The organism is Starkeya sp. ORNL1 (assembly GCF_012971745.1).
In the GTDB taxonomy this organism is placed as follows: Bacteria; Pseudomonadota; Alphaproteobacteria; order Rhizobiales; family Xanthobacteraceae; genus Ancylobacter.
Genome location: NZ_CP048834.1, coordinates 5,700,800 through 5,925,801, shown reverse-complemented (window position 1 = coordinate 5,925,801; position 225,002 = coordinate 5,700,800). Strand labels below are relative to the sequence as shown.

Below are 225,002 nucleotides of genomic sequence, written 5' to 3'. Positions count from 1 at the left end.
CTGAAGGTGCTGGCGGCGGAAGGCGTCTTACAGATCCTGCCGCACCGCGGCGCCATCGTCGCCCGCATCACCGAGGAGCAGATCTCCGAGCTGTTCCCCATCATGGCCTCGCTGGAGCGGCTTGCCGGCGCGCTTGCCTGCACCCGCGCAACGGACGCCGACATCGCCCGCGTACGCGCGCTGCACGACCGGATGATGGAGCATTTCGAGGCCAGCAACGAGATCGAGTATCTGCGCCACAACCGGCTGGTCCACGAAGCTTTCTTCGAGATCGCCGGCAATGCGACGCTCTCGGCCTTCTACCAGCAGATCCTCACCCGCATTCATGCCTGCCGCTTCGTGGTGCGCAAGAGCCCGGAGCATTGGGCCGACGCCGTCGCCGAGCACGAGCAGATGATCGCGGCATTCGAGGCGCGCGATAGCGCGCGGCTCTCGGCCCTGCTGGAAGAGCATGTCACCGGCACCACTGCCGGCATCGCCCGCGCCTTCATTGACCGGGTCGTCGCCCCCTCCGCCATGCCGGAGGAAGCGCCTGCCCGCAGCCGCAAGGGTCGCCAGCCCTTGCCAGCCTGAATGTGCCCGGTGCGGCCCGCTTCCGAGGCCACCTCCGGATCAAACGTAATTATTGATTGAGAATGCATGTGCGGCACGGCCGCGCCGAGAAGCAAGGGAACCGACCGATGAGCGATGTGCTGGACCAGACCCGCCCGGATGCGACGCCGCAGCGCCAGGCGAGCGACGCCGCCACGACCCGGCCGCTCCCGCTCGCCGGCGTGCGTGTGCTCGATGTCAGCCAGGTGATGGCCGGCCCCTATAGCTGCATGCTGCTCGGCGATCTCGGTGCCGACGTCATCAAGATCGAGCCGCCCGGCACCGGCGACCAGACCCGCGGCGCCATGGGGTTCAAGATGAAGGGGCCCGACAGCATGGGCTTCCTCAACATGAACCGGAACAAGCGTTCGGTGGCGATCAACCTGAAGAGCGAGGCCGGCCGCGAAGTCTTTTACCGGCTGGTCGAGACCGCCGACATCCTGGTCGAGAATTATCGCCCCGGGGTGATGAAGAAGCTGAAGTGCGATTACGAGACGCTGTCGAAGATCAATCCGCGCCTCGTCTATGCCTCGATCTCCGGCTTCGGCCAGAGCGGCCCGTGGGCCGGCCGCCCCGGCTTCGACCTGATGGCGCAGGCCATGTCCGGCGTGATGAGCGTCACCGGCCATCCTGGCGGCCCGCCGGTGAAGGCCGGCGTGCCGGTGGCGGACATCGGCTGCGCCCTGTTCGCCACCTATGCCCTGCTCGCCGCCTATATCGGCGCCAAGAACACCGGCGAGGGCCAGTATGTCGATGCCTCGCTGTTCGAGGCGGCACTGGCCTTCTCGATCTGGGACATCTCCGAATATTGGGGCCGTGGCACCCAGCCGATCCCGCTCGGCACCGCCAATCGCATGAGCGCCCCCTATCAGGCGGTGAAGTCCAAGGACGGCTATTTCGTCATGGGCGCCACCAACCAGAAGCTTTGGGCGCTGCTGTGCGAGACGCTGAACCGTAAGGAACTGCTGGAGGATCCGCGCTTCCTCACCAACCCGGATCGCCTCGCCAATCGCGAGGTGCTGATCGAGGAACTGGAGAAGAGCTTCATTGCCCGCACCTCCGACGAATGGGTGGAGGCGCTGCTTGCCGTCGGCATCCCCGCCGGCACCATGTACACTTACCCCGAAGCGTTCGAGAGCGAGCACGGGCGGCATCGCCACATGCGCATGGAGATCGACCATCCGATCGAGGGCAAGGTGTCGAACATCGGCTTCGCGGTGAAGCTCTCCGGCACGCCGCAGCAGGTGCGCCTGCATCCGCCGCTGCTCGGCGAGCACACGCAGGCCGTGCTCGGCGAGATCGGCGTCGATGCCTCGGCGCTGGAAGAATTCACCGCCCGCGGAGCCTTTGCACCATGAACATCGCCGCCAACACTCCGGCCCAACCTTCCGCGGGCGAAGGTACCGTCCGTCTCGAGATCGACGGCGCGGTGGCGCGCCTCATCTTTGATCGCCCGGCCGCACGCAACGCCATGACCTGGCGGATGTATGAAGAACTCGGCGCCGCCTGCAAGGCGATCGCCGCCGATCCCGCCATCCGCGTCGCCGTGCTGCGCGGCGCCGGCGGCAAGGCGTTCGTCGCCGGCACCGACATTGACCAGTTCCGCGCCTTTTCGTCCGGGCGCGACGGCGTCGCCTATGAAGAGAAGGTGGAGCATTTCGTCGGCCTGCTGGAGGCTGTGCCGGTGCCGACCATCGCCGTGGTCGAAGGCTGGGCGGTCGGCGGCGGCATGGCGCTGGCGAACGCCTGCGACTTCCGCGTGGCAACCCCGGGCGCGCGCTTCGGCGTGCCGATCGCCCGCACGCTCGGCAACTGTCTCTCGGCGTCCAATGTCCAGCGCCTCACCGCGACGCTGGGTGTCAGCCTCGTCAAGCGCATGCTGCTGCTCGCGGAGATGCCGACCGCCGAGGAGATGCCGACCGGCTATGTGACGGTGCTCGCCCCCGACGCGCTCGATGCCCATGTCGAGGAGATATGCACCCGGCTCAAGGGCCACGCCCCGATCACCATCCAGGTGACCAAGGAGATGCTGCGCCGGCTCTCGGTGGATCTGCAGGCCCCCGACGCCGACCTGATCCGCCGCACCTATGGCAGCGCCGATTTCCGTGAGGGCGTGGATGCTTTCCTGGCCAAGCGCACGCCGCAATGGCGGGGGGAGTGACGTCTTCCTCCCACCACTCGTCGTCATCCCGGCCGAAGCGCAGCGTAGAGCCGGGATCGCGTGACGATGAAGAGCGTTTTCGCGATCCCGGATCGGCCTGACGGCCGTACGGGATGACGGCATCACGAAAGACTGAGCACCCCGACCGCCTCGTCGGCGATCACCTGTTCCTCGTCGGTCGGGATCACCAGTACCGCGACCTTGGACCCCGCCCCGTCGATCCGCAGCGCATTCGCCACGTTAGCGCCCTCGTCCAGTGCCACGCCGAGCCAGCCGAGATACCCGCACACCAGCGCCCGCACCTGCGGCTGGTGCTCGCCGATTCCCGCGGTGAAGACGATGCCGTCCAGTCCGCCGAGCGTCACCGCCATCGAGGCCACGGTCTGCGCGATACGGAAGGCGAACATCTCGATCGCCTCGCGCGCCTCGGGTGCATCGCTTTCCAGCAGCGCCCGGCTGTCGGCGCTGATGCCGGAGACGCCCAGCAGCCCGGAGCGGTGATAGAGCAGGTCCTCCAACTCTTCTCGCGACATGCCGTTGGCGAGCAGATGCAGCGGTACGCCGGGATCGAGCGCCCCGCAGCGCGTCGCCATCGGGATGCCGTCGAGCGTCGAGAACCCCATGCTGGTGTCGCGGCTCGCCCCTCCCGCGAGCCCGCACAGGCTCGCCCCGCTGCCGAGATGCGCGACCACGATGCGCCCCTGCGCCAGTGCCGGCGCCTGCCGCTGCAAGGCCCTAGCGATGTATTTGTAGGACAGGCCGTGGAAGCCGTAGCGCTTGATGCCCTCGTCGAACATCGCGCGCGGCAGCGCGAAGCGCCGCACCATGTCGGTCTGGGTGCGGTGGAAGGCGGTGTCGAACGAGGCAACCTGAGGTAGTCCGGGCCGCAACCGGCGGATCGCCGTGATCAGGCGGACGCTCTGCGGCTGGTGCAGCGGCGCCAGAGGCACCAGCGCCTCGATGGCTTGCAGCGCCGCGTCATCGATCCGCACCGGCCCATGGAAATCGTCGCCACCATGCACCACGCGATGCCCGGCAGCGACCAGCCCTTCATGCTCGAAATGTTTGGAGAGCCAGCCGAGCGTCTCGTCGAGCACGTCATCGAGCTCGTCCGCGACCTGCGCTTTCAGCGGGATGTCTGCCGCGTTCGGGCCTTCGACGATGTGCAGCACCAGCGGTTGCTGGCGCAGATCGATCATGCCCTGGCCGATCCGCCGGGCTGAACCGCGATCGATCGCGAACAGCCCGATCTTGATGGTCGAGGAGCCGGGATTGAAGGTGACGAGCACCCCGCCTCCGGCTGCCATCGCGGTCGCCCGGGCTCAGCGCATCGGCGGCGCGTACTGGATGCCGCCGGCGCTCCACAGCTGGTTGATGCCGCGCGGAATGCCGAGCTTGGAATTGGCGCCGACATTGCGCTCGAAGGATTCGCCGTAATTGCCCACCGCCTTGACGATGCGCACCGCCCAATCGTTGGTGAGGCCGAGCTGCGTGCCGAAATCGCCTTCCGCGCCGACGAAGCGCTTCACATTCGGCTTCTCCGACTTCATCGCCTGGTCGAGCGTGGTGCCGTCGATGCCGAGTTCCTCGGCATTGAGCATGGCATAGAAGCTCCACTTGACGATGTTCAGCCAGGCATCGTCGCCCTGGCGGACCACCGGGCCGAGCGGCTCCTTGGAGATGACGTCCGGCAGCACGATGTGATCGCCCGGCTTGGCCAGCTTCAGCCGCAGCGCATAGAGCTGCGAGACGTCGGTGGTCAGCGCGTCGCACTTCTCGCTGTCATAGGCCTTCACCACCTCGTCGACGGTGGGCAGCTCGATCAGCTCGAACGTCATCTTGTTCTGGCGGAAGAAGTCCGCGACGTTCAGCGCGCTGGTGGTGCCGCTCTGCGTGCAGATCTTGATGCCGCCGAGTTCCAGCGCCGAGGTGTAATTCTTGGCGTTGCGCACCATGAAGCCCTGGCCGTCATAATAGGAGACGGCGGCGAACAGCAGCTTCAGTCCGGCTTCACGCGAGAGCGTCCAGGTCGAGTTGCGCGACAGCACATCGACATCGCCCTTGGCGAGCGCCGGGAAGCGCGCTTCCGCCGAGAGCGGCACGTAGTTGACCTTCGAGGGGTCGTTGAATACCGCGGCCGCGATGGCCTTGCAGACATCGACGTCGAAGCCGGACCATACGCCCTTGTCGTCCTTCGCCGAGAAGCCGGCCAGCCCCTGGCTGACGCCGCAATTCAGCGTGCCGCGCGCCTTAACGTCGCTGAGCGTGTCGGCCTGCGCCGCATGGCCGGCAAAGCCCGCCAGCACCAGGCCGGCAGCCGCCAGCATTTTCCCCAAGCCCATCATGTGCATCCCCGTTTACCCGTGTCCGCTCGCGTTGTCCGCGGCCGCTTTATCAGAGTTCCGGCGCCTGCCGTATGACGACCTTGGTGCCGATCGGCACGCGCTGGTAGAGATCCGCCACGTCGGCGTTCACCAGCCGGAAGCAGCCCGACGACACCGCGCTGCCGATGGTCTGCGGCATGTTGGTGCCGTGGATGCGATAGACCGTGCCGCCGAGATAGAGCGCCGCGGCGCCCATCGGATTGCCCGGACCGCCGGCCATGAAGCGCGGCAGATAGGGCTGGCGCTGGATCATCTCCGGCGGCGGCGTCCAGTCCGGCCACTCGGCCTTGCGGCTGATCTTCTGCATGCCGGCCCACTGGAAACCCTCGCGCCCGACACCGATGCCGTAGCGCAGCGCCCGGTTGTTGCCCTGCACCAGATAGAGGAAGCGCTCGGAAGTGTGGATGACGATGGTGCCCGGCGGCTCGGTGGTGCGGAAATACACCGGCTGGCGACGGAACGCCGGATCGAGCTGGGATTCATCGTCCGAAGGGACGTAACCCGGCTTCTCGTCGATCTCCATCACCGTGTTGCGCAGATCGGCCGGCGGCCGGGTCTGGGCAGTGGCGCCCGCAACGGGGAGAAGGACGGCGAGCGACAAAGCCAGAACAGACAACCGCATGGTCGCATTCCTATTTTAATACCTTGCCGCCCTTGTCCGCGGCAGCCCGCATCCAGTCAAGCCGCAAGTCACTGACAAACGGTTGACAGGCGCGAGATCGAACTGGGGAATTGTTGCGATGTCAATCGCTACAGGACAAATGGCGCGAGGGCGTGATCAATCGACATATCATCGTCCCCATCTCAACGCCGCTGTCTGCACGGGTGCATCCCACAAACCGATCATCTCATCGGTAAGCGCGGTCACCGTCAGCGAGCAGCCGGCCATGTCGAGCGAGGTGACGTAGTTGCCGGTCAGATGGCGCGCCACTCTGATGCCGTGCTTGTCCAGAATGCGGCCCGCAGCCTCGACCATGAGATAGAGTTCCATCAGCGGCGTGCCGCCGAAGCCGTTCGCCAGCAACAGGCACGGCGCGCCCTGCGCTCCCGGCAGATCGGCCAGGATCGCCTCCAGCATCTCTTCGGCGATGGCATCGGCGCGGGCCAGCGCGACCCGGCGCCGGCCGGGCTCGCCATGGATGCCCACCCCCATCTCCATCTCGCCCTCGCCGATCTCGAAGGTCGGCTTGCCGGCGGCCGGCACGGTGCAGGAGGTGAGTGCCACGCCCATGGAGCGCGTCGCCCGGTTCACCGCCTCGCCCAGCGCGACCAGATCGGCGAGCGAGCGGCCCTGCTCGGCGGCGGCGCCGAGGATCTTTTCCACCACCATCGTGCCGGCAACGCCGCGCCGCCCGATCGACCAGGTCGAGGCCTCCACCGCGACATCATCATCGGTGAGCACGCGCGCGACTTCGCGGCCGGCGATCTCCGCGGCCATCTCGAAGTTCATCACGTCGCCCTCGTAGTTCTTCACGATGAACAGTGCGCCGGCGCCCTGTTCCACCGCCTCCACCGCCGCGGCCATCTGGTCCGGCGTCGGCGAGGTGAAGACCTGCCCGGGGCACGCCGCATCGAGCATGCCGTAGCCGACAAAGCCGGCATGCAGCGGCTCATGGCCGGAGCCGCCACCGGAGATCAGCGCCACCTTGCCGGGGGTGAGCTGGCGGCGGGCGACGAATTTGCGCTCCTCACCAAGGGTGATGAGATCCGCATGCGCGCGGGCAAAGCCGTCGAGGCTCTCGGAGAGCACGGCTTCCGGCGCATTGATGAGCTTCTTCATGGGTGTCCTCCGATGTGGCGTGCCTCTGCGGGCACATCCGCGCTTTCAGGAAATCAGGAAATATCCTCCGCCAGCCGGGCGAGGCGCGCCGCGAACTCGGCGACCATCTCATCCACCGCATGGTTGCGGCGGGCGTCGCCTAGGTCCGGCACGGTGATGGAGATGACGCGCCGCTTCGGCGCATCGCCGGCATCAAGCTTGCGACGTGCATGGGCGTGGCGATAGGCATCGAGAAAGCTCTTCCGCTCGTCGAGCGAGAAGTGGCACACCTCGAAGATGGTCTCGACATGCTGTGCCGGGATCGGCACCGGATAGGACGGGTTGGCGATCTGCGAGACGAAGGAGCGGTTCTTGCCGAGCGCCAGCGCCAGCCGCTGGCGCGTACCGGAGGGCCGGTTGTCGAGCACGCGGCGCAGCACGCCCTTGTATTCGGCGACGCTCGCGCCCAGCCGTGCGGGAGCCATCTCGTTCATTTGCCGGCGTCCTGACAAACGGCGCCCGCCTCCACGGCGGCGGCGCGCCGAAGATCGACGGCACGGATCGTCGCCTTGGCCGCCGCCACCTGGACCGGCGCCATCGACACCGTGCGCAGCCCGGCGGCGATGAGATGCGGGATGATGGCGGGCTCGCCGCCGGCATCGCCGCACAGGCTCACCTCGCGCCCGAGCGCGGCGCCCCGCGCCGCCACCCGCTCCACCATGCGCAACACCGCCGGATTCAGCGGGTCGGCGAGATAGGCGACATTGCCGATGTCGCGGGCCGCGGCGGTGATGTACTGCGTCAAGTCGTTCGAGCCGATGGAGAAGAAGTCGGCATCGAACATGTCGATGGCGATGGCGGCCGCGGGCACCTCGACCATGATGCCGAGCGCCGGCTGGCGAGCCGCTACGCCGGCGGCATTGAGCGCGGCGAACTCCTCGCTCATCAGTCGGCGCGATGCCTCGATCTCCTCCGGCACCGTCACCATTGGCAACATCACCTTCAGCGGCCCATGGACGGCGGCGCGCAGCAGCGCGCGCAGCTGCACGCGAAACACCTCGGGGTGCTTCAGCGAGACGCGGATGCCGCGCACGCCGAGGAAGGGGTTGCTCTCGCCATCCTCGGTGAGCCCGGCTATCGGCTTGTCGCCACCGGCATCGAGCGTGCGGATGGTGACCGCGCGTTGCACGCCATCGCTGACCGCCCATTCCACCATGCGGCGATAGACCGAATATTGGTGCTCCTCGTCGGGCAGCGCGCCCGCGCCGTGGAACAGGAATTCGGTGCGCACCAGGCCGATGCCGTCGCAGATCGCCGGATCCAGACCATCCAGTTCATCCGGCTCGGCGATGTTGATAAGCACGGCGATGGCGGTGCCGTCGGCAGTCGCCGCCTTCTCCTTGAGGCCCGTCGCGGCCGCTGCGGCGCGCACCTCATCCTCGCCGCGCCGGCTCTCGAAGGCGCGGCGCGTTTCCGGCGACGGGTCGATCACCACCGCACCGGTCGCGCCGTCCACCAGCACCTCGCCGGCGAGCCGGGCCGGATCACCACCGAGGCCGACGATCATCGGTATGCCGCGCGAGCGCGCCAGCATGGCGACGTGGCTGGTCGGGCTGCCGGCGGCCAGGAGGATGGCCCCGCCCTGCGACCAGTCCATGCCGAGGAAGCGTGAGGGCGGCAGATCATGCGCCGCGACGATGCCCGAGGTGGGCGCGTGGGCACTCTCCCCATTCAACTCGGCCAGCACACGGTCGCGCACATCGGTGAGGTCTGCGGCGCGGGCGCGGAAATATTCGTCCTCCGCCGCCTCATAGCCGGCGATCTCGGCATTCAGGGCCTCGCGCCAGGCATGGTCGGCGGGAATGCCGGCGCCGATGGCATCGAACGCGCCCTCGGCCAGCGCATCATCCTCGATCAGGGCAAGCTGGAAACCGAGCATGTCCGCCGCCTCGCCCCCAGTGCGTTCCGCCAGCGCGGCGATGTCGGCGGCAGCCGCCTTGAGCGCGGCGCGCAGCGCCTCCGCCTCGCGCACCGGGTCGCCGGTCGCCTGCCGCGACGCGGTCCGCGCCGCCAGCACCACCACCGGCCCGGCGGCGAGGCCGGGCGAGGCGCTGTGGCCCTGGAGGCGGACCTCGCTCACGCCGCCCCTCCCGAGCCCTCGCCGGCCGCCTCGGCCTCCTCCTCGTCGAAGCGCCGCTCCACCAGATCGACCAGCGCCGCCACCGCCTTGCCGGCGTCCGCGCCCTGTGCCCGGAAATACAGCGTCGCGCCCTTGGCGGCCTTCACCCGCATGATCTTCACCGGGCTCTTGGCATCGACCCACGGCCCGTCCGCAGACAGCCCGACCTCGATGGCGGCGCCGAACGACTTGGCGAGCTGCGTCAGCTTCACCGAGGGGCGGGCATGCAGCCCGACCGCATTGGTCAGCTCGGCCGCTCCGGAAACCTTGACGCCAGGAACCTGGGCATCGCTCATCGGGCACTCCGTCTCATACCGGCGAAAGCTCTTCCGCCGTGCGCTTCACCACATCGAGCGGGGAGCCGCCCGACGCTTCGGTCGCGGCGATCACCGCGCCTTCGACGATCGGCGCATTGCAGATCACGATCCGCTCGCGACGATCCTCGTCCATCATCTCCACCGCCATCTCGCTATTAGTCTCGGCGCCGCCGAGATCGACCAGCACCGCAACGCCGGCTTCCGACCAGGCGGCGTCGATCGCCGCCATGATCGCGGCAACGTCCGTGCCAAGCCCGCCTTCGGCATTGCCGCCGGCAAAGGCGAGCGGCACCGCATCGCCGACCATCTGGCGCACCATGTCGGCGGCGCCCTCCGCGACCTTGGCCGAGTGCGAGACGATGACTATTCCGACGTTCGAGGAATTTGCGTTGGACATTCTCAGCCTTCCAGCACGTCGCAGGCTGCCGCGATCATCAGCGAAGACGATCGCGCGCCGGGATCCATATGGCCTATAGAACGATCACCAAGGAAGGAGGCGCGTCCGCGCACCGCCTTCATCGGCACCGTGGTTTCGGCGGCGGCGAAGGCGCGGGCCTTGAGCCGCGCCGGCAGGTCGGCGCCGTCACTGTTCATCTCGTCGAGCACCGGGGTCAGCACGTCGAGTAGCGTCTTCTGCCCGGCCTCCGACTTGCCGCGCGCCCGCGTCGCCTCGAGCGCCGCCTCAAAAGCGCGGGCGACGTCGACGCTCGTCGGCTCCGCCGGCAGCGTCTTGCCGAGCGTCAGGAAAAAAGTGCCATAGAGCGGGCCCGAAGCGCCGCCGACCTTCATCACCAGCTGGGTGCCGATGGCTTTGAGCGCATCCGGCAGCGGCTTTGCCGCAAGCCCGTCAATATCGGCCAGCACCGCCTCGAAGCCGCGCTTCATGTTCAGCCCGTGGTCGCCATCGCCGATCGCCTGGTCGAGCGTGGTCAGTTCCTCGGCGTGCGCGATCACGGTGCCCGCCACCGCCTTGATCAATTGCTTCTGCAATGCCGCATCCATGCTGTGCGTTTCCTTGAGCAATGCTTGAGCCAGGCCAAGATCACGATGAATTCAGATTTATCCAAGTTCATAAAACGTGATCGATTCCAAGAAGTTGAGCATGATGTCGCCCGAAAACCGCGTCGCACTTTTCGGCATCATGCTCTGGCCCAGCCATCACTGACCGCGCGATAACCCTTGCGGTAGATCTCCGCCGAGGACGGCGCGAGGTCGCGCCAGACCCGCGTCGCCGCCGCCAGTTCCGGCAGCGTGCGGCCGAACGCCTCGATGGTCAGCCAGCCGTCATAGCCGCCGCTCTTCAGCGCCTTGAAGGTGCCGGCGAGATCGACATGGCCGCTGCCCGGCGTGCCGCGGTCGTTCTCGGAGATGTGGACATGGGCGATGTGCCGGATGTTGCGGCCGATCGCAGCGACCGGGTCCTTCTCCTCGATATTGGCGTGGAAGCTGTCATACATCCCCGACACCGCGGGATGGTCGACCTCGTTCAGATAGGCGGCGAGATCGTCCATGGTGTTGAGGAAATAGCATTCGAAGCGGTTCACCGCCTCGACCGCGAGCACCACCCCCGCGGCCTTGGCGTGGTCGCCGACCAGATGGTGGAATTCGAGCGCGCGGCCACGCTCCGCCTGGCTCGGCCCGGCGCCGCTGAAATGGCCGAGGGTCGAATGCAGCGGCCCGCACAGCACCTTGGCGCCCATCGCCGCGGTGCAGTCGATCGCCCATTTCACATAGTCCAGGGCCTTGGCCCGCTGCGCGGAATCATCGCCGATCGGGTTCATCTCGTGCGAGGGAATGACGGTGATGGCGGTGGATTCCAGCCCCTCGCCCGTGAGCACGCGGCCGAGCGCGTCGTAATAATGCGGCTTGCCGTCGAACACCGGGACTTCGATGCCGTCATAGCCCGTGGTGCACAGATCCTCGAGGATGGCGCGGTGCTGCTCCCCGACCTTGGTGGTCCACAGCAGCATGTTGAAGCCGATTTTCATGTCTGCCTCCTCACACCCCGATCCGCCGGCCGTCGGCATCGAAATAGAGCGGACGCACGAATTCGACGCCGACATTATCGCCGACCGACAGCTCGGAATCCGGATCGCCGAGCGTCACCAGTTCGCGGCCCTTCAACGTGACATGCAAATGGTTCTGGTCGCCGAGCCGCTCGATCCAGCGCACCGTGCCGATGCCGTCGGCCTCGCTCACCTTGGCGATGCGCACATGCTCGGTGCGCGCGCCGATGGTCTCGGCCGCGGCGGGCGCCGGCACATCCGGGAGCAGCGCGCGCGGCACCAGATTGATGCCCGGCTGGCCGAGCCGCTGCGCGACGTGGAGATCCACCGGGTTCTCATAGATCTCGCGCGGCGTGCCCACCTGCACCAGGCGGCCATTGTCGATGACGCCGATGCGCGAGGCCATGGTCATGGCCTCGATCTGGTCGTGCGTCACATAGAGGATGGTGGCGCCGAGCTCTTGCTGGATGCGCTTCAGTTCCAGCCGCAATTCCGAGCGCAGCTTGGCGTCCAGCGAGGAAAGCGGCTCGTCCATCAGATAGATGGAGGGCTTGCGCACCAGCGCGCGGCCGATGGCGACACGCTGCATCTGCCCGCCGGAAAGCTGGGTCGCCTTGTTGCCCAGCTTGTCCTCGATGCGCAGCAGCCGCGCCACGTCGCCGACCTTGCGCTTGATCTGGTCCTCCGGCACCCGCCGGGCCGGAGAGCGCAGTGGGAAGGCCAGATTGTCGAACACCGAGAGGTGCGGATAGAGCGAATATTGCTGGAACACGAAGGCGACGTCGCGCTCCGCCGGATTGATGCCGGTGACATCGCGCCCGCCAATGGTGACGCGCCCGGCATCCGGCTTTTCCAACCCCGCAATGAGGCGCAGCGTCGTGGTCTTGCCGGCGCCGGTGGGGCCGAGCAGGACCACCAGTTCGCCGTCACCAATGGTGAGCGAGATGTCGGAAATCGCGGTGTTGGTGCCGAAGCGCTTGGTGACGCCTTCCAGCCTGACCTCAGCCATTGGCGACTCCATCATGCAAGGCGGTGCGGATGGCGCGCCCGCTGCCGGCATCGAACAGCGAGAGGCGGTCGGCGCGGAAATCGAGCCCCAGTCGCTCGCCGGTATTGATCTTCAGGTGCGAGGGCACGCGTGCTTTCAGCGAACCGCTCGGGGTGTTGAGCGTGACGATCTGCGTGGTGCCGAGATACTCGGTGCCATAGACCTCGCCGCGCACCGCGCCGCTGTCGGAGAAGCGCACATGCTCGGGGCGCACGCCAAGCACCAGCGAGCGCTCGCCCACCCCTTCACGCAGTTCGGGCACACGGATGGCGGCGTCATTGAGCCGGACTTCGCTGGCGCCCGGCGCCAGCGTGCCCGAGAAGTTCAGCAAATTCATCGGCGGCGAGCCGATGAAATCGGCGACGAACAGGCTCGCCGGACGGTCATAGATTTCCTGCGGCGCGGCATATTGCTCGATGATGCCGCGGTTCATCACCGCGATCTTGTCGGCCATCGCCATGGCTTCCATCTGGTCATGGGTGACATAGACCGTGGTCGCCCTCAAGCGGTCGTGCAGCGCCCGCAATTCCCCGCACATCAGATGTCGGAACTCGGCATCGAGCGCGCCCAGCGGCTCGTCCATCATGAAGGCAGCCGGCTCGCGCACGATGGCGCGGCCGAGCGCGATGCGCTGGCGATCGCCGCCGGACAGGCCCGAGACGCGGGAGTCCAGCAGATGGGTGATGCGCAGCGTGCGCGCCGCGGCCTCGACCTTCGCCCTGATCTCGGCCTGCGGCAGGCCCATGCATTTCAGCGGGAAGCCGATGTTCTGCCGGACATTCATGTGCGGGTAGAGCGCGAACAGCTGGAACACGAAGGCGATGTCCCGCTCCGCCGCCCGCAGATAGGTGACATCCTCGCCCCCCAGCGTGATGGTGCCGGAGGTCGGCAGTTCCAGCCCGGCGATCATGCGCAGCGTCGTCGTCTTGCCGCAGCCGGATGGGCCCAGCAGGCAGAAGAACTCGCCATCCTCCACGGTGAAGGTGGAGTTCTGCACCGCCACGAACTCGGCGAATGCCTTGTGCAGGTTTTCGACCTTGATCTGCGCCATGGTCCTAGTCCGGAAACTTGGAGACGATGATGAACATCGCGGTGCCGATGAGCGTGGTCAGGAACGACCAGCCATAGAGCTCGATCGAGAAGGGCTGCATCAGCATGATGACCCCTGCCGCGATGACGATGGTGGCGACGTTCTCCCACGGCCCGCGGCGGAACAGCCGGAACGGTTTGGCGGGTGCGGCAGGCGTCGGCGTGTGATCGGTCGCGCTCATTTCCGCACCGCCCCGAAGGTGATGCCGCGCAGCAGGTGCTTGCGCAGCAATATGGTGAAGACGAAGATCGGGATCACGAACAGCGTCGTCGCCGCCGCCACCGCCGGCCAGTCCTGGCCGCCTTCGCCGATGATGAAGGGAATGAATGGCGGCGTGGTCTGCGCCTCGCCCGAGGTCAGCAGCACCGCGAAGGCATATTCGTTCCAGGCGAAGATCAGGCAGAAGATCGCAGTCGCCGCGATGCCGGTCGCCGCCTGCGGCAGCACCACCTTGCGGAATGCCTGCAGCCGCGTATAGCCGTCGATCATCGCGGCCTCCTCGTATTCGCGCGGGATCTCGTCGATGAAGCCCTTGAGCAGCCACACCGCCAGCGAGACGTTCACCGCGGTGTAGAGCAGGATCATGCCGAGCCTGGTGTCGGAGAGGCCGAGCTCGCGGTACATCAGGTAGATCGGGATCGCCACCGCGATCGGCGGCATCATCCGGGTCGACAGGATGAAGAACAAAAGATCATCCGCCAGCGGCACCTTGAACCGCGAGAAGCCATAGGCCGCCAGCGTGCCGAGCCCCACCGCCAGCAGCGTCGAGGAGAAGGCGATGATGAGCGAGTTGAGGAAGCGCGGCGCGAACTTCGACGGGCCGGCGATCACCATGTTGCGGTTGCGGGCGATCTCGTCGCACATGCCGTTCGCTGGCGGCAGATTGGCGATGTATTCCGGGGTCTGCCGCGAGCGCGTGGTAAAGAGGTTGCAATAGCCCTCCAGCGACGGCGCGAACACCAGCTTCGGCGGATAGGAGATGGAATCCGGCGGCGTCTTGAAGCCGGTGAGCAGGATCCACACCAGCGGGATCATGGCGATCAGCGCATAGAGGATCACCACGCCGCAGGCGATGCGCTTCGACAGCGCGGAGGGCTCGACGACCGAATGGGCAGTTGAGATGCCGGGCATGTCAGGACTCCTCGGCGCCGATGCGCCCCCTCACCCGGATCGCTACCGCGATCCGACCTCTCCCCGTCGGGGAGAGGTGAAGACGGCGCTCCTTGCCCCCTCTCCCCCTGGGGGAGAGGGTTGGGGTGAGGGGCCCTTGCCCAATCAAACTAAGTACACTCATCGACTCTTCACCCGGTTCAGCGCTTTCACATAGATGTTCGCCAGCCCGAACACCGTGACGAACAGGATGATCGCGAAGGCCGAGGAATAGCCGGTGCGCCATTTCTCGAACGCCTCGCGCTTCAGCGTAATGGACGCGACTTCGGTGGTGGAGCCCGGGCCGCCGGAGGTGAGCAGGTTCACCAGGTCGAACATCTTGAAGTTCTCGATGCCGCGGAACAGCACCGCGAGCATGATGAACGGCATCGCCATCGGCAGCGTGATCGACCAGAACTGCCGCCACGCCGAGGCGCGGTCGACTTCCGCCGCCTCATAGATGTAATCGGGAATGGAGCGCAGCCCGGCGAGGCAGATCAGCATCACATAGGGCGTCCACATCCAGGTATCGACGATGATGATCGACCACGGCGCCAGCCGGACATCGCCGATCATCTGGAAGGAAGACGGGTCCATCCCGGTGAAGAAGCCGACGATGTAGTTGAACAGCCCGATCTGCGGCTGGTAGAGGAACTTCCAGAAATTCCCCACCACCGCCGGCGACAGCATCATCGGGATCAGGATCACCGTGGTCCAGAAGCCGTGGCCGCGGAACTTGCGGTCGATCAGATAGGCCAGCGCGAAGCCGAGCACGGTCTGGATGACGATGGTCCACAGCACGAAGTGCGCGGTGACCTGCATCGAATGCCAGACGTCGGGATCGGACAGGATATTGGAGTAATGCTCGACGCCGACATTGGTCACCGCCGCGTTCGGCCGGTTCGCCCGGTAGTTCGTGAAGGAGAGCTGGATGGTCCAGATCAGCGGAAAGATGTTGATCGCCAGCAGCAGGATGATGGTCGGGGCGATGAATACCCAGGCAATGGCCCGGTCGGACAGGCCCCGCACGCGCCGGGCGACCGGCTCCGGCGTCGCCTCGGCGGCGCCCCGCGCGAGATGACTGACCGTGGATGTTTCCGTCATGGCGTTTCCAAAACTGCAATGGCGCGGGATTTCCGACACCCGCTCCTCGGCTTCGTCATCCCGGAGGGCGCCGTAGGCGACTATCCGGGATCGCGAAAACATTCGGAGGTCACCACCTCCCATTCGTCATGGCCGGGCAAAGGCGACCTCAGGTCGCCGCCTGTTGAGAGACGCCGAGGCTGTCGCCTCGGCTTCGCCAGCCATCCACGTCGCTGACCAGCCGGAGCGAGGCCGTGGATCCCCGGGGCAAGCCCGGGGATGACGTTGCTTGGGGCCGAAGTATCGCCCCAGGTTAAGACGGCGTCAGATCCGCCCGTCTTCCTTGAAGGTCTTCTGCCAATCCTTGATCATCAGATCGAGGGCTTCCTTCGCGGTGCCCTTGTCGGCCACCACATAGTCATGCACGCGCTTCTGCATCGACTGCATCAGCTCGGCATAGGACGGCTCCTGCCAGAAGTCCTTCACCTGGCCCATGGCGACCAAGAAGTCCGCCGCGAACGGCGCCGACTTCGGGAAGCCCGGCGCCTCGAGCACCGACTTGGCGCAGCTATAGCCGCCGAGCGACCACCACTTGGCCTGCACATCGTCCTGCGCAAACCACTTGATGTACTGGAGCGCGGCGTCCTTGTTCGCGGAGTACGAGACCACCGAGATGCCCTGCCCGCCGAGCGGGGATGCCGCGATCTTCGCCTTCGGGTTCACGAAGAAGCCGATGCGATCGCCACCCACCTTCTCGTCCTTGTAGAGGCCCGGGAAGAAGGCGAACCAGTTCATCATCATCGCCACCTGGCCCGACTTGAAGGCGTCCAAGCCTTCCTGCATGTAGGCGTCGGTATAGCCGGGAGGCGTGCAGCACTTGAACAGCGCCTTGTAGGCTTCCAGACCCTTCACCGAATCCGGCGAATTCACGAAGCCTTCCATGTCGTAGGGCTTCTTCGGGTTCTGATACTCGAAGCCATAGGGATAGAGCGCGGCGGTGGCGCCCATGGTGATGCCTTCCGAGCCGCGCTCGGTGAAGATGGCAGCGCCATAGACCTTCTTGCCGTCGACCTCGCGGCCCTGGAAGAATTCCGCCACCTGCTTCAGCTCGTCCCAGGTCTTGGGCGGTGCCAGGTCGCGATTATACTTGGCCTTGAAGGCCTGCTGCAGCTCGGGCTTGGCGAACCAGTCCTTGCGATAGGTCCAGCCGAGCGCGTCGCCCATGGCCGGCAGCGCCCAGTAATTGTCGGAGCCCTTCGGCCAGGTGGAATAACCTTCCACGGCGGCCGGCAGGAAGGACGACATCTTGATGCCTTCCTTGGCGAAGAAGTCGTTCAGCTTGACGTAATGGCCGTTCTCGGCCGAGCCGCCGAGCCACTGGCTGTCACCGATCAGCAGGTCGCAGAGCTTGCCCTTCGAGTTCAGCTCGTTGAGGAAGCGGTCGGCGAAGCTGGTCCACGGCACGAATTCGAACTTCATCTGGATGCCGGACTTCGCTGTGAAGTCCTTGGACAGTTCGACCAAAGCATTCGCCGGATCCCAGGCGGCCCAGCACAGCGTGATCTGCTTGGATTGGGCCTGCGCGGGCGCGAGCGGCGCCACGGCAAAGGCGGCGAGCGCGGCGGCGGCCGCCAACAGCTTCCTCATGGGTGTTCCTCCTCCCGTTGGCTATCGATGACCGGATGCGGACATGCCCTTTCGGCCCGGCGAGAGACGCCGGCAAGCCGCTAGGGCATCGCCCCGCTTGGCTGGCGAGGGACGGTCATGACGCTGAGTAACGTTTCCTCCCCGCCGCCAGCTTCTAACGGGCCGATCATACGGGATATGTTTAGTAGAACGCACTTTACTAAACACCGCAAGCTAAACTTTGCGGCATATTCTGAGGTACGCACATCAGCACGAACGTGAGAGGCGTGCAAGATGAAAGCGGGTCAGACTTACGTTGAGAGACGGCGGCCGTCGTCTTTCAAACAGGCGTCGTCCCGGCCGCAGCGAAGCGGAGAGCCGGGATCGTAAGAAAGTGCCGTTCAACGCCTTCCTGCGATCTCGGATCGGCCTCCGGCCGTCCGGGATGACACTTCACAGGTAGGCGGGATGACGTCTTGCGAGGAGCGGAGCAGAGCCTACAGCTCCACCCACACCGCCCCGGCCCTGGACGACTTCACCGCCGCCTCGATGAAGGCGACACCCTTCACCCCGTCATCGACCGTCGGGAAGTTCACCGCCGGATCGAGCGACTCGCCGGTGCGGGCGGCGCGGATGGCGCGTGCCACTTCGCTATAGATATTGGCGAAGCCCTCCAGATAGCCTTCGGGATGGCCGGACGGCGTTCGCGTCACCCGCCCCGCCGCCAGTCCCGCGGCGCCGGTGGCGCGTGCGATCACCCGGGTCGGCTCGCCGAGCGGCGACCAATGCAGCTGGTTCGGGTGCTCCTGCCACCATTCCAGCCCGCCCTTGGTGCCATAGATCTTGATGCCGAGATTATTCTCATTGCCCGGCGCCACCTGGCTGGACCACAGGAAGCCCTTCGCGCCATTGGCGTAGCGCAGCATGATCTGCACATTGTCATCGAGCCGGCGCCCGGGCACGAAGGTCGTCAGTTCCGCGCAGAGCGAGCGGACCGGAATCCCGGTGATGTAGTCGGCGAGATTGTAGGCATGGGTGCCGATATCGCCGATGCAGCCGCCTGCCCCGGCCTGTGCCGGGTCGACCCGCCACGCCGCCTGCTTCTGGCCGCTATCCTCCAGCCGCTCGGTCAGCCAGTCCTGCGCATACTGCACCTGGACGACCCGGATGTCGCCGAGCTCGCCATTCGCCACCATCTCGCGGGCATGGCGCACCATCGGATAGCCGGTGTAGTTGTGGGTCACGGCGAAGATGCGATTCGTCTGTCCTGCCAATGCCTTGAGCGCATGAGCGGAATCGAGATCTGTGGTCAGCGGCTTGTCGCAGATCACATGGATGCCGGCCTCAAGGAAGGCTTTCGCCACCGGCGCATGCATGTGGTTCGGCGTGACGATGGCCACCACCTCGATGCCGTCGGCCCGCGCCGCTTCCGCCTTGGCCATGATGGCGAACTCATCGTAAACGCGATCCGATGCCAGGCCGAGCGCCGCGCCGGAGCGGTGCGACTTCTCCGGCGTCGAGGACAGCGCCCCGGCCACCAGCTCATACTGGTCGTCGAGCCGCGCCGCGATGCGGTGCACCGCGCCGATGAACGCCCCCTCGCCGCCGCCGACCATGCCGAGCCGGATACGGCCCGATGAGCCGCCGTCTCCCCGTCCTTCGATGGACATTGGTGTTCTCCCTGGTTTTGTTCGTTCGTCGTCATCCCGGCCGTAGCGCAGCGGAGAGCCGGGATCGCGCGCCGAAAGATGGCTCCCTATCGTCCCGCGATCCCGGATCGGCCGTTGGCCGTCCGGGATGACGCCTGGAGGATCAGAGCCCCAGCATCCGGTTGACCTTGCCCTGGTCCACGGAGCCGCCGGCAAAGTCGTCGAATGCCTTCTCGGTGACGCGGATGAGGTGGTGCTTGATGAACTCGGCGCCCTCGCGCGCGCCGTCCTCGGGGTGCTTCAGGCAGCACTCCCATTCCAGCACCGCCCAGCGGTCATAGCCGTACTGCGCCATCTTCGAGAAGATCGCGCTGAAATCGACCTGGCCGTCGCCCAACGAGCGGAAACGCCCGGCACGGTCCACCCACGGCGCATAGCCGGAATAGACGCCCTGCCGGCCGGTCGGATTGAACTCGGCGTCCTTCACATGGAACGCGGTGATGCGCTCGTGGTAGATGTCGATGAAGGCGAGATAATCCAGTTGCTGCAGCACGAAGTGCGAGGGGTCGTAATTGATGCCGCAGCGCGGATGGCCGCCCACCGCGTCGAGGAACATCTCGAAAGTGGCGCCGTCGAACACGTCCTCGCCGGGATGGATCTCGTAGCCGACATCGACCCCCGCCTCGTCGAAGGCATCGAGGATCGGCGTCCAGCGCTTGCCGAGTTCGGCAAACGCGGTCTCGACCAAGCCCGCCGGGCGCTGCGGCCAGGGATAGGCGAACGGCCAGGCCAGCGCGCCGGGGAAGGAGACATGGCCGGTGAGCCCCAGATGCTGCGAGGCTTTCGCGGCATGCTTCATCTGCTGCACCGCCCAGGCCTGGCGCGCCGATGGCTTGCCATGCACCGCCGCCGGGGCGAAGGCGTCGAATGCCTCGTCAAACGCCGGATGCACCGCCACCAGCTGACCCTGGAGATGGGTCGACAATTCGGTAATGGTCAGCCGGTGCCCAGCCGCCACGCCCTTGATCTCGTCGCAATAATCCTTCGAGGACGCTGCCTTTTCGAGATCGAACAGGCGCCCGTCCCATGAGGGGATCTGCACCCCCGCATAGCCGAGCTCGGACGCCCATTTGCAGATCGAGTCCCACGAATTGAACGGCGCCTGATCGCCCGCAAACTGGGCGAGAAAGATCGCCGGCCCCTTCACATTGGATGCCATTCACTCCTCCCATGATGTGCCTCGAGCGCTCTTGCGGCGCCTTTTGGCGTTTAGTCGTATGCTTTCAGATGCGGGTAGATCGAGCGCATCCGTTCGATGATCTCGAATTGCGTTTGCAGGATATCTTCCCACGCATCATCGAGCTTTTTCTTCAAGGCCACGTCAGCAGTCTCTCGCGATAGCGTCATGAGTTCGCCGAGTGGACGATCAAGCGAGAGCAGGAGTTGCATGATCTTCGTCGCCTGATCGTCCGTCATCGACATGGTCAGAAATAGCTCGCCACCAGATTCTCCAGTCGCTCCTGACGACCCGAGCGCGGCTGCGGGTCGAGGCCCTCGGCCTCCACGCGCGCGGCAATGTCCGCAAGCGAACTCTCGTCCGAGAGCATCGCCCTGGCTTCAGGGCCGTTCCAGCCGGCATAGCGCTCGTCGACCGCACGCTGCCGCGCGCCGTCCTCCACCATCTTCGCCGCCACCAGCAGCGCGCGGGCGCACAAATCCATGGCGCCGGAATGGGCGAGCAGGAGGTCCTCGGGATCCAGCGACTGGCGACGGATCTTGGCGTCGAAATTCATCCCGCCGGTAGTGAAGCCGCCGGCCTTGATGATCTCGTAGATGGCCAGCGCGGTGTCCTCGATATTGGTCGGGAACTGGTCGGTGTCCCAGCCGGACTGGGCGTCGCCCTTGTTCATGTCGATCGAGCCGAAAATGCCCAGCGCCGCCGCCATGGCGATCTCGTGCTCGAAGCTGTGGCCGGCCAGCGTGGCGTGGTTGGCCTCGATATTGACCTTCACCTCATCCTGCAGTCCGGCGCGGCAGAGCAGGCCATAGACCGTGCCGACGTCGAAGTCGTATTGGTGCTTGGTCGGCTCCTGCGGCTTGGGCTCGATCAGGATGGTGCCCTTGAAGCCGATCCTGTGCTTGTGCTCGACCACGAGGTTGAGGAAGCGGCCCATCTGGTCGAGCTCGCGCTTCAGGTCGGTGTTGAGCAGGGTCTCGTAACCCTCGCGGCCGCCCCACAAAACATAGTTCTGGCCGCCGAGTTCATGAGTCAGTTCAAGCACATGCTTCACCTGGCCCGCGGCATAGGCGAACACGTCGGGATCCGGGTTAGTGGCGGCCCCCGCCATGAAGCGGCGATTGGAAAACAGGTTCGCGGTGCCCCAGAGCAGGCGCACCTTCTCGGTCTCCATCTTCTTGGTGAAGACGTCGGCGATGGCGCGCACGTTCGCGTTCGATTCCTTCAGCGACTTGCCCTCCGGGGCGATGTCGCGGTCGTGGAAGCAGAAGAACGGCACATCGAGGATGCGGAACAGGTCGAAGGCGACATCCGCCTTGGCGCGCGCGAGTGCCATCTCGTCGCCGCCGTGCATCCAGGGACGCAGGAAGGTCTCACCGCCGAACGGGTCGCCGCCCGGCCAGGTGAAGGAGTGCCAATAGGCGATGGCGAAGCGCAGATGGTCCTCCATCCGCTTGCCGAGCACCATCCGGTCCTTGTCGTACCAGCGATAGGCGTAGAGGTTCCGGCTTTCCGGACCCTCATAGCGCAAAGGCTGGATCTCGCCGAAGAAACGGGCGGGGGCATTCATGACAGGACTCCCTTGAGTGCCGGGTAGAGCGCGCGATAGCGCGCATGCTGTTCCGCGTAAGCCGCGACGAGCGCCGGGTCGGGCGCAATGGTCTCGATCCGCTGCGGCGGGGTGCAGATGGCAGCGGCGGATTCGCCGGTGGCGGCCATGCGCGCGAGCCGCGCCGCGCCGAACGCCCCGCCCCGCTCGCCGTCCGCCACGCGGTTGAGCGGCAGGTCGAGCACGCTGGCGAGGATGGCGATCCAGAAGCGCGAGCGCGAGCCGCCACCAATGACATCAGCCTGTTCGAGGCGAGTACCGGCGGCCTTGAGGGCGTCGAGGCAATCCCTGAAAGCGAAGGCAACGCCTTCCAGCACGGCCTGGGTCAGCGTCCCGCGCGAGGCATCATGGTCGAGCCCGAGGAAGCCGCCGCGGATCACCGTGTCATTGTGCGGCGTACGCTCGCCGGAGAGATACGGCAGGAAGATCGCACTCGAGGGCGCCTTCGGCGCATCGCCGAGCGGCTTCAGCAGATCGCCGGGCTCCTCACCCGCCGCATGCGCCCACCAACCGAGCGCGGAGGCGGCGGAGAGGATGACACCCATCTGGTGCCAGGTCGCGGGAATGGCGTGGCAGAAGGCGTGGACGCTGGATTCCGGATTGGGGGCGAAGCGGTCCGTGGTCGCCCACAGCACGCCCGAGGTGCCGAGCGAGACGAACGCGTCGTTCGGATGGATCGCCCCGAGGCCGACCGCGCCGGCGGCATTGTCGCCTGCCCCGCCGGCGATGACGGGCGCGCTCGCCATGCCCCAGCGGGCGGCAAGCTCCGACTTCAGCCGGGCCGCGGGCTGGCTGCCCTCGATCAGCCGGGGCATATGCTCGCGCGTCATGAAGGTCGCGGCGAGCGCCTCGTCCGACCAGTCGCGCTTGCCGACATCGAGCCAGAGCGTGCCGGAGGCGTCCGACATCTCCTCCACCATTTCGCCGGTGAGGCGATAGCCGACATAGGCCTTCGGCAGCAGCACCTTGGCAGTGCGGGCGAAGATGTCGGGCTCGTGGTGCCGAACCCACAACAGCTTCGGCGCGGTGAAGCCGGGAAAGGCGAGATTGCCGGCGACGCGATGCAGCGCCGGAAAGCGCTCCTCGATCTCGCGGCACTCGGCAAAGGCGCGGCCGTCATTCCACAGGATCGCCGGCCGCAGCACGGCGCCGGAGGCGTCCAGCAGCACCGCCCCATGCATCTGGCCGGAGAGGCCGAGCCCCTGCACCGCCGACAGCGCCGCCGGCTGCTGGGCCCTCAAGGCATCGATGGCCTTGAGTGTCGCCTGCCACCACTCCTCCGGATCCTGCTCGCTATGGCCGGGATGCGGGCGGGAAATGGCGAGCGGAACCTCGGTGGTGGCGAGCACGCGCTGCTCGCCGTCGACGAGCACGGCCTTCACCGCGGAGGTACCGATATCGAGGCCGAGGAACATAAGGATCAAGCCTCGTCTGGCGTTGCTGGAATAAGGGTCACGGCAGATTGTCCCGCACGAAGATGTCGATGCGGATACGTTCCTGCTCGGTCATCAAGGGCTCGCCGGAGCAGCGCGCCAGCAGCACCCGCGCCGCCGAGCGCGACTGGTGGCCGGCATCCTGGTTGATCACGGCGTCCATCACCCCGCGCAGCAGGAAGCGGCGGGTGTCGTCGGTGAGGTCATGGCCAACGAAGACCAAGTCGCTGCCGCGATTGGTGCCGGTGATGGCGGTGGCGACGCCGCGATTGCCGGCGCCGACATTATAGAGCCCGACCAGGTCGGGATGCGCGCGCAGCATCGCCTCGGTGACGGCATGGGCGCGGTCGTCCTCGTCGAGGCTCTGGACCGGGGGCAGCACATGCAGCGCCGGATATTCGCCGGCCATCACCTGCATGAAGCCGAACTGCCGCTCGGCATGGTCGCGCAGTGCCGGGGTGCCGAGGATCAGCCCGACCGCGCCGGTACGCCCGCCGGCGAAGCGGCCGAGCAGCGTCGCCGCGGTGCGCCCGGCGGCGATGTTGTCGATGCCGACATAATGGAAGCGCTGCGAGGACGGCACGTCGGAGACCAGCGTCACCACGGCGATGCCGGCATCGACCAGATCGTCGATCGCGGCCCGCACCTGCGGATGGTCGAGCGCGACCACGGCGACGCCGTCATAATGCCCGATCAGCCCTTCGAGCGCGGCGGCCAGCGTCTCGGGCGCGAAGACATCGACCCGCAGCGTGTCGATATAGGCGTTCTGCGCAGCGACCCAGTCGGCGGTGCTGGCCACCTGCTCGGCCAGTTGGCGCATGAAGACGTTGGAGCCCACCGGCAGCACGAAGCAGAAGCGATAGGTCTCGCCGCGTGCCAGGCGTGCCGCCGCGAGATTCGGCCGGTAGCCGAGCCGGGCCACCGCGGCCTGCACCTTCTCCGCCGTCACTCCCCTCACCCCGGTCCGTCCATTGAGCACGCGGTCCGCCGTGGCGAGCGAAACCCCGGCCTCACGGGCGACGTCCTGCAGGGTGATGCGTGAAAGGGGTCTGGACATGGCGAGATGTTGCCCTCAAAATCTGAGGCACGCAACTCATCTTGCGCAACGCGTCTGTTACAGTCACCGGTCAGTACGATGGGGTGGACGGCCGGTGCGATCGGTGCAGTGTGTGCGGTCAAGCCGGGACGGCATCGCCCGCCGGCATTTTTGGGAGGAATGCATGAGACTTTCGCTGACGATTTCCGCCGCCGCGCTGGTCAGCGTTCTGGCGGTCGGCGCCGCGCGGGCCGCCGACACCGTGGTCGGGGTAAGCTGGTCGAACTTCCAGGAAGAGCGCTGGAAGACCGACGAGGCCGCAATCAAGAAGGCGCTCGCCGCCGCCGGCGCCAAGTACATCTCGGCGGACGCCCAGTCCTCTGCCTCGAAGCAGCTCTCCGACGTCGAGGCGCTGATCGCGCAGGGCGCGAACGCCCTCATCATCCTCGCCCAGGATTCCGACGCCATCGCCCCGGCCATCGCCAAGGCCCAGGCCGAAGGCATTCCGGTTGTCGGCTATGACCGGCTCATCGAGATCCCCTATGCCTATTACATCACCTTCGACAACAAGGAGGTCGGTCGCCTCCAGGCTGCCGAGGTGCAGAAGCTGAAGCCGAAGGGCAACTACCTCTTCGTCAAGGGCTCGGCCGCCGATCCGAACGCCGACTTCCTGTTCTCCGGCCAGATGGAAGTGCTGAAGCCGGCCATCGACAAGGGCGACATCAAGAATGTCGGCGAGGCCTATACCGACGGCTGGCTGCCCGCCAACGCCCAGAAGAACACCGAGCAGTTCCTGACCGCGAACAACAACAAGGTCGATGCCGTCGTCGCCTCCAATGACGGCACCGCCGGCGGCGCTGTCGCCGCGCTCGCCGCGCAGGGCCTTGCCGGCTCGGTGCCGGTCTCCGGCCAGGACGCCGATTTCGCCGCGCTGAACCGCGTCGCTCTCGGCACCCAGACCGTCTCGGTGTGGAAGGATTCCCGCGTGCTCGGCCAGAAGGCGGCGGAAATCGCGCTCCAGCTCGCCAAGGGCGGCGATCCGAAGTCGATTGCCGGCACCACCACCTTCACCGGTGGGCCGAAGAAGGTGGCGATGAACTCCACTTTCCTGAAGCCGGTGCCGATCACCAAGGATAATCTCGGCGTCATCATCGAGGCCGGCTGGGTGCCGAAGGCGACCGTCTGCCAGGGCGTCGCCAAGGGCAAGGTCAAGGCCTGCGACTGATCGCACAACAAGCAAGCGGCGGGGACGAAACCCCGCCGCCCGCAGGCCAGCGGGCACAGGAGGAAAGTTCATGAGCGAGATTTCGACAGCGGGTGCGCCGCCGCGGCCGGCCTCACCGCCGCAGGCCGCACCGACCTCCTGGCTCGCCGCGCTGGAAGTCGATATCCGCTTCCTCGGCATGATCGGCGCATTGGCGGTAATCTGGATCGTCTTCGATTTCCTGGCCGGCGGCACCTTCCTCACCGCGCGCAATCTCTGGAACCTCTCGGTCCAGACCTCCTCCATCGCTGTCATGTCCACCGGCATGGTGCTGGTGATCGTGATGCGCCACATCGATTTGTCGGTGGGCTCGATCCTCGGCGTCACCGGCATGGTGATGGCGGTGTTCCAGGTGAGCTATCTGATGCCCGCCTTCGGCTTCAACCATCCCGCGGTGTGGGTCCTGACACTCTTTGCCGGCATCGTGCTCGGCTGCGCCATCGGCGCGCTGCACGGCTATGTCATCGCCTATCTCGGCGTGCCGGCCTTCATCGTCACGCTGGGTGGCCTGCTGGTGTGGCGCGGCGCCGCCTGGGCGGTGGCCGAGGGCAAGACCATCCCGCTCGTCGACGACCATTTCAAGCTCATGGGCGGCGGCGCCGACGGCTCGATCGGTGCCACCTGGAGCTGGGTAGTGGCGGCGATCGCCTGCCTCGCAATCCTGTTCGCCACCACCCAGGCCCGCCGGCAGCGCCAGCGCTTCCGCTTCCCGCTGAAGCCGGTCTGGGCCGAGTTCGTCACCGCCGGCGCCGGCTGCCTCGCCGTGGTGGCGGCGACGCTGGTGGTGAATGCCTATACGCTGCCCGCCGCGCTGGCCCGCCGCTATGCCGAGGCCAATGGCATCGAAGTGCCGCCGGAAGGTCTCGTCATCAGCTTCGGCTATGCGGTGCCGGTGCTGGTGGCACTCGCGGTCGGCGTCATCATGACCTTCGTGACCACGCGCACCCGCTTCGGCCGCTATGTGTTCGCCATCGGCGGCAATCCGGAAGCGGCGGAACTCGCCGGCATCAACACCAAGCGCGTCACCATGATGGTGTTTGCGCTGATGGGCGGCCTCGCTGCCGTCGGCGCCGCGATATCCACTGCGCGCCTCAATTCCGCGACCAACGCGCAAGGCACGCTCGACGAGCTCTATGTCATTGCCGCGGCGGTGATCGGCGGCACCTCGCTGTCCGGCGGCGCCGGCACCGTGGCGGGCGCCATGCTCGGCGCCATCGTCATGCAGAGCCTGCAGTCGGGCATGGTGCTGATGCGCGTCGACACGCCCTACCAGAACATCGTGGTCGGCATCGTGCTGGTGCTCGCGGTGTGGATCGACACCATGTACCGCAAGCGCTTCAAGTGAGGGCAGAGACCATGGAACAGGCACAGGCTACCGCGTCCGTCTCCGCCCCTCCCGGCGCCTCGCTCATCCCCGGCACGCCGCTGGTGGAGATGCGCGACATCTGCATCGCCTTCGGCGGCATCCATGCCGTCGATCATGTGAATGTCGACCTGATGCCCGGCGAAGTCGTCGGCCTGCTCGGCCATAATGGCGCCGGCAAGTCGACCCTCATCAAGATCCTGGCCGGCGCCTACAAGGCGGATTCCGGCGAGATCCGCATCAATGGCGAGACGGCGGCCATCGCCAATCCGCGCGATGCCAAGCGCTACGGCATCGAGACGATTTATCAAACGCTGGCGCTGGCCGACAATGTGGACGCCGCCGCCAACCTCTTCCTCGGCCGCGAGATCAGGACGGCGTGGGGCACGCTCGACGACGTCGCCATGGAAGCGGCGACGCGCGAGGTGATGGGCCGGCTGAATCCGAATTTCCGCAAGTTCAAGGAGCCGGTGCGCGGCCTCTCCGGCGGCCAGCGGCAATCGGTGGCGATCGCCCGCGCCATCCATTTCAACGCCAAGATCCTGATCATGGACGAGCCGACCGCCGCACTCGGCCCGCAGGAGACCGCCCAGGTCGCGGAGCTGATCAAGCAGCTGAAGGCCGAGGGCATCGGCATCTTCCTGATCAGCCACGACATCCACGACGTGTTCGACCTCGCCGACCGCGTCAGCGTGATGAAGAACGGCAAATTGGTCGGCACCGCACGCACCTCGGACGTGACGCAGGACGACGTGCTGGGGATGATCATCCTCGGCAAGGTCCCACCCGGCGCGCTCCCCGGGCCGGGGGCGATGCAGTAGGCGGGCGCTCTGCTTCAGCATCCTTCGAGGCTCGCTATGCTCGCACCTCGGGATGACGTGGTTACATAAGCGACGTCATCCTGAGGTGCCCGGCAAAGCCGGGCCTCGAAGGATGCCCACACAGAGCACCCTCAACAATTCGGCTTCGGCCCGCTCGTCGGATCGGCCGGCGACGGCACTGGATTGACGCCCTGCGCCGTCTCCGGATGTACGTTCGGCGAGCCAGGGGTCGGCGCGTGCGGCGAGGTGCCGATGTTCGAGCCGCCGGTACCACCGGTCCAGCCGGTCGAGCCCGTGGAGCCCGGATTGGAGCCGGACGCGTCGCCCGGACCAGGCGGCGTCGCCGCCTCCCCCGCCTGCGCCTTGCTGGCGTCGCACCGGGTGTGCGTTTGCCCTACGGCGGGGGCCGCAAGCGCAAGCAGCGCCGCAAGCGCCAGTATGATTTCAATCGCGGCACGCTTCTTCATGGGTGCCTCCGTCGCGCCCTGACCATAGGTCATGGCAACGCGCCGCAGTCGTGGGCGTTCCACCGATGCGTGCCGCATGCTACGCAGATTGCATGAAGCGGGCACGCGGCACGATGCGGATGACGATGACGGCGATCCTCGCCGCCTATCTGCTCGTCCTGCAGGGGCTGCTCGGCGGCCTCGCCTCCGGCACCCACGCCGGTACCGCATTCGCGCTGGATGGGTTCGGTCAGGTCCTCTGCAGCGGTGCCGTCAAAGGCCCCGCCAGCCCGTCCGATCCGGCGAGCCATACGCCGGACTGCTGCACCACCGGCTGCAATGTGTCGGTCGGCACCGGTACCCCTCCCGTAGCTGTCGGCTTTGAGGCTCCCCACCCCGTCACGGTCGCAATCCTTGTACCGGTGGATGTCGAGACTGGTCCCGACGGTACGCCCCGCGGCCTGCACAACGCCCGCGCTCCTCCCTTCGCCTGACGCGCTTTCCGCCTCGCGGAATCCCTCCCGTCAGTCGAATGGCCGGCACCGCCACAATGCGTCCGGCCGCAGGAGCCATCCATGCTGAACACGCTTCGCCATCGTCTGCTTGCCCGCATCGAGGACCGCATCGGCCTCGCCACCCTCGCCGCCGCGATCGTACTGTTCACCGCACACGGCGCCTTCGCCCATGAGTACAAGGCCGGCGACCTCGAGATCGCGCATCCCTGGGTGCGCATGACGCCAGGCGGCGCTAAGGTCGGCGGCGGCTATGTGACGATCGAGAATCACGGCACCGCACCGGATCGGCTGGTCGCGGTGACCAGCGACGTCGCCGACCATGTCGAGATCCATCAGATGTCCGAGAAGGACGGCGTGATGACGATGCGCATGATCGAGGGCGGCGTCGAGGTGCCTGCCAACGGCAAGCTCGCTTTGTCGCCGGGCGGCTATCATCTGATGATGATCGGGCTGAAGCAGCCCTTGAAGCAGGGCGAGCGCATCAAGGGCACGCTGACCTTCGAGAAGGCCGGCACCGTCGCGGTGGAGTTCGCGGTGGAAGGCATGGGCGGCCCGAAGGGCCAGGCGCCGGATAGCGCCATGCCCGGCCACGACATGCACAACATGCCGTCGAACTGAGCCGTCCCTACCCGCCTGCGGGCGGCGAGCGCCGACGTCTCCCTCATCCTCGATTTCCGGACCCGATTCCGATGAACACAACAGCTGCGTCCAGCGACGCCCCGTCCAGCCTCTACCGTGCCGTCTGGCGCTGGCACTTCTATGCCGGCCTGATGGTGCTGCCCTTCATGATGCTGCTCGCCATCACCGGCGGGCTCTATCTCTTCCACAACGAGATCGACGCGCTCTGGCACCGCGATCTCAAGCAGGTAGAGGTGCGCGATACCGTGCCGCTTCCTCCGGGCCGGCTGATCGACTCCGCGCTCGGCGTGCAGCCCGGCACGGCGGTGAAGATCACCATGCCGGCGAACCCCACCTCCTCCGCTGAGGTGACGGTGAAGACCGCAGATGGCGACAAGTACGCCGTCTACGTCGATCCTTATGACGCCCACGCGCTCGGCGAACTGCCGGACCGCGGCACGGTGATGTGGCTGGTGCGCCGCCTGCACAGCCTCGCCGAGTTCGGACCCGGCGCCACCGCCATCATCGAGATCGTCGGCGGCTGGGCCATCCTGCTGGTGGCGACCGGCTTCTATCTGTGGTGGCCGCGCAAGCAGACCGGCGGCGTGGTCAGCGTGCGCGGCACGCCGCAGCGACGCGTGTTCTGGCGCGATCTCCATGCGGTGACCGGCGCCTTTGCCGGCCTCTTCATCGGGTTTCTCGCGACGACCGGCATGCCATGGTCGATGTTCTGGGGCGAGAAGGTCAATGAGTGGGCCAACAGCTCGAATTACGGCTACCCGTCCGGCGTCTATGTGAACGTGCCGATGTCGGACGAGCATCTCGCCCATGCCAACGGCCCCACCGCCTGGTCGCTGGAACAGGCGAAAATGCCGGTGTCAACGCCCAAGACCATGCAGCCGATCGGCGTCGATGCCGCTGCCACCGCGTTCGACAGGCTCGGCGTGGCGCCGGGCTATGCGCTCAGCCTGCCGGATGGACCGGGCGGCGTCTATTCCGCGGCGGTCTATCCCGGCGACCTGTCAAAGCAGCGTGTCGTCCATCTCGACCAGTACAGCGGCAAGCCGCTGCTCGATGTCAGCTATGCCGATTACGGCCCCGCGGCGAAGGCGATGGAGTGGGGCATCAATGTGCATATGGGCCAGGAGTTCGGGCTGGCGAACCAGCTCGTGCTGCTCGCGGTCTGCCTGTCCATCGTGCTGATGGCGGTGTCCGCCGGCGTGATGTGGTGGAAGCGCCGCCCCAAGGGCACGCTTGGCGTGCCCCCGCCACCCGCGGACGCGCGCACCATGCGCGGCCTCGTCCTGCTCATGGCGCTGTTCGGGTTGGTGTTCCCGCTGGTCGGCGCCTCGCTGCTGGTGATGGTGCTGCTGGACCTGGCACTCGCGCGGCGGCGCCCGAACCGGACCTCCACAGCCTGAACATGCTTCCGGCATGGCGGCTCCTCCCCTATCCTCGCGACTGGAAGGAAACCTATCCATGCCGGAAACACCGCCCGACACCGATGTCCACGACGCGCCCCGCGACGGCTTGTTCATCCGCCTCTATTTCGGCGACGGACGCTTTCTCGGGCCGGGCAAGATCGAACTGCTGGAAACCATCCGCACCGAGCAGTCCATCCTCTCGGCGGCGCGCAAGATGGGCATGAGCTATCGGCGCGCCTGGCTGCTGGTCGATGAACTCGACCGCATGTTCAACCAGCGCGTGGTCGAGACCTTCCCGGGTCGGCGCGGCCGCGGCACCGAGCTCACGACGTTCGGCGAGAAACTTATCGGTCTCTATCGCGGCATTGAGCGCGACAGTGCGAAAGCCACGCGCGAGGCGGCCGAGGAATTGCGCGCGGCGCTGGCCGACGACTGGCAGGAGACGCAGGCGACACATGCTGCGAAGGCGCCGGCGCCGCCTACGCTTCCGGCGAACCGTCGCCAGCGGACCCGTTGAAGGACGGGCTGCGGCTGTCCACCGCCACCGTCTTCACCATCGCCCAGACCGGCTGGCCCGGCTTGAGCGCCAGTCGCTCGATGCTCTCGTGGGTCACCTGCGCGTGCAGCGCCGTGGTCCCGACCGTGATCTCGACATCGGCATAAGGCCCCTCGATGCGGCGGATCGCCGACACCGTTCCAGCGAACAGATTGCTCACCGAGACATCGACCGGCCGCGACAGCGCGATCGACACGTCGCGTGAGCGCACCCGCGCCCGCACCGTGGCACCGACCGGGCGATCCACCTGCGGCACGCGCAATTCGCCATCGGCAAACGTCAGTGTCGAGAGCTGGTAGGCCGCATCATGCCGCGCCACCGCGCAATCGAGGATGGTGCCGAGATCGAAGCGCCCGACCACCGGCAATATGTCCGGCCGCGACATCACGTCCGCGACCGGGCCGGCCGCCATCTGCTGCCCATCCTTCAGCGCTACCACCATGTCGGAGAGCCGCAGCACCTCGTCGATGGAGTGGCTGACGAACAGGATCGGCAGCCGCATCTCGTCGCGCAGCCGTTCGAGATAAGGCAGGATTTCCAGCTTGCGTGCCTCGTCGAGCGAGGCGAGCGGCTCGTCCATCAGGAGCAGACGCGGCTGCGAGAGCAGCGCCCGGCCGATGGCGACGCGCTGGCGCTCGCCGCCGGAGAGCGTGTGCGGCCGCCGCGCCAGCAAATGGCCGATGCCGAGCAGGTCGACCACCGCATCGAAGCCGATCGGGCGTTCGGTGACACGCGCGCGCCGCTCGCCATAGCGCAGATTGCGCTCGACATTCAGGTGCGGGAACAGCCGCGCATCCTGGAACACATAGCCGGCGCGGCGCCGCTCCACCGGCACGTCAATGCCGCGCTTAGTATCGAAGAAGGTCTCGTCGCCGACGACGATCTTCCCCTCGTCCGGCCGCGCCACGCCGGCCACCGCCTGGATGATGGTGGTCTTGCCGGCGCCGGAGCGGCCGAACAGCGCGGTGACGCCGACCTCCGGCGCGGAGAAGTCCGCACTGAGCGCGAAGCCCGGCCGGGCGAGGCGAATGTCGACCTCGATCATATGCGCCCGAGCATGATGCGGATGCGCTTGTCGACGAGGTTCGCCATCAGCAGCGCGGCCAGCGCGAGGATGATGGAGACCACGGTGAGCCTGAGCGCCATGGCGTCGCCGTCCGTCATGTGGGTAGCGCTGTAGATGGCAAGCGGGATGGTGCGGGTGACGCCTTCGACGTTGGAGACGAAGGTGATGGTGGCGCCGAATTCGCCCAGTGCAGAGGCGATAGAGAGTAGCGCGCCGGAGAGGATGCCCGGCAGCATCAGCGGCAGCGTGACCGAGAAGAACACATCGAGCCGAGAGGCGCCGAGCGTGCGCGCGGCGGTCTCCAGCCCCTGATCGACCGCCTCCAGCGCCAGCCGGATGGCGTTCACGGTGAGCGGAAAGCTGATGACCGCGGCGGCGACGATGGCGCCGGCCGTGGTGAAGATCAGCCTTATGCCGAACCAGGCATCGAGATACTGGCCAAGGAAGCCGCGCGCCCCGAGCGCGATCAGCAGCAGATAGCCGACCACCACCTTCGGCAGCACCAGCGGCAGATAGATGATGCCGTCGAACAGCCCCTTCCCCGGAAAGGTGGTGCGCGCCAGCACCCAGGCGGTGAGGATGGCGAACGGCAGGCTCCAGAACGTCGCCCAGAAGGCCACCTTCAGGCTGAGATAGACCGCCGTCCATTCCTCGGGGGTGAGCATCGCGACCTGTTCCAACCACGGCACCGAAAGCGCGCGCTGGGGTGAGCATCCTTCGAGGCTCGCTACGCTCGCACCTCAGTATGACGTGGTTCTTATTACAGTAAGCACCCTCGTCATGCTGAGGTGCCGCCCGCAGGGCGGCCTCGAAGCACGCAGGCTACTTCGCCACGAAGCCGTACTTGGCGTAGATCGCCTTGGCCTCGGGACCGGTGAGGAACTCGAAGAACGCCTTGGTGGCGGCGTTGTCCTGGCCCTTCACGATCTCGAACGGATATTCCACCGGCGGATGGCTGTCGGCCGGGAAGGTGGCGACCACCTTCACATTCTTCGCTACCGCGGCGTCGGTGGAATAGACGATGCCGGCGGCAGCCTCGCCGCGCTCGACCAGCGCCAGCGCCGCACGCACGCTCTCGGCACCGACCACGCGGTCCTTCACCTTGTCCCACTGGCCGAGATTGGTCAGCGCGGTCTTGGCATAGACGCCGATCGGCACGCTGTCGGTGAGGCCGGTGGAGATCTTGCCGTTTGGCCCGATGAAGGCGGAGAAGTCGAAGTTCTTGTCGATCTTGACGTCCTTGGCCTTGTCCGCCGGCATGATGAGCACGAGGCTGTTGCCGATCGGGGTGACCCGCGTCGCCTTCAGCGTCAGGCCCTTCTCGTCGGTGTAGTCCATCCACTTCAGGTCGGCCGAGGCGAAGATGCCGGCCGGCGCGCCGGCCTCGAGCTGCTTGGCCAGCGCCGAGGAGGCGGCGAAGGAGAAGGTCACGTCCTTGCCGGTCTTCTCCTTATAGGCCTTGCCAATGTCCTGGAACGCATTGGTCAGGCTGGCCGCGGCGAACACCACCGGGGTTTCGCCTTGCGCGGCCGCCGGACGCTGCAACTGCGGGGCAATCAGCAGCGCCAGCGAAAGCGCACCGAGCACGAAGACACGACGGGAAAGGGCAGGCAGGACGGTAATCATGGGTAGGCTCCCCTTGGATCATGTATCCGTCCATATACATGATTACGCAGCACACGCCACCGAGGGAACGCGCGCGAATGCGCACAACCCCGCGATGCGATGGCGTGGTTAAAGGTGGGTGGAAAGCCTCAGTCGGTGAAGCCGAACTCGCGCGCAGCACTGCGGGCCGCACACTCGGCGTCGGCGATCAGTCCCCACGCCGCGACCTTGCTTGGCCGGCCGAACACGATGGCCGGGCCGCGGCTGACGACGCGTCGGCCGCACCCGTCATCGATCAGGGCGAACTCATACACATGGTGTTCGTCGCGATGCATCACGCGGATCGCGGACTTGGACAGCGTGACGACATCGAACTCGGAGATCGGCATGGGCGGCGTCTCCTCTGATTCCAGGATCCGGAACCGCCTCATCCCGAGGAGCCGACCGCAGGCCGGCCTCGAAGGATGAGGTGGTTCATTCTTGAGTCGGGCTCTTGGGTTCGGCTGCTGCCCGCAGCCTGTCGGGATTCGAATTGCGGTTGAGTCTAGCCGCGATTGCTCCGTCCGCTACATCCTTTGACGTGCATGGGCGGTGCACAATCAGCTTCGCGTGGAACCCGAGGCGGTGCGAGCGCGTTACCTCCCGCTGCGGTACGCCGCAGAGGAAGTTCGTGGTGCGAGCAAGTACCAGGAACATGATACCCGGCGCGGGTCTGGAGTTTGCGCCGTCGAAATCACGGAGGACTGCGCCACACTACCTTGATACAGCAAGAGCCTGCGATACCGGATCCGACGAGATCACAGAGCGTTGGATGCTTTATTTAAACTGGCATCGCATCTGGCCCGATACTCGTGTCTTTCATTTTGGAGGTAGCTCCATGAGCCGCACCACGAACCTCGTCATCGCCGCCATCGTGCTGATCATCGCCATTTGGGCGGCCGTTCACTATTCGGGGAGAATGACGCCGCAGCCGAGTACGGCACCGAACGTCCAGACCACGCCGGCACCGGCGCCATCGCCCTCGCCCGCCCCGGTTACCCCGGCACCGGCGCCATCACCGAGCACGCCCGCTCCGGCACCGAACCCGGCACAGCCGGCTCCGGCTCAGTAAGCCGGCAAAACATCTCCCGCCACCCGCCGCGATCCCTCGCGCCGGGTGGCATAGATTCCTGTGGATAAGCGGAAACGTGACTTCAGCGCGGTCGCTCAGTGCGCATCGCAGCGAGCGCCGACTCAGCCGCGGCGCTTGCCAGCACCTCCTCGACACTCGAGGCAAGCCGGCGTCGCCAGTTCGGCCGTTCGCGGTCGGTGCCTGGCAGATTCACCGCCACCTGTTCGCCGGCGAGGTCGTCGAGCTGGGTCAGCGCCAGCATCGATCCGGTGCGGGCGACGAAGCGATGCACCGCGACCAGCACGTCCTGCGGCAACGCACCGTCGAGAGCCTCGGGAGCATCGAGCAATTCTTCTTCGACGAGGGCGGCAATCAGCTGTGCCTTCTCCTCCTGCCGCTGTTCCCGCGCCTCGTTCGCTGCGGCGGCGTCCTCGAAGCCGAGGGCCAGGCGCTCATTGATGTCGACGCCCTCCCACCAGCCGGACAGCGTCGGCAGGTCATGGGTCGACACGCACGCCACGGCCATCGCCGGATAGCTCTCCGGCGGCGCGAAGCCACCATTCGCACGCTCGAACCACAGCACCCGGTAGGACAGCATGCGCTCCTCGCTGAGTTGCTCGCGCATGCCGAATGGCACCGTGCCGAGGTCCTCGCCGACCACGAAGCAGCGCGCCCTCACGCTCTCCAGCGCAACTTGCCCGGCAAGCTCCTCGAACGGATAGGCGAGATAGGCGCCCTCTGCGCCGCTGGCGCCGTCCGGTATCAGGAACAGACGCCGCAGCCCCATCACATGGTCGATGCGCAGCGCTCCGGCATGGCGCATGTTCGCCGCAACCAACTCGCCGAAACCGTCATAGCCGTCGCGCTTCATCGCGAAGGGATCGGGCGGCGGCAGGTTCCAGTTCTGCCCTTCGGGCCCGAGCGGATCGGGCGGCGCGCCGACGCTGACGCCGCGCATCAACAGGTCGGGGTCGACCCATGCCGCGGCGCCGTTCGGCGCGGTACCGACCGCGAGGTCGCGATAGAAGCCGAGTTCGAGCCCCGCGGCACGCGCGCGAGAGGCGGCAGCGCTGAACTGACGATCTGCCACCCACTGTTGCCACAGCGCGAACCACACCGCGCCGGCGTTCGCCTGCGCAAATGCCTTGACGTCGGTGGATTCCGGATGGCGCAGTTCGGCGGGCCAGTCCTGCCAGGCGGTTCCCGGATAGGCCGCGGCAATGGCTTCGAACAGGCCGAAACGCTGCAGCGTTGCGCCACCTTCGCGCACGAAGCGCTCGAAGTCCGGGTCGCCAGCGCCCTCGAAGCCGGCGAACGCGGCCTCCAGCACCGCGGCCTTGGCGGCGCGAACGCCGGTGTAGTCGACATGGCCTTTCGCTGCCAGCGCGGCGAAGTGCGGCGCCTGCGCGGCGAGCGCCGCGTTCACCGCAGCCCCACCGCCAATCGCCGCGACGTCGATATAGATCGGATCGAGGAAGCGCCGGTCGGAGGGGTGATAGGGGCTGGCCCGCTCCGGCTCGGTGGGGAACAGCGCGTGCAGCGGATTGAGGCCGAGGGTCGCCGCGCCCTGCTGCGCCGCCGCCTCGGCCAGCATGCCCAGCGCCGTGAAGTCGCCGATGCCCTGGTCGCCGACCGCGCGGCGCAACGTATAGAGATGCGCGGTCACGCCGAAGCGGCGCTCCATCGGCTCCGGCAGATAGCAGGCCGCGGGGGCAATGGTGAGCCGACACGATACCTCGCCGAGCGCGATGCGATGCCGCCCGATCGGGAGTTGCGGCAGCGTGACGTAGCGCACCGGAGCCATGCGCCCGTCCGGGCGCTGCAACTCGGCGCGTTCGCCGTCTTCCGCGCCGATGACAAGCACCTGCTCGCCGCCATCCTCCAGCAGCAGGCGCAGTTCCAGCCGCCGCCGCTCACGCGCCACCGCACCGCCGAGCCGCAGCCGACCCGGCGTCCCGTCGCGCACCACCAGAGCGTGAGGCAAGTCGCGGCCGAACTCCTGATCGGAGAGCCGGGCCAGACTGTCGCGCGCCTCGTCGCCGGTGCCGGCCGGCAGATGCAGCGCGGCGAGCAAGGCCCGCTTGGTATCGTCGCCGACCGGATAGTGGTTGCCGGAGACATCCCACCATTCCGGCGCGATTCCGGCCGCACTCGCCAGCCGCTCCAGCAGCGCCGGATCGGTAGCACGCCGCCCGCCCTGCGGTGCCGCCTCCTCGATCAGGATAAGTACCGAGCGCGGCTGGATGGGGAAGGATTCTGAGCCAATGAAGACGTCATCCCGGCCGGAGCGAAGCGCAGAGCCGGGATCGCTCCCCAGTTCTTCATCCTGAGAACGATCCCGGCTCTCCGCGGCTTCGCCGCTGCGGCCGGGATGACGGACACTTTCGACAGAGCTATCCGCCCCCACCCGCCAGACGAAACCGTCGCGCGAAACCGGCGGCACCACCTCACCGGCCAGCGCGCCGCCATTCAGCGCCACCAGCACCCGGTCAGCAGCTTCGCTCGCGCTTGCCGGCGCGTAGAACACCGCGACCAGCCCACGCTCCTGCGCATTGCCCCAATCCACCGCGCCGCCGCCCAGCGCGCGCCATTCGACATCCGGTATCGCGCTGGCATCGATCGGCCGCCCGGTCAGCGGCGCCTCAAGTCGCAGCGCTCGGTGACGCCGCCGCAGCTTGACCAGCGCTCCTGCGAACTCTGCAAGAGAGCCATCGAACTGCGTCCAGTCGAGCCAGGTCAGCTCATTGTCCTGCGCATAAGCATTGTTGTTGCCGCGCTGGGTACGCCCGCACTCGTCGCCCATGGTGAGCATCGGCGTGCCGCGCGAGGCGATCAGGCTCGCCAGCAGCGCCCGCGCATCGCCTTGCCGCAGTGCCTTGATCGCGGGATCCTCGCTCGGTCCCTCAACGCCGTGGTTCCACGACAGGTTGTCGCTGTTTCCATCGCGATTGTGCTCGCCATTCGCCTCATTGTGCTTGCCCGCATAGGAGATGAGGTCGGCGAGCGAAAAGCCGTCATGAGCGGTGACGAAATTGATGCCGCGTGACAGCGGCCGATGCCGCCCGGCAAACACGTCGGCCGAACCCGCGAGCCGCGTCGCCATCTCGCCCAGCATGCCGGCATCGCCCCGCCAGAAGCGCCGCGCCGTGTCGCGATAATGGTCGTTCCACTCGCCCCAGAGCGCCGGGAAATTGCCGACCTGATAGCCGCCTGGCCCGATATCCCAAGGCTCGGCGATCAGTGCGAGATCGCGCAGTTCCGGGTCCTGCTGCATGGCGGCGAGGAACGGTGCATTGGGATCGAAGCCCTCCGGCCGCCGCCCGAGCGTCGCCGCCAGATCGAAGCGGAAGCCGTCGAGCCCGGTGCGCGCCCAGCGCCTCAGGCAATCCATGGCGAGCCGCGTCACCGGCGCGCGCTCCAGCGCCAGCGTGTTGCCGGTGCCGGCATCATTGATGAGCAGGCCGGGATCACTGAGCGCGTGGCGATAATAGGTGGCGTTGTCGAGCCCGCGCAGCGAGATGGTCGGCCCGAATGCGTCGCTCTCGCCGGAATGGTTCAGCACCACGTCGAGCACCACGGCGATGCCGGCCTCGTGCAGCCTGGCGATGGTCGCGCGCACCTCGGCAAAGCCGCCCGGCGCAAGGCGCACATCCGGCGCGCCGAACACCACCGGATTGTAGCCCCAGTAATTGGCGAGCCCGAGCGGCGGCAGATGGCGCTCGTCGATCCACGCCATTGACGGCATCAGTTCGACGGTGGAGATGCCGAGCCGCACCAGATGCTCGATGGCGGCCGGCTCGGTGAGCCCCGCAAAGGTGCCGCGCAACGCCTCGGGAATGCCGGGATGGCGCTTGGTGAAGCCGCGCACATGCAGCTCATAGATCACCTGGTCGCCCCAATCGAACGGCCTCCGGGCGGCCGGCGGCGCACCATCGGACGGCTGAACGATGGCCTTCGGCACGAACGGCGCGCTGTCCGTCTCGTCCTCCGCCGCACCCAGCGCGCGCTGGTCGAACAGCGCGGCATCGAGCCGGAATGGCCGGTCGAGCTGCTCGGCGTAAGGATCGACCAGCAGCTTGTGCGGGTTGAAGCGGTGGCCCGCTTCCGGACGCCACGGCCCATGAGCGCGCAGCCCGTAGCGCGCGCCGGGCGCGATGCCGGTGACATGCCCATGGAATACGTCGCCGCTGCGCGCCGGCAGCGTGATGCGCGCGGTCTCGCTGTCGGCCTCGTCGAACAGGCAGAACTCGATCGCCTCGGCATTGGCCGAGAACACCGCGACATTGACGCCGTCAGCATCCGCGGTGACGCCGAGCGGCTCGGGGTGGCCGGCGGTGACGGCGAGCGCGCTCATGCCGCGCGCTCCGCGACGACGTCGCGGAACAGCCTGGCATACTGCGCGGCCGGCAGGCGCCACGACACGTCGGTCGCCATCGCGTTGCGCTGGATCTTGCGCCAGGTAGGCTGGTCGGCCCACAGCGCCCCGGTGCGGCGCAGCGCGCCCTGCAACGCCGGCGCCGATACCGGCGAGAACTGGACGCCGGTGCCGACGCCCGCCGCTTTCGCCATCTCGTTCACATCCACCACCGTGTCGGCGAGCCCGCCGACCCGCGCCACCACCGGGAGCGCGCCGTAGCGCATCGCCGAGAGCTGGGTGAGACCGCACGGCTCGAAGCGGGACGGCACCAGCAGCGCATCGCAGCCGGCCTGCACCAGATGGGCCAGCGCCTCATCATAGCCAAGCACGGTGGCGATGCGGCCGGGATTGGCCCGCGCGGCACCGGTGAAGCGCTCGGCGAGCCAGGGATCGCCGGAACCGAGCACGGCGAGCTGCGCGCCCAAATCGAGCAGCGTGCCGAGCGAATCCGCCAGCATGTCCAGGCCCTTCTGCCAGGACAGCCGGCTTACCACGCCGAACAGCAGCGCCTTCGCGTCGAGATCGAGCCCGAACCGTCCTTTCAGCGCCGCCTTGTTGGCGACGCGCGCCTTGATCGTCCTGGCGTCGAACGGCGCCGCGATCAGCGCGTCGGTCGCCGGGTTCCAGACCTCGGTGTCGAGCCCATTGATGATGCCGTGCAGCGCGGAGCGCCGCAGGTTGAGCAGGCCCTCCAGCCCCATGCCGCCCTCGGGCAGCAATATCTCGCCGACATAGCCGGGCGAGACCGTGGTGATGCGGTCGGAGAGCTGGAGCCCGGCCTTCAGGAAGCCGATCATGCCGTAATATTCGACGCCGTCGATGGCGAAGGCGTGCGGCGGCAGGCCGAGCGCCGGCATCAGCTGGCGCGGGAACTGCCCCTGGAAGGCGATGTTGTGGATCGTCGTCACGCTGGCCGGGCGGCGCCCGCCGGCATAATGCAGATAGGCCGGCGCGAGGCCGGCCTGCCAGTCATGGGCGTGCACCACGTCCGGTACGAAGGCAGGCACCAGCCCGAAGCCGATCCCCGAGGCCACCGCGCCGAGCGCGGCGAAGCGTATGGCGTTGTCGGGATAGTCCTTGCCGTCGGCGCCGACATAGGGCCCACCGGGTCGGTCATAGAGATGCGGCGCGTCGATCACGAACAAATCGAGCCCGTGCGCCTTGGCCGCGAGCAGCCGCGCCGGCCCGCCGAACAGATGGTCGAAGGTGTGCACCGCCTCCGCCTTGCCGATGCCCGCCTTCACTGCGGGATAGCCGGGCACGAGGGTGCGCACAGCGATGTTCTCGGCGACGAGCGCGAGCGGCAGCGAGCCGGCGACATCGGCGAGCCCGCCGGTCTTGACCAGCGGAAACACCTCGGAGACGACCGAGAGGACCTTCAATTCGGACATGGGGCTCAGGATCCCAGCCGGTCGATCATGGGCTGGGTGATGAGGCAGATGCCCTTGTCGGTACGACGGAAGCGCTTGGCGTCGAGCTCGGGGTCCTCCCCGACCACGAGGCCCTCGGGAATGCGCACGTGGGAGTCGATGACGACATTCTTCAGCCGCGCCGAGCGGCCGACCTCGACATAAGGCAGGATCACCCCGTTCTCGATGCTGCCATAGGAATTCACCCGCACCCCGGTGAAAAGCAGCGCACGGCGCAGCGAGGAGCCGGAGACGATGCAGCCGCCGGAGACCAGCGAAGATATCGCCTGCCCGCGACGGCCTTCGTCATCATGGACGAACTTGGCCGGCGGGGTGATCTCGCCATAGGTCCAGATCGGCCAGTCGCGATCGTAGAGATCGAGTTCGGGCACCACGCCGGTGAGGTCGATATTCGCCTCCCAATAGGCGTCCACCGTGCCGACGTCGCGCCAGTACGGCGCGGTCTCCTGAGTCGAGCGAACGCAAGAGCGCGAGAAATGGTGCGCCCGCGCCGAGCCGTGCTTGACGATGTAGGGGATGATGTCCTTGCCGAAATCATGCGTCGAGTTCGGATCGGCGGCATCGCGCTTCAGCTGGTCGATCAGGAACTTGGTCTCGAACACATAGATGCCCATGCTGGCCAGCGCCTTGTCCGGATGACCAGGCATGGCCGGCGGATTCTTGGGCTTCTCCAGGAAGGAGATGATGCGGTCCTCCTCGTCGACATGCATCACGCCGAAAGCGCTGCCCTCGCTACGCGGCACTTCGAGGCAGCCCACGGTGACGTCGGCGTTCTGGTCGACGTGCTGCTGCAGCATCACCTCGTAGTCCTGCTTGTAGACGTGGTCGCCGGCCAGGATGATGATGTGCTTCGGCTCGTAGCCCTCGATGATGTCGAGGTTCTGATAGACCGCATCCGCCGTGCCGAGATACCACATGGTCTCGGATACGCGCTGGCTGGCGGGGAGCACGTCGAAGCTCTCGTTGCGCTCCGGACGGAAGAAGTTCCAGCCGCGCTGCATGTGGCGGATCAGGCTGTGCGCCTGGTACTGCGTCGCCACGCAGATGCGGCGGATGCCGGAATTCAGCGCGTTGGACAATGTGAAGTCGATGATGCGGGACTTGCCGCCGAAATACACCGCCGGCTTGGCTCGCCGGTCGGTGAGTTCCATCAACCGGCTGCCGCGACCACCGGCGAGCACATAGGCCATGGCCGTGCGGGAGATGGGAGCATTGGTTTGCGCCGGCCTCGTCATTGGAAGGACACTCCTCGATCACGCCCTGCCCGGAATGAGCGCATCATGACTCCGGGTCCAACTGGAAATAAACGGTTGCAAGCGGCGGCAGCACGATTTCTGCGCTGGCCGGCTGGCCATGCGCGGGAATGTCGTATGCTTGCGTACCACCGAGATTGCCCATGCCGGAGCCACCATACTCGCCGGCATCGGTATTGAGGATTTCACGCCAGCGCCCGGCCTGCGGCAGGCCGAGGCGATAGAAAGGGCGCGGCACCGGGGTGAAGTTCGAGACCATCACCACCGGGGGATGCTCGCCGTCGGTGCGCAGCCAGGCGAACACCGACTGGTCGGCATCATCGACCACGATCCACTGGAAGCCGTCCGGCTCGCAGTCGCGCGCATGCAGCGCCGGGTGCTGGCGATAGAGCCCGTTCAGCTCGCGCACCAGCAATTGCATGCCGCAATGATGCGGCCCCATATCCATCAGGTGCCAGTCGAGCGAGCGCTCCTCGCTCCATTCCGAGCGCTGGGCGAATTCCTGGCCCATGAACAGCAGCTTCTTGCCGGGATAGGCCCACATCAGCGCATAATAGGCGCGCATGGTCGCGAACTTCTGCCAGTCGTCGGCGCCGCCCATGCGGGTGAATACGGTGCCCTTCCCGTGCACGACTTCATCGTGCGAGATCGGCAGCACGAAATTCTCCGAGAAGGCGTACATCAGCCCGAAGGTGATCTTGTCGTGGTGCCAGCGCCGGTACACCGGATCTATCGCCATGTAGTCGAGCGTGTCGTGCATCCAGCCCATGTTCCACTTGAAGCCGAAGCCGAGGCCGCCGGCATGGACCGGCTGCGAGACTCCGGCCCATGAGGTAGATTCCTCGGCGATCACCACGCTGCCGGGATGCTCGGCATAGACCGTGGTGTTGGCGCGCCTGACAAACGAGACGGCGTCCTTGTTGTCGTTGGAACCGTCCGGATTGGGCGACCACTCGCCCTCTTTGCGCGAGTAATTGAGATAGAGCATCGAGGCCACCGCATCGACGCGCAGCCCATCGACATGGAAGCGGTCGAGCCAATAGAGCGCGCTGGCGGTGAGAAAGTTCGCCACCTCGCGCCGGCCGAAATCATAGATCGCGGTGTTCCAGTCGGGATGGAAGCCGCGCTTGGGATCGGCGTGCTCATAGAGCGGCGTGCCGTCGAAATGCGCGAGGCCATGAATGTCGGTGGGGAAATGCGCCGGCACCCAGTCGAGGATCACCGAGAGGCCGGCCTGGTGCGCGCGGTCGACGAAGCGTGCGAAGCCGTCCGGATCGCCGAAGCGGCTGGTCGGCGCGAACAGGCCGATCGGCTGGTAGCCCCACGAGGCATCGAGCGGATGCTCGGAGATCGGCAGCAATTCGATATGGGTGAAGCCCATCCAGGCGGCATAAGGCACCAGTTGGCCGGCGAGTTCGTCATAAGAGAGGAAGCGGTTTCCCTCGCCGCGCCGCCACGAGCCGAGATGCACCTCATAGATCGACATCGGCTTGCGCCGCGCCTCGCCCTCGGCCCGCGCCGAAATGTGCAACTCGTCATGGAAGGTGAAGTCGTCGGTACGTGCCACCACCGAGCCGGTCGCGGGACGGAACTCGCCGCGAAAGCCGAATGGATCGGCCTTGAGTGGCAGCAGCCGGCCGTCATGGGAGACGATCTCGTATTTGTAGATCGTACCCTCACCGACATCGGGGGCGAAGATCTCCCATAGCCCGCTATCGACGCGCTTGCGCATCTGGTGGCGGCGCCCGTCCCAGCCATTGAAGTCGCCGACCACCGAGACCCGCGCCGCATTGGGCGCCCACACCGCGAAGCCGGTGCCGGCCACGCCCTCGTGCGTCGCCACATGGGCGCCGAGCCGCTCATAGAGCTGGCGATGGGTGCCTTCGATCAGCAGATAATCGTCGACCTCGCCCAGCATGGGGCCGAAGCTGTAGGGGTCGCGCAGCACCCACTCGCCGCCCTCATTTCGGGCCCGCAGGCGGTAGCGCGCCCAGACCGGGCGACCGGGGGCGAAGCCCTCGAAGAAGCCGGCATCGTTGCGTCGCCAGAGATCGGCGATGACGCTGCCGTCATCCTCTATGGCTTCCAGGGTTGCTGCATTGGGGACGAAGGCGCGGATGACAACGCCGCCTTCTGCCTCATGGGGCCCGAGCAGCGCGAATGGATCAGCATGGCGGGCTCCCACCAGTGCGTCGACCTCGCGGTCGGGCGCCTGCCACGCCAACATGCTCTACCACCTTTCCTGCGCTCCGGACGCGTCACCAAGTCCGGACGAGAGTGAAGGTTCCGCTACCACCGCGCCAAAGTCCACTGCCTGCAAGCACTTGATCGGCAGCTACTTCGCCGCAGGTATTACTGGATACCCGCATTTCGCCAAATCCCGGGGACATTGCGCCCCCGGGGCAGATCAGGCAGCCGGCGAAAGACCGGCGGGCGGCAGCGGTCAGGGCGCGCGAGGGGCGCGAACCGGCACGTTCCAGATGTCCTTGGCATATTCGGAAATGGTGCGGTCGGACGAGAACCACCCCATGTTGGCGGTGTTGATGGCGCTCGAGGTCCACCAGGCGTCACGGTTGTTCCACTTGGCATCGACCGCGCGCTGCGCGTTCCAATAGGCGTCGAAGTCCGACGTCACCAGGAAGTAATCATGGTGGCGCAGCGCATTGACAAGCGGCTTGAAGCGGTCGCGCTCGCCCGGCGAGAACACGCCGGACTCGATGGCGTCCAGCACCTCGCCGAGATGCTCCGACGCCGAGATGGCGGAGAACTCGTCGATGCCGACGCGGCGGCGCTCCTCGACCTCCGCGGCAGTCAGGCCGAAGATGAAGATGTTGTCGTCGCCGACATGCTGCTTGATCTCGACATTGGCGCCGTCGAGCGTGCCGATGGTCAGCGCGCCGTTCAGCGCCATCTTCATGTTGCCGGTGCCGGAGGCTTCCATGCCGGCGGTCGAGATCTGCTCGGACAGGTCCGCCGCGGGGATGATGACCTCGGCGAGCGAGACATTGTAGTTCGGCAGGAACACCACCTTCAAAAGGTCGCGCACCGTCGGGTCGTCATTCACCACCTTCGCCACATCATTGGCGAGCTTGATGATGAGCTTGGCCTGGGCATAGCTCGCCGCCGCCTTGCCGGCGAAGATCTTCACCCGCGGCGCCCAGTTCTTCGCCGGATTGGCGCGCATCGCCTCATAGAGCGCGATGGTCTCCAATATGTTCAGCAACTGGCGCTTGTATTCGTGGATGCGCTTGATCTGCACGTCGAACAGCGCGCCCGGATTGACCTTGATGTCGAGCCGGTCGCGGATCACGCGGGCAAGGTTCACCTTGTTCTGCCGGCGCACGACGGCAAGGCGCTCATGCAGCGCGACATCGGCGGCCAGCGGCTCCAGCTTCTTGAGCGCGCCCGGATCGTCCAGCACCTCCGGCCCGCAGACATCGACAAGCAGGTTCAACAGGCCGGGATTGGACTGGTAGAGCCAGCGGCGGAAGGTGATGCCGTTGGTCTTGTTGTTCATGCGGTCCGGGAACACCCGGTGCAGGTCCTTGAACACCGTGACCTTCATCAGGTCGCTGTGCAGGCCGGCGACGCCGTTGATCGAATGCGAGCCGATGAAGGCGAGGTTGCCCATGCGCACGCGGCGGCCCTGCCCTTCCTCGATCAGCGAGACCGAGCTCAGCAGCGCGTCGTCGCCGGGGAATTTCTGCTTCACCGCATCGAGATGCATGGCGTTGATCAGGTAGATCAGCTGCATGTGGCGCGGCAGCACCCGCTCCATCAGCGGCACCGGCCAGGTCTCCAGCGCCTCCGGCAGCAGCGTGTGGTTGGTGTAGGAGATGGTGCGCTGGGTGATGTCCCACGCCTCGTCGAAAGCGAGGTCGTGATCGTCGACCAAAACACGCATCAGCTCGACCACCGCGATCGACGGGTGGGTGTCGTTGAGCTGGATCGACACTTTGTCGGGCAGCGAGCGCACGTCGCCGAAGCTGTCGACGTGGCGGCGCATCAGATCGTGCAACGAGGCGGCGGTGAAGAAATACTCCTGGCGCAGCCGCAGTTCCTGGCCCGCCGGGGTGGCGTCGCTCGGATAGAGGATCTTGGAGATCGACTCCGCCTTCACCTGCTCGACCAGCGCGCCGACATGGTCGCCCTGGTTGAAGGCGTCGAGCCGCAGCGGATCGGCGGCACGCGCCGACCACAGCCGCAGCGTGTTCACATGCTTGCCGCGCCAGCCGACGATCGGAGTGTCATAGGCCACCGCCTCGACCGTCTCGCTCGGGTGCCAGACCTGCTTCTTGCGATCGCCGCCCGTGGCGACGGCTTCCACCGAGCCGCCGAAGCCGACATCGTAGAACACTTCCGGCCGCTCAAATTCCCAGGGATTGCCGAAGGACAGCCAGTCCTCGGGATATTCCTGCTGCCAGCCATTCTTCACCACCTGCCGGAACAGGCCGTGATCGTAGCGGATGCCGTAGCCATAGGCGGCGATGGAGAGCGTCGCCATGCTTTCCATGAAGCAGGCGGCCAACCTTCCGAGGCCGCCATTGCCAAGCGCGGCGTCCGGCTCCACCTGGCGCAGCCGGTCGAGATCGACGCCGAGATCGCCGAGCGCGGCGCGCACCGTGTCGAGCATTTCGAGATTGGTCAGCGCGTCGAACAGCAGCCGGCCGATCAGGAATTCCAGCGAGAGGTAGTAAACCCGCTTGCGGCCTTCCGAATAGGTCTGGCGCGTCGAGGTGATCCAGCGGTCGACGATGCGGTCGCGGGTTGCGAAGGCGGTGGCGAGGAACCAGTCGCGGTCGCTCGCCGCTGCCGGGTTCTTGCCGACCGCATAAGTGAGCTTGGCGATGACGGCGGCGCGGAACTTCGCGACGTCGTCACTGGCAGCGGGCTGCTCCGCGCGCGGCGCGGCTTCCACTTTCTCGAGCATTTTTTCTTCGACCCCGACTGTCATGTGCAGCTTATGCTCCCGTCTCGACGCCGCGCGGCCCTGTCCTTCGAGGACCGAAAACGCCGCGGGCATCATCCATCTGCATGCAACCTTTTGGCCAGTTTCACGTGGTCGCGCTGCGCCCGCGCTGGAAGGCCGCAAGGCCGAGTGCCAGCCAGCCGACGATCAGGACCATACCGCCCGTTGGCGCGGCCATGGGAAAAATCGACACGTCCCACAGCACCCGCGCCGCCAGGGCGCCGCTGAACAGCGCCGTGCCGAGGCCGATCAGCCCGCCGCCAACATCTGAAAACGACCAGCCTTGCCCGCCCGCCGCCGCCCCGAGCGCGGCGCAGGCCGCGAGCGCGACGGCGCCGATCATAAGGAACTGCGCCGCGGTGGCGAGCGCCGGATCGCTGGTCATGTGCGCCGCGGCCGCGGCAGCCGCGACGCCGGCCGCGCCGAGCAGGCCGGCGAACAGCACGAGCAGACGGCGAAAGGCGTTCATGATTCACTCCATGGCGATGACGTGGAAGAAGGCGCCCGAGACAAGGCCGCTGCGGCTTCCCGCATGACCCATCTCATTACCTTGCCCATCCGCCAACGCGACAAGCGGCGCATCGTCGCCGCGTTCCGTGACAGTGGCGTAATGGAATTCGTGACCACGCAAGCGGGTGCCGGCCGGACCCAGTGGCGAGTCTGCGAGCAGGCTGGCCTGGCGATAGCCAAGGTTTAGCTTTCGCCTGGCAAAGCTGGTGCAATGCTTGAGCAATGCCAGCATCTCGTGGGTCTTGTGATCGACATCCTCCAGCGTGCGGCCAAGCACCATGTAGCCGCCGCACTCGCCATGGACCGGCCGGGTTTGCGCGAACGCGACCATGCCGGCGCGGAAGCGCGAGGCGCTTGCGAGCCGCGCGCCATGCAGCTCGGGATAGCCGCCCGGCAGCCAGCAGGCGTCGCAATCCTCCGGCGGGGCCTCGTCCGCGAGCGGCGAGAAGGTGACGACCTCCGCCCCGGCGCGTCGCCAGCCGGCCAGCATGTGCTCATAGGTGAAGCTGAAGGCGGCATCCTGCGCCAGCGCGATCCGCTGCCCCGGCGGCGGCACCGCGATGGCCGGCGCGGCACCGGCCGCCACCGGCGCGCCGATCGCCATCAGCGCATCGAGATCGACATGCTGCGCAGCAAAATCCGCGAGGCTGGCGAGATGGGCCGCCAGCGCGGGATGCTCCTGCGCCTGCACCAGGCCGAGATGGCGCTCCGGCAACGTCATCGCCGCCTCGCGCGGCAGGCTGCCCAAGAGCGGGATACCGAGCGCGCCGATGGCTTCGCTGGCCTGGGCGCGGTGGCGTGGGCTTGCCGACTTGTTGAGCACCACGCCCGCAATACGTACCGCCGGATCGTGGGTGGCGAAGCCGCGCACCACAGCCGCGGCGGATTGCGAATGGCCGGAAATGTCGAGCACCAGCACAACCGGCAGGCCGAGCCGGGCGGCAAGATCCGCCGCCGCGCCAGTGCGCTCCGGCGTGCCATACACGCCGTCGAACAGGCCCATCGAGGCCTCGATGATGACGAGGTCGGCATCCTCCGCCGCCTCGCCCGCCAGCGCGTCGATGAGTTCCGGCGGCATGGCGAAGCTGTCGAGGTTCAGTCCCGGCCGGCCGCTGGCCGCGGCATGGAAGGCGGGGTCGATATAATCAGGCCCCGATTTCACCGCGCGCACCTTGACGCCGCGCCGCCTCAACGCCCCGACGACGCCGAGCGTCAGCGTGGTCTTGCCGGAGCCGGAGCGCGGCGCGGCGATGATGAGGCCGCGTGCGGTCATGGAGCTTGCCCTGCTTCAGCATCCTTCGAGGCTCGCGGAGCCTGTCCTCGGGCTTGCCAAAGGCAAGACCCGTGGGCTCGCACCTCAGGATGACGTGGTTCTTTCAGATGAACGTCATCCTGAGGTGCTTGGGCAAAGCCCAAGCCTCGAAGGATGCCCACCCCGTGCGCCCTCACCCGCGCCCCCGGAACCGCCGCTGATACGCCGCGTCGTACAGCGCGCTCTCGCGGAATGTCTGCGCACCGAGCGCCGGCCCCACCAGGATCAGCGCCATCCGCTCCACCGGCTCGCCCGCCACCTGCCCGGCAATGTCACTGAGCGTCCCGCGCAGCACCCGCTCGCGCGGCCGCGTCGCCTCCACCACCACCGCCACCGGACACTCCGCGCCATAGAGCGGCGTGAGTTCGGCGACGATCCGTTCCAGCGCGTGGATGGCGAGATGCAGGACCAGCGTCGCGCCCGTCGCTCCGAAGGCGGCCAGCGTCTCGCCCGAAGGCATGGCGGAAGCGCGTCCCGAAACCCGCGTCAGCACCACGCTCTGCGCCACTTCCGGCACGGTGAGCTCGCGCCCCAGCACCGCCGCCGCCGCCGCAAAGGCCGGCACGCCCGGGGTCAGCGTATAGGCGATGCCTAGGCGCTCCAGCCGGCGCACCTGTTCGGCCACCGCGGAATAGATGGCGAGGTCGCCGGAATGCAGCCGCGCCACATCGAGCCCGGCCGCATCGGCCGCGACATATTCCGCCTCGATCTCGTCGAGCGAGAGCGGCGCGGTGTCGACGATGCGCGCGCCCGGCGGACACCAGGCGAGCATCTCCGGCGGCACTATGGAGCCGGCATAAAGGCACACCGGACAGCGGGCGATGAGATCGCGGCCGCGCAGCGTGATGAGATCTGCGGCGCCAGGCCCGGCGCCGATGAAATGCACGCTCACGTCTTGTCCTCCTCCCGCGCCAGCGCGCAGGTGACGGAGCCGAGCACGAAGCGCGGCCCGACCAGGCTGGAACGCCGCCCGGCCACCGCAAGCGCCGCGGCTTCGGCAACCGAAGGCACGCCCATCAGCGCCACCACGCGGTCGGAATGGCTCACGGTGCGGGCCGCGGCAGCTTCCATCTGCGCCTGCGGCACCATGACCAGCAACAGACCGAGATCGAGCGCTGCGGTCATGATGCCGGCCTCACTGCCCTTCAGCGCCGGCGTCGCCATCAGCGAGATGTCGCACAGCTTCACTTCGTAGCGGGCCATGGCACCCTCGACCGCGGCGCGCACCTCGCGCGCGGTGACGCCGCGCCGGCTGCCTATGCCGGCGACGAACTTCGTCGTCATGGCTTCACCCAGCGCCATTGCGTGACCGGCATGGAAGGTCGCCAGCCGGTGACGGTGCCGACCGGCGCCGCATGGGAGACGGCGATGCGCACCAGTTCGCCGCCGAGCGTGGCCTGCTTTGCCAGCAGCAGCGCCTCGGTCTCCAGCGTGACGGCATTGACGACGAGCCGCCCCTCCGGACGCAGCGCCGCGATGGCGGAGTCGAGCACGCCTTCGTCGCCCGCCCCACCGCCGATGAAGATGGCGTCCGGTATCGGCAGTCCCGCCAACGCGGCCGGCGCGCGGCCCTCCACCACCTCAAGCCCGGGTACGCCAAGGCTCCACGCATTGCTGCGGACCCGCGCGGCGCGCACCGTCCGCTCCTCCACCGCGACGGCGCGCAGCGAGGGATCGGCCAGCATCCATTCGATGGCGACCGAACCGGCGCCGGCGCCGATGTCCCACAACAGCTCGCCCCGGCGCGGCGCCAGCGCGGCGAGCGTCACTGCGCGAATGTCGCGCTTGGTGAGCTGGCCGTCATTCTCGAAGCAGTCGTCCGGCAGGCCGGGCGTCAACGGGACGATGCGCGCGCCTTCCTCCGCGACGACCTCGATGCCGACAAGGTTCAGCGCATCGACCTCCTCGGAGCCCAGATCGGCGGCACAGCCGCTGCGCACCCGCTCGCGCCCGCCCCCCAGCGCTTCCAGCACGTGCATTTTCGAGGCACCGAAACCGTCACGGTCGAGCAGCCGCGCCACCGCCGCGGGTCCCTCGCCATCCGATGTCAGCACAAGGATCTGCCGGCCCGGGTGCAGATGCGGGCGTATCAGTTCCACCGCCCGCCCATGCACCGAAAGGCAGACCACATCCTGCAAGGCCCAGCCGAGCCGGGCGGCGGCAAGGCTGAAGGCGGAAGGCGCCGGCATCACCCGCATCTCGGCGGCCGGCACGTGGCGCGCCAGCGTGGCCCCGACGCCATAAAAGAACGGATCGCCGGAGGCGACCACGCAGACCCGCCGGCCGCGCAAGGCGAGCACGGCGGCAATGCCGTCGTTGAGCGGGCTCGGCCAGTTGAACGCCTGGCCGCGCACCAGGTCACCGGCGAGCGCGAGGTGCCGCCGGCCGCCGAACACGATCTCCGCCTCGGAGATCAAGGCCTGCGCCGTGGGCGACAGGCCCGTCGCGCCATCCTCGCCGATGCCGACAATGGACAGCCAGCGCGCGCCCGGCGCATGGTCGGGCGCAATGGAACCGGGATTAGCCATAGACGTGTCCACCCGCCGCATCCTCATTCTCGGCGGCACCACCGAGGCGCGCCTGCTGGCGGAACGCCTCGCTGCGCGCGACGACATCAATGTCACCGTGTCCCTTGCCGGGCGCACGCGCAAGCCGCTCGATATGCCGGCTACGATCCGCGTCGGCGGCTTCGGCGGCGCGGGCGGGCTGGCGGAGTATCTGCGTGCCGAAGCGATCGACGCGCTGGTCGACGCCACCCACCCGTTCGCCGCCACCATGTCCTTCAACGCGGCCGAAGCGGCGCGGCTCGCCGGCGTACCGCTGCTCGCCCTGGCTCGTGCCCCCTGGGAGCACCAGCCCGGCGACATCTGGCGCGAGGCGGCCGATGTGGCGGAAGCGGTCAGCTTGCTCGGTGCGACGTCGCGCCGCGTGCTGGTCGCGCTCGGCCGCAACGAGGTGAGCGCGCTGGAAGCGGCGCCTCAGCATGCCTATTGGGTGCGCAGCGTCGATCCGGTCGAGCCGCCGCTGCGGCTGGATGAGGCGCACTATATCGTGGCGCGCGGACCGTTTCCCGAAGGGGAGGAGCGCGACTTGCTGAAGCGGCACCGCATCGACGCCGTGCTCGCCAAGAACAGCGGCGGCGATGCCACCTACGGCAAGATCGCCGCGGCGCGGACGCTCGGCATCGAGGTGATCCTGGTAAAGCGCCCGCCCCGCCCGGAGGTGCCGACGGCAGGCAGCGTCGAGGCGGCGATGGTGTGGCTCAACGCTCACCCCGCCGCCCTCGCACTCCGCGGCGAGTAGACCAGCGGCGGCATTCCTTCCCGCTCCACCACGCGCGTCTCCGCCGAGCCGATGATGATGCAGGTCGCCATGTCCGCCATGTCGGAACGCGCCTCGCCGAGCGGCACTACCGCCAGCCGCTCGTCCACGCGCCCCACCGCATGGCCGAACATCACCGGCGTTCCCGCCGGCAGCACGCCGCGCAGCAGATCGAACGCGGTGCCGAGCTGCCACGGCCGCGCCTTCGAGACCGGATTGTAGAACGCGATGACGAAGCCCGCCTCGGCCGCCAGCCTCACACGGCGTTCCACCAGATCCCAGGGCTTGAGATTGTCGGAAAGCGAGATGGCGCAGAAATCATGGCCCAGCGGCGCACCTGCCTTGGCCGCCACCGCGAGCATGGCGGTAATGCCCGGCACCACCTCGATATCGAGCGCGCGCCACTTGGCAGGCCCGGCCTCGATCGCCTCGATCACCGCGGCGGCCATGGCGAACACGCCGGGATCGCCGCCCGAGACCATCGCGACCCTGGCTCCGCTTGAGGCATGCTCAAGCGCAGCCCTTGCCCTGCCAAGCTCCTCGCGGTTGTCGGAGGCGTGGCGGGTCTGGCCGGGGCACTCCGGCACACGGGCGAGATAGGGTTCATAGCCGTAGAGCACCTCGGCCACGGCGAGCGCTTCCGCCGCCTGCGGCGTCAGGAAGCGCTCGTCGCCCGGCCCGAGCCCAACGACCACCAGCCGCCCACTCACGACCTGGCCTCCCAGCCCGGCACCAGCACGATAGCGAAATACGGTGCCGGCGCCTCGTCGCGCTCGGCGAGCGGAAGCGAGTGTCCGCCTTCCATGGTGCCGCGCTCGACATAGAGCGCGCGCTGCAGCCGGCCGGCGCTCGCCAGCGCGCGGCGGATCTTCGGCAGGTTGCGTCCGACCTTCATGATGATCGCGGCGTCGGCCTCGCGCAGCCGCCGTGCCAGTTCATCCTCGTCGAGCGTGCCCGGCAGCACGCAGAGCACGTCATCGCCTTGCGCGATGGGCGTGCCGGCCTGCGACCAGCAACCGGACATGCCGGTGACGCCGGGGATCACCTCGGCGGCATACCTCGACGCAAGGCGCACATGCAGGTGCATGTAGGAACCGTAGAACAGCGGATCGCCCTCGGAGAGCACCGCCACGGTGCGCCCGGCATCGAGATGTGCCGCCACCGTGCGGGCGGAGTCGTCATAGAAGCCGGTGATCGCGGCGCGATAAGCCTCGTCATGCCGGTGCGCCTCGGTCGTCACCGGGTAGCCCAGCGCCAATTCCTCCGCACCCACGCGAAAATGGGCACACGCGGTGGCGCGGGCATGGCTGCCATTTCCGAGTTTGGCGAAATAGGCGACGACATCGGCCTCGCCGAGCGCGCGCACCGCCTTCAGCGTCATCAGTTCCGGATCGCCGGGGCCGACGCCGACGCCGATCAAACGGCCTGTCATATGCCGGCCCTCGCCAGCGCATTGATGGCCGCGGCGGTCATGGCACTCCCGCCGAGACGCCCGCGCACCACCAGCCACGGCACGCCATGATCGCCCGCCGCCAGCGCATCCTTGGACTCCGCCGCGCCGACAAAGCCGACGGGAATGCCGAGGATCGCCGCCGGTTGCGGCGCGCCCTCCTCCAGCATTTCCAGCAGCCGGAACAAGGCGGTCGGCGCATTGCCGATGGCGACCACGGCGCCGTCGAGATAAGGCCGCCACAGCTCCAGCGCCGCCGCCGAGCGTGTGGTGCCGCGCTCCTCCGCCAGCCGCGGCACGGCGGGATCGCGCAGCGTGCAGATCACCTCATTGCTCGCCGGCAGGCGGGCGCGCGTGATGCCGCGCGCCACCATCTCGGCATCGCACAGGACCGGCGCGCCGGCTTGAAGCGCAGCGCGGCCCGCGCGCACCACGCCGCGCCCGAAATCGATGGCGGTGGCGGCTTCGACCAGCCCGCAGGCATGGATCATTCGCACCGCGACGTCGGCCTCCTCCGGCGTGAAGCGGCCGAGATCGGCCTCTTCGCGGATGATGGCGAAGGAACGCTCATAGATGGCGGCGCCGTCGCGCACATAGTCGAATGGATGCGCCTCAGCCACCATGCTTCTCCAGAATGCGGTGCGCGGCTGCCGCCAGCTCCGTCTCTAGGACGATGAGCCGTGGCGCGTCGCGCGGCACGCCTTCGACCACGAGACCGGCCCCGCCGTCCACCCCCACTATGGTGAGATCGGCCGCACCGGGATGCGCGCACCCCTTGGCGCAACCCGAAACGTGCAGGCTGCGCCCCGCCGCGAGCGGCGCCAGTTCAGCCGCCAGCGCGCGCGTTTCGATGCGGCCGGAGGCGCAGGCCGGCCGGCCCGGACAGGCTGAAACGGAGCGGCGCGGATCGTTGGGATCCGTGATGAAGCCGAGGGCGGCGGCTTCGCGGCGACCCATGTCGGCGCTCGGCTCGGTCACGCCGATGATAAGCAGCGCGCGTCCGAAGCAGGTGGCGACGCTTGAGGCCCCGGCCCGTTCGGCAAGCGCCGCAAGCCCGGCCACAGCGGCATGGTCGGTCTGGCCAAAGGCGAGGCCGAGGCCGAGTGCGAGGCGGCCGTCCGTGAGGCTGTGGATGCCGATGGGCTCGGCGGGTGGGCGTTGATGACTGGTTTCTTTGACAACCTCATCCTGAGGTGCTCGGGCAAAGCCCGAGCCTCGAAGGATGCTCGCCACAGATGGGCGTTGCCTTGCTTCAACATCCTTAGAGGCCGCCTGCGGCGGCACCTCAGGATGAGGTCGTAGAGATCGGGCCACGAGGTCTGCCATCCGCGCCGCCGATCCCTGCGCAGCGAGCAGGGCCAGAAGCCGGAACACTGTCCCCGCCGCCTCGTGGCGCTCGACGACGCGCAGCGCCACGCCGCCAGCCTCCAGCGCCAGCCGGTCGGCATCGAGCGCCGTCAGCCGGATATCGGCGGCGAGCCCATCGAGATGCAGCGCGCCGCCGCCATCGACGATCACCGTGACCTTTGGCGCCAGCCCACCTGCCAACGGCAAAGCCAGCTGCGCGATTTCCTGCGCCAACGGACGCGGATCGAGCGCCGCCATGGGATCGAGCCCGGCGAGCGGATTGGTCTCGACCGCCAGCCCTTCGCGCACTGCGATACCGAGCGCGCCGACGCCCGCCGCGAAATCCGGCGCGCTGGCGGAGGTCAGCCCGCGCACTTGCAGGCTGCCCCGCGCGGATAGCTCAACTATGCCATTGCCACAGCATTGGCTGAGCTTTGCCAGACCCGTGAGTTGGCTCGGCCTCATCGGCGCAGCCAGTGCGATGCGTGCCAGCAGGCCGTCGCCGGTCGCCATCGGTGCCGGCAAGGTCGGGCAGGCGCCGCGGCGCATCGCGGAAGCGCTCATTCCGCCGCCTCCCCGCTGACGACGGCGAGACCAGCATCGACATCGTTGCGGCGCGGATGCCAGAGCCCCTTGGCGCGCGCCTCGCCGAAGCGCGCCGCCACCACGCGCGCGGCATCGGGGCTCGCCGTCATCAGGAAATCACGCACCGCGGCATCGCCGAGGAAGGCGTCGTGCAGCAGTTCGATCAGATGCGACGGCACCGCCCGTGTGGTTTCGGCAAAGCCGACCAGCCGGTCGACGGTCTCCGCCATCTCGGCGGCGCCGCGCGGCCCGTGACGCATCAGCCCGGCGAGATAGCGCGGGTCGGCCCGGCCGCGCACGATGCGCGCCAGCGCCTCACTGAGCGGGCGCGCACGCGGCCGCAGCGGATCGGCGGTGTCGAGGACGACAAGGTCCGGCATCCTGCCGAGCCGTTCCGCCGCCGCGGCGAAGCCGCCGATGAAGGCAAGATCGGCATCGCCCTCCAGCAGGTCGCGGCCCGGATCATCGCCGGCATGGACCAGCAGGTCCGCCGTGGCAACGCGCTCGGTGAAGACATCGGACGCCTGCCCCTCGCCCTCCACACCGCCATAGGCATGGGAGGCGGCGCCGAGATAGGCGTCGCCCATCTCCTCGCGCGTCGCTGTGCCCAGCATCTGCTCAACGCCGGCACCATAGGCGCCCGGCGCGGTGCCGAAGATGCGCGGCGCATTTGGAGTAGCCGCGAGCGGGTTGTCCTCCGCCGGCTCGTCACGTGCGGCGACGGCGCGGACGGCGGCGTCGATCAGTGCGATCTGCGCCGGGAACAGGTCGCGGAACAGGCCGGAGATGCGGAAGGTGACGTCGACCCGCGGCCGGCCCATCGCCGCGGTCGGCAGCACCTCGATGCCGGTGATGCGGCCGGTCGCGTTGTCCCACATCGGCCGGCAGCCCATCAGTGCGAGGCCCTGCGCGATCTCCTCGCCGCCGGTGCGGAGCGACGCGCTGCCCCAGAGGTCGAGCACCAGCGAGCGCGGCCAGTCGCCATGGGCCTGCGCATAGGCGCGAACCACTTCCTCCGCGGCGAGGCGGCCGAGATCGAAGGCGGTCGGCGTCGGCAGCGTGCGCGGGTCCGAGGTGAAGAGGTTGCGCCCGGTCGGCAGCACGTCGGTGCGTCCGCGCCCCGGCGCGCCGGCCGGCCCGGCGGCGACGCGGTGGCCATCCAATGCAGCAAGCAGAGCATCGCGCTCGGCATCGCCGCAGACGCCGCGGCCATAAATATGGAAGCCGTCCTTGAGCCGCAGTTCCTTCACATCGCACAGCCAGGCATCGATGCGCTTCAGCGCCTCGTCCGCGTTGCCGCCGACACCCGCCTCGCGGGCGAGCCCGGTACGCTCGGCCTCCTCGACGATGAGCATGGCCAGACGCTCGCGCCGACGGCGGTCGAGCCCGTCGGCCTGCGCATATTCGTCGAGCAGGCGTTCGAGTTCGCGGGCATCGCCGGAGAGCCCGCCCTCGATCAGCGGCGGCGGCAAATGGCCGAGCGTCACGGCCGCGATGCGTCGCTTGGCCTGCGCCGCCTCGCCGGGATTGGAGACGATGAAGGGATAGATGATGGGGAGCGCGCCCAGCACCAGTTCCGGAAAGCAGGCCGAAGTCAGCGCGACATGCTTGCCCGGCAGCCATTCCAGCGTGCCATGCGCGCCCATATGGACGAGGGCATCGACCTTCGCGACATGGCGAAGCCAGAGGCCGAAGGCGACCAGCGCATGGCGCGGCGGCAGTGCGGGGTCGTGATAATCCGCGCGTCGATGCTCGTGGCGGCCGCGATCGGGCGCAATGCCGACAAGGATATTGCCGCACCAGGCGGCGCGGAAATGGAAGGCGCCGTCGTGGACATCGGGGTCGGTGGCGGGATCGCCCCAGGCAGCGTGGAGGGATTCGCGTGCGGCCGAGGGGAGTTCGGCGAGGAGGCCGTGATAGTCTTCGATTGAAAGAACCACGTCATCCTGAGGTGCGAGCGCAGCGAGCCTCGAAGGATGCTCGCCCCGCCCACCCGGACGGGCATCCTTCGAGGCCCGGCTGACGCCGGGCACCTCAGGATGACGTGGTTCTTGAATGGATAGCGCGCCCAGCAGTGCCCGCTCGTCCGCCGGCACGCCCTCGACCGCATACCCTGCCGCCCGCAAATCCCCGAGCAGCGAGAGGATGCTCGCCGGCACGTCGAGCCCGACCGCCCAGCCGGTGCGGCCTGGCGCGCCGGCATAGTCCGGCATCAGCACGGCGACGCGGCGCTCTGCGCGCGGCGTCGCTTGCAGGCGCGCCAGTGCTGCGACGCGCTTGGCAACCTGCGCGATGCGGTCCGGCTCCGGCCGGTTGACGAGGCCGGTGAAGCCGAGGTCGTCATCGGCGGCCGCCGGCGCCTTGAAGGACAGCGCGCCTGCGAGGATGCGCCCGTCGAGCTCCGGCAGCACCACATGCATGGCAAGGTCGGCGCTGGCCAGGCCACGTGCACCGCTCGCCCACGCCTCGCGCTTGGTGGTGGCGACGACCGCCTGCAGCACGGGAACGCCGGGCGCATCCAGCACCGTCGCCTCTCCGGGATCGCCGGCGGCGAAGGCGGTGAGAGTGACGATGGCGGTGGGATTCAGCTTTGCCAGTGCCTCGGTGAGGAAAGCGGCGGAGGCGGGATCCTTCAGGCTGGCGACGAAGATCGGCTTCGGCGTCAGGCCGCGCGCTTCGAGCGCGGCGCACAGCGCGTCGACAGGAGCGGTATCGTCGGCGAGCCACATAGAGCGGTAGAAGATGATCGGGATTGCGGAGCCAGCCTTTGCGCGGGCTTCCCCCTCACCCAACCCTCTCCCCCACGGGGAGAGGGCTTTCGCGATCGAAGCGCCTTCTGCTCCCTCTCCCCGACGGGGAGAGGGTTGGGGTGAGGGGGACCACGCGTAGAAGCCCGCGAGCGGCACCTCTTGCGGCACCGGCGCTTCCAACCCCGCCAACCGGCGCAATAGCGCCCGCATGTTCGCAGGCCCGCCGGCGCGGAAATAGCCGAGCAGCGCTTCCAACTCGGCGGCCGGCACCGTCGACGCTTCGCTCAGGCGCGGGTCGTCACGATCCTCTCCCGGCAGCACCGCGAGCGCGATGCCCTTTTCCCGTGCCACTACGGACAGCCGCTCGACGCCATAGCGCCACCAGTCGAGCCCGCCGAGCAGGCGCACGACGACAAATTTCGCTTTCGACGCGACCTTGTCGACCCACAGGTCAACCGACATCGGATGGCGCAGGTCGCGCAGGCTGGCGAGGCGCAGGCTGGGCAGCGTGTCGCGCTCGGCACGCCACGCCCGCGCCAAGGCGCCGAGGTCGCTGTCGGTGAAGGACGCCACCACCATCTCGCCCGGCGTCTGGCCGAGATCGACCGGCTCGACCAGATCGTCGAGCGTCGCGCTGGTGGTGGTGAGGATGTGCATGGCCGGTCGCCGGTTCCTCGGATCGTCATCCCGGCCGCAGCGAAGCGGAGAGCCGGGATCGTAGGAAGGAGAAGAGCATCACGCGATCCCGGATTAACGGCCTGCGGCCACTCCGGGATGACGACAATTCTTAGACCGCCTCCAGCACGCCGAGCGCCCGTTCCACCGCGGCGCGGTCAAGCCCCTTCAGCCCGATCACCACGAGCCGGCCGGCGCGCTCGCCGGCACCCCAAGCGCGGTCATATTGCTGCGTGACCCGCGGCCCGACCGCCTGAACCAGCAGCCGCATCGGCTTGCCCGTCACCGCGACGAAGCCCTTCACCCGCAGCGCGCCCGCCTCCTCCGCGGCACGCGCGATGCGGGCGGAAAGCTCTTCAGGGTTAGCGACTTCGGGGACATTTATGACAAAACTGTCAAAGTCGTCATGATCGTGCTCAAGCTCATTATCATGGTGGGTGCGACGGTTCTCGATGTCGGCCTCGGTGCCGACACCGAGGCCCAGCAGCACCGCTGGATCGAGCCGGCCGGCCACCGCGCTCACCACCCGCACCGCACGCGGCAGGCTGGCATCGAGCACCGCCTTGGCCCGTTCAGCGCCGGCTCGGTCGACGAGATCGCCCTTGGTCAGCACCACGAGATCGGCGCAGGCGATCTGGTCCTCGAACACTTCCTCGATCGGATCGTCATGGTCGAGCGCGGCGTCGCCCGCCCGCTGCTCGGCCAGCGCATCGAGATCATTGGCGACGCGCCCGGCAGCCAGCGCCTCACCGTCCACCACCGCCACCACGCCGTCGACCGTCACCCGGCTCCTGATCGCCGGCCAGTGGAACGCCTGCACCAGCGGCTTCGGCAAAGCCAGGCCCGAGGTCTCGATCAGGATGTGCTCGACCTTCGGCTCCAGCGCCAGGATGGCGTCGAGCGCGGGAACGAAATCATCCGCCACGGTGCAGCAGATGCAGCCATTCGCCAGCTCGACGATGTTCTCCTCCGGGCAGGCCTCATTGCCGCAGCCCCTGAGTATCTCGCCGTCAATGCCGACATCGCCGAACTCATTGACGATCACCGCCAGCCGCCGGCCCTTGGCTTCGGTGAGCACATGGCGGATCAGCGTCGTCTTCCCCGAGCCGAGGAAGCCGGTGACGATGGTGCACGGCACTTTTCTGAGGTCGGAACTCATGCGGCGTCTCCAACGAATCAAATCGCGAGGCGCGCCGGCCATGGGCGAATGCCCATCGAGGGCCGTGAGGCCCTTCCATGCACGCCGGGCACCCCGCCTGCGCACACGACCGGACCGATGGCAGGTCTCCTGGCTCGCGGGTCGCCGCCCACTCGCCGCCTTCCCGGACATCGCGTCCAGTGGCTTGAGGCGTGGGCTCGCCGCTTACAGTTGCGGGGGCAGCCGCGGAATTGGAGCCGCCTTTCAGCAAGGCCGCTCCGCACCGCATTCCCTCTTCGTCCCTCCCTGGCGGGAAGGAACCGTCGGTCGCGGCCACTAAAGGAGCCGGCATCGCGAATGTCAACGCACCCGGTTGCGGCGCGGCGGGCGTCCTCTATAGTCGCCGGAGTCGTCGGTTCCCGTGGTGCGCACGGGACGCAAGACGGGAACGCGGTGGGACGGAGCATTCCGTCGAATCCGCGGCTGCCCCCGCAACTGTAAGCGGCGAGCCCACTCTCCACTGGCCACTGGCTTTCGAGCCGGGAAGGCGGAGAGCAGGCCGAGACCCGCGAGCCAGGAGACCGGCCGGCGACGCAACGCCAACCGACCCTCGGGTGGAGGGTTCAGGAGACCGCAATGAATACGAAGAAGACCGGCACGCAGAACACCGCGACCCTTGCCGTCGAGACCCCCGCGTCCCGCGCGCTCGCCATCACCTTCGCCGCCTTGCTCGGCGTGTTCGTGGTCGGCGGCGTGGGCTTCTCCCACATCAGCGCCGTGCACAATGCGTCGCACGACGTGCGCCACGCCACTGCCTTCCCCTGTCACTGAGCACGCGGGGGGACAGGCATGTCACTTTTCAGGACGATTCTGTTCGTTGCGGCCCTTGCCGGTATCGGCAGCGGCGTGGTCGCCGCCGGCATCCACATGGTCGGCGCCGTGCCGCTGATCCTCAAGGCCGAGACCTATGAGAGCGCGGCCGAAGCCACGGAAGCGCCGGCCGCACAAGCACCAGTGGCACATGCGCATGATGCCGCCACGCCCGCTCATGAGCACGACGCCGACGAATGGGCGCCGAGCGACGGCTTCGAGCGCAACGGCCTCACGCTGGTCTTCATGGTGCTCACCGGCTTCGGCTTCGGCCTGCTGCTGATGGCGGCAAGCGAGCTGGCCGGCGGCATCGACGGCTGGCGGCAGGGCATCCTCTGGGGTTTCGCCGGCTTCGCGGTGTTCACCCTCGCTCCTCAGCTCGGCCTGCCTCCGGAGCTCCCGGCCATGCCGGCGGCCGACCTCATGGCGCGACAGATCTGGTGGATCGGCACCGCGGCCGCTACCGCCGGCGGCCTCGCGCTGCTGGTGTTCGGCCGCGTGCCATTGCTCGCCGCACTCGGCGTCATGCTGATCCTCATCCCGCACGTCATCGGTGCACCGCAGCCGGCGAGCTTCGAGACGCCGATCCCGGAGGGGCTGCATCACAGCTTCGTCGTCGCTTCGGTGGCCTCCAGCTTCGTGTTCTGGGTGCTGCTCGGCGGGCTGGCCGGCTGGCTGCGTCCACGGATCGCCGCGCTCGAGGCGAACCGCGCTCTGGCGCGGGCGGCGTGAAACTCACCTTCATCCTCGGCGGCGCGCGCTCCGGCAAGAGCCGCCACGCCGAGGTGCTGGTGGAACGCCTGCCCTCGCCCTGGACCTACGTCGCCACGGCCGAAGCCTATGATGACGAGATGGTGGAGCGCATCGCGCTCCACCGCTCGCGGCGCGGCGCGGGTTGGGAAACCATCGACGCTCCCCACCACCTCGCCGCGAGCCTGATGACCGTGCCGCCCGAGCGCCCGGTGCTGGTCGACTGCCTGACGCTCTGGCTCTCCAACCGCATGCTGGGCGACGCCGATATCGAGATGGAGAGCGCGGTGCTGGAAGCGGCACTGCTGGCGCGCGAGGCGCCGCTGTTCGTGGTCTCCAACGAGGTCGGGCTCGGCATCGTGCCGGACAATACGCTGGCGCGGCGCTTCCGCGACGCCCAGGGCCGGCTCAACCAGCGCATCGCCACCTTTGCCGACGAGGTAGTGCTGATGGTTGCCGGGCTGCCTTTGAAGGTGAAGGGATGAGCGCGATCACGCCCGAAGAAATTACTCCGGAAGAGGCCGAGCGCCACCGTGCCAAGATGGCGAAGCGCAAGGCGGTGCAGGACGCCGAGGTGGCGGAGAAGTCGGTCGAGAAGGGCCTGCTCATCGTCCATACCGGCCCCGGCAAGGGCAAATCCACCGCCGCCTTCGGCCTCGCTCTGCGCACGCTCGGCCGACCTGACGAAGGCATCGGCGGGCGGGTCGGCGTAGTCCAGTTCATCAAGGGCGCCTGGCATTCGGCCGAGCGCGACGCGCTTGAAACCTTCGGCGAGCGGGTCGAATGGCACACCATGGGCGAAGGCTTCACCTGGGAGACCCAGGACCTCAGCCGCGATATCGCCGCCGCGCAGCGCGCCTGGGCAAAGGCGCTGGAGCTGATGGCGGATGAGCGCATCGGGCTGGTCATCCTGGATGAGCTGAACATCGCGCTGCGCTACGACTATCTGCCCTTGGATCACGTTGTGGCCGCCTTGAGTGGGCGTCGCGCCGGGCTGCACGTCGTCGTCACCGGCCGCAACGCCAAGCCGGCGCTGATCGAGGCGGCGGATCTCGTCACCGAGATGGGATTGGTGAAGCACCACTTCGCCGCCGGGGTAAAGGCTCAGAAGGGGGTCGAGTTTTGAGGGGTGCGGGGGTGAGCATCCTTCGAGGCTCGCTGCGCTCGCACCTCAGGATGACGTTCATCTGTAGGCGCGCCGTCATCCTGAGGTGCTCGGGCAGCGCCCGAGCCTCGAAGGATGCTGAAACAGGACGCCCCTGATGACCCGCGCCCTCATGTTCCAGGGCACCGGCTCGGATGTCGGCAAGTCGCTCATCGTCGCCGGCCTCGCCCGCGCTTTCGCCAATCGCGGCCTCAAGGTCCGCCCGTTCAAGCCGCAGAACATGTCGAACAATGCGGCGGTCACTGCCGACGGCGGCGAGATCGGCCGGGCGCAGGCACTGCAGGCCCGCGCCGCCCGGGTAGCGCCGTCAGTCCATATGAACCCGGTGCTGTTGAAGCCGCAGAGTGAGACCGGCGCGCAGATCGTGGTGCAGGGCCGCGTCCACGCCACCGCCCGCGCGGCGGAGTACCAGTCGATCAAGCCGACGCTGATGCCGGCGGTGCTGGAAAGTTTCGCCCGCCTCGCGCATGAGGCCGATCTCGTGCTGGTGGAAGGCGCCGGCTCGGCCTCCGAGATCAATCTGCGCACCGCGGACATCGCCAATATGGGCTTCGCCCGCGCTGCCAATGTGCCCGTCGTGCTGATCGGCGACATCGAGCGCGGCGGGGTAATCGCCAGCCTGGTCGGCACTCATGCGGTGCTGCCGGCGGATGACGCCGCGATGATCCGGGGCTTCCTCGTCAATCGGTTCCGTGGCGACCCGGCGCTGTTCGCGGCCGGCATGGAGGAAATTGCCCGCCGCACCGGCTGGACGAGCCTCGGCCTCATCCCGTTCTTCGCGGGCGCGCATCGGCTACCGGCGGAAGATGCGCTCGGGCTCGACGGTGCGCGGCCGGCAAAGCCCGGCGCGAAGCTGCGCATCGCCGTGCCGATCCTGCCGCGCATCTCGAACTTCGATGACCTCGATCCGCTGGATGCCGAGCCCTCGGTCGAAATCATCCGGGTGAAGCCGGGAAGCCCCCTGCCCGGCGATGCGCAGCTCGTCATCCTGCCCGGCTCCAAGTCGACCATTCCCGACCTCGCCGCGCTGCGGGCGAATGGCTGGGACATCGACCTCGCCGCCCATGTGCGGCGCGGCGGCCACGTGCTGGGCCTGTGCGGCGGCTACCAGATGCTGGGCCGTAGCATTGCCGATCCGGACGGCATCGAGGGCCCTGCCGGCGCCGTGCCCGGGCTCGGCTTGCTGGACGTGGAGACCGTGCTCTCCGGCGAGAAGCGCCTCGCCGCGGTCACCGGGGAGACGACCGACGGCATCGTCTTCGTGGGCTATGAAATGCATATGGGCGTCACCGAGGGGCCGGGCCGTGCCCGCCCCTTCTGCCGCATCGGCGGCGCGCCCGAGGGCGCGGTCTCGCCGGACGGACGCATCATCGGCACCTATGCGCACGGCCTGTTCGCTGATGATCGCCAGCGCGCCGCCTGGCTGCAGCGACTGGGCGCCGGCCCGGCGCAGGTCGCCTATGAGGATGGCGTCGAGGCGACGCTCGATGCGCTGGCCGCGCATCTCGAGGCGCACATCGACCTCGACCACCTGCTGGAACTGGCGACGCCGATCAGCGTATGAGGGCGATGGCGCCCGCAGTGCCACCCATCGGGCGGCTGTCGCTCGGGGAGAATTTCCAGTCGGTATTGTTGAGGATCAAGCGGTTCACCACCATCGACAGCTTGTCCGCGGTGACGTTGCTGGTGGAATTGATGGTGACGTTTCGCTTCGGCAGATAGATCAGGCCTTCGAGCTTGTAGCCCGCGGTGCCGTTGACCACCCAGTCCGTGCCGGAACTTGCAAGATCATAGATCAGCAGAGCCTTGTAGGTGCCGCTGGTCGGCGCCGAAAGGTTCAGCGTGACATTGCCGTTGAACTGGATCTTGGAATTGGCATCGGCGAAATAGAGTGTCACCCCGGTGCCGGTCATGACCGAGCCGGAATTGACGATGGTGGTGTCCTTGAAGATGTAGAGCCCGGGATCCATGTGGATCTTGGTCGAACTTCCGTTGAACGTAACGTTCTGGAACAGGCCCGGTTTCATATAGACGTTGTTCGCGCCGTTGATGTTCAGGTTGCAATAATTGCCCTGCGGCAGCGTGACGTCGGCACCATTGGCATTATAGGGCTGCGGGCTGGTGCAATTGCCGGGCACGCTCACCGTCGGCAGCTTGCCGGCGAAAGGATCGTCGATGGCCGCGCAGGATGTCTCCACCACGGCGAGCTTGCCGCCATTCTGAATGACGTTGGCGCCCTTGACGCAGACCTTCTTCACATTGAGCGATATGCCGGCATTGAAGATGGCCGCCGGGTTCGCGGTCGAACGCACATGGATCTCGCAATCCGGCGCATTGATCTTGGCACCGGAATTGGCAAGCAGCGCCTGGCCTCCGCTCGGGTCGAGCACCAGTATGCAGACCCCGCCTTTGCTGCCGATCTGCACGGCCGCGTTCGCGCCGATCTCGACACTATCGATGTGCATCACCTTGAGCAGCGTCGAGGGGACCACCGCATGGGCAGTGCCGGTGAGCGCGCCAGACGCAAGGTCGAAGCTTGCGCTCGCACCATCCAGCTTCGCCGGCGCCACCGCCGCATCGAAGAAGCTCTGCGCGGTCGCGACCTCCTTGCCCGGGGCTACCGCGCCGGCCAGCACCGCGCCGTCGAGCGCGATCTGCAATTGCGTCCGGCCATCGACGGCACGCGCATAGTCGATCGCCATGCCGGCGGCGCCGAACATCGGCACCGCGGAGAGCGCGAACAGCATCGCCACATTGCCGCGATCACAGCGGCGGAAGGCACCCAGCAGACCGGCAAGCATCGTCGCCTCGGCGAAGTTCAATGATTCAAATTTAGTATAAATTTCGAACAATATGGCGGAATAGCAAGCCCTCCTTTCGCTGTGGCACAGCGGGAGGTGAAGAAATCTTGAAGGCCGCGGCGATGCCGGCGGCCTTAGTTGAACAAATGTAAGGAGTTGGGGTGAGGAAGGGCGCGACGCTCAGTGCACCAGTGCGACCCGGCGCGGCACCTCGGTGTCGCCTTCCCCTGCGCCGCTGCCGAGCGCGATGGCCTTGTCGGAGCCGCTGAAGCTCCAGCCCGAGGCGTTCAGGATCATGGTGTTATAGACCAGCATCACCTTGTGGGCGGTGATGTTCGACACCGAGTTGAAGGTCACGTTGCGGCTGGGCAGATACATCATGCCCGTGATCACCGACTTGTCCGTGCTGTTGAACACCAGCGAGGATTTCGAAAGGCCGGTCGGCTCGAAGAACAGCACGCCGGCATAGTCGCCGCCGGTGGGCGCGGAGAGGTTCAGGGTGACATCGCCATTGAACTGGATCTTCGAATTGGCGTCGGGGAAATAGATCGACACCCCGGTGCCCTTCATCACCGAGCCAGAATTGACGACGCTGCTGTTCTTGAAGACGTAGAGGCCCGGCGCCATCGCTATCGAGGTCGAGCCGTTGAAAATGATGTTCTGGAACAGGCCGGGCCGCATGGTGACATTGCGGGCGCCATTGATATTGACGTTGCAATAATTGCCTGAAGGCAAATCGACATCGGCGCCATTGGCGTTGTAATTGGCATTGGAGACGGTGCAATTGGCGGGCACCGCGACCGTCGGCAGTTTGCCGGCATAGGGGTCGTCCAGCGCCGCGCAATCGGTCTCCACCGGCGGCTTGCCGCTGCCATTGGTGATGACCTTGCTGCCCTTCACGCAGATCTTCTGCACATTGAGATCGGTGCTGCCATTGATGATCGCCGCCGGATTGGCGGTCGAGCGCACATGGATCTCGCAATCCGGTGCCGTGATCTTGGCGCCGCCATTGGCCAGGAATGACTGGCTCGCATTCGGATCGACCAGCAGGATGCACACCTTGCCGCCGACATCGGATGCGGGATCGGATGAAGCCGGGGCGCCATAGACCTTGGCGGCGGCATTGGCGCCGAGTTCGACGGTGGTGATGTGCATGACGCCGAGCAGCGTCGTCTCCATCGTGCCGGTGGCGGTACCGCTCAGCGTCGAATCCGCGCCCATGGTGAAGGAGGCATTGGCGTCGGTCAGATTGAGGCCGGCCGCCTGCGCATCGAAGAACGCCTTGGCGGTGGTCGCCTCCTTGCCGGCAGCGGTGACGCCGGCCAGCACGGCGCTGTCCAGCATGCTCTGCATGGCGGCGCGCTCGTGATTGGCCCGCGCGAAGTCGATGCCGGCTCCGACCACGCCAATGGCCGGCACCGCGGTGAGCCCGAAGATTATCCCGACATTGCCACGGCGATCAGTGAAGAACGCAGCCAGACGCCGCAGAAACATGGTTAACGCACCCTTAACTCGATACGCGAGTCATCCCATGGTGCGGTGCGTGCAGAATTCCACCAAGCAATAAGATGTCGCAGTCCGCCGTTGCTCCTGAAGACGGTTAATGATTTCCGCCACCGGCACGGCGAAGTCCGAGAAAATTGTCAATGCAATAAATTTCGAAATCGCAAGCAAATCCTAGAGAAGTATGATGACGATCGCTGCGACCAATACTATGAGCAGCGCGTCCGCCAACCGGTAAATACGCAGGGCGCGGCGTATGTCTCCGGCATTGGCGGTGCGGCGTCCGTCGCGCCCCATCCAGTGATCCTGCACCAGCTTGCCGCCATAGGTGCGCGGACCAGCCAGCGCGACGCCGAGCGCGCCGGCCATGGCCGCTTCCGGCCAGCCGGCATTGGGCGAGCGATGCCGGGCAGCATCCGCCAGCATGGCGCGCCAGGCACTGCGCGCCGAGGCGCCGGGGATGAAGAAGGCGGCGGCGATGATGAGCGCGCCGGCAAGCCGCGAGGCGGGAAGATTGACGAAATCGTCGACCTTCGCCGCGGTGCGGCCGAAATCGACGAAACGCGGCGTGCGGTGGCCGATCATGCTGTCCGCGGTGTTGATCGCCTTGTAGAGCGCGCCACCGGTGACGCCGGCGACCGCGGTCCACATGGCCGGCGCCACGATGCCGTCGGAGAAATTCTCGGCGAGGCTCTCGATCGCCGCGCGCGACACCCCCGCCTCGTCCAGCGCCTCCGGATCGCGGCCGACAATGTGCGACACCGCGGTGCGCCCCGCATCGAGGCTGTGCTCTAGCCCGTCCGCCACCCGCCGGACATGGGTATAGAGGCTGCGCTGGGCGAGTAGCGTGCTGGCGGCAAGCGCGGCGACCACATCGCCGAACGGCACCGCATAGAGCCGGGTCTCGATGAACAGCACCGGCGCGCCGACGCAGAACAGCAGGATGATCAGCGCGATGGTGCCGTTGAAGCGGCGGGTGTCGGCGCGATCCTTGTCGCGGTTCATGTGCCGGTCGAGCAGCGTGATCAGCCGCCCTATCCAGGTGACAGGATGCCCGATCAAGCGATACAGCCAGGCTGGATAGCCGAAAGCGGCCTCGATCAGGAGCGCAAGTGCGGCTACACCGAAGGTCACGTTGAATCCTGTCGTCCCTGATTCTGCACCGCAACTAAATCCCGCTGACGGTAACGCTCAAGGCCTAATTGCCCTCCGCATGAACCAGATGACGTCGCCCCACGAGATTTCGGCCGCGCGCGAGGCTGCGAGCCGGCGCGTGCTGAAGGACGTGTTCGGCTTCGATCGCTTCCGCCCGGGCCAGCAGGAAGTGGTGGATGCGGTACTGGCCGGCGTGCCGACGCTGGCGGTGATGCCAACCGGCGCCGGCAAATCGCTGTGCTACCAGCTGCCTGCGCTGGTGCTCGGCGGGCTTGCCATCGTGGTCTCCCCGCTGATCGCGCTGATGGACGACCAGGTCGCCGCGCTCAAGCTCGAAGGCGTCAGCGCCGAGGCGATCCACTCGGGCCGCTCGCGCGAGGCTAATGTCGCGGCGTGGCGCCGTGTCGCGGCGGGCGAGGTGCGCCTGCTTTATCTCGCCCCCGAGCGGCTGCTGACCGAGCGCATGCTCACCGCGCTCACCCGCCTGCCGCTGAACCTCATCGCCATCGACGAGGCACACTGCATCTCGCAATGGGGCCACAGCTTCCGCGGCGAATATCTCGGCCTTGGCCGGCTGCGCGAGGTATTCCCGCAGGTGCCGCTGGTGGCACTGACCGCCACCGCCGACGTGTCGACCCGCGACGATATCGTGCAGCGGCTGTTCGGCGGCCAGGCGCGGGTCTTCGTCTCCGGCTTCGACCGGCCGAACATTACGATCGGCGTCGAGGACAAGCGCAGCCCGGCCGAGCAGATCGAGAGTTTCGTGCGGGCGCGGCCCGGCGTCGCCGGCATCATTTACCGCATCTCCCGCAAGAAGGTGGACGAGACCGCCGAGCGGCTGAGCGCCGCCGGCATCCGCGCCCTTCCCTATCATGCCGGCATGAGCCAGGAGGCGCGCGCCGCCAACCAGGAAGCCTTCCTCGCCGAGGCCGGCATCGTGATGGTGGCGACGGTGGCCTTCGGCATGGGCATCGACAAGTCCGACGTGCGCTATGTGCTGCACGGCGACGCGCCGGGGAGCCTGGAGGCCTACTACCAGGAGATCGGCCGCGCCGGGCGCGACGGCCAGCCGGCCGAAGCGCGCCTGCTCTACGGCGCCGGCGATATCGCCACCCGCCGCCGCTTCATCGACGAGGAGGCCTCCGAGCCCGAGCGCAAGCAGGTCGAGGCACGGCGTCTCGACGCCATGGTCGGGTTCTGCGAGGCGGTGACCTGCCGGCGCGCCGTGCTGCTCGGATATTTCGGCGAGCGGGCGAAACCCTGCGGCGCCTGCGACGTCTGCCGCGATCCGCCCAAGGTCACCGATGCCAGCCGCGAGGCGGCGCTGGCCCTGCGCATCGTGCGGGCGACCGGCGAGCGCTTCGGCGCGGCGCATATCGCCGCCGTCGTCACCGGCCAGCACAGCGAGCAAGTCACCGGGCGCGGCCACGACCGGCTCGCCGAGTTCGGCACCGGCGCCGACCGGCCGTCGCCGGAATGGCGCGCTTTGCTGCGCCAGCTCATCGCCACCGGCGCACTCACCGCGGACGCGGCGCGGTTCGGCGCGCTGCGCCTCACCGATATCGGGCTTGCGATCCTCGCCGGCACCCGCGCCTTCACACTGCGCGCCAGCGCCCCGCGCCGCAAGGAGCGCCCGGGCAGTGCCGGCAAGGGCGCCGAACTGGAGCCCGCCGCGGCCGAGCTGCTGGGCCGGCTCAAGGCGCTGCGCCGCCGCCTCGCCGCCGAGCGCGAAGTGCCGGCCTATGTCATCTTCCCCGACCGTACGCTGGAGGAGATGGCGGTGGAGCACCCGCGCACGCGCAGCGAGCTTGCCGCCGTCAAGGGCGTCGGCACCGCCAAGCTCGCCGCCTTCGGCGCCGAGTTCCTCGCCGTGCTGCGCGGTTGAACCGCACGTCGGAGCGTGTGTCCACCGTTGCGGCATGGGTCGAAAGGCGGGTTCCCGAACCGGTCGCGGCTTCCTAGAATGCGGCGCAACGGGCGCAAAAGTCCGGTCCGAAACCTGTTTCCGGGATGGAAGCCATGAGATTTTCGACGTTCGCCGCGCTGGCGGCCATCACCCTCCTTGCCGGCGTCTCCATCGGCGGCGCCGACGCCCACGGCCCGACCCGGCAGAAGGTCAGCGAGACCATCGAGATCAATGCGCCGCCGGAAAAGGTCTGGGCAGTGATCGGCAATTTCCAGGATTTCAGCTGGCACCCCGCCGTCATCAAGACCGAGGGCAAGGGTGGCAATGCGGTGGATGCCACGCGCACCGTGACGTTGCAGGGCGGGGGCACCATCGACGAGGTGATCGCCAAATACGAACCGCAGAACTTCCTGCTGATGTACCGGATCAACGCCGTCGACGTGAAGGTGCTGCCGGTGACCAATTATTCCTCCTGGCTCACCGTTTCCCCGCTCGATGGCGGCAAGCGCTCCAAGGTGGAATGGCGCGGCGCCTTCTATCGCGGCTACCCGAACAACGACCCGCCGCCGGAGCTGAGTGACGAAGCCGCGATCAAGGCGGTGACCGGCGTCTACACCGCCGGCCTCGAAGGGCTGAAGAAGAAGGTCGAAGGCGGAAGCTGAGCGTGGGTGCCGGGAATCGTCGACCCTACTCTCCCTCCCGCTCCGCAGTCGTCATCCCGGCCGCCGGCGAAGCCGCAGAGCCGGGATCGCGTGACATGAAAGAGCGGGAAACGATCCCGGATATGGCCTTGCGGCCATTCCGGGATGACGGCCTGAAATGGGCGGCCCTCCTGGCCCTTCTGGTCCTCGCCTCCCCCGTCTTTGCCGACGAGGCCTTCGTCACCTCGCAGCCGGCGAATGCGCTCAATATCGTCGATCTCGAGACGTCGAAGGTGGTCGCCACCATTCCGGTGCTCGGCAAGCCGGCAGGCATCGCGGTTACGCCGGACGGACGGCGCGCCTTCGTCACCAGTCCCGACGATCACGTCGTCTCCATCATCGACGCTGCCGCCCGCACGGTGACGGCGCGCATCGATGTCGGCGGCGGGCCGCTCGGCATCGCCGTGCATCCGTCAGGTGGCACCGTCTATGTCGCCGACTGGTACGGCGCGCGCGTCCTTGCGCTGGAGGCCGAGAGCGGCCGCATCACCGGCACGGTGGAGACCGGGTTGTCACCCTCCGGCCTCGCGGTGACGCCGGATGGCCGCCTGCTGCTCTCGGCCGACCGCGATTCCAATGCGGTGAGCATCATCGACACCGGGAGCCTGACCAAGGTCGGGGAAGTGCGCGTCGGCGAGCGCCCGTTCGGCGTTACCATCGATGCCGACGGCAAGCGCGCCTACACCGCCAATGTCGCCTCGGACGATGTCAGCGTGATCGATCTCGAAAGCCGCACCGTGGCCGGCACGGTGAAGGTCGGCAAGCGGCCTTATGCGGTGGCGCTGGCCAAGGGCCGCGCCTTCGTCACCGACCAGTATGAGGACACGGTGAGCGTGTTCGATGTCGCAAGCCTCGAGCCGGTGGCGCGCATCCCGGTCGGCGAATATCCCGAAGGCATCGCCGCCAGCCGCGACGGCTCCCGCGTCTATGTGGCGAACTGGGAGACCAATACGCTGAGCGTCATCGACACCGCGACGCTGAAGGTCGTCGGCGAGGTGCCGGTGGCGGACGGGCCGCGGGCATTCGGGGCGTTCATCCGGCGGACGCAGTGAACGCGTTCTGCTTCAGCATCCTTCGAGGCCGCTTCGCGGCACCTCAGGATGGGGTTGTCCTCACAAAATGAACCTCATCCTGAGGTGCCCGGCAAAGCCGGGCCTCGAAGGATGCTCACGCAGGGCGACAGCTCAAATCGCGTAGTCACCCGGCTGGTGCGGCGGCGGGGCGCGGCAATCGACGCCGGGGCCACCGGATGCGAACAGCCGTGCCCGCTCCAGCCGCACGGCGACCGGCTCGCCGACCGGCACCCGCACGGACGGCGCGATGTCCGCCTCCAGCACCGCGCTGCCGACCGCGATCTCGACGCGGCGAATGGCGCCATGGCGGCGGAAGCCGCGCACCGCGCCCCTGAGACCGGGCGTGCCCGGCAGGCCGATGGCCACATCGTGCGGGCGCACATACAAGAGGCCCGGCCCGTCCGGCACCGGCTGCGTCGCTGCGGCGATCGCGGTCGGCCCGGCGACAGCGAGGCCGTCCCTCACCTCGACTTCGATCCGGCTCGATTCGCCCATGAAGCCGAACACCGCGGCAGTGGCCGGCCGGTCATAGACATCGTCCGGCGTGCCGACCTGCTCGATCCGGCCCTTGCCCATCACCACCACGCGGTCGGCGAGTTCCAGCGCCTCTTCCTGGTCGTGGGTGACGAACAGCGTGGTGTGGCCGGTGCGGTCGTGCAGGTCGCGCAGCCATTTGCGCAACTCCTTGCGCACCAGCGCATCGAGCGCGCCGAACGGCTCGTCGAGCAGCAGCACCTTCGGTTCGATGGCCAGCGCGCGGGCGAGTGCCACGCGCTGGCGCTGGCCGCCCGAGAGCTGCGCCGGAAAACGCCCGCCATAGCCTTCCAGCTGGACCAGCGCGAGCAGATCGTCGACCCGCTTCCTGATCTCCGCCTCGGCCGGGCGCTCGGCGCGCGCGCGCGACCGCAGCCCGAAGGCGATATTCTCGGCGACATTCATGTGCCGGAACAGCGCGTAATTCTGGAACACGAAGCCGATGCCGCGCCGACGCACCGGCACGGAGAGGGCGTCGCCGCCATCGAACAGCACGCGCCCGCCGCTCGGCTGCTCGAGGCCGGCAACGATGCGCAACAGCGTGGTCTTGCCGGAGCCGGACGGCCCGAGCAGCGCGACCAGTTCGCTCGGCTTGACGTCGAGCGAGACGTCGGAGAGCGCGGCGGCGCCGGAGGCGCTGAAGCTCTTGCTGACGGATTCGATGGTGACGGCGACCGTCATATATTCACTCTTAGTAGATGTGATTAATGGAATTCACCGCAAGATAGCTGAAAAATCGAATGTGTGAAGCGGGTGAGGTGTCGCGTGACGCTGGGTGTCCTGCGTGAGCATCCTTCGAGGCCGGCCGTCGGCCGGCACCTCAGGATGAGTTGTTCATCAAAGACGACCTCATCCTGAGGTACGAGCCCAGCGAGCCTCGAAGGATGCTCAAGCAGGACAACCTGCCAACTTCCCCACCGCCGCCGAACGCTATAATCCACCCGCCATGTCCGACACATCCCCCACGCTCGATCTCGACGGCTACACGCCCATCCCCGCCGGCAAGATCGCCTCCGTCGTCACCTATCTGGAGATGCGCGCCCGCCCTGCCCGGATGCGCGAGCCGGAGGCCGCCCTCGCGGTACGCAGGGTCGAGACACCGCAGCCGGACTGGTACCGCGCGCTGTTCCGCCGCATCGGCGAGGACTGGCTGTGGCTGTCCCGCCTGGAGTTGAGTGATGAGGCGCTGCTCGCCATCATCGGCGATCCCTTGGTCGAGCTGTATGCCCTCACCCACGATGGCGCCGACGTCGGCCTGCTCGAACTCGATTTCCGGCAGGCGCCGGCGCTGGTCGAGCTGGCCTTCTTCGGCGTGGTGCCGGAATTCACCGGCGCCGGCGCCGGGCGCTTCCTGATGAACCGGGCGAACGAGATCGTCTGGTCGCGCTCGGTCGAGCGGCTGATGGTGCACACCTGCACGCTCGATCATCCGGCGGCGGTGGGCTTCTATCTGAAGGCCGGCTTCACCGCCTATGCCCGCGCCATAGAGGTGGCGGACGATCCGCGCCTCAACGGCACCCTGCCGTTAGCTGCGGCGCCACAGATCCCGGTGATCGAACGGTAAGCGGCCTCGACACCATCCCACCCGCTGCTAGCTTCACGCCCAACGAAAACGGGAGGCGGCAATGTGGAAACACATCATGGCCTGGGCGGTGCTGACGCTGGCGCTCGCCGGCAGCGCATCGGCGCAGGGCCAGTTCGGCACGGCGGCGGAAGCCAAGGCCATGCTGGAGCGGGCGGTCACCGCCCTCAAGGCGGACCAGAAGGCGGCGCTGGAGAAATTCCGCAAGCGCGCCGACGGCTTCGGCGACCGCGACCTCTATGTGTTCTGCAACGGCGCGGATGGCGCAACCTTGGCGCATCCCGATCCGGCGCAAGCGGGAAGCAACCTCAACACCTTGAAGGATGCCGCCGGCAAGCAATTCGGCAAGGAAATGCTCGCGAAGGCCAAGGAAGGCCAGATCACCGAGGTCGATTATGTATTTCCGCGGCTCGGCGAAACCAAGCCGGTGGCCAAGGAGAGCTATGTAACCAAGGTCGGCACGCTGATCTGCGGCGTCGGTTTCTACAAATAAGCAGCTTCTGCAAATAGATCTGTCAGCGTGGGCGGTGCCCGCGCATCGGCCCTGCGAGGCTGGAAGCTCAGATCGTCGCGCCGTGACGCAGCCGCGCGGCACCGGCGCGGGCGATCTCCACCGGCGTCTCGGTGCGCTCGCGCTCACCCAGCGCCTCGACCTTGCGCAATTCGTCCATCGCTGCGTCGAGCGCCTCGCGGGCTTCGTCGAGTTGCTGCTTCAATTCGTCGGCCGAGCGCTTGAGATTGTCGCGGCGCGTCGCGGCGGCACGGGCATAGGTCGGATAGGCGAAATGATTGGGGTCGGAAATGCCCGAGCGCTGCTGCTCGGCGGCGATCTCGCGATCGAGATCGGTGGCCATGCGCTCGAAATCGGCGATCATGGTCTCGATCTGCACGAAGTGCCGACGCTTTTCTTCGGCCTGGAACCGCTTGAGGCGGGCGAGCGTGTCACGGGATTTCATACGGCTGATACTCCGATACTCAGGTTAGCATCCGGTTGCCGCATTCATTCCAATTTGCCGCATCGCCGTGCCGACCTGCACCATCCTTACGCGACGGCACGACATCATCATCGCAAGGACAGGTTGCCGCTTCCTTACCCCACGCCGGCCGGATGCCCGTCTGTTCCACCTTTCTTCGAGTTGGCAACGAGATGGAAACGATTTGTTTACCGGCTCCGTTAATGATCGTGTCACGTCCGGTGCATTCTGGCGACGCGCGTGAAAAGGCGAGTCGCAAGATTCACTTAGGCCCAATCGTTAAGACGTGACTCAAAGTCTGGGGTTGCCAAAATCTTTTTCCGATACAGGCGCTTGCGGTAAGACTCGAACATATTTTCGCGTTTCCGCTTGTGCAGGGGAATCAGGTTTTGTTACCTCTATTCTATTGAGTGTCGAATCGGTGTGCCAAGCCGGGCGCGGGGAAGAGCAACGCTCGGGCCGGTGTGGCCAACGTGTGTTTTGACCCCTTAAAGGCCGTGGCGAGGGAAGGGGATTGGCATGCGCGTCTTGCTCATCGAGGACGACCGCGCGACCGCGCAGAGCATCGAATTGATGCTGAAGTCCGAGAGCTTCAACGTCTATACGACGGATCTCGGTGAAGAGGGCGTCGATCTCGGCAAGCTCTATGACTACGACATCATCCTCCTCGACCTCAATCTGCCCGACATGTCGGGCTATGATGTCCTGAAGGGATTGCGCGTCGCCAAGGTGAAGACGCCGATCCTCATCCTCTCCGGCCTCGCCGGCATCGAGGACAAGGTGAAGGGCCTCGGCTTCGGCGCCGACGACTATCTCACCAAGCCGTTCCACAAGGACGAGCTGGTCGCCCGCATCCACGCCATCGTGCGCCGCTCCAAGGGCCACGCCCAGTCGGTCATCCAGACCGGCGACCTCATCGTCAATCTCGACACCAAGACGGTGGAAGTCTCCGCTGCCCGCGTGCACCTGACCGGCAAGGAGTACCAGATGCTGGAGCTCCTCTCGCTGCGCAAGGGCACGACGCTGACCAAGGAGATGTTCCTCAATCATCTCTATGGCGGCATGGACGAGCCGGAGCTGAAGATCATCGACGTCTTCATCTGCAAGCTGCGCAAGAAGCTCGCCAATGCCTCCTCCGGCCGCAACTATATCGAGACGGTGTGGGGCCGCGGCTATGTGCTGCGCGAGCCCACCGACAGCGAGGAACGCATCCCGGCCTGAGCCGCGCCTTCCGGGTTCGCCGGACAGAAAAACCCCGCCGCGAGGCGGGGTTTTTGTTTTGGCGGACGGGAGCGTCACTCGGCTGGAACATCCTTCGAGGCTCGCTAACGCTCGCACCTCAGGATGACGTGGTGCAATTAATTGCGACGTCATCCTGAGGCGGCGGGGCAACGCCCCGGCCTCGAAGGACGTTGAAGCAGATCGACTACTTCCCCTGCTTCGCCAGCCAGGCCTTCAGGAAGGCGATCTCGCTTTCCTGTGCCTTGATGATCTCCTCGGCGAGCTTCCTCATCTCGGCATCCTTGCCGTATTGCAGCTCGATCTTCGCCATGTCGATCGCGCCCTGATGGTGCGGGATCATCCCCTTGGCGAAGTCGATATCGGTGTCTCCGGTGAAGGGCATCGTCATGCCCTGATGCATGCGGGTATTGGCCCGCTCGAACGCCTCGGATGACGGATTCGCCGCAGCGCCTTGCTGCATATGGCTGCTGTGGTCCATGCCGGGCATGTTCATGGTCTGCGCGGACGCGGCAGCGCCGGCGAGCGCCAGCGCCAGGATGCCGAGCACGGCGGAACGGATGATGGTCATGATTGTCGTCTCCTGAATGAAGGATGCGCCGCTGCACTCCCGCCCGATGAAGGCGGAGCAACGCGGCAGGGATCGTCGGGGTTTCAGGAGATGGTTCGCGGCGGCGGCACCGGGATCGGCAGGGCGAGTCCGGTCAATGCGGACGCCGCAGGACCATCCCATGCCGCGACGCTCCGCGCCGGCGACAGGATCGGCCCCTCCCCCGCCGGCGCGATGACGAGGCAGGCCAGCGCGCAGCACAGATGGCCGACAGCCGGTTGCGGCGCGGTGCCGTGACGATGTTCGCCGCGGGCGGCGACCGGCCCATCCGCCGCGTGCAAGGGCGTCCGCATCTGTTCATGGCAGGGCATGTCGCGTCCGGCACTGAGCGCGGTCGCGAATGCCGGCGCCGCGAGTTCGCCGCCGAGCGCCAGCAAGGCCAGCACCAGCAGGAGGCGAGACAGGAGGGGGAAGCGGGCCATGCGCGTCATGAGCGGAAGTGTAGCATGCGCATTCCCTGCTCGTCGTCATCCCGGCCGGAGCGAAGCGCAGAGCCGGGATCGCGCGCCGATTATGCGCCCCTTTCGGCACGCGATCCCGGATCGGCCTGACGGCCGTCCGGGATGACATCGGGGGACAAGAAAATCAGATCAGCCCGACCTGGTGCAGCTTGGCGCTCAGCACTTCGCGGTCGAAGGGCTTCAGCAGCGTATCGTCGGCCCCGGCATGCATGGCGCGGGCGATCACCGCGAGTTCGTTCTCCACCGCGCAGAACACCACCTTCGGATGGTCGCCGCCCGGCATGGCGCGCAGCGCGCGCAGGAAGTCGAAACTGTCCATCGCCGGCATGCTCCAGTCGAGCAATATGCCGTCGGGCATGTGCCGCCCCACCTGGTCGAGCGCCTGGCGTCCGTCGGCAGCCTCGGAAACGGTGAACCCGTGGCCCTCGAGGATGTGGCGGACCACCTTGCGAATGACGCTGGAATCGTCGGCGACGAGGCAGGTTTTCATGGAAGCCGCCTCCTCAAGCGGATTGCCGGTCGCCGCGCGTCAATGCGGGGCCGCTGATGCGCTCGGCTTCAGTGAGCAGGCAGGCCACGTCGAGCCGGACAAGCGTTCGGCTGCCGTGCGGATGGACGCCGTTGGCGAACCGGCCAAGCAGCGTCGGTGGTGCCGTCTCGGCGCCGGAGTGATCGAGCCCGGCCATGCCCTCAATGTCGTCGACCAGCAGCGCGTAGAAGCCGCCATTGCTCTCCAGCCCGACCGCGACAGGGGAGCGGGCCGGCGGCGGGCCAAGCTCGGGAAACATCTGCCGAAGGTCGATCGCCGCGGCGGCACGCCCGCGCAGATGGCAAAGCCCGGCAATGCCGTCGGGCGCCAGCGGCAGAGCGAGGATGCGCTCGGGGATGAACAGCTCGACCACCTCGTCGGCGGGTATAGCCAGCCATATCGGACCGAGCTCGGCGACGACGTGCGGCACCGTCGCACCAGCCGTATCCGAGCGGACCGTCGAAGCATCCATCTATGTCGTCACCTTGTCAGGCCGCCAATGTCTTGCGCTGCGCCAGCGCCGCGATGAGCGACGCAACGTCACCCGCGAGGATAGCGCTGTCGAAGCCGTTTGGCACGCGCGGCAATGCAGCGGCACTGCAGGCGATGAGGCGGACGCCGTCGCGCGGCTCGATGGCCTCCGCGGCGAAGGCATCGAGATCGAGCACGATGGTATCGAAGCGCCGCCCGGAGAGCCGCGCCGCGCGCGGATCCTCCGCGAGCGACACTTCATGGCCGAGACGGCGCAGCAGCGTACGCAGGCGGTCGCGCGGCGCTCCCGCAGGCGCCACGACCAGCGCCCGGGGGCCCGGCTCCGCAACTTCCGGCGCGCTCTCGCGCAGGATGCCGGTGGGGATCTGCAACAGGATCGCCCGTTCGCCGGCCGGCAGCACGGCGATGCCGGCGACGAGCGCTGCCTGGCGTGCCGGCGCCTCTGGCACGGTGGCGGGCATGGCGCGCAGTTCGGCGAAGGTGATGACCGGTTCGGCATCGAGCAGCACCGTGCCGCGCACGCGGCCGGCCTCGCCGACCAGCAGCAGCGACCCGGCGCGCAACTGGGCGGGCGCGCCTATGCCGAGCCGGCTCGACAAGCGCAGCAAGGGCAAGCCGCTGGCGCCGAGCACGCCGGTCTCGGCAAGGCGTGCCAGACGGCGCAGGCGGTCGCCGTCAATGACAAGCTGCTCCACCACGCCGGCAGTCGGCAGCGCGAAGCGCATGCCGTCGAGGGCGAAGACCAGCACCTCGGTAACAGGACGGCTCATGATGATCCATACGCGCCGGCAACACGGAACAGGCGGCACGCGCCGGCAGGACGCACCGCCGCGAGTGTCGGCGAAGCCGCGTTAACGTCTGCTGAAACGGTATTGGACTCTACGCCGATATCCCGCACTTTCCGCAGCGGCTGGGCCGAGGTTGTCCTGCGTGAGCATGCTTCGAGGCTCGCTGCGCGAGCAGCTCAGGATGACGTGGTTCCTTAGGCGCAACGTCATCCTGAGGTGCCCGGCAAAGCCGGGCGACGAAGGATGCTCGAGCCGAGCCTGCCCTCACGCCACGCTGTCGGCGGTCGCCGGCGCGGCGAGGATGGCGACGCCTTCGCCATCGAGCGCGAGCTTGATCTCGACGCCGACGGCGCGGGCCAGCAAGCCGGTATAATGCGGCTGCACCGCATGGGCGTCGATGCTGCCGCCTTCGCTCGCCGCGCCGTCCAGCAGGCCCTGCAGCTGCGGCGGGATGCGCGCGCTGGTGCCTTCGGTGCGCAGCTTGAAGCCGGCGGCCTCGCCCTCGCCGACCGGCTCCACGGTGATGGTGCCGCCGCGCGGGATGGTGGCGCCGGCGACCATGAGCAGGTTCAGCAGCAGCTTCACCCGGTTCTTCGGCAGGATGGCGCGCGGCACTAGCCAGTTCAGCGTGGTGCGGTCATCCTGGATGAAGCCCTTGGCCACCTGTTCGGCATCGCCGGTGTCGATCTGCGCCCCCGCCGAGCCCGAAGCGCCGAAGGCGAGCCGGGCGAATTGCAGACGGGCGGAAGCCTGCCGCGCACTCTTGGCGATGAGGTCCAGCGCGAACTCGCGCATGCTCGGGTCGTTGTCGTCCTCGAGCACTTCGATCCCGTTGACGATGGCGCCGACCGGGCTGATGACATCATGGCACACACGCGAGCACAGCAGCGCGGCGAGGTCGAGACTGTCGAGGTCGATGGCGGTCGTCATCGGATTCCTGTCGAAAACATGGGCAAGGAGCAGCAGCGCGAATCGCGCAAAGGGTGCGGCCGGCACACGGCTTGTGATACACCGCCGCCACCGGCAGTCCAACTCGGCAGCGCCGGCAGCGGCCGAACCTCACCATGCCCCTTGATACATCGCACACCGACGCAGCACTGATCCCCGCCCCCTCCTCCGCCACGCGCGATCCCGCGCTGCTGATCGGCCTCGCCGAGGCGGCGCTTGCCGCGGGCGCGGTGGTGATGCGCATCCGCGCCGAGGGCTTCGAGGCCGGCACCAAGGCCGATGAGAGCCCGGTCACCGCCGCCGACCTCGCCTCCGAGGAATTGCTGCGCGCGCGCCTCGAAAAGCTGCTGCCCGGCGTGCCGGTGATCGCGGAGGAAGCGGTGTCGCAGGGCCGCGGCGAGACCCCGGGCGCCACCTTCCTGCTCGTCGATCCGCTTGACGGCACCCGCGAATTCATTGCCGAGCGCGGCGAGTTCACCATCAATATCGGCCTCGTCGAGGATGGCGTGCCGACGCTCGGCGCGCTCTATGCGCCAGCGGTCGAACGGCTCTATGTCGGCGGACCCGAGGGCGCCTTCCGGGCCGACCTGCATCCCGGCGCAACGGCCGAGCGCCAGCTCTGGCGTCCGATCGGCTGCCGCATCGCACCTGCGAGCGACCTCATCGCGGTGGCGAGCCGTTCGCATCTCGACGCCGATACCGAGCGCCTGCTCGATGCGCTCGGCATCAAGGAGCGCGTCAGTTGCGGGTCCGCGCTGAAACTCGGCCTCGTCGCCGAGGGCCTCGCCGACATCTACCCACGGTTGTCGCCGGTGTGCGAATGGGACCTTGCGGCCGGCCACGCCATCCTGCGCGCCGCCGGCGGCAGCGTGACCCGGCCGGATGGCGTCCCCATCGCCTATGGCCGCACCAATGAGCGCTACATCGTGCCCGCCTTCCTGGCGCGGGGCCGCATCGCCGCTGCGGCATGAGCGCAGACCGGGCATAAGGGCAACATCGCCCGGCTTTCGCGCGGTCCGGCAACGCCGCGCCTTTCCAAGGTCGCACTCCGTGTTATTGATTACCGGGAGTCGGGCGGCGACGGCAGCGTCACGTCCGGGGCCCACGCCCATTTCCCGTGAAGCCATTTGTGAGACGCCAAATGCCGAAGCTGCGCTCCTTGATCGCCTGCCTCGCCCTCCTGGTGCTGCCTTTACTCGCCGTTCCGGCGAGCGCCCAGCAGCAGCCGGGCGCCTATTCCCAGGACGAACTGGTCTCGAAGGGCCACGGTTTCTTCGGTGAGGTCTCCCGCGGCCTGGCGCTGTCGATCGAGCGGGCCTACGGCAAATGGGGCCAGCCCAACGGCTACATCCTCGGCCAGGAAGGCTCCGGCGCCTTTGTCGGCGGCCTGCGCTACGGCGAGGGCACGCTCTATACCCGCAACGCCGGCGACATGAAGGTGTTCTGGCAGGGCCCGTCGCTCGGCTGGGACTTCGGCGGCGACGGCGCGCGCACCATGATCCTCGTGTACAACCTGCGCTCGATAAACGACATCTTCCGCCGCTTCGGCGGCATCTCCGGTTCGGCCTATTTCGTGGCCGGTTTCGGCATGACCGCGCTCGCCGCCGACCCGATGGTGGTGGTGCCGATCCGCTCCGGCGTCGGCGTGCGCCTTGGCGCCAATGTCGGCTATCTCAAATTCACGCCGACCGCGACCTGGAACCCCTTCTGACGCATTTCTAGGTTTTGCTGCAAACGGCCGGGAGCCATCCCGGCCGTTTTGACGTTCCCAGGCCACTTTCCTGTGCAGCTTTTCGCGTTGAATATCGGTTTTTCGCGCTAAGCTTGTCCCCAAGGTTCATGTTCCCTACGGTTCCTGCGTATTCGAGGTGAGACATTCGCATGATCTTGGCGATCATGTATTCCGCATTGGGCTTCCTGCTCGCGACGCTGCTGGCGCTGCTCATCCTGCCGGCGGTGTGGCGGCGTGCCGTGCGCCTCACCACCAAGCGGATCGAGGGCGCCATCCCGGTGTCGATGGCCGAAATCCAGGCCGACAAGGACCAGCTTCGCGCCGAGTTCGCCATGAGCGCACGGCGGCTGGAGCATGATGCCGACCTGCTGCGCGAGCGCACCGTGACGCAGTTCGAGCAGCTCTCGAAGCAAGGCGCCGAGCTCTTCCAGCTGCGCACCGAGCGCGACGCCGGCATTGCCCGCATTGCGGAGCTGGAAACTGCCAATACCGGCTTCGCCGAGGTCTCCTTCCGCCATGTCGACGAACTGGCGGAGCGCGACGGCGCCTTCGCTGCGCTCAGTACCGCCCACGGGACGGCGCAGCAGCACCTCGCCGCCATGATCGACCGGTTCAATGAGGCGACGAGCCTGTCCGACAGTTTGCGGGTCGAGAATGTCGCTCTCACCGCCGAGGCCGACGGCCTACGAGACCAGATCGCCGATCTGCAGCGTGAGTTCGCCGCGACCCAGGCGCTGCTCGGCGACGATCGCGGCTCGCTGCGTCAGGCGATCGAGACGCTGGGCACCGAGCGCCTGCGGGCCGAAGAACTGGGCGGACGGCTGACCGAGGTCGAAGCCGCGCTTGCCGCCAGCCGCACCGAGGCCGAGGCGCTTGCGCAGCACGTCGCTGCGCTGGAGGCCAAGGCTTCGGAGCTTTCCAACCGCGCCGGGGGCAGCGAAGACGCGCACCGCGCTGCGCAGGCCGAGCTCGCCCGCATCGCTGGCGAAGCCGCGGCGGCGAAGCAGGAGGCCGACGGTGTCGCCCGGCAGTTGCGCGATTCCATCGAGATGCTGCGGGCCGAGAAGACGATGCTGGAAGGCGCCCTCACCCAGGTGCGCGAGGATCGTGCCCGGCTGAGCAGCGCGCTTGAGACCCGCCCGGCGGAAGCCGCCAACGGGGCCATCGCAGCCGAACCAAGCGCCGCGGATGCCATGCTGCGCGATCGGCTGAGCGACATCGCCGCCGAGGTGGTGCACATGACCGCGGTGCTCGAAGGCCCGGATTCCCCGATCCGGGCGATACTGGCGGCGAACGACGAAAACCGGGAGAGCGACGAGGCCACCGGTCCGACGACGGCGCCAACGGCCCCGACCCTTGCCGACCGCATCCGCGCCATCCAGAACCGCGCCCGGCGCTGAGGCTCACGGCACAGCGAGCCGCGTCATCCTGAGGTGCGAGCCCACGGGTCTTGCCTTTGGCAAGCCCGAGGACAGGCTCCGCGAGGCTCGAAGGATGCTGAACCAGTAGGCGTTTGATCGGGGACGGGTATCCTTCGAGGCTCGGGCGTTGCCCGAGCACCTCTGGATGACGTGGTTCTTTTCGGAAGTGCATTTTCGGTGGCAGGCGGGTTACGCAGTTGAACGCAGCCCGACCTCACAACCCCGGCGCGGCGGCCGTGGCGGTGGCCGGGCCTTGTGCCAGGCCGGACGCCATCTCCAGCGCCTCGATCTGCCGGCGGGTCGCGGCCGGCAATTTGCGGTCGTCGACCGCCGAGGTGAATTCGCGCTCGCGATGCGGTAGCGCCTTGTCGCCGCGGAACACCATCACGCCGTTCGCGGTGACGACGAGATCGCCGGCCTTCAGCGTCGGATCGTCCATCACATCCATCGGCGCGACGCCCATGGTGCTGCTGGTATTGCAGGTGCAGCTCGGGCTGATCTCGGTGCGATAGGCATAGGCGTGTTCGAGCGAGGAATAGGCCGCCCCGTCCTTGGAGCGGGCGGCGTCGATGCCGGCCTCGCGGTCATAGGAGGTGAACACCTTGGTCGGCGAGGCCGGGCAGAAGCTGTTGCAGCGCTCGACCGCCACCTCGTGGGTGGAGGAGGACACGCCGGTCAGCGGAAAATAGCGCCCGTCACAGGTGCGCACGCAATAGACGACGCCACCCCCACCGCTGGTGCGCGGACGGCGCGGCGTCACCGTGATGGAGAGCCCGTCCCGGTCCGGCATAGCTGGTGCATAGGACATGGGCGCTGAGGGGCGCGGCCGCAGCCAGTCGCCCCGCAGGAAGCTGATAAAGGGATTTTCCGCGGCGGCAGGTGCCGCGAACAGCATGATGCCTGCAAGCACGGCCACGAGCGCACCAAGTGCGCGAAATCTCGACAGTCGCATGATGCCAGCCCCCGACCACCAATGAGCTTAGATGATGCCGCGGCAATGAAAACCGCAGTCTCGCCGATTGGTTTCCGCACTCTTGCCCTTTTTTGCTGAATTACGCCGTAACGAGCTCTTCATCTTTTGTTCATATGTGGGGCAACGGTTCCGGCTTTCCGTAGCGGCGTGCTCGATTACACTGCCTACCGCGACGACAAGCGCCGGAAAGGCGCATCCGAGGAAACGCCAAGGACGCCACACCATGAATCTCGCCCGCATGCTCAAGGCCCGCGCCAGCGCGGGCAATCCGGTTCGCGTGGGGCTGATCGGCGCCGGCAAGTTCGGCTCGATGTTCCTGTCGCAGGTGCGCACCGCGCCGGGCCTGCATCTCCTCGGCATTGCCGATCTCTCGGTTGAGCGCGCCCGCGCAGCGCTGGTCCGGACCGGCTGGGACGCGGACGCGGCGATCGCCAGCTCATTCGACGAAGCACTGCGGACCGGGCGTACCATGCTCACGCAGGATGCCGAGGCGCTGATCGCGACCGGCGGGCTCGACGTCGTGGTGGAAGCCACCGGCAATCCCGCCGCCGGCGCCCGCCATGCCCTCAGCGCCATCGCCAATGGCCGCCATATCGTCATGGTCACCGTCGAGGCCGACGTGCTGGTCGGGCCATTACTGGCGGCGCGGGCAAAGGCGGCCGGCGTGATCTATTCCATGGCCTATGGAGACCAGCCGGCATTGGTCTGCGACATGGTCGACTGGGCGGAGACCTGCGGCTTCCGCGTCGTCGCCGCCGGCAAGGGCACGAAATATCTGCCGGCCTATCACCGCTCGACGCCGGACACGATCTGGGACTTTTACGGCCTCACCGCGGAAGAGGCGGCGCGTGGCGGCATGAATGCGCAGATGTTCAACTCCTTTGCCGACGGCACCAAATCCTCCATCGAGATGGCCGCCATCGCCAATGCGACCGGGCTCGCGGCGCCCTCCGACGGCCTGCTGTTTCCGCCCTGCGGCGTCGACGATCTCGCCACTATCCTGCGGCCCAGGGCGCATGGCGGTGTCCTGGAGCGCACGGGCATGGTCGAAACCGTCTCCAGCCTCGAGCGCGACGGCCGCCCGGTTTTCCGCGACCTGCGCTGGGGCGTCTATGTGGTGTTCGAGGCCGACGAGGCGCCGAGCGGCGACTATGCCCGCCGCTGCTTCAGGGAATATGGCGTGCTGACAGACGCCTCCGGCCGCTACACCGCGCTCTATCGCCCCTATCACATGATCGGGCTGGAGCTCGGCGTCAGCGTCGCCGCAGCCGCGTTGCGCCATGAGGCTACCGGCGTCGCCGAGCAGTTCAATGCCGACGTGGTGGCCGTGGCGAAGCGCGACCTCAAGGCCGGCGAGACGCTGGACGGCGAAGGCGGCTTCACGGTGTGGGGCAAGCTCTTCCCCGCCGCGACCTCGCTCGCCCGCGGCGGCCTGCCCATCGGCCTCGCCCACGGCGTGACGCTCAATCGCGACATAAGCGAGGGCGAGATCGTCGGCTGGGCGGATGTCGCCGTTCCCGACAACGACACGGTGCGTCTGCGCCGCGAGATGGAACGTCAGTTCGGCGCCGGCTGGCTGACGGCGGCCGAGTAGCGGGGGTCTGGACTTGTCCGCCTGCCGCCGGTAGATACACGCCACGGTCTGCAGTTCACCGAGGCGTTGCCGCCCCGCGAGGGGAGCTAAACCTGCACCTCTACCGATGACCCGCACTTGTCCTTGTGCCGAGTCGCAAGACGGCAACCTCGACGATCCTCAACGGAACGGCGCACATCGAGGATAAGTCATGCCCAGGCTCCAACTGGCCTATGAGGTCGCGGACATTTCCGCCCTCGCCCGCTCCCTGCGCGATGGTCTCGGCAAGCTCGAACGCATGCCGGGCCATGTCGAACTGCTGAACCTGCTGGCCCGCGCGGCCGGCTTCCGGAACTTCCAGCACTACCGCGCCGACGTGGAGTTCCGTCAGCGTCCAGGCGATCCGCCCCTGCCCCAGCCGGCGCCCGATCACGCCCGCTGCGCGAAGGCGATGCGCCTGTTCGACGGCGACGGACGCATTGTCCGCTGGCCGACCCGGCGGAACCAGCAGCTCCTGTGTCTGTGGGTGCTGTGGTCGCGGATTCCAGCCCGCGAAGTCTTTGCCGAGCGGCAGGTCAATGACCTGATGAACCGCTGGCACCATTTCGGCGACTACGCCCTGTTGCGCCGGGAGCTGATCGGTCTCGGCCTGATGCGGCGCACGCCCGACGGGCGCGAGTATGCCCGCATCGAGCAGAAACCACCGCCGGAGCTCGGCGTGCTGCTGGCAAGGCTGCGCGAGCGAGGGGCGGGGTGAAGACGCCGACCTGCTTGCACCATCATGGCCGGGCTTGTCCCGGCCATCTCGGCCTCTGATGTATTGTCGGGAATCGTCATCCCCGGCGCGAGGCCGGGGATGACGGTCATTCACGCCGGCTCGCGGGTCGCCAGCACCCATTCGCGGGCGCGCGCTTCCGGGTCGGCGTTGAGCAGCACGTCGGTCACCACCGCAACGCTGTCGGCGCCGGCCTCGAAGCAGCCGGCGGCGCGCTCGATGGTGAGACCGCCGATCGCCACCAGCGGCACCTCCCCTACCCGCTCCTTCCAGGCGCGGATGCGCGCCAACCCCTGCGGCGCCCACTTCATCGCCTTCAGGATGGTCGGGTAGATCGGGCCGAGCGCCACATAATCGGGCCTGGCGAGCAGCGCGGTCTCCAGCTCCGCCTCGTCATGCGTGCTGAGGCCGAGCTTCACGCCGGCGCTGCGGATCGCCGGCACATCGGCCTCGGCGAGGTCCTCCTGGCCGAGATGCACGTAGTCGCAGCCAAGCTCGATGGCGAGCTTCCAGTAATCATTGATGATGAGCTGCGCACCATAGCGGGCGCACAGTTCGCGCGCCTCCGCAATCTCGTGGCGCAGCGCCGCCTCGTTGATGTCCTTGGCGCGCAGTTGCACCAGCTTCACGCCCTGCGGCAACAGGCGCGGCAGCCATGAGGCACGGTCGACGATGAGGTAGAAGGGGTCGAGAAGCTTGTCGGCCACTATCAATCTCCCAACACCGCACGGCCCATGACCGGGGTGGACGGCGCCGCCATGTCGCGCACTTCCATCGGATCGGCAAGCACCGCCTCGCGCCCGGCCTCGATGGCGCGGGCGAAGGCGCGCGCCATGCGCACCGGATCGCCGGCCTTGGCGACCGCGGTGTTCAGCAGCACCGCGTCATAGCCCATCTCCATCGCCGCCGCGGCATGGGAGGGCACGCCGATGCCGGCATCGACCACCATCGGGATGCCGGGGAAATGCGCGCGCAGCGAACGCAGGCCGTAAGGGTTGTTCAGCCCGCGGCCGGAGCCGATCGGCGCGCCCCACGGCATCAGTACCTCGCAGCCGGCTGAGACCAGCTTCTCCGCCACCACGAGGTCCTCGGTGGTGTAGGGGAACACCTGGAAGCCGTCGCGCGACAGGATGCGCGCCGCCTCGACCAGGCCGAACACGTCGGGCTGCAGCGTGTCGTCCTCGCCGATCACCTCCAGCTTCACCCAGTCGGTGCCGAACAGTTCGCGCGCCATCTCCGCAGTGGTGACGGCTTCCTTCACCGTCTTGCAGCCGGCGGTGTTGGGCAGCACCTTCACGCCGAGCTCGCGGATCAGCGACCAGAAGCTCTGGCCGGCTTTGGAGGCCCCGGATTCGCGGCGCAGCGACACGGTGACGATCTCCGCGCCGGAAGCCCGGATCGCCGCGGCGAGAATCGCCGGCGAGGGATATTGCGCGGTGCCGAGCAGCAGCCGCGAAGTCACCGCGGTGCCGTAGAACTCGACCATGTCTGGCTTGGGATTGAGTGCGTCCATTCTTGCGTCCTCTCAGCCGCCCTGCATGGGGGCGAGGATTTCCACGCGGTCACCTTCCGCGATCGGCGTGGCGTCGCGCTTGACCGCACGCACCATGGCGCCGTTCAGTGCCGTCGCTACCTTGGCATCGCCGAGCTCGAGTTCGACGATGAGTTCGGCGAGCGTGCGGGCGCCGGTCTGCGACGCCTCACCATTCACGACGATGTTCATCCATCACCTCCGGGAAATGGGCCCCGTCGAACGCCACCTCCGCCGCCCGTCGCGCCAGCGCGGGAGCCAGAAGGAAGCCGTGGCGGTAGAAGCCGTTGACATAGATGGTCTGCCCACGTTTGCGGATGCGCGGCAGATTGTCGGGAAAGGCCGGACGGACATCGGCGCCGATCTCCACCACCTCGGCCTCGCCAAACGCCGGGTGCAGCGCATAGGCGGCGGACAGCAGCTCCAGCATGGAGCGGCCGGTGACGCGGCCGCGCTCGTCATTCTCGATCGAGGTGGCGCCGATCATGAAATGCCCGTCGCCGCGCGGCACCACATAGACCGGGATGCGCGGATGCAGCATGCGCACCGGGCGCTTCAAGGCGATCTCGCGGGTGAACAGCACCAGCATCTCGCCCTTGACGCCGCGGAGATCAGCAAGCTGGTCGCGGGCGGCAATACCCCGGCAATCAACGGTGATGTCGCTCTCGCCGGCGCGGCCGGCTTCGGCATCCAGCCCGTTCTCCTGATAGATGATGGCGACGCCGAGTTCGTCGGTCAGCTTGCGTGTCAGCGCGGCGAGTGCCTTGCGCGGCTCGAGATGGGCTTCGGTGGGAAAGAACAGGCCCTGGTCGAAGCGGCCATCGAGATCTGGCTCCAGCGCGCCGAGCTTCTCGCCGTCGATCCATTCGAAACCCTCGGTGCGCCGGGCGAAGCGCCGCAGATCCGGCAAATCGCGCGGCTGCGCCAATACCAGGCTGCCCTCCAGCGGCACGTCGGGAACCTCGGCGCGCCAGTATTCGAGGGATTCGAAGCCGAGTTCCGCGACCAGCGGCTCCGCGCTCTCGCGCTCGCACCACGGCGCCAGCATGCCGCCGGCGTACCAGGAACAGCCCTGCCCCGAGCCGGGATTGCGCTCCACCACGGTAACCTTCGCACCACGTCTGGCGAAGGCGTGGGCGCAGGTCAGGCCAGCGACGCCGGCGCCGACCACGGTCACACGCATGGCGTTGTCGCCGTCCCAGCGCCCACGCGGCAAGCTCTCCCGCGCGGCCTCGGTCGCGGTTTCGTCATATGCAATGTTCGGAGACGTCACTCGCTCCTCCCTCCGCCAGTCCAAACTGGATCAGGTTCGAAGGGTCGCCATGCCGCTTGCGGAATTTCCGCTTGCGCCGATGGCCTCTCAGCCTCCTGACGAGGCTCCCCTGGACGATTTCGATATAGTCCTTCCCCGGCGCGATGTCACCGTGCCGTCAATAATATTCACGGGCGCAAATAGCCGCGAACGAATGTCAGGCGTGGCGCGGCTGCAGCGTCACCACATTGCCGCGGCGGCTGCGCGCCGCCGACGTCACGGCCCGCTCCAGGCTGTCGCGGCTGAACGGCTTGCCAAGCCGCAGCAGGTCCGGATCGGCGCCTTCGGGCAATTCGGCATAGCCGGTGCCGAGCACCACCGGCAGATTGGGCCAGCGCGCCTTGATCGCCGCGGCAAGCTGTACGCCGGTCATGCCCGGCATCGCCTGGTCGGTGAGCACGACGTCGAAGGTCCGGCCGGATTCCAGCAATTCCAGTGCCTGCATGCCGGTGGAGGCCTCCGCGGTGGCATAGCCGAGGTCCTCCAGCATGGCAGCGGTGGAGGTCAGCACCAGAATGTCGTCATCCACCACCAGCACCGAACTCACGCCCTGCGGCACCGGCGGTGCCTCGGGAACCAGCGCCACCGGTGGCACGACTTCGGGCCGGACGCCGGCGATCGGCAGCCAGATCTCTGCCGTGGTCCCCTCGCCCACCTGGCTCTTGAGCACCAGCCGGCCGCCGGACTGCGCGGCGAGGCCGTGCACCATGGCGAGCCCGAGCCCGGTGCCCTTGCCGACGCCCTTGGTGGTGAAGAACGGCTCGGTGGCTCGGGCCAGCGTCGCCCGGTCCATGCCCGGCCCGTCGTCGCTGACCGAAAGGCAGAAATAATGCCCGTTCGCCAGGCCGCTGCCGTCGCTGCCCTCGGAGGCGTCATTGGCGACTTCCTCCTCGCGCGCCGCGATCACGATGGAGCCGCCATTCGGCATGGCGTCGCGCGAATTCACCGCAAGGTTCAGCAAGGCGAGTTCGAGCTGGTTGGCGTCGACGCGCGCCCGCGCCAGGCCGAGCGGAAAGCGCGTCTCGATGCGCACGCTCGGACCGATGGAGCGGCGCAGCAGGTCCGCCATGCCGAGCACGAGGTCGGGCACATCCACCGGCTCTGGCTTCAGATCCTGCCGGCGGGCGAAGGCGAGCATGCGCTGCGTCAGCGCCGCGCCGCGCTGGGCGCCCTGGATGGTGTTGTCGATCAGCCGGAGCAGGCGCGCATCATCCGGCGCGCGCTTGCGGGCAAGCTCCAGATTGCCGAGGATGACCGCCAGCAGATTGTTGAAATCATGGGCGATACCACCCGTCAGCTGGCCGACGGCCTCCAGCTTCTGCGCCTGCCGCAGCGCCTCTTCGGCGCGTCGGCGCTCGGTGACATCGATCAGGCCGCACAATGTGCGGAGGATGTTGCCATCATCATCGCGCTCGGCAACGGCGGAGAGAATGCAGTCGAACACCCGCCCGTCCTTCGCCACCAGCCGGTATTCCGCCTCGCGCAATTCGCCGCTGGCGAGCAGTCGCGGCCAATGCTCCTCATTGCGCTGCCGGGTGGAATCCGGCGTCATGAAGTCGGTGATCGGATGGCCGATGACGTCCTCGCGCTCATAGCCGAGCAGCGCCAGCCAGCGATCGCTGACCTGCTCGATGCGCCCGTCGGGGCCGAGCGAATGCAGTGGCAGCGGCGTCTTGCGGTAGAGGAAGCGAAAGCGCTCCTCGCTCTCGCGCAGCACGATAGCCTCGCGATCCGCCAGTGAGGCGAACCGCCGGTCGTAGATCGCCGCCATGGCTGCCGCGCACAGGATCACGAAGGTGGCGGCGGTCACCCCGACGACGAGTTGCACACTGCCGACCAGCGCGGGCTCGACGGCGAGGTGGTCAGCGGGATGCATCTGGAAATCGGTGCCGAAGATCGCGACATAGTGCATGCCGGAAATGGCAATGCCCATGGCGACAGCGGCGGCGAGCTTCTGACCCAGCGAATGCGTGCGAAAGGCGAGCCACAGTGCCGCCGTGGACGCGCCGATCGCGATCAGGATGGACAGCACCACATAAAACGGGTCGTAGCTCAGGCGCGCGCCGACATGCATCGCCGCCATGCCGGTATAGTGCATTCCGGCGATGCCGAACCCCATGATGACGCCGCTGAGGGCGATCAAAGGCAGCGTTACCTGGTCGCGGCTGGCGACATAGAACCCGAAGCCGGTGGCAAGCAGCGCGATGATGAAGGAAAGCAGCGTCAGCTGGACATCATAGGTGGCCGGCATCACCGCGCTGAAGGCCAGTATGCCGACGAAGTGCATCGACCAGATGCCGCCGCCGAGCACGAGCGCGGCAGCGCCGAGCCAAGCCCTGCGCCCCCAGCCGTCAGCGTGGCGGATGCGCCCGGCAAGGTCGAGCGCAGTGAAGGACGCCGCCATGGCAATGAGGATCGACAGCGCGATCAGCGATGGGCTTTGGGAGCCGAGCGTGCTCACGGCCGCGGCTCCGGACGCGCGTACGGTTGCGGGCGGGCGCACTTTTCGGGGCGGGCGGACATGGCAACTCGACGCTCGAATGCCCTCGATCACGTTTCATGAAACGTAATCGATTCCAAACAGACGGAGCATGATGTTATCCGAAAACCGCTTCGCACTTTTCGGCATCATGCTCCGGACGCCCGCTAAAATGACTCAACTCAACCCCTAAGGAAACCGTTTCGCCTCAGTGGTCTTAATGGCCCTTCGCAACGTGTTCGGGCTTGCCCTTGCGCTTGGTCGAGGCGAGTTCGTCAAGCTGCTTCTCGCTCATTGATTCATACATGCCCTTCGAGGCGCCCTTGAGCGCGCTCTTCGGCTCTTCGCCGCGCTTGGCGGCGAGCGCCGCGCCCGCCGCCTTCTGCTGCGCCTTGGATTTTGCCGGCATGGCCGACCTCCGATCAGGATGAAGCCCTAGTGCAGAAAGCCGAACAGCCACAGACCGAGGATGATCGGCAGGGGAATTCCGAGAAGCCAGAGAAGTCCGCCCTTCAGCATGGTCGCCTCCATTGTGTGCCATCACTGAAACCCCACGCTCTGGACTTTGGTTCCGCACGCATTACGAAATGATCCTGAGATTAGATTCGGAGAGAACATGGTGCGCCCGGCGCGATGGCTGCCCGCCTCGATCACTGCAGAATCCGGCACGCTGGTCACGCTGCTCGGCGCGGCAAGCGCGCTGTTCGCCTTCGCGCTGATCGCCGAAGACGTGCTGGAGGGTGAAACCCACGGCTTCGACGAGCGGCTGCTGCGGGCTTTCCGCAATCCGAACGACCTCGCCGATCCGATCGGTCCGCCCTGGTTCGAGATCATGATGCGCGACATCACCAGCCTGGGCTCGACCACGGTGCTCACCATCGTGACGCTGGCGGCGGTGTTCTATCTCGTCATGGACGGCAAGCGCGCGAGCGCCGCGCTCGTCGCCATCGCGGTGTCAGGCGGCGCGCTGCTGACCTATGTCCTGAAGTTCGGCTTCGACCGTCCGCGCCCCGATCTGGTGGCCCATCTCGTCGAGGTCAGCACGCTCAGCTTTCCGAGCGGGCATGCCATGGGCTCCGCGGTCACCTATCTCACGCTCGGCGCGCTGCTGGCGCGCACCCAGCCGCGCCGCCGTATCAAGATCTATGTGCTGACCGTCGCCGTGCTGCTGACGCTGATGGTCGGCGTCAGCCGGGTCTATCTCGGCGTGCACTGGCCGACCGACGTGCTGGCCGGCTGGTGCGCCGGCAGCGCCTGGGCCTTGATCTGCTGGACCGTTGCGCTCTGGCTGCAACGTCACGGCGACATCGAGCCGACGCCGTCCGAAGAGGTCACGCCGCCCGCTTGACCGGATGGTGGCCGTCATCGCCACCGGTGAGACCGCAAGCTCCTGCCCAGCGGCAGAAGGCCAGCCACGCGGCATCGACATCGGCCGGCGAGCGCGCCTCCTGCATCTGCGCGCACAGCCGCGCCGCCTGCTCGCCGCAGATGTCGGCGCGAAGTGAACGCAGCAACTCGACAGCGCTGCGCAGCGAGCGGATCTCGATGCGCTCAATGCCCACCGTGACCACGATCCGGCGGGAGGTGTGCGGCTTTTCGGGCAGCTTGGCGTTGATGTTCATTGTCCTACCCTGCTTTTGGGCGCGCGAACCGAACCGGGCGCACCGTCGGGAACCCCACACGCGAAACGTTGCAGCCAATCGCGAGTTCCCGGGCAGCTACGGAATTAATCTTCGCGCCCTAGCGGCATTTTCGCGCCACGCGGCAAAGCTCGCGCTATCATCGAAATTTCACGGAACGGAAAAAACCGTGACACATAAGAGACGCAGGAGGAAAGCCTGATGCTGAGCCGCACCAATGAAGGCCATCTCATTCCGGAAATGGGCGTGATCGAAACCGTCGAATCCGACAACATCCTGCGCTGGGATGGCGCGGTGCTCTATGTCGAGCAGGACGTGTATCACAATGGCCAGGTCGTCCATCGCAAGTACAAACGCCGTGTGACCAAGGAGGTCGCGCAGGCGATCCTCGCGATGCTGGCGGAGAAGATGTGAATGCGCCTTGGCCTGCTCCTTGCCATCTCCATCCTCGTCGCGCTGGCCTCGCCAGGTATGGCGCAATCCGGTGCGCCCCAGGCGCCCGATTGCAGCAGCGCCCTCAATACGCCGGCGATGAACGCCTGCTACAAGGCAGCGCATGACACCGCGGACGCCAGGCTCAACGAGCGCTACAAGACGCTGATGGCCCGGCTCGGCAAGGATGACCAGGAGAGGCTGCGCGATGCGCAGCGGGCGTGGGTGGCATTCCGCGACAAGCAATGCGCCTTCGAGACCGCGTCCTATTCCAACGGCTCGATCTATCCGCTGCTGGTCACGAACTGCCTTACCGAGCTGACGCAGCAGCGCACCGCAACGCTCGACCACTATCTCGACTGCCCGAGCGGCGACACCAGCTGCGTGCCGCTGACCCAAGCGGCGGCACAACCCGCTCCGGCGGCCACGCCCGCAGCTGCGGGCGACAACGCTCCCTGCCGTCAGACCGCAGGCGCGGCGAAGGCCCAGCAATATGTGCAGCAATGCACCGAGGTATCGCCGGCGACCCATCCGCCTTGCAATGCGCAGAATGCGTGCAGCCTCATCACCGACGAGATCAAGCGCGGCTGCGCCATGATCGGCGCCGGCGCACCGGCCTTCTGCGCCTCCTACAAGTAATCAGACCCGGGCGAGCAGCCCGCCAAGCAGCAGCAGCCCGGCCGGCCACACGCCGAGCCGGGCGGCGCTGCCGATATGGCCGAGTTCGCCGACATCGGCGAAATCCGCGCCCCAGGCATAGGCAAACGCCCGCGCCTGCGGGAAGGTGACGCGCGGATCGTCCCGGCTCGCCGCGACCAGTGCGGGAAACGGCAGCTTGCCGAGCGGCATCGGAGCGAAGCTGCGCACGATGTCGAAGGACGGGTCGGGATCATCGACATTGGTCGGGGCGGCAAGGAACGCCGCCGCCACCTTCGCCACCTGCTCAGGCCCGGCGGCAGCGGCCCAGCGAAGGATGGTCGCCACCGCAACCGAATGGCCGATCAGCACCACGCGCCGCGGCGCGCTCGCCACCACAGCGTCGAGCCGCCCGGTCCAGGCGGCGACATCCGGACGGCTCCAGTCTTCCTGCAGCACCCGGCTCGAGTTCGGCAGGGCGCCGAGCCAATGCGACTGCCAATGTTCGGCCGGCGCATTCTCGCGGCCGGGAACGACGAGGAAATCGAGCGTGGAGAGATCGATGGCCATTGGACACCCGGACATCAGACATGCAGGGTATAGCCCTTTCCGTTCGGATGGAATCATCCGAACGACAAGAAGGTGCTCTAGATTCAATAGCCTGGAGCCTATCCTGATCGCAAAGGCGGTCCCACTTTTGTGGGATAAGCTCCAGGGCCGCCCGTCACGCTGGCAGAAGTATCGCCAGCAATAGCAGACCGAGCCCGGAGAGCGATATCAGCCAGGCGGCGGAGCGCACATAGGCTATGCCAAAGGCGTAGAGCGGCACATAGGCGATGCGCGCCGCGAGATAGAGCCAGACACCCCAGAGCGTGAGCGTGCCCTCACGGCCGGCGACATGGGCAATGAGCACCGCGGTCGCGAACAATGGCAGCGTTTCGAACAGGTTTGCCTGGGCGCGCCGCAATCGCCCGGTGACGGCGCCGACCGGCGGACCCGGCTCGTCACGCGGACCCGCATTGTAGGCAATGCCGGTTTCCCTATGGCGAAGCAGCGCCGGAAGGACTATTTGTATGAGCGCAAGCATGAGCGTTAGCGCCAGCACGGTAAGTTCCGTCGACATGCGGTTTGAAACCTCATTTTTAGGCGGATAACGCACCGAATTTTCTACGGAACATAAAGGAAGGCCGTATATTTCTCCCATTATGGCGAAGTCGAGCACCAAGAAAAAACGCCTCTCGGACGGCCGGCCGCTACAGCAGTACGCGGCGCTCCCTTACGTGCGCAACGAGGACGGCGAGATCGAGATCCTGGTGATGAGCTCGCGCGAGACAAGGCGCGTGGTCATTCCGAAGGGCTGGCCGATACGCAATCGCAAGAGCTGGAAGACCGCGGAGATCGAGGCCCGGCAGGAAGCCGGCCTGGTCGGCGAAGTCGGCCATCGCAGCATCGGCAAATACCAGTACTGGAAGCGGCTGCCCGCGAGTTTCGTACTGGTGAAGGTTTCGGTTTACCCGCTGCGCGTCACGCGTCAACTGACCGACTGGCCTGAAAAGCACGAACGCACCCAAAGCTGGATGGCGCCGCAGGATGCCGCGACGCTGATCGACGAAACCGAGCTTGGCGATCTCATCCTCGAATTCGCCCGGTCCCTCGACACCAAGCCGAAAGCCGCGACACGCCGGCGCCGCCAGAGCAGCGGCGCTCAGCCAAGCGCGTAGCCCCCGGGTCGGCCAAACAACGGCCGACCCGGGCAGCAGGCCTCCTGAAAGGGATGCTTATTCGATGATCTGGACGACCCTATGGGTGCCCGGATCCACCAGCACCGTGCGATTGTTCACGACGGTGTAGCGGTAGCGGGTCGCGCCATATTCGCGCGGCACCTCGTAATAGCGCACGCCGCTCCGCGGCAATTCTGCGCCGACCACGACCTCGCGGTCATAGCTGTAGGACGGTACGTGCTCTTCCACCACATAGGTGTGGAAGCGGCTACGATGGTCGTCGGCGATCCCGCCGACTATGGCGCCGCCGACGCCACCCACGACAGCACCGACCGGGCCGCCGATGATGGCACCGCCGACCGCACCGGTGGTCGCGCCGGTAGCCGCGCCCGCGCCGTCCTGGGCGCTGGCTGCGACCGGGATGGCGATAAGCATGGCACCGGCAAGAATGATCTTCCGCATCATGGTAGTCTCCTGTCGCCCCAGGCATCCGTGACTGCGGTCGTCAACGTGTCGGGCGGCGGTCCGTTCCCCCTTCGCAACCATCGGAGATTATGGCGGAAATCTGTCTCCCGCTTCAGGGATGATGATGCGCCCGGAACAGCCGCCCGCGCTCGGCATAGAGCACCAGCACCAGCGCGAGGGCGCCGAAACTGGCGAAGCCGATGCTGAGCGGCAGCGTGGTGCCGTCGAATTGCTGGCCCACCAGGAAGCCCAGCACCGCCCCACCCGCGGTGCTGACGAAGCCGAGCAGCGAGGACGCGGTGCCGGCGACGTGGCCGACCGGCTCCATCGCCATGGCGTTGAAGTTCGAGGCGACGAGGCCGAAGCAGAACATCAGCGCCGCCTGCATGATGGCGAAGCTCCAGATGGTCTCGATCCCCGCGAGGACGATGACCAGATGCAGCATCGACACTCCGATATAGCCGAGCAGCGCGGCATGGGAGACCCTGCGCATGCCGAGCCCACCGACGATGCGGGCATTCAGCAGCGAGGATAGCGCCATGAACACCGCGATCATCGCGAAGACGGTGGTGAAGAGGTGCGAGGCGTGGAAGGCGTCCGCGAAGATCTGCTGGGCCGAATTGATGAAGCCGAACAGCCCGCCCATCACCAGGGTCATGGCGAACATGTAGCCGATGGTGACGCGGCTTCGGACCACCGCCATGAACGCATGGCTGATGCCGGCGAACGAGATCGGCACGCGGTCCTGCGGGTGCAGCGTCTCCGGCAGCCGCAGCACGGTCCAGGCGATCAGCACGGCGCCAAACAGCGTGAGCAGGCCGAAAATGGCACGCCAGGGTGCCACCAGCATGATGAGCTGGCCGATCGAGGGGGCAAGGATCGGAACCGCGAGAAAGACGATGAAGGCGAGCGACATCACCCGCGCCATCTGCCGCCCGCTGTAGCAGTCGCGCACGATGGACATTGCGAGCACGCGCGACGCCGCGGCGCCGATGCCCTGCGCCGCCCGCGCCGCCATCATCACCGCGAACGAGCCGGCAAAGGCCGCCACCACGGAGGCGACGACATAGATGGCGAGCCCGCACAGCAGTACCGGCTTACGGCCGAAACGGTCGGACAGCGTGCCATAGATGATCTGCGCCGCGCCGAAGCCGAGCAGATAGGCGGTGACCACGAACTGGGTGTGATTGGCGGTATCGATGCCGAGCGCGTGGCCGATCTCGGGCAGCGCCGGCAGCATCGAATCGATGGCCATGGCATTCGCCATCATCAGCACGGCGATGTAGGCGACGAACTGCCGGAACCCCATCCCGGGATGGGGGTTGGCCGAAGGAGCGGAGACGGACATGGTGGCTTTCTGAGCGGCGGAAGGCGGCCGGCACGAAGGATCCGAAGCGGCGCTTTATGAAGGAGAACGAACAGGCGCCCTATTGGCAAGAAGACGCACCTTCGCGCAAATCCGCGTGGCACGCCCCGACGACAGGAATCCTGGCCTTACCCCTGTGCGGGGCGGTATCAGCCCTTATGTTCCTCTACAGGATGTCAGAAAAGAGAACCCACATGCCGCTAACCGCCCTCGCCGCTTCCAAAGTCGCCGTCGTCACCGGAGGCGCCTCCGGCATCGGGCTGGCAGCGGCCAGGCGCTTCGCGCAGAAGGGCATGAAGGTCGCCATCGCCGACCTGCCCGGCGCGGCGCTCGATGCGGCGCGCGACAGCCTCATTGCCGCCGGCGGCGGGCGCAGCGGCGAGGTGCTCGCGGTGCCGACCGATGTCAGCCGGGTGGAAGAGGTGCAGCGGCTGCGCGACACCGTCACCGCGGCGCTCGGCCCGGTGAACGTACTGATGAACAATGCCGGCGTGCAGCCCGGCAGCGCCCTGTTCGGCCCGCCGGAGAACTGGACACGGGTCATCGCCGTCAATCTGTGGGGCGTCGTCAACGGCGCGCAGGTCTTCGCCCCCGGCATGGTGGAGAGCGGTGAGCCGGGCCTCATCATCAATACCGGCTCCAAGCAGGGCATCACGACGCCGCCGGGCGACCCGGCCTACAACGTCTCCAAGGCGGCGGTGAAGGCTTTCACCGAGGCGCTGGAGCACGAACTGCGCAACACCACCGGCGGGCGGGTGCATGCGCATCTGCTGATCCCGGGCTTCGTCTTCACCGGCATCACCGCCCGTGGCCGCGCCGAGAAGCCGGCCGCCGCCTGGACGTCGGAACAGACCGTCGACTTCATGCTGAAGAGCCTGGAAGCGGGCGACTTCTACATCCTGTGCCCGGACAATGATGTCGACCGCCGGCTCGACGAGCGCCGCATCGCCTGGGCGGCAGGCGATCTCATCGAGAACCGCCCGGCTCTGTCGCGCTGGCATCCCGACTATGCGGAGAAGTTCGCCGCCTTCGTCTCCGAGGCGAAGCGCGACGAGGGCCTCCAGGTCGCAGCGCTCAACGCCTCGAACGACGACTGAGCCGCCTTAGAGCATTTCCCGATCAGATGGAATCATCTGATCGAAGAGGAATTGCTCCAGTCTATTGAATCTAGAGCACTCATCTGTCGTTCGGATGGTTCCATCCGAACGGAAAGGGCTCTAGGCCTTCGAGCGGGCGAGCGCGGCGCGCCCCGCCTCCAGCAATTCGTCCGAGAGTTTCGCATCATCGCTGACGCGCGCCAGCATCAAGGCGCCGACGAGCGTGGCGAAAGCCGCCATCGCCGCGCGGTCGCGCTCCTCGGCGCTGGCGCCCGGCATCAGCGGCGCGAGGAGGTCGAGTTGCCTGCGCAGCGCCGCAGTCACCCCGGCGCGGCCGGCGTCATTCTGGCGCGCCATGTCGGAGCCGAGCGCGGCAAACGCGCACCCGGCCTCGGGATGGTCGCGGTGGCTGGCGGAAAGATAGGTGTCCGCAATGGCGTCAAGCGCCGTGTCGGGCAAACCGCGGGCCAGCGCCTGCATACTCGGCAGCACGCCGGCGCTCGCCCGGCAGGTCGCTTGCGCGATCAGGTCGTCCTTGGAGGCGAAATGGCCGTAGAAGCCGCCATGGGTCAACCCGACCGCCTTCATGATATCGGCGACGCCGACGCCGTCATAGCCCTTCTGCCGGAACAGCTGCGCCGCAGCGTCCAGAATCCGCTCACGATTTTCAGCGAACTTCTCCCGACTGACACGCATGGGCCGCTACCTCAGTATGACTGGCCCATATATATGGTGGCTAACATCAAACATCGGTAGTGACGTACATATTGCATCCGCCTGGTGCATGATCCTCGGCACGGTGTTCCGAGGGGGCGCGCCGGGAAGTTCAGGAAGCTGGGAGCGTTTCGACATGTTTGATCCAACTACCCTTACGGGGTTTCACACCTGGTTGAGCATCATCGCCATCATCACCGGCATCATCGCCGTCGCCGGCCTCGTCGGCAGCAGCGTCAAGTCGTTCTGGACCGAGGTGTTCCTGCTCACCGCGGTGCTCACCAGCGTCACTGGGTATTTCTTCCCGTTCCACGGGGTGCTGCCCTCGCACATCGTCGGTGCCATCGCCCTCGTGGTGCTCGCCATCGGGCTCTACGCGCTCTATGGCAGCCATCTCGCCGGCGCCGCGCGCTGGATCTATGCGGTCTGTGCCGTCATCAGCCTTTATCTCCTGGTCTTCGTCGCCGTCGCGCAGGCGTTCCTGAAAGTGCCCTCGCTGCACGCCTTGGCGCCGACCGGCGGCGAGCCGCCCTTCGCCATCGCCCAGGGCGTGGTGCTGCTGCTGTTCGTGCTGATCGGCTTCGCTGCCGTGCGCAAGTTCCGGCCGGCCGCGCTCGCGGCCTGATCCGCGCGGGAAGATCGGAGGCCGCCCCGTGACGGGAAACACGGGGTGGCTGATCCGGGGGATCGGACTGGCGTTCATTCGACCGCCGCAGTCGGCGTTCGCTCGCTGGCGACGAGACGCCCGAGGATTGCCCCGAGGATCGACGAGAGGTCGTCGACGATGCTGAAGATGGCCGGCACATAGAGCAAGCTCAGCACGGTCGAGCTCATCAGGCCCCCGATCACGGCGATCGCCATCGGCGCGCGGGTCTCGGCATCGGCGCCATAGCCGAGCGCAATCGGCAACATTCCGGCCACCATGGCGATCGTCGTCATGACGATCGGCCGGGCGCGCTTGCGGGCGGCGTCGATCAGTGCCGGCGAACGCGCGAGGCCGGAGCCGGTTCGCGCGGCGATGGCGTACTCGACGAGCAGGATCGAGTTCTTCGCCGCGATGCCCATCAGCATCAGAATGCCGATCAGGGCCGACATCGAGAATGAATGGCCGCTGAGCAGCAGCAAGCCCAGCGCGCCGCCGACGGACAGCGGCAACGCCGTAAGGATGGTCAGGGGCTGCAGGAAATCACGGAACAGCAGCACCAGCACGAGGTACATCAGCACGATGCCGGAGCCGATGGCGAGCCCGAAGCTGGAGAACAGCTCCTGCATCCGCTCGACGTCGCCGGCCGCGCGCTTACTCACCCCCTTCGGCAGGTGCTTCATCGTCGGCAGTGCGTCGATCAGGGTGTCGGCCTCGCCGACGGTCACGCCGATCAGCTCCGCCTCGATGGACGCGGTCCGGCTGCGATCGAGCCGGGTGATCTCGCTCGGCCCGGAGCCGAAGCCGATATCGGCGACGGAAGAGAGCGGCACGGTGATGGTTCCGTTCGTCACCGGAAGGCTGGCGAGCCGTGCGAGATCGTTGCGGGCGCTTTCCTCAAGCATGACGCGGATGGCGATCTGGCGGTCCGCGAGATCGAATTTCGGCAGCTTGCTGTCGGCGTCGCCCACCGTGGCGATATCGGCGGTCTCGGCCAATGTGGCGGTGGTGATGCCAAGGGCTGCGGCCTTGTCCGGCTTGGGCGTGATGTGCACTTCGGGCTGGGTGAGGCTCGATGTGGAGGCCGGATTGGCCAGCCCTTTGAGGCCGCGCATGTCGCGCAGCAGGCTGTCCACCGCGCGCGACAGCGCGGCCGGGTCGTCGCTCACCAGTGCCACCTCGATCTTGGCGCCGGATTGCCGGTCTGCACCGAACTGTACCCGCGCGCCGGGGATCGAGCGCAACTCCGGCCCGGCCTTCGCTTCCAACTGCTGTTGCGAGAGCTCGCGTTCGGATCTCGGTTTCAGGGTGACGGTGAGTGTCGCCGAGCGCACCTCGCCGCTCGACGAGGCCGCGCCAGGTCCCGATGAGGTCTCGGTGCCGATGGCGACATAGACGCTGGCGACCTCGGGGTGGGTGTGCAGGATGCCGGTGGCGCGCAGCACCGCCTTGTCGGTGTCGTCGAGCGTCGCGCCGGGCGGCAGTTCGATCGAGAGCGACGAGCGGCCGCGATCGGCCGCCGGCATGAAGTCGGTGGGGATCAGCGGGATGAGGCTGACCGAGGCGGCGAAGAAGGCGAGGCCGAGCGCCAGCGTGATCCAGCGATGCCGCAGCGCCGCGCCGAGCACGCGCAGATAGGCCGGCACCCAGAAGGGCTCGTCCTCTTCATGCCCGGCCGCCTTCATGAGATAGGCGCCCATCAGCGGGGTGAGCATGCGCGCGACCAGCAGCGAGAACAGCACCGAGCCGCAGACCGCGATGGCGAAGGCACGGAAGAACTGGCCCGGAATACCGGCCATGAAGGCGACCGGCCCGAACACCGCGACGATGGTCAAGGTGGTGGCGACGACGGCAAGGCCGATCTCGTCGGCGGCCTCGATCGCCGCCTGATAGGCGGACTTGCCCGACTGGCGCATGTGCCGGACGATATTCTCGATCTCGACGATGGCGTCATCGACCAGGATCCCGACCACCAGTGCGATGGCGAGCAGCGTAATGTTGTTCAGCGACTGGTCGAGCAACTGCATCAGCGCGAAGGTCGGGATCAGCGAAAGCGGCAGGGCAGCCGAGGAGATCAGCGTTGCCCGCCAGTCGCGCAGGAACAGCCACACCACGAACACCGCCAGAAGCGCGCCGAGCCACAATGCCTCCATCGCGGCGTCGAAGCCTTCCTCCACCCAATCGGTCGAGGAGGTTACCTCGGTGATGGCGACGCCGGGATGGGCGGCAGCGAGTGCCGTCACCCTGGCGCGGGCGGCGTGGGCGACGTCGACCTCGCTCGAGCCGACGCTGCGATAGACGCTGAAGCCGATCACCTCCCGCCCGTCGAGGCGCGCGCGCTGGCGCGGCTCGGCCCAGCTGCTCTCCACGCGGCCAAGCTCGGACAACCGCACCACGCGGCCGTCGGCGAGCGGGATGGCGGTCGAGGCCAGCTCATCGAGGCTCGTCATGCTGCCGAGCGTACGCACTGTCTGCTCGCCGCTGCCGAGCGTGGTTCGTCCGCCGGGCTGGTCGAGATTGAGCGTCTTGAGCTTCTGCGACACCTCGCTTGCCGTGGCGCCGAGCGCGAGCAGGCGATCCGCGTCGAGGCGCACCCGTATCTCCTTGTCGACGCCGCCGGCGCGCGAGATCTTCGAGACGCCTTTCGCCGACAGCACCGCCTTGGCGACGTCATTGTCGACGAACCAACTCACTTCGTCGGGCGTCATGGCGGGCGCGTCGACGACGAAGGTGAGGATGGCGTTGTCGGTGTTGTCCAGCCGCTGCACGATCGGCTCGTCCACATCCGCCGGCAGGTCGCCGGTGATGGCGGAGACCGCGTTACGCACATCATTGGTGGCGCGATCGACATCGACCCCCATGGCGAACTCGACCGTGATGGTCGCCGCGCCCTCGGTCAAAGTGGTCCTTGTGTGCTCCACATTGCCGAGGCCGGCGACGGCATCCTCGACGATGCGCGCGACCTGCGTCTCCAGTTCGCTGGGCGCTGCCCCGAGCTGCGTCACGGTGACTATGATGGTCGGGATGTCCATATCCGGCGTGTTGTTCTGGCGCAGCTTGCCGTAGCCCACGAGGCCGGCCAGCGTCAGCACGATGAACAGCACGAGGGTCGGGACCGGATTGCGGATCGACCAGGAGGAGATTCCGTTCACTGCGCAGCGACCTCCTGCACCGCGACCGATTGCTCTGAGGCCTGCCGCGGCCCGGCACTCGCCCGCGCCGCCGCGGTCCCGACCTGCACCTTGTCGCCGTCATTGAGGAAGGCGGCGCCTTCGCTGACGATCCTCTCGTTCTCGGCGAGCCCGGAGGTGATCTCGACCAGATCGTCCATCTGCCGGCCGGTGACGACGGGGCTGAGCGCGACGCTCGCATCCGTCTGCACGACGAAGACGCCCGCACCGCCGGTACGCCAGACCAGCGCCTGTCGCGGCACGGCAAGCGCGATCCGCGGCTCGGTCTCGATCTCGACCCGGACGAACATGCCGGGCTTGAGGCCGCTATCCGACGGCAGGTCGATCCGGACGATACCGAGCCGCGACGTCGCATCCACGCTCGGCGCGAGCTCGCGCACCGTACCGGTGAGGCTGCGCCCGGCCGGGTCGGTGACGCGCACATCGTCCCCGGCGCGCGCCGCGAGCAGTTCGGCCTCCGCCACCGAGGCAGCGACCTCCAGGCGCGAGCGCTGGACCATCCGCACCAGTTCGGCGCCGGTCGACACCACCTGGCCGAGGCTGACGGAGCGCTTGAGCACATAGCCATCATCGGGCGCGAGGATGCGGGTGCGCGCAAGCTGGACCTTGAGCTGATCCAGCACCGCCTTGGCAGCGGCGAGCTTCGCCTCGGTGGTCTTCACCGCGGTGGCGCGCTCGTCGGCGGTCTGCTGGCTGATGGCCTTGGTGGTCACCAGCTTCTCGGCGCGGTCGAGCTCGAGCCGCGCGGATGCGAGATTGGCCGCGGCCTCGTCGATCAGCGCATTCTGTTCGGCGATCTCGGCGTTGAGCGCGGCATCGTTCAGGCGCACCAGCAGATCGCCCTTGCCGACATGCTGGCCCTCCTCGACTGCGATCTCGGCGACGGCGAGCCCGCTCGCCTCCGAGCCGATCACCAATTCGCGCCAGGGCGAAACGCTGCCGCTGGCGAGGATGTGGTTCCGTACCGTCTGCCGCTCGACGGTGGCGACGGCGACGGTCAGCGCGGCACGTGGTTCGGTTGCCGCCTGGTCCGCGGTTTCGCCGCGCGTGCATGCGCAGACGAGGATGCAGGCAAGCAGCAGGAGCGGCCGGCCCGCCGGCCGGCGAATTCGTACGGGAAGAATCATGTTGATGCTTTGCGATGAGGGGGCAGGCAAAGGGCAAGCGGGCGCGCCGAGGAGCGCAAGGCGCGCCCGCCCCCGGGAGCGACGGTCAGGGGGGCGTGGAGTGACCGGCTCCCGGCCCCCCCGGTCCCGCGGGACCGAAGGAAGCAGGATGGAAGAACGGCGGCGGCCCGAACGGGCGCGGCGGCAGCAGCGGGCCGGCGGCCTTCAGGCGATCCAGCTGTTCGGACGAAAGCTTGCCGCGCAGCGTCTCGACCGCCGCGGCGAGCTTGAAGGCCTGCTGGCCCTGCTCGGCGACGCGGTGCGCCATCGCCCAGGATTGGGTGAGCGCGTCCATCGGTTCGCCCTGCACGTCCGGCGTCGGCCGGACGGGCGGGCGAACCACGGACTGCAATGCGTCGGTATATGCGCGCCAGGCGTCGAGCTGGTCGGCATTGATGCCGATGAAGGTCTCGATCGCGCTGAGACGCGAGGCGAGCATGAGCGGGCCGGGAGGCGGTCCCGGCGGGAAAGGCCGGTCACTTCCCGGTCCAGGCTGCCCAAATCCCGGCATTGCACTGAGCGGCGGGCCGCGGCGATCGTCCGGATTGCTGCCCGAATCCCTGCCGCCCGAACCTTGGCCGCCGAAGTCCTGGCCGCCGAAGTTCTTGCCGCCCCCCTCGTGCTCGCAGGTGAAAGATCCGGGAGGAGGCGCGCAGGGCGAGACCTCGGCGATCCGGACCACTTCCGCGCGATCCGTCATCTTCGCGCCGTCCTGGCGGTCTGCGGCATTGCTGGCGGTGACGACGATCGCGCCGACCGCCGACGCCACCAGGGTGATGAGGGCAAGTTTCAACTCCAACTCCTGTGTCCGTTGTCGAACGCCAGCACTGTGGAGCGGCTCGGTTTCCCCCGAAGGTCTGGGTGTTTCCGCGCATTGCCGGCGCGGGCATTTTTGTTTCCCAACATTGCCGCGGCGCCCGCGGAAACACTGAGTTGCCATTCTTTTCGGCGAGAGCCGGCAACACTCGCTAGGGAAATCCTATCGAGACCCTGTTCAGGAAAGCTCCATTGGAGAACAGTCCGCATATCCTCGTGGTCGATGACGACCAGGAAATCCGCAAGCTGCTCGGCCGCTATCTCCAGGGCCAGGGCTTCCGGGTGTCTCTCGCCGAGGATGGGCGCAGCGCGGAAAGCTGTCTCGCCGACGGCCGCATCGACTTCGTCGTGCTCGACCTGATGCTGCCGGATGTCTCCGGCCTCGATCTGTGCCGCTCGCTCAGGGCGCGCTCGCGCGTGCCGATCATCCTGCTGACGGCGCTGAAGGAGGATGTCGACCGCATCATCGGGCTCGAGGTCGGCGCCGACGACTATCTCGGCAAGCCGTTCAATCCGCGCGAACTCGTGGCACGCATACGCGCCGTATTGCGCCGCACCTCGGCGCTGGAGAGCCCGAGCGTCCCGCCGCAGCAGAGCTTTCGTTTCGGCGGCTTCACGGCGACACCCGCGACGCGGCGCGTGGTGAATGCGGAAGGGACCGAGGTGCCGCTGACCGCGGCCGAGTTCGACCTGCTCCTGGCATTCGTAGAGCGGCCGGGGCGGATGCTGTCGCGCGACCAGTTGCTCGATATCACCCAGGGCCGGAATGCGGCGGCATTCGACCGCTCGATCGACGTGTTGATGAGCCGGCTGCGGCGCAAGCTCGGCGACTCCGGCAACTTCCAGATGTTCAAGACGCTGCGCAATGGCGGCTATCAGCTCGCCGTCGAGGTCGAGACCGGCGAGGCTCCCTCCAGCCGCGCGGGCGGTACGCCATGAACACGCTGCGCGCCAAGCTCACCGCCCTGCTGGTGGCAGCAATCCTGCTGGTCGTGCTGCTGGCAACGGGCCTGACGTTCCTGCTGATATCGCCGCCGCGCTTCGAGGCCGCCGAGGACGCCACCGCGAGCCAGTTCGCCTTGATCGTGGACCTGATCGCGAGCCGACCGGAGGCCGCTGCCGTCGCGAGCGGCGACTTCATCGGCGTGAAGGCGGCGGCGGCCGGCGGACCGGTCGCGCAGGGCCCGACACGGGGCATGAATGCCGCCCTCAGACGCAAGGGTCGCAGCGAGCAGGTGATCGTGAGCGATCCACCCGGCGCGCGCTCTCCGGTGATCTCCGCCCGGCTCGGCGACGGCCGCTGGCTGCTGATGCCGATGTCGATGGCGCCACCTCCGGACAATCGCGGATGGGCGCTGGCGGGATGGATGCTGATCTTCGCCCTGGGCACGACGGCGGTCATGGTGGTCGCGGTCCGCCGCCTGACGGAGCCGCTCGCGCTGCTGGAGCGCACCGTCGCCGCCATCGGCCCGGACGGCGAGCTGGCGCCGCTGCCCGAGCAGGGCCCGACCGAGGTGCGTGCCGCGGCGCGCGCGGTCAATCTGCTGTCGTCACGTCTCAAGACCGCGATGGAGAGCCGGATCCGCCTCGTCGCCGCCGCCGGCCACGACCTGCGCACGCCGATGACCCGGATGCGGCTGCGCGCCGAATTCCTCGACGACCATGAGCGCGATACCTGGATCGCCGATCTCGACGAACTCGACCGCATCGCCGACAGCGCTATCCGGCTGGTGCGCGAAGAGGTCGAGGATTCCTCCCGCAGCCCGATCCGGCTGGACCATCTGGTCCGCGACGTGACGGACGAGATCGGGGAGATCGGCATGAAAGCCGCCCTCACCTCCCATTCCCCGGTGACCGTGCTGTGCCGCCCGCTGTCGCTGAAGCGGGCGATACGCAACCTCGTCATCAATGCAGCGACACACGGCCGCGAAGCCACGGTCCGCGTTGCGACCGAGGGGGGCCGTGCGGTGGTCGTCATCGAGGATCGCGGCCCGGGAATTCCGCAGGAACTGCTGGCCCGCGTGTTCGAACCGTTCTTCCGGGTCGAGGCCGCCCGCGGCGCGCCGATCCCGGGCGCGGGCCTCGGCCTTGCCATCGCGCACGAGATCGTTTCCCGCAATGGCGGCTCGCTCACCCTGCGCAACCGGGCCGAAGGCGGATTGGAGCAGTGGGTAACGTTTCCGATCGCGGCCGACCGGCCGGCGGCACCGATCTGACGATCGGCCGTCCGCCGTCGATCAGAACTTCGGCGGCCCCATGTCGAGCGGTGCGGAATCCATTTGCGGGATGTTGAGTTCGATGGTCGAGGGGTCGACGCCGGAACCGGCGCTGATCCAGTAGGTGACCGATTCCGGCCACATGATCACCACCACCACCAATATCAGTTGCATCGCCAGCCACGGGATCGCGCCCCAATAGATCTGCGAGGTGCGGATCGAGGGCGGAGCGATACCGCGCAGATAGAACAGCGCGAAGCCGAACGGCGGATGCATGAACGCGGTCTGCATGTTCACGCACAGCAGCACGCCGAGCCAGATCAGATTGATATCGAGCTTCACCGCCACCGGCACGATCAGCGGGATGATGATGAAGGCGATCTCGAAGAAATCAAGGAAGAAGGCGATGAAGAACACGAACACATTGACGAAGATCAGGAATCCGAGGCGCCCGCCGGGCAGCTGGGAAAGCAGGTGCTCGATCCAGCGCGAGCCGTCCATGCCCTGGAACACCAGGCTGAACACGGTGGCGCCGATGAGGATGAAAACCACCATGGCGGTGAGCCGCATGGTCGAGGCCATGGCCTGGCGCACCAGCGTCCAGCTCAGGCGCCGATGCAGCGCGGCGAGCACCAGGGCGCCGACGGCGCCCATGGCGCCGGCTTCGGTCGGAGTGGCGAGGCCCATGGCCAGCGTGCCGAGCACCAGGGCGATCAGCACGATGGAGGGGATCATGCCCCACAGCACCTGGCGGATCAGCGGCCAGCCCACCTCCCCGATCGCCTCCGGCGGCAGCGGCGGCATGGTCTGCGGCTTGATCAGCGACAGGATGAACACATAGATCAGGAACAGCAGCACCTGCAGGATCGAGGGGCCGATGGCGCCGAGATACATGTCGCCCACCGGCTTGCCGAGTTGCTCGGCGAGCACGATCAGCACCAGCGACGGCGGGATCAGCTGGGTGATGGTGCCGGACGCGGCGATGACGCCGGTGGCGAGCTTCTGGTCATAGCCGTAGCGCATCATCACCGGCAGCGAGATCACGCCCATGGCGATCACCGAGGCCGCCACCGTGCCGGTTATGGCACCGAGGATGGCGCCGACGATGATCACAGCATAAGCAAGGCCGCCCGGCACCTTGCCGAACAGCTTGCCGGTGCCTTCCAGCAGGTCTTCCGCCAGCCCGCAGCGCTCGAGTATGGCGCCCATGAAGGTGAAGAACGGGATCGCCAGCAACAGGTCGTTGGAGATGATGCCGTAGAAGCGCAGCGGCAGCGCCTGCAGGAAGCTCGGGTGGAAATGGTCGGTCAATATGCCGAGCGTGCCGAAGAACAGCCCCACCGCGATCAGCGAGAAGGCAACCGGAAAGCCGATCAGCATGAAGCAGATCATGCCGCCGAACATCAGCGGGGGCATTACGCCGTGGGAGAACATGCCGGGGCTCGCAATTGGCGGGAAAGGGGGCGGGGCGGAGCGGCGGAGCGCCTATTGCGGCGGGGCACCTATTGCAGGGGCTTTTCGTAGTCGGTCTCGACGGTGATATCGCCGTGCAGTGCCGCAACGCGCTTGATCAGCTCGGAGATGCCCTGGATGGCGAGCAGCCCGAAACCGAGCGGCAGCAGCAGCTTGGCCGGCCATAGGATCAACCCGCCGGCATTCTGCGACACCTCGTCGGAGACGAAGGCCTGCCAGAAGAACGGCCAGCTCAACAGCGTCAGATAGATGCCAGCCGGGATCAGGATCAGCACGAAGCCGAGCGTGTCGACCCACAGCCGCCCGCGCGGCGAGAGCATCATATAGACGAGGTCGACGCGGACATGCTCGTTCATCTTCAGCGTATAGGGCGCCCCGAGCAGCACCACGGCGCCGAACAAATACCACTGGATTTCGAGCAATCCGTTGGTGCTGAAGCTGAGCAGATAGCGCACCGTGGCATTGCCGGCACTGATCAGGCAGGCGGCCAGCACGCAATAGTCCGCGACACGGCCAAATCGTTCGTTCAGCCAGTCGACAGTCCGGCTGAAGGCGAGCAGCGCGCCCATCTCCGACATCCCCTCGGTTTCGCTTTTGTCAGTTCTTCATTGGGCCGTTGCATCGGCCGAATTGATGGCACCGATCAAGATAGACGATCGTCTCACCCAATTTAAAGCCCTTGAAGCACGATGGCTGAACGGGCGAAGCCTTTTCCTTGCGACACCCCGCTCCCACTTAAGGAAAGCGATCAGGAACGATGAATCCGGATCGGCAAGGTGCGGATTCATCATGATCCGGCGATGCGGCACAACATGCCGTTACGTCCTCAGGTGGGTCCAAATCTGTGGAAACATCCGATCCGCGCTGCGTTGGCGGCCGGGTATCGACAGCAAGGTATCGACAGGAGGCCAGCATGTCCCCGGCAGGATCCGATCCGGAAAAGCCGACGACACTCCCGACGCCGGTCGATCCCGATCCGCGCGGCAAGCAGGAGGAGGCCCGCCGCACCGACGAGCCCTCGCCGCCGACCGAGCAGGCGATCGACGAGGCGCTGGAGGAAAGCTTTCCGGCCAGCGACCCGCCGGCCTTTACCGCCGTCACAGGAGTGGCGCGGGGCAAGTGAGCGGCAGGTCGCGGATCTGACCGAACCATGTGCCAGGCAATGATGCTTGCCGCGGCGACGGTAAAATCCCTATCCTTCGCGCGGTATTCGGACGCGCCGCTCTGCGGCAGAGCGAGGGCGTATGATTGTTTCCCCGCGTATCGAGACGCCTCGCCTCCTCCTGCGGCGCCATGAGCTACGAGATTTCGAGCCCTACACCGTGATGTGGGCCGACCCCGGGGTGGTGCGCCATATTGGCGGCATGAGCTTCACCCGCGAGCAGTCCTGGACGCGCTTCATGCGCCAGGCCGGCATCTGGCATTTCATGGGCTTCGGCTTCTTCGCCATCGAGGAAAAGGCCACCGGCGCCTTCATCGGCGAGGCCGGCTTCCACGAATTGCGCCGCGACCTGTCGCCCTCCATCGAAGGCACGCTGGAGACCGGCTGGGCCTTCGTGCCGCACGCACAAGGCAAGGGCTATGCGACCGAAGCGGTGGGCGCTGCGCTGGATTGGGCGGCGTCCGCCTTCGCCGCGATGAAGGCGACCTGCCTCATCGAGCCGGACAACATCGCCTCGCAACGGGTCGCCGCCAAGCTCGGCTTCCACGAATTCGCGCGCACGCTCTATCACGGCCGCAAGACGGTGCTGTTCGAGCGCCCGCTGTGAGGCGGATCACGCCTCGCTCCAGTAGCGCCGCGAGGTCGGGCTGACCTGGGAGTCCTCGGCTTCGGATAGTATCGCCGCCTTGAAGGCATCGGCCGGTCCGTCGCCGGCGAGCAGGCGCAGGCTCTTGATGATGCGGGTGATGCGCAGGTGGTTGTGGTCGAAGGGCTGCTTCCACTGCGCCGTCGCGCGATAGAAGCGCAGCATGCGCTCCGTCGCATCCCGGAGCCGCAATTGCACGGTGGCGAAATTGCGCAGGACCAGGATGTCGCTGCCGGTCAGTACCGGCGAGGACGGCACCGCCTGGCTCGGCTCATCGAGCGGGAACAGCCACTGGATGAAATCATGGCGTCCTTCGAGGCCCACATCGTCCATCGCCAGCACCTCCTCGAAACTGCGTCCGGCCGCATCGCGCCCGTCTCCGGAGAGGAACTGGACGATCGCAGATTGAGCTTCCATCGACGAAGTCATCGAGCGTTTCCTTGTCGCTCCGGAGCCCTTTCCGTTCGGATGAAACGATCCGAACGATAAAAAAGTTCTCTGGATTCAACAGGCTGGGGCATTTTTTTGAGCGCAAAAGTCACTCAACTTTTGCGGAGGATGCTCTAGAGCATTTCCCGATCAGATGGAATCATCTGATCGAAGAGGAATTGCTCCAGTCTATTGAATCTAGAGCACTCATCTGTCGTTCGAATCGTTCCATCCGAACGGAAAGGGCTCTAGTCCTGCATCCGCGTGGCGAGCCGGATCGAGCTCAGCACCACGATGATCGCAAACACACCGAACATGAACGCTTCCATTACCGCTTCCCGTATCCCTGGATGCTTTCCGATACGCAGGAAGATACCGGCTACGTCATAAAAACAGCCGAACATTCATATCAAATTTGAAGTTCTTCCAGCAATATCCTGTTTACCATGACGCCGGGCGGGACGATTCAAGCCGGCGCGAAAAGCCTCGACGCATCCGTCGTGTAGCGGGCGACAGCGGCGGCATCGAGCGCGACGCCGAGACCGGGGCGCCGCGGGATCTTAAGGAAGCCTTCACCATCAACCTCGAACGGCTCGGCGACGATGCCGTCGAGATAAGGGCTGCCGCCGATGAACTCGACGAGGTCGCAGTGCGGCATGGCGCTCGCGAGCTGGAGGTCGGCGGCAAGGCCAAGCGCGGTGTTCCAGCCATGGCCGACATACTTGACGCCGAACTCGTCGGCCATCCAGGCGATGCGCCTCTGCTCGCTGATGCCGCCGACCTTGGTCACGTCCGGCTGCACGATGTCGAGCGCGCCGCGCGCCAGCCATGGCAGGAAGGCCTGGCGCCGCGTCAGCACCTCGCCGCCGGCGATCGGCACCGGGCTCGCCCGGCGCAGCGTGCAGAAATCGTCGATCGCGTCGGGACGCAGCGCTTCCTCGAACCAGCCGACCTGATAGTCTTTCAGCATCTGCGCAGTGTTGAGGGCCCATTTCAGCCCTTGCGGCCAATGCGCGTCGCTGGCGCCGGCATCGACGAAGAGCTGGGCGCCCTCGCCTGCCGCCTCGCGGGCTGCACGCACGATCGCCTCGTCGAGCTTGGCGTCGTCGCGCCGGCCGAACGGGCCCCAGCCGATCTTGAAGGCGCGGAAGCCGCGATCGCGATGGGCGGCGATCACCTCGCCCATGAGTTCGGGCTCTTCCATCAGCAGCGAGCAATAGGGCTTCACCCGGGTGCGGTAGGTGCCGCCGAGGAGCCGGCCTACCGGCTGGCCGAGCGCTTGGCCGAGGATGTCCCACAGCGCGATGTCGATGCCGCTGATGGCGTGGGTCAGGCTGCCGCCGCGTCCCATCCAGAAGGTGTTCTGGTGGAGCTTCTCGGTGACGCGCTCCGGCTCCAGCGCATTCTCGCCGCGCCACAGCGGCTCCAGCACGTTCAGCGCCGCCTCGACCAGCCGCCCGTCGGCGAACACGCTGCCGAGGCCGGTGATGCCCTCCTCCGTGTGCACCGCGATCAGCGCGTGAATGGAATCCTCGGGGCGGATTTCCGCCGACCAGCCGCCTTTCGGGCTCTCGCCGAACAGTGGTGCGGCGACGATGGAGCGGATGGTGACTTTTGGAAGGGTGACGTCCGGCATGATGAGGCCCTGCTTATTTTCTGTCCGGCGCCGACCAGCCGCGCTGCGACCAGCGCTCCAGGCGCCGGACCAGGAGCGCGGCGGGATAGCCGACGGAGAAATAGAGGATGGCGGTGACGGTGTAGACGGTGAAGTACTGGTAGTTGCGCGCCGCGATGATCTGGCCGGAGAACATCAGCTCCTGCACCGTGACCACGGAGGCGAGCGCGGTGTCCTTGAACAGCGCGATCAGATAATTGCCGAGCGCCGGCAGCACGATGCGGAAGGCCTGCGGGAACACCACCTTGATGAAGATGATCCCCGGCTTCAGCCCGAGGCTGCGCGCCGCCTCATACTGGCTCTTCGGCACCGCCTGGATGCCGGAGCGGTACACTTCGCTCATGAAGGCGGAATAATTGATGGTGAGGCCGATGATCGCCGCGGTCACCGGCTCCAGGCGGATGCCCGCGCTCGGCAGCACGTAATAGATGTAGATGAGCTGCAGGATCAGCGGCGTGGCACGGATGAACTCGACATAGAAGTCGGACGGCCAGCGGATCCATTTCTTGTCCGACAGCCGCGCCAGCGCGATCGGAATCGCCAGCGCGCCGGCAAGCAGGATGACGACCACCGTGAGGAAGGTCGTCATGGCGAGGCCTTCCAGGAAGACCCAGCCATATTCGTGGACGACGGAGAGATCGAGCAGGTTCATGGAGCAGGACGCCGGAAGTTGCGGGGTCGTGCAGCAAGGTTACCCTGCCGCACGGCCGGGCGCGCTCCCGGCGTTATCGCAAGCCGCTCGGATCAGAGCGGGAAGAAGAACATGTTGCGGTTGGTGAGGCCGTACTTCTTCAGGATCGCGCTGGCCTGGCCGTTGCCGCGCACTTCGGCGAGGCCTTGCGTGAAGGCGGCGCGCAGCGAGCAGTCCTCCTTGCGCAGCGCGTAGCGAGCATAGCCATAGCCATACTTGAAGATCAGTTCCTCCGGGATCGCGACATTGGCCACGATCTCGATCGGGCTGGAGGTGTTCGCCTTCATGTATTCGATGACCTTGACGTCATCTTCCAGGATGGCGTCGACGCGGCCGGTGCTGATGGCGGCGAACTCTTCGGCATCGGTCTGGAACGCGGTCACCGCGACGCCGATCTTGCGCAGATATTCGTCGGCAGCCGAGCCGGCGATGGCGCCGACCTTCTTGCCCTTCAGCGTGTCGAACGAGGTGATGGTGCCGGGATTGCCCTTGGCGACCACGATGGCCGGGCCATACCACCAGGCCGGGCCGGTGAAGGACACCGCCTTCAGGCGGTCGGGCGTGACATGGATGTTCGCCGCGACCACGTCGATGCGCTTCGCCAGCAAGGCCGGGATGAGCTGGCCGAACGGCATGACCTCATATTTGAACTTGGTGATGCCGGCCCATTTCAGCGCCGCTTCCACCAGTTCGACATCGAGGCCCGAGGCCTTCTTGGTCGAGGGGTCGAGCGAGGAATAGGGCGGCGACGGAGAGAAGCCCAGCGTGATGCCGTCGGACTTCGCCTTGGCCAGCGAGGGGTCGCCGCAATTGTCGAACAGCGGCGGGGCTTCGAACTGGAATTCCTGCGCCATCGCGGTGGCGCCGGTGACGGCGACGAAGAGTGCCGTCAGCACGGTCTTCAACATTGCTCTCTCCTCTGTCCGGAACGGCCGGCTTTCCGCCGGCACTGTCTTGTTTAAAAGTATGACTTCTTGCCGAAGGCCTGTCCAGAGGTTTAGGGTGCATGCGAATGGAGATGCATAAAAATATGATTTATATGCACACCGCGAACGCGGCGCAGGGTTGGATGGGGACGTCATGAGGATCGAGGCGGTCGATTTCTTCTATCTGGCCATGCCGGAGATCACGACGGACGCCGATGGCAGCCAGGACGCGCTGCTGGTGCGGGTGCGCGCCGGTGGTCATGAGGGCTTCGGCGAGTGCGAGGCTTCGCCCCTCACCTCGATCGCCGCCTTCGTCGCGCCGATGTCGCACGGGATCTGCCGGCCGGTCGGGGCTTCGGTGCTCGGCCAGACCATCGACGGTCCCGAGGATATCGCCCGCATCGCCAGCCTGGTGGAGCGCGACAGCATGGACCTGCTGCAGGCCGCGCACACCTGGTCGGGCGTCGAGATGGCGCTGTGGGACCTCATCGGCAAAGCCCGCGGCGAGCCGGTCTGGCGGCTGCTCGGCTATCCCACGGCGTTTCCCAAGACCCCCTACGCCTCGCTGCTGTTCGGCAATGATGCGCAGCAGACGCTGGAGCGGGCTCGCGACGCCATCGCCCAAGGCTTCCGTGCCGCCAAGTTCGGCTGGGCCGATTTCGGCGCCACCACGCTCGATCGCGACGTCGACCATCTCGCCGCCGCTCGCGAAGGTCTGGGGCCGGACGGCATGCTGCTGGTCGATGTCGGGCAGATCTGGGTGGAGGATGTCGAGCGCGCCGCGCTGCGCCTGCCGGCGCTGGAAACCTTCGGTGCGCTCTGGCTGGAGGAGCCGTTCCTCGCCAGTGCCTATGAGGCCTATGGCGAACTCGCCAGGCGCAGCACCAAGGTGCGGCTTGCGGGCGGCGAAGGCGCGCATAATTTCCACATGGCACGCCACCTCATCGATTATGGCGGCATCGGCTATGTGCAGATCGACTGCGGACGCATCGGCGGCATCGGGCCGGCCAAGCGTGTCGCCGACTATGCAACCCGCCGTGGCGTGACCTATGTGAACCACACCTTCACCTCCCATCTGGCGCTTTCCGCCTCGCTGCAACCGTTTGCAGGGCTGCAGGCGGATCACATCTGCGAATATCCTGCCGCTCCACGCGTGCTTTGCGTGGATATGACAACCAACCATCTGCATCCCGACGCGAACGGTGAGATCATGCTGTCCGAGGCGCCCGGCCTCGGCATGGAGGTGAACCTGCCGGCGCTCGGCCGTTATCTGGTCGATGCGGAGATCAAGATTGGTGGACAAACCCTCTACGCCACGCCGGCGCTCTGAAGTGACAGACGCCGCCGACGAGGTCAGCGACGCGCGTCCGGTCGCGGTGCGCCCCTCGGGCTACCGCATCAGCGGCTTGCAAGGCCGCGTCATCACCGCGCTCGGGCGTGCCATCGTCTCCGGCCGCTTCGCGCCCGGCGAATTGCTGCCGCGCGAAGCGGAGCTGATGGCGGAATTCTCGGCGAGCCGCCCGTCGTTCCGCGAAGCCTTGAAGGTGCTGGCCGCCAAGGGCCTCGTCGAGATGCGCCAGAAGGTCGGCACGAGGGTGCGCCCGCGCGACCTGTGGAACATGTTCGACAGCGACGTGCTGGCCTGGCACCTCGGCACCGGTGATGCCGGCTCCGCGCTCGGCGACACCATGCTGCGCGATCTGATCGAGCTGCGGCAGGTGATCGAGCCGTCTGCCGCGCGCTTTGCCGCCGGCCGCGCCACGATGGACGATCTGCGCCGCATGCGCACCGCGCTCCAGGCCATGGAGGCGGCCGCCGGCGGCGACCTGGCCGCCTATGCCAAGGCCGATGTCGCCTTCCACATCGCGGTGTTCTCGGCCTCGCACAATGCGCTGCTGGCGCGCTTCGCCCATCTGGTGGCTGACTTTCTCCAGCTCAGCTTCTCGATCCAGCAGCAGGCGCTGAACGAGCGCGACAACCGCATCGAGGACGATGTCGGCCAGCACCGGGTGGTGTTCGCCGCCATCAATCGCGGCGACGGCGAAGCGGCGGCGCAAGCCATGCTCGACGTCATATTGAACGGCAAGAATTCGCTGCTTGCCGCAATCGAGGAACGCTCATGAGCAAGAACAGGATCGATCTCTCCTCCCGTGTCGCCATCGTCACCGGCGGCGCCCGCGGCATTGGCTATGCGGCAGCCCAGCGCCTGCTGCAATCCGGGGCGGCGGTGGCGCTTTGGGACGTCGATGCGGTTCGCCTGGTCGAGGCGCGCGCCTTGCTCGCCGGCTTCGGCGAGGTGAGCACCCACACTGTGGAACTCACCGACGAATTCTCGGTCGAAGCGGCAACACGGGCGACCGAGGCCGCGCATGGCCGCATCGACATCCTCGTCAACAATGCCGGCATCACTGGCGGCAATGCCCGCACCTGGGAGTTGGAGCCCGATGTGTGGCGCCGGGTCATCGAGGTGAACCTCGTCGGCCCCTATCTCACCAGCCGGGCGGTGGTGCCGCGTCTGATTGCCAATGGCTGGGGGCGGATCGTCAATGTCGCCTCCATCGCCGGCAAGGAGGGCAATCCCAACGCCTCGCATTACTCGGCGTCGAAAGCCGGGCTGATCGGCCTCACCAAGTCGCTCGCCAAGGAATTGGCGACCTCCAACGTGCTGGTGAACTGCATCACCCCGGCGGCGGCGAACACCGAGATGTTCGCGCAGATGGCGCAGAGCCACATCGACTTCATGCTGTCGAAGATCCCGATGGGCCGCTTCCTCGAAGTCGACGAGGCCGCCGCGCTCATCGCCTGGCTGTCGTCGGAGGAGTGCTCCTTCTCGACGGGCGCGGTGTTCGACATTTCGGGCGGGCGCGCGGTTTATTGAGGAGGTTGAATTCCAGGACCGCGTCATCCTGAGGTGCCCGGCGTGAGCCGGGCCTCGAAGGATGCCCGTTCCCGATGGCCGTCTTCTGTTCAGCATCCTTCGAGGCCGCTGCGCGGCACCTCAGGATGACGTGGCTAGAGCATTTCCCGATCAGATGGAATCATCTGATCGAAGAGGAATTGCTCCAGCCTATAGAATCTAGAGCACTCATCTGTCGTTCGGATGGTTCCATCCGAACGGAAAGGGCTCTAAGCCAAGCTCCTATGCCCGGCCCTCAATAATCCCACTGCGCGCCGACGCCGACCTCGGCGCTGCCGTCGGCGCCGGTGGCGCCTTGCAGGCGGATATTCTTGGTGATGTCGACATCGACCGTCACCTGGCTGGAGTTCGGCGTCGTGCCCTGCTTCACGCCGAGATACATCTTGTCGTTCAGCCGCTTGCCGATGCCGACCTGGCCGCCGGTGCCGGCAGCGTTGGTGCCGACATCGAGGCTGTCGACGCCGAGCGAGCGGCGCATCTTGTCCATCACGCCCGGGCCGCCGCCGGAGAATTGCGCGATGGTCTGCGCCACCTGCACCGCCTGCCCGGCCGTGAGCGAGCCGGCGGAGCGGCCGAACATCAGGCGTGCCAGCACCTCGTCCTGCGGCAGGGTCGGCGTCGAGGTGAAGGTGATGTCCGGCTTCGAGGCCGGCCCGGTCACCAGGATCTGCGCGGTGATGTCGTTCGCCGTGGTCTCGGCGACGAAGTCGAGCTCGGGATCGGTGGTGCCGGTGAAGGTGATCTTGCCGCGGGTGAAGTTCAGCCGCTTGCCGAGGACGTCGAAATTGCCGCGCTTCATCTCGAAGCCGCCATTCGTCACCGGCGAGCCGCTGGTGCCGGAGACCTTGATGTCGCCGCCAAGCTCGGCCTCCAGCCCCATGCCGCGCACGAAGACATTGTTCGGCGCCGAGACCACGAGGTCGAGCGGCATGCCGGCATCGGGCTTCGGCGCGGCGCGCGCGGCCGGCGCCTGAGGCTTGCCGCCGCGGGCCGCAGTGCCGGGGGCGCTGCCATTGACGTGACGCACATTCAAGGCATCGCCGCCGCCCGGCAGCTTGTCGGGAATATTGACGTCGAGGTTCTTGACGGTCAGCCGCCCGGTGAGACGCGGATTATTGGCGAAGGCGCCCTCCACCGCGAGCTTGCCCTCGCCGACGAAGCGCATCAGCTCGCTATTGACGAGGCCGGCATTGGTGAGATCGACGTCGATCTTGCCGGGAAAGCCCGCCGCCGGATCGAGCGCGACATTGCCGCGGGCGGTGAGCCCGCCGCCGTTCGGGGTCTTGGCCGAGAGTGAGGTGAGCGTCACCGAGCGCTCGGTGCCGGTGACCAAGCCTTCGATATTGCTGAGGCTGATGCCGTTCACGCTGTCGTCGAAGCGGGCACCGCTGAGGCGCACCGTGCCGCCGGCGCGCGGCGCGGCCGGCGTGCCCTTCACCGTGGCATCGATGGTGGCATTGCCGCCGACCCGGGAGCCGGAGGTCGCGAGCAGCGGGTTGGCGACGGCAAGATCGAGCGCGCCCTTGATGGCAAGGTCGAGCTCGCCGGCGCTGATCGGCGCCGAGCCGGTGATGGTGACGCCGGAGATGAATGGCCCGGATATGCTTGCGCGGGTGTCGACCCGCCCGCCGGAGAGTTGGCCCTCGGCCTTGATGTCGAGCGGGCCGACACCGTTCTTGGCGAGGTCCGGGGTCGAGACCTTGGCGATCGCGAGATTGTAATTGCCGGCCGGCGCCTTGGCCGGGCCGGATATCTTTGCCGAGCCGCTGAGCGTGCCGGCAAGCCCGAGGCCTGGCGCCGCCAGATCGGCCAGCGACAGCGGCAGGGCGCGCAGATCGACATCGAGATCGAGCGTCTCGCCGGCGCGACCGGAGACGGTGGCGCCGCCGCCCTTGGTCGCCAGCGTCAGCTTGTCGATAGTCACCGTGCTGCCGGACACGGTGAAGTTCGCCGGCGCCGAGGTGGCGAGGCTCGCCGTGCCGCGCGCCACGTTCAGCCGGTCGAGGCGGAACAGCATGTCCTTGCCCTGCTGGCTGAGCTGGCCGGCAGCGGCGATGGTCGCGCCGTTCACCGTGGCATCGAGCTTGAGCGCGGTGCCGGACGTGCCGCCATCGGCATTCAGCGTCGCCTTCGGGATATCGACGCCGCCGGCCTTCACGCCGGAGAGCTGCACATTGCCGTCCAGCATCGGGATGCCCGCTGGATCGATCACCGTGGCGTCGATGCGCGCGCTGTCGACCACCTGCCCCGCCGCCAGCACCTTGTCGGCGTCGGCCTTGACCACCACGCGCTGCTTGCCCTGGACGGCGTCGAGACTCATGTCAGCATTCAGCTTGCCGGCCATCTGGGTAAGCGCCAGCGCCGAGAGATCGCCGAGGTTGCCGGCGGCGATGGTCAGCTTGCCGGTTGCGATGCTGTTGGCATTGAGGGCGATGTCGCCCTTGGCGGTGACCGAGCCGATGGCGAGCGCCAGCCCCTTGAGCTGCTTTGCCCCTTCCGCCAGCGTCGCGAAGGCGCCGGAGCCGGTGGCCGGCTTGCCGGCGATCTTGCCGTCCAACTTGAAGGACGCGGCCGGCTTGCCGGTGATGTCGCTGGCGACGAGGTCAAGGCTGAGCTTTTCGATCGGCTGCTTCATCGCCGTTCCCGAGGGAATCGAGAGCCGCGCCTTGAGGCCGAGATCGTCAAGGCTGCCGGAGAAGGCGGCATCGCCGCTCAGCGCGCCGGACACCTTCGGATCGATCTTCGCGAGATCGGAGAGCGCCAGCTTGGCCTTGAGGTCGGCCGTGGTCTTCGAAAGTGTGCCGTTCGCCGTCACGGTGAGGCCGTCGGCGGCAAGGTTCAACCCATCGATCCGGATCGCGCTCTCGCCGTCGCGGGCGAGCGCACCGGCGAGTGTCGTCGCTTTGCCGAATAGTCCGTCCACCGCGCCGATACCGGTCGAAATCCCCTGCGTGCCGCCTTTGATATCGAGCTTGGCGTGGGAGAAGTCGCCGCTGGCATCGACCGTGACGTCGAACGCCGCGGTGCCGCCGAGCGGCCGGCCGGCGAGCGGGCTCAGCGCGGCGAGATCGAGCTTTTCGAGGTGCAGCGTGCCGGCGATGTTGTCCGGATTGGCATTGCCGGCAAAGCGCGCGGTCAGTGCGGAAAGCTCGGCGGTCAGGGCGGTGAGCGTGACTGGCCCGGTGGCGGGCTTGGCGCCGGTGATGGTGAAGGTCGCACTCTGCCCGAGGGCGCTCGCGACCTTCGGATCGCCCGCGGTGAGCCCCTGCGCCTTGCCGGTCACATTGAGTGCGAGGTTCTGCACGCTGTCGGGAACGGTGGTGGCGTTCACCACCAGTGAGCCGGCGCCATAGCCAGCGCCCTTCAGGCCCTGGCCGGTGATTTTCGCCGCCACGCTTGGGGCGGCCACCGCGCCCTTCACGGTGCCTTCAATCGCCAGCGAGGCCCATGTGACGCCCGGCGCCAGCGCCGAGAAGCGCGCCGCTTCGCCGACATTCACGCCGAAGGCGAGATCGGCGCTCATCGCCTGCGTGTCGAACGAACCCTTGGCGCCGGCGCCAAAGCCGGACGCGCGGGCGGTCAGCGTCTCGATACCGACCTTTGTTTCCGCATCCACCGTCGCGGTCCCGGCGAGTTCGGTGCGCCCCTCGAAGAGCGGCGCGATCTTGGCCGGCAGCAGCTTCGCCACGTCGGCATCGATGGCGAAGGTGATGCGGCGGCCATTCTCGATGGCACGCACGCCGGCGGCGCCGCTGATGCGAGCGGCATTTCCGGCGGAGACATCGAGATGGGCGTCGAAGGCGTCGAGCGGGCCGCTGCCCTTCAGCGTTGCCAGCAGCGCCGGCAGGCCGTCCATGCCGGCGGCCCGCGCCACCAGCCCGCCGGCCGGTTCCTGCGCGGTGACGTCGACATCGAGGCCGCCGGTCTCCGGAGCATAATGCAGCTTGCCGGTGACGCTGCCGGGCGAATCCTTGCGCTGCAGGTCGAAATCGGCGGAGAGGCCGCGCTCCAGCGCCAGCAATTCGGCGGAAGCCGTGAGCGACAGCACCGCCTCATGGCCCAGCACCGGCTCGGCGATATCGACCTCGTCGAGTGCGAAGCGGCCGATCCGCACCGGCAGCATGAAGCTGCCGCCGCTGCCTTCGCTCTTCGGCGCCTCGGCGGCGGGCGGCAATTGCGGCTTGCGCATCACCGCAACAAGGACGGCGCCGGCATCCTCGATATTGAGCGTGCCGGTCAGCAGCGCCAACGGGCTCCAGCTGAGGCGGATGCCCTGAACTTCAGCGAACGGGCCATCGGCATCGGACAGCCGCACGCTGTCCACGCTCATGTCGGAGGGGATGAAGCCGCCAATGCCGGAGATCTCGATCCGCATGCCCTCGCTTGAGGCGAGCGAGGAGCCGATGGAGGCCAGCATCGCCTTGCCCGGCGGGGTCTGGATGGCGAGGAACACGACGACCAGCAGCGCGAGGATGCCGAGCAGCGCCCGCCCAAACCATTTGCCGATGCGCCCCGCTATGCCCATCAGAATGCCTGCCCCAGGCTGACATAGACCCCGTAAGAGCCGTCATCGGGTCCGGGATTGAGCGGCACTGCGAAATCGACACGCAGCGGCCCGATGGCGGTGTAGTAGCGCAGCCCGATGCCGGCCGAATATTTCAGGCTGTCGAAGTCGGGAATCTCGGACGAGAAGGCCGAGCCCATGTCGAAGAACGGCACCACGCCGATGGTGTCGGTGATCTTGATGCGCAGCTCGGCTGAGGCCTCGAAATAGGAGAGGCCGCCGATGATGTCGCCATTGGCATCGCGCGGGCTGGCCGCCTGATAATCATAGCCGCGCACCGAGCCGCCGCCGCCGGCATAGAAGCGCCGCTGCGGCGGCACGTCAAAGAGACTGGCGCCGAATATGCTGCCGGCACTCACGCGGCCAGCGAGGATATAGCGCTTGTCCTCGTCGAGCGCGCGATAGGTGGCGAACGTGCCCTTCATCATCACCGGCCCGGCCCCGCTCTGGCCGAGATAGGCGAAGGGCTCCACGGTCGCCGCGGCTCGTATGCCCTGCGTCGGGTCGAGCGCGTTGTCGGTGGTGTCGTAGGCAATATCGATCGGCACGCCGGCGACGAAATCGTCGCGCGTGCCGGTGGTGTCCTCGACCTGCGCCTGCTCGAAATCGAGCCCGACCTGCACCGAGAGCGTGTCGTCGAAGCGGTGGCGGATGCCGACCAGCGCGGTCACGCCTTCGCGCACATAGGCATTGGTGACTTCACGCAGGATGGCGGCATTGGCGATGAGATCGTCCTGCGCCGTATAGATGCCGGGCTTCACGAAGCTGGCGGCGAGCTTGTAGCCGAACGGATCTGCGTCCGGCACCGCCTCGGGCTTCTGGCCGAACCAGGAGACGGTGGCATCGAGGCGCAGCGTCTCGCCGCCGCCGAACAAATTGCGGTGGCCCCAGAAGCCGTTCAGCGAGGAGCCGTCGGTGCTGGAATATTTCGCAGCGAAGCCGATATAGCGCTGCTCGCGCGGCGTCACCTCGATATAGACCGGCACCCTGCCCTCGCGGTCGAGCTGCTCGCCCTCGCGGATGCGCACGCTGGCAATGGCCTGGTAGCCGAGCAGGCGTTTGCGCAGCCGGGTGAGCCTCTCGGGCGAATAGGGCGTGCCCGGCGGGATCTCGATGCGGTCCTCGATGAAGCCCGGCGTGAGGAAGTCGGCGCCGGAGACGGTGAAACGGCCGAAGGTGGCGACCGGACCCGGCTCGACCAGCAGCGTGACATTGAGCTTCTTCGCGGCGTGGTCGGCGACGACGTCCTTGTCGGCGATGCGCGCGAAGGGGTGGCCCTGGTCGCGCCAGAAATCGACCAGGATCGCCTCGGCGCGCACCACATTGTCGGCCAGCGCCGGCTGGCCGGGTTCCAAGCCCAGCTTGCGCAGGCTCGGCCCGTCCGGGATCGGACGGCGGGCGCGGGCATCGAGGATGCGGACGTCGCCGAAGGTGAAGGCGGGGCCGGGATCGACATCGACCCGCACCGGCACCGGGCCGCGCTTGCGCGCCGCCTCGACGATGTCGAAAATGTTGGGCGCATCCGGTGCATTGCCGGCAATGGCCATGCGGATATTGCCGCCGTAATAGCCCTGGGAATAGAGCGCAGCGGTGATGCGCTCATAATCCGAGAGCGCGCGGCGGATCAGCCCGGCGGCGCCGGAGGGCGCGCGATCCTTAAGCGATTCGAGGTTCGAAGCGTCGGTCACGGCGCTCTTCACCGAGCTGTCGCCGCCCTTCACTTCGATCGTCACGGTATAGGGCACGGCGTCGATGGCCGGCGCCTCGCGGCCTGCCGCACGATTCGGATTGAAGAAATCGGCTATAGAATCGAAGAAATTTGGTTCGTCGGCACGAGCGGGTGCGACCGTAAGGATTAAGGCCGCAGCACCGAGCAGTGCGGAACGCGAATAGTACCGTCCGCTATGCCCAAATGACGCCAACATTCACGCCCGACACCAACAAAGACCTTGCCCGGTTAAGGCGGAAATGCGGTCTGAATATGATCATCTGTGGATGACCTGAGTGTCGGTGAAATTACAGGGCGATGGTAAAGATTACCTTTCGATTCAAATTTGAATCAAATGCGGTGCTCTTCGTGAGCATCCTTCGAGGCTCGCTGCGCTCGCACCTCAGGATGACGTGGCGCTATAGATGGACGTCATCCTGAGGTGCCCGGCGAAGCCGGGCCTCGAAGGATGCTCAAGCCGAACTCACTCTCACGCCCTCATCGCCATCAGCACCGAGCGCAGCCGCCCGATCCCCTCGTCGATCTGCTCCGTCGTGAAGGCGCTGAAGCCGAGCGTCACCCGGTCGTCGACATCGGTCTCGCGCGCCAGCGAGGAGATCGGCATGACCTCCAGCCCGCGCTCGGCCGCCGCCTTGGAGAGCGCCCGCCCGCTCAGGCCCGGTGCTAGGCGGGCGATCACCTCCATGCCGGTGTCGGTCGGCGTCACGGTAAGCCATTCGCCCAGCCGCCCCTCCACCGCACAGAGCAGATGCGCCTGGCGCTGCGAATAGAGCTTGCGCATCTTGCGCACATGGCTGGCGAAGTGGCCCTCGGTCATGAAGCGGGCGACCAGCACCTGTTCGAGGATCGGCGAATAACGCCCGACCACGGTGCGCGCCGAGACGAACGCCTCGATCAGCGTGGTCGGCACGATGGCGAAGCCGAGCCGGAGCGCCGGGAACAGCGTCTTGCTGAAGGTGCCGAGATAGATCACCCGCGCGCCGCGATCGATGCCGTAGAGCGAGGGCAGCGGCCGGCCGGAATAGCGGAACTCGCTGTCGTAATCGTCCTCGAGGATCCAGCTATTGGTCCGGTTGGCCCAGTCGACCAGCTGATGGCGACGCTCCAGCGACAGCGCCATGCCGAGCGGGAACTGCTTGGAAGGCGAGACATAGGCCAGGCGCGCGCCCGGCGTCTTGCGCTCGGCCATGGCGATATCGAGCCCCTCCTCGTCGACCGGCACCGGCACCGGCACGCCACCGGTCGCGATCACCGAGGCGTAGACGCCGTCATAGCCGGGGTCCTCGCACACCACCTCGTCGCCCGGCATCAGCAGCAGGCGGCAGGCAAGGTCCACCGCCTGCTGCGCGCCGGCGAAGATGATGACGTTGGCCGCGGTGCAGGCGATACCGCGGCCGAGCGCGACATGCTCGGCAATGGCTTCGCGCAGCGGGCCGTAGCCCTGCGGATCGCCCTCCCCCATCAGATGATTGGCGGTGTCGGCATCGAGCCGGCGATAGAGATCGGCGGCGAGCTTGGCCCACAGATGCACCGGGAAGGCATCGAGCGCCGGGAAGTTCGAGCGGAACGGCACCGGCCGGCGCATATAGCGCAGCGTCGCCGGCACATTGGCGAGGCCGCCGCCAATGTCGAAGGCGCGCTCCAGACTACCGGCGGCGCGGATCGCCGGATTGATGCGCGGCGCTTCCTTCTCGACCAGCTCGGCCGGCGGCTCGCGCGAGACATAGGTGCCTGAGCCGGACAGGCCCTCAAGATAGCCCTCGGCGGTGAGTTGCTCGAAGGCCAGCATGATGGTGTTGCGCGAGACGCCGAGCGCCTGCGCGAGGTCGCGGGTCGAGGGCAGCCGCTCGCCCGGCTTGATCGCGCCGCCAATGATGCCGGCGGCGAGACCATCATAGATCTGCCGGTAGAGCGGGGCGTCCGGCCGACGTTCGAGGTTGAGAGCCAGCGCGTCGAGCAGCAGCACGTGATGACTCCACAGATGGCTAACGCCCCTGAGGATGCACGCAATTGCCGTGCCATACGAGTGGGAACTAGACCGCCCGCTCGCGCTCGGGCCGATGGCCGAACGTGACCTTGCCGGTCAGCATCAGCACGAACATCACCATGAGCCCGAGCACCACCACGAGGTTCACCGCGGTCGCGAGCGCGTAGAGCTCCGGCTTCACGCCGTAGCGCAGCGCGCCCCAGGCGACCGACGGCAAAGTCGGCGTGGCGCCGAGGAGATAGAACGAGATCTCCAGATTGTTGAACGCCATGATGAAGGTGACGATGAAGGCTCCCAGCAGGCCCGGCCAGATCAAGGGTAACGTCACCTCGAAGAAGGTGCGCATGGGCGAGGCGCCGAACACCATGGCGGCATCGTCCAGACGCCAGTCATAGCGGTAGAGCTGGGTGGCGATGATAAGCAGGGCATAGCTGAAGCAATGCACCGCGTTCGCCAGCACCGCCGAGACCAGGTTGCCCTGTATCTCCAGGAACAGCCCGTTGAAAATCAGCGAGGAGATGCCGATCAGCACCTCGGCGACGAACAACGGGGCGACGAACAGTGCGAGATAGAGCCGGGTGCGCCGGCCGGGATTGCGGATCAGACCCAGCGTCGCAGCCGCAGCCAGCAGCGTGGACAGCGTCGCCGCGCCGATGCCGAGCACCAGGCTGTTGCCGAAGGCGTTCTGGTAGAGCGAATTGGCGAACAGCCGGCCGAACGTGTCGAGCGTCCAGCGCGGTGGATAGGGGAAGTTGAAGTTCTTCGAGAACGCCGCAAGGCCGATATGGACGATCGGCAGATAGAGGAACAGATACGAGATCGCCAGCGTCAGCAGCAGGCTGTATTTGGCGATGAAGCGGATGAGCGTGCGGCGCATCAGCTCCTCCCGAGGCCGGTGAAGCCGGTGCGGCGCAGATCGATCCGCGTACCGATGGCGACGATGACGGCGACGGACACGATGAACAGCACCACGCCCATGGCGGCGCCGAGCGCCCAGGTGCCGGATTCGCCGAACTGCTGCGCCATCGCCATGCCGTAGAGCGTGCCGTTCGGTCCGCCGAGGAAGCGTGGCGCCAGTGTCGCCGACAGGCACGGGATGAAGCACAGCGCAAAGCCGATCAGCGTGCCGAACAGGTTCAGCGGCCAGGTCACCTCGATGAAGGCGCGCAACGGGCTGGCGCCGAAGATCTTGGCGGCGTCGATCAGGCGCGGATCGAAGTTCAGCAGCGACAGATAGATCACCGTCACCACGATCGGCAGATAGAGATAGACGAGGCCGATGGCGCTGGCGACGTTGGTGTACATGATGAAGCGCAGCGGCGCCGCGCCCATCGCCATCAAGACGCCATTGATCAGCCCGAGCGGGCCTAGCAAACCTTGCAGCGCGATGACGCGCAGTACCTCACCGGTTAGGAACGGCACCGCAAAGGCGAGCGTGAACAGCAGCCGATACCGCCCGCCATAGAGGATGATGGCGTAGCTCACCGGCCAGGCGATCAGGATCGACACGGCGGAGACGATAAGCGCCATCACCAGCGAGCGGATGAGGAAGGTGACGTAGGCGCCCCCGGTCGCCAGCGTCCAGTAATTGCCGAGGTTCCAGTCCTGGATGATATGGTAGTTCTCGGTGCGCCAGAAGCTGAGCACCACCATCGACAGCAGCGGCAGCACGAACAGCGCTGCGAGAAACAGCGCCGGCACGCCGAGCAGGATCGAGCCTGCGAGCCGTCCCCTCATGGCCGCTCCTCCTCGGCCTCGTCGAAGGCATCGATGTCGGCGGGATTGAAGCTCGCCACCACCGCCTCGCCGGTCGAGAAGGTGCGTTCGGAGCGAGCCCGGCTGGCATGCAGCTCGCGCCCGCCGCAGGCGAGGATGTAATCGGCGTAAGCGCCGCGCAGGATGACATCCTTCACCGTGCATTCGATGCGGTTCGGCCCTTCGGGCGGCGCTTCGCCCGGCGTCGTGAGCCGCATCTTCTCGTTCTTCACGAACAGCGAAACCGGCTTGCCCGCGGGAATGGCGGCCGCCAGCAGCTCCATCGCCACCCCACACTTCGTGGTGAGCTTGCCCCCAGTGCCCATCGTGCCCTCGAAGCGGTTCGAGCGGCCGACGAACTGGGCGATGAAGGCGGTCTTCGGCCGGTCATAGATCTCGGTGCGCGGCGCGAAATCCTCGATCCGTCCGTTGCGCACGACGGCGATGCGGTCGCTCATCGAGAGCGCCTCTTCCTGATTGTGCGTGACATAGATGAAGGGGATGCCGAGCGCGATCTGGTGGCGGCGGATCTCCACCTCCATCTCCTGGCGCAATTCGCGGTCGAGATTGGCCAGCGGCTCATCGAGCAGCAGCGCCTTCGGCCGCCCGACCAGGCCGCGCCCCAGCGCGACGCGCTGCTGCTGGCCGCCGGAGAGCTGGTTCGGGTAGCGCTTCTCCAGCCCGCCCAGCGACAGGATGCCGACCACCCAGTCGATGCGCTCGTCGATCTCCGCTTGCGGCAGCTTCATCATGCGCAGCGGAAAGGCGAGGTTTTCCTGCACGGTGCGGTGCGGGAACAGCAGGAACTCCTGGAACACCATGGCGACGCCGCGCTTGTGCGGCGGCAGATCGGTGACGTCCTCGCCATCGATCAGCACGCGGCCCTGGGTCGGCTTTTCCAGCCCGGCGATGATGCGCAGCAACGTAGTCTTGCCGGAGCCACTCGGGCCGAGCAGCGAGACGAACTCGTTCTTCTCGATGGCCATCGAGACGCGGTCGACCGCCCAGATGCTGGCGTACTGACGAGAGACCCCGTCGAGGGAAATATACACGTAGCAGGCTCCCGGGAAGTTCGGTGGCAGGATCGCACAGTGGCCATCCCCCTGCGCCCTCATAGCCGGGCTTGACCCGGCTACCCAGACTTTCGACCGGGCACCCGCGGCAAGGCTGGATCCCCGGGTCAAGCCCGGGGATGAGGGCGAAGGATCGGGATCAGTCGCTCACGCCGCCTGCATGCGCGACCAAACCCGTTCCCACTTCTCCGGCGAGGAGGGCTGATCGAACATGTACATGTCCGAGAGCTCGTTGGTGCGGTCCATCAGATAGAGCGTCTGCTCTTCCGGGGTCGAGAGCGAGCGGATGTCGATGGTGGTCGAGCAGCCGCTGGCCATGGCGATCTTCTTCATCGTCTCCTGGCTGGTCATGGTGTCGATGAAGGCCTGGCAGACATCGAGCGTCGGCCCGTCCGGCACGCCATAGGACACGAGCCAGGTATCGACCCAGCCGAGCCCGCCTTCCTTCGGGATCAGCGTGTGGGCGAAGTCGGTGGTGATCTCGCCCTTGGCCTTCTTGTTCAGCAACTGGCGATAGACCTGCGCAAATTCCGGCGCCGCCACGATCGTGCCGCTCTCCAGCAACTGTGCCAGCGTGGCATTGTCCTGGTAGCGGGTGAGCAGCAGCTTCTTCTGCTCGATCAGCAGCTTCTCGACGCCGGCGAGTTCCTCGTCGGTCAGGTGATAGGGGTTGAAGGATTTGCCGTCCGGGCGCGGCTTGTTGATGGTGCCCATCTTGGTGGCGACGAGGATGCCGGCGAGCGCGATATTCTCCTCGAAGCGCGCGCTGGTCGAAAGCCGCCCGGAAAAGGCGGGATCGAACATGCATTCGATGCTGGCGGCCTTTTCCGGCGGCATCTCATTCTTGTTGTAGGTGATGCCGTAGCTGCCCCAGCAGAACGGCACGCCGAAATGCACGCCGGTCTTCTCGTCGGTGAGCAGCTTGTATTTCTCCGGCTGGAACACCGGGAACAGGTTCTTGGTGCTCGGCATCTTGCCGTAGTCGACGGTGCGGATCAGCTTTTCGCGGAAGTAGAGGCTCGGCCAGAAGCCGTCGGCTTGCACCAGATCGAAATCCTTGGTGCCGCCGACGCGCAGCTTGTTATAGGCCTCGGAATTGCCGTCGAAGAAGGTCGGGGCGAATTTGAGCTTGTTCTTCTCCTCGAACGCCGCGATCACGTCGGGTAGCACATAGCCCTCCCACATCAGCGCGCGCAGCGTGGTCGGCGCCGCGGAGGCCGGGCGGATATAGGGCGCGGCAATGGCCGCCGTGGTGCCGGCAGCGATGGTCTTCAGCAGTTGCCGGCGGTCGAGGCCACGGGCGCTGCGGTTCGGCTCGTGCGGTTTCATGTCCACTTCCCCTCGTCTTGTTGTGATACGGAGATCGCCAGGAACCGCCCGTCTTGTCGTTTCCCTCTGGAAGTGCCGGTCCCCGCACTGCATCGGCGCGGGGATCCAGCCATTTGGAATCAGGCAGCGACGGAGAACGGGTTTTCCGCGTCGGCATAATTGACCGGCGTCATGTGCCAGCCTTCCTTGTGCTTCTGCCAGTAAAGGTCCTTCAGCTTTTGGCTGATCGGGCCCGGCCGGTCATTGCCATAGATGCGCTCATTGACCCGGGAGCACGGCATCACGCCGCCGGCGGTGGTGGCGGTGAACACCTCGTCGGCGTCCATCAGTTCCTCGAAAGTGATGGGGGCGACGCGGCCATCAAGGCCGAGTTCCGGGCAGAGGTCCAGAACCGAAAGCCGGGTGATGCCGCGCAGCGAGCCACGATCCGGCGTCAGCACGGCATTGCCCTTCACGATGAAGACGTTGAAGCCGGCACCCTCGGTCAGGTAGCCCTCGGAATCGAGCAGTATTGCGGTGTCGAAACCCTTGTCCCGCGCCTCGTACATGCCACGGGTGAAGTCGCGCCACATATAGTTCTTCAGCGTCGGGTCGAGCGAGTTCTGCGAGATGCGCGGCACCGAGGCGACCAGCAGATGCGCGCCGCGCGCCTGCACGTCCGGCTTGATCACGTCCACCCACGGTACCGCATAGCCGATGAAGGTGTTGTCGCAATCCTCCGGATCGCGCGAGCCATAGATACGCGGGATGCCGCGGGTCGAGACCATGGCGACGAAGGCGTCGCGCAGCCCGCTCAGCGCGACGCAGCGGCCAAGGATCTCGCGCATCTCATCGCGCTTCACCGGCGGCTTCAGACGGTAGCCTTCGAGCGAGCGGTGGAAGCGATCGAGATGGTCTTCGAGGCGGAAGAAGCCGCCATCGGTCACATGGACCACATCATAGGTGACGTCCGAATGCGTGAAGCCCCAGTCGCCGACCGGAATCTTGGCCTCGGCTATCGGGACGAACTCGCCGTTGATATAGGCGGCGCCTTTCGAATAGTCGGGTTTCGCCTCTGTCATCTGCATGCACTCCAGGCATTGGGCGGTTGCGGCAAAATGCACGCGCAGCCTCGCAATGCCGGGAGCCAGGGGAAAGCGCCGCTTTCCCGGAAAGCGACGGTGCCAATTGGTCCGGGCAGCGCCGGATCGGTCAGTCGATGTAGGAGAAATCGCGCCGGGTGCGCGCCAGCGCCCGCTTCTCGATCTCGCTCAGCAGCCGCTCCAGATCCTCGACGCTGATGTCAAAGGCTTCGCCCATCTCTTCGAGCGTCGCCGCGACATCCTCGCGCTGGAAACTCGGCACCACGGGAGCAGTTGACGGCTCGGGCTGCTTCGGCTCCGCCGGCTTCGCCACATGCGGATACGAATGACGCGAGAATCGGTGATAGGCGAGGCCGCACGCCACCAGCACCGTGGCATTGAGCGCGACCGGCATCAGCGGGAACAGATAGCCCGCCGAACTGCCGGCGAACAGCGCGACCAATGCCGCGGCGCCGCCCGGCGGATGCAGGCAGCGCAGCACCGACATCGCGCCGATGGCAAGGCCGACCGCAACGCCCGCTGCCAGCGCCGGCTCCGAGATGATGTGGCTGACCGCGATGCCGGCCAGCGCCGAGATGGTGTTGCCACCGATGACCGGCCAGGGCTGCGCCATCGGGCTGGACGGCACGGCGAACACCAGCACCGCCGAGGCGCCCATGGGCGGCACCAAGAGGAGCAGGTGCGGCGCCTTGCCGGCAGCAAGGCCGCACAGGAAGCCGGTGAGCGCAATGCCGATGAGCGCGCCGGCACAGGCGAACAGCCGGTCGCGCAGCGTGGCGCCGGCCAGAATGGGTTCGAACGGCTTGAACCGGGCCGTGAAGGGCAAGGCGGTCCTCCCTAAATTTCTTGTTGGGACACTAGGGTTGGGAATGGGTGCTAGGGTTGGGAATAGGTGCTGGGGTCGTCGATGTGCAGGAACAGCCGCAGCATTTCCTTGCGGCGGCCCATGAGGTCGGCGAGCGAATAGCGGTCGAGCACCGCCATGAACGCTGCCAGGGCCTCATCCAAAGCGGAGGACAGGCCGCAACCGTTCGAGAGGATACAATTCGGACAATCGACGAGGTCGAAGCCGTCCTCGGTGTGGCGCAGCACGGTGCCGACGCGGATGTCGGCGGACGGCTTGGCCAGCCGGATGCCGCCGGTGCGGCCGCGCGCGCTGGCGACAAAGCCGGCCTTGCCGAGATCGTGCACCACTTTCATCAAATGGTTCTGCGAGATGCCATAGGCACGCGCGATCTCGGAGATCGAGCACAGCCGGTCCGGCCGGGCCGCCAGATAGAGCAGCACGCGCATCGCATAGTCGGAATAGCGCGTCAGGCGCATGATCGACTTCTCAGCGGTTAAAATACATGTATACGCTATACATGATTTCCAGCGCAGGCCAAGGGAGCATGGCTGATGGCTGATATGCGTGACGACGCAGGCACATCCTCACCCCGGGCAGAGGCACAGGGCGGCGTACGCCGCTTCGCGATCGAGAGCCGGCACCGGGAGAGCGAGATCATCACCTCGTTCGTGCTGAGGCCGATCGATGGCAATGCTCTGGCTCAGCACAAGCCCGGCCAGCATCTGACCATGTTTCCGGAAATTCCCGGCGTCGGCATGGTCAAGCACAATTACACAATCTCCGCCGCGCCGAACGGCGCCACCTATCGCATCTCGGTGAAGCGCGAGCCGGAAGGGCTGGTCTCGCGATGGCTGCACGATGTGGCAACGGTCGGCACTGAATTCGACATCGCGCCGGCCTCCGGCGCCTTCGTGCTGCCGGAGCCGGCGAGCCGCCCGATCGTGATGCTCAGTGGCGGCGTCGGTCTCACGCCGATGGTCGCCATGCTGGAAGCCATCGTCGCCAAAGGCATCGATGTACCGGTGCAGTTCATCCACTGCACGCATGATGGCGGCACCCACGCCTTCCGCGCCCATGTTCGCGAGCTTGCCGCCGCGGCGAAGGGCAAGGTGGAGGTCATCATCTTCTACAGTCGCCCCCGGGCGGAGGATGTCGCCGGCCGCGACTTCGATGCTGCCGGGCGGGTGGACATGGATAGGCTGATTGCCCATACGCCGATCGCAAAAGCGGACTATTTTGTCTGTGGTCCGCTCGGCTTCCTGCGTGCCTTCGTGCCGGGCCTCGCCAAGGCGGGTGTCGGCGAGGAGCGGCTGCATTACGAGTTCTTCGGTCCGGTGGAAGATTTGTTCGAAGAGGATGCCGGCATGGCGCAAAGCACCAACCCCTCTCCTCAAGCGGCCGTGGACGGTTCACACCTCGCGCACGCCGGTGACGGCTTCTCGCGCGAGCAGATCGGCGACGGCATTCTCGACAGCGCCGCCGAGGCGGTGATCGCCAGCAGCCGCGACGGACGGATCGTGCTGTGGAACTCCGGCGCCGAACGGGTCTTCGGCTTTTCCGAGGCGGAAGCCCTCGGGCAGTCGCTCGACATCATCATCCCCGAGCCGTTCCGCGCCCGGCACTGGGAGGGCTATGACGAGACGGTGGCAAGTGGGCGCAGCCGCTATGGCGCCGGCGACCTGCTCGCCGTGCCCGGGCTGACCAAGGACGGCCGCCGCATCTCGCTGGAATTCACCATCGCGCTGCTGAAGGAAGGCGGCGATGGTCCGGTGCAAGGCATGGTGGCGGTGATCCGCGACGTTACCAAGCGCTTCGAGGAGATGAAGGCGCTGAAGAAACAGGTGGCCGCCCAGCAAGGTGCGTAAGGTTGTCCGACCCGGGCGGACTGGTCCCGCGCTTGCATGAAAGCGGGCCCTGCTGCTTATGGCGCGCTCGCTTCGCCTGGGAACTGGTACTGACCTGACGCATGACGGCCGATCCGAGCCTCAAGATCGTCATTGTCGACGAAAGCCCGCTGCGCGCGGCCATCCTCGAGGATGGCCTGCGCGAGGCGGGCTATGTGCATGTGCTGCGCCTGTCGGAGTGGCATAATCTTCTGGCACGGCTGCACGCCATCGATCCCGACATCATCATCATCGACCTCGAGGACCCCTCGCGCGACGTCATCGAGCAGATGTTCCAGGTCAGCCGCGAGGTGAAGCGGCCGGTCGCCATGTTCGTCGACCAGTCGGACTCCGCCACCACCGAGGCGGCGATCGAGGCCGGCGTCTCCGCCTATATCGTCGACGGGCTGAAGAAGGAGCGGGTGAAGCCGATCGTCGACATGACGATCAGCCGCTTTCGCGCCTTTGCCCGACTGAAGGAGGAGTTGGAGCAGACCCGCACCCAGCTCGAGGAGCGCAAGACCGTCGACCGCGCCAAGGGCATCCTCATGCGGCTGAAGGGCCTCGACGAGGAGAAGGCCTATGCGCTGCTGCGCCGGACCGCGATGAACGAGAAGAAGCGCATCGTCGATATTGCCCAATCCGTCATCACGGCGGCGGAGATGCTGAAATGAGAAGGCGACTCGCGTGAGAAGGCAGCTCCCATGAGAAGGCTTTCTATCGGCTTCATCCCGCTGACTGACGCCGCGGTGCTGATCGCCTGCGCCGAGCGCGGCTTCGCTTTTGCCGAAGGGCTGGAGATCGAGCTGCACCGCGAGGTCTCCTGGGCCAATATCCGCGACAAAGTGAATGTCGGCCTGCTCGACGGCGCGCACATGCTGGCGCCGCTCGCCATCGCCTCCTCGCTCGGGCTCGGCCATGTGCGGGTGCCGCTGGTCGCGCCCTTCGCGCTGAACCTCAACGGCAATGCGGTCACCCTCGCCAATGAGCTCTATGCGGCGATGGGCGAGACCGGCGAGGACCTCGCCACCGGTGAAGGCACGGCGCGCGCGCTCGGCACCGTGGTGCGGGAACGGCAGGCAACCGGCGCCGAGCCGCTCACCTTCTCCACGGTCTATCCCTTCTCCACCCACGCCTACATGCTGCGCCATCTGCTGGCCTCCGGCGGGCTTGACCCGGATCGCGACGTGCGCCTCGTCGTGGTGCCGCCGCCTTACACCGCCGAGAGCCTGCGCAGCGGATTGATCCACGGCTTCTGCGTCGGCTCGCCCTGGAACAGCGTCGCGGTGGAGGCCGGTGTTGGGCGTATAGCGCTGCTCGGCTCGGAGATCTTCGGTTGGGCGCCGGAGAAGGTCCTCGGCGTGCATGCCCGCTTCGCCAATGCCGAGCCGGAGGTGCTGCACCGGCTGGTGCGGGCGCTCGATGCTGCCGCACGCTGGTGCGAGACGAGCGAGGCGCTCGACGAACTGGCGCGCCTGCTCGCCGAACCGCGCCATCTCGGCCTGCCGGTGGACATGCTGCGGCGTGCCTTGCAGGGCCGGCTGAACACCACGAATGGCGGGGCGCCGCGCTCGGACGCCGCCTTCCTGGTGATGCACCGCGACGGCGCCAACCGGCCCGAACCGGCTCATGCGCTGTGGATCTATGCGCAGATGGTGCGCGCCGGCCAGACCGAGTTCACCCGCGACGCCGCCCATGCGGCGATGGAAGTCTACCGCCCCGGCCTCTATGACGCCGCCGCCGGCAATGTTGGCCGGCTTCCCCAGGACATCGACCCGGTGCGCACGCGGTTCGGCGTGCCGTTCACGCCGGACGATGTCGAGGGCTATCTGGAGCGCGTACGCGGAAAGTAGAGCGTCTCCCTCTCCTCCCGCTCGCCAACATCGTCATCCCGGCCGAAGGCGAAGTCGTAGAGCCTGGATCGCGTGAAGTCCCGCGCAACAGCTTACCTGACGATCCCGGCTCGGCCCCCCGGTCGTGCGGGATGCCAGCGTATTGATAAAACTGAAAATTCCGCACTGCACAAAATCACGCCACGCGGGTGCGGCGCTGCGCAGCATTTCGGCACCTGGCATACCAGAGCCCAGCGACACCGCGAAATCGCGCCTTTCCGCCAAGTGCTTGAATCTACTTGGATCAATTCCGGATTCCGGCGCATCGGTCAATTGGCACGCTTCGTGAATATAGGTTGGCGTCCGCCGGCCAACGATGACCGCGGTTTCCCGATTTCGCCCATTGATGGGCCACAGCAAAGCCGCTGACTCCGTGACGGGTTCGCCCGTCAGGGTCCGTGGCTTTTTGCGTTTTCATCGCCGCGCGCAGGTCGACAGGACCGGCACGGCTTCTCGAAACCAGGTTCCGAGGGCATTTCATGACCGACACCCCGCCGCCTCGCTCGCGTGTCCGCCTCTCCCGCCGTTCCTTCCTCAAGAGCTCTGCCGCCACGCTCGGTGCCGCCGCACTGTTCGATGCAGCGCGCATGGCTTTCCCCGGCGGCGTACCGCAGGCCTTCGCCGCCACGCCCGAGGTCACCAAGGCGACGCTCGGCTACATCGCGCTGATGGACGCCGCGCCGCTGGTGATCGCCAAGGAGAAAGGCCTGTTCGCCAAGTATGGCGTGCCGGATGTCGAGGTGGCGAAGCAGGCCTCCTGGGGCGCGACGCGCGACAATCTCGTGCTCGGCGGCGCCGCCAACGGCATTGACGGCGCGCACATACTGACGCCGATGCCGTATCTGATCTCCACCGGCAAGGTGACGCAGAACAACGTGCCGACGCCGATGTACCTGCTGGCGCGCCTCAATCTCGATGCGCAGGCGATCTCGGTCTCCAACGAATACAAGGACCTCAAGGTCACCGCCGACGCCTCGGCGCTGAAGGCGGCCTTCGCCGCCAAGAAGGCGGCCGGCAAGGACGTGAAGGTCGCGATGACCTTCCCGGGTGGCACCCATGACCTCTGGATCCGCTACTGGCTCGCCTCGGCCGGCATCGATCCCGACAAGGACGTCTCCACCATCGTGGTGCCGCCGCCGCAGATGGTGGCGAACATGAAGGTCGGCAACATGGACGCCTTCTGCGTCGGCGAGCCGTGGAACGAGCAGCTCGTCAACCAGGGCATCGGCTTCACCGCCTGCACCACCGGCGAAGTGTGGAAGCACCACCCCGAGAAGGCGCTCGGCATGCGCGCCGAGTTCGTTGACAAGAACCCCAACACCACGCAGGCGATCCTGATGGCGGTGCTGGAAGCCCAGCAATGGTGCGACCAGATGGCCAACAAGGAGGAGATGTCGACCATCGTCGGCAAGCGGCAATGGTTCAACGTGCCGGTCGCCGACATTGTCGGCCGCGCCAAGGGCGACATCAATTACGGCAATGGCCGGGTGGTGAAGGGCTCCGACCAGTACATGAAGTTCTGGCAGGACCACGCCTCCTACCCCTTCAAGAGCCACGACGCCTGGTTCGTCACCGAGGACATTCGCTGGGGCAAGTTCGAGCCTTCGACCGACGTCAAGGCACTGGTCGAGAAGGTGAACCGCGAGGATCTCTGGCGCGCCGCCGCCAAGCAGATGGGCGTCGCCAGCGCCGACATCCCGGCATCGAGTTCGCGCGGCAAGGAGACCTTCTTCGACGGCAAGGTCTTCGATCCCGAGAACCCCACCGCCTATCTCGCCAGCCTCGACATCAAGCGCGTGGCGTAAGCCCCCTCTCCCCGACGGGGAGAGGGCTTAAGAGCCGCCAGAGCCTTTCACCGGGAGCAACTCATGTCCCTCACCGCACTGAAAAGCGAGACCCCGTCTCCGCGCAAGACGGGCGCACAAACCGGCGCCGAGATCGTCCGGCTCGCCGTGCCGCGCCGCGCCGCGCCGCCGAACCGGCTCGCGACCCTCGGGCGCAATCTCGCCGTCGTCATCGTGCCGCCGGCCATCGTGCTGCTGCTCCTGCTGGGACTGTGGGAGCTCGCCTGCGGCGGCCCCGGCGCGACGCTGCCGCCGCCCTCCACCATCTGGAACGAAGCGCGTGACCTCATCGTCGATCCGTTCTTCGTCAACGGGCCGCAGGATATCGGCCTCGGCTGGCGGGTGCTGACCTCGCTGCAGCGCGTCGCCATCGGCTTCGGTCTCGCCGCCATGGTCGGCATCGCGCTCGGCGTCGTGGTCGGCCAGTCGGTCTGGGCGATGCGCGGGCTCGATCCGATCTTCCAGGTGCTGCGCACCGTGCCGCCGCTGGCCTGGCTGCCGATCGCGCTCGCCGCCTTCCGCGACAGCAGCCCCTCAGCGGTGTTCGTCATCTTCATCACCGCGATCTGGCCGGTGATCATCAACACCGCGGTCGGGGTGCGCAACATCCCGCAGGACTACCGCAACGTCGCGAAGGTGCTGCGGCTGAATCCGCTGGAATTCTTCGCCAAGATCATGCTGCCGGCAGCCGCCCCCTACATCTTCACCGGCCTTCGCATCGGCGTCGGGCTCTCCTGGCTCGCCATCGTGGCGGCGGAGATGCTGACCGGCGGCGTCGGCATCGGCTTCTTCATCTGGGACGCGTGGAACTCCTCGCGCCTGTCCGACATCATCGTGGCGCTGGTCTATATCGGCGTGGTCGGGTTCATCCTCGACCGCCTCGTCGCCGGCATCGGCGCCTTCGTCACCCGCGGCACTGCAGCCGCCTGAAGGAGGAACCGATGAGCGCCTATCTCAAGCTCGACCATATCGACAAGTCCTTCTCGCGCGGCGGCACGACGTCCGAAGTGTTGCGGCAGGTGTCGCTCGACATCGGCAAGGGCGAATACGTCTCGATTATCGGCCATTCCGGCTGCGGGAAGTCGACGCTGCTCAACATCGTCGCCGGCCTGACGCCTGCGACCGCCGGCGGCGTGATCCTGGAAGGCCGCGAGGTCGACAGCCCCGGCCCGGACCGCGCCGTCGTGTTCCAGAACCACTCGCTGCTGCCGTGGCTCTCGGTCTACGACAATGTGCGCCTCGCGGTGGACAAGGTGTTCTCCGGCCTCAAGAGCCGCGCCGAGCGCCACGACTGGACGCTGCACAATCTCGACCTCGTGCAGATGGGCCACGCGAAGGACAAGCGGCCGTCGGAAGTCTCCGGCGGCATGAAGCAGCGCGTCGGCATTGCCCGCGCGCTCGCCATGCAGCCCAAGGTGCTGCTGCTCGACGAGCCGTTCGGTGCGCTCGACGCGCTGACCCGGGCGCATCTCCAGGATTCGGTGATGCAGATCCACGCCACGCTCGGCAACACCGTCATCATGATCACCCACGATGTCGACGAGGCGGTGCTGCTCTCCGACCGCATCGTGATGATGACCAACGGCCCCGCCGCCCATATCGGCGAGGTGCTGGAGGTGACGCTGCCGCGCCCGCGCCGCCGGCTCGAACTGGTCACCGACCCGACCTACCTGAAGTGCCGCGAGGCGGTGCTGAAATTCCTCTATGAGCGCCATCGCTTCGTCGAAGCGGCGTGAGGACGGGCACCATGGCACTCTCACCCGACCAGATCGTCCTGCTGCGCACCAGCTTCGACAAGGTGCGCCCGATCTCCGAAGACGCTGCCGCCCTGTTCTATGGCCGGCTGTTCGAGATCGCGCCGGACGTGCGTGCGCTGTTCAACACCGACATGGCCGAGCAGGGCCGCAAGCTGATGGCGACGCTCACCGTCGTCGTCAATGGCATCGACAATCTGCCGGCGCTGCTGCCGGCGGTGGAGCGGCTCGGCCGCCGTCACGCCGGCTATGGCGTCACGCCGGAGCATTTCGTGCCCGTCGGCGAGGCGCTGATCTGGACGCTGGAACAGGGCCTCGGCGACGGCTTCACGCCGCCGGTGCGCGATGCCTGGATCGAGGCCTATGGCGCACTCGCAGGGGTGATGCAGGACGCCGCGAACACGGCGCCCGGCCCGTTCGAGGTGGCGGCACAATGAGCGAGCCCCTCGTCGTCATCGGCAACGGCATGGCCGCCGCGAAGTTCTGCGAGGAACTGGCCAGCCACTGCCTCGGCCGCTACGCCGTCGCCGTCATCGGCGCCGAGCCACACCTCGCGTACAACCGCGTGCTGCTGTCCTCGCTGCTCGCCGGCGAGGTGGCAGCCGGCGACATCGTGCTGCGCTCCGCCGACTGGTGGCGGGCGCGCGGCGTGACGCTGATCTATGGCCGCCCGGCGGTGGCCATCGACACCGCTGCCGGGCGCGTCGCGCTCGCCGACGGCAGCGCCCTGCCCTATTCCAGGCTGGTGCTGGCCACCGGCTCGCACCCGATCCGCCTGCCGGTGCCTGGCATGGAGCTGCCCGGCGTCATGACCTTCCGCGACCGGGCGGACGTCGACGCGCTGCTGCGCGCGGCCAAGCCCGGCACCCGCGCCATCGTCATCGGCGGCGGCCTGCTGGGGCTGGAGGCCGCGACCGGCCTTGCCGGCGCTGGGGCGCAGACCACCGTCATCCACCTGGCCGACCGGCTGATGGAGCGCCAGCTCGACGCCCGCGCCGGCGCGCTCCTGAAGCAGGCAGTCGAGGCGCGCGGCATCGCAGTGCGGCTCGGCGCCTCCACGCAGGCGATCGAAGGCGACGGGCATGTCGAAGGGCTGCGCCTCGCCGACGGCGAGATCCTGCCGGCCGACCTCATCGTCGTCGCCTGCGGCGTCCGGCCCAATGCCGACCTCGCCCGCGCCGCCGGCCTCGCCTGCAATCGCGGCGTGGTGGTCGATGACGGGCTCTCCACCAGCCACGCCGGCATCCACGCCATCGGCGAATGCGCCGAACATCGCGGCCAGGTCTACGGCCTGGTCGAGCCGGCCTATGAGCACGCCCGCGTGCTCGCCCGCGGCCTCGCCGGCGAGACCGCCGCCTATCAGGGCAGCGTCACCGCCACCAACCTCAAGGTCTCCGGCGTCCATGTCTTCTCGGCCGGCGATTTCGCCGGCGGAACGGATACGCAGGACATCGTGCTGTCCGACCCCGGCATCGGCCTCTATCGCCGCCTCGTGCTGCGCGAGGACGAGCGCGGCACCCGCCTCGTCGGCGCCGTGCTCTACGGCGACACCGCTGAGGGCCTGTTCTATCTGGACCTCATCCGCAGCGGCCGCGACATCGCCCGCCACCGCGCCGATCTCGCCTTTGGCCGCTTCGATCTCGACACGAACCTGACTGCGGAGGCCGCGTGATGGGCACCGACTTCACCCCCGAACAGAAGCGCTATCTCGAAGGCTTCGTGGCCGGCCTTGCCGCCACCCGCGCGGCCGGCGGTCTCGGCACCGCGTCCCCGGCGAGCGCGCCGGTGGCAGCAGCCGAGCCGACCGGGCCGGAAGCCGCCGCCCACCGCGCCATGGCGCGCACCGAGGCCGAAGGCCGCAAGCTCGTCCCTGAAGAGAAGGGCAAGCGCGAGGAACTGGGCCTGGATTCCTATGCCCGCATGAAGCAGCACGCCCGCGACGGCCTGTTCCCGAAGGGCCCGGACGTCTTCCGCTGGAAATTCCACGGCCTGTTCTATGTCGCGCCGACGCAGGACAGCTTCATGTGCCGGCTGCGCATTCCCAACGGCATTCTCAAGCATTGGCAGTTCGCCGGCATTGCCGACATGGCCGACGCCCATGCCGGCGGCTACAGCCACGTCACCACCCGAGCCAATCTGCAGATCCGCGAGATCCCGGCGACCGACGGCACGGCGGTGGTGGAGAAGCTGATCGGGCTCGGCCTCACCTCGCGCGGCTCCGGCGCCGACAATATCCGCAATGTCACCGGCGGGCCGACCGCCGGCATCGACCCGCAGGAACTGCTCGACACCCGGCCCTATGCGCTCGAGTGGCACTACCACATCCTTGCCGACCGCTCGCTCTACGGCCTGCCGCGCAAGTTCAACGTCGCCTTCGACGGCGGCGGGCTGATCGGCGCGCTGGAGGACACCAACGATATCGGCTTCCAGGCGGTTGAAGTGAAGGATGGCTTCGGCGTCGAACCCGGCGTCTGGTTCCGCCTCGTGCTTGGCGGCATCACCGGCCATCTCGACCTCGCCCGGGACACCGGTGTGATCCTGCGTCCAGAGGAGGCGACGCGGGTGGCCGACGCCATCGTGCGCGTCTTCATCGACCATGGCGACCGCACCGACCGCAAGAAGGCGCGGCTGAAATATCTGCTCGATGCCTGGGGCTTCGCGAAGTTCCTCGCCGCCACCGAGGAGAAGCTCGGTATGGCGCTGACCCGCGTGCCCGCCGAAGCCGTGGCGCCGCGACCCGAGCCGGACCGCCTCGCCCATGTCGGCGTGCATGCTCAGAAGCAGGCGGGGCTCAACTGGGTCGGCGTGGTGATCCCCGTCGGCAAGATGACGACCGAACAGATGCGCGGCCTCGCCTCGATCGCCCGCGATCTCGGCGATGGCGACCTGCGCCTCACTGTCTGGCAGAACCTGATCCTGTCCGGGGTCAACGACGCCAACGTGCCGCTGGTCGAGGCGGCGCTGGAGGCGCTCGGCCTCACGTCCCGCGCCACCGCGATCCGCGCCGGGCTGGTGGCCTGCACCGGGGCCGCCGGCTGCAAGTTCGGCAATGCCGATACCAAGGCGACCGCGGTCGCCATCGCCGATCATTGCGATGGCCGCGTCGCGGCCGACCTGCCGGTGAACATCCACGTCACCGGCTGCCATCACTCCTGCGCCCAGCACTATATCGGCGACATCGGCCTGGTCGGCGCCCGCGTGGCGGTGAATGAGGAGGGCGACACCGTCGACGGCTATCATCTCCTCGTTGGCGGTGGCTTCGGCTCCGACGCCGCCATCGCCCGCGAGCTGTGGCGTGACGTGAAGGCCGAGGACGCACCGGCGCGCGTCGAAGGCCTGCTCAAGGCCTGGCTCGCCCACCGCGCCGACGACACTGAGACGCTCGCCCGCTTCACCCGCCGCCATGAGCCGGACGCGCTGCGCGCGCTGGTCGAGGAGATGGCTGAATGAACAAACGCGCCACAGCTCCCTCTCCCCGATGGGGAGAGGGTTGGGGTGAGGGGGCGCACGCGAACCCCTGCCCGTTCGCCCCCTCACCCGCCGCCTATGGCGTCGACCTCTCCCCGACGGGGATAGGTGAAGAGGACATCGCGCAATGAACGCTCAGACTTCCCTGCCCGCGCCGCCCAGCATCTCCTTCTTTCCGGAGACCGCGCCCTTCAGCGAGGAGCAGCGCGCCTGGCTGAATGGCTTCTTCGCCGGCATGCTGCTGCCGCAGGGCGCGCCGACCGCGCTCTCGCCCGCCGAGAACGCCGCGCTGATGCCGGCGGATGTCGACGACGGCGCGCCCTGGCACGACGCCGCGATGCCGATGGACGAGCGCATGAAGCTCGCCGAAGGCCGGCCGCTGCCGCGCCGCATGATGGCGGCAATGGCGCAGCAGGATTGCGGCCAGTGCGGCTATCTCTGCGAGACTTACGCCGCCGCCATCGCGTCGGCCAAGGAGACCAAGCTCAATCTCTGCGCCCCGGGCGGCAAGGAGACGGCGCGCATGCTGAAGGCGCTCGCCGCCGAGTTGGACGACACGGCGCCCGCGGTTGAGACGGCGCCTGCCGCGCCCACCGGGACGCCCGGCACCTCGCGCGACAACCCGGCCTTGGTCTCGCTGGTGACGCGGCATCGGCTCAACAAGGGCACCTCGGAAAAGGAGACCTGGCACGTCGAGTTCGACCTCGCCGCTGCCGGGCTCGACTATGAGGTCGGCGACAGTTTCGGCATCTTCCCGCAGAACGATCCCGGCCTTGTCGAGCAGGTGCTTGACGCCATCGGCGGCACCAGCGCCGACATGATCGGCGAACGCGCCGCCGCCGACGTGCTGACGAACGACGTGGCGCTCGGCACCGCGCCGGACGGGCTGTTCCAGTTGCTCACCTATCTCACCGGCGGCGAGATGCGCCGCAAGGCCCGCGCGCTCGCGGCCGGCGAAGACCCGGACGGCGATGCTGCCAGCCTCGACGTGCTTGCGGCGCTGGAGAAATTCGGTCGTCCGCGCCTCGATCCGGAAGTGCTGGTCGAGGCGCTGGAGCCGTTGCAGCCGCGGCTCTATTCCATCTCCTCCAGCCCGAAGGCGACGCCCAGCCGGCTCTCGCTCACCGTGGACGCGGTGCGCTACCGGATCGGCGCACGCCCCAGGCTCGGCGTCGGCTCGACCTTCCTCGCCGCGCGGCTCGAGACCGGAGCCCCGATGCGCGCCTACGTGCAGAAGGCCCACGGCTTCGCCCTGCCGAAGGATCCGGCGACGCCCGTCATCATGGTCGGCCCCGGCACCGGCATCGCGCCGTTCCGTGCCTTCCTGTGGGAGCGCATGGCCGCCAAGGCGCCGGGCCGCAACTGGCTGTTCTTCGGCCACCAGCGCAGCGACTGCGATTTCTTCTATGAGGACGAACTCGCCGGCATGCGGGCGAGCGGGCACCTGACGCGGCTGACGCTGGCCTGGTCGCGCGATGGTTCAGAGAAGGTCTATGTGCAGGACCGCATGCGCGAGGTCGGCGCCGACCTCCACGCCTGGCTGGAGAGCGGCGCGCATTTCTACATCTGCGGCGACGCCAAGCGGATGGCCAAGGATGTCGAGCGCGCTCTGGTCGAAGTCGTCGCCACCCATGGGGCAAAGAGCACCGACGAAGCCATGGCGTATGTCGCCAATCTGAAGAAGGCCGGGCGCTATCAGGCGGACGTCTATTGATGAACGCGCCGGTTCCCACCCCTGCTGCTCTCGCGGCGCTCGCTTTGCCGCCCGTACGCACGACGTGCCCATATTGCGGGGTCGGGTGCGGCGTGCTGGCGAGCCCGGACGGCAGGGGTGGGGCGAAGATCGCCGGCGATCCGGGTCATCCGGCGAATTTCGGCCGGCTCTGCTCCAAGGGCTCGGCGCTCGGCGAGACATTGGGGCTGGAGAGCCGGCTGCTGCATCCGATGGCGCGCGGCGAGGACGGCGAGCTGGCGCGGATCGGCTGGAGCACAGCGCTCGACCATATTGCGAGGACTTTCCAACAAACCATTGAGAAGCATGGCCCTGACTCGGTCGCGCTCTATCTTTCCGGTCAGTTGCTGACCGAGGATTATTACGCCGCCAACAAGCTCGCCAAGGGTTTCCTCGGCACCGCCAATGTCGACACCAATTCGCGCCTCTGCATGGCGTCTTCGGTCGCCGGCCATCGCCGCGCTTTCGGCGCCGATACCGTGCCCGGCACCTACGCCGATCTCGACGAGGCCGACCTCGTGGTTCTGGTCGGCTCCAACGCCGCCTGGTGCCACCCGATCCTGTTCCGCCGGCTGGAAGCCGCGCGCGCCAAGCGTGGCACAAAACTGGTGGTCATCGACCCGCGCAAGACCGCGACCGGCGAGGAGGCCGACCTTTTCCTGCCGGTGGCTCCCGGACAGGACACCGTGCTGTTCGCCGGCCTGCTGGCCGCTCTCGTCGACCACGATGTGCTCGACCGCCCCTACATCGAAGCGCACACAACCGGCTTCGACGCCGCGGTGGCGGCGGCCCGGGAAATGGCGCCGGACCTTGCCACGGTGGCGCGCAAGACCGGTGTTCCCGAGCACGATCTCGTCCGCTTCTATACGCTGTTCAGCGCGACCGAGCGCCTCGTCACCTGCTACTCGCAGGGCGTGAACCAGTCGGCGCAGGGCACCGACAAGGTCAATGCCATCATCAATGTGCATCTGGCGACTGGTCGTATCGGCCGGCCCGGCATGGGGCCGTTCTCGCTCACCGGCCAGCCCAATGCGATGGGCGGCCGCGAGGTCGGCGGCCTCGCCAACCAGCTTGCCGCCCATATGAATTTTACCTCGGCGGACATCGACCGGGTGCGCCGCTTCTGGGATGCGCCGCGCATCGCCGAGCGCGAGGGTCTGAAGGCAGTGGCGATGTTCGATGCCATCGCCGCCGGCAAGGTCAAGGCGCTGTGGGTGATGGGCACCAACCCCGCGGTCAGCCTGCCGCGCGCCGATGGGGTGCGCGAGGCACTTCGCTCGCTCGATTTCCTCGTCGTCTCCGAGAATGTCGCCGGCAATGACACGCTCGGCTGCCGGCCCCACCTCATCCTGCCGGCGCTCGCCTGGGGCGAGAAGGACGGCACAGTGACCAATTCGGAGCGCCGCATCTCGCGCCAGCGCCCGTTCCTCTCGCCGCCGGGCGAGGCCAAGCCGGACTGGTGGGCGGTGGCGCAAGTGGGCAAGCGGCTCGGCTTCGCCGCCGCCTTTGGCTGGCGCTCGGCGGCCGAGGTGTTCCGCGAGCATGCCGCGCTCTCCGCCTTCGAGAATGACGGCGCCCGCGATTTCGATCTCGGCGGCCTGAGCCGTCTCGACGAAGCTGCCTTCGACACCATGGAGCCGGTGCAATGGCCGGTGCGCACCGAACACGATACAGCGGAGAAACGCTTCTTCGCCGACGGCCGCTTCTATACGCCGGACCGCAAGGCGCGCTTCATCACCCCGGAGCCGCCTGCCCTCGCCGCCTCGGTGAGCGACGATTTCCCGCTTCTGCTCAATACCGGCCGCATCCGCGACCAGTGGCACACCATGACCCGCAGCGGCCTCAGCCCGCGGCTCGGCGCGCATCTGCCGGTTCCCTTCGTCGAGATCCATCCGGACGATGCGGCGACGCATGGCATTGCGGACGGCGACATGGTGCGCCTCGTCTCGCCCCATGGTGAGGCCGTCGTCGAAGCCGCGCTCTCTATCGGCCAGCAGCGCGCCAGCCTGTTCGCCCCGATCCACTGGAGCCATGCCACCTCATCGAGCGGGCGCATCGGTGCGCTGGTCACCGGCGCCACCGATCCGCATTCCGGCCAGCCCGAGGCCAAGGCGACGCCGGTACGGCTTGAGCGCATCGACATGCCGTATCGCGGCTTCGTGCTGTCGCGACGCGGCCTTGCGCCGCCGCCAGCCGCATGCTGGACCGCGGTCGCGATAGAGGGCGGCGTCGGCTATGTCCTCGCTGACACGCGCGAGCCACGCTCCTGGCTGCCGGATTGGCTCGCCGCCGCCGGCGCGGCGGCGGCCGATTATGATGACGCCCGCGCCGGCCGCTATCGCGCGGCGCGCTTCGATGCGGCGGGCCGTATCATGACGCTCGCCTTCATGGAGCGCTCCGCCCGTCGGCTCGACTGGAGCGCGGCGATGCCGTTCTTCGCCGTCGAGCGCGTCCCGCCTGAGCAGCGCCGTCGCCTGCTTTCGGGCCGCAATGCCGCGGGCACTGAGGCCGGCCCGCTGGTCTGCGCCTGCCACGCCGTACCGCGCGCGGCGATCATTGCCGCCATCGCAGCCGACCCGTCGGCAGATGTGGAATCGCTCGGCCGCGGCCTGAAGGCGGGAACGAATTGCGGTTCCTGCCTGCCCGAGTTGAAGCGCATGTTGCGCGAAGCCGCGATTCCGGCCGAACCCCGGGAGACGTGCAGCGTCTGAGCGACGCGCTGCCCTGCTATTGCAGCGTCTCGCCGCGCGGCCGCGGGGCCATCATCGCGGCGGTTCCGCCCTCTCCCGCATTCATCTCGGCTCGCTCCTCCGCCACGCCGTGCAGATGCCTGCCGACGGTGCGCAGCAGCAGCAACGCGACGGTGATGTCCGACTCGATGATGTCGAGCAGTTCGCTCTTGCCGATGCGCAGCCCGGTGAAGTCCGAGACCGCGACCATGTCGATGATGCGGTCCTCGTCGAGCACCACCGACAGGTCGCCGATCAGCCGCCCGGGAGTGATGGTGTCGATCGGTTCCAGCTCCGGGCCCGCACCGGGCCAACGCAGCTCCGCCGTGCCGGAGACCGCGACATAGGCGCCGTCGGTCTCGTCGCCGGCACGGAACAGATACTCGTCCTCGCGCACCGAGATCCACCGGGAAGCGTAGGCGAGCAATTCGATCTGCCCGCGCTTCAGCCCGCGAAACTCCTGGACCGCGGACAGCGCGTCAAACTTGCTCTGCAGGTCGGCGGTGATGCTCGACAGCTTCTGCGCCGGCAGGGGCTGGAGCCGCGCCGAGGAGCCGACGATCCGGCCGCCGCGAATCTCGATGACGAGATCGAATGCCTCGCGCTGCGGGAAGTCCGGCTCGAGAAAGATCATCGTGCTCGCCGGCAGCAACGCCCGGAGCTTCGTGCGCATCGCCTCGCGCTCGGCCGGCGATTGCGAGGCCAGAGCGTGATCGAGGATCAGCACGTCCGGCCGGCGGATCACCGCGCGCGCAAAGCCGATGCGCTCGCGCGCCACCGGCGACAGGTTGGCGCCGGCAAGCCCGGTGTCCGTCTCGCCGATCAGCAGCATGAACTCGCCGGCAAGACCGCTCTCGATCAGCGCTTCCTGCGCAATGCCGCGCACGCGGCGCTGGTCGATCTGCGCACCGGTGAGCGTGCCCGACAGCAGATTGTCGAGCAAAGTGAGGTTGTGGTTGAAGGCCCCGCTCTCGATCGGCTGGAAAGCGTCGCCCGCCACCGCGCGCAGCATCGCGCCATGCTTCTGCCGCGCCTCCATCAGGGCAGCTTCGAGGCTGGCCGGGAAGGCGGAGCCGAGATCGTCCGCGGTGATCGCGAACGGGAGGGCGAGCAGGATGGCGCGGTCGGCGGCGTCGAACGCTCGTCCGCTCGCGCGCCTCGTGTCGATGGCACGCAGCCGTTCGAAGGAGTCCGGCCCGATATGGGTCAGGCGGCGCAGCAAGGGATGGCGCGGCCCGACCTCGCCGAACGCCCGCACCAGCGCGCTGGTGAGATCGGCGCTGAAGTCGATCAGCGGCCCCGCAATATCGAGCTGCTCCACCACCTGGACAAAGACGGAGCCGAACTCCGGCAGGCCACCGGACGATGGCCGCCGACGCACCGCGAACAACAAATTCTCGCCGACCGAGAGGCCGGGATTGAAGACGTTCTCGTCAAAGCGCCGCACGCGCTCAGCCAGTTCCGCCGCCTTCAGCGAGCCGGCAACGGCCGCGCGCAGCTCGATCACCTGTTCGGCCAGCCCGGCGTGGCGATCGGGTTCGAGGTAGCAGTCGAGCGCACGGTCGAGCAGGAAGTTGCTGGTTCCCATCGTCTCGATGATCTTGAGCCACCAGTCGCGGATCGCCTTCTCGTCATCGAGCCCGCTCGCACCAAAATCGAGCCAGTCGCGATCGAGCGGCTCGAAATCATTGCCGGCGCGCTCCGCCTCCAGAACCGCCACGGGCGGCGGGTTGGCACCATCCCCCTCGGCCCCGTTTGGCGCGACACGCAGCGGCATCTGGATGTTGGCGGCGATGGAGGAGCGGAAGATATAGGGCGTGCTGGTGGCGACGCCGATGCGGGCCGCGAGCACGCTCTGGTGCAGCCCGGCAAGATCGTGGCCGGCGATCTCCACCTTGCCGGCGGCGGGCGGCCGGCTGCGCGAGATCACTTCCGCCAGCGCCTGTCGCACCGCGGCGTCCGGGCTCTGGATCGCCACCATCGCGCCACTCGGTATCTCCAGCTCGATCTGGTCGAGCAGCACGATCCCCGCCGCGTCGGTGATGCTGACGCCGTCGAGCCGCAGCGGGCCGTCGAGATGCGGAATCTCCGCCGGCCTTCCCTGCGCCAGTGCGACGGGAAGCATGCCGGGCGGGCTGAACTGCACGACGATATGCTCGTAGCGCGAGGAGGCTTCCTGCGCGCTGTTCCAATAGAGCAGCAATTCCCGCCACGGATCGGCGATGTCGCGCGCCGCCGCGATCGCCGCGATCAGCGCGCCGGCGCTGAGCTGGCCGATGATGACGAGATAGCCGCCGACCGCGAAGAAGAAGAACGGCGTCAGCTGGCTAATGAAATTATTGACGAACTTGATCAGGAACTTGCGCTTGAAGATATCCATCCGGATGAAGAACAGGTCACCAAGCAGATGCCCGAACTCGGCGAGACGGCGCGGCGCACCGCCATTGATCCGGAGGTCTCCTGCCCCGGATATGCTCTCGCCGATCTTCTCGGACAGCTGCCGCACATAGGCGACCCGTTGGTGATGCATGCGGTTCACTTCACGCTGCATCACCGGGATCAGATAGGCCTGCAAGGGGATGAGCGCGATCCCGGCAAGGCCGAGCCAGGGGCTCTGCACGAACAGGAACACGATGATGGTCAGCATCTGGCCGAGCTGGAACAACGGCTGCGCAAAGGCGTCGCCCATGGTGCCGGTGAGCGGCTCGGCCTCGGCGGTGACCATGGAGACCACTTCGCCCTGCGACACGCTGTGGAAGCGCTGCAACGGGAAGCGCAGCAGGTGCGCGATCAGCTCGAAGCGCAGCCGGCGGATCAGCCGCTCGCCGACAATGCCGCGATAGATGCTGAGCTGCATCTTGATGATGCCATTGGCCAGCACGCAGGCGAGGAAGGCGAGGCAGAGCAGCCAGAGGAACGCGGTCTGCCCGATCTCCATCCCGAGCACATGGCGCGGAAAATCATGGCCCTGGATGACGCCATTGATGATGAATTTCGGGATTTCCAGCGAGACATAGAGGATCGGGAACGAGGCCGCGGTCAGCAGCAGCAGGAGCAATTGCTGCCCGGCGCTGTAGCGCCAGATGAATGCGAGAAGGTTGTTATCGAGCCGGCGTTTCCCGTCCAACGAAGCACACCCGCAATTGCCGTTACGTTCGTGCCCAAGGGGAATGATCCGGTCAAGCACGACAGTAGCTGACGAAGTACCAGCGGCACTGTATGTCGAGTTTGGCGGATAATCCCACGCCTTCACTGAGACCTCTTCACCAATGGTGCGCATCGATCCGGCGGACCTCGCAGTGTTCCTCGCCATTGCCCGGCAAGGCAGCTTCCGGCGCGCGGCGTCCGAACTCGGCGTCACGCCGTCGGCGCTCAGCCATTCGCTGCGCCTGGTCGAGGAGCGCATCGGCATCCGCCTGATCAACCGGACAACGCGCAGCCTCGCCCTCACCGATGCCGGGGCGCGGCTGTTCGCGCGTATTAACCCGGCCTTCCTCGACATCAACGATGCCATCGACGAGCTCAACCGGTTCCGTGATACGCCGTTCGGCACACTGCGGCTCAATGTGCCGCGCATCTGCGCGCGCATCACGCTGATGCCGATCGTCACCCGCTTCCTTGCGGCGTATCCGGACATCCAGGTCGAGCTGGTGATCAGTGACGCGCTGGCCGACGTGGTAGCGGAGGGTTTCGATGCCGGCATTCGCTTCGGCGATCGCATCGCCAGGGACATGATCGCGGTGCCGATCGGGCCGCGTCATGCCTTCGCCGTCGTCGCCACGCCCGACTATTTCGCGAAACACGGCAAGCCGCTCACGCCGCGCGACCTCGCCGGCAGGCCCTGCATTCGCTACCGTTTCATGAGCGGCACGCTCTATGACTGGGAGTTCGAGCGCGGCGGCGAGGAGATCGCGGTGGAGGTCGACGGGCCGCTGACGCTGAGCGAGCAGGATGTGATGCTCGACGCCGCGCTCGCCGGCACAGGAATGGCCTATCTGTTCGAGGAACAGGTGCGCGCCCATCTCAGGAGCGGCGCGCTGTTGCGGGTGCTGGAGGACTGGTGCCCTTACTACCCGGGCTTCTACCTTTATTATCCGAGCCGGCGGCAGATGCCGTCGGCCCTCCGGGCGTTCATCGACTTTGCGCGGACCGTATAGGCGTGTGATCCGTGATTCCAGGATGACCGTCATCCCCGGCCTTGTGCCGGGGATCGCGATTCCTGACAGCACGCCAGAGGCCGAGATGGCCGGCACAAGGCCGGCCATGATGAACGGAGGGCTGGCGTTCTGAAACTCACGCCACCTTCGCGTCCCAGTCGGTGGAGAGCGCCAGCGTACGCCACTCAGTGAGTTCGGCCGCGACCTTGGCGTTCTTGTCCTCGATCATCGCCACCGTGTCGCTGCCGAGCGGCAGGCGCAGCGGCTTCTTCGGCGCATTGGCGAGCACGATGAGCGCCTTGGCGAGCTTCGCCGGATCGCCGGGCTGGGCATGGTTGGCGCCGGCAGCAAAGCTGCGCATCGCGCCGACGGTCTCGGCATAGTCCGCGATCTCGTGCGCGGTCCGCGACAGCGATTTGTCGTCGAGGAAATCGGTGCGGAAGAAGCCGGGCTCGACCACGGTGGCATTAATGCCGAGCGGCGCCAGCTCGATGGCGAGGGATTCGGTCAGGCCTTCCACCGCGAACTTGGTGGCGCAATAGACGCCCCATCCGGGATAGGAGCCATAGCCGCCGATCGAGGAGATGTTGATGACATGGCCGGAGCGCTGGCGGCGCATGTGAGGCAGCACCGCTCGCGTCACATTCAGGAGCCCGAACACATTGGTGCGGAACACGCTCTCGACCTCGGACGCGGCAGCTTCCTCGACCGCACCGAGCAGGCCGTAGCCGGCATTGTTGAGCAGCACGTCGATGCGGCCGAACCGCTTCACCGCGGCGCCCGCCACCTCGAACGCCTGGGCCTCGTCGGTGACGTCGAGTGCGACGGCGAGCAGATTGGGATGATCGCCGAGCGCGTCGATGACGTGCTGGGGATTGCGGGCGGTGCCGACCACCGCGTCGCCGGCATTGAGGGCTTCCTTCGCGACCAGCGCGCCGAAGCCGCGCGAGGCGCCAGTGATGAACCAAGTGCGCATGGGATGAACTCCTGTTGGAATTGACAGGAGGGACCCTAGCGAAGGCTTGGGTGTGAAATAATCCGCTAATATTTTGTCGTGTTGATGAGATTTACTCATCAAATGAACAGTGCCATGCGGGCGCTGGCCTGGGCAATTTGCCCGTCGCGGCTTGGGCCGCTTTCGCCGGCCCGGCGAGGCGTATAGCGTCGGGCGAACGCATCCGGGACAGTCCATGGCAATGGCGCACTCCCCATTGGCAAGGCCCCTGGGATCGCCGGGCCTTGATCTCAAATGGTCACTGACACTGCGGGTCGTGGCCGTCGCGCTGTTCTGCTTTCTCATTGCGGCGGGGTTCGCCCTGTTCGGCACCTGGCGCGAGGTTCGCGGCACTAATGAGCACGTCGCCGACATCGTCGTCCGGCAGTTGCAACTGCAGCTCTTCCGCATCCAGTCGAACATCGAGCTGTCGGCGCGCTTTCCCGACTGGGACCCGGTGACCGACCGCGTCCAGGGCGCGGGCCAGTGCGTGAAGTACCTCGCCACGGACGGCAGCGTCGGACGATCGAGCTGTGTCGGCTTCAACAGCGAAAATGGCGTTCCGGACTGGTTCGGCGCCCTCGGGACCCGCCTCCTTGCCGGGCGCACCGAGATCGTGCGTCCGATCTCCTATCGGGACAAGTCCTATGGCACGCTGGTCGTCACCACCGAGACCGGCGCCGTCCTGGCGGCGATCTGGAAGGATGTCTCGAAGCTGCTCGGCCTCACTGCGCTGCTGGTCGTCGCGATCTGCCTGCTGCAGTACATCGCGATCGGCCGTGCCCTGCGCCCGACGCAGCACATATTGGCCGGGCTCGACAGCCTGGCGCGCGGCGACCTGTCATATCGGCTGCCGAGCTTCCGACTGGTCGAATTCCAGCGCATCAGCCAGGTGTTCAACGCGCTCGCGGCAAGCCTCGACCGCACGACGCGCGAGCGTACCGCATTGGCGGCCCGGCTGGTCGATGGGCAGGAGCAGGAGCGCCAGCGCCTGGCGCGCGAACTTCACGATGAGCTTGCCCAGAATCTGAGCGCCATGAGCGCGCTCGCCACCTCGATCAAGGTGACGGCAGAGGCCAAATGCCCCGCGCTCGCGCCCGAAGCTCGTCGCCTCTCCCAGGTCTCGCAGGGGATCGTGAAGTCGCTGCGCACCACCTTGCAGACCCTGCGCCCGCCGGAGATCGATGATCTCGGGCTCGCGGCAAGCCTCGCCGTGCTGGCGCGCGATCAGGAGCGGCTGAGCGAAGGCAAGCTCAAGGTGGCGCTGGAGATCGATGGAGCGCTGGAAGCGCTGCCACCGACCTCCGCCTCCCATGTCTATCGCATCGTGCAGGAGGGCCTGACCAATATCTGCAAGCACGCTCATGCCCACAACGCACGCGTCGCGCTCGGCCTCGGTCCTGACGGCCGCTCCCCCGGCGGGCAACGCTGGTTGGCGCTGACGATCGAGGATGATGGAAGCGGAGTGTTGGACAATGACCGCGAGGCCGCAAATGGCGGACTGGGCCTGATCGGCATGCGCGAGCGGGCGATGGCGCTCGGCGGGCAACTGGACGTCACCCGGAACGGAGAGCACGGCTTCAGGCTCGATGCGATGATCCCGTTCGAACCTTCCATCGGGCCGGCCCAATGAGCCGAAAAGCGATCCGCGTCCTTCTCGTCGACGACCACGCCGTGGTCCGCGAAGGCTATCGGACGCTGCTTGCCAAGCATGAGGGCGTGAGCGTCGTCGGCGAGGCAGCAAATGCGGCCTCGGCCTACCAACTCTACAAGACGACGCAGCCGGACGTGGTCATCATGGATATCTCCATGCCCGGCCGCGGCGGCATCGATGCGATCGAGCACATCCGCCGGTTCGACCCGCTGGCGCGCATCCTGGTCTTCACCATGCACGGCGGCGCTGCCTATGCGCTGCAGGCGTTTCGGGCGGGGGCGCGGGGCTATGTGACGAAGAGCAGCCCTCCGGACCTGCTGGTGAGTGCGGTGCGCGACGTTGCAGAGGGCCGCATCGCCATTTGTCCGGAAACCAGCGAAGCGCTCGCGCTCGATCGGGTGCGGGGCGAGAAGACCGGGCTCGATGAGCTTTCGCCGCGCGAGTTCGAGATCTTCCGCATGATCCTCGATGCGCGCTCGACCGACGAGATCGCCGCCGCGCTCAATGTCAGCCGCAAGACGGCGGCGAATTATCATTACAGCATCAAGTCGAAGCTCGGCGTGTCCTCGGATATCGAGCTGGTCTATTTCGGCCTGCGGCAAGGTCTTGTAGGGCCGGTTGCCACCGTGACGGACGCGGGGCTCTAGCTCAGAGCGCCCGCCGATAGTCGGCGGGCAATTCGCCCAATCTTCGGCAGGCAAGCCGCCATTTTTGCAGCCCCGCCGAACCGCCACTCTCCCCGAAAACAGGGAGAGTTGCCATGACGCCAGCAAGGTTCGACGACAGCAATATTCGCTGGAATACGCTCGAAGGCATCGACGACCTTTGGTATCATATGCTTAATGTCGACGAGTCCAACCGGATCGTGGACATTCTTTTCAAATTTTCGGCTAACGCAAAGGTCATCCTGCATCGGCACTGGACGAACTACAGTACCTTCATCGTTCAGGGCGAGTTGCGGCTCTACAATGCACGCAATGAACTGGTCGAAATCCGCAAGACCGGAAGCTATGTCTCGAAAGCTGCCCACGGCGAGCCGCACCGCGAGGGCGGCGGCGACCAGGATGTCATCGCCGTCTTCAGCAACCGCAATGTCGACGGCCCGGTCTATGAGATCCTCGACGACGAACTGAACACCCTCTCCTTCCTCGGCTTTGACGATTTCAAGGCTCTTCTCGCCCAGCAGCAGGCCTGACAACGGGTGCGGCGGCGCGGACTGCCGGTCACTTGGCGGCCGCGCTATCGGCCAGCAACTGATTGTCCATCAGCCATTTGACGCCGCGCGGCCAGGCGTAGTTCGCGCCCATCCGCAGGTTGGTATAGCTGTTGGAGACGGTCGCGCCGGTGCTCGCATCGGTGATGCGGATGAGTAGCGTGTACTCGGTGCGATTGACCCGGGTCACGACCCCGATCATCGCCTGCTCGGCGCCGAGCCTCCCAGCGATGGCCGCGGCGCAGCCGTCGCAATTGCGCAGGCTATTGGCCTCCGCCCCGGTCACCGCTCCCTTGGTATCGACCAGCACGAACCGGCCGGAAGCTGCGAGCATCCGCCTCGCCTCGTCGGTGGCTTGCGACAGATACTGAGCGTCATGCGGGTCCTCGGCGATTATGCCGCTTCCGGCGCTGTGATCTTCCAGTTCGAAATCGAATACCGCGATCCGGACTGCGTTCGCCGACGCCAGGCTTGAATCCGCGGCGGACGGAACCGTCATGCCGAGCGGCAAGGCCAGCAGAGCGCTTGCGACGATCAACAGGATCCACCGGCGCGAGGGTGATTGCGCACGGCTCGATGTGCTTTGCATGATCCTCTCCATGAACGGGATCGATCCAGCAGCCTCCTCGATTGCGCGCCCTGCCGGCGAGAGGCGATCGACCCTGGAGCGATGGGCATTTTGCCCGAGCCGGCGGGGCACCATCCGATTTTGCCACCTGTGCCCAGGGACGCCCCATTGACGGGGTCGTGATATTCGATACAATCCGAATCTATTAGATGCAATAGAGCCAAATTGAATGTTAAACCACCGCGACGCGCAACTCCGCGCGCTCTCAGGCAGCAGGTCTTTGCATCCGATAGGTCCACGGCGAGATCAGCCGCGGCCTCCCAAGTCATCCGAACTCTCCGCGACCCGCAATAACGCGAACGGTTGATGAATCATGCTTCGACGACTGAATGAAAACCAAGCTGCCTTCGGTCCGCTCAAGATTGCCCGGATCGAGACCTTCATCGTCGACTGCTTCCGCACCAACTGGGTGTTCGTGAAAGTGGTGACCGACGAGGGCCTGTACGGTGTCGGCGAAGGCTCGCTGGAGAATCGCGAACCCTCGGTGGTCAAGGCGATCGAGGAACTGGAGCGGTTGCTGGTCGGCGAGGATCCGTTCGCCATCGAGCGGCTCAATCTCCTGATGCAGCGCGAGACCTACTGGCGCACCGGCCCGATCCTGTCCACCGCCATGAGCGCGGTGGAGATCGCGCTGTGGGACATCAAGGGCAAAGCCTTGGGCGTGCCGGTCTATGAGCTGCTCGGCGGCAAGGTCCGCGACCGCATCCCGATCTATGCCAATAGCTGGTTCTCCGGCGCCAAGACCAATGCCGAGTTCGCCGAAAAGGCGAAGGCGACCATCGAGCAGGGCTTCAGCGGTCTCAAATGGGACCCGTTCGGCAAGGCGTATCTGACGCTGACCACCGCCGAGCTCAACCACGTCGTCGCCAATGTCGCCGGCGTGCGCGATGCCGTCGGCCCCGATGTCGACCTCATCATAGAAGGCCACGGCCGGCTCGACGTGTCCTCGGCGATCCAGGCCGGGCGCGCGCTGGAGCCGTTCGGCATACGCTTCTTCGAGGAGCCGACGCTGCCGGACCGCGCCACCAACCTCGCCGAGGTACGCCGGCGCATCAATGTGCCGGTCGCCGCGGGTGAGCGGGTCTATTCGCGCTTCGGCTGCGCCGACCTGATCGACGCCCGTGCCGTCGACGTGCTCCAGCCCGACGTCTGCCACGTCGGGGGACTTCTGGAGATGAAGCGGGCCTCGGCGCTTGCCGATGTCGCCGGCATCCCGATCGCGCCGCACAACCCCTATGGGCCGATCTGCAACGCAGCGACCATGCATTTCGCCGCCTCGTGTCACAATTTCCTGGTGCTCGAGAGCTTCATCATCGACGTGCCGTGGCGGCGCGACATCTCGACCGAAGACTTCAAGTTCGTGGACGGCTGCTACGTGGTGCCGGACAAGCCGGGCCTCGGCGTCGATCTCTGCGAGGACGTGTTCGAGAAATACCCCTACCGGACCCACGAATTCCGTCACTACACCGGCAAGCTGACCGACATCCGCCCGCCGGACTCGAGGCGGTGGTTTTGAGCGCGCAATTAGATTGAGACAACGTTATCCTGAGGTTCGAGCGAAGCGAGCCTCGAAGGATGTTCAAGCAGAAGGCGGCCATCCTTCGAGGCCCGGGATTCGTTCCCTGGGCTTGCCAAAGGCAAGACCCGCGGAGCCGGGCACCTCGGGATGACGTTGCTCCGTGTGCAGCAATCAAGAATGAAAGACTAAGGGAGACGACCATGAGCGACCTGCCCACCAAGGCGACGATCTATGAAGTTGGCCCGCGCGAGGGCTTCCAGTTCGAGAAAAGCTTCATCCCCACCGAGCGTAAGATCGAACTGGTCAAGGCGCTCACCGAGACCGGGGTAAAGGATATCGAGGTCACCTCCTTCGTCCATCCCGAATGGGTGCCGCAAATGGCGGACGCCGAGGCGTTCTCGGCCGGCCTGCCGGAGGTGTCGGGCGTCAGCTATAGCTGCCTCTATCTCAATACCAAGGGGTTCGACCGTGCGGTGAAGACCGGCCGCTATCATTTTGACGGTGCGCTGAAGCTCGGCGCCAGCCCGGCCTTCATCAAGAAGAACACCAACAAGACCATCGACGAGACCATCGCCACCTTCGACAGCTGGATCGACAAATATGAGGAGATCGGCGTCGCGGTGGAGCAGGCCACCGTCAACGCCGCCTGGGGCTGCAATTACCAGGGCGACATCCCCCCGGAATGGGTGATGAGCCGCATCTCCTCGATCGAGCAGGCCATCAATGCCCGCGGCTACAAGCTGAAGCGCCTCCTGCTGTCCGACACCATGGGCTGGGGCAACCCGGTCCAGACCAAGCGGCTTCTCGGCGCGGTGCGCGAGCGCTGGCCGGATGCCGAAGTGCGCATCCACCTGCACGACACCCGCGGGCCCGGCCTTGCCAACATCATCGCGGCGCTGGAACTCGGCATCTCGCATTTCGATGCCGCGGTGGCCGGCCTTGGCGGCTGCCCGTTCGCCGGCCATGCGGCGGCGGCCGGCAATATCTGCACCGAAGACCTGGTCTTCATGTGCGAGGAGATGGGCATCGAGACCGGCATCGATCTGGAGAAGCTGATCGAGTGTGCCCGCCTCGCCGAGGAGGTGGTCGGCCATTCCCTGCCCGGCAAGGCGATGAAGGGCGGCTCGCTGGCCCAATACCGCCACGCCCACGCCGCGCAGTGAAGAGCCGCCCCATGTCGTCATCCCGGCCGCAGCGAAGCGAGAGCCGGGATCGCAAGAAGGTGTTGCTCGGCACCTTCCTACGATTCCGGATACGGCCTGCGGCCGTTCCGGGATGACCTCTGCCGCCTGGCCCGATCGTGATTGACAGCTTCCTCAGATTAGATACAATCATACAATCATCGATCGAAACTTAGATCGTTAGATGAAATATAGTCGTTTCAAGTCAAGTGGCGGACGTCGCTGGATGATCGACTTTCCGGGACTAGTGCTGTTGCCGCACGTGCCGATTTCTCGGCGGTCGCCGCTGTCGCGAAACTGTCGAGCCCCTGCCCGTTCATTCGGTATTGGCGTTGATGATGCTTGAGACCACAGCCCAGACTTTCGAGACGATCCGGCTCGAGCGCGACGGCGCCTGCGCCAGGATCGTGTTCAATCGCCCCGACAAGAGAAATGCCCTGACGATCCAGTTGTTCAAGGATCTTCTGGAAGCGCTCGACCGTATCGAGGCAGATGACGAGATCACTGTCCTGGTACTCGCCGGCGCCGGCCCGGCGTTTTGCGCAGGGCGCGATTTCAATGAATCGACGCAGGCCACCGAGGAAGAAGGCGCGCTGTACGGCCGGCTGAATCTCGCGGCCCGCGACCGGCTGCGCCGGCTGTCGAAGCCGGTCATCGGCCGCGTGCACGGCCCGGCCGCCGGCGGCGGCTGCGCCATCGCCACCGAATGCTGCGACATCACCATAGCCGGCAAGAGCGCCCGCTTCTCGATCCGCGAGGTGCAGGCGGGAACCTTGCCGGGCCTGCCGCTGCTCACGCTCGGCCGCGCCCGCATGCTCGGCATGCTGCTCACCGGCGACTGGCTGTCGGCGGAGAAGGCCGAGGATTGGGGACTGATCTACAAGGTGGTCGAGGATGACGAGCTCGACGCCGCGGTGGCGGAAGTCGCGAACAAGCTGGCCGGCCAGCCGCCGCTGGCCATGGCCTATACCAAGCGGGCGACCAACTTCTTCTGCGACATCGCCGGCTATACGCAGACCGAACAGTATTTGGCCGAATGCCGGAAGCTCCTGCACAACCGCAGCGATCGCGTCCAGGCACAGAAGGACTTCCTGGAGAAGCGCCGAAAATAGGCCGGATGGAGTGACCTCCGCGATGCGCCAACATTGCGGAGCGCACGGAAATACTTTTCGCTTTGGAATATTTGCCGAATAAAGGGGAGGACAAGATGAAAAAATATACTGCCGATCCTGTCGCTGCATTACGCCCCGGCGCGACCCGCCGTTCGTTCCTGAAATCCTCGCTGGCCGCCGGCCTCGGTGCCGGCCTGGCGCCCGCTTTGGGCGGAGCCGCCTTCGCGGAGGCGAGCTTCCCGTCGCGGCCGATCGAGATACTGGTGCCGTGGGGCGCCGGTGGCGGGCCCTCGACCATCTCCGAAATGGTGCGCAGCGTCGCGCAGGAAGAGAAGTTCTCGCCGCAGCCCATGGTGCTGAACCACAAGCCCGGCGCCAGCGGCATGATCGGCGCTGCGCTGGTGGCGGCTCGCAAGGGCGATCCCTACACTTTCATGCCCGGCGGCGGCGCGCTGCTGCTGCAGGCGGTGACCAAGGCGTTCGACATTCACCCCATCACCGGCCTGACCCCGCTGGCGCTCTCGACGCTGGATTCCTCGGTCGTGGTGGTGCGCGAGGATTCGCCCTTCAAGACCTTCGACGACATGATGAAAGCGGCGAAGAAAGCACCGCGCGCGGTGAGCATTGCCGCGGTCGGCGGCAGTTATAGCTTCGATGATCTGACCACCAAGGTGCTCAATCTCGTCATCGGCTCGGAGCTGAACCAGATCCCGTTCGGCGGCGGCGCCGAGGTGCAGTCGGCGGTGCTTGGCGGCCAGGTCGATGCCGGATCGCGCCAGCTCGCCAACGCCATCACGCTGATCCAGGCCAAGCAGATGCGCGCACTCTGCGTTTTCGATCCGGTGCGCAATCCGCTGCTGCCGGATACGCCGACCATGAAGGAACTCGGCTTCGACTATTCCTACCAGCTGCCCCGCGCCTGGTTCGGCCCGCCCGGCCTCAGCAAGACGGATATCGCCTGGTACGACACGCTGTTCAAGAAGATCTCCGAAGCACCGAAGTTCGTGCAGTGGGTCGACAGCTCGGCCTCGCTGAACAAATACATGGGCTCGGCGGAATTCACCGATTTCATCAACCAGACGATGGCGACGTTCGACCGCCTCTTCAAGCAGATGGGCGTGATCAAGTAGCGCATTCCAGGGAAACGACGCACCGGAAGACGACGAGGCCAGCATAAGGCCCGCGCCTCCGGTCTGCGCCCCGGCTCAGGGCCGGAACGGAGGAACGACATGACCAAAACGCCGAATCCGACGCCAGATCCGATGTCCTGGCAGCCAAGCCGCCGCGATCTCGTCCGTACCGCGGCGGGCGCTGCCGCCGCCATGACGCTGGCGCGGCCAGCCATCGCCCAGGCCGCCTTCCCCTCGCGCCAGATCGAAGTGCTGGTGCCGTGGAGCGCCGGCGGCGGCGCGGCGCAGATCGCCGAGATGGCCCGCCAGATCATCACCGACAACAAGCTCTCGCCGCAGCCGCTCACCTTGACCCATAAGCCCGGCGCCAGCGGCCTGATCGGCACCGCGCTGGTCGCTGACCGCAAGGGCAATCCCTACACCTTCATGCCTGGCGGCGGCGCGCTGCTGGCGCAGGTGGTGGTCGGCGAGTCGCCGGTCCATCCGCTGAAGGACCTCTCGCCGCTGGCACTAAGTGCGGTGGATTCCTCGGTGATCATCGCGGCGGCAAACTCGCCCTACAAGACCTTCGCCGACGTCATCGACAAGCTGAAGAAGACGCCGAAATCGGTCACCCTCGCCGGTGCCGGCGGCGGCGCCGCGAGTTGGGACGGCATGCTGGAGATCGTCAGCGGCGCGGTCGCCGGCGTGCAGTTCAACCAGATCCCGTTCTCCGGCGGCGGCGAAGTACAGGCCGCGGTGCTCGGCGGCCAGGTCGATGTCGGCACCCGCCAATTGTCGAACGCGCAGCAATTCATCACCCAGGGGCAGATGAAGGCGCTGGCGATCTTCGACGCCGAGCGTAATCCCAAGCTGCCGGACGTGCCGACCATGCGCGAGCTCGGCTATGACGTCGTGCTCAACCTCTCGCGCGGCTGGTTCGCCCCGCCGGGCCTCAAGCCCGAGGACGTCGCCTGGTACGGCGACATGTTCGGCAAGCTCGCGGCTACCCCGGCCTGGAAGGACTATCTCGACAAGTCCGGCATCCAGCCGCGTTACCTCGGCCCGACCGAATGGGCCAAGTTCATCGACGACGCCATGAATGTGATCCGCACGCTCTACAAGCGCGTCGGCGTCATCAAGTCCTAAGCGTGCCTTGTTCGGGTATCCGCACCTCGCGATGAAGAAGATCAGGGTCGATATGCCTGATCTTGCTTCGGCTCTCCAAGGCCACGTCGAAGACGGATTGATGATCTGGAGTTCGCCATGAAGCGAATGGAATACATACCGCCATTGTTCTTCACCGTGGTCGGTGTCGTGATCATGTACCAGTCGCTGGTGAACCTGGTTTATTTCGACTCCAATCGCGGCGCGCCCGGCCCCGGCTTCCTGGCCTTCTGGCTGTCGGTCGGCCTGCTCGGCATCTCCGCCGGCATCATCGCCGGTATCGCCCGCCGGCCGGCACTTGCCGATATGCCCAGGGTCGATCCCGAGGATGTGCTGCTCGCCGAGATGGAGCACGAGGCGGAGATCGAGGAGAGCTGGCCGGAACGCGCCGGCTGGATCCGCATCGCCTACCTGATGATCCCGTTCGTGCTGCTGCTCGCAGTGTTCGAGCATGTCGGCTTCATCATCTCCACCGCGCTCTACATGATGGTCGCCGGCTACGGCCTCGGCTATCGGCGGCTGCCGATCCTGATCCCGGTCTCGGTGCTATCCGCGACGGTGCTCTACGTGCTGTTCGACACCTGGCTCGGGGTCAATCTCCCCTCCGGCCTCATCTCCTTCTGACGGCGAGGCGCAGCCATGGATTTATTCTCGCACATCGCCCTCGGCTTCTCGGTCGCGGTCTCGCCGATCAACCTGCTGTTCGTGACCATCGGCGTCGTCGCCGGCACGATCATCGGCGCGCTGCCGGGGGTCGGCCCGGTGGCCGGCATCGTCATGCTGCTGCCGCTGGTCTACGGCATGGATCCGACCACCGCCATGATCATGATGGCCGGCATCTATTACGGCGCCATGTATGGCGGCACCATCACCTCGGTGCTGGTCGGCGTGCCGGGCGAGGCCTCCAACATTCCCACCTGCATCGACGGCTACGCCATGGCCAAGCAAGGCCGCGCCGGCCCGGCCTTGACCATCTCGGCGATCGGCTCGTTCGTCGCCGGCACCTTCAGCGTCATCGTGCTGATGATCGCGGCGCCGCCACTGGCTCGGGTCGCGCTGAAGTTCGGCCCGCCGGAATATTTCGCGCTGATGCTGCTCGGCCTGTCCTGCGTGGCGGGCCTGGTCGGCGACGCCAAGCTGAAGGGCTACGCCATGGCCCTGCTGGGCCTGACGATCTCGCTGGTCGGCTACGACATGATCACCGGCTTCCCGCGCTTCACCTTCGGCGTGCTGGAACTCGCCGACGGCATCAAGTTCCTGTCCATCGCGGTCGGCATGTTCGGCCTCGGCGAGGTGATCGCCACAGTGTCGCGCACCGAGACCCGCAAGGTGATCCGCACCACGCTGCGCGAGATGGTCATCAGCAAGCAGGAGCTGAAGGAAAGTGCGCCCGCCATCGGCCGCGGCACCATAATCGGCTTCGTCTGCGGCCTGCTGCCCGGCGCCGGTGGCGCTGTCTCCGCGCTGCTCTCCTATGCGGTCGAGAAGAAGCTGACCAAGCATCCCGAGCGCTTCGGCAAGGGGGCCATCGAAGCGGTGGCCGGCCCCGGCTCGGCCGACAATGCCTCGACCGGCGGCCACATGATCCCGATGCTCACTTTGGGCATTCCCGGCTCGTCGACCACGGCGGTGATGATGGGCGCTCTCGCCTTGTTCAACATCCAGCCGGGTCCGTTCCTGTTCTCGCAGAACCCGAAATTCGTCTGGGGCCTCATCGCCTCGATGTATATCGGCAACGTGATGCTACTGGTGCTGAACATCCTGTTCGTGCCGCTCTTCGTCTCGGTGCTGCGCATCCCCTTCTCGTTCCTCGGCCCGCTGATCATGATCTTCTGCGTGGTCGGCGTGTACAGCGTCACCTCATCCATGCTCGATCTGTGGATGCTGCTGTTCTTCGGCCTGTTCGGCTACTGCTCCGGCAAGTTCGGCTATCCCGCGGCACCGCTGATCCTCGCCGTGGTGCTCGGCGACGGGCTCGAGAGCTCGCTGCGCCAGTCGCTGATGATGTCGCAGGGTGATCTCTCCATCTTCATCACAAGGCCGATCTCCGGAACGCTGATGGCGATCCTCGCCCTGGTGGTGCTGTTCCCGCTCGTCAGCTGGCTGTTGCGGCGCTCGAAGAGCCGCCAAGCCAGCCAGCCCGTCGCCCATGGCGACGCTCGTCCGAAAGCCAGTGTGTGAGGAAGACCGATATGCTTATCGTCGATGAGGCGCGGCCCATGGCGGGCGCAATGCTGGACGCCAAGCTCCGCTCCATCCACGCCATGCTGAACCCGAAATCCGTCGCCATCGTCGGCGCCACGGAGAAGGCCGGCTATGGCGGCAACTTCCTCAAGAACCTGCTCGCCTCCGGCTCAAAGGCGCGCCACTACCCGATCAATCCCAACCGCACCGAAGTCGACGGCACGCGGTGCTATCCGTCCGTGACCGATCTTCCCGAAGCCCCCGATCTCGTCGGCATCGTGCTGCCGGCGCAGCTGGTGGTGCCGACCTTCGAGGCTTGTGTCGCGAAGGGCGCGAAATCGGTGCTCATCATCTCCGCCGGCTTTGCCGAGCTGGGGACAGACGAGGGCCGCGCCCGGCAGGAGCGACTGCGCGACATCGCCCGCGAGAGCGGCGTGCGGCTGTGCGGGCCCAATTGCCTCGGCCTCGCCAATGTGGCGGCGCAGAGCTGGACCACGCCGTCGACGATGATCTCGCCGAACATGCACACTTTCGATACCGGCATCGGCCTGGTTTCGCAGAGCGGTGCCACCTGCTACCGCACGCTTCTGCCGCTGGCGGAAGATCGCGGCATCGGCTTCTCTTCGATGATCTGCACCGGCAACGAGGCCGATCTCGAGACCTCCGATTTCATGCAGTACATGATCGCGGATCCCGGGACGAAGGTCATCGCCGCCGTCATCGAAGGCTTCAAAGACGGCGCCAAGTTTGCGGAGACCGCCGACCTGGCGCTGCGTGCCGGCAAGCCGATCGTCATCCTCAAGGTCGGCCGCTCCGAAGTCGGCGCCCGCGGCGCCAATAGCCACACCGCGGCGATGACCGGCTCCGACACCGCGCACGACGCATTGTTCCGCCAGAAGGGCGTGGTGCGCGTCAACGACTATGACGAACTGGTCGAGTTCTCCGCCATGTTCGCCAAGGCCAAGGCGCCACGCGGTCCGCGGATCGGCGTCAGCTCGGAATCCGGGGGCATCTCCACCCACACCGCCGACAAATGCGGCGAGCTCGGCCTCGAAGTCCCTCCCCTCTCGCCGGAAACGCGGGAGAAGATGGTCGCCATCATGGGCGACCGCGGCTCCGCGGCAAACCCGGCGGACCTGACGCAGTTCGGCGTGAAGGAGAGCTTCGAGCAGGTCCTCGATATCCTGCTGGGCGAAGACAATCAGGACCTGTTGATCCTCTCCAGCGTCGGCGGCCCGAACCAGGCGAAGTTCACCATCGCGGCGATCGAGAATGCGCCGAAGCCGATCCTGTTCGTGTGGAACGGCAGCGCGCGTGAATCCGCGAGCCTACCCTTGCTGAAGAACAGCAACGTGCCGCTGTTCTTCGCGCCGGTGAAGGCGGCACAGGCAGCGCGCGCGCTGGTCGACTATCACCGCACCCGCCGCGACTACATGGCCGAGGTGGCCTCCGGCGAGCGCCAGTTCCCCCTGCCGCCGGCCGCGCTGGCGGCGTTCGAGGAGATCGTGCGTGGCGGTCGCGGCGTTGCGCTGAACGAATATGCCAGCAAGCAGGCGCTCAGCCTGTTCGGGGTGCGCGGCACGCGGGAAATCCTCTGCCGCGAGGTCGACGACGCCATCGATGCGGCACGCTCGATCGGCTTTCCGGTGGCGATGAAGATCGCCTCCGACGACATCCCCCACAAGACCGAGGCGGGCGGCGTCCGGCTCGGGCTGAAGGATGCCGACGAAGTCGCCCGTGCCTTCGGCGAGATGCTGGTCGCGGTGCGCGGCCATCACCCCCAGGCGCGGATCGATGGCGTGCTGATCCAGGAGATGGTCTCCGACGGGCTGCAGCTCATCGTCGGCGTCTCGCGGGATGCGCATTTCGGCCCGGTGCTGATGCTCGGCCTCGGCGGCATCCTGGCGGAAGCCATGGCCGCCTCGTCCTGGCGGGTGTGCCCGATCACCAGCCGCGAGGCGCACGAGATGATCGGGGAGGTGCGCGGCCTGTCCAAGATCGCAGCGGGCTATCGCGGCCTGCCCAAGGCCGACATCGCGGCGCTGGTAGACACGCTGGTCAACATCTCCCGGCTCGCCGTGTGGGCGGGCGACAGCGTCGAGAGCCTCGACATCAACCCGCTTGCCGTGCGTGCCGAAGGGCGCGGCGTCGTGGCGCTCGATGCGCTGCTGGTGCCGCGCGTGGCCGAGCCGGCATCCCGATAATCGAACGGAACAGGAGAGAGCGATGCAGCTCGTGAAAAAGGTCCACATCATGGAAGTGGGCCCCCGTGACGGCTTCCAGGCCGAAAAGACCTGGATCCCGACGGAGACCAAGATCGCCGTCATCAACGCGCTCTCGCGTACCGGCGTGCCGGAGATCCAGGTCACCTCGTTCGCCCATCCCAAGGCGATCCCGCAGCTCGCCGACGCCGAGGAGGTGATGAGCCGGATCGACATCGTCGACGGCGTCTCCTACCGCGCCATGACTCCGAACATTCGCGGCCTGCAGCGCGCGCTGGCCTTCAAGGACCGCATCACCACGGTGAGCTTCATGCTCTCGGTGACGGAGTCCCATAATCGCGCCAATGGCAACCGCTCCATCGACGAGACCTTGCAGGACTTCGAGGAGATGACGCCGATCGCGCAGGACGCCGGCTTCGTGGTCTCCGGCAGCATGATCTGCTCGCTCGGCTGCCCGTTCGAGGGCGAGGTGCCGGTCCAGGCGCTGGAGCGCGTCGCCGACCGCTATCTCGCCCTCGGCATCACCAACATGTCGCTCGCCGACACCATCGGCGTCGCCAATCCGGCGCTGGTCTATCGCGTCGTCGCGCACATGCTCGACAAGTATCCGCAGGTGACGTGGAACCTGCATCTGCACAACACCCGCGACATGGCCCTGGCCAATACGCTTGCCGCCATGCAGGCCGGCATGGACCGCTTCGATGGTGGCGTCAGCGGCCTTGGCGGCTGCCCCTATGCACCGGGCGCCTCCGGCAACATCGCCACCGAGGACATGGTCAACATGCTCCACGAGATGGGGGTGGAAACCGGCATCGATCTCGACAAGATGATTGCCATCGCCCGCATGCATAAGGACTTCATCGACCATCCACTCGACAGCTCGATGCTGCGCGCCGGCAAGGGCAGCGACCTTCGGCCCGCGCCCAGGCAGCAGCAGAAGATCGGCGAGATCGGGGCGCCGGCGTGATGCGCATCACCGATGTACGCACCTATGTCGCGCCGCCGCCGCGCGTCTCCTGGCTGAACCAGACGCGGGTGTCGACGCCGATGTCGATCTACCCGAAATTCAGCGAGAAGCGTGCGAGCTGGCGCGGGCCGAATACCCAGGACGTCTTCATCGAGGTGATCAGCGATGAAGGCGTGACCGGGCTCGGCATCACCCGCGGCGGCGTGATCGTGCAGACCATTATCGACCATCATCTGAAAGGCCTGCTGGTCGGCTCCGACCCGCGCGACGTCGAGCTGCTGTGGGAGCAGATGTACCGGGCAACGCTGGCCTATGGCCGCAAGGGCGCGCCGATCATGGCGCTGTCCGGCGTCGACCTCGCATTGTGGGACCTGTTCGCCAAATGGCTCGGCCAGCCGCTGTATCGCGTGCTGGGCGGCGCGGTACGCGACTTCTTGCCGGTTTACGCCACCCACCCAGATTCCGGTGCGCTGGCCCGCGAGGGCTATGTCGGCGCCAAGGCGCCGATGGCCTATGGCCCCGCCGACGGCAAAGACGGGCTGCGCAAGAATGTCGAGGTGGTGGCGCAGATGCGCGAGGCGGTCGGTCCCGACATCGACATCATGGTCGATTGCTGGATGTCGTGGAGCCTCGACTACGCGCTCGCCTTCGACCGCGAGGCCGCGGAATTCAACGTGCGCTGGATCGAGGAGCCGCTGCCGCCGGACGATTATGACGGCTATTCCGAGCTGCGCCGCCGCGTGAAGCGCACCCAGATCGCCACCGGCGAGCACGAATACACCCGCTGGGGCTTCAAGGAACTGATCGACCGCGGCTGCGCTGACGTACTGCAGCCCGACGTCGCCTGGTGCGGCGGGGTGAGCGAGATCCGCAAGGTCGCCGCCATGGCCTCCGCCTATGACCTCCCGGTGATCCCGCACAATGGCGTCATGCAGCCCTGGGCGACGCACATGATGATGACGATCCAGAACTGCCCGCTGGCCGAGCACATCGTGTTCGACGCCACCGGTGCGACGCCGGTCGCCCCGCTGATGCTCGGCGAACTCCAGCCGAGGGACGGCAAGGTGCGGCCGCGTGAAGAGCCCGGCGCCGGCATCGGCTTCGATCGCGAGGAATGGGCGCGGCAGACCGGAGCCGGCCTGCAGGCGGCGCAGTGACGGAGCCAAGCGCATGAAAGTCACCATCGCCGCCGACGGATTTCTCGATCCAGCCGAGACTCCGGCCCTGCCGTATCGGCTCGACTTCGTCGCCTATGACGACGTCCCTGCCCTGAAGCGCTCGCTCGAGGATGCCGACGCGCTGGTAACCCGGCGCGCCGACGTCAATGACGCGCTGCTGGAGCATGCCGGCCGCCTCAAGCTGGTGCAGCAGGTCGGCACCGGCACCGATCGCATCGACTTCAAGGCCATCGAGCGCAAGGGCATCGCCGCCGCCAACACGCCCGGCGCGCCGAGCAATGCAGTGGTCGAGCATGCCTTCCTCTTGATGCTGGCGGCGCTGCGCAACCTCCCGGCCCAGATCGACGCCATCCGCGCCGGCAAATGGTCCGGCACCGAGGTCTGGCAGGGCCGCGAGATCGCCGGCGCCACGGTCGGCATTGTTGGCTTCGGCGCCATCGGCAGCGAGATCGCCAAACGCGCGGTCGCCTTTGGTGCCAAGGTGATGGTGACGACCCGCACCATCCCGTGTGCGCCGTGGCCGAGCGTCGAGTTCCTCGATCTCAACGCATTGCTGAAACGCAGTGACATCCTCGTGCTGGCACCGGCGCTGACGCCGCGCACCCGCGGCATGATCGGTGCCCCTGAATTGGCGCTGATGAAGCCGACGGCGCTGCTGGTGAATGTCTCGCGCGGCGCCATCGTCAATGAGCCCGCGCTCATCGCGGCGCTCGAAGCCGGGCAGTTGCGCGGCGCGGCACTCGACGCCTTCGTCACCGAGCCGCTGCCGGCGGACTCCGTGCTGCGCCACATGCCGAACGTGCTCGCCACAGCGCACACCGCCGGCTCCAGCGAGCAGTCGCGCCAGCGCATCTGGGACCAGATCGTCGAGAACCTCGCGCGCCTCGCCGACGGGCGCATCCCCAGGAATATCGTCGCCGGTTCGGTGCCGGCGGCACAGACGGCGAATTGAGGAAGGGTGGTTGCAATGAGCACGGACACAGTCACGACGAACTACATTACCGATGAGGTGAAGGCGCTGATCGGCCTCGAATCCGAGTGGGAGGAATCCTGCGACGTCGTCGAGCGCGGCCAGATCCGCCGGCATGTCCAGGCCACCCTCGAACTCGACCCGGCCTATTGGGACGACGACTACGCCGCCGGCACCAAATTCGGCAGCGTGGTCGCCCCGCCGCTGTTCCCACTGCATGCGCTGCGCGTACCCGCCGGCACGCCCGACCCGTTCGAGGGCCGCGCCACCGATCCGGATTTCGACGGCTCGATCCGCGGCGTGATGAAGGGTCTGGTGCCACTGCCGATCCCGCTGACGCGGGTGCTCAATGGCGGCAACGAGGTCGAGATCTACCAGCAGGCCAAGCCCGGCGAGCGCATTCGCGTGAAGAGCAAGTACACCGACATCTATCAGCGCGAAGGCAAGTCCGGCCCGCTGGTCTTCCTGCTCACCGAGACCTCTTACTACAACGACAAGGACGAGTTGCTGCTGAAATCGGTGCAGACCCGCATCATCCGCTGATCCGATACGTCAGACGCGCAGCAATCGAGAAGAACTCCGGAGGAAAGCATGAAGGGCGAGCAAATCTATTTCGACGATGTCGAGCTCGACAAGGAAATCCCGTCCATCTCCAAGGGGCCGATCACCACCGCGCACATCATGCGCTGGTCGGCGGCGATGGAGAACTGGCACCGCATCCATTACGACAACCCATATGCCACCGGCCATGACAAGCTGCCGGACGTGCTGGTGAACGGCACCTGGAAGCAGCATGTGCTCGCCCAGTTGCTGAAGGACTGGGCCGGCGAAGGCGGCTGGAACTGGAAGATCGGCTTCCAGTACCGCGCCATGGACGTACCGGGCGACACCATCACCGCCTGGGGCAAGCCGGTGAAGAAATACGAGGCGGACGGGCTCGGCTTCGTCGAGCTGGAGATTGGCCTGCGCAACTCCCGCGGCGTCGATTCCACCCAAGGCACCGCCACCGTGGTGCTGCCGAAGCGCGGCGGCCGCGCGGTGCCCTACCCCTTCGTGGCGCCGAAGATCGCCGCAGCGGCGTGAGTGTCTTCTCCCTCTCCCCGTCGGGGAGAGGGTTGGGGTGAGGGGTCTTCTTCGCTTCCCGGACGCGCGCCCCCTCACCGACCCGCTTTGCGGGCCACCTCTCCCCCTCGGGGAGAGGGAAGTACAGGTCAGCTTTTGAGGAGCGGGATAGACCGACATGGCGGCATTGCTCGAGGACAAGACCAAGGAACTGCTGGAGCGCCACGGACTCCGGGTCCCCAAGGGCGTGGTGATCCATCACGCCGAGGAAATCCCGCAATGTGCCGCCGAGGTCGCCTTCCCCGCGGTGGCGAAGGCGCTGATCCCGATCGGCAAGAAGGGCAAGGCCGGTGCGGTGCGCATCGTCCATGACGAGGCCGAGTTGCGCGCCGCCTTCGAGGCCATTGTCGGCCGCGAATTCCGCGGCTTCCACGCCGGCGCGCTGCTGCTGGAACGCAAGGAGCAGATCGCTGACGAACTGTTCCTGTCCTTCAATTTCGACAGTGTGCTGCGCAGCGCCGTCGCCATGCTCGGCCGGCTCGGCGGCGTCGATGTCGAGGAAGCCGCCGCCGCCAATCCGGAGGCGTTCGCCCATATTCCGATCGACCTCGCGCTTGAGCAGCCGGTCGCCTCCTTTGCCGAGGCATGGCGCTCGGTCGGGCTTTCCGCCGAGAAGGCGGAAGTCGCCGGCCGCGCCACGGAGCAGGCACTGCAAGCCTTTCGCACATACGAGGCCCGGGTGCTGGAGATCAACCCGCTGAGCCTCGACGCCGATGGCGGCGCGACCGCGATCGGCACGCTGATGGACATTGACGACGACGCGCTGTTCCGCCAGCCGGAACTGGCGCAATGGATCGAGTATGGCGCCAGCCGGTTCGGCAGGCAGGCAACGCCGCTGGAGCGACGGCTGTTCGCCCTGAATCTCGAGGGCGCCGGCAGCATGCGCTTCATGGAATTGGAGGGCGGCAATCTCGGCTGCCTGCTCTCCGGCGGCGGCTGCAGCCTGTGGTCGGCCGACCACATCATCGACCGCGGCGGCAAGCCGGCGACCTATTACGACGCGACCACGCCGAACGAGACCATGCTGCGCGCGTTATTCGAGGGCGTGCTGCAGATCCCTGGCCTGCGCGGCCTGGTGTTCGGCTCCAACATCATAAATCTTGCCCGTATCGAATCCCGGGTGCGGATCCTGGTCGAGGCGCTGGAAGCCTCGCAGCTTGATTTCGAGCGCTTCCCGGTGGTGCTGCGCATGGCGGGCCCGGGCGAGGAAGAGGCCCGTCGGACCGCCTCGCGGGTGCCGCATCTCGAATATTATGGCGACGAGGTCACGCTGGAATACGCGCTCGACCGCTTCGTCGACCGGGTAAAGGACGTTGAAGCGCGGGAGGGCGTGGCGTGAGCATCCTGCTGGACGAGAATACAAGGGTGCTGGTGCAGGCCATCACCGGTACGCAGGGCCGCATGGATGTGCAGCGCATGCTGCGCTACGGCACCAAGGTCGTCGCCGGCGTCACTCCCGGCAAGGGCGGCCAGGAAGTCGACGGCATCCCGGTCTATGATTCCTGCGCCGAGGCGGTGCGGCATCACCAGATCGACGCCGCTATCAGCTATGTGCCGCCGCGCGCCTTGAAGGCTTCCTCGCTCGACCTGATCGAAGCCGGCGTGCCGCTGCTGGCCATCTCGGCGGAACGCATCCCGATCCACGATCTTGCGGTGATCCTTGGCGAAGCCCGCAAGGCCGGCGTGCGCGTCGTGGGGCCGAACACGCTCGGCATCGTCAGCCCGGGCAAGGCGCTGATCGGCGGCATTGGCGGCGAGCGGCCGGATCGCGCGCTGCTGCGCGGGCCGGTCGGCATCATGTCGAAGAGCGGCGGCATGGGCGCGGAGATCTGCTGGACCCTGACGCGCGCCGGCATCGGCCAGAGCACCTATGTCTCGGTGGGCGGCGAGGCGATGTCCGGCACCGCTTTCCCCGAACTGCTGGAACTGTTCGAGCGCGATCCCGAGACCAGGGCGGTGATCCTGTTCGGCGAGACCGGCACGCTCTATGAGGAGGAGGCCGCCAGGCTGATCAGGAGCGGCGCCATCACCAAGCCGGTCTTCGCCATCATTGTCGGCCGCTTCACCGAGGCGCTGCCGGGCGTGCGCTTCGGCCATGGCGGCACCATCATCGAAGGCGGCGCGGGCACGCCCTCGGCGAAGATAAGGGCGCTGGAGGATGCCGGCGTCACCGTGCTGCGGCGGCTGTCCGAGCTTCCGGTGCATATAGCGGCGACGTTGGGCATGCCGCTATCGAAGGCGTCGTGACCATTCACCGGCCCGCTCAGAATTCTAGCGTCTCAGTCGCGCCGTTACTTTGACAAGAGGAGAACGGACTGAACTTAAGTAGCTTTGTCCGGACACGTGGTTCGTGTATAGTGCGCTAGACGTGTGGTGTTCTGCCAGATTCAACTCGGGATCATCTGCTCCTGACTCTCGCCTCTAGGTAAATCCGGCTTCCGCGTCACCGTGCCTGTCACGATTGACGCGGCACCAGATTTGATCTAAATATTCAACTTATATCTATTATATCGTATACCAAAGTCGGTAGTGGTCCGACGGCGGAGGATTGATGTCGGAGACGCTCCCTTCCGAGCTCGCGACCGGGGTGCCCACCTATGCGGCGCTCCGTGACCAGCTTCGTGTCGAGATCCTGTCGGGCCGCATCCCGGACGGGACGCGCCTGACCACGGCGTCGCTGGTCGACCGCTTCGGCTTCAGCCAGATGCCGATCCGCGAGGCGCTGCAATCGCTGCAGGGCGAGGGCCTGGTCGAGATCCTGCCGCACAAGGGCGCCCGCGTGCTCTCGCTGAACACAAGGCGGGTGCGCAACATCTATGATCTGCGCGCGGCGATGGAAGTGCTGCTGATGCGGCTCAGCCTGCCGAACCTGACCAATGCGGCGATGGCCAAGCTGGCGCAAATCCACAAGGATTTCAAAGAGTCGGTGCAGCGCCGCGACATCGACACCATCTTCGCGCTGAACTCCGAATTCCACCGCATGATCTATCGCCACGGCGACAATGAGGAGGCCCTCCTCATCTATGAGCGCTATGCGACGCTGCTCGGCGGACTGCGCGGAAAATACGGCTACAGCGAAGTCCGCCTCGACCGCATGGTCGACGAGCACGCCCTCATCCTCCAGGCGCTTCGCGATCAGGACGAGGACCGGCTGGAAAAAGTGGTCCGCGCCCATGTCGAAGGCGCCAAGGCCGACCTGCTGGAGCGCATGGGCGGCAAGTAGGGCGCACCTGGCTTCCTGAAAGCTGGAGGAACGTCATCCTGAGGTGCCCGGGCAAAGCCGGGCCTCGAAGGATGTTGAAGCAGCGCGCCTCCTCCTTCCCTCCCACCCATCGTCATCCCGGACCGCCAGCGGCCGATCCGGGATCGTAGGAAGGGGCCGAGCCGGACTTCGCGCGATCCCGGCTCTCCGGCTGCGCCTACGGCCGGGATGACGATGAATGTATTCACTCAATTCGTTCACGTCGCGACCTAAATAATACCAAGTACATATTCGTCACTCCCAAATCATCGCCTACTCCCGTCGACATCGCCCAACCCGCGCATCGGCGTCCTTGACAAGCCGATAATTAGATAGAGTATGCTAACAGTCGATCAAATTGGAGCAGGCGGATGCCAGAGGCGATGTCCGTTCCGGCCGTGGGCCGGCAGGCACCATGCTCGCTCCGAACGCCTCTGTCGCTGATACGTGCCGGCGCCCCGACAGCCCGAGCCAACCTGCCGCGATGATGCAGACGCCAAGCATCCCGGCAGTATCCGCTCGCGCAGGAGGTAATACATCCATCGGCTGAACGCATTGAGACACGGTTACCGGAAGAAACATTCCGGACCCGACAAACAACATGGGAGGGAATCATGCCGAACCACGCACGGGCCGCCGGGCTGACGGCTATCGCGCTGCTCGCAGGGATCACCGCGGTGAGCTTCGCCGCTCCCGCGAAAGCGGACAGCTATCCGTCGCGCGATATCACCTTCATCGTGCCGTTCGCCCCCGGCGGCGGCACCGATCCGATCGGCCGGCAGTTCGCCGCCGGGTTGGAGAAGGCGCTGAAGGGCAGCAATGTCGATGTCGAGAACAAGCCGGGCGGCTCGGCCACCGTCGGCATCAGCACCGTGGTTCGCGCGCGCCCCGACGGCTACACCATCGGCCTCGGAACCAATGCCGCGCTGGTCTATCAGCCGCTGGTGAATGACGGGCTGATCTACAAGTCGCCGGACGATTACGAGCCGATCGTCAAGATGGTCGAGTTGCCCTCCATCATCGTCGTCAAGGGCGATGCGAGGTGGAAAAACCTCGACGAGTTCCTGGCCGAAGCCAAGGCCAATCCCGGCAAGATGCGCGCCTCGGTCTCCGGCCTCGGTACCATCGTCGAGATGGTGCTGCAGCAGCTCAACAAGGCGGCCGACGTGAAGATCACCCCGGTGCCCTTCACCGGCGGCGGCGGCGAAGGACTGGTTGCGGTGCTCGGCGGGCGGGTCGAGGCGAATGTCACCTCCGGTGCCGCCGGCGTCGCGGGCCAGGTCGCCGCGGGCGAAGTGCGCGTGCTCGCCGTGGCGCAGAAGGGCAAGTACGAGCCATTCCCCGACGCCACGCCGATGGGCGACAACTACGGCGTCACCCTGCCCTATGCCACCTATGTGCTGGCGCCCAAGGGCCTGCCGGCGGACGTGAAGGCCAAGCTGGTGGCCGCCTCGCTTGAAGTGGTTAACAGCGACGACTTCAAGAATTTCGCCAAGACCACCGGTATGATCGTCGACCCGAAAGGTCCTGAAGAGACCAAGCAGGAATTGCAGCAATACACCAGGACGTTCCAGGACCTGAAGACTTTCATGGACCAGAAGTGACACAGGGGCCTGCCATGAACGCCATCTCGATCCGGAAGAGCACCGCCTATATTCTTGTTGGACTGATCGGGGTGGCGCTGGCAGCGGGCTATCTGGTGCTGTCCTTCCGGCTGCCCTTCGGCCGGATGGACCAGCCGGGGGCGGCGATCTTCCCGATCATCGTCGGCATCACCCTGGTGCTCGGCTCTCTCGCCACTGTCGCCGAGGGCATGCGGGCCGGCCCCGATGAGGAGTATGCGCTCCCCATCGGCGCTGACCGCAACCGCGTCGTCCTGCTGATCGCGCTGCTCTGCGGCTATGTCGCGCTACTGCCGGTGGTGGGCCAGTTCGCCGCCGGCGCGCTGTTCATCGCCGTGCTGATGCGGTCACTCTCCAAGCTCGGCTGGCCGCGCATCATCCTCTATTCGCTCATCATGGCGGCGGCGCTCCACTTCCTCTTCGTGACCTTCCTGAAGGTGCCGCTGCCGACCGGCATGCTCGGCATCGATCTGCCCTGAGGACGCCCGTATGACTACCATCGACGGAATCCTGTACGGCGTGAGCGTCGCCTTCACCGCGCAGAACCTGCTGGTCGCCTTCCTCGGCGCGCTGGTCGGCACCGCCATCGGCGTGCTGCCGGGCCTAGGCCCGGTCGCCGGCATCGCGCTCATCCTGCCGATCAGCTATTCGCTCGATCCGACCAGCGGCCTCATCATGATGGCCGGCATGTATTACGGCGCCATGTATGGCGGCTCGACCACCTCGATCCTGTTGAACATGCCGGGCGAGGCCGCCTCCGTCGTCACCTGCATCGACGGCTATGAGATGACACGGCGCGGGCGCGCCGGCGCCGCGCTCACCATCGTCGCCGTCGGCTCCTTCGTCGGCGGCACGGTGTCGACCATCGGCGTCATGCTGTTCGCGCCGACGCTCGCCAAGTTCGGCATCCTGTTCGGCCCGGCCGAATTCCTCGCGCTCGTGGCGGGCGGCCTTCTGCTGTTCTCCCGCATCTCCGGCGGCAGCTTCGCCTCCGGCATCTTCCCGATGGCCATCGGCCTGATGCTGAGCACCGTCGGCCAGGAGGATGTCACCGGGCAGAACCGCTTCACCTTCGGCCTGATCGACCTGACGCAGGGCATCGAGCTGGTCTCGCTGGTGGTCGGCGTCTATGGCGTCGCCGAGGTGATGAATGTGGTGGAATCGCTGGAGACGCAGGTGAAGCCGCTGCGGGTGAAGCTGCGCGACCTGCTGCCGACCCGCGAGGAGTGGCGCCGCGCCTGGGCGCCCTATGGCCGCGGCACGATTGTCGGCTTCGTCATCGGCCTCTTGCCCGGCCCGCACACCACGCTGTCGAGCTTCGTCTCCTACAAGATCGAGAAGACCTTCTCGAAATATCGCGGCGAGATCGGCAAGGGCGCCGTCGAGGGCGTCGCCGGGCCGGAGACGGCGAACAATGCCGCCGCCACCTCCACCATGGTGCCGCTGCTCGCCATCGGCCTGCCCTATGGCGCCGTCACCGCGCTCATGCTCTCTGCCATGATGGTGCACGGCGTGCAGCCCGGGCCGCTCTTGATCGTCAATCACCCGGAGATCTTCTGGGGCGTCATCGTCTCCATGTATGTCGGCAACATCATCCTGCTGATCATGAACGTGCCGATGATCAGCGTGTGGGTCAGCCTGCTGCGCGTGCCCAACCATATCTTCCTGCCGCTGATCCTGCTGATGGCGGTGATCGGTGCCTACAGCGTCAATAACAGCATGATGGACGTGTACTTCCTGATCGCGCTGGGGGTGATCGGCTACTTCCTGCGCAAGTTCAATTTCCAGCTGGCGCCGATGGTGATCGGCATGGTGCTGGGGCCGCTGATCGAGAAATACATCCGCGAAGGGCTGTTCATGAACCTTGGCGACCCCTCGATCTTCTATAAGAGCCCGATGGCGCTGTTCATCTGGCTGGTCGTCATCTTCGTGCTGACGCTCGACCTCCAGCGCGCGGTGCTGGACCGACTGTTCGGCATCAAGACCAGAACCATCGCTATCGGCGGTGGCGATTGATGCCAAGTGTTTGTTGATTGAGGATTGCGAGCCGAATGCCGTTCTTGAAGGAAGCGGAGCCTGAGCGCGACGTAATGCTGCCGGTGATGGCAGGGGTTTCACGGATCGTGGCACCGAATGCCAGCGTCATGACCTATCACGGCACCAACACGTTTCTCATCGAAGCGCCGGAAGGCATCGTGGTGCTCGACCCCGGCCCGGAGGACCTGCCGGCCCATGTCGAGGCGATCCTTGCCGCCACGGATGGCCGCGTCGCGAAGATCCTGATCAGCCATACCCACCATGATCATCTCGGCGCCGCCCCTGCCCTCAAGGCGGCGACCGGGGCGCCGATCGCCGCCTTCCATCGCAGCCAGGAGCCGAGCTTCACGCCGGACATTCCGCTCCGCGACGGCGATGCGATCGCCGGCATGACCGCCATCCATATGCCCGGCCACGCCAGCGACCATATGTGCTTCGCGCGCGCGGGCGGCGTGCTCTTCACCGGCGACCACGTCATGGCCTGGTCGAGCACGGTGGTTGGCCCGCCGCACGGCGACATGACCGCCTATTGCGATAGCCTGCGCCGGCTGCTGACGCGCGACGACACGGTCTATCTGCCCGCCCATGGGCCGGCACTCCCCGATCCGCATCCTTTTGTGCGCGACCTGCTCGCCAGCCGGATGCGGCGCGAGGAAGCGATATTGCGGGTGATGCGCGAGGGGCCGATCGCCTCCACCGATCTGGTCCAGCGGCTCTATGGGCGCAAGGACCCACGCCTGCACCGCGCCGCCAGCCGTATCGTCATGGCCCATCTCATCAAGCTCGAGGCCGAGCTGCGCGTCGTCCAGGAGGCCGACGACGTATGGCGCACCGCGCCGCTCCCCCAGCGAAAGACGTCACACTGAGGTCCACCATGTTCACCCTTGAAGCCACCTTGCCCGTAGACGCTGCAGACGCCGTGCTGGTCGGCCGCGTCTGGCTCCCGGCCGCCGCCCGCCCCGCTGTCGTCACCGTGCGCGGCAGCGAGATCGTCGATCTGTCGGAAGCGTTCGACACCATCACCGACGTACTCGATGCCGCCGAGCCAGCGAAGGCCGTCGCCGCTGTTCCTGGCAACTCGCTGGGCGGCGCCGCGGAGATCATCGCCGGCAGCGTCGCCGGCCAGCACAAGCCCGACCGGCCGCATCTGCTCGCGCCGTGCGATCTGCAGGCGATCAAGGCCGCCGGCGTCACCTTCGTGAAGAGCTTGCTGGAACGGCTGATCGAGGAGGATGTGAAGGGCGACATGAGCCGCGCCGACGAATCCCGGCACATGCTGGAAGCCGAGCTCGGCACCGAACTGGCGCGCCTGCGCCCCGGCTCCGACGAGGCGCTGGAACTGCGCCGCCTGATGAAGGCCACGGGCCGCTGGTCGCAATATCTGGAAGTCGGGCTTGGCCCGTACGCCGAGATCTTCACCAAGGCGCAGCCGATGTCCGCGGTCGGCACTGGCGCCGAGATCGGCATTCACCGCGCCTCGACCTGGAACAATCCGGAGCCGGAGATCGTGCTCGCCGTCAATGGCCGCAACGAGGTGGTCGGCGCCACGCTCGGCAATGACGTGAACCTGCGTGATTTCGAGGGCCGCAGCGCGCTACTGCTCGGCCGTGCCAAGGACAACAATGCGTCGTGCGCCATCGGTCCCTTCATCCGGCTGTTCGATGCCGCGTTCGACATGGACGATGTGCGCGATGCCGATGTCGAACTCACCATCCGCGGCGAGGATGGCTTCACGCTGCGCGAAGTGAGCCACATGGCCGAGATCAGCCGCGATCCGCTGGATCTGGTGCAGCACGCCACCGGCCTCGACCATCAATATCCCGACGGCTTCGTGCTGTTCCTCGGCACGATGTTCGCACCCACTGCCGATCGCGGCGTGCCCGGCCTCGGCTTCACCCACAAGGTCGGCGACGTGGTGAGCATCGCGACGCCGAAGCTCGGCACGCTGGCCAACCGGGTGAACTATGCCGACGCCATCGAGCCCTGGAGCTATGGCATCCGTGCACTGATGAAGAGCCTTGCTTTGCGGAACGCGTGACCTGCGTCACTTTCCCTCTCCCCGTTGGGGAGAGGTGGCCCGCGAAGCGCGTCGGTGAGGGGTGACACGATTGCGGAGCGGTAGATCCCCCTCACCCCAACCCTCTCCCCCTCGGGGAGAGGGAGCAGCGCGTCACCCTCGCTCTCCGACGCCCAGCATGGTGTCGAGAAACTCCGCGAGGTCGCGGATATCCGCGATGATGCGGTCGTCGCCGCGGCTTGCTGAGGCGTGGAAGATGCCGTCGAGCATCAGGCCGATGCGCCGCGCCATCTTCGTCACGTCGAGCGGTGCGAAGCGCCCGCTCGCCACGCCCTTCTGCAGCGCGCTCTCCAGCACGCTCTTTTCGCTCTGGTAGAAGCCGGCCACCAGCGCGTCGAGTTCCGCGTCGCGAATGTCGGACGATGCACAATCGGTCATCAACTTCACCATGCGGCTGAGCGTCGGGGCGATGGCGATGTGCATGTCGAGCCACGCCAGTATCTCGTCGCGCGGGTCGTCGGAGGCGACGCGCCGCTGCTCATAGCCTTCGATCAGTTGCTCGATGGCGTGGCCGAGCGCGCAGCGGACCAGATCGTCCTTGCTGTCGAAATAGTGGTAGATAAGCCCGACATTGATCTCGCAGGTGAGCGCGATGTCGCGCACGGTCACCGCGGAGTAATGCCGCTCGGCGAACAGGCGTAGCGCCTCGTCGAGGATGAGCCCTCTGCGCTCGATCGGATTGAGGCGCCGCCGCACGACCTTCGCCGTCATATCCCCTCCCACAGCACTGCCTTGCCTATATGCTGTGCTGCACAATAGTTGGGCTTGCACTGCGATATTAAGTCTACGTTTAATAGCCGGGTCCAGCACCATTCCGCAACCCGGAGCCGCCATATGCAGCGCATCCTACGGGCCGCCATCCTGACAATCGGTGTCGCCACTGCTGCCTTCGCGGGCGCGGGCGGCCCGGCGCACGCCGAGGCGAAGAAGAGCTTCAAGCTCGGCTACACCGTCTATATCGGCTTCATGCCGTTCGCCTACATGAAGCAGTCCGGCATCATGAAGAAGTGGGCCGACAAATACGGCATCGAGGTCGAGATCATCCAGCCGAACGACTATGTCGGCAGCGTCAACCAGTTCATCGCCGGCGAGCTCGACGCGGTCGGCGTCGCCAGCATGGACGGTCTCACCATGCCGGCGGCCGGCGGCGTCGACACCTCGATCTTCCTGATCACGGACTATTCGAACGGCAACGACATCCTGCTGTCCAAGACCGCCAAGACGGTGCCGGAGCTGGTCGGCCAGCCGGTCTATCTGCTGCAGTACAGCGTCTCGCACTATTTGCTGAACCGCGCGCTGCAGATGAACGGCGTCAAGGACGCCACTTCGGTAAAGACCGTCAATATCTCCGATGCCGAGATCTCCGCCGCCTTCGTCTCGCAGGCGGACCTGAAGCACGCCGTGTCCTGGAAGCCGCTCACCGAGGACATGCTCAAGGTAAAGGGCGCCAGCATCCTGTTCGACTCGTCGAAGATCCCCGGCGAGATCATGGACGTCTTCATCGCCAAGTCGCAGACGATGAAGGACAATCCGGACTTCGCCAAGGCCGTGACCGGCGCCTGGTACGAGGCGCTTGCCGTGCTGAAAGCAGGGGGTGAGCCCGCAAAGGAGATGCGGGCGATCATGACCAGCGCCATGGGCACGGACGAGGCCGGCCTGCAGTCGCAGATCGATACCACCCATTTCTTCATGACCTCTGCTGACGCCCATAAATTCCTGACCTCGGCGGATACCGGCAAGATCTGGGACAATATTCGCCGCTTCTGCTTCGAGCAGGGCCTCTACGGTCAGGGCGCCACCAGCGTCGACAGCATCGGCATCCAGGTCGGCGACGGCGAGATCCTCGGCGACAAGGCCAACATCAAGATGCGGGTCAACCCTTCCATCGCCAAGCTCGCCGCCGACGGCAAGCTCTGAGCTGACGCCGGGCGGCGGTCACGCACTCCGCCCGGCCTTCCCTCGCCTGACACCCCATCGGCCGCTCGCCCCCGGAGGCCTGCTCGTGCGACGCATCATCAATTATCCGCCCAGCAGCGGGATGAAGGTGCTGCTCGGCATATTGCCCTTCATCGCCGTGCTCGTGGTCTATGTGCTGGCATCCAATGCCCGGCTCGCCATCGATCCCGCCGACAAGCTGATGCCGGGCTTCCATTCCTTCTATGCGAGCATGATGCGGCTCGCGACCACGGTGGACATCGCCACCAAGCAGAAGCTGCTGTGGTGGGACACCTGGCTCAGCCTCTGGCGCATCGGGCTCTCGCTCGGCATTTCGGCGCTGCTGGGTCTCGTGCTCGGCATCTTGATCGGCTTCATCCCGCAATTGCGGGCGATGTTCGAGCCGTTCATGGCGGCGTTCTCGCTGATCCCGCCGCTCGCCGTACTGCCGATCCTGTTCATCGCCTTCGGCCTCGGCGAAGTGTCGAAGATCGTGCTGATCGTGTTCGGCATCGCGCCCTTCATCATCCGCGACGTGATGCTGCGCGTCGCCGCCATTCCGCGCGAGCAGATCATCAAGGCGCAGACGCTCGGCGCCTCGACCTGGCAGATGATCACCGGCGTGGTGATGCCGCAGGTGCTGCCGCGCCTCATCGATTCCGTGCGCCTCTCGCTCGGCGCCGCCTGGCTCTATGTCATCGCCGCCGAGGCCATCGTCGCCGAGGGCGGGCTCGGCTACCGCATCTTCCTGGTGCGGCGCTATCTCGCGATGGACGTCATCCTGCCCTACGTCGCCTGGATCACCCTGCTCGCCTTCCTGATGGACTACGCGCTGCGCAAGCTCACCGCCGCCGCCTTCCCCTGGGATCGGCTCAAGGAGGCGTGAGATGACGACGATCCGCATCGAGAACGTCTGGAAGGAATACGGCGACAGCGTCGTGCTGGAGCGCGTCAACCTCGCGCTCGAGGACCACGAATTCCTCGTCATCATCGGCCCCAGCGGCGTCGGCAAGACTACGCTGCTGCGCATGCTGCTGGGCCAGGAGATGCCGACGCGCGGCCACATCTTCATCGACGACCTGCCGATCGCACAGGAACCGACCGCCGACCGCGGCGTGGTGTTCCAGCGCTATTCCGTGTTCCCGCACCGCACCGTGCTCGGCAATGTGATGATGGGCCCGCAATGGGCCGCCTCGCCGCTGCTCGGCCGCCTGTTCGGTGCCCGCCGCCGCGCCTTGCGCGATCAGGCCCTGGCACTGCTGGAACGTGTTGGCCTCGCAGCGTCGGCCGATAAGTATCCGGCGCAGCTCTCCGGCGGCATGCAGCAGCGCCTCGCCATTGCCCAGGCACTCATCATGCGCCCCAAGGTGCTGCTGCTCGACGAGCCGTTCGGCGCGCTCGATCCCGGCACCCGCCGCTCCATGCACGAGCTGGTGCGCGAGCTGTGGGACGAGAACCAGATGACCATCGTGATGGTCACCCACGATCTCCCCGAGGCGTTCCTGCTCGGCACAAGGGTCATCGCCATAGACCGGCCACGCCATGACCCGCAGGCGCCCGAGCGCTTCGGCGCCACCATCGCCTCCGACTTCGAAGCCAAGTGCCGGATCGTGCGCGAATCCCGCCGCTTCGAGGCCGCCCGCACCAAGGCCCGCACCCTCGAACTCGTCTCCAACAATCCCATGCCGATCACCGCCACCGCGGCAACGGCTCTCCTGAAGGACTGAAGACATGACCGACAATCGCTTCCACCTTGCCTGGTTCATGAACTTCACGCCGGATGAGTGGCGCGAGCCGTTCGGCAATGGCGGCCTGCCCTGGGACGGCCAGTTCTATGTCGAGATGGCGCAGACGCTGGAGCGCGCCTGCTTCGACTACATCATGATCGAGGACAAGCTGATGGTGCCGGAGACCTATGGCGGCTCGCGCGACTTCGCGCTGAAGAACGCCATGATGGTGCCGAAGCACGATCCGGCCCCGCTTGCGGTCGCCATGGGCATGGCGACCCAGCGGCTCGGCGTGGTGGCAACCATGTCCACCATGTCCTACCCGCCCTTCATGCTGGCGCGGCTATCCTCGACCATCGACAGCCTGACACGCGGGCGCTTCGGCTGGAATATCGTCACCAGCGCCGAGGATCTCGCCGCGCAGAATTTCGGCATGGACAAGCTCCCCTTGCGCGAGCACCGCTACGCCATGGCGGATGAGTACATGCACGTGGTCCGCGCGCTGTTCGATTCCTGGGAGCCGGACGCCATCGTCCTCGACCGCAAGAACGGCGTCTATGCCGACCCGTCCAAGGTCCACACCATCGACCACAAGGGCGAGTTCTACCAGGTGCGGGGGCCGCTCAACACCGTGCCCTCGCCGCAGGGCCGCCCGGTGTTCGTGCAGGCCGGCGCTTCGCCGCGCGGGCGCGACTTCGCCGCCCAGCACGCCGATTCCATCATCTCGGTGGCGAACGGCGTCGAGGGCATGAAGGCGTTCCGCGAGGACATTCGCGCCCGCGCCGTCGCTCAAGGGCGCGATCCCAACGAGATCAAGGTGCTGTTCTGCATCACCCCGACGCTGGCGGACACCGAGGAGGAGGCGCGTGCCAAATATATCCGCACCACCACCTCGGACAATTTCGTCACCGACATATTGAGCTCGATCTCCGCCATTACCGAAATCGACTTCTCGCAGTTCGAGGTCGACAAGCCGCTGCCGCACAAGCTCGTCACCAATGGTGAATCCGGCTCGCTCGACAAGTTCCAGCAATGGGGTTCCGGCAAGACGCTGCGCGAACTGGCGGCCGATGGCGGCGGCGGCCTCGTCTCGTCGCTGGAGCTGATCGGCACGCCCGACCAGGTCGCCGACAAGATGGGCGATGCCATGGCCGAGGTCGGCGGCGACGGCTTCCTCATCACCACCCCGGTGCTGCGCGTCAGCCGCCGCTATCTCGTCGAGATCGCCGACGGCCTGGTGCCAGCTTTGCAACGGCGCGGCCTGGTGCGCACCGAATATGCGCACCAGAAACTGCGCGACAACCTCATGGAGTTCTGAACGCCGTGGGACAGTGTTCTCCGGTCGAGCAAGGGCCGCCACCCGGCAGCTCGACCATCACTCGCCAGAGCTATCGCGATGCGATGGCGCGCCTCGGCGCGGCGGTGAACATCGTCACCACCGACGGGCCGGGCGGGCGGCAAGGCTTCACCGCCTCGGCGGTGTGCAGCGTCACCGACACGCCGCCGACCCTGCTGGTCTGCCTCAACAAGGGCAGTTCTGTGAGCCGCGCCTTCCATGCCAATGGCGTGCTCTGCGTCAACACGCTGGCCTCGGGGCACGAGGACCTGTCGCAACTGTTCGGCGGCCGCACGCCGTCCGACGAGCGCTTCGCCACCGCCGACTGGAAGATCTCCGCCACCGGCGCGCCGATGCTCGTCAGTGCCGTTGCCGCCTTCGATTGCCGGGTGGTGCGCACCGTCGAGATCGGCACCCACGACGTGCTGTTCTGCGAAGTCGTCGGGCTGATGGAAGGCGATGCGCGCACCGGGTTGATCTATTTCGGCCGGCGCTATCACGCCGTCGACCATGATCCGCCTGCCGGCCGGTAAGGGCCGGTCCTAGAGCCCTTTCCGTTCGGATGGAACATCCGAACGATAAGAAAGTGCTCTAGATTCAATAAGCTGGAGCAATTCCTCTTCGATCAGATGATTCCATCTGATCCGGAAATGCTCTAGGCGCTGGCCGTGTCCAGCACGTCTATGTCGCCGACAGTGAGCGTGATGTTCGCCGCTTTGGCGAAGCTCTCCACCTGCGCGACGCTGGTGGCGCTGGCGATCGGCGCGGTGACGCCCTCCCGTGCCATCAGCCAGGCCAGCGCGATCTCGGCCGGCTTGGCGGCATGGCGGTCGCCGACCGCGTCCAGCGCGTCGAGAATCCTCATGCCGCGCTCATTCAAGTATCTGGCGATGCCGCCGCCGCGCTGGCTCTGACCGAGATCCTCGTTCGAGCGGTATTTGCCGGAGAGGAAGCCGGAGGCGAGGCTGAAATAGGTGACGACGCCGAGCCCTTCGCGAATGCAGAGATCGCGCAACGCGCCATCGAAGCCGGAGCGTTCATAAAGATTATATTCCGGCTGCAGCACCTGATAGGCGGGAAGGTTCTTCTCCCTCGCCACTTTCAGTGCCTCGCCGAGCTGCGCCGCATCAAGGTTCGAGGCGCCGATCGCGCGCACCTTGCCGGCCTTGATGAGCTTGTCATAGGCGCCGAGCGTCTCGCCATAAGTGACGTTCTTGTCCGGCCAATGGGAGAAATAGAGGTCGATCTCGCTCGTCCCGAGACGGGCGAGCGACTCCTCGGCGGCTTGCAGGATCCAGCGTTCCGACAAGCCCCTCTTGCCGGGCTGGCCCATATCGGAACCGACCTTGGTGAAGATCACCACCCGCTCGCGCAGGCCGGGGCGCGCCTTCAGCCAATTGCCGATGATGGTCTCGGATTCACCGCCCTTGTTGCCCGGCGCCCAGGATGAGTAGACGTCCGCGGTGTCGATGGCGTTGAAGCCGTGATCGACGAAGGCGTCGAGCACATTGAAGGCCGCCGCTTCGTCCAGCGTCCAGCCGAACACATTGCCGCCGAACACCAAAGGCGCGATGCCCAGTCCGGTCTTGCCGAGAGGCCGCTTCTGCATGGGCGATGTCCTGTCACAGATGTAACGGACAGCTAATCCCGCGGCCGCGCGCCTGCAATCCGCAATCCGCCGATCGCGACGGCACACGATCACGAAAAGCCGAGATGAGCGAGGCGCATGCCGTGCGCCAGGAACAGCAGCCACACCGCCTCGTCCCAATGATTGAACACCGGCGCATCGATCTTCTGCCCGGAGAACAGCGCGATCCCGGCGGTGAAGAGGGCGTAGAGGGCCAGCCAGCCCGAACACACAGCGCCATAGGCGCCGTGCACCAGCAGCGCCCCGAGGCAGGCAAAGACTACCTTCAGCCGGAATCGGCCGATGGTGGCATCGGAAACTGGATCGAGTTCGCGCAGGATCATGTGCGGATCGCCTCTCCTCCCTCGGAACGTCACCCTGAGGTGCCGCAAAGCGGCCTCGAAGGATGCCCACCCCGATGGCCGTCCTCAGCTTGACCATGCTTCGAGGCGAGCTGCGCTCGCGTCTCAGGGTGACGTGGCTCAGGCAGATGTGCTCCCGGCGCCGATAAAGCCGCGATCGGATTTCGGCGGGAGATTTGTAAGGGGGCGATAAAGATGCACTTGGCTAAAGCCGAGCGATCAGCGCCTTCGCATCACGCGCCTTCACGTTCGAGCCATCGCGCTTCAAGAGCGCGGCGACCTCCAAGCCGCGCTCGACGGAAAGCGAGCTCTCCGCCACGACCCGCACGATGGTCCGGTCCTTGAAATGCAGGCGGCGGGCGACGTGTAGCAGTTCGTCCTGCTCGCCCGCGCCGATGGCGCCAGTGCCGCTCGACGCCGCCAGCGTCGCTTCGATATTCACCAGCGCCTCGGTGAGCGGCTGGTAGTCCAGCTCCGCCGGGGCGTGGAGCTGGGCGACCGCGTCGTCATCGACAAGCTCACCTGACGCATAGCCGGCATAGATTTCGCCGACCCCGATCATGCCGAACGCGGCGCATTCCGCGGCCCGAAGCGCGCCCATGCTGGCGGCGCCATAGACCGCAACGCCTTGTGAGAGCGCATGGAGGATCTCCTTGTGCCAGGGCGCGGCGACATGTTCGAACAGGCCATCGATCAGCCCGATCACGGACGCCCCATCCGCCACCGCGCGAGTGATATCGCCCTGGCGCGCCGGACCACGGCAGACCAGCGACGGCGCGTTCGCGATGCGACCGTCGCGCATATGCCCGTAGAGGCTGGGGCCGGCGAAGACGATCTTCATGCCGACCTCAGCATGGCGGCGAGGCCGCGGCGCCCGCGTTGCTGGCGGCGCTCGCCCGGCGGGTTCTCCAGTTCCGGCACCAGCATCTTCACCACCGGCATCGGCTCGTGCGCGCCGCTCAGCGGCACCACGATCACGCGGCCGACGCCGGCACCGCCTAGCCGCTCGAAGATGGCGGGCAGCAGGCCGCGCGGGCCGCTCGCGACGCCTGGCGACGGCACCGCGCCGTCCTGCGGCTCGGCATGCGGATAGACCAGCAGGTCCGGCTTGAGCGGCGCTGCGTAAAGCGCCGGATCGAAATCGTCGCGAGCGCCGGCAATGATGGTCAGCCGCGACTGCGCCGCCTCGGTAATCGCACGGATTGCCGCCCTCGACGCCGACGGATGACAGCCGCGCCCGCTGGCGATGTCGAAGTGCCGCCACTGCGCCTCGCGGCCGTCCGGACGCGGCGAGATGGTGGCGAACATCGCGGGCAGTCCGATATCGGTGGTGATGTCGAACAGGCGCAGATGCAGCCCGGCATCGGCGACCTGCTCCGCAAGGCGCAGCACGGCCGCATCGCCGAACGCCTCGGGGTGGAGGCAGCGCGCCCTGACCTGAGCCTCCGTGCGATAGGTCCACAAGGTCGAGGCGTCACGTTCGATCCGCTCCAGGAGGCCGTGCAGCACCGCCTCCCACATCAGGTTTCCGGAAGCGAGGCCGTCCGTCGACTGCCACCAGCGCGGCTTTGCCCGCTCCGGCCGATAGTCGAGCATGACCGCCTCGGCCGGCATCCAGGTCGGCTCGCCGGAGACGAGGTCGAACCCTTCGGCCCATGGCAGGGTTTCATCGTCCCGGGGAAGCGAGCCGCCGCGGCGCAACAGGCTCGGCAACAGGTCGAACCGCTCGCCGCCTGCGGCGAGTTCGGAAGCGGAGGCTTCCAGCAATTCGACCGACGGGCGCTCCGCGGTCGCGATCTCCATCGCCTCCATCACCGCCGATGCCTGCGCCGAGGCGTCATCGAGGCCCTTGCCCTGCGTCACCGCGAGCGTGTAGGCGGCCGGCCTGGTGGCGAACCAGACCGGAATGCCGATCGTGTCGAGGCCGGTAATGCGACCGAGGCGGGTGATGCCGAAGCGCGCGAAGTCGCGTCGCACCAGAGCGACCGTCTCGGCGGCGGGGCGCACCCGCTCCGAATAGGGATCGGAGACGCGCGCAATCAGCTCCGCCTCCGATCTCAGCCGTTCATCTATGTCCGGCGCCAGAGAGGCCGGGATCATCGATCAGCACGACATGTGCGCCGCGGCGGCATCCGAGCGGGTCGTGGTGGCGACCGCAAGGTCGACATCCTTCACCAGGGTGTAGCCGAACTGCCGCGCCTTGATCGCCGCGGTGAGAAAGCCGGCTTCGGCAGCGCCCGCCGCCTCGACCTCGGCCGGACTGACCTGTTCGACCGTCCCGTGTTCGAGATCAGCCAGCCACACCGCCGCATCGCCTTTCACGCCGAAAATCACGAACTTCGCCATGCCCCGTTCTCCCCTGGATGGATCGCGCTTGATGTGGATCGACGCGATCAGGTTTGGTAAAACATGATTAAATTCAATAAGTTAAAGCAGGATGCTTTCGGCACGATGCACGAAAGCATGCCCGCAAAAGCCGGAAGACCCCTGCGAGAAGGACGCGCCACAACTTATTGATTCTAAAGCACTAAATTGCCACCCGGATGCTTTCATCCGAGCGGATAGGCTCTAGTCGAAGCCCGCCTGACGCAGGCCCGCCTCATAGTGCCGGATGTGCCGCTCATCCTTGAACGGCACGATCTGCAGCCACTTCGCGATGCTGAATTCCGGGTGGACCTCCCGCGCCTGCTCGACGCACTGCGCCGCCGCTTCGCGCTCGCCGAGCATGGCGTGGCTCGCCGCCTGCAATTGCAACGCCGGCGTGCTGTTGTGCATCCGGCCGATCGCTGCGATCGAGGCCTGATAATTCCCGGTGAGATAATTGGCGCCGCCGGCGGTCCACCAATAGGAATCCGGGGCCAACGGGTTCAGTTCGATCGCCCGCTCGATCTTCACCAGCGCCGCGTCCGGATCGGATGCGTGCACCAGTGCGTCGGCGTGGTCGGCGATCAGGTCGGCATGTTGCGGATTGAGATCTTCGGCGCGCGCATAGGCATCGAGGCATGCATCATAGTGCCGCGCATAGAGATGGCAGATGCCGCTCTCGCGATAGCCGCGCGCATCGGTCTCGTCGAGCTCGATGGCCCGCGCCGCCAGCCGCTCGGCCTCGGCCAGCAGGCCGCCATCGCCGCGCGCCAGCAGCAGCCATTCGATCTGGTAGGTGCGCGCCAGGCCGCTGATCGCCGGCACGAAATCGGGCGCGAGGCTGACGGCGGCCTTGAAGGCCTGGCGCGCCCGGCGTGCGCTCGGCAGATCGAGCGCGGTGAGCGACTGCCGGCCCACAAGGTACCAGTGATAGGCGGTCGGATGCTGGGCAAGATCGTAGCGGGCGAGCTCGGCGCGCTCGACCCGGCTGGTGAGCGTCAGCATCAGCCGCAACGACAGCTCGCGATATTGCTGCGCGCTCGAGGCCGGCGTGAACGAGAAATGCTCGGCCCATACTATTTCGCGGCTGCGCGCGGAGTAGAGCTTCACCGCCAGCACGCCCTCGCTGCCGAGCTGGTGCAGCCGGCTCTCGGCGACATAATCGAGATTGAAGCGCTCGAACGCGTCCTGCTGCTTGGCCTCTTCCACCAATTGCCAGGCGGTGTGCGGAGCCACCACGGTGAGCCCCTTGAAGCGGCAGAGGCCGATGGTGACGTCGTCGATCAGCGCACAGGCGGTGGCATGGAGATCGCTCGTCAAGGGAGGCGGCATCAAGATTGCGAGCTTCGGCACCCCGCTCGATCGGGCGGGCGGCTCGGACATGCGAGGCTCAGCCGCCAGCTTCGGCTCCCCGGCGGAGCCGGCTGGCGCGGCGATCATGCGCGGCTCGGCCGCAAGATGTGTCCGCACGCTTGCCGGCGCGTCGAGTTCAGCGGCGAGCCGTTCCGTTACGGGATCGACCTGAACGTTGAGGTCGCGCGTCAGCAGCGCTTTCAGTTCGCGATAGACGATCTTCGCCAGGTCCGGCCGTCCGGCCTCGGCATGGAGCCGCATCAGCGTCCTGGGGCCGACCTCATTATAGTCGTCGACCTCGATCAGCCGTCGCGCCGCGCGGAACAGCTGGGTGCGGTCGGTCCTCGGCGGCAGCGGTTCGATCTGGCGGCACACCGAGGCGATGAACGCCTCCCGGCACTCCGTCCGGCGCAACCTCACCCACTGCGCAAATTTGGGCTCGCCATCCTGGTCGGCCAGCAGGTCGCCGGTATAGAGATCGCAAAGCCCGACGACATTGACCCGCAGGCGCTCGCGCGTCAGCTCCAGCAACTGGTCGAGATCGATGGTGAAATGATCACGGCTCAGCCGTACGGACTGCCCGTCATCCTCGAACAGCCGAACATTGTGGGCACGCTCGACATCGCGAATGCGCACCAGAAGCTGCCGCAGATTGGCGGACGCAACGGAGGGCTCGGCGCTCTCCCACAGGAACTCGGCAATGGCCCGACGCGGTACGCCGGCCGCATCACTCGCATACAGCAGATGGGCCGTGAGCGCGTAGGTCTTGTTGGGGAAATGAAGCGCTGCGCCTCCCGCCGTAAGGGCGCGAGGTCTGCCCAAAAGGTATAAGTGCCCGCTCATGTCGATCACATGGAGCTAGAGAATATACACCCCGACAGCACAATGGCCGCAACGTGGGGAAGCATGCTGAAACAAGAACAACTTACCCAAACGGCAGGCGCCTTCAATGGTAATTTTCTTTCGTTTCGTGCGCGAGTCACGCTCGTGTCACGGCTATTGATCGTCGGCTTCATTCCTGATCACGCCGTAGCTACCGGAAAACACTCATAATTTAGAATGATTTCTACCTGCGGTCGCTCCCCACTACCCTCGCTACAACTTTGCTGCCGGCTCGTCGTCACTGACGTTTTGTCACGCCCGGTTCGCTTTCATGCCCGCACATTGGCTGGGAGGACGCGATGGCGAACGAAATGCGCGACGACGAAATCGGCACGGAGCTGCCGGAGAATACCCATGAGCGGCTCGCAGCGCTGACCCGCATGGTCATCTTCGCCCGGGAAGACGCGCTCGAAGTCGGCGCCGAGTTTCCCGCGCATTGCCTGGATGTCGCGGTAGCCGCGCTGCTCGACGAAATGCGACACCGCGGCATCGCTTTCACCGTTGCGGATTTCATGGCTCCGGAACAGCCGGCCGAGCAGAGCCACATGAACTGAGCGGCCGCTGCGGGGGGCGAAGGCGGGCGCCGCATCCACATGGGTGCGGCGCCCGTTTTGATTCCCGCGATGATGCCCCTTGAGCGCGGGACCATTCTCTAGTCACCACCAAGGGCGAGCGATCCGGCTCCCTCCGACGCGATCTCACCGACAAGATTGGCCGTAAGCGTTGTCGCGGCCTCGCCGGCCCGCTCGAATGCGAAGCGGCGGATCGTGGCATTGCGCTCGCCGGACAATGGGCTGACCAAGAGGTCGGCCCCCTCGGTGGTGCTCGTCGCGGCGACGTTCACGCCGCGGGTAGTCTCGCCGAAAGGTGAGAACGAGGCCATCTCGGTGAAGCTCGCATGCTGGTGCGCGCTGGCACTGTGGAGATACATCGAGGGCCCGCCGTCGAGCGCCGAGCCGCTGGAGAAGACCTTCACCGTGCTGCCGTCGAGCTGGCCGACGACGATGCGCTCGGCGCCGCCCAGAACCCCGGCGAGCCAGCCGGTGGCGAGCGACACACCACCTTTGTAGCCCTCGCCAAAGGGCTTGAACTCGGTGGTCATTACCGGCTGGGCAGGCTCCGCGGTCCCGTGATGATTGGCGGTGGTGGCGGCCTCGAGCGGGGCCAGCAGCGGGAAGACGAACACCTTCACGCTCGACGGCGCGCCGGGACCGGGCGCGGTCACGATGCTCTGCCGGCCGGTGGTGAAATCGACGAAGCCGGAGTTGAGGGTTACGCCGGACCGGTCTCCCGGATACGGGCTGAACGAGGAGAAGACGGCAGGGGCGGTGCCGGCGGAGGGCAGCTTCGAACTGAAGACCTTCACCTCGCTCGGCACGCCCGGTCCCGACCCGACGATGATGTTGTCGCCCGTGGTGACGCCGTCGATCTGCGCCGCTGCGACGCTTATGCCGTTCTTCGAAGCGGCGTCGAACGCCGTGAAGCGCGCCAGCTCCCGCGAGAAAGCGGTTGCCCCGTCCTTCGCAGCACCCGAGAGCACCACGACCTCCGGCGCGTGACCCGCGCCCGCGCCGGCGACCAGATCATAGATGCCGTCATCGTCGACGTCGCCCATGGCCACGCTCAGGCTTCCCTCGAAGCCCGGAAACGGCGTGACCTTCGCGATCAGTTTGTCGCCGTCCATGATCCTGACCATCGCAGGACGGCCCGAAGCGCCGGGGACCGCCACCGCGTAGGACGATACGGCCGGGATGACGTTGACCAGCGCCATGAGGCCGTTGTCCTCGTGGTTGAGGCGGTGGCAATGCATGACGAAGAGGCCGGCATAGTCTTCGAACCGGGTGCGTATCGACAGCGTGCCGGGCTGTATCACCGACTCCCCCGGCCCGAGATTGGGAGCCGGCACATTGGCGTTGTCGATGCCCTGCATCACCGCCCCGAGCGTCAGGCCGATGGTCGGATCGGAGACGCCGGTTATCTGGAAGTCGTTCACGTGAATATGGATGGGGTGCTCGTCATTGTTCTCGTTGCGAAACACCCACTCCTCCACCGAATTGAGGCGGGGCTGGATAATCGGAACGTTCGGGAAGGCGCCGCTGTCGAAGGCGTAGATGAAGGTCTTCGGATCCGCCTTGCTGGCGAGGTTGTTGAGGAAGCCGCCATTGATGAGGATGTGCCGCGTCAGGTCGGGCGTGAGCTTGGACAGATCGTCGAACGAGGTGAAGGCGCCGAGCGGCTGTCCCTCGGTGAACGCCGTCGTCTCGCCTTTGCCCTGCTCCACCACCGCCCGTGCCAGCAGCTGGGTCGGAAAGAAGAAGAAGCCGTCATAATAGCTTACGGCCGATGGCAGCACGCTGAGCGCGCCGAGCACCGCCGGCGGATTCTCGGTGCCGTTGTTGGTGTAGAGGATGCCCGGCGCATTCTCCGTGCGCGCGCCGCCGCCCCGCTCCGGCATTTCGAGGATCAGGTCGCCTTCGGCGGGCATGGTCACCGCAATCGCGAACCGCGAGGCCGGCGGGATGACCAGCCGGGTGCCGTTCTCCTCGGTGGGGTAGCGGACCAGGGGACTGGGGTTGCCGTCCTGCCCGACGATCGCGAGCTTCGGATGCCGCCCGGTCGCCGTCTCGGTGAGCTGGACGGTGATGTAGGCCATGTCGCTTATGTTGGAGAGCACCCAGATCTCGGTCTGCCCCGGCTTGCTGCGAAGGGTCGGCTGGAACTGGCCATTCACCGTGAACTGGATGTCGCGGAGGCGATCGGGAAGCGACGGGTTGGCCGGGAGGTTGCCCGCCGGCCCGGCGGCGGCCGTAAACGCCTGGAGATTGCTCGGTATGAACTGGAAGCGCCCGCGCATGTTCTGGATCGACAGCGGGCCCTCGTACCACACCGTCGGGAAGCGGGAGCCCATTTGGGACTGCGGGAAATTCACCGGAGCAAGGACCGGACGATAGGTGCCGTTCGCCAACTCGCCGGCCGCCGGGGGCTTCTGGGTGCTGACGAATTGCGGCCAGTTGGCATTGTTGAACTGCGGGTTCGGGCCCTGGCGATCGAAGACGAAATTGTACTGCAGTGCCATGTTCCGGATCGGGATGGCCTTCTGCGTGACGATGGGAAGATTGCCGTCGGGCCGTCCGATGGAGAGCAGGCCGGCGAGGCCGAAATAGACGTGCGCCGCCGTCAGCGTATGCAGATGCGGATGATACCAGTAGGCCCCGTGCGGCATGTTGGTAGGCACGTCATAGACATAGGTGTTCGCCGTGCCGGTCGGCATGTGGATGAGCACATTGTCCGAATTGCCCTTCGGGCTGACGTGCAGGCCGTGGGTGTGGAGATTGAGCGGCGACTCCGCGAGTTGCTCGGGGGCAACCGGCACTTCGTTGCCGGCCGTCACGTATCGAGGATCATAGAAGTCGCGGATGGTCAGCCCCGACAGGCCGTTCTCGAGGTGGACCACGAGCCGCTCGCCCGGAAACACCTGGAGCGTGGGCGCCGGGTAGCTGTTGCTCGCGGCGCTCTCGCCGTTCGAGGCCTTGCCGCGAGTGAGCCGGTAGCCGAACAGCAGCGCGTTCTTGACCGGAGCTGCCGCAGTGTCGAGCGTGACCTCACCCTGATGCGCGGTGAGCGTGACTTCGAGCACGCCGTCCACGCTCGACAGCGTCACCGGCTCCCTGAACGCAGGTGGCGTGTAGGCGCCGGTTTGGGCGAGAGCGACGCCACCACCTGAAGACGCGACCGCGATGGCCGCAAGGATCGCGCGAGCGACCACGCGACCGGCCCCACCCATTTTGTTCACTGAAATCGCCCCCTGCTACCGCAGCAGGTATCATGGGCCTCGCACATGGGTTCGTCGAGGCCCGCCATCCAGGAGAGTTCGGGCGAGGTTAAGGGACGAAGGACCTTGCCTGTCTCCCGGTATCAAGCCGCCTGCACGAGGCTGGGCGCGGCGCCCTTGCCCCGCACTTCCGCCTCCTCGAACTCGGCCGCGATGATCGCCCGGTCGAGCGCGGCGCGCAGTTCCCTGGCGCTTTCGAGCGTCAGCTCGACGCCGGCGCGCGCCCCTGGCTCCAGGCCGGTATTGATGAAATCGAGCGTGATGACGTCGGCCAGCGGCGCATGGCGCGCATGGTCATAGGCGACCACCGCCTGCGTCAGGGGGAACCAGTCGGCCCCGCGCTTCGCCATGCCCTCCGCGGGGATGATCTCGACAATGGACGTGCACATGCTCCGTGCCCCCTACTTTGCCAGATGCTTGTCGAAGAACGCGAAAACCTTGCTCCAACCATCCATGGCCTGCTCGGGCCGGTAGATCGGCCGATGCCAATAGAAGAAGCCATGGCCGGCGCCGTCATAGCGGTGGAACTCGTAACCCTTGCCGTGTCTCTTCAGTTCGGCCTCGTGCTGGTTCACCTGCTCCGGGCTCGGCGCGCGGTCATCATTGCCGAAGATGCCGATCAGCGGGCAGGAAAGGCCCTTCGTCAGGTCGATCGGAGCGACCGGCGTCTTGTCGTTGAGCTCCTCCGTGCCCATCACCACGCGGCCGCCCCAGAGTTCGGCACAGGCGTCGACGTCGTCGCGCTGGCAGGCATAGATGAAGGCGTGCCGGCCGCCCGAACAGGAGCCGAAAAGGCCGACCTTGCCGTTGTGCTCGGGCTGGGCGCGCATCCACTCCACCGCCGCCGCGGTGTCGCCGACCACCTGCGCATCGGGAACGCCGCCCTCGGCGCGCACCTTGGCAGCGACGTCGTCCGGGTCGCCGGCGCCGGCGCGCTCATAGAGATTGGCGCAGATTGCGAGATAGCCGTGATGCGCAAAGCGCCGTGTCGTCTCGATGTAGAACTCGCTCCAGCCGGGGAGATGATGGACCAGTACCACGCCTGGAAACGGCCCCGCACCTTCCGGCTTGGCCACATAGGCGGTGATCGGGGTTCCCCGGTCGCCGCTGATGGTCACGTTCTCGCAGGTCATGCCTCGGTAGAATGCCATCGGTGTTCCTCCACAGGCGCCGGCCTCAATCGTCCAGCCGAAGAATGTGTACGTTTAGGCAGTGCGCATGACAAACGCGTGCACCGTCGAGCGTCAGCTCCGCCGGCTAACCTTCCCGGACCAATGTCCGCTCCATATAGACCGTGATCGGCTGCAGGCTCGCGGGCGCAGGCTCGAAATTGGCGCATCGCTGGAAGCCGAAGGCCGCATACATCGCCTGCGCCTCGACCATGAATTCCGTCGTGATCAGCCGGGCGCGGTGAAACCCCTTCCCTTCGATCTCACGCATCATGGCCGACATGATGGTCCTGCCGGCGCCACGGCCTCGGGCTTCAGGGCGCACGTAAATTTTCGTAATCTCGGCCACCCTGCCGTCGCCGACGAAACCGCCACAGCCGATCGCCACGCCGTCATCGGTGCATAGAAGCAAGGCGGCCTCTCCGCTCGTGAAACAAACCCGCAGGGCTTCCGGGTCTTCCGCGTAGTAGGTCGGAATGACATCGTCACTGGAAAGGCCGAGAAGCGCGACTGTCTCGGCATCCCACGCTCCCATCTCGGCGAGCAAGGAATGAACGGTTACGAAATCATCAGGTGTCTTCGCGTGTCTGACCAGCAGCATCGGAAGCCTCGCGAGACCTCTCTCCGAGGCCAAATCCAGGAGCTTTTGGAGCACTCGTCAAGGTCCGCTACTGCGCGCCCCTGCCCTTCGGCGCTCCCCAGCGCAGCCCGTCCATGATCAGCGAGACGATGCGCCGCGAGCGCGGCTCCCAGTCCGGCGTGGCCGGGGCGGAATAGATGCCGAACAGCGCCTGCAGCACATCCGACGGCGCGACGTCCTTGCGGATGGTGCCTGCCGCAACGGCGGCCGCAACGAGGGTTTCGAGCGCGCGGGCGATCCGGCTGGGTGAATCGGCGAAGATCTCGGAATTGGCGTCGAACAGGATGCGCAGGCTGTCCGACATGCCCCGCTTGGTCGCGGTGTAGCCGACGAGTTGCTGCATCCATTCCGCCAGCGCCTCGTCCGGCGGCAGGCGCCGCGCCAGATCCTCGGACGCGTGGCACAAAAGGTCGACCTCGCGGCGATAGACGGTCTCGACCAGATGCTCGCGGGTCGGAAAATGCCGGTAGAGCGTGCCGATGCCGACGCCGGCGCGCCGCGCAATTTCCTCGAGCGAGGTGTTGACGCCATGCTCGGCGAAGGCCGCGGCGGCGATCGCGAGAAGTTTTTCGCGATTGCGGCGGGCGTCGGCCCGCATGCCCTTAGTCGTTGATTCGTCTTCGGTCTCGCCCGAAGCAGGCGGTGGCATCTCGGCCAATCTCACGCTCCAGCGTGCCGCGCGGGCTTGAACCCGGCCTGTAGGCTTTCTAAATTAGCAAAACGGAGGCACCTCCGGTTAGGAGAGCCTCCCTTGCTTATCGCATTGCGCGTTCGCCCTGTCACGCCTGACCTCAGGGCGGTTTGCCTGCCCGGCCTGGCACCAGCCTCACGCCGCCACCCCAAAGAGGACGGAAGATGACTGATTCCGTTAGCCTGCAGCTCGACATCAACGGGCAGATGCGCACGTTGAAGGTCGAGCCGCGCGTCACCTTGCTCGACGCGCTTCGCGACCATCTGGATCTCACCGGCACCAAGAAGGGGTGCGACCAGGGCCAGTGCGGCGCCTGCACCGTCCATGTCGACGGCGAGCGCATGCTTGCCTGCCTCACGCTCGCTGCGCAGGTCGAAGGCCGCGCTGTCACCACCATCGAGGGCCTGTCCGCGCCCGGCGCCGATCTGCATCCGGTGCAGGCGGCATTCCTGGAGAATGATGCCTTCCAGTGCGGCTACTGCACGCCCGGCCAGATCATGTCGGCCGTCGCCTGCATCCGCGAGGGCCATGCCGGCTCCGACGCCGAGATCCGCGAATACATGGCCGGCAATCTCTGCCGCTGCGGCGCCTATCCGCACATCGTCGCGGCAGTTCGCCAGGCGGCCGCACATCACGCGACGGAGGCCGCACGATGAGGAACTTCTCCTACGCCCGCGCCACCTCGATCGACGAGGCCAGGGTCCAGGCCGCCCTGCCCGCTCATGCGCTGCTCGCCGGCGGCACCACGCTGCTCGACCTCGCCAAATGCGGCGTGGCCGAGCCGGACACGGTGGTCGACATCACAAGGCTCGGCGGTCTCGACACCATCCGGGTCGATGATCGCGGCGCCCGTATCGGCGCCCTCGCGAAGATGAGCCACGTCGCCGATCATGCGGCGATCCGGGCGCAATATCCGGCGATCGCGGAAGCGCTGGCGCTGGCCGCCTCGCCGCAGGTCCGCAACATGGCGACGATCGGCGGCAATCTGATGCAGCGCACCCGCTGCGCCTACTTCCGCGATCCCGCCGCTTTCCCCGCCTGCAACAAGCGCAATCCCGGCTCGGGCTGCGCCGCGCTCGGCGGCGTCACCCGCAACCACGCCGTGCTCGGCACCAGCGACGCCTGCATCGCTACCTATCCCGGCGATCTTGCCGTGGCGCTGATGGCACTCGATGCGGTCATCCACACCAGCGGCCGCAGCATCCTGGTCGAGGATTTCTTCCCGCTGCCCGGCACCACGCCGCACCGCGAGACCGCGCTGGAGCCGGGCGAGCTGATTACCGCCGTCAGCCTCCCCGCCACGCCAGCGGCAAGGCGCTCGACCTATCTGAAGGTGCGCGACCGCCAGTCCTATGAGTTCGCCGCGGCGAGCGCTGCCGTCGGCCTCGAACTGGAAGCGGACGGCCGCACCATCCGTGAGCTGCGCGTCGCGCTCGGCGGCGTCGCCACCCGCCCGTGGCGTGCCCGCGCTGTCGAATGCGCGCTGCGTGGCCAGCCGCTGGAAGAAGCCCGCGTCAAGGAGGCCAGCCGCCTCGCCGTCGAGGGCGCCATCGCTCGCGGCGACAATGCCTACAAGATCGATCTGGCGCCTCGCGTCGTCGCGCGCGCCATCCTGGCCGTGGGAGGCGTGGCATGAGCGTTCACCAGTTCCGTTCCAAGCATGGCGATGCGTCGGACGGCGCCCTCGGCGGGCGGCTCATGCGGATCGACGGCGAAGCCAAGATCCGCGGCGAGGCCACCTATGCGCTGGAGAACCATCCGGAGAACCTCTGCCATGTCGTGCTGGTCGGCAGCACCAAGGCATCGGGCCGAGTCACGAAGATCGACACCGCCGCCGCCAAGGCCGCTCCGGGCGTTCTTTTGGTGCTGACGCCCGACAACCAGCTGGAGCTCAATTCCGCCTCGACGTGGCTGGGCACGCCCGGCCCCGATGGGCCGTATCGGGCGCTGGTCCGTGACGTCGCTTTCGTCGGCCAGCACATCGCAGCCGTGGCCGCAGAGACCTTCGAGCAGGCGACCGCGGCCGCCGCCCTCCTCGCCATCGACTACGAGGAGGCGCCGGCGATCTACGGGCTCGATGATCCCAATGCCGGCCACGGCATCGAGCTGCCGCCGCGCAGCATCGAATGGGGCGAGGCCGCGAAGGCGTTTGAGGCGGCGCCGGTGAAGATCGAGGCGACCTATACGACGCCGCGCGAATACCACACCACCATCGAGCCGCACGGCATCGTCGCCCGCTGGACGGGCGATGAGCTCACCATCTGGGAGCCCAGCCAGTGGATCAACGGCATGGCCCGGACTTATGCCGAGTGGTACGGCATCCCCTACGACAAGGTGCGGATGATCTCGCCCTTCATCGGCGGCGGCTTCGGCTCCAAGGCGCTGGTGCTGGCCTATGGCGCTATCGCCACCATGGTGGCGAAGCTGCTGGATCGCCCGGTCAAGCTCGCCATGACGCGACCGCAGACCTTCGCCCTCATCGGCGGCCGGGCGGCGACGCGGCAGACCCTCAAGCTCGGCGCCACGCCGGAGGGCAAGCTCACCTCCATCGTGCAGAGCGGTGCCAATGAGACCTCGGTCGACGGCATGTGGGTCGAGCCGCTCAGCGTCGTCACCTCGATCATGTATGCGACGCCGAACTTCAGCTCGCGGCAGAACGCGGTGCCGGTCAACTCGGTAACGCCCGGTGCCCTGCGCGCACCCGGCGAGAATCCGAGCGCCTTCGGCATCGAGTGCGCCATCGACGAGCTGGCCTTTGAGCTTGGCATCGATCCGGTGGAGATCCGCCTCATAAACTATGCCGAGGAGGACCAGGAAGCCCACAAGCCCTGGTCCACCCGTCCGCTGCGAGAGGCCTATGCCAAGGCGGGCGAAGTGTTCGGCTGGGCGAAGCGCTCGCCCGCGCCGCGCTCCATGCGCGATGGCCGCCAGCTCATCGGCTGGGGCGTCGCCGCCGGCACCTATCCGGTGCGCCGCACCGCCGGCGAAGCGCTGGTGCGCATCCTCGCCGACGGTAGCGTCGAGGTGCTGAGCAGCGGCATCGATATGGGCCAGGGCACCTACACTATCCTCGCACAGACCGCAGCGGAGGCGCTCGGCGTGCCGATCAGCCAGGTCGCGGTGCGGCTCGGCGATTCCGAGCTGCCCGGCGCCCCGGTCGCCGGCGGCTCGCAGCTCGCCAACCTGTTGACTGGGGCCGTGCACAAGGCAGCGCTCTCCGCGCGCGACGAACTGATCGGCCTTGCCATCAACGACCCGGCCTCGCCGTTCCGCAACCTGCAGGCGAATACGCTCAGCATAGAGAATGGCGAGATCGCCTCGCCGCGCGGCGACGGTCCCCGCCTGTCCATCGCGGCGTTGCTGCGCCAGCTCGGCCGCGACAAGATCGAGAGCCTGCGCGACACGCTGGCCGAGAACGGCCTGAAGCCGGAGGACCACTTCCGCAACTTCTCGACCATCTCGACCATGCGCGCGCCGACCGACGGCGACTATTCGATGCACAGCTGGTGCGTCCATTTCGTCGAGGTGCGGGTGGACGAGGATTTCGGCACGGTCAGGGTCTCGCGCATGGTCTCCGCGCTCGATTCCGGCCGGCTCTACAATCCCCGTCTCGCCGAAAGCCAATGGAAGGGCGGCATCATCATGGGCATCGGCATGGCGCTGCTGGAAGAAGGCCTGATCGATCCGCGCCACGCCCGGATCATCAACGACAATCTCGGCGACTACCTGATCGCCACCAATGCCGACGTGCCCGACCTCCAGGTGATCTCGGTCGGCGTGCCGGACACCCATGCCTCGGTGCTCGGCGGCAAGGGTGTCGGCGAGCTCGGCATTGTCGGCGTCGCCCCGGCTATCGCCAATGCGGTCTTCCACGCGACCGGCAAGCGCGTACGCGACCTGCCGATCACGCTGGAGAAATTGATCTAGGCGCGACGCTCACCCGAGACGAAGCGCAGGATCAGCACCCGCGAGGCGGCGACGCGGGCGAATTGCTCGGTCATGCGCACCGGCGTGCACCGGCTCAAGGCGAGGAGCGCAGCCTCGACAAAGGCGCGCTGCCTCTCCTTGGAGCCGGTGAGCACGGAATAGCTGGCGAGCGGCTTGCCGCGCAACTCGCCCTTCGCGGTCAGGCCGAAGCGGAAAGTGATCTCCGATCCTTCCGTCCCGACTGGGGGCGCCCAGCAGGCGAACAGTGCCTTGCCGAGCTCATCCATGGTGCCGACCGGCACGGCGTTGACGGGAAGTCGCGCCTCCAGCGCGAAGCCCGCTGGCGATGCCAAAGCAAAAGCCATGGCAAAGGTGAAGCCGAGCCAAAGCTTTGCCAGAGCGCCGCTCAAGTATGGCTTGCCCGCATGGTGAGTTCGCTGCATGACCGGCCTCGCCTTTTGCCGTTGTGCAACGTTTGCATGAAACATTATGATGCTCCGCAGTGGTAGCGGAGTCGATGAATGAAAAAGCGCGTCACCTTGCGCGACGTCGCCGCAGCGGCCGGGGTGCATGTCTCCACCGTCTCCCGGGCGCTTGATCCCAAGACCCGCCACCTGATCACGCCGGAAGTCGTCACCCACATCCTCAAGCTCAGCGAGCAGCTGGCTTACCGGCCGAACGCCGCCGCCTATTCGCTGAAGACCAATCGCAGCCGCACCGTCGGCATCATCGTGCCCGACATCACCAATCCGGTGTTCCCGCCGATCATCCGCGGCGCCGAGGACGCGCTGGCGCAGCAGAACTACGTCGCCATCCTCGGCAATACCGACGGCAGCCCGCAGCGCGAGGAAGAGATCATCGAGACCATGCGGGCGCGCGGCGTCGAGGGCCTGCTGCTGGCCAGCGTCAAGGCGCGCGACACGGTGGTGGACCGGTTGGCGGCGGAGGGCGTGCCGATGGTCACCGTCAATCGCCGCGTCGACGATCCCGGCACCCCTTCGGTGGTGCATGACGAGCGCGACGGCACCTCGCGCATCCTGAACCACCTGGTCGGGCTCGGCCACCGGCAGATCGCCTATATTGCCGGCCCGCAGGATCTCTCCACCGGCCGCGACCGCTACCTCGCCTTCGAGGAAGGCCGCGCCGCGCTCGGGCTGGAGCCCGATGCCAATCTCGTCGCTGTGGCCGACACCTTCAACGAAAGCGCCGGCGAGCGCTGCGCCGAGGAATTGCTGGCGCGCGATGTCGCCTTCACCGCCATCGTCTGCGCCAACGACCTGATCGCCATCGGCGCGATCTCCGCGCTGCGCCGCCACGGCCTGTCGTGCCCGGAGGACGTGTCGGTGACCGGCTATAACGACATGCCGCTCGCCGACCGGCTGCTGCCGCCGCTCACCACCATCCGCGTTGAACAGCACAAGGCCGGCCATGCCGCCGCCGAACTGTTGCTGGAGGCGCTGTCGAGCCCGCCCGGCGAGCGCGTGGCGCGGCATCTGGTGCTGCCGGTGCAGATGATCATCCGCGGCTCGACGCAGGCTGTGTCTCCGCGCGGGGCGAACCGCAAGCCGGTCAAGGGCAAGAGCCCGGCCCGTCGCCCCGGCACGCCCGCCAGACTTTCTCCGGTGTAGCCGGCATCTGCAAATCCCGCCCCCGCCCGCCAGGTATCGCGTCGGCGATGGCGTTCATGATCGCGGCGATCGCCGCCGTGGTCCCGGCCTCGCCGACACCCTTCACGCCGAGCGGATTGGTGCGGCAGGCAACCGGGTGGAACGAGGAGCGGATGGCGGGCATGTCGCTCGCCCGCGGCATGGCGTAATCCGTGAAGGAGCCGGTGACAATCTGCCCGTCCTCGTCATAGACGAAGCGCTCCAGCAGCGCCTGGCCGAGGCCCTGAGCAAGGCCGCCGATCACCTGGCCCTCGGCGAGATGATGGTCCAGCACCACGCCGCAATCATCGACCGCGGTGTAGTCCACCACCTGGACATGGCCGGTCTCGGGATCGATCTCGACCTCGGCGACATGGCAGCCGTTCGGGTAGGATTGCGCGATCTCGACCTCTACCTTGAGGTCGAGCGTCTCCGGCCACTCGCCGCGCTTGGAACGCTCGCGCGCCTCTTCGGCGAGATCGAACAGCCAGATGCTGCGATTGGTGCCGGCCACCAATAGATGGCCGTCCTGCCAGAGGATGTCTTCCTCCCGCGCATCGAGTGCCAGCGCGCCGAGCCGCCGCGCCTTCGCCACCAGCTCTTCCGCCGCGCGCACGATCGCCGAGCCCGCTGCCATGGCGCTGCGCGAGGCGACCGTCGGGCCGCCGCGAATACCGGTGTCGGAGCGGCCGGAACGCACCCGGACGCACTCCTCCGGCAGGCCCAGCCGCTCGGCGGCGAGCCGGGCGAACACCGCGGCATGCTGCTGGCCGGTGGCATGGACGCCGAGCAGGACGGTTAGCGTGCCGGGCTCCTTGAAATCGAACACCACGCCTTCGACAGGGCTGCCGCCGGCATGTTCGAGGAAGCACGAGATGCCGATGCCGCGCAGCCGCCCGCGCTCCAGCGCCGCCGCGCGGCGGGCGGGAAAGCCGCGATAGTCGCCGGCGCTCAGCGCCTCGTCGAGCACCGCTTCGAACTCGCCGCTGTCATAGAGATTGCCGAGCGCGGTCTTCACCGGCATCGCCTCGGCCGCGATCAGGTTGCGCCGCCTGAGCTCGATCGGATCGATGCCGCTCTGCACCGCCGCCGCATCGACCAGCCGTTCCATGAGGTAATTGGCCTCGGGCCTTCCCGCCCCGCGATAGGGGCCGGTCGGCAAGGTGTTGGTGAAGGCGCACTTCACCTCGGCGAGCACCATGGGAATCGCATACATGCCCGGCAGGCAGCGGGTGAAATTATTGCAGGCGATATGCGCGCCGGCCGCGCTCACGAATGCCCCCAGCGCCACGATGCTCTGCGTGCGCAGCGCCAGGAAGCGGCCGTCGGCAGCCAGCGCAAGCTCCGCCGCGCCGCGATGGTCGCGGCCCTGATTGTCGCTCATGAAGGCTTCCGAGCGCGTCGACACCCAGTGCACTGGCCGACCGAGCAGGCGAGCGCTCGCGAGCAGCGCGGCATATTCCGGATAGGCATGGGTCTTCATGCCGAAGCTGCCACCGACATCGCGGGTCTCGACGCGGATCTTCGCCGGGGTGACGCCGAGCACCGCGGCGAGCTGGCCGCTCAGCGCCCCCGCGCCCTGCGAGCCGGCATGGAGCACATAGGTCTCGCCCTCGGCTTCGAACAGCGCGGTCACTGCGCGCGGTTCCATCGGCGCGTGGGAGACGCGCTGATGGACGAGTTCGATGCGTACCCGGTGAACGGCCGCGGCGAAGGCCGCTTCGATCTCACGCGCCAGCGCCGGATCGCCGGACGGCGCGACATAGTCGACGGCAAGATTGCCGGGTGCTTCCGGCCAGAGCTGCGGCGCATCGGGCTGCAAGGCGGCTGCCGCATCGGCGACGGCGGGCAGCGCGTCATAGTCGACCTCGACGGCAAGCGCCGCCTCCTCCGCCTCGCGCAGCGTCGTTGCCAGCACCAGCGCCACCGGCTGGCCGACATGCATCACCCGATCCGAAGCCAAGGCCGGGCGATGCGGCACGATAAGCTTCGCCCCTCCCCGCCCGGTGATGATCTGCGGCACCGAGACATTGCCGATCCTCAAAGCCTTCATGTCGGCGGCAGTGAGGACAGCGACCACACCGGCCAGCGCGCGCGCCGCCTCGATATCGACGGCGACGACGCGCGCATGGGCATGCGGCGAGCGCACGAAACAGGCATGGAGCCGGCCGGGCAGCACGAGGTCGTCGCTGAAGCAGCCGGCGCCGCGGATCAGCCGGTCGTCGCCCTTCGGCGCCGAATGTTGCAGCCCCGCATCCACTGGCCCCGCGCTCATTTGGCTCTTATCAAGCATGCCGCGATCTTGCGCCCTGGCGGTTGGTCCGCGAGGGTAGCAACGTCATGCGAACGTTTGCAAGAAACTTTGATACGCGGGATAAAACCGCGCCATGAGGTCCGCTAGCGCTTTTTTCAGTTGACGAAAACAGCAAGCTCCTCAACCATGCAAACGTTCGCACAAGACGGTCGCCAAGGTCGCAGTGGAGGGGACGCCAATGACTGAACCGAATAATGTCGCCATCCAGGCGGACAATGCCAGCAAGCTGTTCGTCGACGGCACCGTCGTCGCCTTCCGCCGGCTCACGCTGGAGGTGAAGCGACAGGAGATCTTGTGCATCGTCGGCCCCTCGGGCTGCGGCAAGACCACCTTCCTGCGCTGCATCGCCGGCCTCACCGACATCAGCGACGGCCGCCTGCTGGTCCATGGCAAGCCGATCAACGGCCCGCCGGACGGCGTCGCCACGGTATTCCAGCATTTCGGCCTGCTGCCGTGGAAGACGGTGTGGGACAATGCCGCCTTCGGCCTCGCCATGGCCCACACGCCGGCGGCGGTCATCAAGGAACGCGTCAGCCACTATCTCGAACTCGCTGGGCTGTCCGGCTTCGAGAAGCACTATCCCTACCAGCTCTCCGGCGGCATGCAGCAGCGCGTCGGACTGGTGCGGGCCTTGGCGATGAACCCCTCGGTGATGCTGATGGACGAGCCCTTCGCGGCGCTCGACGCGCAGACCCGCGAGGTCCTCCAGGAAGAGTTGCTCGCGCTGATGGATCGCCCGGACGAGCGCAAGACCATGGTCTTCATCACCCATTCGATCGACGAGGCCATCATCCTCGGCGACCGCATCGCGGTGATGAGCGCCCGCCCCGGCCGCATCAGCGAAATCCTCGACATGCCGTTCGGCTGGCCGCGCGACGTCGACGCCATCCGCGCCGATCGCCGCTTCACCGAGCTGCGTGAGCACATCTGGAACGAGCTTCGCCCCGAGCGCGCGAAGAAAGCGGAGGTCGCAGCGTGAGCATGACGATACAAAGCCTCCCCAACGCCGCCGACCAGGCGAGCATCGCCGACGACCAGGCCCGGGTGAAGGCGGCTTCCGAGAAGCGCCGCCGCCGCGAGGGCATGCAGGTCATCATGATCCGCGCCATCTCGCTGGTGGTGGTGCTGACGCTCTGGCAGATCGTCGGCTCCAACATCGATCCGATCCTGTTCACCACGCCGATTGCTGTCGCCAAGGCCGCGGTGAAGATGATCGCCAGCGGCGAGCTCTGGCAGTATCTGGCGCCGAGCCTGCTGGTCTTCATCTACGGGCTGGTGCTCGCCTCGGTCGCCGGCATCACCATCGGCCTCGCGCTCGCCCGCTACCGGGTGCTCGATGCCGCCTTCGACATGTACATCACCTTCCTCTACTCCACGCCGACGGTCGCGCTGGTGCCGCTGATCGTGCTGTGGGCCGGCTACGACATGACGGCGAAGGTGATCATCCTGTTCCTGTTCGCCTTCTTCCCGCTGGTGATCAACACCTATCAGGGCGTCAAGAATGTCGACCACAAGCTGCTGGAAGTCGGCAAGGCGTTCCGCTGCTCGGAGCGCCAGCTCTGGGGCAACATCATCATCCCGGCGGCGCTGCCCTTCATCGTCACCGGCCTGCGCCTCGCGGTCGGTCGCGGCCTGATCGGCATGGTGCTGGCGGACCTCTACACCGCCATCTCCGGCATCGGCTACCTGATCGTGCGCACCGCCTCCACCTTCCAGATCGACCGCATGTTCGTTCCGATCGTCACGCTCGGCATCCTCGGCGTGCTGTCGACCTCGCTGCTGCGCCTCTTGGAGAAGAAGGTGGCGCCCTGGACCAACGCCAACCGCGACTAGTCCCACAGCCCGATACGCGCGGCGCCCCCGGCGCCGCGCTTGCGTATGTGCCCCCCGGCAACAAGTGCGACTCGAACAATCGAGCGCGAAGGAGGAAACCATGAGGAACGTGACGAAGCCTACCCTGGCTGCGGCGCTCGCCTGCGGTCTCATGCTCGCCGCCGGCGCGGGCGCGCAGGCGGCGGACTGCCCGAACGGCAAGCGCGACCTGAACATCGGCGTCTCGGTGGTGCCGCCGAACGTGGTGCACACCACGCCGTGGGTCGCCAAGGATCTCGGGCTGTTCGACAAATACTGCATCAACGCCACCATCACCCCGTTCGAGGGCGGCGCCTCCGCGGCGCTGATGTCCGCGCTGCAGCAGGGCAAGCTGATCGCCAACGTCACCGACGTCATGGTCGGCGCCGGCATGAAGGCCAAGCAGATCTGGGGCTTCGCGCCGCGCCTGCCGCAATCCTATGTCGTGGTCGAGGCGATCAAGACCCCGGCCGACCTCAAGGGCAAGCGTCTCAGCGCCGCCGGCGGCGGTGTCGGCGGCTTCAACTGGCGCATGGGCCGCGTCCTGCTCACCGACGCCAATCTGACGGTGGATGACGCGCAGTTCGTCTCGCAGGGCCTCGCCGGCCGCCTGCCCGGCCTGATCGCCGGCCAGCTCGACGGCGTGTCGCTGCACCCCGAGGATGTGTTCCTCGGCGAGCAGCAGAAGCCGTCCCTGCACGTGCTCTCCGTGCTCGGCCAGAAGATGCCGAACTGGGTCTTCAACATGTACGGCGCCGCCGACAGCATGATCGCCAGCCAGCGCCCGCTGTTGGTCGACGCCATGGCGGCGATGATCGAAGCCAACCGCACCATCTACAAGGACCGCGACAAGGTGGTCCCGATCATGATGAAGGCGACCGAGAAGCCGCAGGATGCGGTGGAGTTCGCCTGGGGCGACCTCACCAAGAACTGCGTCTGGGCGGTCAACACCGGCTTCGACAAGGCCCGTGCCGAATGGGCCATCAAGAACAGCGTCGACGCCGGCGACATCCCGGCCGAGCGCAAGCTGACCTTCGAGCAGCTGGTCGACGTCTCCATCGCCGAGGAAGCGGTGAAGAAGGCCGGCGGACCGGTGACCATCAACAACTGCTCGCTCTGAAACCATGAACGCCCCCGCACCGCGCGCCGGCTCCTCCCTCCCCTGGGAGGAGCTGCGCACCCGCCTGGACCATGGTCCATCCTTCAACGCCATGCGCGGCACGCCCTATTACCGGGAGGCGCGCTACGAGCAGTTCTCGCCGGCGGAATATGCCCGCCGCCGCGCCGCGCTGCGGGCGAAGATGCAGGAGCTCGGGCTCGACGCGGTGATCGCCGCCGGCGGCCCTAGCCACTGGAGCTTCGGCGGCGGCATGCTGTGGCTGTCCGGCCATTGGGAGTGGCACGCGCTCGCCAATTACGTGGTGTTCCCGCGCGAGGGCGAACCGACGCTGATCTACTCCATGGGCGGCACCCACAGCGAGGCGGTGCGGCGCGAGACCGCCAACGCGCTGTCGGACGTGCGCTCCAGCCGGGGCGGCAAGTTCGGCGAGGTCATGGTCGACCGGCTGCGCGAGCTTGGGCTCGAGCGCGGGCGCATCGGCCTGATGGAGATCGATCCCCGGCACGGCGACTACATGCCGGTGAACCAGTACAACACGCTGCGCGAGAAGCTGCCCGAGGCCGAACTCGTCTTCACCAAGGGCATCATGCACGAGCTGCTCTCGGTGCACAGTGAGGAAGAGCTCGACTGCGTCCGCCACGCCGGCAAGCTCTGCACCAATGCCATGCAGGCGATCGCCGAGCGCATGAGGCCGGGCGTCACCGAGTATCAGCTGCGCGCCGCCGCCGGCGCCGCCATCCTCGAAGGCAATGGCGACATCGACTTCCTGATCATCGGCTCGACCCCGATGGCCGACCCGGCGCAGGTGTTCGGCAATCCGCGCCCCTCCAGCCGGCAGCTGGAGACCGGCGACATCGTGCTGATGGAGCTTGCCGCCGGCTATCGCGGCTACAGCGCGCAGATCGGCCAGCCGATCTGCCTCGGCGAGCCGCCGGCTTATGTCCGCCGCTTCTGGGACGAGATCGCCGAGCCCGGCTATCTCAAGATGATCGAGGCTGTAGGACCCGGCAAGCCGGTCGACGGCCTGCGCATCGCCGGCCAGTTCTTCCGCGAGAATGGCATGCAGTCCCGGCCGATCCATGTGCATGGCATCGACTTCGTCTCAGACGGCCCGCACGTCTTCGCCGACCACATCGATGTCGAGCCGTTCGAGGAGATCATGAAGCCGGGCATGGTGCTGATGCCCGAGCCGAACCCGATCACCGCCGACGGCATGCTCGGCATGTTCGTCGGCCACACCTTCATCGTCACCGAGACCGGCAAGGAATGCGTCGATGAATGGCCGATCGAGCTGACCGTGGTGAAGCCATGAACGAAGCCGCCCCCATCGTCGACAAGAATGTCCGTGACGCCATCGCCCACTGGGCGCCGCGGCTGATCGCCAACGGCATCGACTACAACGATTTCCAGACCACGACGGCGCGCATCACGCGTTGGCGCGACTGGAGCGCGGAATGGTCGCGCACCGCCGAGAAGCACGAGCAACTCGCCCGCGAGGCCGAAGGGCGCGGCAGTGTTCCCTCGGCGACGGAAGCCTATGTGCGGGCCGCGATCTGCCACCATTTCGGCAAGTTCGTCTTCTTCGACGACATGGAGCAATATGCCCGCGCCAATGCGGCGACCGCTGCCAATTATCGCATGGCGCTCGCCGGCCTCGCCCCGCCGGCCGAGGCGGTCGGCATCCCCTATCAGGGCACGCTGCTCCCCGGCTATCTGCGCCGCCCGCAAGGCGTTGCGCGTCCGCCGGTGGCGCTGATCATTTGCGGGCTGGATTCCGTCAAGGAGGAGATGAACAGCTTCGAGCCGCTGTTCCATGCCCGCGGCATGGCCACTCTCACCTTCGACGGCCCCGGCCAGGGCGAGGCGGAGACACTGCCGATCGAGCCGGCCTTCGAGAAGGTGGTCGGCGCCGTCATCGATTTCCTCGAAGCGCGGGACGATGTCGATGGCAGCCGCGTCGGCACCATCGGCATCAGCATGGGCGGCTACTACGCCGCCCGCGCTGCGGCTTACGAGAAGCGACTCTCCTGCGCCGCCGCGTCCGGCGGGCCTTATGATTTCGGCGAGGAATTCCGCACCATGCCGCTGATCTCGCGGCAGGCCTTCAAGCTGCGCAGCCATTCGCCGGATGAAGAGACGGCAGCGGCGCGAGCGGCTGAACTGACACTGCGCGACGCCGCGCGCGCCATCGAGATGCCGTTCATGGTGATCTTCGGCGAGAAGGACCGGCTGATCCCCAAGGAGCAAGCCGAGCGGCTGTTCAGCGAGATCCCGCATCCGGGCAAGCAGTTGCGCATGTTTCCGGACGGCAATCACGTCTGCAACAACATGCCCTTCGCCTGGCGCCCGCTGGTCGCCGACTGGATCGGCTCGCACCTGAAAGCGTGAGCTACCCTCTCACTGTCATGGCCGGGCTTGTCCCGGCCATCCACGAACGTTCGTGAAGACCGTGAATCCCCGGGGCAAGCCCCGGGGATGACGGCTGCGGACCATGAGGAATCTCCATGAGCCTTCGCCTGCGTCCCGGCCCGATCGACATCCATGCCCATATCGTGCCGGAAGGGCTCATTGCCCGGTTCGAGGCCGGCGAGCGCGCCGGCTATGCGGCGAGCAGAAGTGAGGATGGCATCCGCGTCACTCTTGCCGGCAAGCCCTCGCGCATGCCGCTGCTGCCCGGCATGGTCTCGCTCGACATCCGCGAGCGCACCATGGCGGAACAGGGCGTCAACTCGCAATTGCTCTCGCCCTGGATCGCGCTCTGCGACTACTCGCTTGGCGAGGCCGACGCGGACTGGTTCCATCGCGCCGTGAACGCCGAGATCGCGGCGATCTGCGCGGCCGCACCGGACCGTTATGCCGGCATCGGCACCGCGCCGCTGCAATTCCCTACGCTCGCCATCGAGGTGCTGCGCGATGCGATGGGTCCGCTCGGCCTGTTAGGCGTCGAGATCGGCACCTCGGTGGGCAAGGACATCTTTCTCGACGATCCCTCGCTCGATCCGTTCTGGCAGGTGGCGGAGGCACTCGGTGCCTTCATCCTGATCCATCCGCCGCTGGAGCCGCCGGCCGGCGGCTTCGCCGACTATTATCTCAACAACCTCATCCAGAACCCGCTGCAGACCACGGTCGCCGGCGCGCGGCTGATCTTCGGCGGCGTGCTGGAGCGCTTTCCCGGCCTGCGTATCTGCCTGGTCCATGGCGGCGGCCTGCTGCCGTACAATGTCGGCCGCCTCATCCGCGGCCGGCTGGTGCGCCCGGAGGCCAAGGCGCGCATGATCGGCTCGGTCGAGGAATCCTTCAGCCGGCTCTATTTCGACACCGTCACTCACTCGGCGCCGGCACTCGCCTATCTGGTCGGCCAGGCCGGGGCGGACCATGTGTTCCTCGGCAGCGACTATCCGTTCGACATGGCCGATCCGGATCTGGTCGAAACGGTGCGCGCGGCCGGGCTGGGCGCGGTGAAGGAAGCGCTCGTGCTGTCGGATGGGTTTCGGCGGATGTTCGAGACGACCGCGACCGGGTGAGGCACCCTCCCCCACCAGACGTCATACCGGCCGTAGCGAAGCGGAGAGCCGGGATCGCGTGAAGTCCCGCGCAACACCTTCCTACGATCCCGGATCAGCCTGACGGCTGTCCGGGATGACATCTAAGGGGGAGGAGGCCGACCCAAATCAGATGCTCACGCCAAAGGCATGCAGAGCAGCACCGTCGCGATGCGGTTGGTGCGGTTGGAGAGCTGCCGGCCCTCGTGCGGGGCGATGCGGCAGGAATCCCACGGCTTGAGCGTCACCGTCTCGCTGCCGTTCGAGATCGTCACTTCGCCGTCCAGCACCACATACATTTTCTCCACGCCCGACGCGTCAAGCGTGGTGCCGCCGCCCGGCAATATGTGGCTGACGCCGAGCCACATCGTATCCGACGGGCCGGCTTCGCGGCCTTGCAGCCGCAGCATGTGCATGTCGGTGTGGCCCGGCGCCTGATAGGCAGGCGCGGCGTCGAAGCGGGTGATGTCCATCTCGCGTCCCCGCTCAGGCCGCCCGCGCCGCGTTGCGCGGCTCGGGGAGCGACAGCATCTCGCGGGCCTCCCTGGAGGTGGCGATCTGCGCACCGAGATCCTCGACGATGCGGCGGACCTTCTCCACCATCGCCGCATTGGTCTCGGCCAGCACACCCTTCGCGAGATAGACCGAATCCTCCAGCCCGACCCGCACATGGCCACCGGCGAGATAGGATTGCGCCGCCGTGGTGAACATGTTGCGGCCGATGCCGAAGGCGGTGAATTCCGAACCCGCCGGCAGCAGGTTGCGGGCATAGAGCACGGTCTCCGGGCTAGGCTGGAAGCCGTAGCGCACGCCGAGCACGCAGGAGCAGAGCTGCGGGCCCTCGAGCGTGCCGTCGGCGAGCAGCGCATGCAGCAGCGCGATGTCGCCGGAATCGAACAGCTCGATCTCCGGCCGTACGCCGGATTCGCGCATCACCTTGGCCATGCGGCGCACATTGGCGGGGGTGTTGATCACCACATCCGGGCCGGAATTCATGGTGTTGAGATCGAGCGTGCAGACGTCCGGCTTGAGCGCGGCGATGTGCTCGACCCGCTTCTCCGGCAGCGTCAGCGTGGAACCGGGCGCCGCCACCTTGGGATCGTCCTGCGAGGGAATGAAGCGCCCGCCGGGGCCGGTGGTCAGATTGATGATGAGGTCCGGCTTCTTCGCGCGCAGCGCCTCGAACACTTCGCGATAATAGTCGAGTTCCATCGACGGCCGGCCGGTCGCGGGATCGCGCACATGGATGTGGGCGATGGCTGCACCCGCGTCCGCCGCGCCGACGCACGCCTCGACGATCTGCTCGGGCGTGATCGGCAGATGCGGCGTCTGGTCAGGCGTCGTCAGATTGCCGGTGACGGCACAGGTGATGAAGACCTTGTCCCGAGGCTGCCGCATGTGTCTCTCTCCCTACTATCTTTTCGCGACGTCATCCTGAGGTGCTCGCCTAGCGAGCCTCGAAGGATGCTCATCCCAGATGGCCGTCTTCTGCTTCAACATCCTTCGAGGCTCGCTACGCTCGCACCTCAGGATGACGGGGTTTGCTTCTTCAAAGCGACCGGCCGCCATCGACGATGATCGTCGTGCCGGTGGAAAAGCCGAGATGGGTGGCGCAGGCGAGGATGCCGGCGGCGATGTCTTCCGGCCGGGCGATCCGCCTGAGTGGCGTGGTGTTGGCGACCTTGTCGTTGAAATCGGCGCCGCGGCCCGGCACGAATTCGGTATCGACCACGCCGGGCGAGACCGCCAGCACCCGGACCTCCGGCGCCAGCGCGCGGGCGAGCGCCTTGGTCATCACGTCGATGCCGGCCTTGGCCGCGCAATAGGCGATCGAGGAACCGACCGCGGTGAAGGCCGAGATCGAGGAGATCGACACCACCAGCCCGTCGCCCGACGCCTTCAAGAGCGGCGCGAAGGTGCGCACCGCGGCGAACGCGCCGCGCCAGTTCACCTGGAACATGCGGTCGATCAGTTCGTCGTCGAGTTGGTCCAGCGCGGCGTGCGGAACCGGCTTGGTGAAGCCCACGGCGTTGACGAGAATGTCCAGCCGGCCAAAGCGCTCGGTGATGCGATCGCGCACCGCGACGAGCGACGGCGTATCGGTGATGTCGGAGGGAAAAGCCGAATGCCCCTCCCCCGGCAGCCCGGCGACCAAGGCCGCCGCGGTTTCCGCCGCTTCCGCATTCGGCCGATGCGTGACCACGATGGTGGCGCCGGCCTCCGCCAGCATCCGGCTGGCAACGGCGCCGATGCCGCCCGCCCCGCCCAGGACCAGCGCAACCTTGTTCTTCAGCGATTTGGGATAGCTCGGGCTCGGTTCGGTCATGGCGCTCTGCAGAGTAAGTGTGGGTGCAATTACTTGATCGGTGGGTTCGGCAGCTTGGCCTCGCCGGGCTCCATGACGAAGTCATAGTTCAGCGAGTACCAGTCGCCACTGATGTCCGGCTCCGGCGGCGCCTCGCCGGTACGTTTGCGGTAATTGCCGATCAGGTGCCTGGTGACGCCGAACACCACGTCGGTCTCCAGCCGCTCGTCATCATCGACGAACACCTGGGTGATCAGCGTCTTCCAGCCCGGCTTGAAGGCGAGGAAATGCAGGTGCGCCGGCCGGTAGGGATGCCGGCGCTGCGCGCGCAGCATGTCGCCCACCGGGCCGCCGGTCGGCACCGGATAGCCGGCCGGTTTCACCGAGCGGAACCAGAAGCGGCCCTCCGCGTCGGTGGTGAACTTGCCACGCAGGTTCATGTCGGCCTGCGTCTCGTCCTGGTTCTCGTACATGCCGACCGGAGAGGCCTGCCAGACATCGACCTCGACGCCGGCCAGCGGGCGGCCCAGCGGATCGGCGATGCGGCAATCGGCGAACAGCACCGGGCCCGGCGTCTGCGAGCGGACGATGGAGCCGCCATTGGCGGTGACCGGCGAATTCATCCGCCAGAACGGCCCAAGCAGCGCCGAGGCAGTCTCGGAGGCGCCGTGCTGGCCATTGTTCAGCAGGCAGACCAGCGTCGAGAAGCCTATCGCGTCGGAGAACAGGATGGCCTCGTTGTGGGCGTCGTTGGTCGCCTGGCCGATGCGGTTGAGGAAGTCGATGCCGATATCGAACTCCTCCTCGGTCAATTGCACCTCGCGGGCGAACGCGTGGGCGTGCTTGACCAACGCCGCCATGACCTCGCGCAGCCGCTCATTCGGCGCCGCCGCCATGGCGTCCAGGACGGCGCCGGTAACGCTGGCTTCGCTGTCGATGATCAACGGACGCCTCCTCGTTTCTCGCTGGCCGGCTTGTTTCTGCGTCGCCAGATTGCTTGGCTTGAATCCTTGGCTTGACTGTTACGCAATCGTTTGCATGAAATCAAGCGGCAAACGTTCGCAGGGCCCTTCCGACGCGCATCTCACGCCGGCGGGCAAAGCCCGGGAACGAGCATCATGGCTTTGGTCGAACATGTTACGCAAACGATTGCACAACACTTGACCTTGTGATAGCCAGAATCCAGCAACGAGGATCGGCGATGACAGACACAACTCTCGACGGCATCTCATCGACCGGCGTGCGCAACGGCACCGCCAGCACGGGTCCGGCGTTGCGCCTGCACGGCAAGGCCGACGGCGTCGAGGCGCTGGCGCCTTCCGTCGAGCCGGTAGCGATCCCGGTGCCGGCGCCCGGCCAGTGCCTGGTCGAGGTGAAGGCCTCGGGCGTCAATATGAGCGACGTCAAGGCTGCGCTTGGCCATATGCCCTACGCGATCTGGCCGCGCACGCCGGGCCGCGACTATGCCGGGGTGGTGCTGGAGGGGCCGGCCCATCTTGTCGGTCGCGAGGTCTGGGGCAGCTCGGGAGAACTCGGCATCCGCCGTGACGGCACCCACACCAAATATCTGGTGGTCTCCGCCGATGAGATCTTCGAGAAGCCCTCGACCATCACGCTCGACGAGGCCGGCGCCATCGGCGTGCCGTTCATCACCGCTTATGAGGGCCTGCAGACCGCCGGCGGCGTGAAGCCCACCGACGTGGTGCTGGTGCTGGGCGGCAATGGCAAGGTCGGCCAGGCGGTGGTGCAGCTCGCTACCCGCGCCGGCGCCCGCGTCTTCGCCGTCGAGCGCACCGCCGAGCCCTATATGGGCCACGCCACTGGCCCGGTCGAGATGATCGACGCCTCGAGCCAGGACATCGCCGCCACCGTGCGCGAGCGCACCGGCGGGCATGGTGCCGACATCGTGTTCAACACCGTCGGCAGCCCCTATTTCGAGGCCGCCTGCGCCGCCATGGCGCCGGAGGCCCGACAGATCTTCATCTCCACCATCGACCGCGCCGTGCCGTTCGACATCTTCCGCTTCTTCCGCGGCCGCCACCACTTCATCGGCATCGACAGCCTGGCGCTCAACGGTGTCGCCTGCGGCAAGATACTGGACGCGCTGCGGCCCGGCTTCGAGACCGGCGAGCTGAAGGCCTTCCCGGTACAGGCCGGCGCCACCTATTCGCTGGACGATGCGGCGCAGGCCTATGCCCAAGTGTGGAACAGCTCGCGCGACCGCATCGTGCTGCGGCCGTGAAATACTGAACGCCGTCGTCGATACCGAACGCCGTCATCCCCGGCGAAAGGCGACCTCCGGTCGCCGTCTCTCGATAGACGCCGAGGCTATGGCCTCGGCTTTGGCCGGGGATCTCGATTCCTGGCAGTGCATCAGAGGCCGAGATGGCCGGCACAAGGCCGGCCATGACGCGTTGATAGAGGCCCGGCTGCCTATTTGATCGAGGCCAGCGCCGCCTTCAGGATCGGCTTCAGCGTCTGGCTCGCGGCGATCACGGTGGCGACCCGCTCCTGCATGACGGCGCCATCGGCAAAGCTGAGCGGGAAGCCCATCTTGGCGGCCTGCGCGATCAGCTCCGGATCGGCCAGCGTCTCGCCGATGGCCTTGCGCATCGCCTCGACCATCTTCGGGTCCATCTCCGGCGGACCGAAGAAGGTGCGGTGCAGCGACTGGATGGTCATGATGGTCTTGGCCATCTCCACCGCCTTCGGATCCTTCACCGTCTCGAAGATGGTCGGGACATCAGGGAAGTCCGGCAGCCGCTGGTCGAGGATAGTCAGGATCGGGCGCAGGTCGCCGGACTTCAGCGAGGCGCGCACCGCCGGCGGCGAGGCCATGTAGCCGTCGGCCTCGCCCTTCATGATGGCGAGCGTCGCGTCGGCGATGCCCTCATAGCCGGTGACGATCTTCATCTTGAAATCGAGCGCGTCCGACAGCATGGACATGGTGTAGAAATCCTCGTCCGTGCCCTGCGCGGGATACACGAACGGCCGGCCGAGCTTCACGATGTCCGCGACCGAACCGATCTTCGACTGACCGCCGACATAGAGCTGGCGCGGCTCATAGGAGACGCGGCCGAGATAGACGAACTTGGCAGCGTCGAAGCGCACGCCGGGGCTGTCCGCGAGCATGGCGAGGATCGGCGTGGCGATGCTGGTGAAGGCGATGGTCAGCCCGTCCGGATCGGCGTTCCACAACAGGTTGGTGCCCTTCAGCGTGCCGGCGCCGGGCTGGTTGTCGATGCGCACATCCTTCGCCTTGAGATGCTTGGCGAGATAGGGCGCGATCATGCGGGCATACTGGTTCATCGGCCCGCTGGGGCCGTGCGGCACGATGACGGTGACCACCTGCCCCTCATAGCCCGCGGCGCGCGCCGGAGCTGTCGGGGCCGCGATAAAGCCGGCGCAAGCCGCCAGCAACGCAAAGGCAAGGCGCTTCATTCAGTCCTCCCATCGGGTGATTGGTGCGCCTTCGGGCGCGTTATTCTTCAGGGCTTCAGTTCATCATCCGGTGGAGCATCGGCCCCACCAGGCTGCGGTCGATGCGTATGCCCAGCACCTCGCCGAACAGGAACCAGATGGCGAGCGTGACCACCGCCGCGATCAGGGCGGCGCGCAGCCACGAACTCTGGCGGCTCCAGGCGAGATAGGCGGTGCAGAACACGAAAGTGGTCGGCAGCGCCCCGAACACGAAGAACGAGGTGGTCACCGCCGCGACGATGGCGAACGCCGCCAGCTCCGCCGTGAAGCCGCCCCCCTTCGGCGCCTTGGGCCTCGGCGCATTTGTCTCCTCCATGGCCTTCTCGCTGCGCCCGGCAAGGATCTGCAGCGCATCCACATGGAGATCGTCGGCAGAGCGGAAGTTCTGCCAGGCGAGTTGGGCCAGCGCCAGCCCAAGCCCGATCACCGCCACCGGGAACGACACCAGCCGCGCCCGCGGCGTGTAGTCCATGCCGATCACGATCATCGCCGCGAACAGCGCGATGAGCAGGACGACGGCGATGTTTTCCTGTGCGCGACGGCTCATGACGCGGCTCCGTCGGTGCTGAGCTTGCCATTGAGCGCCCGACGTTTGCGCGCGCTGCGGATGAAGGGCAGCGCGGTGGTGACGATCATGATGATGAGCATGATCAGCGCGACCGGCCGCTCGAAGATGAAGTAGTCGCCATAATTGCTGATCGAGAGATGCAGCGTGCGCTCGATCATCCCGGCGAGCACCATGCCGATGACGAGGTTCGCGCGGGAATAATTGTACTTGATCATGAAGTAGCCGAGCACGCCGAAGATGCCGGCGACGAAGACATCGCCCATCTGGCCGCGCGTGGCATAGGCGCCGACCAGCGAGATCGACATCACCAGCGGGATGATGAGCTTCGGGTTGAGCCCGGGTAGCCGCGCCAGATAGCCGGAGAGCACCAGCCCGATGGCGGTGGTCAGTGCGCTGGCGATGACGATGATCCAGACCAGGCTGAACACCACGTCGAGATGCTCGGTCAGCATTTGCGGCCCGGGCACGATGCCGAGCGCGACGAAGGCGATGAGCAGGATCGCCATGCTCTCGCCGCCGGGAATGCCGAGCGCGAGCGTCGGCAGCAATCCGCCGCCCTCATTGGCGCCGAGCGTGGCGTCCGGGGCGATGACGCCCTCCACCGTGCCGGTGCCGAATTTCTCCGGCGTGCGCGAGGTCTGCACCGCTTGCGCATAGGCGGCGATGCCGCCGACGCTGGCGCCGATACCCGGCAGTACGCCGATCCACAGGCCGAGCAGGCTGGAGCGGAACACCAGCCATTTATGCTGGAACACGTCCCGCACCCCGTCCATCGTGGTGCTGTTCAGCTGGCCGACATCGCGGGTGATGATGGCGCCGCCGCGCACATAGAGCTTGATCATCTCGCCGATGGCGAACATGCCGATCATCGCCACCGGGAAGGAGATGCCGTCGAGCAGGAACAAGGTGCCGAAGGTGTAGCGCGGCGTCGCCGTCACCGGATCCATGCCGACAAAGGCGAGGCTGACGCCGAGCGCGGTGGCGATCAGCCCCTTCAGGAGCGAGCCGTCGCTGAAGGTGGCGATGACGGTGAGGCCCCACAGCGCCATGACGAGATATTCGCTGGGACCGAGTGCCAGCATCACCGGCCGGACGATGGGAATGCTGATGGCGAGGAACACCGCGCCGATCACGCCGCCGAGCAGTGCCGCTGTGGCGGAAGCACCGAGCGCGCGGCTGGCATGACCTTGCTGGGTCATGGGATAGCCGTCGAAGGTGAGCGCGAGGCTCTTCGCCGAGCCGGGGACATTGAATAGAATACTGGTGACCGAACTGCCCCAGATGGTGGCGATGTGGCAGCCGATCAGCAGCGCCAGTGTCGCCGCGGGCTCGTGGCCATAGATGAAGGGCAGCAACAGCGCCATGGCGACGATGCCGCCAAGCCCCGGCACGATACCGACCGCGATGCCATAGACGACCCCGACCACCATGAACAATATGGCTTGCGGCGTCATGAGGGCGGTGAGGCCGTCGACGACTGCTGAGAGCATTCTTTCCTTCCCTTGCAGGCTATTGTTTTATTTTTCTTTTATACAACTAGAACGGACGAAGACATTGCTTCATCACCGGCAACGATCAGCCTTGAAACGCGGGTCAGCTCTGGAGACTATTGCAACCCCGGCATCGACAGACACGCGCGACAACGCGGCCCCACAGCCGTCACGCAATCGTTTGCATAAAGAGACACGCAATCACGGAACTGTCAATCGGCGACGTTAATCGCCGACGACACATTGTCCGGGGCCAATCGGGCCCGCAGCAACCTTCTGGACCGGGCGCGGTTCGTAGGAGAGATTGGCGCGGCGACACGAGGGATATCCATGCGCATCGACACCAGCTTCCTGTTCGATCTCGATGGCACGCTGGTCGACAGCGTCTATCAGCATGTCTCCGCCTGGAAGGAGGCACTCGATGCCGAGGGCATCGAACTGTCGGTGTGGCGCATCCACCGCAAGATCGGCATGAGCGGCGGGCTGTTCACCAACCAGTTGCTGCGCGAGACCGGGCTCGAAATCAGCGAGAGCCGGATCGAGCGGCTACGGCAGTTGCACGCGGAAGCCTACAAGCGCCACGTGGCAAGCGTCCGCCCCCTGCCGGGTGCGCGCGAGTTGCTCGCCGCCTTGACCGAGAACGGCATCGCCTGGGCCATCGCCACCAGCGGCCGGATGGAGACCGCAGCGCCCAATCTCGCCGCGCTCGGAGTCGACCCCGCGCAGGTCCCGGTCGTGACCCGGGACCTCGTCAAATACGCCAAGCCGGACCCGGACCTGTTCCTTGCCGCGGCAGCGCGCCTCAAGGTCCCGATCGAGAACTCGGTCGTGGTCGGCGACAGCATCTGGGACATGCTGGCGGCGGTGCGCTGCCGGGCGCTGGGCATCGGTCTGCTGTCCGGAGGCTATGGCGCCGCGGAACTTCAGGCCGCCGGCGCCTATCGCGTGTTCGACGACCCCGCCGATTTGCTCGCGCATCTCGACGAGGTCGGCGGCCGCCGCTGATCGAAAAAAGCTAATCGTTCGCCGCCGGCGAGCGGTCGGTCAGGTCCTGGTAGCGCAGGTCGAACTCGTCCTCGGCCTTGAGGGTCTTGCCCTTGAACTGGCCGGCCGCCTGCAAGAGGTCGATGGTGTCCTGCTGCACCGGCACCAGCTTCGCGAGGCCGGGAATGGAGGTGGCATCGCCCTCGCTCTCCCACACCAGCCCGGCGTCGGCGGCGTTGAGCCTCTGGTCCTTCACCAGATAGTCGCTGATCCAGAGCGCCTTGCTTGCGTTCTTCCACAGATGCGCGCGATACCAGTGCACCACGAAATCGCGGATCGCCGCGGCCTGCGCCGGATCCTGCAAGGCGGTGAGGCTGGCATAGAGATACTTGATATTGGTGGCCGTACCAGGAGCGTTGTCGATCGCCTTGGCGCCCTGCCCGTCCACCGAGACGAGATAGCGGGCGCGGTCCGGCTGCTTCAGCACCGCGGCATCGATCTGTCCGGCCCGCAGCGCGTCGGCGAACTCGGCGAGCCCGAGATTGATCGGCTGCACATCGGCGATGGCAATGCCGGAGGCCTTCAGATTGCGCAGCACGGTGGCCTGCTGCGCGGTGCCGACATTGATGCCGATGCGCTTGCCCTTGAGGTCCTTGAGCGTCTCGATCTTCGATCCCGGCGCCGTGGTGATCAGGTTGCCCGGGCCGGAGGTGATGACCGCGCCGATGATGACGACGCCGGCGCCGGAGAAGTGCGCGAGGATCGGGGGCACATCCCCCACCGCGCCGATCTGCGCCGCGCCGGCGCGGATCGCCTCAAGCCGCAACGGACCGCTGCTGAAATTGGCGTAGGTGACGTCCGCTGCGAGCTTTGCCTGTTCGCCGGACAGCCGCAGCAGGCTCGCGACATAATTGGCGTCGTCCGCAAGCACCAGCTTGATGCCCTTGGGCACGCTGACCGGGATCTGCGCCGGCTCGGCGGCGGCGGCGACAGGTGCGAGGGCAAGCGCGGCGAACGCTGCCGCACGGGCGAGAAAATGCTTGAGTGTCATGGTGCTAATGCCTTGATGAATACGGTCAATCCTGCGAGACGCCGAGGCGCCCCAGTATCTCGTCTCGGGCTGCGTCGAAGCGCGCCGCGCTGTCCCGCACGCCGATGATGGGCCGGTCATGGACGATCCGGCCGTCGGCGAGGACGATGACGCGGTCGGCGAGCCGGAGCGCTTCCTCGACATCGTGGGTGACGAACAGCACGGCGGGGCCGTGGCGTTCGCACAGCTGGAGCAGCAGGCGCTGCATGCGCAGCCGGGTCAGCGCGTCGAGCGCGCTGAACGGCTCGTCGGCAAGGATGAGTTCGGGATCGCGCACCAGCGAGCGGGCGAGCGCGACGCGCTGCTGTTCGCCGCCCGACAGCGTCTTCGGCCATTTGCGCTCATAGCCGGAGAGCCCGACCTCGCCCAGCGCAGCTTTGGCGCGGCGCCAGGAATCCGGCTCATAGGAGCCGAGAACCACATTGTCGATCACGCGGGCCCAGGGCAGCAGCCGGGAATCCTGGAACAGCACGGCACGGCGGGCCGGCACCTCGATAGTGCCGCTGCCCTCGACCCCGGCATCGACATCGAGCCCGGCGACCGCGCGCAATATGGTGCTCTTGCCCGAACCGCTGCGCCCGAGCAGCGCGACGAACTCGCCCTTCGCAACTTCGATGTCGATACCGGCGAGCACGGTGCGGCCGTCGAAGCCGCGGCGAAGGCCGGCGATGCGCACCGCGGCGGACGCCGCGGGCGGGATCACTGCGCGAGCGACTGACGCCATGACAGGGCCCTCCGTTCCAGGGCGCGGACCAGCGCATCCGAGCTGAAGCCGAGCACGCCATAAAGCAGCAGGCCGACCAGCACGACGTCGGTCTGCCCATAGATGCGCGCCTGGGTGATCATGAAGCCGATGCCGCTGGTGGCATTGATGGTTTCGACCACCACCAGCGCGGTCCAGGAATGCGTCACCGCCATGCGCAGCCCGGTGAAGAAGCCGGGCAGCGAGGCCGGGAACACGATGTGGCGCAGGAAGCGGTAGTGCGAAAGGCCGACCGTCTGGCCGAGCTCGACGAAGCGCCGGTCGATTCCGCGCAGCGCCGCATGGGTGTTGATGTAGATCGGCACCAGCGTGCCGAGCGCGATGATGGCGATCTTCATCGGTTCGCCGATGCCGAGCCAGATGATGAAGAGCGGGATCAAAGCAAGGTTGGGGATGGAGCGCTTGACCTGCACGACGCCGTCGATCAGCGCATCGCCCAGCCGCGTCAGCCCCGCGATCACCGCCAGCGAGAAACCGCCGACGATACCGATGGCGAGCCCCAGCCCCGCCCGGTGCAGCGAGGCGAGCACATCGCTGGCAAGCGCCCCATTGCCGATCATTTCGAACAGCGCCGTCACCACCGTGCCCGGCGCCGGCATCTTCGCCGGCGAGATCCAGCCGGCGCCCGAGGCGACGTACCACAGCAGCAGCACCAGCGCCGGCCCGAGCAGCCGTTGCGCCGGCAGCGGCGGCTTGGGCAGCAGGCTGACGGACTGGCCGTCCGGCGCGGCTTCGACATGCCGGACGGCAGGCTTTGCCGGCCCTAAGGTTGAGATCAGGCTCATATGCGTCTCCCGGCCTATTCGGCTGCGCTGGGAAGCGCGACGGCGCGGCGCGCGACCGCCGGGCGCTCCAGCCCGAGATGGTCGCGCAAGGTGGCGCCCTCGTAGTCGGTGCGGAACAGGCCGCGCCGCTGCAGCAGCGGGATGACCTGCTCGACGAAGCTGGAGAGCGATGTCGGCAAGGCCGGCGGGATGAGGTTGAAACCGTCGGCGGCGCCGTTCTCGAACCATTCGACGATGGTTCCAGCGATCTGCTCCGGCGTCCCGGTGGCGATGCGGTGACCGCGCCCGGCACTGAGGCGCCGCAGCAACTGGCGAAGCGTCAGATCCTCCGCGCTGGTGAGGCGGTGCACCAGATCGTGGCGGCTGCGCTGGTTGGCCTGGTCCGGCCGCGGCGGAATCCGGATCAGGCTGTCGAGGTCGTAACCGCTGAGGTCGAGGCCGGTGACGCGGGAGAGCTGGGCGATGCCGTAGGTCGGCAGCGTCAGGTCCTCGAATTGCTCGCGCAGCGCAAAGGCTTCCGCCTCGGTGCCGCCGATGAAGAAGGAGAGGCCCGGCAGGATCAGCACCGTGGCCGGATCGCGCCCCACGGCGCGCACCCTGCCCTTGATGTCGCCATAGAAGGCCTGCCCCTCCTCGATCGTCGGCTGCGCAGTGAAGATGGCGTCGGCGTAGCGGGCGGCCAGATCCTTGCCCGGCTCGGAGGAACCCGCCTGGAAGATCACTGGCCGGCCCGGTGGCGAGCGCGGAATTTCCAGCGGCCCGGCAACGCGGAAATGTGGCCCGACATGGTCGATGCGGTGGATCTTGTCGCGATCGACGAACACCCCGCCCGCCTTGTCGCCGACGATGGCGTCGTCGTCCCAGCTGTCCCAGAGCGCGAAGGCAACATCGAGGAACTCGGCGGCGCGCGCATAGCGCGCATCGGGGTCGGGATGCTGGTCGAAGCCGAAATTCTCCGCGGCCGAAGCGTTCGCGGTGGTCACCACATTCCACGC

At 66.9% G+C, this 225,002-nt stretch carries 210 protein-coding genes and 3 riboswitches (2 of these 213 running past the window's edge); of the genes, 96 read left to right on the top strand and 114 right to left on the bottom strand.

Translation table 11 applies throughout. The features are described from left to right. The 3 genes from G3545_RS27770 to G3545_RS27760 form a co-directional block, all read left to right on the top strand. Positions 1-573, top strand: partial view of a GntR family transcriptional regulator gene (locus G3545_RS27770; RefSeq protein WP_170017528.1) — the 3' portion only. The gene continues 159 nt to the left of window position 1, outside the view; 573 of the gene's 732 nt are visible here — the last part of the coding sequence; the start codon falls outside the window, past its left edge; its stop codon occupies positions 571-573. Between the two features lie 107 nt (positions 574-680). Continuing rightward, positions 681-1,949 (top strand): CoA transferase, encoded by a 1,269-nt coding sequence (locus tag G3545_RS27765; RefSeq protein WP_170017527.1) that lies wholly within the window; start codon positions 681-683, stop codon positions 1,947-1,949. After that, positions 1,946-2,752, top strand: coding sequence for an enoyl-CoA hydratase/isomerase family protein (locus tag G3545_RS27760; protein ID WP_170017526.1), 807 nt, complete (start codon positions 1,946-1,948; stop codon positions 2,750-2,752). Before G3545_RS27765 ends, G3545_RS27760 begins: the two co-directional genes overlap by 4 nt. 122 nt (positions 2,753-2,874) lie before the next feature. Here the strand turns inward: G3545_RS27760 and G3545_RS27755 are convergent, their stop codons facing one another. The 22 genes from G3545_RS27755 to G3545_RS27650 all read right to left on the bottom strand — a co-directional run bounded on the left by G3545_RS27755 (position 2,875) and on the right by G3545_RS27650 (position 24,378). Beyond that, positions 2,875-4,059 (bottom strand): acetate/propionate family kinase, encoded by a 1,185-nt coding sequence (locus tag G3545_RS27755; protein ID WP_170017525.1) that lies wholly within the window; start codon positions 4,057-4,059, stop codon positions 2,875-2,877. A gap of 15 nt (positions 4,060-4,074) precedes the next feature. Continuing rightward, positions 4,075-5,094, bottom strand: coding sequence for an amino acid ABC transporter substrate-binding protein (locus G3545_RS27750; RefSeq protein ID WP_170017524.1), 1,020 nt, complete (start codon positions 5,092-5,094; stop codon positions 4,075-4,077). 52 nt (positions 5,095-5,146) lie between these two features. Then, complete coding sequence (locus G3545_RS27745) at positions 5,147-5,758, bottom strand: L,D-transpeptidase (RefSeq protein WP_170017523.1); 612 nt, start codon at positions 5,756-5,758, stop codon at positions 5,147-5,149. A gap of 168 nt (positions 5,759-5,926) precedes the next feature. Next, a complete protein-coding gene (gene dhaK / locus G3545_RS27740; protein ID WP_170017522.1) occupies positions 5,927-6,916 on the bottom strand; it encodes a dihydroxyacetone kinase subunit DhaK in 990 nt (329 codons plus the stop codon). A gap of 53 nt (positions 6,917-6,969) precedes the next feature. Continuing rightward, positions 6,970-7,389, bottom strand: a complete 420-nt coding sequence (locus tag G3545_RS27735; protein ID WP_246702592.1) for a hypothetical protein — start codon at positions 7,387-7,389, stop codon at positions 6,970-6,972. Further along, positions 7,386-9,035, bottom strand: a complete 1,650-nt coding sequence (ptsP, locus tag G3545_RS27730) for a phosphoenolpyruvate--protein phosphotransferase (protein ID WP_170017521.1) — start codon at positions 9,033-9,035, stop codon at positions 7,386-7,388. The genes G3545_RS27735 and ptsP overlap by 4 nt, the downstream gene beginning before the upstream one ends. Next, the gene (locus G3545_RS27725; protein WP_170017520.1) at positions 9,032-9,370 is read right to left on the bottom strand and encodes an HPr family phosphocarrier protein; all 339 of its coding nucleotides are present in this window, start codon (positions 9,368-9,370) and stop codon (positions 9,032-9,034) included. The genes ptsP and G3545_RS27725 overlap by 4 nt, the downstream gene beginning before the upstream one ends. A 13-nt stretch (positions 9,371-9,383) precedes the next feature. Continuing rightward, positions 9,384-9,788: a dihydroxyacetone kinase phosphoryl donor subunit DhaM gene (gene dhaM / locus G3545_RS27720; protein WP_170017519.1), complete on the bottom strand. Its 405-nt coding sequence runs from the start codon at positions 9,786-9,788 to the stop codon at positions 9,384-9,386. Between the two features lie 2 nt (positions 9,789-9,790). Next, on the bottom strand, positions 9,791-10,393 hold the full coding sequence (gene dhaL / locus G3545_RS27715) for a dihydroxyacetone kinase subunit DhaL (RefSeq protein WP_170017518.1): 603 nt from the start codon (positions 10,391-10,393) through the stop codon (positions 9,791-9,793). A gap of 137 nt (positions 10,394-10,530) precedes the next feature. After that, positions 10,531-11,379, bottom strand: coding sequence for a sugar phosphate isomerase/epimerase (locus G3545_RS27710; RefSeq protein ID WP_170017517.1), 849 nt, complete (start codon positions 11,377-11,379; stop codon positions 10,531-10,533). A gap of 10 nt (positions 11,380-11,389) precedes the next feature. Then, positions 11,390-12,406: an ABC transporter ATP-binding protein gene (locus tag G3545_RS27705; RefSeq protein WP_170017516.1), complete on the bottom strand. Its 1,017-nt coding sequence runs from the start codon at positions 12,404-12,406 to the stop codon at positions 11,390-11,392. Continuing rightward, positions 12,399-13,496, bottom strand: coding sequence for an ABC transporter ATP-binding protein (locus tag G3545_RS27700; RefSeq protein WP_170017515.1), 1,098 nt, complete (start codon positions 13,494-13,496; stop codon positions 12,399-12,401). Before G3545_RS27700 ends, G3545_RS27705 begins: the two co-directional genes overlap by 8 nt. Before the next feature lie 4 nt (positions 13,497-13,500). Next, a complete protein-coding gene (locus G3545_RS27695; RefSeq protein WP_170017514.1) occupies positions 13,501-13,716 on the bottom strand; it encodes a hypothetical protein in 216 nt (71 codons plus the stop codon). Continuing rightward, on the bottom strand, positions 13,713-14,666 hold the full coding sequence (locus G3545_RS27690) for a carbohydrate ABC transporter permease (RefSeq protein WP_170017513.1): 954 nt from the start codon (positions 14,664-14,666) through the stop codon (positions 13,713-13,715). Before G3545_RS27690 ends, G3545_RS27695 begins: the two co-directional genes overlap by 4 nt. Before the next feature lie 159 nt (positions 14,667-14,825). After that, on the bottom strand, positions 14,826-15,788 hold the full coding sequence (locus G3545_RS27685; protein ID WP_170017512.1) for a sugar ABC transporter permease: 963 nt from the start codon (positions 15,786-15,788) through the stop codon (positions 14,826-14,828). A 303-nt stretch (positions 15,789-16,091) separates the two neighbouring features. Further along, the gene (locus tag G3545_RS27680) at positions 16,092-17,414 is read right to left on the bottom strand and encodes an extracellular solute-binding protein (protein WP_170017511.1); all 1,323 of its coding nucleotides are present in this window, start codon (positions 17,412-17,414) and stop codon (positions 16,092-16,094) included. Positions 17,415-17,890: 476 nt separating this feature from the next. Beyond that, positions 17,891-19,063: a Gfo/Idh/MocA family oxidoreductase gene (locus G3545_RS27675; RefSeq protein ID WP_170017510.1), complete on the bottom strand. Its 1,173-nt coding sequence runs from the start codon at positions 19,061-19,063 to the stop codon at positions 17,891-17,893. A 142-nt stretch (positions 19,064-19,205) separates the two neighbouring features. Continuing rightward, positions 19,206-20,261 (bottom strand): sugar phosphate isomerase/epimerase, encoded by a 1,056-nt coding sequence (locus tag G3545_RS27670; protein ID WP_170017509.1) that lies wholly within the window; start codon positions 20,259-20,261, stop codon positions 19,206-19,208. 50 nt (positions 20,262-20,311) lie between these two features. Further along, positions 20,312-20,524, bottom strand: coding sequence for a hypothetical protein (locus G3545_RS27665; protein WP_170017508.1), 213 nt, complete (start codon positions 20,522-20,524; stop codon positions 20,312-20,314). 2 nt (positions 20,525-20,526) lie between these two features. Next, a complete protein-coding gene (gene xylA, locus G3545_RS27660; protein WP_170017507.1) occupies positions 20,527-21,849 on the bottom strand; it encodes a xylose isomerase in 1,323 nt (440 codons plus the stop codon). After that, positions 21,846-23,303 (bottom strand): xylulokinase, encoded by a 1,458-nt coding sequence (gene xylB, locus G3545_RS27655; protein ID WP_170018307.1) that lies wholly within the window; start codon positions 23,301-23,303, stop codon positions 21,846-21,848. Before xylB ends, xylA begins: the two co-directional genes overlap by 4 nt. Positions 23,304-23,340: 37 nt before the next feature. Then, complete coding sequence (locus G3545_RS27650) at positions 23,341-24,378, bottom strand: LacI family DNA-binding transcriptional regulator (RefSeq protein ID WP_170017506.1); 1,038 nt, start codon at positions 24,376-24,378, stop codon at positions 23,341-23,343. A gap of 163 nt (positions 24,379-24,541) precedes the next feature. Between G3545_RS27650 and xylF the strand changes: the two genes are divergently transcribed. From xylF to G3545_RS27635, 3 genes are all read left to right on the top strand, one after another. Beyond that, complete coding sequence (xylF, locus tag G3545_RS27645) at positions 24,542-25,582, top strand: D-xylose ABC transporter substrate-binding protein (protein WP_170017505.1); 1,041 nt, start codon at positions 24,542-24,544, stop codon at positions 25,580-25,582. 70 nt (positions 25,583-25,652) lie between these two features. Next, entirely contained in the window at positions 25,653-26,966 is a 1,314-nt protein-coding gene (locus G3545_RS27640; protein WP_170017504.1) for a sugar ABC transporter permease, read from the top strand. Positions 26,967-27,055: 89 nt separating this feature from the next. Further along, the gene (locus G3545_RS27635) at positions 27,056-27,805 is read left to right on the top strand and encodes an ATP-binding cassette domain-containing protein (protein WP_170018306.1); all 750 of its coding nucleotides are present in this window, start codon (positions 27,056-27,058) and stop codon (positions 27,803-27,805) included. A 131-nt stretch (positions 27,806-27,936) separates the two neighbouring features. Here the strand turns inward: G3545_RS27635 and G3545_RS27630 are convergent, their stop codons facing one another. Then, the gene (locus G3545_RS27630) at positions 27,937-28,272 is read right to left on the bottom strand and encodes a hypothetical protein (RefSeq protein ID WP_170008860.1); all 336 of its coding nucleotides are present in this window, start codon (positions 28,270-28,272) and stop codon (positions 27,937-27,939) included. A 65-nt stretch (positions 28,273-28,337) separates the two neighbouring features. On the opposite strand from G3545_RS27630, the gene G3545_RS27625 reads away from it, so the two are divergent. The 4 genes from G3545_RS27625 (at position 28,338) to G3545_RS27610 (ending at position 31,325) form a co-directional block, all read left to right on the top strand. Continuing rightward, complete coding sequence (locus G3545_RS27625; protein WP_170017503.1) at positions 28,338-28,745, top strand: hypothetical protein; 408 nt, start codon at positions 28,338-28,340, stop codon at positions 28,743-28,745. A gap of 81 nt (positions 28,746-28,826) precedes the next feature. Beyond that, complete coding sequence (locus tag G3545_RS27620; RefSeq protein ID WP_170017502.1) at positions 28,827-29,384, top strand: copper chaperone PCu(A)C; 558 nt, start codon at positions 28,827-28,829, stop codon at positions 29,382-29,384. A 71-nt stretch (positions 29,385-29,455) separates the two neighbouring features. After that, positions 29,456-30,805 carry a PepSY domain-containing protein gene (locus tag G3545_RS27615; protein WP_170017501.1) on the top strand — a complete coding sequence of 450 codons (1,350 nt, stop codon included), beginning with the start codon at positions 29,456-29,458 and terminating at the stop codon, positions 30,803-30,805. 58 nt (positions 30,806-30,863) lie between these two features. Continuing rightward, the gene (locus G3545_RS27610) at positions 30,864-31,325 is read left to right on the top strand and encodes a LysR family transcriptional regulator (RefSeq protein WP_170017500.1); all 462 of its coding nucleotides are present in this window, start codon (positions 30,864-30,866) and stop codon (positions 31,323-31,325) included. On the opposite strand, the gene modC is transcribed toward G3545_RS27610, so the two are convergent. The 4 genes from modC to G3545_RS27590 all read right to left on the bottom strand — a co-directional run bounded on the left by modC (position 31,288) and on the right by G3545_RS27590 (position 34,424). Continuing rightward, entirely contained in the window at positions 31,288-32,409 is a 1,122-nt protein-coding gene (gene modC, locus G3545_RS27605; protein WP_170017499.1) for a molybdenum ABC transporter ATP-binding protein, read from the bottom strand. The two genes, G3545_RS27610 and modC, sit on opposite strands and share 38 nt — an antisense overlap. After that, positions 32,406-33,095: a molybdate ABC transporter permease subunit gene (gene modB, locus G3545_RS27600; protein WP_170018305.1), complete on the bottom strand. Its 690-nt coding sequence runs from the start codon at positions 33,093-33,095 to the stop codon at positions 32,406-32,408. Before modB ends, modC begins: the two co-directional genes overlap by 4 nt. Positions 33,096-33,252: 157 nt before the next feature. Next, positions 33,253-34,056 carry a molybdate ABC transporter substrate-binding protein gene (gene modA / locus G3545_RS27595; RefSeq protein ID WP_170017498.1) on the bottom strand — a complete coding sequence of 268 codons (804 nt, stop codon included), beginning with the start codon at positions 34,054-34,056 and terminating at the stop codon, positions 33,253-33,255. A gap of 128 nt (positions 34,057-34,184) precedes the next feature. Continuing rightward, positions 34,185-34,424 carry a hypothetical protein gene (locus G3545_RS27590; RefSeq protein WP_170017497.1) on the bottom strand — a complete coding sequence of 80 codons (240 nt, stop codon included), beginning with the start codon at positions 34,422-34,424 and terminating at the stop codon, positions 34,185-34,187. A 488-nt stretch (positions 34,425-34,912) separates the two neighbouring features. On the opposite strand from G3545_RS27590, the gene G3545_RS27585 reads away from it, so the two are divergent. Then, complete coding sequence (locus tag G3545_RS27585) at positions 34,913-35,146, top strand: hypothetical protein (RefSeq protein WP_170017496.1); 234 nt, start codon at positions 34,913-34,915, stop codon at positions 35,144-35,146. 82 nt (positions 35,147-35,228) lie between these two features. On the opposite strand, the gene glgX is transcribed toward G3545_RS27585, so the two are convergent. The 10 genes from glgX to cbiE all read right to left on the bottom strand — a co-directional run bounded on the left by glgX (position 35,229) and on the right by cbiE (position 51,565). Next, positions 35,229-39,500 (bottom strand): glycogen debranching protein GlgX, encoded by a 4,272-nt coding sequence (glgX, locus tag G3545_RS27580; RefSeq protein ID WP_170017495.1) that lies wholly within the window; start codon positions 39,498-39,500, stop codon positions 35,229-35,231. Next, the gene (glgA, locus tag G3545_RS27575; protein WP_170017494.1) at positions 39,497-40,954 is read right to left on the bottom strand and encodes a glycogen synthase GlgA; all 1,458 of its coding nucleotides are present in this window, start codon (positions 40,952-40,954) and stop codon (positions 39,497-39,499) included. The genes glgX and glgA overlap by 4 nt, the downstream gene beginning before the upstream one ends. Before the next feature lie 5 nt (positions 40,955-40,959). Further along, positions 40,960-42,228 carry a glucose-1-phosphate adenylyltransferase gene (gene glgC / locus G3545_RS27570; RefSeq protein ID WP_170017493.1) on the bottom strand — a complete coding sequence of 423 codons (1,269 nt, stop codon included), beginning with the start codon at positions 42,226-42,228 and terminating at the stop codon, positions 40,960-40,962. Positions 42,229-42,271: 43 nt separating this feature from the next. Continuing rightward, a complete protein-coding gene (gene glgB / locus G3545_RS27565; protein WP_170017492.1) occupies positions 42,272-44,473 on the bottom strand; it encodes a 1,4-alpha-glucan branching protein GlgB in 2,202 nt (733 codons plus the stop codon). A gap of 216 nt (positions 44,474-44,689) precedes the next feature. Next, on the bottom strand, positions 44,690-47,176 hold the full coding sequence (locus tag G3545_RS27560; protein WP_246702591.1) for a glycogen/starch/alpha-glucan phosphorylase: 2,487 nt from the start codon (positions 47,174-47,176) through the stop codon (positions 44,690-44,692). A 124-nt stretch (positions 47,177-47,300) separates the two neighbouring features. Beyond that, a complete protein-coding gene (locus G3545_RS27555; protein ID WP_170017490.1) occupies positions 47,301-47,684 on the bottom strand; it encodes a DUF423 domain-containing protein in 384 nt (127 codons plus the stop codon). A 3-nt stretch (positions 47,685-47,687) separates the two neighbouring features. Beyond that, entirely contained in the window at positions 47,688-48,998 is a 1,311-nt protein-coding gene (locus G3545_RS27550; protein WP_170017489.1) for a cobyrinate a,c-diamide synthase, read from the bottom strand. Positions 48,999-49,170: 172 nt separating this feature from the next. Further along, positions 49,171-49,929 (bottom strand): precorrin-4 C(11)-methyltransferase, encoded by a 759-nt coding sequence (cobM, locus tag G3545_RS27545; protein WP_170017488.1) that lies wholly within the window; start codon positions 49,927-49,929, stop codon positions 49,171-49,173. Then, on the bottom strand, positions 49,926-50,321 hold the full coding sequence (locus G3545_RS27540) for a cobalamin biosynthesis protein (protein WP_170017487.1): 396 nt from the start codon (positions 50,319-50,321) through the stop codon (positions 49,926-49,928). Before G3545_RS27540 ends, cobM begins: the two co-directional genes overlap by 4 nt. Further along, on the bottom strand, positions 50,318-51,565 hold the full coding sequence (gene cbiE / locus G3545_RS27535; protein WP_206151350.1) for a precorrin-6y C5,15-methyltransferase (decarboxylating) subunit CbiE: 1,248 nt from the start codon (positions 51,563-51,565) through the stop codon (positions 50,318-50,320). Before cbiE ends, G3545_RS27540 begins: the two co-directional genes overlap by 4 nt. Positions 51,566-51,569: 4 nt before the next feature. Here cbiE and G3545_RS27530 point away from each other — a divergent pair, with 4 nt between their 5' ends. Continuing rightward, complete coding sequence (locus G3545_RS27530) at positions 51,570-52,340, top strand: cobalt-precorrin-6A reductase (protein WP_246702590.1); 771 nt, start codon at positions 51,570-51,572, stop codon at positions 52,338-52,340. Here G3545_RS27530 and G3545_RS27525 read toward each other — a convergent pair. The 6 genes from G3545_RS27525 to cobW form a co-directional block, all read right to left on the bottom strand. Beyond that, positions 52,307-53,068 carry a precorrin-3B C(17)-methyltransferase gene (locus G3545_RS27525; protein WP_170017484.1) on the bottom strand — a complete coding sequence of 254 codons (762 nt, stop codon included), beginning with the start codon at positions 53,066-53,068 and terminating at the stop codon, positions 52,307-52,309. The genes G3545_RS27530 and G3545_RS27525 overlap by 34 nt on opposite strands. Then, entirely contained in the window at positions 53,065-53,790 is a 726-nt protein-coding gene (locus G3545_RS27520) for a precorrin-2 C(20)-methyltransferase (RefSeq protein ID WP_170017483.1), read from the bottom strand. The genes G3545_RS27525 and G3545_RS27520 overlap by 4 nt, the downstream gene beginning before the upstream one ends. Further along, positions 53,787-54,428 carry a precorrin-8X methylmutase gene (locus G3545_RS27515; RefSeq protein WP_246702589.1) on the bottom strand — a complete coding sequence of 214 codons (642 nt, stop codon included), beginning with the start codon at positions 54,426-54,428 and terminating at the stop codon, positions 53,787-53,789. Before G3545_RS27515 ends, G3545_RS27520 begins: the two co-directional genes overlap by 4 nt. After that, positions 54,421-55,704, bottom strand: a complete 1,284-nt coding sequence (gene cobG, locus G3545_RS27510) for a precorrin-3B synthase (RefSeq protein ID WP_246702588.1) — start codon at positions 55,702-55,704, stop codon at positions 54,421-54,423. The genes G3545_RS27515 and cobG overlap by 8 nt, the downstream gene beginning before the upstream one ends. Before the next feature lie 11 nt (positions 55,705-55,715). Continuing rightward, the gene (cobN, locus tag G3545_RS27505) at positions 55,716-59,147 is read right to left on the bottom strand and encodes a cobaltochelatase subunit CobN (RefSeq protein WP_170017480.1); all 3,432 of its coding nucleotides are present in this window, start codon (positions 59,145-59,147) and stop codon (positions 55,716-55,718) included. A gap of 130 nt (positions 59,148-59,277) precedes the next feature. Then, the gene (gene cobW / locus G3545_RS27500; protein WP_170017479.1) at positions 59,278-60,324 is read right to left on the bottom strand and encodes a cobalamin biosynthesis protein CobW; all 1,047 of its coding nucleotides are present in this window, start codon (positions 60,322-60,324) and stop codon (positions 59,278-59,280) included. Positions 60,325-60,425: 101 nt separating this feature from the next. After that, positions 60,426-60,643: riboswitch (cobalamin riboswitch) on the bottom strand. Between the two features lie 56 nt (positions 60,644-60,699). Beyond that, a riboswitch (cobalamin riboswitch) is annotated at positions 60,700-60,908 on the top strand. Positions 60,909-60,939: 31 nt separating this feature from the next. On the opposite strand from cobW, the gene G3545_RS27495 reads away from it, so the two are divergent. The 5 genes from G3545_RS27495 to G3545_RS27475 all read left to right on the top strand — a co-directional run bounded on the left by G3545_RS27495 (position 60,940) and on the right by G3545_RS27475 (position 64,652). Further along, positions 60,940-61,134 carry a CbtB domain-containing protein gene (locus G3545_RS27495; RefSeq protein ID WP_170017478.1) on the top strand — a complete coding sequence of 65 codons (195 nt, stop codon included), beginning with the start codon at positions 60,940-60,942 and terminating at the stop codon, positions 61,132-61,134. A gap of 18 nt (positions 61,135-61,152) precedes the next feature. After that, positions 61,153-61,905 (top strand): CbtA family protein, encoded by a 753-nt coding sequence (locus tag G3545_RS27490; protein WP_170017477.1) that lies wholly within the window; start codon positions 61,153-61,155, stop codon positions 61,903-61,905. Continuing rightward, entirely contained in the window at positions 61,902-62,408 is a 507-nt protein-coding gene (gene cobU / locus G3545_RS27485) for a bifunctional adenosylcobinamide kinase/adenosylcobinamide-phosphate guanylyltransferase (RefSeq protein ID WP_170017476.1), read from the top strand. Before G3545_RS27490 ends, cobU begins: the two co-directional genes overlap by 4 nt. Next, complete coding sequence (cobO, locus tag G3545_RS27480; RefSeq protein WP_170017475.1) at positions 62,405-63,049, top strand: cob(I)yrinic acid a,c-diamide adenosyltransferase; 645 nt, start codon at positions 62,405-62,407, stop codon at positions 63,047-63,049. The genes cobU and cobO overlap by 4 nt, the downstream gene beginning before the upstream one ends. Before the next feature lie 151 nt (positions 63,050-63,200). Further along, complete coding sequence (locus tag G3545_RS27475; protein WP_170018304.1) at positions 63,201-64,652, top strand: cobyric acid synthase; 1,452 nt, start codon at positions 63,201-63,203, stop codon at positions 64,650-64,652. Here the strand turns inward: G3545_RS27475 and G3545_RS27470 are convergent. From G3545_RS27470 to cbiB, 3 genes are all read right to left on the bottom strand, one after another. Then, entirely contained in the window at positions 64,642-65,889 is a 1,248-nt protein-coding gene (locus tag G3545_RS27470) for a TadE/TadG family type IV pilus assembly protein (RefSeq protein WP_170017474.1), read from the bottom strand. The two genes, G3545_RS27475 and G3545_RS27470, sit on opposite strands and share 11 nt — an antisense overlap. Before the next feature lie 180 nt (positions 65,890-66,069). After that, the gene (locus G3545_RS27465) at positions 66,070-67,383 is read right to left on the bottom strand and encodes a TadE/TadG family type IV pilus assembly protein (protein WP_170017473.1); all 1,314 of its coding nucleotides are present in this window, start codon (positions 67,381-67,383) and stop codon (positions 66,070-66,072) included. A gap of 183 nt (positions 67,384-67,566) precedes the next feature. After that, on the bottom strand, positions 67,567-68,526 hold the full coding sequence (gene cbiB, locus G3545_RS27460) for an adenosylcobinamide-phosphate synthase CbiB (protein WP_170017472.1): 960 nt from the start codon (positions 68,524-68,526) through the stop codon (positions 67,567-67,569). 88 nt (positions 68,527-68,614) lie between these two features. On the opposite strand from cbiB, the gene recQ reads away from it, so the two are divergent. From recQ to G3545_RS27445, 3 genes are all read left to right on the top strand, one after another. Then, complete coding sequence (gene recQ, locus G3545_RS27455; RefSeq protein WP_170017471.1) at positions 68,615-70,432, top strand: DNA helicase RecQ; 1,818 nt, start codon at positions 68,615-68,617, stop codon at positions 70,430-70,432. 134 nt (positions 70,433-70,566) lie between these two features. After that, positions 70,567-71,115: an SRPBCC family protein gene (locus tag G3545_RS27450; RefSeq protein ID WP_170017470.1), complete on the top strand. Its 549-nt coding sequence runs from the start codon at positions 70,567-70,569 to the stop codon at positions 71,113-71,115. Positions 71,116-71,210: 95 nt separating this feature from the next. After that, the gene (locus G3545_RS27445; RefSeq protein ID WP_246702587.1) at positions 71,211-72,206 is read left to right on the top strand and encodes a beta-propeller fold lactonase family protein; all 996 of its coding nucleotides are present in this window, start codon (positions 71,211-71,213) and stop codon (positions 72,204-72,206) included. Positions 72,207-72,338: 132 nt separating this feature from the next. Here G3545_RS27445 and G3545_RS27440 read toward each other — a convergent pair whose 3' ends face one another. After that, positions 72,339-73,442, bottom strand: coding sequence for a sulfate/molybdate ABC transporter ATP-binding protein (locus G3545_RS27440; RefSeq protein ID WP_170017469.1), 1,104 nt, complete (start codon positions 73,440-73,442; stop codon positions 72,339-72,341). Positions 73,443-73,707: 265 nt separating this feature from the next. On the opposite strand from G3545_RS27440, the gene G3545_RS27435 reads away from it, so the two are divergent. Continuing rightward, positions 73,708-74,325, top strand: coding sequence for a GNAT family N-acetyltransferase (locus tag G3545_RS27435; protein ID WP_170017468.1), 618 nt, complete (start codon positions 73,708-73,710; stop codon positions 74,323-74,325). Positions 74,326-74,386: 61 nt separating this feature from the next. Further along, positions 74,387-74,836, top strand: coding sequence for a cache domain-containing protein (locus G3545_RS27430; RefSeq protein ID WP_170017467.1), 450 nt, complete (start codon positions 74,387-74,389; stop codon positions 74,834-74,836). Between the two features lie 67 nt (positions 74,837-74,903). Here the strand turns inward: G3545_RS27430 and fliJ are convergent, their stop codons facing one another. Next, a complete protein-coding gene (gene fliJ / locus G3545_RS27425; protein WP_170017466.1) occupies positions 74,904-75,299 on the bottom strand; it encodes a flagellar export protein FliJ in 396 nt (131 codons plus the stop codon). A 537-nt stretch (positions 75,300-75,836) separates the two neighbouring features. Here fliJ and G3545_RS27420 point away from each other — a divergent pair. Then, positions 75,837-76,538, top strand: coding sequence for a response regulator transcription factor CtrA (locus G3545_RS27420; RefSeq protein ID WP_170017465.1), 702 nt, complete (start codon positions 75,837-75,839; stop codon positions 76,536-76,538). A 205-nt stretch (positions 76,539-76,743) separates the two neighbouring features. On the opposite strand, the gene G3545_RS27415 is transcribed toward G3545_RS27420, so the two are convergent. The 6 genes from G3545_RS27415 to G3545_RS27390 form a co-directional block, all read right to left on the bottom strand. Further along, the gene (locus G3545_RS27415) at positions 76,744-77,127 is read right to left on the bottom strand and encodes a DUF305 domain-containing protein (protein ID WP_170017464.1); all 384 of its coding nucleotides are present in this window, start codon (positions 77,125-77,127) and stop codon (positions 76,744-76,746) included. An 83-nt stretch (positions 77,128-77,210) separates the two neighbouring features. Next, positions 77,211-77,588, bottom strand: coding sequence for a hypothetical protein (locus tag G3545_RS27410; protein WP_170017463.1), 378 nt, complete (start codon positions 77,586-77,588; stop codon positions 77,211-77,213). 163 nt (positions 77,589-77,751) lie between these two features. Continuing rightward, entirely contained in the window at positions 77,752-78,117 is a 366-nt protein-coding gene (locus G3545_RS27405) for a response regulator (protein ID WP_170017462.1), read from the bottom strand. Positions 78,118-78,130: 13 nt separating this feature from the next. Continuing rightward, on the bottom strand, positions 78,131-78,628 hold the full coding sequence (locus G3545_RS27400; RefSeq protein ID WP_170017461.1) for a chemotaxis protein CheW: 498 nt from the start codon (positions 78,626-78,628) through the stop codon (positions 78,131-78,133). Between the two features lie 16 nt (positions 78,629-78,644). Continuing rightward, entirely contained in the window at positions 78,645-79,418 is a 774-nt protein-coding gene (locus tag G3545_RS27395) for a chemotaxis protein CheW (protein WP_170017460.1), read from the bottom strand. A gap of 282 nt (positions 79,419-79,700) precedes the next feature. Continuing rightward, positions 79,701-80,366: a histidine phosphotransferase family protein gene (locus G3545_RS27390; protein ID WP_170017459.1), complete on the bottom strand. Its 666-nt coding sequence runs from the start codon at positions 80,364-80,366 to the stop codon at positions 79,701-79,703. A 134-nt stretch (positions 80,367-80,500) separates the two neighbouring features. On the opposite strand from G3545_RS27390, the gene cysQ reads away from it, so the two are divergent. The 3 genes from cysQ to G3545_RS27375 all read left to right on the top strand — a co-directional run bounded on the left by cysQ (position 80,501) and on the right by G3545_RS27375 (position 83,516). Continuing rightward, positions 80,501-81,355 (top strand): 3'(2'),5'-bisphosphate nucleotidase CysQ, encoded by an 855-nt coding sequence (gene cysQ, locus G3545_RS27385; RefSeq protein ID WP_170017458.1) that lies wholly within the window; start codon positions 80,501-80,503, stop codon positions 81,353-81,355. A gap of 170 nt (positions 81,356-81,525) precedes the next feature. Beyond that, positions 81,526-82,095, top strand: a complete 570-nt coding sequence (locus tag G3545_RS27380; protein ID WP_170017457.1) for a DUF1134 domain-containing protein — start codon at positions 81,526-81,528, stop codon at positions 82,093-82,095. 170 nt (positions 82,096-82,265) lie between these two features. Beyond that, complete coding sequence (locus G3545_RS27375; RefSeq protein ID WP_170017456.1) at positions 82,266-83,516, top strand: hypothetical protein; 1,251 nt, start codon at positions 82,266-82,268, stop codon at positions 83,514-83,516. Between the two features lie 235 nt (positions 83,517-83,751). Here the strand turns inward: G3545_RS27375 and G3545_RS27370 are convergent, their stop codons facing one another. Further along, entirely contained in the window at positions 83,752-84,453 is a 702-nt protein-coding gene (locus tag G3545_RS27370; protein ID WP_170017455.1) for a DUF2865 domain-containing protein, read from the bottom strand. A gap of 280 nt (positions 84,454-84,733) precedes the next feature. On the opposite strand from G3545_RS27370, the gene G3545_RS27365 reads away from it, so the two are divergent. Beyond that, positions 84,734-86,104 carry an SAF domain-containing protein gene (locus G3545_RS27365; protein ID WP_170017454.1) on the top strand — a complete coding sequence of 457 codons (1,371 nt, stop codon included), beginning with the start codon at positions 84,734-84,736 and terminating at the stop codon, positions 86,102-86,104. Positions 86,105-86,294: 190 nt separating this feature from the next. Next, positions 86,295-86,840, top strand: coding sequence for a DUF2087 domain-containing protein (locus tag G3545_RS27360; protein WP_170017453.1), 546 nt, complete (start codon positions 86,295-86,297; stop codon positions 86,838-86,840). Positions 86,841-86,950: 110 nt separating this feature from the next. On the opposite strand, the gene G3545_RS27355 is transcribed toward G3545_RS27360, so the two are convergent. The 6 genes from G3545_RS27355 to G3545_RS27330 all read right to left on the bottom strand — a co-directional run bounded on the left by G3545_RS27355 (position 86,951) and on the right by G3545_RS27330 (position 92,589). After that, positions 86,951-87,565 (bottom strand): thiamine phosphate synthase, encoded by a 615-nt coding sequence (locus tag G3545_RS27355; RefSeq protein WP_170017452.1) that lies wholly within the window; start codon positions 87,563-87,565, stop codon positions 86,951-86,953. Between the two features lie 2 nt (positions 87,566-87,567). Then, complete coding sequence (locus G3545_RS27350) at positions 87,568-88,344, bottom strand: thiazole synthase (protein ID WP_170018302.1); 777 nt, start codon at positions 88,342-88,344, stop codon at positions 87,568-87,570. 39 nt (positions 88,345-88,383) lie between these two features. Beyond that, positions 88,384-88,581 (bottom strand): sulfur carrier protein ThiS, encoded by a 198-nt coding sequence (thiS, locus tag G3545_RS27345; RefSeq protein WP_170017451.1) that lies wholly within the window; start codon positions 88,579-88,581, stop codon positions 88,384-88,386. Beyond that, on the bottom strand, positions 88,559-89,572 hold the full coding sequence (thiO, locus tag G3545_RS27340; RefSeq protein WP_170018301.1) for a glycine oxidase ThiO: 1,014 nt from the start codon (positions 89,570-89,572) through the stop codon (positions 88,559-88,561). The genes thiS and thiO overlap by 23 nt, the downstream gene beginning before the upstream one ends. 80 nt (positions 89,573-89,652) lie before the next feature. Beyond that, a riboswitch (TPP riboswitch) is annotated at positions 89,653-89,783 on the bottom strand. Between the two features lie 75 nt (positions 89,784-89,858). Beyond that, entirely contained in the window at positions 89,859-92,162 is a 2,304-nt protein-coding gene (locus G3545_RS27335; protein ID WP_246702586.1) for an MHYT domain-containing protein, read from the bottom strand. 235 nt (positions 92,163-92,397) lie between these two features. Continuing rightward, the gene (locus G3545_RS27330; RefSeq protein ID WP_170017450.1) at positions 92,398-92,589 is read right to left on the bottom strand and encodes a DUF3008 family protein; all 192 of its coding nucleotides are present in this window, start codon (positions 92,587-92,589) and stop codon (positions 92,398-92,400) included. A 207-nt stretch (positions 92,590-92,796) separates the two neighbouring features. On the opposite strand from G3545_RS27330, the gene G3545_RS27325 reads away from it, so the two are divergent. Then, positions 92,797-93,528, top strand: a complete 732-nt coding sequence (locus G3545_RS27325) for a phosphatase PAP2 family protein (protein WP_170017449.1) — start codon at positions 92,797-92,799, stop codon at positions 93,526-93,528. Here G3545_RS27325 and G3545_RS27320 read toward each other — a convergent pair. Continuing rightward, the gene (locus G3545_RS27320; protein WP_170017448.1) at positions 93,512-93,802 is read right to left on the bottom strand and encodes a hypothetical protein; all 291 of its coding nucleotides are present in this window, start codon (positions 93,800-93,802) and stop codon (positions 93,512-93,514) included. The two genes, G3545_RS27325 and G3545_RS27320, sit on opposite strands and share 17 nt — an antisense overlap. Positions 93,803-94,021: 219 nt before the next feature. Between G3545_RS27320 and G3545_RS27315 the strand changes: the two genes are divergently transcribed. Together G3545_RS27315 and G3545_RS27310 are read left to right on the top strand one after the other, a co-directional pair. After that, complete coding sequence (locus tag G3545_RS27315; protein WP_170017447.1) at positions 94,022-94,234, top strand: hypothetical protein; 213 nt, start codon at positions 94,022-94,024, stop codon at positions 94,232-94,234. Beyond that, entirely contained in the window at positions 94,235-94,891 is a 657-nt protein-coding gene (locus G3545_RS27310; RefSeq protein ID WP_170017446.1) for a lysozyme inhibitor LprI family protein, read from the top strand. Here G3545_RS27310 and G3545_RS27305 read toward each other — a convergent pair whose 3' ends face one another. Further along, positions 94,892-95,458 carry an alpha/beta hydrolase gene (locus tag G3545_RS27305; RefSeq protein ID WP_170017445.1) on the bottom strand — a complete coding sequence of 189 codons (567 nt, stop codon included), beginning with the start codon at positions 95,456-95,458 and terminating at the stop codon, positions 94,892-94,894. It abuts the gene before it with no gap. Positions 95,459-95,612: 154 nt separating this feature from the next. Next, positions 95,613-96,011, bottom strand: a complete 399-nt coding sequence (locus tag G3545_RS27300; protein WP_170017444.1) for an MAPEG family protein — start codon at positions 96,009-96,011, stop codon at positions 95,613-95,615. Between the two features lie 82 nt (positions 96,012-96,093). On the opposite strand from G3545_RS27300, the gene G3545_RS27295 reads away from it, so the two are divergent. Beyond that, complete coding sequence (locus tag G3545_RS27295) at positions 96,094-96,609, top strand: NUDIX hydrolase (RefSeq protein ID WP_170017443.1); 516 nt, start codon at positions 96,094-96,096, stop codon at positions 96,607-96,609. A 57-nt stretch (positions 96,610-96,666) separates the two neighbouring features. Here G3545_RS27295 and G3545_RS27290 read toward each other — a convergent pair whose 3' ends face one another. After that, positions 96,667-97,074: a DUF1236 domain-containing protein gene (locus tag G3545_RS27290; RefSeq protein WP_170017442.1), complete on the bottom strand. Its 408-nt coding sequence runs from the start codon at positions 97,072-97,074 to the stop codon at positions 96,667-96,669. Between the two features lie 112 nt (positions 97,075-97,186). Continuing rightward, positions 97,187-98,422 (bottom strand): multidrug effflux MFS transporter, encoded by a 1,236-nt coding sequence (locus tag G3545_RS27285; RefSeq protein WP_246702585.1) that lies wholly within the window; start codon positions 98,420-98,422, stop codon positions 97,187-97,189. A 212-nt stretch (positions 98,423-98,634) separates the two neighbouring features. Between G3545_RS27285 and G3545_RS27280 the strand changes: the two genes are divergently transcribed. Beyond that, positions 98,635-99,537, top strand: a complete 903-nt coding sequence (locus G3545_RS27280) for an SDR family NAD(P)-dependent oxidoreductase (RefSeq protein WP_170017441.1) — start codon at positions 98,635-98,637, stop codon at positions 99,535-99,537. 120 nt (positions 99,538-99,657) lie between these two features. On the opposite strand, the gene G3545_RS27275 is transcribed toward G3545_RS27280, so the two are convergent. Next, positions 99,658-100,233, bottom strand: coding sequence for a TetR/AcrR family transcriptional regulator (locus G3545_RS27275; RefSeq protein ID WP_170017440.1), 576 nt, complete (start codon positions 100,231-100,233; stop codon positions 99,658-99,660). Positions 100,234-100,387: 154 nt separating this feature from the next. Between G3545_RS27275 and G3545_RS27270 the strand changes: the two genes are divergently transcribed. Beyond that, a complete protein-coding gene (locus tag G3545_RS27270) occupies positions 100,388-100,876 on the top strand; it encodes a hypothetical protein (protein WP_170017439.1) in 489 nt (162 codons plus the stop codon). A 74-nt stretch (positions 100,877-100,950) separates the two neighbouring features. Here the strand turns inward: G3545_RS27270 and G3545_RS27265 are convergent, their stop codons facing one another. From G3545_RS27265 to G3545_RS27255, 3 genes are all read right to left on the bottom strand, one after another. Beyond that, on the bottom strand, positions 100,951-104,046 hold the full coding sequence (locus G3545_RS27265; protein WP_170017438.1) for an efflux RND transporter permease subunit: 3,096 nt from the start codon (positions 104,044-104,046) through the stop codon (positions 100,951-100,953). Continuing rightward, positions 104,043-105,212, bottom strand: a complete 1,170-nt coding sequence (locus G3545_RS27260; protein WP_170017437.1) for an efflux RND transporter periplasmic adaptor subunit — start codon at positions 105,210-105,212, stop codon at positions 104,043-104,045. The genes G3545_RS27265 and G3545_RS27260 overlap by 4 nt, the downstream gene beginning before the upstream one ends. Positions 105,213-105,297: 85 nt before the next feature. Continuing rightward, positions 105,298-106,044: a hypothetical protein gene (locus G3545_RS27255; protein ID WP_170017436.1), complete on the bottom strand. Its 747-nt coding sequence runs from the start codon at positions 106,042-106,044 to the stop codon at positions 105,298-105,300. Positions 106,045-106,259: 215 nt separating this feature from the next. Between G3545_RS27255 and G3545_RS27250 the strand changes: the two genes are divergently transcribed. Continuing rightward, positions 106,260-107,006: a response regulator transcription factor gene (locus G3545_RS27250; protein WP_170017435.1), complete on the top strand. Its 747-nt coding sequence runs from the start codon at positions 106,260-106,262 to the stop codon at positions 107,004-107,006. Then, complete coding sequence (locus tag G3545_RS27245) at positions 107,003-108,283, top strand: ATP-binding protein (RefSeq protein WP_170017434.1); 1,281 nt, start codon at positions 107,003-107,005, stop codon at positions 108,281-108,283. The genes G3545_RS27250 and G3545_RS27245 overlap by 4 nt, the downstream gene beginning before the upstream one ends. Before the next feature lie 21 nt (positions 108,284-108,304). Here G3545_RS27245 and G3545_RS27240 read toward each other — a convergent pair whose 3' ends face one another. Together G3545_RS27240 and G3545_RS27235 are read right to left on the bottom strand one after the other, a co-directional pair. Beyond that, complete coding sequence (locus G3545_RS27240; RefSeq protein WP_170017433.1) at positions 108,305-109,717, bottom strand: TRAP transporter large permease subunit; 1,413 nt, start codon at positions 109,715-109,717, stop codon at positions 108,305-108,307. Between the two features lie 68 nt (positions 109,718-109,785). Next, entirely contained in the window at positions 109,786-110,325 is a 540-nt protein-coding gene (locus G3545_RS27235) for a TRAP transporter small permease subunit (protein ID WP_170017432.1), read from the bottom strand. Between the two features lie 344 nt (positions 110,326-110,669). On the opposite strand from G3545_RS27235, the gene G3545_RS27230 reads away from it, so the two are divergent. Both G3545_RS27230 and G3545_RS27225 read left to right on the top strand, forming a co-directional pair. After that, positions 110,670-110,879, top strand: coding sequence for a hypothetical protein (locus G3545_RS27230; protein WP_170008859.1), 210 nt, complete (start codon positions 110,670-110,672; stop codon positions 110,877-110,879). A 121-nt stretch (positions 110,880-111,000) separates the two neighbouring features. Next, positions 111,001-111,525, top strand: a complete 525-nt coding sequence (locus G3545_RS27225; protein WP_170017431.1) for a GNAT family N-acetyltransferase — start codon at positions 111,001-111,003, stop codon at positions 111,523-111,525. A 6-nt stretch (positions 111,526-111,531) separates the two neighbouring features. On the opposite strand, the gene G3545_RS27220 is transcribed toward G3545_RS27225, so the two are convergent. Continuing rightward, positions 111,532-111,981: an opioid growth factor receptor-related protein gene (locus G3545_RS27220; RefSeq protein WP_170017430.1), complete on the bottom strand. Its 450-nt coding sequence runs from the start codon at positions 111,979-111,981 to the stop codon at positions 111,532-111,534. Between the two features lie 23 nt (positions 111,982-112,004). Between G3545_RS27220 and G3545_RS27215 the strand changes: the two genes are divergently transcribed. Continuing rightward, positions 112,005-112,412, top strand: coding sequence for a hypothetical protein (locus tag G3545_RS27215; RefSeq protein ID WP_170017429.1), 408 nt, complete (start codon positions 112,005-112,007; stop codon positions 112,410-112,412). 47 nt (positions 112,413-112,459) lie between these two features. On the opposite strand, the gene G3545_RS27210 is transcribed toward G3545_RS27215, so the two are convergent. The 3 genes from G3545_RS27210 to G3545_RS27200 form a co-directional block, all read right to left on the bottom strand. Next, positions 112,460-113,629, bottom strand: a complete 1,170-nt coding sequence (locus G3545_RS27210; RefSeq protein ID WP_170017428.1) for a mandelate racemase/muconate lactonizing enzyme family protein — start codon at positions 113,627-113,629, stop codon at positions 112,460-112,462. A 13-nt stretch (positions 113,630-113,642) separates the two neighbouring features. Further along, on the bottom strand, positions 113,643-114,320 hold the full coding sequence (locus tag G3545_RS27205; RefSeq protein ID WP_170017427.1) for an amino acid ABC transporter permease: 678 nt from the start codon (positions 114,318-114,320) through the stop codon (positions 113,643-113,645). A gap of 92 nt (positions 114,321-114,412) precedes the next feature. Continuing rightward, the gene (locus G3545_RS27200; RefSeq protein WP_170017426.1) at positions 114,413-115,267 is read right to left on the bottom strand and encodes a transporter substrate-binding domain-containing protein; all 855 of its coding nucleotides are present in this window, start codon (positions 115,265-115,267) and stop codon (positions 114,413-114,415) included. Between the two features lie 172 nt (positions 115,268-115,439). Between G3545_RS27200 and G3545_RS27195 the strand changes: the two genes are divergently transcribed. Genes G3545_RS27195 through G3545_RS27185 form a run of 3 tightly spaced genes read left to right on the top strand, consistent with a single transcriptional unit; the run spans position 115,440 to position 118,163 of the window. Next, entirely contained in the window at positions 115,440-116,615 is a 1,176-nt protein-coding gene (locus G3545_RS27195) for a mandelate racemase/muconate lactonizing enzyme family protein (protein WP_170017425.1), read from the top strand. A gap of 1 nt (position 116,616) precedes the next feature. Continuing rightward, positions 116,617-117,408 (top strand): FadR/GntR family transcriptional regulator, encoded by a 792-nt coding sequence (locus G3545_RS27190; RefSeq protein WP_246702584.1) that lies wholly within the window; start codon positions 116,617-116,619, stop codon positions 117,406-117,408. After that, positions 117,405-118,163, top strand: a complete 759-nt coding sequence (locus G3545_RS27185) for an SDR family NAD(P)-dependent oxidoreductase (protein WP_170017423.1) — start codon at positions 117,405-117,407, stop codon at positions 118,161-118,163. The genes G3545_RS27190 and G3545_RS27185 overlap by 4 nt, the downstream gene beginning before the upstream one ends. A gap of 274 nt (positions 118,164-118,437) precedes the next feature. On the opposite strand, the gene G3545_RS27180 is transcribed toward G3545_RS27185, so the two are convergent. The 10 genes from G3545_RS27180 to G3545_RS27135 form a co-directional block, all read right to left on the bottom strand. Then, a complete protein-coding gene (locus tag G3545_RS27180; RefSeq protein WP_170017422.1) occupies positions 118,438-122,727 on the bottom strand; it encodes a translocation/assembly module TamB domain-containing protein in 4,290 nt (1,429 codons plus the stop codon). Beyond that, a complete protein-coding gene (locus G3545_RS27175; RefSeq protein ID WP_246702583.1) occupies positions 122,727-124,511 on the bottom strand; it encodes an autotransporter assembly complex family protein in 1,785 nt (594 codons plus the stop codon). Before G3545_RS27175 ends, G3545_RS27180 begins: the two co-directional genes overlap by 1 nt. 453 nt (positions 124,512-124,964) lie before the next feature. Continuing rightward, positions 124,965-126,461: a PLP-dependent aminotransferase family protein gene (locus tag G3545_RS27170; RefSeq protein WP_246702582.1), complete on the bottom strand. Its 1,497-nt coding sequence runs from the start codon at positions 126,459-126,461 to the stop codon at positions 124,965-124,967. A 67-nt stretch (positions 126,462-126,528) separates the two neighbouring features. Then, positions 126,529-127,359, bottom strand: a complete 831-nt coding sequence (locus G3545_RS27165; RefSeq protein WP_170017420.1) for an ABC transporter permease subunit — start codon at positions 127,357-127,359, stop codon at positions 126,529-126,531. Next, the gene (locus G3545_RS27160; protein ID WP_170017419.1) at positions 127,359-128,219 is read right to left on the bottom strand and encodes an ABC transporter permease; all 861 of its coding nucleotides are present in this window, start codon (positions 128,217-128,219) and stop codon (positions 127,359-127,361) included. The genes G3545_RS27165 and G3545_RS27160 overlap by 1 nt, the downstream gene beginning before the upstream one ends. Then, positions 128,216-129,289: an ABC transporter ATP-binding protein gene (locus G3545_RS27155; RefSeq protein ID WP_170017418.1), complete on the bottom strand. Its 1,074-nt coding sequence runs from the start codon at positions 129,287-129,289 to the stop codon at positions 128,216-128,218. Before G3545_RS27155 ends, G3545_RS27160 begins: the two co-directional genes overlap by 4 nt. A 168-nt stretch (positions 129,290-129,457) precedes the next feature. Next, positions 129,458-130,639: an extracellular solute-binding protein gene (locus G3545_RS27150; RefSeq protein ID WP_170017417.1), complete on the bottom strand. Its 1,182-nt coding sequence runs from the start codon at positions 130,637-130,639 to the stop codon at positions 129,458-129,460. Between the two features lie 119 nt (positions 130,640-130,758). Continuing rightward, the gene (locus G3545_RS27145) at positions 130,759-131,700 is read right to left on the bottom strand and encodes an aminotransferase class IV (RefSeq protein ID WP_170017416.1); all 942 of its coding nucleotides are present in this window, start codon (positions 131,698-131,700) and stop codon (positions 130,759-130,761) included. 130 nt (positions 131,701-131,830) lie between these two features. Then, positions 131,831-132,547: an HPP family protein gene (locus G3545_RS27140; protein ID WP_170017415.1), complete on the bottom strand. Its 717-nt coding sequence runs from the start codon at positions 132,545-132,547 to the stop codon at positions 131,831-131,833. 50 nt (positions 132,548-132,597) lie between these two features. After that, positions 132,598-133,044: an Rrf2 family transcriptional regulator gene (locus G3545_RS27135; protein WP_170017414.1), complete on the bottom strand. Its 447-nt coding sequence runs from the start codon at positions 133,042-133,044 to the stop codon at positions 132,598-132,600. Between the two features lie 75 nt (positions 133,045-133,119). Between G3545_RS27135 and G3545_RS30005 the strand changes: the two genes are divergently transcribed. The 11 genes from G3545_RS30005 to G3545_RS27080 all read left to right on the top strand — a co-directional run bounded on the left by G3545_RS30005 (position 133,120) and on the right by G3545_RS27080 (position 147,852). Continuing rightward, a complete protein-coding gene (locus tag G3545_RS30005; protein ID WP_170017413.1) occupies positions 133,120-134,433 on the top strand; it encodes a PAS domain S-box protein in 1,314 nt (437 codons plus the stop codon). Between the two features lie 101 nt (positions 134,434-134,534). After that, positions 134,535-135,125 (top strand): ANTAR domain-containing protein, encoded by a 591-nt coding sequence (locus G3545_RS27125; RefSeq protein ID WP_170017412.1) that lies wholly within the window; start codon positions 134,535-134,537, stop codon positions 135,123-135,125. Between the two features lie 30 nt (positions 135,126-135,155). Next, entirely contained in the window at positions 135,156-136,304 is a 1,149-nt protein-coding gene (locus G3545_RS27120; RefSeq protein WP_170017411.1) for a CmpA/NrtA family ABC transporter substrate-binding protein, read from the top strand. Positions 136,305-136,822: 518 nt separating this feature from the next. Continuing rightward, entirely contained in the window at positions 136,823-138,148 is a 1,326-nt protein-coding gene (locus G3545_RS27115; protein ID WP_170017410.1) for a CmpA/NrtA family ABC transporter substrate-binding protein, read from the top strand. A gap of 63 nt (positions 138,149-138,211) precedes the next feature. Beyond that, the gene (ntrB, locus tag G3545_RS27110) at positions 138,212-139,117 is read left to right on the top strand and encodes a nitrate ABC transporter permease (protein WP_170017409.1); all 906 of its coding nucleotides are present in this window, start codon (positions 138,212-138,214) and stop codon (positions 139,115-139,117) included. An 11-nt stretch (positions 139,118-139,128) separates the two neighbouring features. After that, positions 139,129-139,923, top strand: a complete 795-nt coding sequence (locus G3545_RS27105; RefSeq protein WP_170017408.1) for an ABC transporter ATP-binding protein — start codon at positions 139,129-139,131, stop codon at positions 139,921-139,923. A gap of 11 nt (positions 139,924-139,934) precedes the next feature. Then, complete coding sequence (locus G3545_RS27100; RefSeq protein ID WP_170017407.1) at positions 139,935-140,378, top strand: globin family protein; 444 nt, start codon at positions 139,935-139,937, stop codon at positions 140,376-140,378. Continuing rightward, positions 140,375-141,613 carry an FAD-dependent oxidoreductase gene (locus tag G3545_RS27095; RefSeq protein ID WP_170017406.1) on the top strand — a complete coding sequence of 413 codons (1,239 nt, stop codon included), beginning with the start codon at positions 140,375-140,377 and terminating at the stop codon, positions 141,611-141,613. The genes G3545_RS27100 and G3545_RS27095 overlap by 4 nt, the downstream gene beginning before the upstream one ends. Then, entirely contained in the window at positions 141,613-143,391 is a 1,779-nt protein-coding gene (locus tag G3545_RS27090) for a NirA family protein (RefSeq protein ID WP_170017405.1), read from the top strand. Before G3545_RS27095 ends, G3545_RS27090 begins: the two co-directional genes overlap by 1 nt. 145 nt (positions 143,392-143,536) lie before the next feature. After that, positions 143,537-145,123: a sulfite reductase subunit alpha gene (locus G3545_RS27085; RefSeq protein ID WP_170017404.1), complete on the top strand. Its 1,587-nt coding sequence runs from the start codon at positions 143,537-143,539 to the stop codon at positions 145,121-145,123. Beyond that, a complete protein-coding gene (locus G3545_RS27080; protein ID WP_170017403.1) occupies positions 145,123-147,852 on the top strand; it encodes a nitrate reductase in 2,730 nt (909 codons plus the stop codon). Before G3545_RS27085 ends, G3545_RS27080 begins: the two co-directional genes overlap by 1 nt. 16 nt (positions 147,853-147,868) lie before the next feature. Here G3545_RS27080 and G3545_RS27075 read toward each other — a convergent pair whose 3' ends face one another. Then, positions 147,869-150,997, bottom strand: a complete 3,129-nt coding sequence (locus tag G3545_RS27075; protein ID WP_170017402.1) for an ABC transporter transmembrane domain-containing protein — start codon at positions 150,995-150,997, stop codon at positions 147,869-147,871. A 142-nt stretch (positions 150,998-151,139) separates the two neighbouring features. On the opposite strand from G3545_RS27075, the gene G3545_RS27070 reads away from it, so the two are divergent. After that, on the top strand, positions 151,140-152,027 hold the full coding sequence (locus tag G3545_RS27070) for a LysR family transcriptional regulator (protein ID WP_170017401.1): 888 nt from the start codon (positions 151,140-151,142) through the stop codon (positions 152,025-152,027). A 136-nt stretch (positions 152,028-152,163) separates the two neighbouring features. Here G3545_RS27070 and G3545_RS27065 read toward each other — a convergent pair whose 3' ends face one another. Next, complete coding sequence (locus tag G3545_RS27065; protein WP_170017400.1) at positions 152,164-153,003, bottom strand: oxidoreductase; 840 nt, start codon at positions 153,001-153,003, stop codon at positions 152,164-152,166. Positions 153,004-153,298: 295 nt separating this feature from the next. Here G3545_RS27065 and G3545_RS27060 point away from each other — a divergent pair, with 295 nt between their 5' ends. The 3 genes from G3545_RS27060 to G3545_RS27050 all read left to right on the top strand — a co-directional run bounded on the left by G3545_RS27060 (position 153,299) and on the right by G3545_RS27050 (position 155,870). Further along, the gene (locus G3545_RS27060; protein WP_170017399.1) at positions 153,299-154,654 is read left to right on the top strand and encodes a sensor histidine kinase; all 1,356 of its coding nucleotides are present in this window, start codon (positions 153,299-153,301) and stop codon (positions 154,652-154,654) included. Continuing rightward, positions 154,651-155,322, top strand: a complete 672-nt coding sequence (locus G3545_RS27055; protein WP_170017398.1) for a response regulator transcription factor — start codon at positions 154,651-154,653, stop codon at positions 155,320-155,322. The genes G3545_RS27060 and G3545_RS27055 overlap by 4 nt, the downstream gene beginning before the upstream one ends. A gap of 113 nt (positions 155,323-155,435) precedes the next feature. Continuing rightward, entirely contained in the window at positions 155,436-155,870 is a 435-nt protein-coding gene (locus G3545_RS27050) for a regulator (RefSeq protein WP_170017397.1), read from the top strand. Positions 155,871-155,898: 28 nt separating this feature from the next. Here G3545_RS27050 and G3545_RS27045 read toward each other — a convergent pair whose 3' ends face one another. Next, positions 155,899-156,477 carry a DUF2380 domain-containing protein gene (locus tag G3545_RS27045; RefSeq protein ID WP_170017396.1) on the bottom strand — a complete coding sequence of 193 codons (579 nt, stop codon included), beginning with the start codon at positions 156,475-156,477 and terminating at the stop codon, positions 155,899-155,901. 352 nt (positions 156,478-156,829) lie between these two features. On the opposite strand from G3545_RS27045, the gene dgoD reads away from it, so the two are divergent. The 21 genes from dgoD (at position 156,830) to G3545_RS26940 (ending at position 180,185) form a co-directional block, all read left to right on the top strand. After that, a complete protein-coding gene (gene dgoD, locus G3545_RS27040; RefSeq protein ID WP_170017395.1) occupies positions 156,830-158,032 on the top strand; it encodes a galactonate dehydratase in 1,203 nt (400 codons plus the stop codon). 203 nt (positions 158,033-158,235) lie between these two features. Then, positions 158,236-159,198 (top strand): hydroxymethylglutaryl-CoA lyase, encoded by a 963-nt coding sequence (locus G3545_RS27035; protein WP_170017394.1) that lies wholly within the window; start codon positions 158,236-158,238, stop codon positions 159,196-159,198. 356 nt (positions 159,199-159,554) lie between these two features. Next, positions 159,555-160,328 carry an enoyl-CoA hydratase/isomerase family protein gene (locus tag G3545_RS27030; protein WP_170017393.1) on the top strand — a complete coding sequence of 258 codons (774 nt, stop codon included), beginning with the start codon at positions 159,555-159,557 and terminating at the stop codon, positions 160,326-160,328. Between the two features lie 95 nt (positions 160,329-160,423). Continuing rightward, complete coding sequence (locus tag G3545_RS27025) at positions 160,424-161,458, top strand: tripartite tricarboxylate transporter substrate binding protein (protein ID WP_170017392.1); 1,035 nt, start codon at positions 160,424-160,426, stop codon at positions 161,456-161,458. 99 nt (positions 161,459-161,557) lie between these two features. Continuing rightward, positions 161,558-162,586 carry a tripartite tricarboxylate transporter substrate binding protein gene (locus G3545_RS27020; RefSeq protein ID WP_170017391.1) on the top strand — a complete coding sequence of 343 codons (1,029 nt, stop codon included), beginning with the start codon at positions 161,558-161,560 and terminating at the stop codon, positions 162,584-162,586. Between the two features lie 117 nt (positions 162,587-162,703). Next, positions 162,704-163,228, top strand: a complete 525-nt coding sequence (locus G3545_RS27015; protein WP_170017390.1) for a tripartite tricarboxylate transporter TctB family protein — start codon at positions 162,704-162,706, stop codon at positions 163,226-163,228. 15 nt (positions 163,229-163,243) lie between these two features. Beyond that, complete coding sequence (locus G3545_RS27010; protein ID WP_170017389.1) at positions 163,244-164,785, top strand: tripartite tricarboxylate transporter permease; 1,542 nt, start codon at positions 163,244-163,246, stop codon at positions 164,783-164,785. Between the two features lie 11 nt (positions 164,786-164,796). Next, on the top strand, positions 164,797-166,992 hold the full coding sequence (locus tag G3545_RS27005) for an acetate--CoA ligase family protein (protein ID WP_170017388.1): 2,196 nt from the start codon (positions 164,797-164,799) through the stop codon (positions 166,990-166,992). Between the two features lie 22 nt (positions 166,993-167,014). Continuing rightward, positions 167,015-167,977: a hydroxymethylglutaryl-CoA lyase gene (locus G3545_RS27000; RefSeq protein WP_170017387.1), complete on the top strand. Its 963-nt coding sequence runs from the start codon at positions 167,015-167,017 to the stop codon at positions 167,975-167,977. Continuing rightward, positions 167,977-169,134, top strand: a complete 1,158-nt coding sequence (locus tag G3545_RS26995; RefSeq protein WP_170017386.1) for an enolase C-terminal domain-like protein — start codon at positions 167,977-167,979, stop codon at positions 169,132-169,134. The genes G3545_RS27000 and G3545_RS26995 overlap by 1 nt, the downstream gene beginning before the upstream one ends. 13 nt (positions 169,135-169,147) lie before the next feature. Further along, entirely contained in the window at positions 169,148-170,107 is a 960-nt protein-coding gene (locus tag G3545_RS26990; RefSeq protein ID WP_170017385.1) for a 2-hydroxyacid dehydrogenase, read from the top strand. A gap of 15 nt (positions 170,108-170,122) precedes the next feature. Further along, a complete protein-coding gene (locus tag G3545_RS26985) occupies positions 170,123-170,668 on the top strand; it encodes a MaoC family dehydratase N-terminal domain-containing protein (RefSeq protein WP_170017384.1) in 546 nt (181 codons plus the stop codon). A 48-nt stretch (positions 170,669-170,716) separates the two neighbouring features. Continuing rightward, positions 170,717-171,208 carry an acyl dehydratase gene (locus G3545_RS26980; RefSeq protein ID WP_170017383.1) on the top strand — a complete coding sequence of 164 codons (492 nt, stop codon included), beginning with the start codon at positions 170,717-170,719 and terminating at the stop codon, positions 171,206-171,208. Positions 171,209-171,365: 157 nt separating this feature from the next. Continuing rightward, positions 171,366-172,586 (top strand): ATP-grasp domain-containing protein, encoded by a 1,221-nt coding sequence (locus tag G3545_RS26975; protein ID WP_170017382.1) that lies wholly within the window; start codon positions 171,366-171,368, stop codon positions 172,584-172,586. Then, a complete protein-coding gene (locus G3545_RS26970; RefSeq protein ID WP_170017381.1) occupies positions 172,583-173,494 on the top strand; it encodes a CoA-binding protein in 912 nt (303 codons plus the stop codon). The genes G3545_RS26975 and G3545_RS26970 overlap by 4 nt, the downstream gene beginning before the upstream one ends. Before the next feature lie 304 nt (positions 173,495-173,798). After that, entirely contained in the window at positions 173,799-174,470 is a 672-nt protein-coding gene (locus G3545_RS26965; protein ID WP_170017380.1) for a GntR family transcriptional regulator, read from the top strand. Between the two features lie 632 nt (positions 174,471-175,102). Then, positions 175,103-176,092, top strand: coding sequence for a tripartite tricarboxylate transporter substrate binding protein (locus tag G3545_RS26960; RefSeq protein ID WP_170017379.1), 990 nt, complete (start codon positions 175,103-175,105; stop codon positions 176,090-176,092). A gap of 14 nt (positions 176,093-176,106) precedes the next feature. After that, the gene (locus tag G3545_RS26955) at positions 176,107-176,589 is read left to right on the top strand and encodes a tripartite tricarboxylate transporter TctB family protein (RefSeq protein ID WP_170017378.1); all 483 of its coding nucleotides are present in this window, start codon (positions 176,107-176,109) and stop codon (positions 176,587-176,589) included. A gap of 10 nt (positions 176,590-176,599) precedes the next feature. Continuing rightward, positions 176,600-178,126, top strand: a complete 1,527-nt coding sequence (locus tag G3545_RS26950) for a tripartite tricarboxylate transporter permease (RefSeq protein ID WP_170017377.1) — start codon at positions 176,600-176,602, stop codon at positions 178,124-178,126. 35 nt (positions 178,127-178,161) lie between these two features. Beyond that, the gene (locus G3545_RS26945) at positions 178,162-179,013 is read left to right on the top strand and encodes an MBL fold metallo-hydrolase (RefSeq protein WP_170017376.1); all 852 of its coding nucleotides are present in this window, start codon (positions 178,162-178,164) and stop codon (positions 179,011-179,013) included. A gap of 8 nt (positions 179,014-179,021) precedes the next feature. Next, positions 179,022-180,185, top strand: a complete 1,164-nt coding sequence (locus G3545_RS26940) for a fumarylacetoacetate hydrolase family protein (RefSeq protein ID WP_170017375.1) — start codon at positions 179,022-179,024, stop codon at positions 180,183-180,185. 132 nt (positions 180,186-180,317) lie between these two features. Here G3545_RS26940 and G3545_RS26935 read toward each other — a convergent pair whose 3' ends face one another. Next, a complete protein-coding gene (locus G3545_RS26935) occupies positions 180,318-180,935 on the bottom strand; it encodes a TetR/AcrR family transcriptional regulator (protein WP_170017374.1) in 618 nt (205 codons plus the stop codon). Between the two features lie 123 nt (positions 180,936-181,058). Here G3545_RS26935 and G3545_RS26930 point away from each other — a divergent pair, with 123 nt between their 5' ends. From G3545_RS26930 to G3545_RS26910, 5 genes are all read left to right on the top strand, one after another. After that, entirely contained in the window at positions 181,059-182,141 is a 1,083-nt protein-coding gene (locus G3545_RS26930) for a putative urea ABC transporter substrate-binding protein (protein WP_170017373.1), read from the top strand. An 85-nt stretch (positions 182,142-182,226) separates the two neighbouring features. Continuing rightward, positions 182,227-183,045, top strand: coding sequence for an ABC transporter permease subunit (locus G3545_RS26925; protein ID WP_170017372.1), 819 nt, complete (start codon positions 182,227-182,229; stop codon positions 183,043-183,045). Position 183,046: 1 nt separating this feature from the next. Further along, the gene (locus tag G3545_RS26920; protein ID WP_170017371.1) at positions 183,047-183,886 is read left to right on the top strand and encodes an ABC transporter ATP-binding protein; all 840 of its coding nucleotides are present in this window, start codon (positions 183,047-183,049) and stop codon (positions 183,884-183,886) included. 4 nt (positions 183,887-183,890) lie between these two features. Next, positions 183,891-185,204, top strand: a complete 1,314-nt coding sequence (locus G3545_RS26915; protein WP_170017370.1) for an NtaA/DmoA family FMN-dependent monooxygenase — start codon at positions 183,891-183,893, stop codon at positions 185,202-185,204. An 83-nt stretch (positions 185,205-185,287) separates the two neighbouring features. Next, positions 185,288-185,755: a flavin reductase gene (locus G3545_RS26910; RefSeq protein ID WP_170018297.1), complete on the top strand. Its 468-nt coding sequence runs from the start codon at positions 185,288-185,290 to the stop codon at positions 185,753-185,755. Positions 185,756-185,877: 122 nt separating this feature from the next. Here G3545_RS26910 and G3545_RS26905 read toward each other — a convergent pair whose 3' ends face one another. From G3545_RS26905 to G3545_RS26880, 6 genes are all read right to left on the bottom strand, one after another. Continuing rightward, positions 185,878-186,831 (bottom strand): aldo/keto reductase, encoded by a 954-nt coding sequence (locus G3545_RS26905; protein ID WP_170017369.1) that lies wholly within the window; start codon positions 186,829-186,831, stop codon positions 185,878-185,880. A gap of 89 nt (positions 186,832-186,920) precedes the next feature. Next, positions 186,921-187,193 carry a hypothetical protein gene (locus G3545_RS26900; RefSeq protein ID WP_170017368.1) on the bottom strand — a complete coding sequence of 91 codons (273 nt, stop codon included), beginning with the start codon at positions 187,191-187,193 and terminating at the stop codon, positions 186,921-186,923. A 223-nt stretch (positions 187,194-187,416) separates the two neighbouring features. Beyond that, complete coding sequence (locus G3545_RS26895; protein ID WP_170017367.1) at positions 187,417-188,052, bottom strand: TfuA-like protein; 636 nt, start codon at positions 188,050-188,052, stop codon at positions 187,417-187,419. Continuing rightward, positions 188,049-189,311 (bottom strand): YcaO-like family protein, encoded by a 1,263-nt coding sequence (locus G3545_RS26890; protein WP_170017366.1) that lies wholly within the window; start codon positions 189,309-189,311, stop codon positions 188,049-188,051. The genes G3545_RS26895 and G3545_RS26890 overlap by 4 nt, the downstream gene beginning before the upstream one ends. Positions 189,312-189,314: 3 nt before the next feature. After that, positions 189,315-189,557 carry a hypothetical protein gene (locus G3545_RS26885; protein ID WP_170017365.1) on the bottom strand — a complete coding sequence of 81 codons (243 nt, stop codon included), beginning with the start codon at positions 189,555-189,557 and terminating at the stop codon, positions 189,315-189,317. A gap of 222 nt (positions 189,558-189,779) precedes the next feature. Continuing rightward, complete coding sequence (locus G3545_RS26880; protein ID WP_246702949.1) at positions 189,780-191,771, bottom strand: BTAD domain-containing putative transcriptional regulator; 1,992 nt, start codon at positions 191,769-191,771, stop codon at positions 189,780-189,782. Positions 191,772-192,109: 338 nt separating this feature from the next. Here G3545_RS26880 and G3545_RS26875 point away from each other — a divergent pair, with 338 nt between their 5' ends. Continuing rightward, positions 192,110-192,364 (top strand): hypothetical protein, encoded by a 255-nt coding sequence (locus tag G3545_RS26875; protein WP_170017363.1) that lies wholly within the window; start codon positions 192,110-192,112, stop codon positions 192,362-192,364. 98 nt (positions 192,365-192,462) lie between these two features. Here the strand turns inward: G3545_RS26875 and G3545_RS26870 are convergent, their stop codons facing one another. The 5 genes from G3545_RS26870 to G3545_RS26850 form a co-directional block, all read right to left on the bottom strand. Next, positions 192,463-195,576, bottom strand: a complete 3,114-nt coding sequence (locus tag G3545_RS26870; RefSeq protein ID WP_246702581.1) for a multicopper oxidase domain-containing protein — start codon at positions 195,574-195,576, stop codon at positions 192,463-192,465. Between the two features lie 149 nt (positions 195,577-195,725). Beyond that, positions 195,726-196,031 carry a DUF6295 family protein gene (locus G3545_RS26865; protein ID WP_170017361.1) on the bottom strand — a complete coding sequence of 102 codons (306 nt, stop codon included), beginning with the start codon at positions 196,029-196,031 and terminating at the stop codon, positions 195,726-195,728. Between the two features lie 12 nt (positions 196,032-196,043). After that, entirely contained in the window at positions 196,044-196,793 is a 750-nt protein-coding gene (locus G3545_RS26860; RefSeq protein WP_170017360.1) for a dienelactone hydrolase family protein, read from the bottom strand. Between the two features lie 106 nt (positions 196,794-196,899). After that, on the bottom strand, positions 196,900-197,412 hold the full coding sequence (locus G3545_RS26855) for a GNAT family N-acetyltransferase (protein ID WP_170017359.1): 513 nt from the start codon (positions 197,410-197,412) through the stop codon (positions 196,900-196,902). Positions 197,413-197,479: 67 nt separating this feature from the next. After that, positions 197,480-198,049 (bottom strand): TetR/AcrR family transcriptional regulator, encoded by a 570-nt coding sequence (locus G3545_RS26850; RefSeq protein WP_246702580.1) that lies wholly within the window; start codon positions 198,047-198,049, stop codon positions 197,480-197,482. A 257-nt stretch (positions 198,050-198,306) separates the two neighbouring features. On the opposite strand from G3545_RS26850, the gene G3545_RS26845 reads away from it, so the two are divergent. Genes G3545_RS26845 through G3545_RS26835 form a run of 3 tightly spaced genes read left to right on the top strand, consistent with a single transcriptional unit; the run spans position 198,307 to position 202,069 of the window. Further along, positions 198,307-198,798: a (2Fe-2S)-binding protein gene (locus G3545_RS26845; protein WP_170017358.1), complete on the top strand. Its 492-nt coding sequence runs from the start codon at positions 198,307-198,309 to the stop codon at positions 198,796-198,798. Beyond that, the gene (locus tag G3545_RS26840; RefSeq protein ID WP_170017357.1) at positions 198,795-199,778 is read left to right on the top strand and encodes a xanthine dehydrogenase family protein subunit M; all 984 of its coding nucleotides are present in this window, start codon (positions 198,795-198,797) and stop codon (positions 199,776-199,778) included. Before G3545_RS26845 ends, G3545_RS26840 begins: the two co-directional genes overlap by 4 nt. Further along, entirely contained in the window at positions 199,775-202,069 is a 2,295-nt protein-coding gene (locus G3545_RS26835) for a xanthine dehydrogenase family protein molybdopterin-binding subunit (protein WP_170017356.1), read from the top strand. The genes G3545_RS26840 and G3545_RS26835 overlap by 4 nt, the downstream gene beginning before the upstream one ends. On the opposite strand, the gene G3545_RS26830 is transcribed toward G3545_RS26835, so the two are convergent. After that, entirely contained in the window at positions 202,066-202,479 is a 414-nt protein-coding gene (locus G3545_RS26830) for a hypothetical protein (RefSeq protein WP_170017355.1), read from the bottom strand. The two genes, G3545_RS26835 and G3545_RS26830, sit on opposite strands and share 4 nt — an antisense overlap. 111 nt (positions 202,480-202,590) lie before the next feature. Here G3545_RS26830 and G3545_RS26825 point away from each other — a divergent pair, with 111 nt between their 5' ends. Next, the gene (locus G3545_RS26825; protein ID WP_170017354.1) at positions 202,591-203,697 is read left to right on the top strand and encodes a LacI family DNA-binding transcriptional regulator; all 1,107 of its coding nucleotides are present in this window, start codon (positions 202,591-202,593) and stop codon (positions 203,695-203,697) included. Here G3545_RS26825 and G3545_RS26820 read toward each other — a convergent pair. Further along, a complete protein-coding gene (locus G3545_RS26820) occupies positions 203,639-205,990 on the bottom strand; it encodes a xanthine dehydrogenase family protein molybdopterin-binding subunit (RefSeq protein WP_170017353.1) in 2,352 nt (783 codons plus the stop codon). The two genes, G3545_RS26825 and G3545_RS26820, sit on opposite strands and share 59 nt — an antisense overlap. A gap of 217 nt (positions 205,991-206,207) precedes the next feature. Between G3545_RS26820 and G3545_RS26815 the strand changes: the two genes are divergently transcribed. From G3545_RS26815 to G3545_RS26790, 6 genes are all read left to right on the top strand, one after another. Beyond that, positions 206,208-207,008: an ABC transporter ATP-binding protein gene (locus G3545_RS26815; RefSeq protein WP_170017352.1), complete on the top strand. Its 801-nt coding sequence runs from the start codon at positions 206,208-206,210 to the stop codon at positions 207,006-207,008. A gap of 2 nt (positions 207,009-207,010) precedes the next feature. Continuing rightward, entirely contained in the window at positions 207,011-207,862 is an 852-nt protein-coding gene (locus G3545_RS26810) for an ABC transporter permease (RefSeq protein WP_246702948.1), read from the top strand. A 100-nt stretch (positions 207,863-207,962) separates the two neighbouring features. Then, a complete protein-coding gene (locus G3545_RS26805) occupies positions 207,963-209,000 on the top strand; it encodes an ABC transporter substrate-binding protein (RefSeq protein ID WP_170017350.1) in 1,038 nt (345 codons plus the stop codon). Positions 209,001-209,004: 4 nt separating this feature from the next. After that, positions 209,005-210,312: a M24 family metallopeptidase gene (locus G3545_RS26800; RefSeq protein ID WP_170017349.1), complete on the top strand. Its 1,308-nt coding sequence runs from the start codon at positions 209,005-209,007 to the stop codon at positions 210,310-210,312. Continuing rightward, positions 210,309-211,388 carry an alpha/beta fold hydrolase gene (locus tag G3545_RS26795; RefSeq protein ID WP_170017348.1) on the top strand — a complete coding sequence of 360 codons (1,080 nt, stop codon included), beginning with the start codon at positions 210,309-210,311 and terminating at the stop codon, positions 211,386-211,388. The genes G3545_RS26800 and G3545_RS26795 overlap by 4 nt, the downstream gene beginning before the upstream one ends. A gap of 116 nt (positions 211,389-211,504) precedes the next feature. After that, positions 211,505-212,524: an amidohydrolase family protein gene (locus tag G3545_RS26790; RefSeq protein ID WP_170017347.1), complete on the top strand. Its 1,020-nt coding sequence runs from the start codon at positions 211,505-211,507 to the stop codon at positions 212,522-212,524. Positions 212,525-212,679: 155 nt separating this feature from the next. On the opposite strand, the gene G3545_RS26785 is transcribed toward G3545_RS26790, so the two are convergent. From G3545_RS26785 to G3545_RS26770, 4 genes are all read right to left on the bottom strand, one after another. After that, positions 212,680-213,015 carry a cupin domain-containing protein gene (locus G3545_RS26785; RefSeq protein WP_170017346.1) on the bottom strand — a complete coding sequence of 112 codons (336 nt, stop codon included), beginning with the start codon at positions 213,013-213,015 and terminating at the stop codon, positions 212,680-212,682. A gap of 13 nt (positions 213,016-213,028) precedes the next feature. Beyond that, complete coding sequence (locus tag G3545_RS26780; protein ID WP_170017345.1) at positions 213,029-213,940, bottom strand: 3-keto-5-aminohexanoate cleavage protein; 912 nt, start codon at positions 213,938-213,940, stop codon at positions 213,029-213,031. A gap of 151 nt (positions 213,941-214,091) precedes the next feature. Beyond that, the gene (locus G3545_RS26775) at positions 214,092-214,868 is read right to left on the bottom strand and encodes an SDR family oxidoreductase (protein ID WP_170017344.1); all 777 of its coding nucleotides are present in this window, start codon (positions 214,866-214,868) and stop codon (positions 214,092-214,094) included. A 29-nt stretch (positions 214,869-214,897) separates the two neighbouring features. Further along, a complete protein-coding gene (locus tag G3545_RS26770; protein WP_170017343.1) occupies positions 214,898-215,791 on the bottom strand; it encodes a dioxygenase in 894 nt (297 codons plus the stop codon). Positions 215,792-216,048: 257 nt separating this feature from the next. Between G3545_RS26770 and G3545_RS26765 the strand changes: the two genes are divergently transcribed. Continuing rightward, positions 216,049-217,089, top strand: coding sequence for a zinc-binding alcohol dehydrogenase family protein (locus G3545_RS26765; RefSeq protein WP_170017342.1), 1,041 nt, complete (start codon positions 216,049-216,051; stop codon positions 217,087-217,089). A 191-nt stretch (positions 217,090-217,280) separates the two neighbouring features. Here the strand turns inward: G3545_RS26765 and G3545_RS26760 are convergent, their stop codons facing one another. The 3 genes from G3545_RS26760 to G3545_RS26750 are packed head-to-tail and all read right to left on the bottom strand — an operon-like array spanning position 217,281 to position 220,385. After that, on the bottom strand, positions 217,281-218,288 hold the full coding sequence (locus G3545_RS26760; protein WP_170017341.1) for a tripartite tricarboxylate transporter substrate-binding protein: 1,008 nt from the start codon (positions 218,286-218,288) through the stop codon (positions 217,281-217,283). Between the two features lie 55 nt (positions 218,289-218,343). Next, positions 218,344-218,874, bottom strand: a complete 531-nt coding sequence (locus tag G3545_RS26755) for a tripartite tricarboxylate transporter TctB family protein (protein WP_170017340.1) — start codon at positions 218,872-218,874, stop codon at positions 218,344-218,346. After that, on the bottom strand, positions 218,871-220,385 hold the full coding sequence (locus tag G3545_RS26750) for a tripartite tricarboxylate transporter permease (protein ID WP_170017339.1): 1,515 nt from the start codon (positions 220,383-220,385) through the stop codon (positions 218,871-218,873). The genes G3545_RS26755 and G3545_RS26750 overlap by 4 nt, the downstream gene beginning before the upstream one ends. Positions 220,386-220,715: 330 nt before the next feature. On the opposite strand from G3545_RS26750, the gene G3545_RS26745 reads away from it, so the two are divergent. Beyond that, positions 220,716-221,390, top strand: a complete 675-nt coding sequence (locus tag G3545_RS26745) for an HAD family hydrolase (protein WP_170017338.1) — start codon at positions 220,716-220,718, stop codon at positions 221,388-221,390. A gap of 10 nt (positions 221,391-221,400) precedes the next feature. On the opposite strand, the gene G3545_RS26740 is transcribed toward G3545_RS26745, so the two are convergent. The 4 genes in view from G3545_RS26740 to G3545_RS26725 are tightly spaced (at most 25 nt apart) and all read right to left on the bottom strand, a layout consistent with a single transcriptional unit that may run on beyond the window. After that, positions 221,401-222,420: an ABC transporter substrate-binding protein gene (locus G3545_RS26740; RefSeq protein WP_170017337.1), complete on the bottom strand. Its 1,020-nt coding sequence runs from the start codon at positions 222,418-222,420 to the stop codon at positions 221,401-221,403. A 25-nt stretch (positions 222,421-222,445) separates the two neighbouring features. Then, entirely contained in the window at positions 222,446-223,183 is a 738-nt protein-coding gene (locus G3545_RS26735) for an ABC transporter ATP-binding protein (RefSeq protein ID WP_170017336.1), read from the bottom strand. Then, the gene (locus G3545_RS26730) at positions 223,159-224,007 is read right to left on the bottom strand and encodes an ABC transporter permease (RefSeq protein WP_170017335.1); all 849 of its coding nucleotides are present in this window, start codon (positions 224,005-224,007) and stop codon (positions 223,159-223,161) included. Before G3545_RS26730 ends, G3545_RS26735 begins: the two co-directional genes overlap by 25 nt. 14 nt (positions 224,008-224,021) lie before the next feature. Beyond that, a protein-coding gene (locus tag G3545_RS26725; RefSeq protein WP_170017334.1) for an LLM class flavin-dependent oxidoreductase crosses the window boundary here: on the bottom strand, positions 224,022-225,002 show its 3' portion. Its footprint extends 366 nt past the window's final position; only the last 981 of its 1,347 coding nucleotides appear in the window; its start codon lies off the right edge, out of view — the gene reads right to left on this strand; its stop codon occupies positions 224,022-224,024.

What these genes read in the sequence shown, in the direction of transcription:
- G3545_RS27765 (WP_170017527.1), top strand. Translation starts at nt 681, where the DNA reads ATGAGCGATGTGCTGGACCAGACCCGCCCGGATGCGACGCCGCAGCGC.
- G3545_RS27760 (WP_170017526.1), top strand. Translation starts at nt 1,946, where the DNA reads ATGAACATCGCCGCCAACACTCCGGCCCAACCTTCCGCGGGCGAAGGT.
- G3545_RS27755 (WP_170017525.1), bottom strand. Translation starts at nt 4,059, where the DNA reads ATGGCAGCCGGAGGCGGGGTGCTCGTCACCTTCAATCCCGGCTCCTCG.
- G3545_RS27750 (WP_170017524.1), bottom strand. Translation starts at nt 5,094, where the DNA reads ATGGGCTTGGGGAAAATGCTGGCGGCTGCCGGCCTGGTGCTGGCGGGC.
- G3545_RS27745 (WP_170017523.1), bottom strand. Translation starts at nt 5,758, where the DNA reads ATGCGGTTGTCTGTTCTGGCTTTGTCGCTCGCCGTCCTTCTCCCCGTT.
- dhaK (WP_170017522.1), bottom strand. Translation starts at nt 6,916, where the DNA reads ATGAAGAAGCTCATCAATGCGCCGGAAGCCGTGCTCTCCGAGAGCCTC.
- G3545_RS27735 (WP_246702592.1), bottom strand. Translation starts at nt 7,389, where the DNA reads ATGAACGAGATGGCTCCCGCACGGCTGGGCGCGAGCGTCGCCGAATAC.
- G3545_RS27725 (WP_170017520.1), bottom strand. Translation starts at nt 9,370, where the DNA reads ATGAGCGATGCCCAGGTTCCTGGCGTCAAGGTTTCCGGAGCGGCCGAG.
- dhaM (WP_170017519.1), bottom strand. Translation starts at nt 9,788, where the DNA reads ATGTCCAACGCAAATTCCTCGAACGTCGGAATAGTCATCGTCTCGCAC.
- dhaL (WP_170017518.1), bottom strand. Translation starts at nt 10,393, where the DNA reads ATGGATGCGGCATTGCAGAAGCAATTGATCAAGGCGGTGGCGGGCACC.
- G3545_RS27710 (WP_170017517.1), bottom strand. Translation starts at nt 11,379, where the DNA reads ATGAAAATCGGCTTCAACATGCTGCTGTGGACCACCAAGGTCGGGGAG.
- G3545_RS27705 (WP_170017516.1), bottom strand. Translation starts at nt 12,406, where the DNA reads ATGGCTGAGGTCAGGCTGGAAGGCGTCACCAAGCGCTTCGGCACCAAC.
- G3545_RS27700 (WP_170017515.1), bottom strand. Translation starts at nt 13,496, where the DNA reads ATGGCGCAGATCAAGGTCGAAAACCTGCACAAGGCATTCGCCGAGTTC.
- G3545_RS27695 (WP_170017514.1), bottom strand. Translation starts at nt 13,716, where the DNA reads ATGAGCGCGACCGATCACACGCCGACGCCTGCCGCACCCGCCAAACCG.
- G3545_RS27690 (WP_170017513.1), bottom strand. Translation starts at nt 14,666, where the DNA reads ATGCCCGGCATCTCAACTGCCCATTCGGTCGTCGAGCCCTCCGCGCTG.
- G3545_RS27685 (WP_170017512.1), bottom strand. Translation starts at nt 15,788, where the DNA reads ATGACGGAAACATCCACGGTCAGTCATCTCGCGCGGGGCGCCGCCGAG.
- G3545_RS27680 (WP_170017511.1), bottom strand. Translation starts at nt 17,414, where the DNA reads ATGAGGAAGCTGTTGGCGGCCGCCGCCGCGCTCGCCGCCTTTGCCGTG.
- G3545_RS27675 (WP_170017510.1), bottom strand. Translation starts at nt 19,063, where the DNA reads ATGTCCATCGAAGGACGGGGAGACGGCGGCTCATCGGGCCGTATCCGG.
- G3545_RS27670 (WP_170017509.1), bottom strand. Translation starts at nt 20,261, where the DNA reads ATGGCATCCAATGTGAAGGGGCCGGCGATCTTTCTCGCCCAGTTTGCG.
- G3545_RS27665 (WP_170017508.1), bottom strand. Translation starts at nt 20,524, where the DNA reads ATGTCGATGACGGACGATCAGGCGACGAAGATCATGCAACTCCTGCTC.
- xylA (WP_170017507.1), bottom strand. Translation starts at nt 21,849, where the DNA reads ATGAATGCCCCCGCCCGTTTCTTCGGCGAGATCCAGCCTTTGCGCTAT.
- xylB (WP_170018307.1), bottom strand. Translation starts at nt 23,303, where the DNA reads ATGTTCCTCGGCCTCGATATCGGTACCTCCGCGGTGAAGGCCGTGCTC.
- G3545_RS27650 (WP_170017506.1), bottom strand. Translation starts at nt 24,378, where the DNA reads ATGTCCAGACCCCTTTCACGCATCACCCTGCAGGACGTCGCCCGTGAG.
- xylF (WP_170017505.1), top strand. Translation starts at nt 24,542, where the DNA reads ATGAGACTTTCGCTGACGATTTCCGCCGCCGCGCTGGTCAGCGTTCTG.
- G3545_RS27640 (WP_170017504.1), top strand. Translation starts at nt 25,653, where the DNA reads ATGAGCGAGATTTCGACAGCGGGTGCGCCGCCGCGGCCGGCCTCACCG.
- G3545_RS27635 (WP_170018306.1), top strand. Translation starts at nt 27,056, where the DNA reads ATGCGCGACATCTGCATCGCCTTCGGCGGCATCCATGCCGTCGATCAT.
- G3545_RS27630 (WP_170008860.1), bottom strand. Translation starts at nt 28,272, where the DNA reads ATGAAGAAGCGTGCCGCGATTGAAATCATACTGGCGCTTGCGGCGCTG.
- G3545_RS27625 (WP_170017503.1), top strand. Translation starts at nt 28,338, where the DNA reads ATGCGTGCCGCATGCTACGCAGATTGCATGAAGCGGGCACGCGGCACG.
- G3545_RS27620 (WP_170017502.1), top strand. Translation starts at nt 28,827, where the DNA reads ATGCTGAACACGCTTCGCCATCGTCTGCTTGCCCGCATCGAGGACCGC.
- G3545_RS27615 (WP_170017501.1), top strand. Translation starts at nt 29,456, where the DNA reads ATGAACACAACAGCTGCGTCCAGCGACGCCCCGTCCAGCCTCTACCGT.
- G3545_RS27610 (WP_170017500.1), top strand. Translation starts at nt 30,864, where the DNA reads ATGCCGGAAACACCGCCCGACACCGATGTCCACGACGCGCCCCGCGAC.
- modC (WP_170017499.1), bottom strand. Translation starts at nt 32,409, where the DNA reads ATGATCGAGGTCGACATTCGCCTCGCCCGGCCGGGCTTCGCGCTCAGT.
- modB (WP_170018305.1), bottom strand. Translation starts at nt 33,095, where the DNA reads ATGCTCACCCCCGAGGAATGGACGGCGGTCTATCTCAGCCTGAAGGTG.
- modA (WP_170017498.1), bottom strand. Translation starts at nt 34,056, where the DNA reads ATGATTACCGTCCTGCCTGCCCTTTCCCGTCGTGTCTTCGTGCTCGGT.
- G3545_RS27590 (WP_170017497.1), bottom strand. Translation starts at nt 34,424, where the DNA reads ATGCCGATCTCCGAGTTCGATGTCGTCACGCTGTCCAAGTCCGCGATC.
- G3545_RS27585 (WP_170017496.1), top strand. Translation starts at nt 34,913, where the DNA reads ATGAGCCGCACCACGAACCTCGTCATCGCCGCCATCGTGCTGATCATC.
- glgX (WP_170017495.1), bottom strand. Translation starts at nt 39,500, where the DNA reads ATGAGCGCGCTCGCCGTCACCGCCGGCCACCCCGAGCCGCTCGGCGTC.
- glgA (WP_170017494.1), bottom strand. Translation starts at nt 40,954, where the DNA reads ATGTCCGAATTGAAGGTCCTCTCGGTCGTCTCCGAGGTGTTTCCGCTG.
- glgC (WP_170017493.1), bottom strand. Translation starts at nt 42,228, where the DNA reads ATGACGAGGCCGGCGCAAACCAATGCTCCCATCTCCCGCACGGCCATG.
- glgB (WP_170017492.1), bottom strand. Translation starts at nt 44,473, where the DNA reads ATGTTGGCGTGGCAGGCGCCCGACCGCGAGGTCGACGCACTGGTGGGA.
- G3545_RS27560 (WP_246702591.1), bottom strand. Translation starts at nt 47,176, where the DNA reads ATGCTCGAGAAAGTGGAAGCCGCGCCGCGCGCGGAGCAGCCCGCTGCC.
- G3545_RS27555 (WP_170017490.1), bottom strand. Translation starts at nt 47,684, where the DNA reads ATGAACGCCTTTCGCCGTCTGCTCGTGCTGTTCGCCGGCCTGCTCGGC.
- G3545_RS27550 (WP_170017489.1), bottom strand. Translation starts at nt 48,998, where the DNA reads ATGACCGCACGCGGCCTCATCATCGCCGCGCCGCGCTCCGGCTCCGGC.
- G3545_RS27540 (WP_170017487.1), bottom strand. Translation starts at nt 50,321, where the DNA reads ATGACGACGAAGTTCGTCGCCGGCATAGGCAGCCGGCGCGGCGTCACC.
- cbiE (WP_206151350.1), bottom strand. Translation starts at nt 51,565, where the DNA reads ATGGCTAATCCCGGTTCCATTGCGCCCGACCATGCGCCGGGCGCGCGC.
- G3545_RS27520 (WP_170017483.1), bottom strand. Translation starts at nt 53,790, where the DNA reads ATGACAGGCCGTTTGATCGGCGTCGGCGTCGGCCCCGGCGATCCGGAA.
- cobG (WP_246702588.1), bottom strand. Translation starts at nt 55,704, where the DNA reads ATGCGCCGCGGCGCCTGCCCGACCTTGCCGGCACCGATGGCGACCGGC.
- cobN (WP_170017480.1), bottom strand. Translation starts at nt 59,147, where the DNA reads ATGCACATCCTCACCACCACCAGCGCGACGCTCGACGATCTGGTCGAG.
- cobW (WP_170017479.1), bottom strand. Translation starts at nt 60,324, where the DNA reads ATGAGTTCCGACCTCAGAAAAGTGCCGTGCACCATCGTCACCGGCTTC.
- G3545_RS27495 (WP_170017478.1), top strand. Translation starts at nt 60,940, where the DNA reads ATGAATACGAAGAAGACCGGCACGCAGAACACCGCGACCCTTGCCGTC.
- G3545_RS27490 (WP_170017477.1), top strand. Translation starts at nt 61,153, where the DNA reads ATGTCACTTTTCAGGACGATTCTGTTCGTTGCGGCCCTTGCCGGTATC.
- cobO (WP_170017475.1), top strand. Translation starts at nt 62,405, where the DNA reads ATGAGCGCGATCACGCCCGAAGAAATTACTCCGGAAGAGGCCGAGCGC.
- G3545_RS27475 (WP_170018304.1), top strand. Translation starts at nt 63,201, where the DNA reads ATGTTCCAGGGCACCGGCTCGGATGTCGGCAAGTCGCTCATCGTCGCC.
- G3545_RS27470 (WP_170017474.1), bottom strand. Translation starts at nt 65,889, where the DNA reads ATGCTTGCCGGTCTGCTGGGTGCCTTCCGCCGCTGTGATCGCGGCAAT.
- G3545_RS27465 (WP_170017473.1), bottom strand. Translation starts at nt 67,383, where the DNA reads ATGTTTCTGCGGCGTCTGGCTGCGTTCTTCACTGATCGCCGTGGCAAT.
- recQ (WP_170017471.1), top strand. Translation starts at nt 68,615, where the DNA reads ATGACGTCGCCCCACGAGATTTCGGCCGCGCGCGAGGCTGCGAGCCGG.
- G3545_RS27450 (WP_170017470.1), top strand. Translation starts at nt 70,567, where the DNA reads ATGAGATTTTCGACGTTCGCCGCGCTGGCGGCCATCACCCTCCTTGCC.
- G3545_RS27445 (WP_246702587.1), top strand. Translation starts at nt 71,211, where the DNA reads ATGAAAGAGCGGGAAACGATCCCGGATATGGCCTTGCGGCCATTCCGG.
- G3545_RS27440 (WP_170017469.1), bottom strand. Translation starts at nt 73,442, where the DNA reads ATGACGGTCGCCGTCACCATCGAATCCGTCAGCAAGAGCTTCAGCGCC.
- G3545_RS27435 (WP_170017468.1), top strand. Translation starts at nt 73,708, where the DNA reads ATGTCCGACACATCCCCCACGCTCGATCTCGACGGCTACACGCCCATC.
- G3545_RS27430 (WP_170017467.1), top strand. Translation starts at nt 74,387, where the DNA reads ATGTGGAAACACATCATGGCCTGGGCGGTGCTGACGCTGGCGCTCGCC.
- fliJ (WP_170017466.1), bottom strand. Translation starts at nt 75,299, where the DNA reads ATGAAATCCCGTGACACGCTCGCCCGCCTCAAGCGGTTCCAGGCCGAA.
- G3545_RS27420 (WP_170017465.1), top strand. Translation starts at nt 75,837, where the DNA reads ATGCGCGTCTTGCTCATCGAGGACGACCGCGCGACCGCGCAGAGCATC.
- G3545_RS27415 (WP_170017464.1), bottom strand. Translation starts at nt 77,127, where the DNA reads ATGACCATCATCCGTTCCGCCGTGCTCGGCATCCTGGCGCTGGCGCTC.
- G3545_RS27410 (WP_170017463.1), bottom strand. Translation starts at nt 77,588, where the DNA reads ATGGCCCGCTTCCCCCTCCTGTCTCGCCTCCTGCTGGTGCTGGCCTTG.
- G3545_RS27405 (WP_170017462.1), bottom strand. Translation starts at nt 78,117, where the DNA reads ATGAAAACCTGCCTCGTCGCCGACGATTCCAGCGTCATTCGCAAGGTG.
- G3545_RS27400 (WP_170017461.1), bottom strand. Translation starts at nt 78,628, where the DNA reads ATGGATGCTTCGACGGTCCGCTCGGATACGGCTGGTGCGACGGTGCCG.
- G3545_RS27395 (WP_170017460.1), bottom strand. Translation starts at nt 79,418, where the DNA reads ATGAGCCGTCCTGTTACCGAGGTGCTGGTCTTCGCCCTCGACGGCATG.
- G3545_RS27390 (WP_170017459.1), bottom strand. Translation starts at nt 80,366, where the DNA reads ATGACGACCGCCATCGACCTCGACAGTCTCGACCTCGCCGCGCTGCTG.
- cysQ (WP_170017458.1), top strand. Translation starts at nt 80,501, where the DNA reads ATGCCCCTTGATACATCGCACACCGACGCAGCACTGATCCCCGCCCCC.
- G3545_RS27380 (WP_170017457.1), top strand. Translation starts at nt 81,526, where the DNA reads ATGCCGAAGCTGCGCTCCTTGATCGCCTGCCTCGCCCTCCTGGTGCTG.
- G3545_RS27375 (WP_170017456.1), top strand. Translation starts at nt 82,266, where the DNA reads ATGATCTTGGCGATCATGTATTCCGCATTGGGCTTCCTGCTCGCGACG.
- G3545_RS27365 (WP_170017454.1), top strand. Translation starts at nt 84,734, where the DNA reads ATGAATCTCGCCCGCATGCTCAAGGCCCGCGCCAGCGCGGGCAATCCG.
- G3545_RS27360 (WP_170017453.1), top strand. Translation starts at nt 86,295, where the DNA reads ATGCCCAGGCTCCAACTGGCCTATGAGGTCGCGGACATTTCCGCCCTC.
- G3545_RS27350 (WP_170018302.1), bottom strand. Translation starts at nt 88,344, where the DNA reads ATGGTCGAGTTCTACGGCACCGCGGTGACTTCGCGGCTGCTGCTCGGC.
- thiS (WP_170017451.1), bottom strand. Translation starts at nt 88,581, where the DNA reads ATGAACATCGTCGTGAATGGTGAGGCGTCGCAGACCGGCGCCCGCACG.
- thiO (WP_170018301.1), bottom strand. Translation starts at nt 89,572, where the DNA reads ATGCGTGTGACCGTGGTCGGCGCCGGCGTCGCTGGCCTGACCTGCGCC.
- G3545_RS27330 (WP_170017450.1), bottom strand. Translation starts at nt 92,589, where the DNA reads ATGCCGGCAAAATCCAAGGCGCAGCAGAAGGCGGCGGGCGCGGCGCTC.
- G3545_RS27325 (WP_170017449.1), top strand. Translation starts at nt 92,797, where the DNA reads ATGGTGCGCCCGGCGCGATGGCTGCCCGCCTCGATCACTGCAGAATCC.
- G3545_RS27320 (WP_170017448.1), bottom strand. Translation starts at nt 93,802, where the DNA reads ATGAACATCAACGCCAAGCTGCCCGAAAAGCCGCACACCTCCCGCCGG.
- G3545_RS27315 (WP_170017447.1), top strand. Translation starts at nt 94,022, where the DNA reads ATGCTGAGCCGCACCAATGAAGGCCATCTCATTCCGGAAATGGGCGTG.
- G3545_RS27310 (WP_170017446.1), top strand. Translation starts at nt 94,235, where the DNA reads ATGCGCCTTGGCCTGCTCCTTGCCATCTCCATCCTCGTCGCGCTGGCC.
- G3545_RS27305 (WP_170017445.1), bottom strand. Translation starts at nt 95,458, where the DNA reads ATGGCCATCGATCTCTCCACGCTCGATTTCCTCGTCGTTCCCGGCCGC.
- G3545_RS27300 (WP_170017444.1), bottom strand. Translation starts at nt 96,011, where the DNA reads ATGTCGACGGAACTTACCGTGCTGGCGCTAACGCTCATGCTTGCGCTC.
- G3545_RS27295 (WP_170017443.1), top strand. Translation starts at nt 96,094, where the DNA reads ATGGCGAAGTCGAGCACCAAGAAAAAACGCCTCTCGGACGGCCGGCCG.
- G3545_RS27290 (WP_170017442.1), bottom strand. Translation starts at nt 97,074, where the DNA reads ATGATGCGGAAGATCATTCTTGCCGGTGCCATGCTTATCGCCATCCCG.
- G3545_RS27285 (WP_246702585.1), bottom strand. Translation starts at nt 98,422, where the DNA reads ATGTCCGTCTCCGCTCCTTCGGCCAACCCCCATCCCGGGATGGGGTTC.
- G3545_RS27280 (WP_170017441.1), top strand. Translation starts at nt 98,635, where the DNA reads ATGCCGCTAACCGCCCTCGCCGCTTCCAAAGTCGCCGTCGTCACCGGA.
- G3545_RS27275 (WP_170017440.1), bottom strand. Translation starts at nt 100,233, where the DNA reads ATGCGTGTCAGTCGGGAGAAGTTCGCTGAAAATCGTGAGCGGATTCTG.
- G3545_RS27270 (WP_170017439.1), top strand. Translation starts at nt 100,388, where the DNA reads ATGTTTGATCCAACTACCCTTACGGGGTTTCACACCTGGTTGAGCATC.
- G3545_RS27260 (WP_170017437.1), bottom strand. Translation starts at nt 105,212, where the DNA reads ATGATTCTTCCCGTACGAATTCGCCGGCCGGCGGGCCGGCCGCTCCTG.
- G3545_RS27245 (WP_170017434.1), top strand. Translation starts at nt 107,003, where the DNA reads ATGAACACGCTGCGCGCCAAGCTCACCGCCCTGCTGGTGGCAGCAATC.
- G3545_RS27240 (WP_170017433.1), bottom strand. Translation starts at nt 109,717, where the DNA reads ATGTTCTCCCACGGCGTAATGCCCCCGCTGATGTTCGGCGGCATGATC.
- G3545_RS27235 (WP_170017432.1), bottom strand. Translation starts at nt 110,325, where the DNA reads ATGGGCGCGCTGCTCGCCTTCAGCCGGACTGTCGACTGGCTGAACGAA.
- G3545_RS27230 (WP_170008859.1), top strand. Translation starts at nt 110,670, where the DNA reads ATGTCCCCGGCAGGATCCGATCCGGAAAAGCCGACGACACTCCCGACG.
- G3545_RS27225 (WP_170017431.1), top strand. Translation starts at nt 111,001, where the DNA reads ATGATTGTTTCCCCGCGTATCGAGACGCCTCGCCTCCTCCTGCGGCGC.
- G3545_RS27220 (WP_170017430.1), bottom strand. Translation starts at nt 111,981, where the DNA reads ATGGAAGCTCAATCTGCGATCGTCCAGTTCCTCTCCGGAGACGGGCGC.
- G3545_RS27210 (WP_170017428.1), bottom strand. Translation starts at nt 113,629, where the DNA reads ATGCCGGACGTCACCCTTCCAAAAGTCACCATCCGCTCCATCGTCGCC.
- G3545_RS27205 (WP_170017427.1), bottom strand. Translation starts at nt 114,320, where the DNA reads ATGAACCTGCTCGATCTCTCCGTCGTCCACGAATATGGCTGGGTCTTC.
- G3545_RS27200 (WP_170017426.1), bottom strand. Translation starts at nt 115,267, where the DNA reads ATGTTGAAGACCGTGCTGACGGCACTCTTCGTCGCCGTCACCGGCGCC.
- G3545_RS27195 (WP_170017425.1), top strand. Translation starts at nt 115,440, where the DNA reads ATGAGGATCGAGGCGGTCGATTTCTTCTATCTGGCCATGCCGGAGATC.
- G3545_RS27185 (WP_170017423.1), top strand. Translation starts at nt 117,405, where the DNA reads ATGAGCAAGAACAGGATCGATCTCTCCTCCCGTGTCGCCATCGTCACC.
- G3545_RS27180 (WP_170017422.1), bottom strand. Translation starts at nt 122,727, where the DNA reads ATGGGCATAGCGGGGCGCATCGGCAAATGGTTTGGGCGGGCGCTGCTC.
- G3545_RS27165 (WP_170017420.1), bottom strand. Translation starts at nt 127,359, where the DNA reads ATGCGCCGCACGCTCATCCGCTTCATCGCCAAATACAGCCTGCTGCTG.
- G3545_RS27160 (WP_170017419.1), bottom strand. Translation starts at nt 128,219, where the DNA reads ATGAGGGGACGGCTCGCAGGCTCGATCCTGCTCGGCGTGCCGGCGCTG.
- G3545_RS27150 (WP_170017417.1), bottom strand. Translation starts at nt 130,639, where the DNA reads ATGAAACCGCACGAGCCGAACCGCAGCGCCCGTGGCCTCGACCGCCGG.
- G3545_RS27145 (WP_170017416.1), bottom strand. Translation starts at nt 131,700, where the DNA reads ATGACAGAGGCGAAACCCGACTATTCGAAAGGCGCCGCCTATATCAAC.
- G3545_RS27135 (WP_170017414.1), bottom strand. Translation starts at nt 133,044, where the DNA reads ATGCGCCTGACGCGCTATTCCGACTATGCGATGCGCGTGCTGCTCTAT.
- G3545_RS30005 (WP_170017413.1), top strand. Translation starts at nt 133,120, where the DNA reads ATGGCTGATATGCGTGACGACGCAGGCACATCCTCACCCCGGGCAGAG.
- G3545_RS27125 (WP_170017412.1), top strand. Translation starts at nt 134,535, where the DNA reads ATGACGGCCGATCCGAGCCTCAAGATCGTCATTGTCGACGAAAGCCCG.
- G3545_RS27120 (WP_170017411.1), top strand. Translation starts at nt 135,156, where the DNA reads ATGAGAAGGCTTTCTATCGGCTTCATCCCGCTGACTGACGCCGCGGTG.
- G3545_RS27115 (WP_170017410.1), top strand. Translation starts at nt 136,823, where the DNA reads ATGACCGACACCCCGCCGCCTCGCTCGCGTGTCCGCCTCTCCCGCCGT.
- ntrB (WP_170017409.1), top strand. Translation starts at nt 138,212, where the DNA reads ATGTCCCTCACCGCACTGAAAAGCGAGACCCCGTCTCCGCGCAAGACG.
- G3545_RS27105 (WP_170017408.1), top strand. Translation starts at nt 139,129, where the DNA reads ATGAGCGCCTATCTCAAGCTCGACCATATCGACAAGTCCTTCTCGCGC.
- G3545_RS27100 (WP_170017407.1), top strand. Translation starts at nt 139,935, where the DNA reads ATGGCACTCTCACCCGACCAGATCGTCCTGCTGCGCACCAGCTTCGAC.
- G3545_RS27095 (WP_170017406.1), top strand. Translation starts at nt 140,375, where the DNA reads ATGAGCGAGCCCCTCGTCGTCATCGGCAACGGCATGGCCGCCGCGAAG.
- G3545_RS27090 (WP_170017405.1), top strand. Translation starts at nt 141,613, where the DNA reads ATGGGCACCGACTTCACCCCCGAACAGAAGCGCTATCTCGAAGGCTTC.
- G3545_RS27085 (WP_170017404.1), top strand. Translation starts at nt 143,537, where the DNA reads ATGAACGCTCAGACTTCCCTGCCCGCGCCGCCCAGCATCTCCTTCTTT.
- G3545_RS27080 (WP_170017403.1), top strand. Translation starts at nt 145,123, where the DNA reads ATGAACGCGCCGGTTCCCACCCCTGCTGCTCTCGCGGCGCTCGCTTTG.
- G3545_RS27070 (WP_170017401.1), top strand. Translation starts at nt 151,140, where the DNA reads ATGGTGCGCATCGATCCGGCGGACCTCGCAGTGTTCCTCGCCATTGCC.
- G3545_RS27065 (WP_170017400.1), bottom strand. Translation starts at nt 153,003, where the DNA reads ATGCGCACTTGGTTCATCACTGGCGCCTCGCGCGGCTTCGGCGCGCTG.
- G3545_RS27055 (WP_170017398.1), top strand. Translation starts at nt 154,651, where the DNA reads ATGAGCCGAAAAGCGATCCGCGTCCTTCTCGTCGACGACCACGCCGTG.
- G3545_RS27050 (WP_170017397.1), top strand. Translation starts at nt 155,436, where the DNA reads ATGACGCCAGCAAGGTTCGACGACAGCAATATTCGCTGGAATACGCTC.
- G3545_RS27045 (WP_170017396.1), bottom strand. Translation starts at nt 156,477, where the DNA reads ATGCAAAGCACATCGAGCCGTGCGCAATCACCCTCGCGCCGGTGGATC.
- dgoD (WP_170017395.1), top strand. Translation starts at nt 156,830, where the DNA reads ATGCTTCGACGACTGAATGAAAACCAAGCTGCCTTCGGTCCGCTCAAG.
- G3545_RS27035 (WP_170017394.1), top strand. Translation starts at nt 158,236, where the DNA reads ATGAGCGACCTGCCCACCAAGGCGACGATCTATGAAGTTGGCCCGCGC.
- G3545_RS27030 (WP_170017393.1), top strand. Translation starts at nt 159,555, where the DNA reads ATGCTTGAGACCACAGCCCAGACTTTCGAGACGATCCGGCTCGAGCGC.
- G3545_RS27025 (WP_170017392.1), top strand. Translation starts at nt 160,424, where the DNA reads ATGAAAAAATATACTGCCGATCCTGTCGCTGCATTACGCCCCGGCGCG.
- G3545_RS27020 (WP_170017391.1), top strand. Translation starts at nt 161,558, where the DNA reads ATGACCAAAACGCCGAATCCGACGCCAGATCCGATGTCCTGGCAGCCA.
- G3545_RS27015 (WP_170017390.1), top strand. Translation starts at nt 162,704, where the DNA reads ATGAAGCGAATGGAATACATACCGCCATTGTTCTTCACCGTGGTCGGT.
- G3545_RS27010 (WP_170017389.1), top strand. Translation starts at nt 163,244, where the DNA reads ATGGATTTATTCTCGCACATCGCCCTCGGCTTCTCGGTCGCGGTCTCG.
- G3545_RS27005 (WP_170017388.1), top strand. Translation starts at nt 164,797, where the DNA reads ATGCTTATCGTCGATGAGGCGCGGCCCATGGCGGGCGCAATGCTGGAC.
- G3545_RS27000 (WP_170017387.1), top strand. Translation starts at nt 167,015, where the DNA reads ATGCAGCTCGTGAAAAAGGTCCACATCATGGAAGTGGGCCCCCGTGAC.
- G3545_RS26995 (WP_170017386.1), top strand. Translation starts at nt 167,977, where the DNA reads ATGCGCATCACCGATGTACGCACCTATGTCGCGCCGCCGCCGCGCGTC.
- G3545_RS26990 (WP_170017385.1), top strand. Translation starts at nt 169,148, where the DNA reads ATGAAAGTCACCATCGCCGCCGACGGATTTCTCGATCCAGCCGAGACT.
- G3545_RS26985 (WP_170017384.1), top strand. Translation starts at nt 170,123, where the DNA reads ATGAGCACGGACACAGTCACGACGAACTACATTACCGATGAGGTGAAG.
- G3545_RS26980 (WP_170017383.1), top strand. Translation starts at nt 170,717, where the DNA reads ATGAAGGGCGAGCAAATCTATTTCGACGATGTCGAGCTCGACAAGGAA.
- G3545_RS26975 (WP_170017382.1), top strand. Translation starts at nt 171,366, where the DNA reads ATGGCGGCATTGCTCGAGGACAAGACCAAGGAACTGCTGGAGCGCCAC.
- G3545_RS26965 (WP_170017380.1), top strand. Translation starts at nt 173,799, where the DNA reads ATGTCGGAGACGCTCCCTTCCGAGCTCGCGACCGGGGTGCCCACCTAT.
- G3545_RS26960 (WP_170017379.1), top strand. Translation starts at nt 175,103, where the DNA reads ATGCCGAACCACGCACGGGCCGCCGGGCTGACGGCTATCGCGCTGCTC.
- G3545_RS26955 (WP_170017378.1), top strand. Translation starts at nt 176,107, where the DNA reads ATGAACGCCATCTCGATCCGGAAGAGCACCGCCTATATTCTTGTTGGA.
- G3545_RS26950 (WP_170017377.1), top strand. Translation starts at nt 176,600, where the DNA reads ATGACTACCATCGACGGAATCCTGTACGGCGTGAGCGTCGCCTTCACC.
- G3545_RS26945 (WP_170017376.1), top strand. Translation starts at nt 178,162, where the DNA reads ATGCCGTTCTTGAAGGAAGCGGAGCCTGAGCGCGACGTAATGCTGCCG.
- G3545_RS26940 (WP_170017375.1), top strand. Translation starts at nt 179,022, where the DNA reads ATGTTCACCCTTGAAGCCACCTTGCCCGTAGACGCTGCAGACGCCGTG.
- G3545_RS26935 (WP_170017374.1), bottom strand. Translation starts at nt 180,935, where the DNA reads ATGACGGCGAAGGTCGTGCGGCGGCGCCTCAATCCGATCGAGCGCAGA.
- G3545_RS26930 (WP_170017373.1), top strand. Translation starts at nt 181,059, where the DNA reads ATGCAGCGCATCCTACGGGCCGCCATCCTGACAATCGGTGTCGCCACT.
- G3545_RS26920 (WP_170017371.1), top strand. Translation starts at nt 183,047, where the DNA reads ATGACGACGATCCGCATCGAGAACGTCTGGAAGGAATACGGCGACAGC.
- G3545_RS26915 (WP_170017370.1), top strand. Translation starts at nt 183,891, where the DNA reads ATGACCGACAATCGCTTCCACCTTGCCTGGTTCATGAACTTCACGCCG.
- G3545_RS26910 (WP_170018297.1), top strand. Translation starts at nt 185,288, where the DNA reads ATGGCGCGCCTCGGCGCGGCGGTGAACATCGTCACCACCGACGGGCCG.
- G3545_RS26905 (WP_170017369.1), bottom strand. Translation starts at nt 186,831, where the DNA reads ATGCAGAAGCGGCCTCTCGGCAAGACCGGACTGGGCATCGCGCCTTTG.
- G3545_RS26900 (WP_170017368.1), bottom strand. Translation starts at nt 187,193, where the DNA reads ATGATCCTGCGCGAACTCGATCCAGTTTCCGATGCCACCATCGGCCGA.
- G3545_RS26895 (WP_170017367.1), bottom strand. Translation starts at nt 188,052, where the DNA reads ATGAAGATCGTCTTCGCCGGCCCCAGCCTCTACGGGCATATGCGCGAC.
- G3545_RS26890 (WP_170017366.1), bottom strand. Translation starts at nt 189,311, where the DNA reads ATGATCCCGGCCTCTCTGGCGCCGGACATAGATGAACGGCTGAGATCG.
- G3545_RS26885 (WP_170017365.1), bottom strand. Translation starts at nt 189,557, where the DNA reads ATGGCGAAGTTCGTGATTTTCGGCGTGAAAGGCGATGCGGCGGTGTGG.
- G3545_RS26880 (WP_246702949.1), bottom strand. Translation starts at nt 191,771, where the DNA reads ATGAGCGGGCACTTATACCTTTTGGGCAGACCTCGCGCCCTTACGGCG.
- G3545_RS26875 (WP_170017363.1), top strand. Translation starts at nt 192,110, where the DNA reads ATGGCGAACGAAATGCGCGACGACGAAATCGGCACGGAGCTGCCGGAG.
- G3545_RS26865 (WP_170017361.1), bottom strand. Translation starts at nt 196,031, where the DNA reads ATGTGCACGTCCATTGTCGAGATCATCCCCGCGGAGGGCATGGCGAAG.
- G3545_RS26860 (WP_170017360.1), bottom strand. Translation starts at nt 196,793, where the DNA reads ATGGCATTCTACCGAGGCATGACCTGCGAGAACGTGACCATCAGCGGC.
- G3545_RS26855 (WP_170017359.1), bottom strand. Translation starts at nt 197,412, where the DNA reads ATGCTGCTGGTCAGACACGCGAAGACACCTGATGATTTCGTAACCGTT.
- G3545_RS26850 (WP_246702580.1), bottom strand. Translation starts at nt 198,049, where the DNA reads ATGCGGGCCGACGCCCGCCGCAATCGCGAAAAACTTCTCGCGATCGCC.
- G3545_RS26845 (WP_170017358.1), top strand. Translation starts at nt 198,307, where the DNA reads ATGACTGATTCCGTTAGCCTGCAGCTCGACATCAACGGGCAGATGCGC.
- G3545_RS26840 (WP_170017357.1), top strand. Translation starts at nt 198,795, where the DNA reads ATGAGGAACTTCTCCTACGCCCGCGCCACCTCGATCGACGAGGCCAGG.
- G3545_RS26835 (WP_170017356.1), top strand. Translation starts at nt 199,775, where the DNA reads ATGAGCGTTCACCAGTTCCGTTCCAAGCATGGCGATGCGTCGGACGGC.
- G3545_RS26825 (WP_170017354.1), top strand. Translation starts at nt 202,591, where the DNA reads ATGAAAAAGCGCGTCACCTTGCGCGACGTCGCCGCAGCGGCCGGGGTG.
- G3545_RS26820 (WP_170017353.1), bottom strand. Translation starts at nt 205,990, where the DNA reads ATGAGCGCGGGGCCAGTGGATGCGGGGCTGCAACATTCGGCGCCGAAG.
- G3545_RS26815 (WP_170017352.1), top strand. Translation starts at nt 206,208, where the DNA reads ATGACTGAACCGAATAATGTCGCCATCCAGGCGGACAATGCCAGCAAG.
- G3545_RS26810 (WP_246702948.1), top strand. Translation starts at nt 207,011, where the DNA reads ATGACGATACAAAGCCTCCCCAACGCCGCCGACCAGGCGAGCATCGCC.
- G3545_RS26805 (WP_170017350.1), top strand. Translation starts at nt 207,963, where the DNA reads ATGAGGAACGTGACGAAGCCTACCCTGGCTGCGGCGCTCGCCTGCGGT.
- G3545_RS26800 (WP_170017349.1), top strand. Translation starts at nt 209,005, where the DNA reads ATGAACGCCCCCGCACCGCGCGCCGGCTCCTCCCTCCCCTGGGAGGAG.
- G3545_RS26795 (WP_170017348.1), top strand. Translation starts at nt 210,309, where the DNA reads ATGAACGAAGCCGCCCCCATCGTCGACAAGAATGTCCGTGACGCCATC.
- G3545_RS26790 (WP_170017347.1), top strand. Translation starts at nt 211,505, where the DNA reads ATGAGCCTTCGCCTGCGTCCCGGCCCGATCGACATCCATGCCCATATC.
- G3545_RS26785 (WP_170017346.1), bottom strand. Translation starts at nt 213,015, where the DNA reads ATGGACATCACCCGCTTCGACGCCGCGCCTGCCTATCAGGCGCCGGGC.
- G3545_RS26780 (WP_170017345.1), bottom strand. Translation starts at nt 213,940, where the DNA reads ATGCGGCAGCCTCGGGACAAGGTCTTCATCACCTGTGCCGTCACCGGC.
- G3545_RS26775 (WP_170017344.1), bottom strand. Translation starts at nt 214,868, where the DNA reads ATGACCGAACCGAGCCCGAGCTATCCCAAATCGCTGAAGAACAAGGTT.
- G3545_RS26765 (WP_170017342.1), top strand. Translation starts at nt 216,049, where the DNA reads ATGACAGACACAACTCTCGACGGCATCTCATCGACCGGCGTGCGCAAC.
- G3545_RS26760 (WP_170017341.1), bottom strand. Translation starts at nt 218,288, where the DNA reads ATGAAGCGCCTTGCCTTTGCGTTGCTGGCGGCTTGCGCCGGCTTTATC.
- G3545_RS26755 (WP_170017340.1), bottom strand. Translation starts at nt 218,874, where the DNA reads ATGAGCCGTCGCGCACAGGAAAACATCGCCGTCGTCCTGCTCATCGCG.
- G3545_RS26750 (WP_170017339.1), bottom strand. Translation starts at nt 220,385, where the DNA reads ATGCTCTCAGCAGTCGTCGACGGCCTCACCGCCCTCATGACGCCGCAA.
- G3545_RS26745 (WP_170017338.1), top strand. Translation starts at nt 220,716, where the DNA reads ATGCGCATCGACACCAGCTTCCTGTTCGATCTCGATGGCACGCTGGTC.
- G3545_RS26740 (WP_170017337.1), bottom strand. Translation starts at nt 222,420, where the DNA reads ATGACACTCAAGCATTTTCTCGCCCGTGCGGCAGCGTTCGCCGCGCTT.
- G3545_RS26735 (WP_170017336.1), bottom strand. Translation starts at nt 223,183, where the DNA reads ATGGCGTCAGTCGCTCGCGCAGTGATCCCGCCCGCGGCGTCCGCCGCG.
- G3545_RS26730 (WP_170017335.1), bottom strand. Translation starts at nt 224,007, where the DNA reads ATGAGCCTGATCTCAACCTTAGGGCCGGCAAAGCCTGCCGTCCGGCAT.